Source organism: Cupriavidus sp. USMAA2-4 (assembly GCF_001854305.1).
GTDB classification, from domain to species: domain Bacteria; phylum Pseudomonadota; class Gammaproteobacteria; order Burkholderiales; family Burkholderiaceae; genus Cupriavidus; species Cupriavidus malaysiensis.
Genome location: NZ_CP017748.1, coordinates 616,887 through 844,906, shown reverse-complemented (window position 1 = coordinate 844,906; position 228,020 = coordinate 616,887). Strand labels below are relative to the sequence as shown.

Sequence of the window (228,020 nt, the reverse complement as noted above, 5' to 3'; positions counted from 1 at the left end):
CCGGCCTTCGCGCCGGGCCATCAAGAGAGACAGGAGACCCGTATGTCCGACTCCGCGCAAGCGTCCGCCCGCGCAGCCTACTACGAGCACATCGCGCGCCATAGCATGTCGCCGCTGTGGGAATCGCTGCACAGCCTGGTGCCGAAGGCGCCGCAGCCGCAGGCGGTGCCCGCCATCTGGAAGTACGCGCAGTTGCGCGAACTGGTGATGGAGGCGGGGCGCGTGATCAGCGCGGAGGAGGCGATCCGCCGTGTCCTCGTGCTGGAGAATCCCGGCCTGCCCGGCAAGTCGAGCCTGACCCCCAACCTGTATGGCGGCCTGCAGCTGATCCTGCCGGGCGAGGTCGCGCCCAGCCACCGGCACACCCAGTCGGCGCTGCGTTTCATCGTCGAGGGCAAGGGGGCCTGGACCGCCGTCGACGGCGAGCGCACCACCATGCATCCCGGCGACTTCATCATCACGCCGTCGTGGACCTGGCATGACCACGGCAATCCTTCGGTGGACGAGGGCGGCGAGCCGGTGGTGTGGCTGGACGGCCTCGATATCCCCCTGCTGCGCCAGCTCGACGCCGGCTTCGCCGAGAACTATCCGGAGGCCATGCAGCCGGTCACGCGGCCGGAGGGCGACAGCTTCGCGCGCTTCGGCCACAACATGATGCCGGTGCGCCATGCCAGCACCGACCCGACCTCGCCGGTCGTCAGCTATCCGTATGCCCGCAGCCGCGAAGCGCTCGATACGCTCTACCGCCACGGCGACCTCGACCAGTGGGACGGGGTCAAGCTGCGCTACGTGAATCCGACCACCGGTGGCTGGCCGATGCCCACCATGGCCACCTTCATGCAGTTCCTGCCCAAGGGCTTCCATGGCAGGAGCTACCGCAGCACGGATTCCACCGTCTACTGCGTGGTGGAAGGGCAGGGCCGGGCCAGCATCGGCGCGCACACCTTCGCCTTCGATCCGCACGACGTCTTCGTCGCGCCGTCGTGGCAGCCGGTGCGGCTCGAGGCCGACAGCGACGCGGTGCTGTTCAGCTATTCCGACCGGCCCGTGCTGGCGGCGCTGAACCTGCTGCGCGAAGCGCGCGACTGACGCCCCGGCGGCCCCGCGCCCACGCGGGCCTGCCGCGGCAGTACGTTTTCTCCGATCCGACACACAGCGAGCTCCTGCGCCACGGCCAGGGCCGTGGCCGGCGCTCGCCTCCAGCAACCCGACTGAAAGAGTCCATATCATGGCATTCGTTTTCCCGCCCGAAGCACCGGTCGCCATCCCCGTCGCCGGCAGCGATGACCAGTTCGCGGTCCGCCGCGTCTACTGCGTCGGCCGCAACTACGCCGCCCACGCCCGCGAGATGGGCTTCGACCCCGACCGCGAGCCGCCGTTCTTCTTCTGCAAGCCCGACAACGCCATCGTGCCGGTCGCCTACGGCGAGACGCTCGCGCTGCCGTACCCGGCGCAGACGCAGAACTACCACTATGAAGCCGAACTGGTGGCGGTGATCGGCAAGAGCGGCGCGGATATCCCGGAGGCACAGGCGCTCGACTACGTGTGGGGCTATGCGGTCGGCCTCGACATGACGCGCCGCGACCTGCAGATGAAGATGCGCGAGATGGGCCGTCCGTGGGAGATCGGCAAGGCCTTCGACCTGTCCGCCCCGCTCGGCCCCATCCACCCGGCCAGCGTGGTCGGCCATTTCGAGCAGGCCGGCGTGTGGCTGGATGTGAACGGCGAGACCCGGCAGAAGAGCGACGTGTCGCACCTGATCTGGTCGGTGGCCGAAACCGTGGCCTACCTGTCGAAGTTCTTCCGCCTCGAGCCGGGCGACGTGATCTTCACCGGCACGCCGGAAGGGGTCGGCGCGGTCAAGGCAGGCGACACCATCCGGGTCGGTGTCGAGCGCCTGGGCGAACTGAACGTGAAGATCGTCTGAGACGCGGACCGGGCGCCGCAGCACGGCCGACCGCTGAGGCGGCGATGCTGCGGTGCCTTCCTCGCCTCCCATGCATTCGACGTACCCGCAAGGAAATCCACCGTGCAGCTTTACAGCTTCTTCAACAGTTCGACCTCGTACCGCGTGCGCATCGCGCTGCGGCTCAAGGGCGTCGAACACGAGTATCTGGGCGTCAACATCCGCACGGGCGGACATCGTGACAAGCAGTATGTGAACCAGGTCAACCCCTCCGCCTCGGTGCCTGCCATCGTGGACGGCGATTTCCACCTGGGGCAGTCGCTGGCGATCATCGACTGGCTGGACGCGCGCTATCCCGAGCCGCGCCTGCTCCCGGCCGACGCCGGCCTGCGGGCGCGCGTGCTGGAGCTGTCCACCCTGATCGGCTGCGATATCCATCCGGTCAACAACCTGCGTATCCTGAAGTACCTGCAGGACGTGCTGAAGGTCACGCCGGAGCAGAAGGACGCCTGGTACCGGCACTGGATCGCCGAGGGCATGGCCGGCGTCGAGCGCCTGCTGGCGCAGGCTGCCGAAGCCTACGGCGGGCCGTGGTGCTTCGGCGCGCAGCCCACGCTGGCGGACTGCTGCCTGGTGCCGCAGATCGCCAATGCCCTGCGCATGGGCTGCGACCTGGACGCCTTCCCACGCAGCCTCGCGGTGTACCGCCACGCCAGCGAGCATCCCGCCTTCGTCGCGGCCGAGCCCCGGCGCCAGCCCGACTACACGGCATGAACACGGCATGAACACGGCATGAACACGGCATGAACACGGCATGAACACGGCATGAACACGGCATGAACACGGCATGAACACGGCATGACGGCAACCGCGCGCCGCACGCCGCGTGCCGCGTGCCGTGAACGAACCAGGCAGTCCAGGAGACATTGCATGAACACATCCACCTCATCGCGCCGCGTGATCGTCGTCGGCGGCGGCATCGGCGGCCTGGCCGCGGCACTCGCGCTGGCGCGCGAGGACGTCCAGGTGTTGCTGCTGGAGCAGGCCGCGCAGATCGGCGAGATCGGCGCCGGCATCCAGCTCGGCGCCAATGCCTTCAACGCGCTCGACGCGCTCGGCGCGGGCGAGGCCGCGCGCAACCGCGCGGTCTTCACCGATTCGCTGACGCTGATGGATGCCACCAACGCCAAGCAAGTCGCGCGCATCGAGACCGGCGCGCGCTATCGCGAGCGCTTCGGCAATCCGTACGCGGTGATCCATCGCGCCGACATCCACCTGTCGATCCTCGAAGCGGTGCAGGACAACCCCCTGATCCAGTTCCGCACCAATACGCAGGTGGGGGCGCTCGAACAGGACGATGGCGGCGTCACCGTGATCGACCAGCACGGCGAACGCTACCGGGCCGACGCGGTGATCGGCTGCGACGGCGTCAAGTCGGCGATCCGCGCCGCACTGATCGGCGACGAGCCGACCGTGACCGGCCACGTGGTCTACCGCGCGGTGGTCGAGGTCGAGAACATGCCGAAGGACCTGCAGATCAACGCGCCGGTGGTGTGGGCCGGACCGCATTGCCACCTGGTGCACTACCCGCTGCGCGGCGGGCGCCAGTACAACCTGGTCGTCACCTTCCACAGCCGCGAGCAGGAGACGTGGGGCGTGCGCGACGGCAGCAAGGAGGAAGTGCTGTCCTACTTCGAGGACATCCATCCGCTGCCGCACCAGATGCTGGACCGCCCGACTTCCTGGCGCCGCTGGGCCACCGCGGACCGCGATCCGGTGCCGCAATGGAGCTTCGGCCGCGCCACCCTGCTCGGCGACGCTGCGCATCCGATGACGCAGTACCTGGCCCAGGGCGCCTGCCAGGCCCTGGAAGATGCCGTCACGCTGGGCTCCGCGGTGCGGGAATGCGGCGGTGACTTCGCGGCCGCATTCCGGCTGTACGAGGCGGCGCGCATCCCGCGCACCGCGCGCGTGCTGTACTCGGCGCGCGAAATGGGCCGTATCTACCACGCCAAGGGCGTCGACCGGCTGGTGCGCAATTCGCTGTGGACCGGCCGCACGCAGGAGCAGTTCTACGACGCGTTGCAGTGGCTGCACGGCTGGCAGGCCAAGGACTGCCTGCAGGACATTCCCACCTGAACCGCCTCACCCGGAGCCCTTGCCGGGGCGCCGCGCCGTGCGGCGCCCCGGCGGCTGCCAGGACGATCCGGCACGGCCCGCCACAGCGGGCCGGCAGGACGCGCGGCGGATCATCGCCAGACCATAAGATCGAACAGGAGACACCGTGACAACCCATGCCCCTTCGCGTATCGAGGCGTTCATCGATGCACGTCCCTTCACCGCCTTCCAGCGGACCTTGCTGATCCTCTGCTTCCTGGTGGTCGCCATCGACGGCTTCGATACCGCGGCCATCGGCTTCCTGGCGCCGGCCATCCGTGCCGAGTGGCACGTGGCTGCGGCCGCGATGGCGCCCTTGTTCGGCGCCGGCCTGTTCGGCCTGATGACGGGCGCGCTGGTGTTCGGCCCGCTGGCGGACCGCTTCGGGCGCAAGACGCTGCTGGTGGCCACCACCGCCTTCTTCGGCCTGGCCAGCCTGGCCTCGATGCTGGCGCCCGACCTGCAGGCCCTGGTGGTGCTGCGCTTCCTGACCGGCCTCGGCCTCGGCGGCGCCATGCCCAACGCCATCACGCTGACCTCGGAGTACTGCCCGCGCCAGCGCCGCTCGGGCCTGGTCACGCTGATGTTCTGCGGCTTCACCATCGGCTCGGCGCTGGGCGGCCTGGCCTCGGCCCAACTGCTGCCGGTGGTCGGCTGGCGCGGCGTGCTGGCGCTCGGCGGCATCCTGCCGCTGCTGCTGGTGCCGGTGCTGGCGCTGCGCCTGCCCGAGTCGCTGCGCTTCCTGGTGGCGCGCCAGCGCCCGCAGGCGCAGGTGCTGGCCATCGCGCGCCGGCTCGACCCGGCCCTGCCGGATTCGCATCGCTTCGTGCCCGATGCCGCCAGCGCGGCCTCCCCGGTGCGCGAGCTGTTCCGCGGCGGCATGCTGGGCGGCACTCTGCTGCTGTGGGCCACCTTCTTCGCCAGCCTGCTGATCGTCTACCTGGTGTCGAGCTGGACGCCGACCTTGCTGGCCAATATCGGCGTGCCGCTGCAGCGCGCGGCCCTGGTCACGACCATGTTCCAGGTCGGCGGCACGGTCGGCGCCATCGCGCTGGGCCGGCTGATGGACCGCTTCGATCCCTACCGCGTGCTCGGCCTGTCCTACCTGTGCGCCGCCGGCTTCATCCTGCTGTGCGCCACCTCGGCCGCTTCCACCGGGATGCTGGCCGCCGCCATCTTCGGCGTCGGCTTCTGTGTCAGCGGCTCGCAGGTCGGCGTCAACGCGCTGTCCGCGGCCTATTACCCCACCAGCAGCCGCGCCACCGGCGTGAGCTGGTCCAACGCGGTCGGCCGTTGCGGCTCGGTGCTGGGCTCGATGGCGGGCGGCAGCATGCTGGCGATGAACCTGGGTTTCCAGGCCATCTTCAGCTCGCTGGCGGTGCCCGCCGTGATCGCGGCGGCGGCGCTGACGCTGATGGGCGTGCTGAGCCGCCGGCGCGCGCGTGCCGGCGGCCTGGCCCCGGCCGGTGCCGAGCGCTGAGCGGCGGGCAGGTCGGCGCCGATGGCGTGTTCTGCCAGCGTGTGCATGCAGTTGACCTCGCCTTGTCGCGGCGACGCAATGAGTCAGATTCATCATCGCCCATGACGGTGTGGTGGGGCCGCCTGGCGCCAAGCGTGCGCATCCCGGGGCGTCGAACCTCCAGCGCGGCTCGACCACCCGCTGCTAAGGTTGCGCCGCCGGGCGCGCCGGCAGGGTGAAGACGAACACCGCGCCGTGACCGGCGCGCTCGACCAGGCGGATCGTGCTGCCGTGCAGCTGCAGCATGCGGTGCACGATCATCAGGCCAAGCCCGCCGCCGCCGCGGCGGCCGTCAGCGCTCAGCGAGCGCTGGAACAGGTCCTGGCGCAGCGCCGCCGGGATGCCGGGGCCGGTGTCGGCGACCGTCACCTCGACGCCGCCGGCGGCGGCGGCGAGCGCCAGTTCGATGGCGCCGCCTGCGGGGGTGTGGCGCACGGCGTTGTCGAGCAGGTTGGTCAGGACCCGCTCGATCATGCCGACGTCGCCGCGCACGGTGGGCACCTGGGGCGGGATCTCGGCGCGCAGCGCGATCTCCCGCGCGCGCGCGGCCAGTTCGAATTTCTGGAACACGTCCTGCACGATGTCGACCAGCGCGATATCTTCCAGCGCCGGCTGCACGTGGCCGGACTCCAGGCGTGCCAGCTCGAACAGTTCCTGCGCCAGCTTGCCGACCTTGGTGCTCTGCGCCAGCGCGATGGCCAGATAGCGGCGGCGCTCTGCCACGTCCAGGGTTTCCGCCTTCAGCGACAGGGTTTCCAGGTAGCCATGCAGCGAGGTCAGCGGCGTGCGCAGGTCGTGCGAGATATTGGCGATCAGCTCGCGCCGCTGGCGGTCCTGGCGGGTGAGGGCGCGCCATTGCTCGCCGATGCGGCCGGCCATCTGGGCGAAGGTGGTCTCCAGCAGCGCGATCTCGTCGCGGCTGCGCTGCGCGGCGGGCGGTGAGGGCGGCGAGGGTGGTGAGGGCGGCACCACGGGCGGCTGCAGGTCGGGCGTGCCGTCGGCATCGAAGCGGCGCATGGCCTCGGCGAGCCGCCGCAGCGGACGGGTGATCAGGCCGAAGGCGATCAGGCCGGCCACCAGGCCCAGCAGGGCGACCAGGGCCATCGACCACAGGGTGTTGCGCAACACCGAGCTGGCGGCGACGCGCGCGGCCAGGCGGTCGTGCGCCTCGCCCTGCAGGACCACGTAGATGTAGCCGGAGGGCGCCTGTCCGCCGCGCTGCAGCGGCGCGGCGCTGAACACCTTGCGCGCGCCGGTGCTGCGCGGATCGTCGCCGAGGATGGGCAGCGGCTCGCCGGCGATGAAGCGGCGCACCGGCTCCAGGTCGACGCGCGTGCGCTTGACCCGTCCCGGCGGCGCGTCATCGCCGCGGATATTGCCTTCATTGTCGAGCAGGTAGATCTCGGTGCTGGGGTTGACGCCCATCAGCTGGCCGAACAGGCGCCGCACGGCGTCCGGGCGCAGGCCGTGCTCGTCCATCAGCGAGGCGCTCTGCGCGATATGGCGGGCGATGTCGCGCGACAGGTCCTGCACGACCTCTTTCTCATGCATCTCGCTGGAGCGGATCTGCAGCCAGGCCGAGGCGCCGCAGCAGGCCAGCAGCAGCACCGAGAAGACCAGCGACAGCCGCTGCGAGAGGGTCAGGTTCATCGCGTCTCCCCGCTGTCGTCCGTGCCCGGCGCGACGAACTTGTAGCCGCGTCCCCATACGGTGAGGATGCGCGCCGGCTGGGCCGGATTGGCTTCGATCTTGGCGCGCAGCCGGTTGATGTGGGTGTTGACCGTGTGCTCGTAGCCTTCGTGCTGGTAGCCCCACACCGCATTGAGCAGGTCCATGCGCGAGAAGGCCTTGCCGGGGTGGCGCGCGAAGTGGTGCAGCAGGTCGAACTCGCGCGGCGTCAGCTCGATGCGGGTGCCGTCGACCGAGACCTCGCGCGTGAGCGGATCGATGCGTACGCCGCCGATCTCCACGGTGCCGGCCTCGATGCGCGAGTCCCTGGCCAGGGCATCCACGCGCCGCAGCAGCGCCTTGACGCGCGCTACCAGTTCCAGCACTGAGAACGGCTTGGCGAGATAGTCGTCGGCGCCCAGTTCCAGCCCGAGGATGCGGTGCACCTCGCCGGAACGCGCGCTGGTGATGATGATGGGCGTGTAGCGCGCCATCGCGCGTGCGCGGCGGCAGATCTCCAGCCCGTCGACGCCGGGCAGCATCAGGTCCAGGATCAGCGCGTCCCAGCCGCCTTGCTCGAGCAGGCGCAGTCCTTCGTTGCCGTCGGCGCTGTGCACCACCGTGTAGCGCTCGTCGCGCAGGTGCAGGCTGAGCACGTTGGCGATGTCGATGTCGTCTTCGACGATCAGGATCCGTCTGGGCTGTTCCATGGCAGGGCGGGAGAGGCGGGAGGCTGGCAGGTTGCGGCCCCATTCTGCAGGATTTCCGGCGCCGAGTTATCACAATAAATTTAACTTTCCGTGAGGACTTCGGGACGGGGCGGCCGCTACGCTGCGTGCATTCCCATCCGCCAGGCGTGGCCCGCCGGGTTCCGGGGCGAGCGGTGGCGCGGGGTGGAGCATTCTTTCCAGGAGTCGATCATGGCAACACGCAGACACTTTCTGGCCGGTGGCGCGGCCGCCCTTGCCGCGCTGGCGGCGGCCGTGCGGCTGCCGGCTCGCGCGGCCGCCGCTGCCTCCGGCAGTTCGCCTGCCCCGGCCGCGGCCGGTTTCGCCGTCACGCACAGCGATGCCGAGTGGCGGCGCCTGCTGACGACCGAGCAGTATGCGGTGCTGCGCGAGGAGGGCACCGAACGCCCCTACTCGAGCCCGCTCAACGGCGAGCACCGCGCCGGGCTGTTCTCCTGCGCCGGCTGCGGGCTGGACCTGTTCTCCTCGCGCACCAAGTTCGACAGCCATACCGGCTGGCCGAGTTTCTGGGCACCGCTGGAGCATGCGGTAGGCACGCGTACCGACAGCACCTTCGGCATGATCCGCACCGAAGTGCATTGCCAGCGCTGCGGCGGACACCTCGGCCATGTGTTCGACGACGGCCCGCGCCCGACCGGGCTGCGCTACTGCATGAACGGCGTGGCCATGCGCTTCCGCACGGCGGCGGTGTGAGCGCCGCCATCGCTGCACCGCCAAGACCCTCATCACCCTCATCACCCTCATGACCCTCGTGACCTTGATGACCCTCACGACGCCGACGATCCGACCGGGAGTCCCATCATGCTGCTAGCCTTGCTCGCCTACCTGGGCGGCGCGCTCACCATCCTCAGCCCCTGCATCCTGCCGGTGCTGCCCTTCGTCTTCGCGCGCGCCGACCAGCCTTTCGTGCGCAGCGGCTTGCCGCTGCTGGCCGGCATGGCGCTGACCTTCGCCGGCGTGGCCACGCTGGCGGCGGTCGGTGGCGGCTGGGCGGCGCAGGCCAACCAGGCCGGCCGCTGGGTGGCGCTGGCGCTGCTGGCCGCGTGCGGGGCGGCGTTGCTGCTGCCGCGCCTGGCCGAGCACCTGACACAGCCGCTGGTGCGGGCGGGCAACCGCCTGTCGGCGCGCGCGCAGCGGGACGACCGTCCGCCCGGCATCGGCGGCTCGCTGCTGCTGGGCGTGGCCACCGGCCTGCTGTGGGCGCCGTGCGCCGGGCCCATCCTCGGGCTGGTGCTGACAGGCGCGGCGCTGCACGGCGCCAGCGTCGGCACGACGCTGCTGCTGGCGTCGTATGCGGCGGGCGCGGCCACCTCGCTGGCGGTGGCCTTGCTGCTGGGCGGCAAGGTGTTCGCGGCGATGAAGCGCTCGCTGGGGGCTGGCGAGTGGATCCGGCGTGGCATCGGCGCCGCCATGCTGGCGGGGGTGGCGGCAATCGCTTCCGGACTCGATACCGGGGTGCTGACACGCCTGTCGACGGTCGCCACCAGTGGCCTGGAGGCGCGCCTGCTGGCAGTGCTGGGGGCGCGCGATCGCGCCGCCAGTGCCGATCATGCCGCGGCCGCCGGCGGCGGTGCCGACGTCGACGGAGCCAGGATGATGCGCGCATCGGCACAGGCCGGCGCCGCCGGCGACGCGATGCGTGCCGCCGGCGGCGCGGCGATGCTGCGCATGGCCGCCCAGCCCGCGGCGGCGCTGCCGGTCGAAGGCATGCTGCCGGCGCTGGACGGCGCGGTGCAGTGGCTGAACTCGCCCCCGCTGAGCGCGCAGGCGCTGCGCGGCAAGGTGGTACTGGTCGATTTCTGGACCTACTCTTGCATCAACTGCCTGCGCACCCTGCCTTACGTCAAGGCCTGGGCGCACAAGTACCGCGACCTCGGGCTGGTGGTGATCGGGGTGCACGCACCCGAATTTGCCTTCGAGCGCGATCTCGGCAACGTGAAGAAGGCGGTACGCGAGCTGGGCGTCGACTATCCGGTTGCCGTCGACAACGACTACGCCATCTGGCGCGCCTTCGGCAACGAGTACTGGCCGGCGCACTATTTCGTCGACGCGCAAGGGCGTATCCGCCACCATCACTTCGGCGAAGGCGAGTACGCGCAATCGGAGCGCGTGATCCAGCAACTGCTGGCCGAGGCCGGTCATCCGCAGGCCACCGCGGTGCCGCCGGGCCTGGAGGGGGCGCCCGCCCAAGGCGTGCAGGCGGCCGCCGACGGTGGCGACATGCGCTCGCCCGAGACCTATGTCGGCTATGCCCGTGCCGACCACTTCGCCTCGCCCGGCGGCGCCGCGCGCGACCGCGCCCAGCGCTACCTGGCGCCGGCCCGGCCTGCGCTCAACCAGTGGGGGCTGGAAGGCGACTGGAGCGTGGGCGCCGAACAGGCACGGCTGGTGCAGCCCGATGGACGCATCGTCTACCGCTTCCATGCGCGCGACCTGCACCTTGTGCTGGGGCCCGGGCCGCAAGGGCGGCCGGTGCGCTTCCGCGTGCGCATCGACGGCATGGCGCCGGGCGCGGCGCACGGTGCCGACGTGGCGGCGGACGGACAGGGCGTGGTGGCGGCGCAGCGCCTTTACCAGCTGGTGCGGCAGCAGGGCCCGGTGGCGGACCACACCTTCTCGATCGAGTTCCTGGATGCCGGCGTGGAGGCCTATGCCTTTACTTTCGGCTGAGCCGCGATACGCGATCCCCGTGCGATTGCCTGATAACAGCAGAGATCACCAGAGATCACCAGAGATCACCTGAAGGAGCGTTTCCCATGAACCAGATCCTGAATCCCTCCAGGCCGCGCCGCCGCTTCATGCTGGCGGCCAGGCTGGCCGGCGCCGCCGTGCTGGCGGGCGGCGCCCTGGCCCTGGCACAGGTCGCACTGCCCGCCGAGAGCGCGGGCCGCCTTCCTGCACCGGCGGCCGACGAGGCCGCCGGGGCCACCCACGACGCCACGGCGGTGCTCGCCGGCGGTTGCTTCTGGGGCGTGCAGGGCGTGTTCGAGCACGTACAGGGCGTCAAGCGGGTGCTGGCCGGCTATGCCGGCGGCGCCGCGGCCACCGCCCGGTATGAGCGGGTCGGCGGCGGGGACACCGGCCATGCCGAGTCGGTGCGCATCGACTATGACCCGGCGCAGGTCAGCTACGGGCAACTGCTGCAGATCTTTTTCGCGGTGGCGCACGACCCCACCGAGCTCGATTACCAGGGGCCGGACCACGGCACCCAGTACCGTTCGGCGATCTTCCCCGCTACGCCCGAGCAGCACCGCATCGCGCAGGCCTATATCGCCCAGCTCGAACGCGCCAAGGTGTTCCACGCGCCGATCGTCACGCGTATCGAGGACGGCAAGGCCTTCTATCCGGCCGAGGCCTACCACCAGGATTTCCTGGTGCGCCATCCGGCCTATCCGTACATCGTCATCAACGACCTGCCCAAGGTGGCGGCCCTGCGCCAGTTCTTCCCGCAGCGCTACCGCGCCGAGCCGGTCCTGTCAGGGGTGCCGGGAGCCTGAAAGGGGGGAGGCGCGCGCCGCGGCAAGGCACGCCATCGACGCGCGGCCGCGGGACGCACGGCCGCGGGACACATGGCCGCGGTATCGGGGAGGCGATTCGCCTGCTATGCTCAGGCGAGCCGCGCGCGCTTTCCTCGGCGAGCCTCTCCCTGATCCATGCATATCGACACAAGCCCAAGCCCTGCCAATAGCAATGGCGCGACATCCTGTCCACTCGACGCCTTCGGTTGCGCCGGTGACAAGCTCGCCGACGACCAGGAACTGGTGGGCAGCGACGTCCGCTTCCACCGCAAGCGCACGGCCGGCGAGGGGGCTAGCCAGGTGGTGATGCCGGCAGCGCCGCGCGGTTTTCTCGTCGGCGTGTCCTTGCGCGAGGGACACCGCCGCCGCATCTTCGACGGCCGCCGCGGACGGACGCACGAATTCGCCGCCGGCTCGGTCTATGTGCGCAGCCTGGGCGAGGACTACAAGGCAGACTTCGACAACGGCTTCGACTTCATCCTGATCGAACTGCCGCGCCCCTTCATCGAGCGCACCGGCACCGAGCTGGGGCAGGCCTCGCTGCACGGGCTGCGCGCCGTGGCGGGCGAGCCCGACCCGGTGCTGGCTCATCTGGCGCGGGCGCTGGTGCCCGCGCTGCAGCAGCCGTCGCACGCGCAGCGGCTGTTCATCGACCAGCTCGGTCTGGCCGTCGGCACCCATCTGCTCGGGCGCTACGGCGAGGCGGGCGCTGCCGCGGCGGCTGCGGCCAGGCGCCTGGCGCCGCGCTGCCTGGCCAAGGCCAAGGAAATGCTGGCGGCCAACATCGCCGGTGACCTGTCGGTCGCCGATGTGGCGGATGCCTGCGGCTTGTCGCGCAGCCATTTCACGCGCGCCTTCCATGCCTCGACCGGCCAGACGCCTCACCAATGGCTGATGGCGCAGCGGCTCGAACATGCCTGTGCGCTGCTGCGCGATTCCCGGCTGCCGCTGGCCCAGGTGGCTGTCGCCTGCGGCTTTGCCGACCAGAGCCATTTCACGCGCGTGTTCTCGCGTACGGTCGGCGCGGCGCCGGGCAACTGGCGCCGTCAGGTGTGCGCCTGAGCGGGGCGGGGGGCGCACTTCAGCCGGCGCGCCCGGCGCCGCGCTGACGGGCGAGTGCCTGCTCGACGCAGCGGATCATGTCGATATCGAGGAAGGGTTTGCTGAGGAAGCCGCAACCGTCGAGCTCTTTCGCACGCTCGCGGTAACGCGCTTCCGGGAAGGCCGTCATGAAGACCGCCGGGATGTCGAGCCCGCGCGCGCGCAGTTCGGCGTGCAGCGCGAAGCCGCTCATCGCGGGCATCTGCACATCCGTGACCAGGCAGCGGATGGCATCCAATCCGGGCGAGCGCAGCAGGTCGGGGCCGCTCGCGTACAGCTCGACGGCCAGGTTGAAGGAGCGCAGCAGGCTCCCCAGTGCTTGTCTTACGGAGACGTCGTCGTCCACGATGGCGATCACCGGGGTTGCGGTCACGTGGCCTTCCTTGTTAGTCGCGAGGGCGGCCGGAGTCCGCCGCACGGACGCCGGCGCTCGCATTGCGCGCATTGGACTCAGCCTAGCGCCGGCGCCGGGCAGGTGGAATCATACGTAGGTATTGTGCGGCGTGGGCGGATGCCGGCCGCGCCCGCGGCTATACTGGGCCGCGCCGGACGTGGCGTACCCGGCGCCGATATCACGTATTTCCCAATCCCCGATGAATCCCTTGCATCACTACCGGCTCAGCTACTTGCTGGATGGCGAAATCGCTTTCCTGCGCGGGACCGCGCCGGGATGCGAGCCCGTGCTGCTGGCCGTGGCCGGTGCGGCCGCGGACGCCGGCGCGGTACAGCGCCGCTTCGAGCACGAGTACTCACTGCAAGCCGTGCTGCGCCCGCAGTGGGCGGTGGTGCCGGCTGCGCTGACGCGCTTCGATGGCCGGCCCGCGCTGGTTGCCGCCGATGCCGGCGGCATGCCGCTGGCCCTGTCGATGGGCGGGCCGCTGCCTGTGCAAGATTGCCTCGACATCGCCATCGCCGTGACCGAAGCCCTGGCGGCCATGCACGACGCCGGCCTGGTGCACCTGGATATCAAGCCGGCCCACCTGCTGGTGGCGCCGGACCGGCAGCGGGCGTGGCTCACGGGTTTCGGCATCGCGGGCGCCGCCGCGACGATCCGCACGCGGCCGGCGGCGCCGATGCTGGCCGGCACGCTGGCCTACATGGCGCCGGAGCGGGCGGGCCGGGGCGGCATGCCGGTCGACGCGCGCGCCGACCTGTACGCGCTCGGCGTGGTCTTCTACCAGATGCTGACCGGTGTGCTGCCGCTGGAGGCCGACGAGCCGGTCGGCTGGGTCCACAGTCATCTTGCCCGGCAGCCGCTGGCGCCCGCCGAGCGCCAGGCCGGCGTCCCTTGGGAACTGTCGGCCATCGTGATGCGCTTGCTGGCGAAGGCACCGGCCGAGCGCCATGCCGGCGCGCATGCCCTGCTCGCCGATCTCAGGGCCTGCCGCAATGCCTGGCGCAGCGGCAGCGGGCTGCCGGCTTGTGCCGAGGCCGATGGCGATACCGCCGCGCCGGCCGGGCTGTACGGGCTGTACGGACGCGGGCGCGAACTCGAAGCCCTGCGCAGGCTGCAGCACGCGGCGATGGCGCCGGGCGTGCCGGCACCGGCGCTGTCCACGGTGCTGGTGACGGGGCGGGCGGGCATCGGCAAGTCCGCGCTGATCGGCGCCTTCTGCCGTGCACAGGAAGCCGCCGGCGGCGTGGTGGCACGGGCGAAAGCGCATCCGCAACGTGGCGGCACTCCGCTGGCGGCGGTGGCGGAAATCTGTGCCGACCTCGCGCGCCAGTCCTGCGATTCGGCGCAGGCGCGGCGCCAGGGCTGGGCGGCGGCCATGGCGGCTGCACTGGGCGACGACCTGGGCGCGTTCAGCGAGGTGGTGCCGGCGTTCGCCGCCTGGCTGCCTCCGCAGGCGGGCCGCGAGCCGCGCGCCGGCCTTACCGCGGCGCGCTTCGCGCAAAGGCTGCGCCGCCTGCTGGCGGTGTTCGGCACCGTGGCGCCGCCCCTGACCGTGGTGCTGGACGACCTGCAATGGATGGATGCGGGCTCCCTCGAGGTCTTCGCCGCGCTGGCCCGCCGCGGACCCGCCCAGCCCTTGCTGGTGATCTGCTCCTGCCGCAGTGAGGCGCTTGGCGATCCGGTACCCGGCCACTGGCTGGCGGAACTGCGTGCCCAAGGGGGCCTGCGCGGCGAACTGGCACTCGATGCGCTGGATGGTGCGGCGTTGTCCGCGCTGGTCGCCGGCACGCTGGGCTGCGGCAGCGACCGGGCGCAGGCGATCGCGCGGCTGGTGGCACGCCGGACCGGGGGCAACCCGCTGTTCTTCCTGCGCTACCTCTATGCCCTGCAGCGGGCCGAGCTGCTGCCGGCGGAGGGCGGTGGCGTTCCCGAGGGCGAGGTGCCGGGTGGCTTCGACGCCGACGCCGCGCAGGCCGACCTGCCGGCCTTGCTGGGCCGGGAACTGCGCCAGCTGCCGCAGCCGGCGCGCACATGGCTCGGTGCCCTGTCTTGCCTGGGCGGCAGCGTCTCGCCAATGGCGGCACGGCTGGCCTGGCAGGCCGCGCAAGCGGCGGGCGAGGCGGCGCAGGACGGTGCCGCCCTGGAGGCGGTGGCGGCGCCCGCCCTGGCGGCGGGCCTGCTGGTGCCGGCCGGGGACGGCTTCCTGTTCTCGCACGACCGCGTGCAGGAGGCTGCCTACGCAGCGCTGGAAGCGTCCGGCCGCTCGCTGATGCATCTGCGGCTGGCACGCCTGCTGGCGCGCGAGCCTGCCGACAAGCTGTTCGCCGCCGCCGACCAGTTCCGGCGGGGCGGGGCGGCCATCACCGACGAGGCGGAGCGCATCGCGGCGGCCCGCCTGATCCTGGAGGCCGGCGCGCGCGCGCTGCGCACCACCGACTATCGATCGGCCAGCGCCTATTTCGCTGCCGGCGAGCGCTTCCTGCCCGCGCAGCCGTGGGAGCGTGAGCCCGCGCTGGCGTTGGCGCTGGCTCAGGGCCGCGCCGAGAGCGAGTTCGCCAGCGGGCAGCCGGCTGTCGCGGCCGCCATCCTGGAGCCGCTGGCCGGGAGGGCGCCCGACGTTTCGTCGCTGGCCGAGATCACGCGCCTGCGTGTGGCCGTGCATACGGCGCTGGACCAGGCGGACCGGGCAGCCGAGATCGGGCTGGAGTTCGTGGCCGGCGCGGGACTGGTGTTCCTGCCGGGCGCCGACTGGCAGGTGGAGCAGGCCTATCGCCGCTTCCTGCAATTGCTCGGCGGGCGGCCGCTCGAAGCGCTCGCCCGTCTGCCGCGCATGCAGGATGCGACCTGGCGCGCCACCATGAGCGTGCTGACGGAAATGATGTCGCCGGCGTCCTGCCTCGATGCCAACCTGCGTGACCTGATTCCCGCCTGGATGGCATCGATCAGCCTGTCGCACGGCAATGATGAGGCGTCCTGCATGGCCTACGTCCACCTCGGCATGGCCTTCGGGCCGCGCCTGGGCGACTACCCGTCGGGCTACCGCCTGGGCCGGCTCGGCGTGGAACTGGCGGAGCGGGAGGGCACGGGACGCATGCGCGCCAAGGCCAGGATGCACTTCGGTGCCTTCCTGCTGCCCTGGACCCAGCCGCTGCAGGGCGGGCGCGAACTGATCGAACACAGTTTCGACGAGGCCAGGCGGAGCGGCGACGTCAACCTGGCGGGGGACAGCCGCCACCGGCTCGTGACCCAGTTGCTGAGCGGTGCCGAGCCGCTGGCGGACGTGGAGGCCAAGGTCAACGCCGGCCTGGCCTTCGGGCACGCGCAGCGGCTGGGCCGCGTGAACGATATCCTCGGCGCGCAATCGCGCTATATCGCGGTGCTGCGCGGGCGCGCACCGTGCTGGACGGCGCCTCTGCCCGGCGAGCCTGCGCCGCAGGCAATCGAGGCCCGCCTGGGCGCGGACAGGCGCCTGGCGGTGGCTGCCTGCTGCTACTGGGTCCGCAAGCTGCAGGCGTGTTTCGCGCTGGATGACTGGCGCGGCGCGCTGGAAGCGGTGGAACGGGCCGAGCCGTGGCTGTGGACGGTGAGCGGCTTCCTCGAGGCCGCGGACTATCACTTCTTCAGTGCACTGGCGCTGGCCTGGGCGCCGCCGGAGGGCGGGCGCGCGGCAAGCGACGCCGATAGCGGACGGATGGCAGCCATGGCCCGGCACCGGGAACCCATCGAGGCCTGGGCGCGGCAGAGCCCGGTCAACTTCGGCGCGCGTGCCGCCTTGCTCACGGCCGAGGCGACGCGCCTGGGCGGGGATGTGCTGCAGGCGATGCGGGGCTACGAACAGGCCGCACGGCTGGCGCGCGAGCAGGACCTGCTGCACGAGGAAGCGTTGGCCTATGAGTTGTGCGCGCGTTGCTGTTTCGGTCAGGCCTTGTCCACGGTCGGACTGGCCTATCTGCGCCGCGCGGTCGATGCCTACGGACGCTGGGGCGCGCAAGGCCAGGTGGCGAAGCTCGAGGCGCTGCTGCGCGCCTTGGACAACACCGCCTCCGGCCTGGCCAGCGCGGCCCACGACAGCGTGCCAGGCGCGGCCGAGCTGCCGGCCACTTATATCGGGCCGGCCGCGCAGCTGGACCTGGACACCGCCATCCGCGCCACCCAGGTGCTGGCCGGCGAGATGCGCCGCGAGCGCTTGATCGAGGCGCTGCTGACCACTACGCTCGAGCATGCCGCCGCACAGCGCGGACTGCTGTTCCTGTGGCAGGGCGGCAGCTTGCGGCTGGCCGCGCTGGCGACCACGCAGCCGGCCGGCATTTCGGTTGAACTCGATCCGGGGGAAGCGTCGGGAGAGGTGCCGTACCCGCGCACGATCGTCGCGGCGGCGCTCGCCGTGCGGGCGGACCTGATCCTCGACAATGCCAAGGCGCATGCGCGCTACGGGCAGGATCCCGATGTGCGGGCGCGCAGCGTGCGCTCGGTGGCCTGCCTGGCGCTGGTCAAGCAAGGCGAACTGGTGGGGCTGCTCTACCTGGAGAACAACCTGGCCGACGGCCTGTTCGGCGGGCGCCGCATCAGCCTGCTGCCCATGCTGGCCTCGCAGGCCGCCATCTCGCTGGAGAACGCGCGGCTCTATGACGAGCTGTTGCGGGAGAACCAGGAGCGCGAACGGGTGCAGGCGGAACTCGCGCACGCGTCGCGGGTGGCCACGCTGGGCGAGCTGGCTGCCTCGATCGCGCACGAGGTCAACCAGCCGCTGACCGGCATCGTCACCTACGGCGGCGCCTGCCTGCGCTGGCTCGACCGGCCCCAGCCCGAGCTGGGCGAGGCGCGCCAGGCGGTCGAGAGCATGATTGCCGAAGGCCTGCGCGCGAGCGAGGTGATCCGCCGCATCCGCGCGCTGGCGCGCAAGGACGAAGTGCGCCGGCAACCCTTCGCACTGGGCGAGCTGGTCGGCGAGACCCTGGCGATGGTGCGGCACCAGGCCGAGTCGCACGGCATCGCCATCGTGCGGCACGAAGCGCCGGGCCTGCCCGACGTGGCGGGGGACCGCATCCAGGTGCAGCAGGTGATCATCAACCTGTTGGTCAATGCCATCCAGTCGATGGCTTCGTGCCCCGGGCGGGCGCACGAATTGCTGGTCTGCCTCGCGCGGCACGAGGACGATGGCAAGGTGCGGCTGCGCGTCGAAGACAGCGGGCCGGGGATCGAGGCGGACCAGATCGGCAAGTTGTTCGGCGCCTTCTATACCACGCGCAAGGAGGGCCTGGGCATGGGGCTGTCGATCTGCCGCTCGATCCTGGCGGCGCATGGCGGCAGCATCTGGGCCGAGTCCCCGGCCCGGCCCGACGGCATGCCAGGGCCGGGGGGCGGCGCGGCCTTCAGCTTCACGCTGCCGGCATGGCAGCCCGACGCCTGAGGCGCGCGCCGCCGCCGCACGGCGAGGCCGGCGTCAGCGCGCGGCCGGCGGCGGCTGGTCCGGCGATGCTTCGGCTTCGGTGCGCGCGGCGACCAGCGTGGGCGCAGGCGTGCCGGTGATCTTGGGCACGCATTCGCTGCGGAACCACGCCACGCTGACGGGCTCGCCGGCCAGCATGCGCTTGACGGGCGGTACCACCTGTTCGCCGATCAGCATGCCGAGCAGGCCGATCAGGGCGACCGCGGGCGGGGCGGGCGAGCGCACCTGCAGCAGTGCATAGATGATGCCGACCAGGATGCCGGCGGCGAGCGAGACGATGTAGACCTTCATGATGTTCTCGATGTCACGGTGTCATGGGTTGAGGTGGAGGGCAGCGGGGGAGAGCGGCCGGCGCGGGTGCCACGGCTTCAGCCGCCGGGCGGGGACCGGTGCCGCCAGTCCTCCCACGCCACCAGCAGGAAGCCGCCCACCAGCCCGAGATGCTCGAAGAAGGCATTGGCCAGGCCGAAGCGCTCGGCCGGCGGCGCCGCCCAGAAGCGGTTGGCCAGGAAGGTGGCCAGCAGCGTGAAGGCGGCCAGCCCGAGCGCACCCAGCCAGCGCCAGCGCCCGCTGAGGATCAGCAGCGAGGCGCCCAGCTCCAGCGCGATCACGGCCGCCGCCAGCGGCGCCGCCGGCGCCAGGCCGAAGTGCTGCATCTCCTGCACGGCGCCGCCGAAGTCGCTCAGCTTGACCAGTCCGCCCTGCAGGTAGGCCGCGCACAGCAGCAGCAGGGCGAGCCAGCGCAGCCAGCGGGGCAGCACGCGCGGGGCGGCGCGGTCCAGGGTCATGTCGGGCATGGCGCGCTCCCTCAGAAGGCCCAGCAGGAGCAGCCCAGCGCGCCCCAGAAGCCGCGCGCGTCGGAGGCCGGCACGTTGGCGGCGAGGGCCGAGGTGTGCGCGTGGCCGTGCACGCCGCAGGCGCTGGCGCAGGCGCAGGCGGCTGCCGCGCTGCGCGCCAGCCCGGCCTTGTCGCGCAGGGCACCGGGGCGGCCCTGGTAGCCGCCGCCGTGGCGTACCGGCGACCAGTCCGGCATGGCCGGCGGCACCACCGGCGCGAGCGGGCCGAAGTCGCCGTCGCCGTACACCACCTTGCCGCCCAGCAGCGTCATCACCGAGGTGATGTCCTGGATCTCGTCGCCGGGCACGGCGAAGTAGTCGGCGGACAGCACTGCGAGGTCGGCCAGCTGGCCCACGGCGATGCGCCCCTTCTTGCCTTCCTCGGAGGAGAACCAGGTGTTGGCCTCGGTCCACAGGCGCAGCGCGGTTTCGCGGTCGAGCAGGTTGGCCTGCGGATACATCGACATGCCGCCCACGGTCTTGCCCGTGGTCAGCCAGTACAGCGAGACCCAGGGGTTGTACGAGGCCACGCGGGTGGCGTCGGTGCCGGCGCCCACCTTGACGCCGCGCTCCAGCATGCGCTTGATCGGCGGCGTCGCCTCGGCCGCGCGCGCGCCGTAGCGCTCGACGAAGTACTCGCCCTGGTAGGCCATGCGGTGCTGTACCGCGATGCCGCCGCCCAGCGCGGCGATGCGGTCGATGTTGCGGTCGCTGATGGTCTCGGCGTGGTCGAAGAACCAGTGCAGGCCGTCGAAGGGGATGTCGCGCGCCACCTTCTCGTACACGTCGAGCGCGCGCGAGATGGTCTCGTCGTAGGTGGCGTGCAGGCGCCACGGCCAGCGCTGCTCGGCCAGCAGGCGGATCACCGGTTCAAGGTCGCTCTCCATCGACGGCGGCATCTCGGGGCGCTCGACGCGGAAATCCTCGAAGTCGGCCGCCGAGTAGACCAGCATCTCGCCCGCGCCGTTGTGGCGGTACAGGTCGTCGCCCTGGCCGGGCTTGACCTGGCCGGACCAGGTGCGGAAGTCGCTCAGCTCTTCCTTGGGCTTCTGCGTGAACAGGTTGTAGGCCAGGCGCACCGTCAACTGGCCGTCCTTGTGCAGTTCCTCGATGATCTGGTAGTCCTCGGGGTAGTTCTGGTAGCCGCCGCCGGCGTCGATCACGCCGGTCACCCCGAGCCGGTTCACCTCGCGCATGAAATGGCGCGTGGAGTTCTTCTGGTACTCGGGCGGCAGCTTGGGGCCCTTGGCCAGCGTGGCATAGAGAATGGTGGCGTTGGGCTTGGCCAGCAGCAGGCCGGTCGGATTGCCGTTGCCGTCGCGCACGATCTCGCCGCCCGGCGGGTTGGGCGTGTCCTTGGCGTAGCCGACCGCGCGCAGTGCCGCGCCGTTGAGGATGGCGCGGTCGTACAGATGCAGGATGAAGACCGGGGTATCGGGCGCGACGGCGTTCAGTTCGTCGATGGTCGGCAGCCGTTTCTCGGCGAACTGGTGCTCGGTGAAGCCGCCCACCACGCGTACCCATTGCGGCGCGGGGGTACGCGCCACCTGCTCCTTGAGCATGCGCATGGCATCGGCGAGCGAGCGCACGCCGTCCCAGCGCAGTTCCATGTTGTAGTTCAGGCCACCGCGGATGATGTGCATGTGGCTGTCGATCAAGCCGGGGATGGCGCGCCGGCCGCCGAGGTCCACGACCTGGGTCGAGCTGGCGGCTAGGCGCATGATGTCATCGCGGCGGCCGACCGCGGCGAAGCGGCCATCGCGGATGGCAACGGCGTCGGCCTGCGGGTTGGCCGGGTCGAGGGTGGCGAACTTGCCGTTGACGAGGATCAGGTCCGGAGGCGTCGAAGCGTTCATGGCGAATGTCCTGGTGGCGGCTGCCGCGCCGAGGGCGGCGGCGCCGGCGATGAATTGCCGGCGTGTCAGCGGCAGCTGCGGTTGGCCCGGTCGGGGCGAAAACAGGCCGTCCCGGCCTGCCTGGGAGTCACGGGACGGCATGGGCGTCAAGCGTTCAGGAAGGCCAGCAGGTCGGCATTGACCTTGTCCGCGTCGACCACGCACATGCCGTGCGAGCCGCCGGGATAGATCTTCAGCGTGGCGTTCTTGACGATCTTGGCGCTGAGCTTGCCGGCGTCGTCGATCGGCACGATCTGGTCGTCGTCGCCGTGCAGGATCAGCGTCGGCACGTCGATCTTCTTCAGGTCCTCCGTGTAGTCCACCTCGGAGAACTCGCGGATGCACAGGTACTGGCCGAGGATGCCACCGGTCATGCCCTGCGCCCAGAAAGCGTCGATGGTGCCTTGCGACACCTTGGCGCCGGGACGGTTGAAGCCGAAGAAGGGGACCGCCAGGTCCTTGAAGAACTGGGAGCGGTTTTCCGCCGTGTTCTTGCGGATGCCGTCGAACACGTCCATCGGCAGCCCGCCCGGGTTGGCCGCGGTCTTCAGCATGATCGGCGGCACCGCGCCGATCAGCACCGCCTGGGCCACGCGCCGGGTGCCGTGCCGCCCGATATAGTGCGCCACCTCGCCGCCGCCGGTCGAATGGCCGACCAGCGTCGCGCCCTTCAGGTCGAGTGCCTCGATCACCGCCGCCAGGTCATCGGCATAGGTGTCCATGTCGTTGCCCTGGGCGGGCTGGCCGGAGCGGCCGTGGCCGCGGCGGTCGTGGGCGATCACGCGGAAGCCGTGCTGCACCAGGAACAGCATCTGGGCGTCCCAGGCGTCGGCGTTGAGCGGCCAGCCGTGCGAGAACACTACGGGGCGGCCGGCGCCCCAGTCCTTGTAGAAGATGCGGGTGCCATCCTTGGCGGTGACGTAGCTCATGCTGTGTGCTCCTGAGGCGTGGTGGGTGCGGGCCTGCGGCTTGCCGGTGGCGCCGCCTGCGCGGCGGCGCCAGCCGTAGCGGCCTGCATGTCCCGCCGCGCGGCTTGCCCGCGCATCGAGGTGCTTCGGGGTGGGCTGCCGGCGGCGCGGCGATCAGCGTGCCGGCACCGGCGCGATGGACTCGTGGGTGGTGGCGGTGCGCTGGGGTGCCTTGTGCACCATGGTGTAGGCATAGTCCACGCCCATGCCGTAGGCGCCGGAGTGCTCCTTGACCAGCTGCATCACGGCGTCGTAGGTGTCGCGGTGCGCCCAGTCGCGCTGCCATTCGAGCAGTACCTGCTGCCAGGTCACGGGCACCACGCCGGCCTGGATCATGCGCTGCATGGCGTAGTCGTGGGCTTCCTTGCTGGTGCCGCCGGAGGCGTCGGCCACCATGTAGATCTCGTAGTCGGTGTCATGCATGGCCGACAGGGCGAAGGTGAGGTTGCAGACCTCGGTCCACAGGCCGGAGACGACGATCTTCTTGCGGCCGTTGGCGGCCAGGGCATCGCGCACCTTCTGGTCGTCCCAGGAGTTCATCGAGCTGCGTTCCAGGGTCTTCTGGCCGGGGAAGACATCGAGCAGTTCCGGGTAGGTGAAGCCGGAGAAGGACTCGCTCTCGACCGTGGTGATGGTGGTCGGGATATTGAAGATCTTGCCTGCCTTGGCCAGGCCCACCACATTGTTCTTCAAGGTCTGGCGGTCGATCGACTGGACGCCGAACGCCATCTGGGGCTGCTGGTCGATGAAGATCAGCTGGCTGTTCTGCGGGGTCAGGACTTCGAGTTTGGCGTTCGACATGATGTCTTCCTGAAGTAAGAGGGGGCGGAAACTGCGCCGCTCTGGCAGGATAGGGCGCCAGGGCGGACAGCGCGGGTTGCTTGCGGAAAGTGCGCTCACCGCCGCGCTGCGGCGCGTGATACGCGCTGGTGCCGGGTCGAAGCTCGCCTGGCAACCGCACGGAAGGCTAAACCCGGCGGTGGCCGGAGGCCATTGTCTGTTCGTATTACCTGTGTGCCGTCGAGGCGGACACATCAGGCGGACACATCGCCGTGGTCCGGGCCGGCGCCGCGCGCCCCGTCGGTGAATGTGTCGAGCTTGCCGCTGCGCGCGCCGTCGCTGTAGACGTCATGGCTGCGGAAGGTGTAGCCGTAGGTATCGGCGGCGTTCGGTTCACGCGCGCCGGCACCCGGCGCGGCGGTGAGGGCGGCCAGGGACAGCAGCAGGGTGGAAACGATCCTGCGGGAAACGATGTGGCTCATGATGTTCTCCAATGCCATTGGTTATTGAGTTTTATAGAATGTCTGCGTTTCGCTGCATCCTGTTCATGGGCTCAACTATAGGGCTGGTTCAGGTATCTTTTCAGGCATATTTGAGGTTAAGTTATTCAAAATATCTGAATATAGATTCCGGCACCTATAATCGGAGGGCTGTTGAAACGGGAGGGGATCCGGCGTCCTTGGGAGCCTCGGCGACAGGAAGCCATATGGGGCGGTCAGAGTGCTGTGCACGCGATTGCATCGCCTGCGATTAAAAAGCGCAAACAGGATCAAGGCGCAGCACAAATTGACAAGGCAGCGGCGGTCGCATGGCGTAGATTCCGCTGCAGAGCGCTGAGCCGGCCGCGCGGGGCGGCCGGATCGGCGACGAGGGGAAGAAGGAGGGGCTGTGACACGACAGAACTTGGAACCGGCCGAAGCGGGCGCCCGGGATGACGCCCTGGTGCTGGTGGTCGATGACGATGCGGCACTGCGTGGGGCGCTGGGCTGCCTGTTCCGTTCGATCGGGCTGGAGGTCGCACTGTTCGGGTCGGCCACGGAGATGCTCGAATTCGCCATGCCGGACGTGCCGTGCTGCCTGGTGCTCGATGTGCGCCTGCGTGGCCCGAGCGGGCTGGACCTGCAGGCGCGCCTGGCGCAGCGGGGCGTGCACGTGCCGATCATCTTCATGACGGGCCATGGCGATATCGCCATGACGGTGGCCGCCATGAAGGCCGGCGCGGAGGACTTCATGACCAAGCCCTTTCGCGACCAGGACCTGCTCGATGCGGTGTCGGCGGCGCTCGACAAGGACCGCCGCCGGCGCGAGGCGGGGCGGCGCACGCAGGCGCTGCGCGCCAGTTTCGAGACGCTGACGCCGCGCGAGTCGGAGGTCATGGGGCTGGCGGTGTCCGGCCTGATGAACAAGCAGGTCGCGGGCCGGATGGGGATCAGCGAGGTCACCGTGAAGATCCATCGCGGACAGGCCATGCGCAAGATGAAGGCGCGCACCTTCGCCGAGCTCGTGCTGATGGCGCAGCAACTCGGCATCTGCCACGCCTGAGGGCGCTGAGCGGTACGGACTCCGGCCGCCTCCCGTGGCGGGGCGGAGCACGGCAGGCAAGAGCGGCCGGCAGGTGCCGTCCGTGCCGCGATGGCGCGCTGGCTACAGTGCGCGCAGGGCGTGGCTCAGCACGTGGGCCGCACGTACGGCGGCGTCGAAGGAGCGATCGCAGGCCAGTTCGCGGCCGGCGATGCGGATCGACCAGTATCCCTGCACACGCTCGCAGGACAGCCGCCGCTCTTCCATCTGGTCCGAGAACCAGCGCCAGAGGGCGGCGTCCTGTCCGTTGGCATGGACGGCCGCGCGCAGTCGGATCAACTGAAGGCTGGTGGTCTCGGTCATCGCTATCCTCTGTGCGGTACGGATGCAGCGGCCGAGGGTCAGGGAGCCGGCGCGGTCTGCCAGTCACAGCTTAGAGCGAAGCGGGCATCGACGCCGCTGTGCTTGCGGGCAGACTTCCTAGGGCATGGGTTTGGCGGGCTCAGACCATGGTATGAGGGTTCAGCCCTCCGGCTTTGCCGCGGCGCGGTGGATCGCCGCGCGGATGCGCGGATATGTGCCGCAGCGGCAGATATTGCCCGACATGGCGGCATCGATGTCCGCGTCGGTGGGCCGCGGCGTCTGCTTCAGCAAGGCGCAGGCCGACATCAGTTGGCCGCTCTGGCAATAACCGCACTGCACCACGTCGAGTTCCGTCCAGGCGGCTCTGAGCGCCTGCGCCTGCGGACCCTGCAGCCCTTCGATGGTGGTGATCTCCTGGTTGCCGACCGCGCTCAGCGGGGTCACGCAGGCGCGTACCGGCGCGCCGTCCAGGTGGACCGTGCAGGCGCCGCACAGCGCCATGCCGCAACCGAACTTGGTGCCGGTCATCTTGAGTTCGCCGCGCAGCACCCACAGCAGGGGGGTATCGGCTTCGGCCTGCACGTCAACGGCCTTGCCGTTGATCTTCAGGGTGGGCATGTCGGTCTCCGGTCGGAATGGGCCGTGATGGCGGGAGTCTGCGCGGTATCTGCGCTGGTCAGGCCGGCCGCAGCGGCAGGGCGCGCTGGCGTTGGCCGGTCAAGGCGAACAGCGCGTTGGCGACGGCCGGCGCGATGGGTGGCGTGCCCGGTTCGCCCACGCCTTCGGGAGCGTCCTGGCTGGACATGATCTCGGTCTCGATGCGCGGGCATTCGTGCATACGCAGCACGGGGTAGTCGTGGAAGTTGCTCTGCTGCACCTGGCCGTCGACCACCTTGATTTCGCCATGGAGGGCGGCCGACAGACCGAACAGGATGGCGCTCTCCATCTGCTGGCGGATCAGGTTCGGGTTGACCGGCGTGCCGCAATCCACCACGCACACCACACGATGCACGCGGATGCGCTTGCCTTGGCCCTGGTCCTGGCCGAGCGAAACCTCGGCCACCTGCGCCACGATGGAGCCGAAGGACTGGTGCAGGGCGACGCCGCGCGCGCGCGGGCTGCCGTCATCGGCCGGCGCCAGCGGCTTGCCCCAGTCGGCCAGCGCGGCGGCCCGCCGCAGCACGGCCAGGTGGCGCGGATGCTGCGCCAGCAGCGCGGCGCGGAAGGCGACCGGATCCTGGCCCGCCGCCGCCGCCACTTCGTCGAGGAAGCTCTCCTTGAAGAAGGCCTGGTGCGAATGGCCGACCGAGCGCCAGAAGCCGACCGGTACCGGCAGGTCGACGATTTCGTGGGCGATGCGCGCGTTGGGCCACTCGTAGGGCTGGTCGAAGGCGCCCTCGGACGTGGTCTTGTCCGGACCCGCGCCGGGCAGGCCGAAGCTGCGCTTGAGCACATTGGGCATGATGGCCTGGCCCGCCGAGGTGTTGCGCCAGGCCACCAGCTTGCCGTCGGCATCGAGCCCGGCCTGGAAGCGCGAGACGCAGGCAGGGCGGTAGAAGTCATGGCGGGTGTCTTCCTCGCGCGACCAGATGGTCTGCACGGGCCGCCCGGGCATGGCGCGCGCGATGGCGGCGGCCTGCGCCACGTAGTCGGCCTCCAGGCGCCGGCCGAAGCCGCCGCCGAGCAATTGCACGCGCAGGTCGACCTTGTCGGCGGCGATGCCCAGCACCTTGGCCACGTGGTCGCGTGCGATGCCCGGCACCTGGGTCGAGGCCCACACCGTGGCGGCGCCGTCTTGCGCCTGCACGGTGCAGTTGACCGGCTCCATCGCCGCGTGTGCCAGGTAGGGCGCGCGGTACTCGGCGCTGACCTTGCGCGCGGCGCCGGCCAGCGCGCCGTCGACGTCGCCGCGGCTGAAGTAGGCGTGGCCGTCGGCCTTGTCGAGCGTGGCCGCCAGCTGGGTGAAGATGGCGTCGCTGGACGTGCTGGCGGCCGCGCCGTGGTCCCATTCGACCGTGACCTGCTTGAGCGCGCGCATGGCGTGCCAGGGCGTGTCGGCGATGGCCGCCACGCCGCCGCTGCCGCCGTGGTAAGGCTCGACCGCCAGCACCTTGTGCACCCCCGGCAGGCGCGCCGCGGCGGCGCCGTCGAAGCGTGCCACCTTGCCGCCCAGCGTGGGGCACATGGCGACGCTGGCGTAGAGCAGGCCGTCGGGTGCGGCGTCGATGCCGAAGCGGGCCGAGCCGTCGAGCTTGGCGGCGGCCTCGATGCGATGCAGCGGCTGGCCGACCAGCTTGAAGCGCGCGGGCTCCTTCAGTGCCACCTTGTCCGGACGCGGCTGCTGCGCGGCCAGCGCCGCCAGTTCACCGAAGGTGGCGCTGCGGCCGGAGCCGTGCAGCACCTTGCCCGATTCGGCGCGGCACTCCTGCGCGGGCACCTGCCACTGCGCGGCAGCGGCGCCTACCAGCATGGCGCGCGCCGAGGCGCCGGCTTCGCGCATGGGCAGCCAAAGGTCCTTGATGCTGGAGGAGCCGCCGGTCATCATGACGCCGATCTCGCGCATCAGCTTGCCGGTCATCCATCCGGCCGCGCGCTTGAGCGCACCCTGGTCGTCAGGGTGGAAGGGCAGGCCGTCGACAGTGGCCGCGACGTTGTTGTAGATCTTGTCGATGGGGGACTGCTCGATGCGCACTTGCGACCAGTCGGCATCGAGTTCCTCGGCCAGCAGCATGGCCAGCCCGGTGTACACTCCCTGGCCCATCTCGGACTTGCTCATCATCACCGTGACGGTGTTGTCCGGCGAGACCTTGAGCCAGCCGTTGAGCGCCGCCTGGGCGGGGCCGAGCGGCAGCGGCTCGGCGGTCAGCAGACGCTGGCGCGCCGGCATCACCGACCAGCCGACCACCAGCGCGCCCGCGGCACCGACGGCGCCCGCGCTGGCGCGCAGGAAGGTTCTTCGACTGACCATGCGTTGTCTCCTGGTTCCGGGGCGGTATCCGCAGGGCTTGGGGAGCGATCCGTGGACGATGTGCCACGGCGGCAGCGCCGCGCGTCCGGCCGCGGTGGCCGCCGTGCTTTTCATGTTGACGGCGACAACATAAACTAGCGATGTAAGCACTGTCAACATCGGTTCGGCAAAGTGCGCGCGTTTGAATCGGCCTGTCCGCTGCAGGCATTGCGTGCCACACATCCCGGCCCGGAGGCCTCCATGAATCCACCCGCGTCGCGCGCCAAGGCCGCGCCCTACCATCACGGCGACCTGCAGCCGGCCCTGCGGGCCGAGGCAGAGCGCATCCTGCAGACACGCGGCGTCGCCGAGGTCAGCCTGCGCGAAGTGGCGCGCGGCGTGGGCGTGTCGCATGCCGCACCCTATCGCCATTACGCGAACCGGGACGCGCTGCTGGCAGACGTGGCCGCGCGCGGCTTCGAGCGCCTGCACGCGCGCTTCGAGGCCCTGCCGCGGCGCCGCAAGGCGGCGCTGCGCTTCGCCGACCTGCTGCGTGCCTATCTCGAGTTCGCTGCGGCCGAGCCGGCCATCTACCGCCTGATGTTCGGCCCGGAGTTGCGCAAGGCGGACCATCCCCAGCTCGCCGCGGCGGGCTTCCGCGCCTTGGACGCAGTGCGCACGGCGATCGAGGCGCTCGACATCGCGCGGCCGGCGACCGCCGAGGCGATGGCGGCGTGGAGCCTGGCGCACGGGCTGGCCTTGCTGATCCTCGATGGCCGCATCGAGTTCGAACCCGGCGTGGACGAGCCCATCGACCACCGGGCCCTGGCGCAGCGGGCCGGGGAGATCTTCCTGGCGGGCCTGCAGGCGCGGGTGCCGCCACGGCAGCGGCAGCCGCGCCCGCGCGCGTAGGCGACGGAGGCGCTCAGCCCGACGCTTCGCCGCGGGCCTTGTGGCGCGATGCCATCTGGTCCTGCTGCGCGGGCGGCACCGGATCGTAGTGGCTGAACTGGATGGTGTAGCTGCCGTGCCCGCCGGTCAGGCTGTTCAGGCGCGTCTGGTAGTCGTTCAGTTCGGCCAGCGGGATCTTGCCCATCACGACGACGCTGTGGCTGGTCGCGCCGCGCGTGCCGCGCACCTGGCCGCGCTTGGCCGACAGGTCGCCGATGATGTCGCCCATCGCCGCCTCGGGCGTGAGCACCTCGATGTCGACGATCGGCTCCAGCACGCTCGGCCGCGCCTTCAGCACGGCGTCGATGAAGGCCTTGCGTCCTGCCGTGGCGAAGGCGACCTCCTTCGAGTCCACGGGGTGGCTCTTGCCGTCGTACACGGTGACGCGCACGTCCTGCATGGGGAAGCCTGCCAGCGGGCCGCTGTCCAGCACCTGGCGGATGCCTTTTTCGACAGCCGGCAGGAACTGGCCCGGAATCGCGCCGCCCTTGACCGCGTCGATGAACTCGAAGCCGCTGCCGCGCGGCAGCGGTTCGACGCGCAGCATGACCTCGCCGAACTGTCCGGCACCGCCGGTCTGCTTCTTGTGCCGGTGCTGGCCCTCGGCCTTGCCGCCGATGGTTTCGCGGTAGGCGATCTTGGGCGGCCGCGTGACCACCTCCAGCTTGTACTGTTCGGTCAGGCGCTCCAGCAGGCAGCGCAGGTGGAACTCGCCCAGGCCCAGCACCACCGTCTCGTTGGTGTCGGCCGGATGCTCGATGCGCAGGCAGGGATCCTCGGCGCCGAGCTTCTGCATCACCTCGGCCAGGCGCTGTTCCTGGCCGCGCCGCGCGGGCTCGATCGCCAGGCCGTAGATCGGCGTGGGGAAGTCCAGCGGCACCAGGTGGATGTCGCCGTCCTCGCTGGCGTCGTGCAGCACCGCATCGAAGCCGATCTCGTCGATCTTCGCCACCGCGCAGATATCGCCCGGACCGGCGCGCGGCACCTCAGTGTGCTCCTTGCCCTGCAGCAGCAGCAGGTGGGACACCTTGAACGGCTGGCGCCCGGCGCCGATGTAGAGCTGGCTGTCGCGCGCGACCGTGCCCTGGTGGATGCGGAACAGCGCCAGCTTGCCGATATAAGGGTCCGCCACGATCTTGAAGACGTGCGCCAGCACGTGCTTGCCGGGATCGGGTTCGGCCCGCACCGCTTCGCGCTTGCCGTTCGCCTCGCGGTAGAACAGCGGGGGGTTGCCTTCGGCGGGATTGGGCAGCAGCCGCACGAACACGTCGAGCAGTTCGGCGATGCCCGCGCCGCTGGCGGCCGAGGTGAAGCAGATGGGCACCAGGTGGCCTTCGCGCAGCGCGCGCTCGAACGGCGCGTGCAACTGCTCGGGCGTGATGGCCTGGTCCTGCTCCAGGTAACGCTCCATCAGCTCCGGGTCGATCTCGATGACCTGGTCGACCAGCGCGTCGTGCGCCGACCCCACAGAAAGAAAATCCGCCTCGCCGGACGGATCGAAGAAGCAGTCGACGACCTGGCCGGCGTGGGCCGCCGGCAGGTTGATGGGCAGGCACTCCTTGCCGAAGGCCTCCTGGATGTCGGCTACCAGGGCGGGCAGGTCGATCTTGTCGCAATCGATGCCGTTGACCACGATGAGCCGGCACAGCTTGCGCGCGGCCGCCCAGGCCATCATGTGGCGCGTGGTCATCTCCACGCCGGTCTGCGCATGGATCACGATGACGGCGGTCTCCACCGCCGGCAGCGCGCTCAGCGCGAGGCCGGCGAAGTCGGGATAGCCCGGGGTGTCGATCAGGTAGAGGCGGGTGTCGGCGTGGTCGAGGTGGGTGACGGCGGAGGTGAGGGAGTGGTGATACTTGCGTTCGAGCGGGTCGGAGTCGCACACCGTGGTCCCGCGCTCGACGCTGCCCGCCGCGTGCAGCGCGCCGCCCCGGTGCAGCAGTGCCTCGATCAGCGAGGTCTTGCCGCCCCCCGCATGGCCCAGCAGGGCAATGGTACGAATTGCATCGGGACCGCGAAGCATGGTCGCCCCCTCGTGCAGCGATGGCAGATGCCAGTCAGTGAGCCCATTATTGGCGAAATCGGCCGCGGCGCCAAATGCTGTGCAGGGCGCGTGTTGGACGCCGTACGCTCACGACTGTCCTGCTTGCGGAACAGTGTATTGCGACTTTCAGGGTTTTCCCTGATACAAGCCCTGCGCTACAGTGCACCATGCCGTTGCTGCAGCGCGGGATGTCCGGTGCGGTGCAGCGAGCGGCGCGACTGGCCGTGCCCCCCGAGGCGAAGCGGAGCCCGCCTCGATCCGGCGGCCAGCCGTCTCCAGCGCCCTGGCCGGCCGCGCGCCTGCCAGCTGCGCACCCAAAGCCAATAAAGCCCATCGAAGGCAACAGGAAGCGAAGCCATGGTAACCACCATCGAAGCCCTTTTCCCCGGCCACCAGCATGATGCCGACACGGTCGTCAGCGCCCTGAACCACCAGCAGATCGTTGTCGCGCTGTCGGCGCTGGTAGCGCCGCAGCGCGTCGCGATCCTGCACATGCTGTACCCGCGCAGCGACGCGCGCACGCACCGCAGCCTCGATGCGCTGGTGAACGTGCTGCACGGGCACGGCCTGCACCAGGTCGCCACGCTGATCGAACAGGAAGCCCATTACCTGGTGTTCCGCGACCCGGTCAAGGCATGGAAGGCCTTCCAGGAAATCCGCCACGACTCGCTGGCGATCGGCGTGCACCTCTACTACAAGGGCCATTCGGGCGAGGCCGCCGAGCGCGAACTCGACGCCGACGCGCACCACAAGGCCTGAGGTCCCGGGGGCGCGCCGGCGCCGCGGCGTGCCGGCTCAGGCCGCGGTGGCTGCCTGGTGCAAGCCGGGCCGGGCCGGCGGCGTCCAGGCCGGCAGCGCGCTGCCGTCGAGCAAAGCGTCGACGTGGCGGCGCGCCAGCGCCGGGCCGACGCTCATGCCGATGCCGCTGTGCATCAGCGCGGCGGTGGTGCGAGCGTCGACGCGTGTCACCGAGAAGGCGCCGCCCTCGGGCACGCGGCGCTTGGCGCCGTACACGCCCTGCCAGCGCTCGATCACGCGCAGTCCGGAGCCCAGCGCCTCGCGCGCCAGGTCGAGCATCAGGGTATCGACGCTCTCGGCGTTGAATGGGCGCGCGTCCTGCCCGTAGTCGTGCGAATCGCCGACGATCCAGTCGCCGTAGGGCGTGGGGCTGACCAGCAGGTGGATGCCGTGGCGCTCCAGCTCGGGCCGCTGCTGCGCGATGCGCGTGGCCAGCGCGCGTGCCGAGGTGAGGTCCGAGAAGGCGCCGTAGTGCGTGCATGACAGCCCGGTCAGTACCACGTGCTCGAGCGCGAAGCCGTCCAGCGGCGCCACGCGCAGCATCTGCAGCCGGCATACCTGCGGCTGCAGCGCGCGCAACTGGTCGGCGCACAGGGTCTGGTAGTCGTGGCCGCTGCAGACGATGACGTGCTGCGCGCGGCAGGGGCCGGCCGTGGTGTCGAGACGGCCACCCTCCACGTGGCGCACCAGCGTGCCGAAGTGAAAGCGCACGCCCTGGCCGGCCAGCCATCGGGCCAGCGCCGGCACGGCCTCGCGCGAATAGAGCTGCAAATCTTCCGTGCCTTGCAGGGCTGCATGATGGCGCGCGAACCGGCCATCGTAGAGCCCGGACAGCGCGGCGCCGCGCAGCAGGCGCACGCGATAGCCGAAGGCGGCGGCCCGGGTGTCCATGAACTCCTCCAGCACCGCCTCTTCCTGCGCATCGCGGGCGAACAGCAGGCAGCCGTTGGCGCGCACCGACAGGCCGGCGCGCTCGGCCCAGCCGAGATAGAGCGCGCGGCTCTCGCGCGCCAGGTCCAGCATGATGCCGGGCGGCTGCCCGGTCACCAGCATCTGGCCGAAATTGCGGATGGAGGCGCCCACCGCGATGTCGCTGCGTTCGAACACGGTCACGCGCAGGCCGCGGCGGAGCGCCGCGGCTGCGTGTGCCAGTCCGAGGATGCCGGCACCGACGATGGCGACATCGGTCTCGCCATCGAGGCGCGGCGAGGTATCGGACGGCACCATCATTTACTTCTTCTCCGACTTGCCATCGTAGCGCTTGGACCATTCGGCCAGCACGCGGTCGCGGTTGGCGCTGGCCCAGGCGAAATCGTTCTTGATCAGGCGCTTCTCATAGTCGGCCGGCAGCAGCGCGTCCGGCTTGGCGACGCCGGGCATGGCGGTCACGGCGAAGTTCTTCTCGTACAGGGCCATGGCGGCGGGGCTGGCGGAGAAGTCGGCGAGCTTCCTGGCGGCGTCGAGGTTCTTGGTGCCCTTGACGATGGCGGTGGCTTCGATGTCCCAGCCCAGGCCTTCGGACGGCAGCACGATGTCGATCGGCGCGCCTTCCTTCTTGGTCTTCACCGCGCGGTACTCGAAGGAGATGCCGATGGGGAACTCGCCGGTGGCGGCCATCTTGCAGGGCTTGGAGCCGGAGTGGGTGTACTGGCCGATGTTCTGGTGCAGGGCGTCCATGTAGGCCCAGCCCTTCTGCTCGCCCATCATCTGCAGCCAGGCGCTCACGTCGAGGTAGCCGGTGCCCGACGAAGCCGGATTCGGCATGACGATCTTGCCGGCATAGACGGGCTTGGCCAGGTCGGCCCAGGAGGTCGGCCTGGGCAGCTTCTGCTTCTGCGCTTCCACGGTGTTGAAGCAGATCGCCGCGCCCCAGACGTCCATGCCGACCCAGGCCGGCGGGTTGGCGCCGCTGCGGTAGCGGGCGTCGATCTGCGCCAGCGAGGCCGGCGCGTACGGCGTCAGCATGCCTTCCTTGTCGAGGATGGCCAGGCTCGAGGCGGCCAGGCCCCAGATGGCGTCGGCGTGCGGATTGTTCTTCTCGGCCAGCAGCTTGGCGGTGACGATGCCGGTGGAGTCGCGCACCCACTTGATCTCGATATCGGGGTTGGCCTTCTCGAAGGCGGCCTTGTAGGCGGCCACCTGGTCGGCTTCCAGCGCGGTGTAGACGGTCAGCGTGGTGGCGGCCTGGGCGGGGCCGGCCAGCAGCGTGGCGGCGGCCGCGGCGATGGCGGCCGGCAGGGCGAAGCGAGCGGTCATGGAGTTTCTCCTGGTTCGGATACGGCTAAGGATGAGACGGATGGAATGGGCAAGACGGTCGGCAGGTGCGGCGCAGGCGCGCGGCGGGCGCCTCACTGGCACTGCGGCCGTTCGCCGCGTGCCAGGCGCGCATTGATATCGGCCACCACGGCGGGCAGGTCGGCGATGGTGTCGATCTCGTAGTGCGGGCGGCAGGCGGCGAAGCCGGCCGAGATGGCCACGCGGTGGCGGGCGCGCTCGGTCACGGGCAGCGCGGCGTACTGTTCGTAGGTCAGCCCCAGCGCATTGCCCGACATCAGCAGCGCCACCGTCCACATGCCGGCACGGCGGCCTTCTTCGATGCCCGGCACGGTGTCGTCGACCTTGACGCAGGCGGCGACGTCGCCGATGCCGAGCTCGACCACGTTGCGCAAGGCCTGCGCGGGCCAGGGACGGCCGCGCGGCACCTCGTCGGAGGCGACCACGCAGTCGGGGCGGTAGCCGGCCTCGGCGGCATACTCGACGACGCGCGCCATCACGGCGGCGGGGTAGCCGGAGCAGGTGCCGATCTTCAGGCCCTGCGCGCGCAGCGCGGCGATGGTTTCCAGCGCGCCGGGAATCAGTGCCGAATGCGCGCCGACCTTCTCGATCTGCAGCGGCATGAAGCGTTCGTAGATGGCGGTGACGTCGTCATTGGTCGGGGCATGCCCCTGTGCCAGGGCGAAGCGCGCGGCGATGGCGGCATCGTTGCACAGGGCGCGGATGTGGTCCCACTTGCCCATGCCCATCGGGCCGCGTGCCTCTTCGAGAGTGATGGCCACGCCGAACTCGGCAAAGGCTTCGACGAAGATCTGCGTCGGCGCGAAGGAGCCGAAATCGATCACGGTGCCGGCCCAGTCGAGGATGGCGGCTTCCAGGCGCAGGGCCGTGGCGGGTGCGGCTTCGCGGCGCGCGATCGGGGTGCTTGCTTGTTCCATGGTCGGTGCGTTGTCTCAGGCAGTGTCCTGGCGGACGGCCAGTCGTGGTGGTGTGGCTATCGTCTTGTGGCGGAGGCCGGGTTGCGGCGCGCTCCTGTCTTGCCCGGCGGCCGCCGCACGGGCATGGAGGTGCCCCGGCAGCCCGCGGTGGGTTCACTGCCTCAGTCGCGCGGCGCGCTGCGCCAGGCCTGCGTGCGCCGCACCAGGCGGTGCGTCAGCAGCGACAGCAGCAGCGTGGCGGCGATCGAGGTCAGCAGGATCAGCGTGGACATGGCGGCGGCCGGGCCGATATCGCCGGCGTCGTCCATATTGAGCACGGCCACCGAGGCCAGCACGGTGTCCGGGCTGTACAGGAAGATCACCGCCGACACTGTCGTCATGGCCGAGACGAACAGGTAGCGGGCATTGGCCAGCACCGTCGGCAGGCAGATCGGCAGGGTGACGCGCCAGAAAGTGCGCAGCGCGCCGACCTTGAGCGAGGCCGATACGGCTTCGAAGACCGGGTCGAGCTGGCCCAGCGCCGAGACCGAGGTCAGGTGCGCGGTGGTGGCGCAGTGCATGATGGTGCAGAGCACCAGCAGCGCCATGCCACCGTACAGACCATGCAGCGGGTTGGCCGGGTGGTTGAAGAAGAACACGTAGCCGAGGCCGAGCACCAGCCCGGGCACCGCCATCGGCAGCAGGATGCACAGGCGGATCAAGGGGTGCGTCCAGGCCGCCAGGCGGCCGGCGCGGGTCTTTTCCAGCAGCCAGGCGCCGGTGAAGATCAGCGCGGTGCCGAACACAGCGGTCAGCGTGGCCAGCTTCAGGCTGTTGCGGTAGGCCAGCCAGCCGCCTCCGTCCATATTGTCGAAATCATAGTTGCGCAGCGTCAGCTCCAGGTTGTAGGGCCACAGCTTGACCAGCGAGGCGCCCACGGCGGTGGCCAGGATCAGCAGGATCCAGCCGGCCACCAGCAGCGCCAGCAGCAGGAAGGCGGCGTCGCGCAGGCGGTTGGCGCGTGGCGCATAGGGCTGGGCGCGGCTGGCCATCTGCGCATGCTGGCGCCGCTGTACCAGCCGCTCCAGTCCGAAGGCGAGCACGGCGGGCAGCAGCAGCAGCAGGCCGATCACCGCGCCGCGCGCGAACTGCTGCTGGCCGACCACGGCCTTGTAGGCTTCCACCGCCAGCACCTGGTAGCTGCCGCCCACCACGGTGGGCACGCCGAAGTCGGTGGCGACCAGCGTGAAGACCAGGGCGAAGGCGCCGAACAGGCCATAGCGTGCGCCGGGCAGCGTGACCGTGCGGAAAGTGCGCCACGGCCCGGCGCCCATGGCGCGGGCGGCGTCGTAGAGACGGCCGTCGGCCAGCGCCAGGGTGGCCAGCAGCGGCATCAGGGCATAGGGGAAGGTGTAGAACGCCTCGCCGGCGACGATGCCCCAGAAGCCGTAGATGCTGCCGCCCACCCAGTCCTTGAACAGGCCCTGGTTGCCGAACAGGTAGACCAGCGCGATGCCCGGCAGCAGCGAGGGTGCGAACAGCGGCAGCATGGCCAGCGCGCGCAGCACGCCGCGCAGCGGCAGGCGCGTGCGCTGCATCGCATAGGCGAAGGCGAAGGCCAGCGGTACCACGATGGCCGCCACGGTGGCGGCCACGGCCAGGCTGCGCCCCACCATCGGCAGGAAATTGGCGTCGCCGAGCACGTGCGCCACCAGCGCCAGCCCGTGTTCGCCGCCACGCGCGGTGGTCACCAGGCCGGTGGCCTGCAGCAGCATCGCGGCCAGCGGCAGCAGCAGGCCGAGCAGCAGCAGCGCCAGCCAGGCCAGCTTCATGCTGCCCAGCACGGCGCCTTCGCCGGGCGCGCGGCCGCGGCGGGTGGCGGGAGCGGCGGCAGCCGGCGTGGCGGCCCTCAGTTCACGCGGGATCGTCGACATGGCCGCCTCACGCATAGACGCGCAGGCCGTCGCGCTGCAGCGCGATCCAGAGCTTGCCGCCGCCGGCCGGCAGCGCTGCCGAAGGGACTTCGGCAACCACCGGGGTGTCTTCGAGGCCATCCAGCGCCAGCGTGACGCGGCTGCGGCTGCCCAGGTAGAGCTGGTCGGTGATGCGCGCCAGGTGCCGGTTGGGCATGCCTTCGGGGGCATGCAGGGTGACGGCTTCGGGGCGGCAGAACAGGCGCGCGCGGCCGCGCGGCGCGGCCTGGGCGGGGCACAGTTGCAGCGGCTGGCCGGCCAGGCGCAGCGAACCGTCGCCGGCATGCTCCAGCGGCAGCCAGTTGGCCTGGCCGACGAAGCCCGCCACGAAGGCGGTGGCCGGGGCGGCGTAGATGTCCTGCGGCGCGCCGGTCTGCTCGATGCGGCCATTCGACATCACCGCGATGCGATCGGCCATGGCCATGGCCTCGTCCTGGTCATGCGTGACCATCACCGTGGTGACGTTCAGCTTGCGCTGCAGCCGCCGCAGTTCCACGCGCAGGTGCTCGCGTACCTGCGCGTCGAGCGCCGACATCGGCTCATCGAGCAGCAGCAGGGACGGCGCCGGGGCCAGCGCGCGGGCCAGCGCCACGCGCTGCTGCTGGCCGCCGGACAGTTGCGCGGGGTACTTCTCTTCGCTGCCCGCCAGGCCGACCAGGGCCAGCATCTCGGCGACGCGCGCGCGCAGCCGGGCACGGTCGGTGTTGCGCGAATCCAGTCCATAGGCGACGTTCTGCGCCACCGTCAGGTTGGGGAAGAGGGCGTAGGACTGGAACACGATGCCGTAGTCGCGCTCGCGCGGCGGCGCTTGCGTGATGTCGCGGCCGCCGGCCAGGATCTGCCCGCCGTCGCAGTCCTCCAGGCCGGCCACGATGCGCAGCAGGGTCGTCTTGCCGCAGCCCGAAGGGCCGAGCAGGCAGACGAATTCACCTTGCGCCACGTCCAGCGAAACCCCGTCGAGCGCGGTGAAGGCGCCGAAGCGGCGCGAGATGCCGCGCACGGACAGGAAGGCGGGGCTGGCGGTGCCGGCTTGGGGGGCGTTGGGGGGCTGGGACATCGGCGCAAGCGTGGTGGTTGACGCCTTGCACTGTAGCCAGCCGACATGTAGGCACCGTGGCAGTTATCGCAAAAACGCCGATGCGGTCATTGCTGGTTTTGCGATGGGCCACCGCGGCGGGTGGCGGGCACGGGTGGCGCAAGCCCCGCCGGCGGGTGGCGGACGGCCGAGCCGATGGTCTATCGGGCGAACGTCCGCACCAGGGCCAGGAAGGCGGCGATCAGGCGCGCCTCGCGCCGGTCCTGCAGGCAATAGAGGTATTCGCTGAGTTCGGGTGTGGCGCCGGCGAAGGGGATCACGCGCAGCTCGGGATGGTCCGGTACCTCGTGGCGGGCGATCACGCTGACGCCGAGGTCGCGCAGGATGGCTTCGCGGATGGCCTCGCGGCTGCCGATCTCGAGCGTGGCGCGGGCGCTGACGCCGGCCTGCGCGAGCATGGTCTCGGTCATCGCGCGGGTGATCGAGCCCGCTTCGCGGACCAGCAGGCGGCAGTCCGCCAGCGCCTGCAGCGGCAGGCTGGCGCGGCCGGCCAGGGGGTGGCGGCGGTGTACCACCAGCACCAGCGGGTCGCGCGCCAGTTCGAGGCGCAGGAAGCGCGCGTCGTCGGCACGGTGCGACGACAGGGCCACGTCGACGCGGTACTCCTGCAGCGCCTCGAGCATCTGCACCGAATTGCCGGTCTCGATGCTGACCTCGATGCCCGGGTGGCTGCGGCAGAAGCGGTCGACGATGTCGAGCACGTAGTAGGGCGCGGTGGCGCCGATGCGCAGGTGGCCCGAGCCGAGGTCGCCGGAATTGCGCAGCATGAAGTCGATCTCGGTCTCCTGGCGCACCAGTTCGTCGACCAGGGGCATCAGGCGCACGCCGGCATCCGACAGGGCCAGGCGGCGCCCGCCGCGATGGAACAGCTCGACGCCGTAGGCCTCTTCCAGCGCGCGGACCTGCGAGGTGACGGTCGGCTGGCTCAGGCCGAGCTGCTTGGCCGCCAGCGTGATGCTGCCGAGGCGGGCGACCATGAAGAACGATTTGAGTTGGGCGACGAGCATCGGGGGTGGGCGGTGGGCGCGCCGGGCAGGGCCGGCGGTGCAGCGGCGCTCATTCTAGCCGAGCGGCCGAGCGCCGCGGCACGCGGCCGCCGGCCAGGCTCACAGCTGGGTGGTGTCGACGGCGATGCCCAGCTCGCCAGCCATGCGCTCGATCAGTGCCTGCAGGCGTTCCACCTTGTCGCTCAGCGCCTCGTGTTCGGCGCGCAGCGCGGCGAACTCGGCCATGGGGACGCCGCCGGCGGTGCCGGCGAGGGCATCGTCGTTCGCGCCGCGGCCGACGGCGTCCGCCGCCGCCATGGCGTCGATGGCGACCTCGCCGCACAGCAGGTGCGTCCAGCGGTGTTCGCGTTCCCCCGGCATGCGCGGCAGCTTGACCACGCGCGCCGGTTCGCCGTCGGCCAGTTCGTCGAGAAAGGCTTCGACCGAGGACGTGTCGGCAAAGCCATGCAGGCGGGCGGTATTCAAGCGCAGTTCGGCGGCCGTCTGCGGGCCGCGCAGCATCAGTACCGCGAGGATGGCGGCCGACTGGCTGGGAATACCGAGCACGCGGCCCATATTGTGTTCGAAGCGGGTCACGCGGCTGCTGCTGCCTTCCATGGCCAGGCTCAATTGCTTGAGGCCCTCGATGGCTTGCAGCACCTCGGTCTCGCTGACATTCATGACCGGCGCGCGCGCGGTCTTCTGGTTGCAGCCGGCGGTGAGCGCGTTCAGGGACAGCGGATAGGTGTCTGGCACGGTGTGCTGCTTCTCCAGCAGCACGGCCAGCACGCGTGCCTCCAGGGGCGTCAGCGGCCGCATGGCCGGGCGGGCGGTGGATGGGGCTTCGGTTTGCATGGTCGGTTCCGCGGGTTGCTCGCCTCGCCCGCAGCGCGCGCATGCCGCGCCGCGCTCCGGGAGAGGCATGTTGGAGCCGGCGGGCGCAGCGCCACGACTGCGCGGGGCCGGCCGGCGAGCGACATGATAGCCGCGATTGCCGGGCGCGGGCCTAAAGCGGCTCCCGGCGGCGCGAGAAGTAGCGCGCGGGAGAGTCGCCGAAGGCCTTGCGGAACATGGCGATGAAGTTGCTCGGAGTGGCGTAGCCGAGCGCTTCGGCCACGTCGTTGACGGCATCGCCGCCCGCCAGGCGTTCGAGCGCCAAGGTCAGGCGTGCCTGCTGGCGCCATTGCTGCAGGCTCATGCCGGTCTCGGCCAGGAACAGGCGCCGCAGCGTGCGCTCGGACAGCCCCGCCTCGCCGGCCAGCGACGCCAGCGTGCGCGCGTCGGCCGGCTGCGCCAGCAGCGCCGTGGCAACGCGCAGCAGCCTGCGGTCGGACGGCATCGGCAGGTGCAGCGGTTCGTGCGGCGCCAGGCGCATCTCGTCGAGCAGCACCGCCACCACCCGCTCCTGTTCCGGCAGCAGGTGCTCCGCCTGCGACCACGAGGTGGCCCGGCGCACCAGCGCGCGCAACAGCTCGCTGACGCCGAGCACGCGGGGCTCCGGCGGCAGTCCGCCGCTGGCGGCCGGCGTCAGCATCACGCCCCAGCCGCTCAGCGCGCCGCTGATGCTGACCTTGTGCTCGATGCCGGGCGGCAGCCAGCCGGCACGGTGCGGCGGCAGGATCCAGGAGCCGTGCCGGGTGCGCACGTGCACCAGCCCGTTCTCGATGCAGAAGAACTGGCCGCGCAGGTGCCGGTGCCAGCCGTATTCGCGCGTGCCGAGGCGGAACTCGCTCTGCGCGGCTTCCGAGCCCCAGAAGGCGACCAGCGCGGGGCCGTCGGCGCGGTCGCTCAGGTCGCGCAGGGCGAGGACGGTCTCGCTCTCCGGCGGCGTGGCCAGGAGCGTGGCCCGGAGCGGCTGGCGAGGCTTCCCGTGGTCACCGCCGCGCCGCTTGTCCGGAGCGCCGTGCGCCTTGGCATTGGTGTCGTCGGATGCCTGGACGGATGCCTGGTCCTGTCCTTTGCGGCCTGTCGTGCGTGGCATTTCCCGTGGCATCTCCTGCAGGGTGGGGATAGGCCGCCGCGCGAGGCTTTCCCCGGGTTGGCCGAATTGCATTAATTATCGTCCGAATATCGTTATCGCGGAAAGGCGCGGCCGGGCTACCTTTGTCGGCACGGCGCTGCGGCATGGGCCGCCGCCGGTCACAGGAAGAATCCACGATGAAGGGTCTACACGTTTCCATCATCGGCGCGGGCCTCGGCGGCCTGTGCCTGGCCCAGGGCCTGCAGCGCGCGGGCATCGCCTTCGACGTCTTCGAGCGCGATGCGCGGCCGGACAGCCGCGCCCAGGGCTACCGTATCCGCATCGATGCCGACGGGCAGCGCGCGCTGTCGGCGTGCCTGCCGCCCGGCCTGGACGTGCTGTTCCGGCACAGCTGTGCCGTCGCCGCCAGCGCGGGGAGTTTCTTCGACACCGGCTTGAGGCCGACGCGTGGCAGGCCGGCGCCCGGCTGGCGGCGCACGGTGGACGAGGCCGGCGCGCCTGCCGGTGGCGACCTCAGCGCGCACCGGCAGACGCTGCGCGAGATCCTGCTGTGCGGCATCGAGAGCCGGGTGCATTTCGGCAAGTCCTACCTGCGCCACGCGCCGATGGGGCAAGGCGGCCTGCGGGTGGCGTTCGACGATGGCACGGCGCTGGCCACCAGCGTGCTGGTCGGCGCGGATGGCGTGCATTCCCCGGTCCGCGCGCAACTGGCGCCGGCGGCCGCGCCGGAGGACACCGGCGCCGTCTGCTTCTACGGCCGCAGTGCCGCCATGCCAGCGCTGCGGCGCGATGCCGGCGCGGCCGGCGAGGCGTTGTGCCAGGGCACCTCGGTGATTTTCGCCGATGGCTTTGCCGCCATCCTCGACCCCATGCGTTTCCGCGAGCCGCTGCCGCAACTGGCCGCGCGCCTGGCACCGGGTTGCCGGCTCGGCGCGGTCGAGGACTACTTCTATTGGGCCGTGATCGGCCCGCGGGCGCGCGTCGGACCGGCCGATGCCGAAGCGACGCCTGCACGGCGCTTCGCGCAGGTGGCCGGACTGGTCGCCGACTGGCATCCGGCGCTGCGGACGGTGTTCGATCAGACCGACCCGCGCAGTATCGCCATGCTGCCCGTGCGCAGCGCGCGCCAGCCCGCCCTCTGGCCGGCCGGGGAGGCAACCCTGCTCGGTGACGCGGCGCATGCGATGTCGCCGGCTGGCGGAGTCGGAGCCAATACGGCGCTGCAGGATGCCGCGGAGCTCGCCGCATGCCTGGCTGCGGTGGCAGGTGGCTATCAAGCCCTGCCGGCGGCGCTGGGGCGGTACGAGGCGGGCATGCGCGAGCGCGCGGCGGCTGCGCTGGAGGCCTCGGCCGCGGCGGCGGCACGCCTCGCCGCTGCCATGGATGCCGCGGACGCGGCTTGAAGAAGCAGAAGGAGCAATGCCATGACCCAGGTATTCGAGCACGCCACACCGTTTACCGTTCACGATATCGCCGCGTTCCCGCTGGTCTGGACCCGGCGCGAGGCCGTCCGCCCGGGCTACGCCGCGCAGTGGGAGCGGGAGATGGACGAGCTGCTGCGGCAGCAGTTTCCCTTCGTGATCCTGATGCCGGAGCGCCAGGCCGAAGAGGAGCATGCGGACCGCAAGGTACGTGCGCTCTGGCTCAAGCGCAACAAGGAGGCGCTTGCCCGCCTCTGCAAGGCGGTGATCGCCGTCGAGCCGGATGCGCTCAAGCGCGTGGCCCTGAATGCACAGGCAGCGCTGGCGGTGAAGGCCTTCGGCGTACCGATGGCGATCGCGCCGTCGGCGCAGGCAGCGCAGGAACTGGCCAGGGAGCGGCTGGCCGGCTAGCCGCTCCGCCTGGCCGGCACACCGGCGCGGCCGCGGTCTACGCGGATGGCGAAGCCTGGCACGCCGACTGCCGGCAGCACCTATGCTGGTGGCAGTGGCTACGCCCACGTGAAGGAGAGACCGATGACGACGATCTGGACAGTGGTTGCGGACGGCAGCCGGGCACGGGTGTTCCAGAGCAACGGCCGTTCCCGCGATTTCGAGGAGATCCAGGATCTGCTGAATCCGCTCGGCAGGGCCCGCGACAGCCAGTTGCGGACCGATGCGCAGGGGCGCTTCGCTGGCAAGGGGGAGCCCTCGCATTCGATGTCGCCGCGTACCGATCCGGCGGCCAAGGAACATGAACTGTTCGCGCGCTGGCTTGGGCGCTTCCTCGACGAGGCGCGCATGGCCCGCCGCTTCGACAAGCTGCGGCTGGCGGCCGCGCCGCGTTTCCTGGGGCGCCTGCGTGTGCACCTGGGCAAGCAGGTGCGAGGCATGGTGATGGAGGAGATTCCCGGCGGACTGTGCAAGCTGGCCGCACCCGAGGTGCGCAGCCGCCTGGCCAGGCGCTGACCGGTGCCGCGCGCCCCGCCGGGGGCGCGTTCCGGTGGCCTGCCTGCACGCGCTGGGCCGTGAGCGCCGTGAGCGCCGTGAGCGCGGCGGCGCCGGTGCTAGTAGGCGCGCTCGCCGATGGGGGCGGGCGCCTGGCTGGCGCTGGCAGGCATCGGCCTGGTCGCGGCGTCGAGCTTTGCCACCGCTGCGACGACGGCCGCGCGCGCTTGCGCATCCAGCGTCAGGCCGATGTGCCCGCTGCCTGGCACCAGCGTGACGGGGATGTCGGGCCGTCCGGCTTCGGCGAAGACCTGGGCGAAGCGGGCGGCCAGGAAGACCTCGTCGTCCACGCCGGCCAGCACCGCGGCCGGTTCGCGGATGGCGCGGATGTCGTCCTGGTAGGCTTCGTCGGGCTGGAAATTCGTCACCAGGGCATAGGAATAGGTGCCGACCAGCCCGGCAGCGGATGCATTGCCGACGGCGAAGGCCACCACCGGCAGGTGGTTGTAGCGCGTGACGCCGATGCGGTTGAGCAGGGTCAGCGCGACCACGCGCGGCACGCCGACCGCCACCCAGCCGCCGGCATTGGGCCGGAAGCTGGCGGCACGGCGGCTGGTGTAGGGGGCCAGGAACAGGTAATTGTCGAACAGCGCCTGGCGCGCTCCGCCGGCCACGCGGATGGCAAAGCCGCCGCCCGAGGAGAAGCCCGCCAGCGTGCTCGGGCGCGGCGGGCGCACGCTGCCCATGAAGTCCTGCAGGTCGTCGTCGAGCTGGCCGATGTAGGCGATGTCACCGTGCGGGCCCGAGTCGCCGTGGCCGCGGATATCGAGTGCGTAGACGGCGAAGCCCGCTCCGGCGAGGCTTTGCGCCAGCGGATGCACGCTCTGGCTGTTGGCCGATGAGCCCTGCACCAGCACCACGCTGCCGCGCGCGGCAGCGCCGCCCGCCGGCGCATAGCGGCGGTAGGCCAGTTGCGTGCCGTCGCGCGCCGCATAGTGCGACAGCGGCGGCAGCGCGCTGTAATCGACATTGCGGAAAGGGTTGCTGATGCTCAGCATCGGCTGCGGCCGCGTGGGGCCGCCGAAGGCGATGGCGGCCGCCAGCGCGACGAGCATCAGCACGGCGCAGGCCGCGCAGGCCGAGAGGACGGTTCGCAGGTTCACAGGTGGCTTCTTGGTCCAGTTGCTGCGTCTGACAAGCGAAGAACGGCCGCGGAGAACGGCGGGCGGAGAACGGCGCACGAACAACGGCGCACGAACAACGTGGCCTGCAGCCAGCTGCACGCGCAGGCCAGCCTCGGACACTAGGCGCTTTCGCTCGTTCAGGCAATAGGTGCCTGCCCGGGCGGCTGGTCCATTGCGTCAGAGAAGGCGCACCGGAGCGGCGCCGCCTCCAGGTCGCAGGCCAGGAGCAACGCAAAGCCATGGCACGGCCATGGCGGGCCTTTGCAACGACGCATACGGACGGCCCGGAGGCGCGGTCCGATCGGGGGTGCCTTTCGAATGCGCCGTGGACTAGAATCCTGGGTCCGGCGCCAATCCCGGCCGCGGCGGCATCCGGCCACCGGCCACTGCGCGCCCGGCTTCAACCCAGGCATCGAACGTGACCCTCCGCAGCTTCCAAGGCAAGACCCCGCAACTCGGCGACCGTGTGTTCGTCGACGCCAGCGCCGTCGTGATCGGCGACGTCGAGATCGGCAGCGACAGTTCCGTGTGGCCGCTGGTGACGATCCGCGGCGACATGCACCGCATCCGCATCGGCGCACGTACCAGCATCCAGGATGGCAGCGTCCTGCATATCACCCACGCCGGCCCGTTCAACGCGGACGGCTTTCCGCTCACCATCGGCGACGAGGTGACCGTGGGCCACAAGGTACTGCTGCATGGCTGCACCATCGGCAGCCGCATCCTGGTGGGCATGGGTTCCATCGTGATGGACGGCGCCGTGATCGAGGACGAGGTCATCCTCGGCGCCGGCAGCGTGGTGCCGCCCGGCAAGGTGCTGGCGAGCGGACATCTCTACGTCGGCAGTCCCGCCCGCCAGGTACGCGCGCTGACCGACAAGGAGCGCAGCTTCTTCAGCTATACCGCGGGCAATTACGTGAAGCTGCAGGCGCAGCACCGGGCCGAAGCAGACCAGGCCTGAGGCCGGGCGGCGCCGTGGGCGCCGCCCGGGTATCGCCGTGCTCAGAACTTGTGGCGGATGCCGACTACCGCGCCGACCTGGTTGCGCTTGGCCGTGCCGTCGATGAAGGGGGCCGGCGCGCCATACAGGCTGTCGCCGCCGTTGACACCGAGGTTGGAGGCGACGCCCTGGCCGGCGTCGGCGCGGTTCCAGGCGAGCGCGACGTTCACGTAGGCATCGGTGCGCTTGGACAGCGCATAGTCCGCCGAGGCGACGAAGAGCCAGGGGTCGGCGCGCGTGTCGCGGAAGTCCTGGTAGTAGGCCGCGCCCTTCAGCGACAGCGCCGGCGTGGCTTGCAGGCCCAGGCCCGCCCACCACAAGTTGGCGCGCGAGTGGGGTGTCCCGGCCTGCAGCATGGCCCAGCGGTAGCCTGCGAAAGCCTTGACCGGGCCGATGGCGTAGCTGCCGGCGATTGCGGCGCGCTGTACCTTGACGTCGCGGCCGAGCGATTTATCGGTGGACGGCAAGCGCTGGTCGTAGATGGCGCCGACGCTGAACGGCCCGTCGGCGTAGCCGAGGCCGAAGGCATACTCACGGCCCAGGCGCGAGTCGCCCGGGCGCTCGCCCTCGTCGCCGTAGCCGAAGCTATACAGGGCCGATGCCGTCAGGCCACCGAAGCTGCCGGTGTACTTGATGGCGTTATTGGCGCGGCCGGCCATGCCGCGATCCTGGGACAGCATGGAATAGCGCGCCGACAGCGCCATCGGGTCGTAGGTGATGCCGAAATCGTAGACCGGCGTCTGCTGGCGTCCCAGCGTCAGGCTGCCGAACTCGCCCTGCAGGCCGACCAGGGCCTGGCGGTCGAACAGGCGCGAGCCACCGCTGGTGCTGCCGGTATCGAGGTGGAAGCCGCTCTCCAGCGTGAAGACCGCCTTCAGGCCCTGGCCCAGGTCCTCGACGCCGCGCAGGCCCCAGCGCGAGCCGGACAGGTTGCCCGACGACATGCGCACGGTGCGGCCGTCGGCGCCGGGAGCATGCCCCTGCGACGCACGGTTGAGGGCTTCGATGCCGACGTCGGCGACGCCGTAGAGCGTCACGCTCGATTGGGCATGCAGCGTGCCCGAGGCCAGCAGGGCGGCCGACGCGGCGATCAGTCTGAGCTTCATGGTTTTTTCCTCCGTTCCTGTGTTTTCACAAGCACTCCTTGTGGACCGAGGATTATCGAAGGTCAAAAATATCCGCTCAATTCCTGCGCTGCCTGGTGTTGCTGGTCTGTTTTTCGGGTGAGATTAATATTTTTCTTATAAATCAATGGCTTGATTTATTTTTAATGAAAATTATGAAAATAAACTTCCGAAAATAGAATATTCCCAACCGGCGCTGGGTCGCGCTGGGATAATCGGCATGTCCGGCATGGTCCGGCATGTCCGGCATGGTCCGGCATGGTCCGGCGTGCATGCCGGCGCCTCGAGGGCGTGTGCGGCCCCGGGTGGGACGCGCGTTCCCGCCTGGGGGGGCCAGCGAGGGAGCCGTGCCGCGCCTACAGCACCTTGCCCGGGTTCATCAGCCCGAGCGGATCCAGCGCCTGCTTGATGGCGCGCATCATGGCCAGCTCGACCTCGCTCTTGTAGCGCTGGTTTTCCTCGCGCTTGAGCTGGCCCAGCCCGTGCTCCGCCGAGATCGAGCCGCGGTGCGCATGCACGCTGTCGTGCACGATCTGGTTGACCGCTGCCTGGTTGGCGAGGAAGGCGTCGTGGTCGGTGCCTGCGGGCGGCGAGACGTTGTAGTGCAGGTTGCCGTCGCCGAGATGGCCGAACGTGACCATGCGCGCGCCCGGGAAGGCCTGCTGCAGCAGCGCGTCGGTGGCCTCGATGAAGTCGGCGATGCGCGAGATCGGCACGGCGATGTCGTGCTTGATGTTCTTGCCTTCCTCCACCTGGGCCAGCGGAATGTGCTCGCGCAGGTTCCAGAAGTCGCGCGACTGCTGCACCGATTCGGCCACGGCGGCGTCCTGGACCACGCCGGCCTCCAGCGCGGCCTGCATCATGGTCTCGAAGATCTGGCGCGCATGGTCCTCGCTTTCGCTGTCGGAGAGCTCCAGCAGCACCAGCTGGGGATAGGGCTGCACGAAGGGATAGCGCAGCTGCGGGAAGTGGCGCGTCACCAGCGTCATGCACAGCGCCGACATCAGCTCGAACCCGGTCAGCATGGCGCCGGCATGGGCCTGGGCGATGGCCAGCAGCGCCAGCGCCGCGCGCGGGCTGTCCACTGCCGCCAGCGCGGTGACGCGCGCGCGCGGCAGCGGATAGAGCTTCATCACGGCGGCGGTGATGATGCCCAGCGTGCCTTCGGCGCCGATGAAGAGGTCACGCAGGTCGTAGCCGGTATTGTCCTTGCGCAGGCCGCGCAGGCCGTCCCACAGTTCGCCGGACGGGGTCACCACTTCCAGCCCCAGGCACAGTTCGCGCGTGTTGCCGTAGCGCAGCACCGCGGTGCCGCCGGCATTGGTGCCGAGGTTGCCGCCGATGGTGCAGCTGCCTTCCGCCGCCAGGCTCAGCGGGAACAGGCGGCCGTGCTCGCGCGCCACTTCCTGCAGGTGCTGCAGCACCACGCCGGCCTCGACCGTGATGGTGTTGTTGAGCGGATCGACCTGGCGCACGCGCTTGAGCCGCTGCAGCGAGATCACCACCACCGGCCGTTCGCCGGCCGCGGCCGGGGTGGCACCGCCGCACAGGCCGGTGTTGCCGCCCTGGGGCACCATGGCCACGCGGTGCGCGTGGCAGGCATGCACCACCGTGGCCACTTCCTCGGCGCTGCCCGGGCGCAGCACGGCGAGCGCCTCGCCGGTGTAGCGCCGGCGCCAGTCGGTCAGGTAGGGCGCCAGGTCGTCGGCAGTGGTCAGCACGTGCTGCGGCCCGATGGCGGCGCGGCACAGGTCGAGGAAGGAGTCGGGGCGGAAGGCGGTGGACATGGTGTCTGCAGGGTCGGGGATGGGCCGGGAGTCAGCGGCCGCGCGCGCTGGCGCGGGCACGTTGCTTGAACGGGCGCAGGTAGAGGATGGTGCTGACGAAGCACAGCAGGACCAGGGCCACCTCGATCCAGGCGTAGGTGGCGGACGGCTGGCGGTCGCTGGTGGCGCGCACGATGCCTTCGGTGAAGTAGAGCAGGATCAGCATCGACGACCACTGCATGGTGTAGCGGTCGCGGCGCAGCACCCCGCGCAGCGGCAGCAGCAGTGGCAGGCACTTCAGGACCAGCCATGAGCCGCCCGGGCGCAGCGGCGCCAGCAGCCATTCCCAGCCGACGCACAGCAGCAGCAGGGCAACGAGGCTGCCCGCCGACAGGGCGTGCAGTGCCGGATTGTGCAGGCGGGTGTCGTCGGTGGAGGGGGCGGCCGCCATCAGCGCACTCCCGCGTCGAGCCGCAGCGCCGTCTGCGCCAGGCGGCGCCCGAGCGCGCGCGCCAGCGCGCTTTCGTCCTCGGTGACCGGGCCGCTGTTGTCGACGTGGGCGTAGTGGCTGGCGCCATAGGGCGTGCCGCCGGAGCGCGTGGTCATCAGCGCGCTCTCGGAATAGGGCAGGCCGAGCAGCAGCATGCCGTGGTGCAGCAGCGGCAGCATCATGGACAGCAGCGTGCTTTCCTGTCCGCCATGCAGGCTGCCGGTCGAGGTGAAGACGCAGGCCGGCTTGCCGGCCAGGGCGCCGGACAGCCATTGCGCCACGGTGCCATCGAGGAAGTACTTCATCGGCGCGGCCATATTGCCGAAGCGGGTGGGGCTGCCGAGCGCCAGGCCGGCGCATTCCTCCAGGTCACGCAGCTCGGCGTAGGGCGGGCCGTTGCCGGGGATGTCGGGGGCAGTGGCTTCGCTGACGGTGGAGACCGGCGGCACGGTGCGCAGCCGCGCATGGGCGCCGGGCACGCTGTCGATGCCGCTGGCGATCAGTTCGGCCAGCCGGCGCGTGCTGCCGTGGCGGCTGTAGTACAGGACAAGGATTTCGGTCATCGGGGAGCGGAGCGGGCAGATGGTGTCGGGCTCTGGTCGTGCTTGGGTCGCGCCTGGGCCGGCTCTGGCCGGGCTGGTGCCGGGCACGCAGCAGGCCGGTCCGCTGCGGGCGGGCCGGCAATAGCGGTTATTATAGATGTGGCCCCGGCGCCAGCTCCGGCTGCGCCGGGCCATCGTCATCGAAGCTGGAGCCGTGCCCCCAATGTCCTCCGTCCGCCTGAACCGCCTGCGCCGCGGCTGGAACCTGCAGAAGCTGCGCGCGCTGCTGCGCTATGTGCTGCGCCGCGCCGGCGAAGACAAGCTGCCGCAGGTTGCCTCGAGCCTCACCTTCACCACCTTCCTGTCGGTGGTGCCGGTGCTGACTGTGGCCTTCGCCCTGCTGGCCGCCTTTCCCGTGTTCCGCGACTTCCGCGCGCAGATCGAGGCCTTCCTGTTCCAGAACCTGATTCCGGGCAATGTCAGCAATTCGATCTCGAGCTACCTGGGGCAGTTCTCCCGCAGCGCGCGCGGGCTGACCGCGATGGGCCTGGGCGGCCTGATGGTGACCGCTGTGCTGACCATGCTGACGGTGGAGAACGCGCTCAACGCCATCTGGCGCGTGCGCCGGCCGCGCCCGCTGGCGCAGCGCGTGCTGGTGTACTGGGCGACGCTGACCTTCGGGCCGGTGCTGATCGGCGCCAGCCTGTCGATCAGTTCCTACCTGATCTCGGTCTCGGCCGGCTACGTCGGCACCATGCCGTTCGGCGTCGGCCTGCTGGTCAGCATGGTGCCGGTGCTGCTGTCGGCGCTGGCCTTCGCCTTCCTCTACACCACGGTGCCCAATGCCTACGTGGACTGGCGCGACGCCATCGTCGCCGGGCTGGTGGCGGCGCTGGCCTTCGAACTGGCCAAGCGCGGCTTCGGCTACTTCATCACCCATATCCCGACCTATACGGTGGTCTACGGCACCTTCGCCGCGCTGCCGATCTTCCTGCTGTGGATCTACCTGAGCTGGCTGGTGACCTTGCTGGGCGCCACCATCGCCGCCAACCTGCCGGTGATCCGCCAGGGCCACTGGCGCCGGCGCAGCTTCGCCGGCAGCGAGTTCTTCGACGCGCTCGGCGTGCTCTACCTGTTGTACAAGGCGCGCGACGAGGTGCCGCGCAGCGTGGGCGAACTCGACCTGGGCCGCAAGCTGCGGGTGGAGGCCGACTACCTGGCGGCGCTGCTGGGCAAGCTCAAGGCCATGCACCTGGTGGGCCGGCTGCAGCAGGAAAGAGGGCAGGCGCACTGGGCCTTGCTGTGCGATCCGAGCCAGGTGGCGCTGCGCACGCTGCACAGCCGACTGGTGCTCAACCTGCCGCGCCTGGCGCGCACCGCGCTGGCGCAGCAGCTGCAGGGCGGCGATGAGTTGAAGGCCATGCTCGACAATCCGCAGCTCGACCGCTCGCTGGAATCGGTCTTCCGCCAGGCGGAATATCCGGCCGGCGGCGGGGATGGCGGCAGCGAAGACCAGGGCAAGGGGCGCCGCCGCACCTTGGAGGTGGTGCCGCCGGGCTGGCACGGCCAGGTCTGAGTCCGTGCCGCGGGCGGGCGGCGGCCCGCCGCGCGCGCTCAGAAGGGGAGGCGGCCGCGCAGGATGTCGGCGTACATCACCCAATCGCCCATCAGGCTGTAGAGCGGGTGGCGGAAGGTGGCCGGGCGGTTCTTCTCGAAGGCGAAGTGCCCGACCCAGGCGAAGGCATAGCCGGACACCACGGCGCCAGCGAGCCACCAGGCATTGCCGCTGGCGACCAGCGCGGCCAGGCACAGCAGCGCCACCGTGGAGCCGGCGAAATGCAGGCGGCGGCAGGTGCGGTTGCGGTGCTCGTTCAGGTAGAAGGGGTAGAAGGCGGCGAAGCTGTCGAATTCGCGCGTGGATGCCGGGCGCATGGCGGTCTCCTGTTTTCGTTGGAATACATCCGGAAAACAGTGTAGCGCGCCGCCGCGCGCCGGGCATGCTGCGGCGCGGACCGGGCGGCCCGCGCCGGGCAGGGGGCGGGCTTCAGCCGGCCGCCATCGCGCGGCGCGCGAACGCGGCCAGCGCGTCCAGCACTTCGTCGGGCTTCTCGCCCATCAGCGCGTGGCCGCACGGCACCGTGACCACGCTGGCGGCGGTCATCCTGGCCGCCAGCGCCTGGGCTGCCCTGGGCGAGGTCATCAGGTCCTTGCTGCCGCACACGAACAGCACCGGGCAACGCACCGCCGCCGCCGCTTCGTCGCCGTGGGCATAGGCGTTGCAGGCCGAGAAGTCGGTGTGGAAGACGTGGGCGCCAGGATTGCGCTGGGCCACCCGCTCCATCAGGCGCTGGTTGCCGCCGTGCATCCACGAGCCCGGGCCGGGCGAGGAGGGCTTGTTGGCCAGGCTGGACAGCGACCAGTTGTTGACCATGGCGATGGCCTGGTCCTCACGCTCCAGCGCCGCCTGCAGCAGCGCGTCGGAGACCTTCATCGGATAGGCGGTCGCCAGCAGCGCGGCCCCGCGTACCGAGTCGGGGTGGCGCGCCGCGCATTCCAGCGCGATCAGCGAGCCCATGCTGTGCCCGAACACGAGTACAGGGCCCTGCACGCCGGCGGCGCGGGCCAGGTCCATGACCCAGTCGGCCATGGCCTCGACGGTAGCGAGCGGTTCGCCTTCGCTGCGGTTGTGGCCGGGCAGGTCGACGGCGAGCACCGAGAAGCCGTGGTGGGCGAACCAGCGCGATTGCAGGGCCCAGACGCTGTGGTCGTTCTGCGCGCCGTGCACGAAGATGGCACAGGGCAGGGTGGGGTCGAAGGGTTTGCCGCCGGTGTAGGCGTAGGCCTTGCGGCCGGAAACGGTCAGTTCCATCAGGCTGTCCTCACTTGCCGCTCATGGATTTCTCGGCGGCCTTGAGGCCGCGCTTGAGGTCGTCGATCAGGTCGTCCGGGTCTTCCAGGCCCACCGACAGGCGGATGGTGCCTTCGCCGATGCCGGCCGATTGCAGCGCCGCCGCGTCCATGCGGAAGTGGGTGGTCGAGGCCGGGTGGATCACCAGCGAGCGGGCGTCGCCCACGTTGGCCAGGTGGGAGAACAGCGTCAGGCTCTCGATGAAGCGCTGGCCCGCCACGCGGTTGCCCTTCAGGTTGAAGCTGAACACCGCGCCGCAGCCGCGCGGCAGCAGGCGTTTGGCCAGTTCGTAGTCGGGGTGGGATTCCAGCTCGGGATAGGCCACCGACTCGACCATCGGGTGCGACACCAGGAACTGCACCACGCGGCGCGCATTGTCGATATGCCGCTGCATGCGCAGCGGCAGCGTCTCGATGCCCTGCAGCAGCTGCCATGCCGCCATCGGGTTCATGCAGGCGCCGAAGTCGCGCAGGCCCTCGCGGCGCGCGCGCAGCAGGAAGGGCGCCACCGTGCTTTCCTCGGTGAACACCATGTTGTGGAAGCCCTCGTAGGGCTCCGACAGCTCGGGGAAACGCCCCGAGGCCTGGAAGTCGAAAGTGCCGCCCTCCACCAGCACGCCGCCGATGGTGGTGCCGTGGCCGCCCAGGAACTTGGTGGCCGAATGGTAGAGCAGGCCGGCGCCATGGTCGAAGGGCTTGAGCAGGTAGGGGGTGGTGAAGGTCGAGTCGACCAGCAGCGGGATCTTGTGCTCCTGGCCGAGCTGGGCCAGCGTCGGGATGTCGAGCACGTCCAGGCCGGGGTTGCCGAGCGTCTCGCCGAACAGCAGGCGGGTCTCCGGGCGGATGGCCGCGCGCCAGGCGTCGATGTCGCGCGCCTTGACGAAGGTGGTCTCGATGCCGAAGCGGCGCAGCGTGTAGTGCAGCAGGTTGTGCGAGCCGCCGTACAGCGCGCTGGAGGCGACGATATGGGAGCCCGCTCCCATCAGGGTGGCCACCGCCAGGTGCAGCGCGGCCTGGCCGGAAGCCACGCCGATCGCGCCGACGCCGTTCTCCAGTGCCGCCACGCGCTCCTCGAATACCGCCACGGTGGGGTTGGAGATGCGCGAATAGACGTGGCCGGCCCGTTCCATATTGAACAGCGAGGCCGCGTGCTCGCTGTCGCGGAATACGAAGGACGTGCTCAGGTGGATCGGGGTGGCGCGCGCCCCGGTGGCGGGATCGGGCGCGGCGCCGGCATGCAGCGCCAAGGTGTCGAAGCGGGTTCCGGACATGATGAGGCAGGCTGAAGTGGATTCCGGCGTGCATCGTAGCATCGCGCGCGCGCCGCCGGCACCCCCCGCAGGCGCCTCTCCGGGCGCCCGGAAAGGCGCCTGTGCTTTACTTCGGCGGCCCGTTTCGGCTAGGATCGGGCGCATGAGGTTGTGCAGTGCTCGCGGCGCCGGGCCGACATACCCTTCCAACAAACATTATTCCTACCCAACACCGGCTATCCCGAGCCCCAGCGCCTGCAGCGCGGGCATCCGGCCAGACCCAGCGGAGACCATCATGAAAGTCAGCGACATCCTGCAGATCAAGGGCAACACGCTCTTCACCGTGACGCCGGACACGTCCCTGATGCAGGCCATGCACACCATGTCGGAGCACGATATCGGCTCCCTGGTGGTGATGGAGTACGGCGATCTGGTCGGCATGCTCACGTTCCGCGAGATCATCCAGACCCTGGCGGCGAACAATGGCGCCGTGGGCACCGTCAGCATCCGCAAGGTGATGGACGACGCCCCGCTGACCTGCACCATGGAGACCGACGTCGACGAGGTGCGCCGCATGATGCTGGCGCGCCATGCGCGCTACCTGCCGGTGATGGACAACCGCACCCTGATGGGCGTGATTTCCTTCTACGACGTGGCCAAGGCGGTGGTCGAGGAGCAGAGCTTCGAGAACCGTATGCTCAAGGCCTACATCCGCGACTGGCCCGAGGAGCGGGCCGACTGAGTCCCCGGCGTCGCAGGCGGGCGCCATCGGCGCGCCCGCGGGTGCGCCGGTGGCGCGGCGCCCGCGGCGGCCGCTGCCGGCGACGGCCGGCGTCCTGCCCGGACGGGCCAATTCCTGCGTCCCCATGAGCGATCCCAAGAGCCACTCCAAGAGCCACTCCAAGAGCCAGTTCCAACTGCTGTCCACGCGCCGTTTTGCTCCCTTCTTCTGGACGCAGTTCCTGGGGGCGATGAACGACAATGTCTTCAAGGTGGCCTTCACGTCGCTGGTCACCTACCATGCCACGCTGTTCGAGGGCGTCGACCCGCACAGCGCCGCGTTCCTGATCTCGGCCATCTTCATCGCGCCCTTCGTGCTGTTCTCGGCCACCAGCGGCCAGATCGCCGACAAGATGGAGAAGTCGCGCCTGATCCGCCTGGTCAAGTCGCTGGAGATCGTCATCATGGCATTGGGGCTGGCCGGCTTCGTCTGGCACAGCGCACCGGTGCTGTACGCCTGCACCTTCCTGATGGGGCTGCATTCCACGCTGTTCGGGCCGGTCAAGTTCGCCTACCTGCCGCAGCACCTCGACGAGACCGAGCTGGTGGGCGGCAACGGCATGGTCGAGATGGGCACTTTCGTGGCCATCCTGATCGGCACCCTGGTGGGCGGCGAGCTGGCCGGCCTGAGCCGCGGCGGGGACGTGATCGGGCCGCTCTACGTGGGCGCACTCTGCCTCGCGCTGGCGCTGGCGGGCTGGCTGGTGTCGCGCGGCGTGCCGGTTTCGCCGGCGCCGCAGCCGGACCTGCGCATCAACTGGAACCCGCTCAGCGAGACCTGGCGCAACCTGAAGCTGGCGCACCAGAACCGCACCGTCTTCCTCAGCCTGCTGGGCATTTCCTGGCTGTGGTTCCTCGGTGCCACCATGCTGACTTCCTTCTTCGGCTTCGCCAAGGAGGTGCTCGGCGGCGACCAGAACGTGGTGACGATGCTGCTGGCGGTCTTTTCGCTCGGCATCGGCATCGGCTCGCTGCTGTGCGAGCGCCTCTCGGGGCGCCACGTGGAAATCGGGCTGGTGCCGTTCGGCTCGATCGGCATGAGCGTGTTCGCCATCGAGCTGTATTTCGCCAGCCATGGCGAGCACCATGCCGCGCTGTCGGGGGTCGGCGACTTCCTGGCCGATCCGCGCCACTGGCGCGTGCTGGCGGACCTGTTCCTGCTGGCCATGTTCGGCGGCTTCTACAGCGTGCCGCTCTATGCCCTGATCCAGAGCCGCAGCGCGCCCACGCACCGCGCCCGCATCATCGCCGCCAACAACATCCTCAACAGCCTGTTCATGATCGCCGCCTCGCTGCTGGGCGTGGCGATGACGCAGGCCGGCTACACCATTCCGCACCTGTTCCTGGTGGTGGGCCTGCTCAATGTGGTGGTGGCGCTCTACGTTTATTCGCTGGTGCCGGAGTTCCTGCTGCGCTTCATCGCCTGGATCCTGGTGCATACGGTCTACCGGCTGCGCCGCATCCATGCCGAGCGCATTCCGGAGGCGGGCGCGGCGGTGCTGGTGTGCAACCACGTGAGCTTCGCCGATGCGGTGGTGCTGATGGCGGCGAGCCCCCGCCCGGTGCGCTTCGTGATGGATCACCGCATCTTCAAGGTGCCGCTCCTGTCGTGGTTCTTCCGGCAGGCGGGGGCGATCGCCATCGCGCCCGCGCACGAGGACGGCACGCTGCTGGCGCGCGCCTACGACCGCATTGCGGCGGCCCTGGCCGAGGGCGATCTCGTCTGCATCTTCCCGGAAGGCAAGATCACGGCGGACGGCGAGCTCAATCCCTTCAAGCAGGGCGTGATGCAGATCATCGGCCGCACGCCGGTGCCGGTGGTGCCGATGGCGCTGCGCGGCCTGTGGGGCAGCTTCTTCTCGCGCAAGGGCGGGGCGGCCATGTCGCGGCCGTTCCGGCGCGGCATCCTGAGCCGGCTGGAGCTGGTGGTGGGCGAGCCGATCGCGCCGGAGGCGGTGACGCCGGAAGGCTTGCGCCAGGTGGTGCTCGACCTGCGCGGCGACTGGCGTTGAGCGTGGTGCCGGGGCTGCCGCGTGCGCTCCGGCGCAGTCTTCATCTTCCCGGGAGCAGGTAGCGATGATCGTCCTCTACACCTTCGGGCCGGCCTTCGGCCTGCCGGATGCCAGCCCGTTCGTCACCAAGGCGGACATGCTGCTCAAGCTGGCGGGCCTGCCGTACCGTTCCGAGCGCGGCAGCCTGCGGCGGGCACCCAAGGGCAAGTTGCCCTACCTGGACGACAGCGGCCGCATCGTGGCGGATTCGACGCTGATCCGCTGGCATCTCGAAAAGACCTACCACATCGATTTCGACGAGGGTCTCAGCGCCGCCGAGCGCGGCATCGCCTGGGCGGTGGAGAAGCTGCTGGAGGATAACCTGTACTGGGCCATCGCCCGCATGCGCTGGCTCGAGGGCGACAACTTCGCCAAGGGGCCGGCGCAGTTCTTCCGCGCGGTGCCGGCGCCGCTGCGCGGGCTGGTCGAGGCCCTGGTGCGGCGCAAGGTCAGGCAGGCGCTGTGGGCGCAGGGGCTGGGCCGGCATGCGCCGGAGGAGCTGCTGGCGCTGGCCGCCAAGGGCATGGCCTCCGTGGCCGATATCCTGGGCGACAAGCCTTACCTGATGGGTGATCGCCCATGTGGCGCAGACGCCACGCTGTTCGCCTTCGCCATGGGGGCGCTGGCGCCGGCGTTCGAGTCGCCGATCCGCGCGGCGGCGGCCTCGCATGCCAATGTGGTGGCCTACGTCGAACGCATGCGCCGCTGCTACTATCCGGAGCTGGTCGCGCCGGCGGCGGTGCCGCGCGCGCCATGGCCGGCAGCTGCCGCCTGAGTGCGCGGCACGGCTGGGGCAAAGCGGCACAATGGCCTTACAATGTAGGCCGTTCCCTCTTCCTGTGCGCTCCCCATCATGTCCGGCAATACCTTAGGCCTGCTCTTCACTGTCACGACTTTCGGCGAATCGCATGGCCCGGCCATCGGTGCGGTGATCGACGGCTGCCCGCCGGGCATGGCGCTGAGCGAGGCGGATATCCAGGGCGACCTGGACCGCCGCCGTCCCGGCACTTCCCGCCACGTGACGCAGCGCCAGGAAGCCGACCAGGTCGAGATCCTGTCGGGCGTGTTCGAGGGCAAGACCACCGGCACGCCGATCTGCCTGCTGATCCGCAACACCGACCAGCGCAGCAAGGACTACGGCAATATCGTCGAGACCTTCCGCCCCGGCCACGCCGACTACACCTACTGGCAGAAGTACGGCATCCGCGATCACCGCGGCGGCGGCCGCTCGTCGGCCCGCCTGACGGCGCCCGTGGTAGCGGCCGGCGCGGTGGCCAAGAAATGGCTGCGCGAGCAGTACGGCACCGAGATCCGCGGCTACCTGTCGCAGCTGGGTGAGATCGAGGTGCCCTTCGTCGACTGGTCGCAGGTCGGCGAGAACCCCTTCTTCGTGCCCAATGCCGACATCGTGCCGGAACTGGAAACCTATATGGATGCGCTGCGGCGCGACGGCGACTCGGTCGGCGCGCGCATCGAGGTGGTGGCCAGCCAGGTGCCGGTCGGCCTGGGCGAGCCCTTGTTCGACAAGCTCGATGCCGACATCGCCTATGCGCTGATGGGCATCAACGCGGTCAAGGGTGTGCAGATCGGCGCCGGCTTCGACAGCGTCGCGCAGCGCGGCAGCCAGCACGGCGACGAACTGACCGCTGCCGGATTCCGCAGCAATAACGCGGGCGGCGTGCTGGGCGGCATCTCGACCGGCCAGGACATCACGGCCTCGCTGGCGATCAAGCCGACCTCCAGCATCCGCACGCCGCGCGAATCGATCGACAAGGCCGGCCAGGCCGCCACCGTCGAGACCTTCGGCCGCCACGATCCCTGCGTGGGCATCCGCGCCACCCCGATCGCCGAAGCCATGCTGGCGCTGGTGCTGATCGACCACGCCTTGCGCCACCGCGCTCAGTGCGGCGACGTGCGCGTGGACACGCCGCGCATCCCGGCCCAGGCTCCGCAACAAGGCTGAGTTGCAGCCCGCCGGCCAGGCCGCGGGCGCGCGCGTGCCGCTGACGCGCTTCGGCCTGTTCTACCTGGGCTACTACAGCTACGTGGGGGTGGTGTCGCCCTACGTCAGCCTGTTCTTTGCCGGCCGCGGCTTCTCGGCGCTGCAGATCGGCGTGCTGATGGCCTGTTTCCAGGTCACCCGCATCGCCGGGCCCTATCTGTGGGGCTGGCTGTCCGACGTCACCCATACCCGCGTGCGCATCCTGCGCTTCACTGCCGTGTGCGCGCTGCTGGCCTTCCTGGTGGTGCCCGGCGTGCATGGCTACGGCGCCATGGTGGCCATGATGCTCGGTCTCAACCTGATCACCAGCGCCATGTCACCGCTGGGCGACGCGCTGACCATCTCCACCTTGCGCCGCCATGGCGCCTTCGACCACCGTTATGGCCGCATCCGCATGTTCGGCTCGGCCGGCTTCATTGCCGCGGTACTGCTGGGCGGGGCCTTGTTCGAGCGGGTCGGCATCGACGCCTTCCCGTGGCTGGCAAGCGCCACGCTCGCACTGTTCACGCTGGTGGTGGCAGGAATGCGGGATGCGCCGGAGGAGGGGCCGCGCACGCGGCCGCCGCCGGCCATGCCGCTGCTGCGGCGTGCCGACGTGGCCTGGTTCCTGGGCGCATCCTTCCTGATGATGTTCGCGCACGCGGCGCTCTACGTGTTCTATTCGTTGTACCTGGAACGGCTCGGCTACAGCAAGTTCGCCATCGGCGTGATGTGGACCATCGGCGTGGTGGCCGAGATCGTGTTCTTCTTCTACCAGGGCCGCCTGTTCGCACGGGTGCCGCTGCGTGCGATCCTGGCCGGGACCTTCCTGCTGGCGGCGCTGCGTTTCGGCCTGACCGGTTACTTCGGGCAACTGGCCTGGCTGATGGCGGCGGTGCAACTGCTGCACGCGGCGACCTTCGCCGCGCACCACAGCGCCAGCCTCAAGCGCCTGCAGCATTGGTTCGCCGGGCCGCTGCAGGGGCGCGGGCAGGCGCTCTACACCGGGATTTCCTACGGCCTGGGCGGCACCCTGGGCGGACTGGCGATGGGCTGGACCTGGAAAGCGCTCGGTCCCGAGCACACCTTCGGGCTGGCCGCGCTGGCGGCCCTGCTGGGCGCGCTGTGCGCCTGGCTGAGCTTCGCTGGCGAGGCGCGGCCGGCGCTGCCGGCCGCAGGCTGAGGCGCGGCGCTGTTCAGGCGAGCAGGGCGGCCACGCGCTCGCCGATGGCGAGGGAAGACGTCAGCCCCGGTGACTCGATGCCGAACAGGTTGACCAGCCCCGGCACGCCGTGCACGGCGGGGCCGTCGATGCGGAAGTCGGCCGCGGTCTCGCCCGGTCCGCTGATCTTGGGGCGGATGCCGGCATAGCCCGGCTGCAGCGTGCCGTCGGCCAGTCCGGGCCAGTAGCGGCGCACCTCGCCATAGAAACTGTCGGCGTCCGACGGGTCGACGCCATACTCGATCTCGTCGATCCAATGCACGTTCGGGCCGAAGCGTGCCTGGCCGCCCAGGTCGAGCGTCAGGTGCACACCCAGGCCGGCGGCCTCGGGCACCGGGTAGATCAGCCGCGAGAAGGGGGCGCGGCCGGCCAGCGTGAAATAGCAGCCCTTGGCGTAATACTGCGGCGGGATATGCTCAGCGGGCAGGCCGGCGATGCGGCGCGCCAGGGCGGGGGCCGTCAGGCCGGCGGCATTGACGACGCTGCGTGCCAGCAGCGTGGTGGTGCCTGCGCCGTCGGCGGCACCGACCTCGAGCCGGATGCCGGTGTCGCCGGCCGCGCCGGACAGCACCGGCGACTGCACGGCCAGCATGGCGCCGGCACGCTCGGCATCGCCCAGCAGCGCCGTCATCAGGCCATGGCTGTCGATGATGCCGGTGGACGGCGACAACAGCGCGGCCTGGCATTCGAGCTGCGGTTCCAGCGCGCGCGCCTCGTCGCGCGACAGCAGGCGCAGGTCGTCCACGCCGTTGGCGGCCGCCTTGGCGCGGATGCCGTCCAGGGTGGCCACCTGCTCCTGGCTGGTGGCCACGATCAGCTTGCCGCAGCGCTGGTGGCTGACATGGTGGTCGGCACAGTAGTCGTAGAGCATGGCCTTGCCGCGCACGCACAGCTCCGCCTTCAGCGAGCCGGCCGGGTAGTAGATGCCGGCGTGGATCACTTCGCTGTTGCGCGCGCTGGTGATGGTGCCGAAGGCATTCTCCGCTTCCAGGATGATCACCTCGCGGCCCTGCTGCGCCAGCGCCCGCGCTACCGCCAGACCGACCACGCCGGCGCCGATCACCACGCAATCCACTTGTTCCATCTTGCTTCCTTTTCGTTGTTCGTTGTTGCCAGTGACCGGCGAGCTACCGGTGAGCTAGCAGCCAGTGACCGGTCACAGGTTTCTGTTCCTTGCCGTTCGTCATCGCGCCTGCGCGGCGCGCCCGGCTGGCCTCAGCCCGGTTCCAGGCCCATGCGCCGTGCCGCCGCCAGCAGGTGCCGGCGTGCCGCCTGGCGCGCGGCAGCCGGATTGGCGGCGGCGATGGCCTCGACCAGGGCAGCGTGCTCGGCATCCGCGGCGCCGTGGCCGCCGCGGAAACGGGCGGCGTTTTCCCAGGCCGTCTGGCGGGCTTGCAGCAGGTGCTGGCCGACCAGGTCGGTCAGGCCGGTGAAACAGGGGTTGTGCGCGGCGGCGGCGATCGCGTGGTGGAAGGCCACGTCGGCAGCCGCGGCGCCGGCGAAGTCACCGGCGCGGGTGCGCATCGCCTCCAGCGCCGCACGGATGGCGGCAAGGTCGGCCTCGGTGCGCCGTGCGGCCGCCATCTCGGCGCAGGCGGTCTCCACCACCATGCGCAGCTCGAACAGCTGGACCGGTGTCGGTCCCCCGTCCGGTGCGCTGTTGACGCGCCAGACCTGCCCGCCGGGCGTGTCCGACACATAGGCGCCGGATCCCTTGCGGGTCAGCAGTACGCCGTCCGCCTTCAGCAGGGCGATGGCTTCGCGCACGATCGGGCGGCTCACGCCGAAGGCTTGCGCCAGCGCGGCTTCGGCCGGCAGGCGCGCGCCGGGCGCGAAGCGGCCGGCTGCGATGTCGGCGCGCAGGGCGTCGGCGATGCGGGTGGCGAGCGATGCAGGGCGGCTCAGGGTATCCATCGGCGTGGCTTGAATCTGTCAGGCTGTCAGACAGCATGGGGCGATGGGCGTATTCTGCTGAGCCCGGCCGGCGCCGTCAAGTGCGGCCATGCCGGAATGTGGCGCCTGGAGCTGGTGGTGCGCCGGCCGTCCGCGCATCATCGCTTTGCTTCGGGCAGGCGCATGGCGGACGCAGCGTGCCTGTCACGGAAGCTTAATTTTCGCGCCGGCGCGCCGTTAGCACGCGCATCGGGTGGCTGGCGCCGCCGGGCACGGCAAGTGTCTGTGGCTGCCAGCCGTGCTTTCGTCGAGGCTTTGTCGCGCATGGACTTGATCCCCCTTTCTCTCACCGATCTGCCGCTCGGGCAGCCGCTACCCTGGTCGCTGTTCGACGACGAGGGCAACTGCGTGCTCGGCAGCGGCAACATCATCCGCGATGCGCGCGACGCCGCCCTGGTATTCCGGCAGGGTGAACTGTGCCGCCAGGACAGCGAGCCGGTGCGGCCGAACGCAGACAGCGGCCGCGCCGGCAAAGGTCCGCTGGGGCTGCCGGTCGGCACGCTGCTGCATGCCAAGCGTCCGGAAGACAACGAACGTGCCGCGGCGAGCCGCCTGATCGGCTTCATGGAGCACGCCCTGTTCATCTCCTGGCCGCAACAGGGCGGCCGCGAGCAAGCGATCGAGGCGGGCGAGTCGCTGCTGCTGCGGGGGTTTTCCGGCCAGGTCATCTACAGCTTCCGCTCCACCATCACGGCGGTGTGCCGCAGCCCGTTCCGCTACCTGGTGCTGTCGGCCCCGACCGATGTGGAGCAGATCCCCGTGCGCAAGGCCGCGCGCGTGCCGACACGCCTTGCCGCCTTCCTGGGCAAGGAGGCGGGAGGCGAGGGCGAAGAGCGCCTCGTCATGCTGTCCGACCTGAGCCTGGGGGGCGCGCTGCTGCATGCCGCCGAGCCGGCGCCCACGCCGGGCAGCCGGGTGCGCCTGCGTTTCCAGTTGCGTACCGCGGCCGCCGACAGCGAACTCGACATCGTCGCGCGGGTGCGCAATCTGCCGGGGGAGGCCGAGGACGCCGGCTTTCCCGCCTTCGGCGTGGCTTTCGACAGCCTCGGCGAGCGCGAGCTGACCCTGCTGCACTGCTTCATCTACGAACAATTGCTCTCCGGCGCGCGTTTGCCGCTGTAGTCCTTGCCGGCACCGGGGCCGGCGTCGTCCCTGTCCCGGTGCCGGTTCGGCTCAGCGCGAAGCGGAGAACAGCGAGAACAGCCCGAGCCCGGCGCGTACCTCGTCGAGGGTCAGCTGCGTGACCGCGCGGGCGCGTTCGGTGCCCTGCCGCAGCACCTCCAACAGGTAGTCCGGGTGGCGCGCCAGCTGCGCGCGGCGCTCGCGGATGGGGGCGAGCAGGGCTTGCAGTGTCTCGTCCAGGCGGCGCTTGACCACCATGTCGCCGAGGCCGCCGGCCCGGTAGGCGGCTTTGAGCCGCTCGACTTCGGTGTGGTCTTCGTCGAAGGCGTCCAGGTAAGTGAAGACCACATTGCCCTCGACCCGGCCCGGGTCGGCCGCGCGCAGGTGGCCCGGATCGGTGTACATGCCGCGCACCGCGGCCTGGATCTGCTCGGGGCTGGCCGACAGCGGGATGGCATTGCCCTGCGATTTGCTCATCTTGGACTTGCCGTCCGCGCCGGGCAGCCGTCCCATGGTGGGGATCAGCGCCTGCGCTTCGGTCAGCACCGGGCGCCCGGCCTGCCGGTTGATGCGGCGCACGATCTCGTTGGTCTGCTCGATCAACGGCGCCTGGTCTTCGCCCACCGGCACCACGCCGGCGCGGAAGGCGGTGATATCGGCCGCCTGCGAGACCGGATAGCAGAGGAAGCCGGCCGGGATGTCGCGGCCGAAGCCGCGCGCCTGGATCTCTTCCTTGATGGTGGGGTTGCGCTCCAGCCGCGCCACCGTGACGAAGTTCATGTACAGCAGTGTCAGTTCCGCCAGGGCCGGCAGGGCCGACTGCAGCGCAATGGTGGTGCGGGTGGGGTCGATACCGACCGCCAGGTAGTCGAGCACGACTTCCAGCACGTTGCGCCGCACCTTGTCGGGGTCGTCGGCATTGTCGGTCAGGGCCTGGGTGTCGGCGACCAGCAGGGTCTGGTCATGCGTGTCCTGCAGCGCCAGCCGGCTCTTCAGCGAACCGGCGTAGTGGCCCAGGTGCAAGGCTCCGGTGGGGCGGTCGCCGGTCAGGACGATGGGGCGGACAGGGCTGGCGGCGGGCGCGGGAACGGACGCTTCGCGCGCGGCCTGGGGAAAAGCTTGACTGGAGTGTTGCGTATCGTGCATGGGGCATTCCATCGGGAACCGCCGCAGCACGGGTAAGGCAGGGAGATGACGCGATGCCGGCCGGTCTGCGGCGGCATGGTCAGGGGAAAAGACAGGAAAAACGTGACGATGCCGCTCCTTCAGGAGCGCCACCAGTTGCGGAGGGCAGGGGTCATCGTCGTGTGCATTCGCACAGCATGCCATAGCCAGGGGGGCTCTGACAACCTGGCCAGCCATTGAGGAATCCGCCTTGCGCGATCCTTCCGGTTCTTTTCAACGGGAAGGGGGAGGCGATACCATCACTGCCATGGAAATCCGATCCGCCACCCCTCACGACGCAGAACGCATCAGTTCCCTGATCCGGAGCGTCTCCCGCTTCTTCACGCTGGATCCGCACGGCCTGGGCGCGGAAGGCTTTCTGGCCCGCATCGAGCCGGAGGCCGTGCGCGGATATATCTCGGCCCCGGACTTTCGCTATGCCGCGGGCTTCATCGATGGTGAGCTGGCCGGTGTGGTGGCGATGCGCGGCACCACCCACCTCTATCACCTGTTCGTCGCGCCGGCATTCCAGGGCCGGGGCCTGAGCCGCCTGCTGTGGGAACACGCGAAGGCGGATGCCATGGTCGCCGGCAATCGCGAGGCCTTCACGGTCAACTCGACACCCTATGCGGTGCCGGTCTATGAGCGCTTCGGCTTCCGGGTCACCGGCGCCCGTGTCGAGCGCGATGGCATTGCCTTCGTGCCGATGGCGTTGCGGCCGGGCGGCGGCCAACCTGCCTGACACGGCTTCCGCTCGCCTGGGCGGTCGTGCCCGATGGCCTGTCCTGCGGCGGAGCAGTACGCAGCGGTCACGGACGCGCGGCACTGGCCGGGCGTGCCGTATGCGTGATGCCGGGATGGCGCTCCGTCGCCCGCAAACGGCCTATCCGACGATGCGCAGCGCGGCGCGCGTGCCCCACCATGCCGCCTCCTCGAACACCGACAGCCCGGACAGGTCGGCGTGGGCGAACAGGATGCGTCCATCGGCCGCGCGCAGCGCCGCCGTGCCGGCATTGCCGAGGAAGCCGGGGCGCGGCGAGGCCATCGCATGGCCGCGCGCGGTGATCTCGACGCGGTCGGCGTGGCGCCAGAAGGCGCGGCCGTACACCTGGCGCAGATCGGTCACGGCATAGTCCATCAGTTCGGCGGGGCTGGCCTGCGCCAGCCAGTGGCGCACCGCGTCCGGCGCGCCGGGTTCCGCGCCGTAGGCGGCGCCGGCCGGGCCCAGGGCCGCGGCATCGAGCGGACAGTAGGCAGTGAACACGGTCTGCGCGGGACGGGCCTGGCGTATCCATTGGTGGGTGGCGACCACGTAGCCGAGCGCGCGCGAGCCGTGCACGACGTTGTCCCAGGCCAGCGGCACGCCCTCGGCTTCGGCTGGGAAGCCCTGCAGGCGGAAGTTCGACACCAGCCAGGCGGCATGCGCCGGCAGGTGGCGGGCTGCGTCGAAGCCGAAGCGGCCCAGCGGCAGCAGGCGGCCGGCCACGTGCAGCGGCATGGCGCAGATCACGCGGCGCGCGCGCAGGCGCCAGGTACGCGGCGCGGGCAGCGGGCCTGCGGTGCCACCGTCGCCGGCGGGCCAGCTGGCGCACAGCGCGGTGACGCCGTCGCGCTGCTCCTCCACCCGCAGGGCCATGCCGGCACGCCGCCAGCCCTGGGCCTGCGTGCCGGGCCGGGTGCCGAGCAGATGGTCGACGCGTGCCGTCAGCAGCCTGACCATGCCGTGCAGGCCGTCCGGCCAGGTCAGGACCGCGCCGTCGGCCGAGTTCTGCGCGTGGCCGCCGCGGCTGGCGAAGTAGTGCAGGCCGGCCCAGGCCGAGATGGCGCCGTGGCCGGCGCCGTAGTCGTCGCGGCAGCAGTAGTCGGCATAGGTGTGCAGCAGCGGCGAGGTGAAGCCCTCGTCCAGCAGCCACTGGCGCAGCGTGGTGCGGTCGAGCGCGGTCCAGGCGGGATCGCGCGAGGAGAGGGCCAGCGGAATGGCGAAGGCCTTGCGGCCGTCGCTGCCTTGCGCCCGCTTGAGCACCTCGATGCGGGCGAAGAAGCGCGCGCATTGCGCCGCATCGTCCGCGCCGATGCCTTCGGCCGGCAGCACGCCGTCCTGCCAGCGGCCGGCGAAGAACACGCGTTCGTCGGGCGCGTGGACGAGCACGCGCTCGTCGAAGCGCGGCCGCATGCCGAACGGGTCCTGCTCGATCACGCCCAGGTCTGCCAGCATCTCGCGCACATGGGCGGACTCGGGCGAGGGCAGCGGCAGGTAGTGGGCGCCGCGCGGGAAGCCGAGCGGGCCGAAGCGGCCGGCGGCCGCGTTGCCGCCGAACTCCGGTCCGTCGACCACGACGAAATCGCGCAGGCCGGCGCGCGCCAGCTGCCACGCGGCCGACAGTCCGGCGGCGCCGCTGCCGAGGATGGCGACCTCGGTCTGCAGTTCGCCGTCGGGCGCGGGCCACCGCTGCGCGTCGCGCAGCGCGTGGCCTTGCGCCATGCCGGGCCGCAACACTGCGGGCTCCAGTTCGCTCAGGCCGAGGCCGGCCAGGAAGCGGCCGGCAGTCTCGTCCAGGCGGTCGCAGCCGGCCAGCGCGGCGCTGCCGGCTGCGGCGGCACCATGGATCAGGAAGCGGCGACGGTCCATCGGGCGGGCAGCGGGGGCGGGTGCGTCAGCGGATGACGTCGCGCCAGTCCTGTTCGAAGTCGTGCACCAGCGTCTGTTCGTTGAGACGGTTCGGCTGGCCCGCGCGCGGCGCCATGTCGGCGGGGAAGCGGAACATCAGCGCGGTGCTGGCGGCGTCGAGGAAGCGCATCGGCATGTCGTAGCGCGTGGGCGGCGTGTAGTCGCTGCGCTTGCCGGCCAGGATGAAGCCCCATTCGCCGAAGGAGGGCACGTAGGCATGGTAGGGCCAGGTGTGGAAGCCGGCTTCGCGCAGGGTGGCGTCGATGTCCCAGAACGAGCGTGGCGCGTAGTAGGGCGAGGTCGACTGGATCACCGCGTAGCCCTTTTCCGCCAGGTGGTGGGCGAGCAGGCGGTACATCGGCACCGAGTACAGCTTGCCGAGGCCGAAGTTGGAGGGGTCGGGCAGGTCGACGATGATGGCGTCGAAGACCTCGGTGTTCTGTTCCAGCCATTGCGCCGCGTCGGCGTTGACCACGTGCAGGCGCGGGTCGCGCAGCGCGTCGCGGTTGAGGGCGCGCAGCGGCGCGCTCCGGGAGAACAGCGTGGTCATGGCCGGATCCAGGTCGACCAGGGTGATGTGCTCGATCTGCCGGTGGCGCAGGATCTCGCGCGCCGCCAGGCCGTCGCCGCCGCCGATCACCAGCACGCGCCGCGCCCACGGCAGGGCCTGCAGCGCCGGGTGCACCAGGGCCTCGTGGTAGCGGTGCTCGTCGCGCGAGGAGAACTGCAGGTTGCCGTTGATGTAGAGGCGCAGGTCGTCCTTCCAGCGGGTGATGACCAGGCGCTGGTAGGGCGTGGTCTCGCTGTGGATGATCTCGTCGCCGAACAGGCCTCGCTCGGCCCAGTGGGTGAGGCGGGCCGAGCCGGCGAAGCCGGCCCCCAGCAGCGCGATGACGACCATGGCGCGCATGGTGCGTCCGGCCACGTCGGGCAGCTCGGCGCGGAACACGCGCGTGGTGAACAGGGCTACGGCGGCGTTGCACATGCCGAACAGGAAGCCCGTGCGCGACAGGCCGAGCCGCGGCGCCAGCAGCAGCGGGAAGACCAGCGAGACCGCGAGCGCGCCCAGGTAGTCGAAGGTGAGCACGCGGCTGACCAGTTCGCTGAAGGACGCGCGGCGCGCGTTGAAGATGCGCATCACCAGCGGGATCTCCATGCCCACCAGCAGGCCGATGACGAAGACCAGCGCGTACAGCGCGGCGCGGAAGGGTGCCGACAGCCAGGCGAAGACCACGAACAGCAGCGCGGCGGAAACGCCTCCGAGCAGGCCGACCAGGATCTCGATATCGACGAAGCGTGCCAGCACGTCCTCGTCCTTGACGTAGCGCGACAGCCACGAACCCACGCCCATGGCGAACAGGTAGCAGCCGATGATGGAAGAGAACTGGAGGATGGAGTCGCCCAGCAGGTAGCTGGACAGGGCGCCGGCGATCAGCTCGTAGCCCAGCCCGCAGGAGGCCACGATCAGCACGGAAAGGACGAGGGTACGGTCGCGCATCGGGCGGCGGGGAAAAACGGGAAAAGGAAGGCACGGCGCACCGGGCGGGTGCGGGTTCGGATCGCTGCGATGTGATCGGGTGAAGGGACTGCGGCCGTGACAGCGGCTATACTTGGTCGCTGATCACAGGGTCGCTTACCACGGGGTCGCCGGGGACCACTGGTCCGGCCCCGCCGGTCCGGCCGTGCAACCTGCCTCGGAACACGCACCATGCAACCCGTCTATGCCTACGCCTTGCACCTTCTCGCAAGCCTCGTGCTGCTGGCCGTGTTCGTCGGAGTCTACACCAGGATCACGCCGTTCCGCGAGTTCGCGCTGATCCGCCAGGGCAATATGGCCGCGGCGCTGTCGCTGGCGGGCTCGGTGTTCGGGCTGTGCTTCACGCTGTCGGCCAGCATCCAGCACAACGACACCTTCCCGATGTTCCTGTTGTGGTCGGTCGGCGCCATGCTGGTGCAGGTGCTGGTCTATGCCGCGCTCACCCGCATGCTGCCCGACATGGACGCGGCCATCGAATCGAACAATATCGGCATGGGCGCCCTGATGGGCACGATGTCGTCGGCGGTCGGCGCGCTCAACGCCGCCTGCCTGTCCTGAGGCCGCCGCGCCGGCCCGCTTCCCTTTCCACGCTCACCGCCTCCAGGGAGTCCGCCATGAGCCTCGGCTCGTTCATCAAGAAGCAGTTCATCGACATCCTGCAGTGGACCGAGGACGCCGACGGCGTGCTCGCCTGGCGTTATCCGATGGAGGACATGGAGATCCAGTACGGCGGCAGCCTGACGGTGCGCGAGTCGCAGATGGCGGTGTTCGTCAACGAAGGCAGGATCGCCGACGTGTTCGGCCCCGGCATGCACAAGCTGACCACGCAGACGCTGCCGGTGCTGACCTACCTGAAGAACTGGGACAAGCTGTTCGAGTCGCCCTTCAAGTCGGACGTCTATTTCTTCAGCACGCGCCTGCAGATCGGCCGCAAGTGGGGCACGGCCCAGCCCATCACCATCCGCGACGCGGACTTCGGCATGGTGCGGCTGCGCGCCTTCGGCCTGTATTCGTACAAGATTGCCGATGCGGCGAAGTTCTACACCGAGATCAGCGGCACGCGCGCCGAGTACGGCCGCGAGGAGCTGGAGGAGCAGTTGCGCAACCTGCTGGTCGCCACCATGACCAGCACGCTGGGCGCATCCTCGCTGCCCTTCCTCGACATGGCGGCCAACCAGGCGCTGATGTCGCAGGCGGTGCAGGAGAAGCTGGCGCCGGAATTCGCCCGCTATGGCGTGGCGCTGGAGAATTTCGCTGTCACCAATGTCTCGCTGCCCGAGGAACTGCAGAAGGCCATCGACACCCGCATCTCGATGGGCATGATGGGGGATATGGGCCGCTTCACCCAGTACCAGGTGGCCAGCTCGATCCCGCTGGCGGCGCAGAACGAGGGCGGCGTGGCCGGGCTGGGCGCCGGCCTGGCCGCCGGCGCGGCCATCGGCCAGGCCATGGCCGGGGGCCTGGCAGGCGCTGCGGCGCCCGCCGCCACGGCTGCCGCTTCTGCCACTGCCGCAGCGGCTCCCGCCGGCGCCCCGACGGAGGATCCCGCCGCACGCCTGCAGAAGCTCAAGGAGCTGCTCGACAAGAGCCTGATCTCGCAGGCCGAGTTCGATGCCGCCAAGGCCGAGATCCTGAAGAAACTGGTGGGTTGACCGGCGCGCATGCAGACGTTTCATTGCCCGAGCTGCGGCGCGGAGGGGGCCTTCCGTTCCTCTGCCGCCGTGATGGCGGTTTGCGAGTACTGCCACAGCACGCTGCTGAAGGAAGCCGATGCGGTCAAGGACATCGGCAAGATGTCGGCCGTGCTGGAGGACTACACGCCGCTGCGGCTGCATGCCAGCGGCCGCTGGCAGGGGCAGGGCTTCACCGTGGTGGGCCGCCTCCAGCTGCGCTACGACGCCGGCCTGTGGAACGAGTGGTACCTGCTGTTCGACGATGGCAGCGATGGCTGGCTGGCCGATGCTTCCGGGCAGTACATGCTGACGCGCCGCGTCGCGGATGCGCCGGTGCGGCAGGGCGGCGAGGGGCTGCCGCGTTTCGAGGCGCTGGCACCCGGAGCAAGCCTGTTCTTCGACAAGCGGAACTACCTTGCCGGCGACGTGCGCAGCGCGCGCTGCACCGGCGGCGAAGGCGAACTGCCCTTCGCCGTGGGAGCGGGCTGGCAAGCGCAGGTGGCGGATTTCCGCGAGGAAGGGCGCTTCCTCACGCTCGACTATGCCGATGGCTATCCGCCGGCGCTCTATGCCGGCGAACTGGTCAAGCTGGAACAACTCGCCTGCCAGTTGCTGCGGCCCGCCGACGAGATCGGGCAAACGGCGGATCGCTACCGCGGCAAGGCGATGCCGCTGGCCTGCCCGCAATGCGGCAGCCCGATCCAGTACCGTGCCGGCATGGCGAACTTCGTCATCTGCGCGCAGTGCCACAGCGAGGTCGACTGCACGACGTCGACCGCCATCGTGCTGGAGAAGCACGGTGAGATCGAGGCGCTGAAGACCAGCCTGTCGCCCGGGGACAGCGGCCGCATCGATGGCCGGGCCTACACGGTGCTTGGGTTGCTGCAGTGCACCGACCATGACGAGGAAGAGGCTTCGACCTGGGTCGAGTACCTGCTCTTCAATGAAGAGCGCGGCCTGTTGTGGCTGGTCGAACAGAGCGATGGCTGGGACCGCGTCGAAGTGCTCGATACCTGGCCGCGCCTGGTGTCCGGGACGACTGCCACCTACCAGGGGGGCAACTTCCAGCGCGGGTCCGACTACGAAAGCGAGGTGCTGTACGCGGCCGGCACCTTCAACTGGCGGGTGCAGGCGGGTGACCGCACGCGCTTGACCGAATTCGGGCCGCGCCAGCGGCGCCTGACCCGCGAGACCTCGGCGACCGAAATCGTGTGGACACTATCGGTGGCGGTGGCGCGCCGGCAGGTGGCGCAGTGGTTTCCGGACAAGCCCGGGCTGGCCAGCGCGGCGGCCACGCCGGCAGCAGCCAAGGCGGTCGGCGTGGCGGTCGGAGACATGGCGTTCTGCCGCAAGGCGGCCAAGGTCTATGCGCTGGTGCTGCTGGTGCTGAACCTGCCGATCGCGCTGTTTTCCGGCAGCGGCTGGTTCACGCTGGCCTTTGCGCTGTTGCTGCTGTGGGCGCCCATCTGGGTGGTGGGCCGCCTGGGCGGTGCCGAGGGGGATTGATCCGTGCGTATTCTCTATCTGGTCTACGGCCTGATCGTGCTGTTCGGCGCCACCTTCTACAACCTGGGGTCATCGACGACAGGCGGCTCGGGCGGCGCATCGTCCGCCCGCAGCTGGGGCGGTGGAGGCGGTGGAGGGGGCTGGGGCGCCGGCGCCGGGCACAAGTAGCGTGCACCCGGCACGCGCCATCACTCGTGCGGCGGCCCCTCGCCGGTATCGACCGCCACCAGCACGCTGCAAGACACCTTGTCCAGCAGCAGGCCGTGGCCTTGCCCGGCCCACCAGCGCGCCAGCAGGCCGCAGCGCTTGTGCCCCACCACGATCAGGTCGGCGCGGATGCGGTCGGCCATGCGCGCGATCTGGTCGATCGGGCTGCCGGTAGCGAAGTGTCCGGTGGCGTTGACGCCGCGCGTTTCCAGCTTCTCGACGCCTTCGCGCAGGATCTCGCGTGCCGATTGCTCCTCGACCAGGGTGGCTTCCATCACCGCGGCATCGTAGCCACGGATCCAGTAGGCGTTGTCGAGCACGGCCAGCAGGTGGGTTTCCGCCCCCAGCCGCTGTGCCAGGTCGGCGCCGAGGCGCAAGGCGCGCCGCCCCTCGCGCGAACCGTCATAGCAGAGCAGGATCCGAGAGAACAGTTCCATTGCGCACCCCCTGGGGATTCCGGCGCGCCGCGCCGCCTCGCAGGCGGCGGGCGGTGCACCCATGGAAAAAGTATAGCGGGCGCGACAGGAAAAAACGGCAGCCTGGAGGCTGCCGTTTTCCCTGATGCCGGGGTGCCGCGCGCAACGCGGCGCCGGCCTTACATGCCCACGTAGTTGGGGCCGCCGCCACCTTCGGGCGTGACCCAGACGATGTTCTGGGTGGGGTCCTTGATGTCGCAGGTCTTGCAGTGCACGCAGTTCTGCGCGTTGATCTGCAGGCGCTCCTTGCCGGCGTCGTCCTGCACGAACTCGTACACGCCCGCGGGGCAGTAGCGGCTTTCCGGGCCGGCGTACTTGGTCCAGTTGACCTTGACCGGCACCGAGGCATCCTTCAGGGTCAGGTGGGCCGGCTGGTTCTCTTCATGGTTGGTGTTGCTGATGAAGACCGAGGACAGGCGGTCGAAGGTCAGCTTGCCGTCCGGCTTCGGATACGCGATCTTCGCGCACTCGGCTGCCGGCATGAGCGACTGGTTGTCCGACTTGGTGCCGTGCAGCGTCCAGGGCGGGCTGGCGACGCCGATCTTGGGCAGCAGCCATTGCTCGATGCCGGTCATGATCTTGCCCAGCGTCGGGCTCTTCTTGAACCACAGCTTGAAGTTGCGCGTCTGGTCCAGTTCTTCCTTCAGCCAGCTCTGCTCGAAGGCGGCCGGGTAGGCGGACAGCTCATCGGCCGAACGGCCGGAGGTGACGGCGTCGAACACGGCTTCACCGCACATCATGCCGCTCTTGATGGCGGCATGGCTGCCCTTGATGCGCGCGGCGTTCAGGTAGCCGGCATCGCAGCCGACCAGCGCGCCGCCCGGGAACACCGTCTTGGGCAGGGCCTGCGGGGTGCCATTGTTGATGGCGCGGGCGCCGTAGCCGATGCGCTTGCCGCCTTCGATATGCGCGCGGATGGCCGGGTGCGTCTTCCAGCGCTGCATTTCCTCGAACGGGCTCAGCCAGGGGTTCTTGTAGTCGAGGCCGATGACGAAGCCGAGCGTGACCTTGTTGTCTTCCAGGTGATACAGGAAGCCGCCGCCGAAGGTGTCGTCCTCCATCGGCCAGCCGGCCGTATGCACCACCAGGCCGGGCTTGGCCTTGGCCGGGTCGATTTCCCACAATTCCTTGACGCCGATGGCGAAGGTCTGCGGGTCCTTGCCGGCGGTCAGCTTGTACTTCTCCAGCAGCTGGCGGCCCAGGTGGCCGCGCGCGCCTTCGGCGAAGATGGTGTACTTGCCCAGCAGTTCCATGCCGAGCTGGAAGTTGTCGGTCGGCTCGCCGTCCTTGCCGACGCCCATGTTGCCGGTGGCGACGCCGCGCACCGCGCCCTTGTCGTCGTACAGGACCTCGGCTGCCGCGAAGCCCGGGAAGATCTCCACGCCCAGCCCCTCGGCCTGCGTCGCCATCCACTTGACGACATTGGACAGCGAGATGACGTAGCAGCCGTGGTTATGGAAGTTGCGCGGCACCAGCCAGTCGGGCGTGCGCTTGACGCCGGTCTCGCTCAGGAACAGCACGTCGTCGCCGGTGACGGGCTGGTTGAGCGGGGCGCCGTCTTGTTTCCAGTTGGGCAACAGCTCGTCGATCGCGCGCGGATCCATCACCGCGCCGGACAGGATATGGGCGCCGGGCTCGGAACCCTTCTCCAGCACGCAGACGCTGACGTCCTTGCCCTTCTCCTGCGCCAGTTGCTTCAGGCGGATGGCGGTCGCCAGGCCGGCCGGGCCGCCACCGACGATGACGACGTCGTACTCCATCGATTCGCGGGGACCGAACTGTTCCAGGAGCTGTTGCTGATCCATTGTCTCTAACCCTCTGTCTTCTTGGCAGCACGCGCAGGCGGGCGCGCCGTGCCACCGCGCGGGCGCGGAGCCGGGACGCCATCCCTCGCGGTTTGTGGGATATACGGTATTCGTCTTCAGGCGAACCGGGCCGGGAGCGAACTTTTTCGCTTCCCCTTTGTCGGCCAAGTTCTTAGAATCTCCGGCATTGTCCGGGAGTCGCCACTCACAGGCAAGGATTTTTTTTGAACGATCGTTCTTTTTTTTGATATGCTGCCTTCCGCCCTGGCTTTGGCCGGCGCGCTCGTGAACGGGTGTGCCGTTGCCGGCGGGCGGAGTCCGCGGCTAGCAAAGAACAGGCGGGAAGGCCGGCAGCGTGTTCCCCGGGCATCCGGGCCGCGCGCTGGTAAAAGAGGTCAACATGGGTTTGTCGATTAATCTGGAAGGCAAGGTCGCGCTGGTGACCGGTGCATCGAGCGGCCTGGGCAAGCGCTTCGCGCACGTGCTGTCGGCCGCCGGGGCCAAGGTGGTGCTGGCCTCGCGCCGCACGGAACGGCTCAAGGAACTGCGCGCGGCCATCGAGGCCGAGGGCGGCAATGCCCACGTGGTGCGGCTCGACGTCACCGATCCGGACAGCATCCGCGCCGCGATCGCCCATGCCGAGACCGAGGCCGGCGCGATCGATATCCTGGTGAACAACTCGGGCGTGTCGACCACGCAGAAGCTCACCGACGTCACGCCGGACGATTTCGATTTCGTCTTCGACACCAATACGCGCGGCGCCTTCTTCGTCGCGCAGGAAGTGGCGAAGCGCATGATCGTGCGTGCCAAGGGAGCGGAGAAGGCGGGGCATCCTCTGCCGCAGTCGCGCATCGTCAACATCGCCTCGGTGGCAGGGCTGAAGGTGCTGTCGCAGATCGGCGTCTACTGCATGAGCAAGGCCGCGGTGGTGCACATGACCCGCGCCATGGCTCTGGAGTGGGCACGTCACGGCATCAACGTCAATGCGATCTGCCCCGGCTATATCGATACCGATATCAACCACCATCACTGGGGCACCGAGGCGGGCCAGAAGCTGATCCAGATGCTGCCGCGCAAGCGCCTGGGCAAGCCCGAGGATCTCGACGGCCTGGTGTTGCTGCTGTCCTCGGACCAGTCGCAGTTCATCAATGGCGCCGTGATCACCGCCGACGACGGCATGGTGTGACGGCCCGGCGCCGGACGGCACTGTCCGGCGCGCTGCCGGCAAGCCACAGCCCCGGCCGGCGCCACAAGCGCCCGGCGGGGCCAGTCGCTTTCGGCCGAGGACAACGATCCGGTCCCCTCGGCCATGCCGCGGCTTCGACCGCCTGCGACGCAGGCCGAAGCGGAATCCAGCCAGTTCCTGCCGAGCCTATCGCCACGCTCGCCACACTCTTGGCATAATCGCCCCAAGCATTGCGATTAAGTCTTTACATAAAAGTCTTTGCATAACGAATCACCGCGACGGCCGCAACGGTCCGCGCGGACCGGACCGGAGGCCGGGGAGGATGGAGCAGAAACGGGAGGCGCGGCGCGAGCCCGCGCCGCAGCATGTCGTCGATTCGGCGGTGATCCCGCAGGCGGCCGACGAGGCCGCCGAGGCGGAGTTCCGCGTCTCGCCGCGCATCGAGGACTGGATCGGCGTGATCGTGATGATCCTGCTGGTCGGCATCACCTTCGCCAATGTGGTGGTGCGCTATTTCACCGACGAGTCCTTCGCCTGGACCGAGGAATTCTCGGTGTTCCTGATGGTCGTGCTGGCCCTGGTGGCCGGCAGCGCCGCCGTGGCGCGCGACCGCAATATCCGCATCGAATACTTCTTCGAACGCGGCAGCGAGGCGCGCCAGAAGCGCCTGGCGATCGTGTCGGCGCTGGCGGTCGCGCTGATGTTCGCGGCGCTGGCGGTGCTTGGCGCCCGCATCGCCTGGGACGAATACACTTTCGGCGAAACCTCGCCCGGCATCGGTGTGCCGAGCTGGTGGTACTCGATGTGGCTGCCGGTGCTGTCGCTCGCCATCACGCTGCGCGCGCTGGCCTTGTTGCAGCGCAACGTGCGGGCGCTCAAGGCCCTGCACGCAGGGCGCAGCGAAGCCACCGGCAGCGCGGGTGCAGGAGGTGCGCGATGACCCTGATCGCCATCATCCTGTTCGCGGTCTTCATCGGGCTGATGCTGCTGGGCGTGCCCATCGGCGTCTCGCTGGGGCTGGGCGGCCTGGTCGCGATCGGCCTGTCCAACCTGGACACGCAGATGTTCGGCCTGCTGGCGGTGCCGCAGAACTTCTACGCCGGCCTGGCAAAGTACCCGCTGCTGGCCATCCCGATGTTCGTGCTGGTCGGCTCTATCTTCGACCGCTCCGGCGTGGCGCAGCGCCTGGTCACCTTCGCCATCGCCATCGTCGGGCGTGGCCCCGGCATGCTGCCGCTGGTGGCCATCCTGGTGGCGATGTTCCTCGGCGGCATCTCGGGCTCGGGCCCGGCCAACGCGGCCGCGGTGGGCGGGGTGATGATCGCCGCCATGTCGCGCGCCGGCTATCCGGGCTCCTACAGTGCCGCAGTGGTCGGCGCCGCGGCCGCCACCGACATCCTGATCCCGCCTTCGGTCGCCTTCATCATCTACAGCGTGCTGGTGCCCGGCGCCTCGGTGCCGGCGCTGTTCGCCGCCGGCATGATCCCGGGCGTGCTGGCCGGTGTGGCGCTGATCGTGCCCGCCGTGTGGCTGGCGCGCAAGCACAAGATGGGCGCTATCGAGGCCGCGCTGCCGCGCCCGCCGTTCTGGAAGAGCCTGCGCGAGGCCTCCTGGGGCCTGATCGCGCCGTTCCTGATCCTGGGCGGCATGCGCGCGGGATGGTTCACGCCGACCGAGGCGGCGGTGGTGGCGGTGGTCTACGGCCTGTTCGTCGGCATGGTGGTCTACCGCAGCATCGGTATGCGCGACCTGTTCGTGATCTTCCAGGAAGCGGCCGAGACCTCGGCGGTGATCCTGCTGGTGGTGGCGCTGGCCGGCATCTTCGCCTATGCGTTGTCGACGCTGGGCGTGATCGATCCGCTGGCCGATGCCATCGCCCATTCCGGCCTCGGCGAGTACGGCGTGCTGGCGCTGATCGTGCTGCTGCTGATGACCGTCGGCATGTTCCTCGACGGCATCTCCATCTTCCTGATCTTCGTGCCGCTGCTGCTGCCGATCGCCAACGCCTTCCACTGGAACCCGGTCTGGTTCGGCGTGGTGCTGACGCTGAAGGTGGCGCTCGGCCAGTTCACGCCGCCGCTGGCCGTGAACCTGATGGTGTCCTGCCGCATCGCCCGCGTGCGCATGGAAGAGACCGTGCCCTGGGTGATCTGGATGCTGCTGGCGATGTTCATCGCCATGCTGATGGTGCTGGCCTATCCGCCGCTGGCGACCTGGCTGCCCGACCGGCTCGGCTACTGATGCGATGACGCTGGCGCCGAGCCACACAACGATGAAGAACGATTCCCAAGAGGAGAGGAAACCGATGAAACGCCGTGCCCTGATGCTGTCCGCCGCCGCCGCGATCGCCGCCGCCGCCTTCGCGCCGGCCGGCGCCATGGCGCAGACTTACAAGTCCGAGTACAAGATGTCGCTGGTGCTCGGTCCCGCCTTCCCCTGGGGCAAGGGCGGCGAGATCTGGGCGGACCTGGTGCGCCAGCGCACCAACGGCCGCATCAATATCAAGCTGTATCCCGGCACCTCGCTGGTGGCGGGCGACCAGACGCGCGAGTTCTCCGCGATCCGCCAGGGCGTGATCGACATGGCGGTGGGCTCGACCATCAACTGGTCGCCGCAGGTCAAGGAGCTGAACCTGTTCTCGCTGCCCTTCCTGATGCCCGACTACAAGGCGCTCGACGCGCTGACGCAGGGCGAGGTCGGCAAGTCGCTCTTCGCCACGCTGGAGAAGGGCGGCGTGGTGCCGCTGGCCTGGGGCGAGAATGGCTTCCGCGAGGTGTCGAACTCCAAGCGCGAGATCCGCAAGCCCGAAGACTTGAAGGGCATGAAGCTGCGCGTGGTGGGCTCGCCGCTGTACATCGAGACCTTCAATGCGCTGGGGGCCAACCCGACCCAGATGAGCTGGGCCGATGCGCAGCCGGCGATGGCTTCGGGCGCCGTCGATGGCCAGGAGAACCCGCAGTCCGTGTTCGCCGCCGCCAAGCTCTATACCGTGGGCCAGAAGTTCGTCACCACCTGGGGCTATGTGGCCGATCCGCTGATCTTCGTCGTCAACAAGCAGATCTGGGAAAGCTGGACCCCGGCCGACCGCGACATCGTCAGGCAGGCCGCCATCGATGCCGGTAAGCAGGAGACCGCGCTGGCCCGCAAGGGCCTGGCCGAGCCCGGCGCGCCGGCATGGAAGGACATGGAAGCCCACGGCGTCAAGGTGACCCAGCTGTCGCCGGCCGAGCACGATGCCTTCCGCAAGGCGACCGCCAAGGTCTACGAGAAGTGGAAGAAACAGGTCGGGGCCGACCTGGTGACCAAGGCGGAAGCGGCCATCGCCAAGCGCTGAGTCTCGCGCGACGAGGGATGACGACGGGCGGGGCGGATGCTCCGCCCGTTTTTCTTTCAGCCATTTTCTGGGGGTGATTCAGATTCATCCGATTTCGAGGGCGTAGGGCCCTCGCTAGACTTGGCTGTCTTTTCCCGTCCGAGGCCATGCTCTTGCGTTCGCTCCGTCCCAGCCCGATCCTGCCAGCCCTGTTGTCCGCCGTTGCACTCGCCGCGAGCTTGCTGTCGGGCGGGGCTGCCGCGGCGGAGTTCGGGCTGCCGGTGGGCGATATGCCGGCCACCGGCGCCCAGGTCCTGCCGCAAGATGGGGCAGGGGTCGAGCCGGCTGCCGGCACGCGCAGCATGCTGGTGGAGTTGCAGGCGCGCATGCGCGAAGGACGGGTGCGCGAACTGCGTACCCGCTACGACGGCGACTATGGCACCAGCCTTCTGGTCGCCGACGATGCGGTGGTCTGCTATGTCGCCCTGCTGCACCAGCGCAGCCTGTGGCGGGTATTCCGCTTCGATGCCTTCGCCGATGCCGAACGGGCCTTCACGCGCCTGTCGCAGCAGAACGCCGACTGGGCCAAGGATGCCATCGTCGGCACCGTGCTGAACTCGCAGCAGCGCGAACTGTCCCGCCTGACACAAGAAAGCGAGGCGCGTCTCGGCCTCCTCGACGCCGAACTGATGCGGATGCAGGCGCAGCGGCGCCTGATGCTGGAGGCGCAGCAGAGTGCGCAGGCGCAGGCCAATGCTGCGCATGTCGAAAACCGTGCCGCGCGCCTGCAGCTCGACCAGTTGTACACGCGCATCCGCGAACTCGAGGCGAGCCTGCTCGATGGCGTGGCGGATCCGCCGGCAAAGGCGGGCCGGCGAGCGGGCGACCGGCGCTGAGCCCGATCGTCTGCGCCGGACCGCTTGCGGCGGCTCGAACGCCGGGCCGCCGGGACGGAATCGAGGCGGCCGACGCATCATCCGCCGGAGCATTGCGCGGATGCCCCCGCATCTTCCGAATTCTCCGCGCAGCAACCGGCTGCGCCGACGCCAGTATCCGGCGAGCTTCCTGCAGGTGATCCCCATGTCCGACGCATTCCCTTCTGATCCCTATCCCGGCATCGCCGTGCCGCCGCCGTTCGGTACGCCTTTCGAGGTGCGCAAAGCGCTGGAGACGATGCGTGCCGACGCCGTGGCCAAATATATCGCCGGGACTGCCGGCGGGGCCCTGCGCGCCCGGCGGCGCGCCTTCCGGCACGGCCTCGGTGGCGGCCTGCTGGCCGGCTTGCTGCTGGGGGTGGGTGGTGGCGGCGCGGCCTGGTGGCTGCAGCAGGCCGCGCCGCCGACGGAACCGCCCGTGAGCGCCTCGACTGCCCTGACTCCGGTCGCCCCGGCTCCGGCCGCGTTTTCTGCCTCCGATGCCGCTGCTGCGCTCCTGGTGGCGCGCGAGGCACCGGCACCGGATGCCTCGGCAGCGCCGCCGGGTGAGGTGGGGGCCGGTGTGCCGGGGAGCAGGTCTGCGGCGGCTCCGGCCGCTCCGGCCGCCAACATGGCGCCGGCCGCTCCGGCCGCCAACATGGCGCCGGCCGGGGTTCCGCCGGCGGAGGCCGGCAAGGCGGTGCCGGCGCGGCGCGCAGGCGTGGCAGCGGCGGGGAAGCAGGGCGCCTCGAACGGCCGGCGAACGTCCACGCGTGCCGCGTCATCGGCGGCGGTGGGACCGGCGGCGTCGATACACCGGGGCGCCGGCTGGCAATCCCATCCGGGAAGCCGGCATCTGCCTGCCGAGGACGTCGCCTACGCGGCTTCGGACACGGCATTCGAGCTGCGCGGGCACGCGCCCTTGCTCGGGCAGTGAGCGGCCCGGCGGCAGGCCGATGGCGTGAGGGGCATCCGCAATGGTAGGCTAGCTGGCATGAAACCCGTCTATACCTGCCAGATGCCCATCCGCTGGGGCGACATGGACGCCATGGGCCATGTCAACAACACCGTCTATTTCCGCTACATGGAGCAGGCGCGCATCTCCTGGTTCGAATCGCTGGGCCGCGGCGGCAAGGACGCCGACGGCTGCGGACCGGTCGTCATCAACGCGCACATGACCTTCCTGCGCCAGCTGCGCTATCCGGGCGACATCGAGTGCCGCCTCTACGCCGGGGCCCCCGGACGTACCAGCTTCGAGACGCGTATCGAGATCCGCCGCATCGACGAGCCCGAGGTGGTCTACGCCGAAGGCGGCGCCAAGGTGGTCTGGTGCGACTACGAGGCGGAGAAATCGGTCCCGCTGCCCGAGGCCATCCTGGCGTTGATCACCGGCTAGTGCCCCGAGTCCAGAATTCGCGGGAGTATCCAGCCTGCCGGGAAGGCGTGCGAGGCTTGGTACGCAGCGCAGCAAGGCTGGAGTCTTGGAGCATTCCTGATGACGCATCGCGCGGCTGATCGACGCAATCAGGGTCGACTTAGTCCACGAATTTGTGATTCAGGACACGAGTGTTCCGATCGGGGCTAGTGGTTGATCAGCCTTTGCACCAGGTCGACGGCCGTGCTCGCCCCGTACTTCTTCATCAGGCGGGCGCGGTAGATATCGACGGTGCGCGGGCTGATCGCCAGCAGCTTGCCGATCTGCTTGCTGGTCTTGCCGTCGACCAGCTGGGCCGCCACGTCGCGTTCGCGCGCGGTCAGCTCGGCGGTGACCGGGCGCTTCTGCGAGAGGTCCTCGAAGCTCCAGATGCCTGCGCCGAGCGGGTCCTTGCGATCCAGCGAACGGCCGGTGACGTGGCACCAGAACAGTTCGCCGCCGGCGCGCTTCATGATGCGTTCGTCCGAGTACAGGCCGCGCGTGTTCATGATCGGCACGATGCGTGCGCCGATGCGCTCGAACTCGTCGGCGCTGGGGTAGAGCACCTGGAACGACTGGCCGACCAGGGTCTCGCGGGTGGTGCCGAAGATGCGGCAGACCTCGTCGTTGCAATCCTCGATGACGCGCTCGCGTGACAGCACCAGGCCGACGGGGGCGAGCAGGAAGGCGGTCTGGTAGTCGATTGCGGGCATGTCCTTATGTATTTTTACGTAATGGCCTAGCAGGCGCCCCATCGCGTATGCTTTCGCTCGGTCGACATGGCGGCGCTTGCCGCCCGATTGTACCGTTACAATTTCCCCGCGTCGCCCGCCGCCGGCTGGACCGGCGGCCCCGAGCGGGCGGGAACCACCGAGGAAGGAGCAAAGCATGAACAAGGTCTACGCCAGCGCCGCCGAGGCGCTCGCCGGCGTCGTCCGTGACGGCCAGACCGTCGCGGTCGGCGGTTTCGGTCTGTGCGGGATTCCCGAGGCGCTGATCGCCGCGCTGCGCGACAGCGGTGCCAAGGAACTGACCTGCATCTCGAACAATGCCGGTGTCGACGGCTTCGGCCTCGGCCTGCTGCTGGCCACCCGCCAGATCCGCAAGATGATCTCGTCCTACGTGGGCGAGAACAAGGAGTTCGAACGCCAGTACCTGGCCGGCGAACTCGAGCTCGAATTCACGCCGCAAGGCACGCTGGCCGAGAAGCTGCGCGCCGGCGGCGCCGGCATCCCGGCCTTCTTCACCAAGACCGGCGTGGGCACGCTGGTGGCCGAGGGCAAGGAAGTGCGCGAGTTCGACGGCGCCCAGTACGTGATGGAACGCTCGCTGACCGCCGATGTGGCGCTGGTCAAGGCCTGGAAGGCGGACCGTGCCGGCAACCTGATCTATCGCCGCACCGCGCGCAACTTCAACCCGATGTGCGCGATGGCCGGCAAGGTCACCGTGGCCGAGGTGGAAGAGATCGTCGATACCGGCACGCTGGATCCGGACGAGATCCATACGCCGGGCATCTTCGTGCAGCGCATCGTGCTGAACGCCAATCCCGAGAAACGCATCGAGCAGCGCACCGTGCGTGCCGCAGCCTAAGGAGACACATCATGGCATGGACACGTGACGAAATGGCGGCGCGCGCTGCCGCGGAACTGCAGGACGGCTTCTACGTCAACCTGGGCATCGGCCTGCCGACCCTGGTGGCCAACCATGTCCCGGCAGGGATGGAGGTGTGGCTGCAGTCGGAGAACGGCCTGCTCGGCATCGGCCCGTTCCCGACCGAGGACGAGGTCGATCCCGACATGATCAACGCCGGCAAGCAGACCGTGACGACGCTGCCTGGCTCGTCGATCTTCTCGTCGGCCGATTCCTTCGCGATGATCCGCGGTGGCCATATCAACCTGGCCATCCTCGGCGCCATGCAGGTCAGCGAGAAGGGCGACCTGGCCAACTGGATGATCCCGGGCAAGATGGTCAAGGGCATGGGCGGCGCGATGGATCTCGTGGCCGGCGTCGGTCGCGTGGTCGTGCTGATGGAACATACCGCCAAGAAGAAGGACGGCGGCGAGGACCTGAAGATCCTCGGTTCCTGCTCGCTGCCGCTGACCGGCGTGGGTGTGGTCAACCGCATCATTACCGACCTGGGCGTGATCGACGTGACCGAGCAGGGCCTGAAGCTGGTGGAAACCGCTCCCGGCGTCAGCCGCGAGGAGATCCAGGCCAAGACCGGCGCGCCGCTGCTGTAAGGGTGTACCCCGCGCGCTGCGTTCCTGCAGCGCGGCGGCTGGACCCGATGAAGCCCCGCCAGGCTCAGCCGGCGGGGCTTCGTGCTTTGCGCGGGCTGCCAGCCTGCCTGGCTTGCGGGGCCGCCAGCAAGCCAGCGCCAGGCGCGACCGCGGTCGCCAGTGTGCCGGTGTCCGCCCGGTCGCATAGGGTCTCCGGCAGGCCCGGCCATTGCAGGAAGCGCAGGGCGTTGCCGAACGGATCCAGCAGCACTGCCTGCCTGCCGGCACCGCATTCCTGCGGCCAGTCCTCGAGGTCGGCGCCGGCTTCCAGCGCGCGCTCGATGGCCGGTTCCAGCTCGGGCACCAGCCAGTCGACCCGGGCCGGGATGCTGCGCCGCATGGCGCGCTGCGGCAATTCCAGCAGCACTATCTGGGCGGGCTGCCCGCCGCCGGCGTGCAGCATCACGGCGCGGGCGCCGGGCCGCCAGGCGCCCGCGTGCAGGCCCAGGCCGTCGCGGTAGAACGCGGCAGCCTGGGCCAGGTCATCGACTTCAATGCGGGTGAGCAACTGCATCGCCGCCTCCAGGGATCGAGCGCGCCCGAGGGGCGCAATGGCGGCATTGTGATCCCGGTCTCCTGACAGGAGTTGTCAGGAGGATGCGTGGCCCGGCCGGCATCGGCGCGGGGCATCGGCGCGGGAACAGCGCCGATCGGTGAAGCTCAGCGCGCCGACGGCAGCAGGCGGACCACCACGTCGGCCAGGGCGTCGCCCAGCGCGAGGTGGGCCTCGGCGTCCAGGTGCACGCCGTCCACCTCGCTGCTGCGGATCACCGTGCCGGCATCGAACAGCGGGCAGCCCAACGTGTCGCAGACCTGCCGGTAGGCGTCGACCAGGCCCGCGCACTTGTGCTCGCCGCCGGCAAACTTGGGCGCCAGCGGGCCCCGGGGGGCGCGGATCGGCGGCGGCGCCACCACCAGCACGGGCGGCACCGGCATGCCCGGTTCGATCGGCGCGCCGCGGATGGCCTGCACCAGGGCGGAGATTCCCTGGGCGGCGTGCCAGGCATTGTGCGGGTGCATCGACTGGAAGTCGTTGCTGCCGAGCATCAGGATCACCATGGCCAGCGGCGAGTGCATCTCGATGACTTGCGGCAAGCCGTCGAGACCATTCCGTCCGGGCTTGAACGGATCGTCCCAGACCGTGCGGCGCCCGTTCAGGCAATCCTCCAGCACGCGCACCGGCGCCTCGGCGCACGGGCCGCCGGCGCGGTTGAGCACGTGTTCCATGCGTCCCGGCCAGCGCACCGGGAAGGGCAGGCGCCGGCGCGTGCCGGGCACGATGCCCCAGGACAGGGAGTCGGCATAGACGAGGATCTGGCGCGGGTCCGGTGCGCCGGAGGGCAGGGCGTTAGCGGCGGGGGGCGTCTGGGCATCTGGCATGGGAAGGCTCCGGGATTGGGTGCGGTGCATCAAGCGAATTGATATCGCGGGCTACACGGTGCCGTCATAATATCGGCTATACGTTCCCCCCATTTCTGGAGAATCAAGTTGCGCTTCGAGCATCTGGTAGAGATCAACGACCCGGGCGATCCGCGGCTGACGCCGCTCACGCCGGAGCAACTCTGGCAGGGGCTGGTCCTGCGCGCCATGGAGCCAGAGCTGTTCATGCTCGGGCTCGATCGTTCCGAGATCGTTGCACGCGGTGACAACTGGATGGATAGAGAGCTGCATTTCGGCGGCGCCACCGTGCAGGACCGCGTGGTGCTGGAGCCCCGGCGCGGCGTGCGCTACGAAAGCGCGGCCACGGCAGAGCACGCCGGGGGCACCCTCAGCATGATGATCGAGGCGCCGGCCGAAGGGGCGCTGCTGCTGCGCTTCCTCTACGAGACCACCATGCCGACGGTCGACGAGACCGGCAACGACCGCTATGCGGAGATCGTCAAGTCCGCCTACCACGAGGCCGATCTCGACACCGTGCGCAAGATCCGCGAACTGGCCGCCAGCGGGCGGCTCGGGTGAGCGAGCCGGCCGCGGCCGGCCAGGCCGCTGTTCCGCGCGGCGCGCCCACGCGTGCCGCGCTGCGCGCGCGCTACGGCGAGCGGGCGCGCTGGCGTGTGCTGTTCACGCTGATGCTGGGGACGGTGTCCTCGATCGTCTCGTCGACCATCGTCAACGTCGCCATTCCCGACCTCAGCCGCCATTTCGCCCTGGGCCAGGAGCGCGCGCAATGGGTGGCGGCCAGCTTCATGATCGCCATGACGCTGTCGCTGCTGCTGACGCCCTGGCTGCTCAATCGCTTCGGCCTGCGCCGCACCTTCATCGGCTGCCTGGCGTTGCTCGGCTGCGGCGGGCTGGTCGGCGGGCTGTCGCCCACCTACGGCGTGATGATCGCCATGCGGGTGGCCGAGGGCATCGCCGCCGGCATCTTGCAGCCGCTGCCCAATATCCTCATCCTGCGCGTGTTCGAGGAGCGGGAGCAGGGCAAGGCGGTCAGCCTGTTCGGCTTCGGCGTGGTGCTGGCGCCCGCGCTTGGTCCCAGCCTCGGCGGCTTCCTGGTCGAGGCCTTCGGCTGGCGCTCCATCTTCTTTGTGGTGGTGCCGCTGACGCTGGCGGCATGGTGGATGGCGCGCCGCTACATGGCGGTCGATTCAGCCATGATGGGAGAGCGCAAGCCGCTCGACTGGCGCGGGCTGGGCTTGGCGGGCATTGCCACCGTGAGCCTGCTCAACGGCGTGGTGGCCATGCGCGGCGACCTGGCGGACGGCCTCGCGCTGGCGGGGCTCGGGCTGGCCATGCTGCTGGCCTTCGTCTGGTGGCAACTGCGCGCGCCGCATCCGCTGATGAACATGCGGCTGTACAGCTACCGGCAGTTTTCCGCCGGCGCCATGGTGGCCTTCATCTACGGCGCCGGCCTGTTCGGCTCCACCTACCTGCTGCCGGTCTATATGCAGATGGCGCTGGGCTATACGCCGTCGCGCGCGGGCCTGGTGCTGCTGCCGGCGGGGCTGGTGCTGGCGGTCACCATCGCCGTCGCCGGGCGCCTGACACGCCGCATCCCGCCGCACCGCCAGGTGTCGTTCGGGCTGGCGCTGCTGGCCGTGTCCTTCCTGCTGATGGCGACCGGTTCGCAATCGACGCCTTACCTGCTGCTGGTCCTGCTGGCGGTGGTGGGGCGCGTCGGCCTGGGCTGCATCCTGCCGTCGCTGACGCTCGGGGCGATGCGCGGGGTGGACTATTCGCTGATCCCGCAGGGCTCGAGCTGCATCAATTTCCTGCGGCAGCTGGGCGGGGCGATCGGTGTGAGCCTGGCCGGGGTCGGGCTGCAGTGGCGCCTGGCCACGCATGGGGCGGCGCTGGGCGAGGCGGGTGCCGCTGCGGCTGGTGCCGCGCGCATCCGTGCCTTCGACGAGACTTTCCTCGCCGTCGGCGTGGTGATCGCCATCGCCATCCTGGCGGCCTGGCGGATCCGGCCGCGGCCGGAGCCGCCGCCGGGCTGAGCGGCCGGGCCGGCGGGCGCCGTCTCCGGCGGCCGCGGTGCGGATCTCAGGCGGCCTTGCCGCTGCGCAGTTCCTCGACCAGCGCGATGTACTTCTCCTTGGCTTCGTCCTGGCCGGTGCCTTTCAGCGTTTCCCAGGCCTCGAACTTGTAGCGGCCGACGAAATCCGTCATGCCGGGCTTGTCGCCGTGGGCATCGCCCTCGCTGCCCTGCTTGAACAGTGCGTAAAGACGCAGCAGGGTCATATTGCTCGGGCGCTCGCTGAGTTGCTTGACATCGATCTGGGCCTGGTCGAAGCGGGCTTGCAGGTCGCTCATCGGTATCTCCTGTCTGGGCATCGTGGAAAAGGGGCGATGATAGCCGCGGCCCCGCTGCGTTTGCCTTGAAAAAAACCGAGGAAGCACTCGACTGCGGGTGCGCCGGGTGCGCGTCCGCACGCGGCAAGCGGGCCGACAGCGGCTACAATCGCGCCATGTCCTGGATTCTTGCAGTTGAAACTTCCACTGAGTGGTGTTCGGTGGCCCTTGGCCGCCTGGATGCGGATGGCACACTGGCGTGCCTGTCCCGCCACGAGCATACGGGCGCGCGCTCGTCCTCCCGCGTGCTGCCGGCTGCCGGCGAGCTGCTGGCCGAAGCCGGCATCGCCCTGGCCGATTGCGCCGCCATCGCCTTCGGCGCCGGCCCGGGGTCCTTCACCGGCCTGCGTACCGCCTGCGGTGTGGCGCAAGGCCTGGCCTTCGGCGCCAGCCTGCCGGTCGTGCCGGTCAATACCCTGATGGCCTGCGCCGAGCGCGCCCGGCGCGACGGTCCGCCGCTGCCCGACGGCACCGCGGTGCTGGTGGCGCTGGATGCGCGCATGGACGAAGCCTATACCGGCGCGTTCGCCTGGCGCGACGGCCGCTGGCATGCGCTCACCGCGATGCAGGTCGGGCCGCCCGAGACCGTGGCCTTGCCGGCGGGACCGTACTGGCTGGCCGGCAACGCGGCCGAAGTGTTCGGCGAGCGGCTGGCCGGCCTGGGCGGCGCGCAGCGCGTGGCATCCGATGCGATGCCGGACGCGCGCGCCGTGGCCGCCCTGGCCTTCGGCGCGCTGGCGCGCGGCGAGGCGGTCGAGGCCGCCGAGGCGATGCCGATCTACCTGCGCGACAAGGTGGCGCAGACCATCGCCGAGCGCGAGGCGGCGGCAGCGCTGCGCGCCGCCGGGAGCCGGCCATGAGCGATATGGCGCAGCACAGCAGCCTGTGCGAGGTGCCCGAGATGCCCGTGCTGCCCGCAGGATGGGCGCTGGGTCGCATGAGCGCACTGGACGCGGATGCGGTGGCCGAGGTCGAGTCCCGCGCCTTCAGCCATCCGTGGACACGCGGCAACTTCGAGAACTCGATCAAGGCGGGCCACCTGGGCCTGGTCCTGCGCGACGCCGCAGGCGGGCTGGCCGGCTATGCCGTGCTGATGCCGGTGGTCGACGAGATGCACCTGCTGAACATCACGGTGGAGCCGGCTCGCCAAGGGCAGGGCCTGGGCCGCTTGCTGCTGGCCGCCGCACTGGCGACGGCCGAGGCGCACCACCTGCACACCATGCTGCTCGAAGTGCGGCCGTCCAATGCGGCCGCGCTGGCCTTGTATCGCCAGGCCGGCTTTGTCGAGATCGGGCGGCGCAAGGGCTACTATCCGGCCGCCGCGCAGGGCCGTGAGGATGCCCTGGTGCTGCGTCGGGCATGGACCGGAGGACAGGCAGCATGACGGACCGGCGCGCTCGATTCCTGGAAGTGCTCGGCATTACCCATGAGTGGCTGCCGCGTGGGCTGCCGCCGCTGGCCGCCGGAGCCGCACCGCTGGCAGAGCCCATGGAGCCGATGGAAGCGGTAGAGGCAGTGGAAGCGCTGGCGGTGGCGCCGGTGGAAGCCATGGCCCCGCTGCGGGACGATCCAGCCGTGCCCGTTCCGCAAGCGGTCTTGCCGCCTGCGCGCCTGCCGCAAGCCGCTGGCACTGGCATGGAAGCCGCCACGCCGGCCGTGGCGGACATGGCGGCAGCCCGCCCGCCGGCGCCGTCCGCCATGCCGCCACACGCGCAGGTGCCGGTCCCCGCGCGGCAAGCCGTTGCCACGCAGGGCGAGGCCGACGGTGCGCTGTCGGCCCGGGCTGCCGGCATTGCCTCGCTCGACTGGCCGGCGCTGGAAGCCCAGGTGTCCGGCTGCACCGCCTGCAAGCTGTGCAGCACGCGGACGCAGACCGTGTTCGGCGTGGGCGACCCCCAGGCCGATTGGATGCTGGTCGGCGAGGCCCCGGGCGAGAACGAGGACAAGCAGGGCGAACCCTTCGTCGGCCAGGCTGGCAAGCTGCTGGACAATATGCTGGGCTCGCTCGGCCTGGCGCGTGGGAACCGCGTCTTCATCGCCAACGTGCTCAAGTGCCGGCCGCCGGGCAACCGCAACCCGGAGCCCGAGGAGGTGGTGCAATGCGAGCCCTTCCTGAAACGCCAGATCGCCCTGATCCGGCCCAGGCTGATCGTGGTGCTGGGACGCTTCGCCGCGCAGAGCCTGCTGCGCACCACCACGCCGATCAGCAAGTTGCGCGGCACCGTGCACAGCTACGAGGGTATCCCGGTGGTGGTGACCTACCATCCGGCCTACCTGCTGCGCACCCCGGCCGACAAGGCACGTGCCTGGGACGATCTCTGCCTGGCGCGCGAGGTACACGACCGTGCGGGAGCCGAGGCTTGAGGCAGCCCTAGCAGCGGGCGGCACGCCGGCGCGCGTGCCGCTCTGGCGCGCCAGCCCGTCGCGGCGGCTGCGCGAACTGGCCTGGTGCACCTTGTCGCCCCAGTTGCTGGCGAGGCTGCCGGACGGGCCCGGCGGCGCGACGCCGGCGCGCTGGCCCGTGGCGGCGCAGGCGGCCTGGGAGCGCTGGCTCCAGGCCGCCGATCCCGAACGGCTTCCCCCTACCATCGATGAACTGGCCGCCGGCGAGCGCGATGGCCGCAGCCTGCGGCTGGGCCGCCATGCCGAGCGCCTGTTGCATTTCGCGCTGGAACGCTGCGCCGGACTCGAACTGCTGGCCGCCAACCTGCCGGTGCGGCGCGCTTCCGCGCGCGGTGTGCAGACGCTGGGCGAACTGGACTTCGTCTGGCGCGACCGGGCCGATGGCGCCATCGTGCACTGGGAGATGGCCGCCAAGTTCTACCTGCTGGTCGAAGCGGAAGGCGCAGGAGATCTCTGCGACGCCGATGAGGCCGCGCACCTGCGTCATTTCGTCGGTCCGAACCTGGTCGACCGCCTGGCCGACAAGCTGGACCACACCGTGCGCCGGCAACTGCCGCTGGGCCGCTCCGCCGAAGCCCTGGCGCTGCTGGGCCAGGCACCGGACCGCAGCGAAGCCTACCTGCTCGGCTGGCTGTTCTACCGCGACGGCCGGCGCCCGGACTGGCTCGAGGACGCCGGCTTCGCGCCTGACCATCTGCATGGATGGTGGTCGACGCTGCCCTCGTGGTCCGGCTGGGCTGCCCGGCAGGCGGGCGCGCGCTGGTGCCGCCTGTCGCGCTCGCAGTGGCTGTCGGGCGCGCTGGTGTCCGCCGCGCAGACGCTGGATGCGGCCACCCTGCAGGAGGAGCTGGCCGGCCGCTTCGCCGAGCCGCGCGCGGACCGGCATTGGCGGCGCGAATCGCCGGTCATGGTGTGCGAACTGGAGCCGGCAGGGGCCGAGGCGCCGGGCATGTGGCGCGAGGTGTCGCGTGGCTTCGTGGTGCCGCTGGATTGGGAGCAGCGGGCGCGCCTGCGGGCCGGCGGAGGACCGGCGGCACAGGGGAGCGTGGCCGGCGCGTTGCGCGACTAGGGCTGCGGGCGCCGAGGCGGCGGAGAAGGCGGGCCGAAAGGCCGGCGTGCGGCGGACCGGGCTGGCGCGGGCGCTGCCAAGGTGCCGCGCCGCCGGCTTCAATGGTGCTTGTCTTCCCCGATCATCGCCAGGGAGTTGAACGTGCGGACGTTGTAGCGGTGCAGGCGCATCACCATCAGCATGGTGGTGCAGACGAAGATGCCGAAAGCGACGATGACCACGCCGATGGGCACGTTCAGCTTGACCAGCAGCGCGTACAGGCAAAGCATCAGCAGTACCGAGACGTTCTCGTTGAAGTTCTGCACGGCGATCGAATGGCCGGCGGACAGCAGCACGTGGCCGCGGTGCTGCAGCAGGGCGTTCATCGGCACGACGAAATAGCCCGACATGCCACCCACCACCATCAGGAAAAGGTAGGCGATCAGCATGTGCAGCGGCATGCGCATGCCAAGCAGGTCGAGCGTGACGGTCGGCACCATCTCCTTGGTGTAGAAGGCCATCAGCATCACCACCGCGCCCATGGCGACGCCGAAGGGCAGTACCGAGAGCGACTTGCGCAGCGGGATGCGCATGGCCGCCAGCATGGCGCCCACGGCCACGCCGACGGCGACCACGGCCTGCAGCAGGGCGCCCTGCGACAGGTTGAGGCCCAGCGATTTCTCCGCCCACTTCAGCACGATGAACTGCAGGGTGGCGCCGGCACCCCAGAACAGGGTGGTGACGGCCAGGCTGATCTGGCCGAGCTTATCGCGCCACAGAGCCATGAAGCAGTCGCCGAATTCGGCGATCAGCTTGATCGGGTTCTTTTCCTGCTGCGGATAGCGCGCCCCGGTGTCCGGGATGAACAGGTTGAAGATGGTGGCAACCAGGTAGAACAGCATGATGACCACCATCGCGGCTTCCGCCGGGGTGGTGATGCCCGTATCGACATAGGGCACGTCGATACTCAGCAGCAGCTGCGAGATGTGCACGGAGATCAGCGCGCCGCCGACCACCGTGCCGAGGATGATGGAGCCTACCGTCAGTCCTTCGATCCAGCCGTTGGCTGCCACCAGTTTTTCCGGCGGCAGCAGTTCGGTGAGGATGCCGTACTTGGCGGGAGAGTACGCCGCCGCGCCGAAGCCGACGATGCCGTAGGCCAGCAGCGGATGCAGGCCGAACATCATGATGGCGCAGCCGGCGATCTTGATGGTGTTGGTGATGAACATCACCCGGCCCTTGGGCATGGAGTCGGCGAAGGCGCCCACGAAGGCGGCCAGCACCACATAGGACAGCACGAAGAACAGCTTGAGCAGGGGGGTCATCCACTGCGGGGAATGCAGCTCGGCAAGAAGGGCGATCGCGGCGATCAGCAATGCATTGTCGGCCAGCGAAGAGAAGAACTGCGCCGCCATGATGATGTAGAAACCCTTCTTCATACTGTGGACTGTCTCTCCATGGCTGGTCTCGCTTCGGTTCGCTAACTCGCTCAGGCCGGCGGCGACTCCTGCCCCGCCTGCGCCGCGCAGGCCGGCCGGCGGCATGCGCGGGGCAATGGCCGTCGTCGGCAGGGAACCCGGCGCTGCCGGCATGTCAAAGTGATGCATGCGTGCAGCGGTGGAACGCCGTTCGGTCCGTCTGTTCGTCATCGATATTGCATCAGGAATGAAACATGGCCGGAGCGTCCGGCTTTATATCATGAAAACAAGACATTTCGGCGCATCGGCGGGAAGGCAGTTTGACAGCCTGGCAGCCATTCGATTCCCGGCCGCACGATCCGAATGTGTTCAAATATCGTTCATCAACGCTGGAGCGGCAGCGCGCGCGGACCGGGTAATCCCCGATGTGGTGCATGCGCGGTGTGCCCCGGTCGTTTTCTGTGTTCGAGGCGGTGGTTTTGTGCCGTTCTCTACGCTCGAGTAGCCGATTTCATGCCAAGACCGATTCACGCCGTCGTCCACCAGCCGGCGCTTGCCAACAATCTCGAAGTGGCGCGCCGCTGCGCGCCGGATTCCCGCATCTGGGCCGTGATCAAGGCCAATGCCTACGGCCACGGCATCCGCCGTGCCTTCGCCGGCCTGCGCGCCGCCGACGGCTTCGGCCTGCTGGACCTGGACGAGGCGGTGCTGCTGCGCGACCTGGGCTGGCAGGGGCCGGTGCTCCTGCTCGAAGGCATCTTCCAGCCGCAGGACGTGGCCCTGCTGGAGCAGTACCGCCTGACCACCGTGCTGCACAGCGAAGAGCAACTGCGCATGCTCGAGCTGGCGCGGCCCAAGGGACCGCTGGCGGTGCAGCTCAAGATGAATACCGGCATGAACCGCCTGGGTTTCCATCCCGACCAGTACCGGACCATCTGGGAGCGCGCGCGCGCCCTGTCGTGCGTGGGCTCCATCGTTCACATGACGCATTTTTCGGATGCCGACAGCCCGCGCGGCATCGAGCACCAGTTGGCCGTCTTCGATGCGGCCACGGCCAACCTGCCGGGCGAGGCCAGCCTGGCCAACTCGGCGGCCACCCTGTGGCACCCCAAGGCCCACCGTGCCTGGGTGCGGCCGGGCGTGATGCTGTACGGCGCGGCGCCCACCGGGCGCCAGGCCGACGTCGAAGGCATGGGCCTGCAGCCTGCCATGTCCTTGCAGAGCGAACTCATCTCGGTGCAGGACCTGCAGCCGGGCGACACCGTCGGCTATGGCTCGCTGTACACGGCCGAGCGGCCCATGCGCGTCGGCGTGGTCGCCTGCGGCTATGCCGATGGCTATCCGCGCCACGCCGCCGGCTGGGGCGACAAGCCGGCGCCGGTGCTGGTCGACGGGGTGCGCACGCGCCTGGTCGGACGGGTATCGATGGACATGCTGTGCGTGGACCTGACGCCCTGCCCGAAGGCACGCGTCGGCTCGCCGGTCACGCTGTGGGGACAGGGCCTGCCGATCGACGACGTGGCCGAGGCCAGCGGCACGGTCGGCTATGAGCTGATGTGCGCGCTGGCGCCGCGCGTGCCGACCACGGTGGCGATGCTGACCGCCCCGGACCAGCCTGGCAACACGGGGGACTGAGTTGGCCAAGGTCAAGACGGTCTACACGTGTACCGAATGCGGCGGCACCGTGCCGCGCTGGCAGGGGCAGTGCCCGCACTGCCAGCAGTGGAACACCCTGGTGGAGAGCGTGGCGGAAAGCGCTTCGGCCAAACGCTTCCAGCCGCTCGCGGCGTCGACCAGGGTGCGCAAGCTGGCGGAGATCGAGGCTGCCGACGTGCCGCGTTTCTCCAGCGGCATCGACGAGTTCGACCGCGTGCTGGGCGGTGGCCTGGTGGCCGGCGGCGTGGTGCTGATCGGCGGCGACCCGGGCATCGGCAAGTCGACGCTGCTGCTGCAGGCGCTGGCCAATCTCGCGGCCCAGCGCCCGGTGCTCTATGTCAGCGGCGAGGAGTCAGGCGCCCAGATCGCGCTGCGGGCGCAGCGCCTGGGCGTGGAAAGCCCAGCGCTCGGCCTGCTGGCGGAGATCCAGCTGGAGAAGATCCAGGCCACGCTGGAGGCCGAGCGGCCCGAGGTGGCAGTGATCGATTCGATCCAGACCCTGTACTCCGAGGCGCTGACTTCGGCCCCCGGGTCGGTGGCGCAGGTGCGCGAGTGCGCGGCGCAGCTCACGCGCATCGCCAAGAGCAGCGGCACCACCATTATCCTGGTGGGCCACGTGACCAAGGAGGGCAGCCTGGCCGGTCCGCGCGTGCTCGAGCATATCGTCGATACCGTGCTGTATTTCGAGGGCGACACGCATTCGTCGCATCGCCTGATCCGCGCCTTCAAGAACCGCTTCGGCGCGGTCAACGAGCTCGGCGTGTTCGCCATGACCGAGCGCGGCCTGCGCGGCATCAGCAACCCGTCGGCGCTGTTCCTGTCTCAGCACGAGCAGACCGTGCCCGGTTCCTGCGTGCTGGTGACGCAGGAGGGCACGCGCCCGCTGCTGGTCGAGATCCAGGCGCTGGTCGATACCGCCCACGTGCCCAATCCGCGCCGCCTCGCCGTGGGCCTGGAACAGAACCGGCTGGCGCTGCTGCTCGCGGTACTGCACCGTCACGCCGGCGTTGCCTGCTTCGACCAGGATGTCTTCCTCAACGCGGTCGGCGGCGTGAAGATCACCGAGCCGGCGGCCGACCTTGCGGTGCTGCTTTCCATTCATTCCTCGATGCGCAACAAGCCGCTGCCGCGCGGCCTGGTGGTGTTCGGCGAGGTCGGGCTGGCGGGCGAGATCCGGCCGAGCCCGCGCGGCCAGGAGCGCCTCAAGGAGGCCGCCAAGCTGGGCTTCACGCAGGCGGTGATTCCCAAGGCCAATGCGCCGCGCCAGCCGATCGACGGCCTTGAGGTGATCGCCGTGGAGCGCATCGAGCAGGCCATCGACCGCGTGCGCCATCTCGAATGAGCGCGCCGGCCGACGCGCTTCCGTCCGGCGTGCCGGGGCTGCCGGCGCTGCTGGAGCCGGCCACGGCGCGGCTGCGCTTGCGCCAGTGGTGCGACGCCGACCGCGCGCCGTTCGCCGCGCTCAACGCCGATCCCGAGGTCATGCGCTGTTTTCCCGCGCCGCTGGCGCGCGCGGACAGCGACGCCATGGCGGAGCGCTGCCAGGGCCTGATCGCCGCGCACGGCTGGGGCCCGTGGGCGGTGGAGCGGCGCGAGGACGGTGCCTTCGTCGGCATGGTCGGCCTGCACGTGCCGGCGGCCGCACTGCCGTGCGCGCCGTGCGTGGAGGTGGCTTGGCGCCTGGCGCGCGCCCATTGGGGCAGGGGCTATGCCAGCGAGGCCGCGGCCGCCGCGCTGCGGGCCGGCTTCGAAGTGCTGGGGCTGGCGTCGATCGTGTCTTTCACGGTGCTTGCCAACCAGCGCTCGCGCCGCGTCATGGAGCGCATCGGCATGCGCGACAGCGGCGCTGATTTCGACCATCCGGCCGTGGCCGAGGGCAGTCCCCTGCGCCGCCATTGCCTCTACCGCATCACGCGCGGCGAGTGGCTGGCGCATCAGGCCGCCGTGCCGCAGGCGTAAGGCGGGGGTGCGTCAATCTGTCGCAAGCGCTACCGCGGTGTGCCGCGCCCGCGGCCGCGCCGTATCGCGAAAATCGGTAATAATGCGCCTCACGCGCGCGTGATCCGCTTGCCGCGCCAGGCTCGGCTCCGTGCTTTGTCAGACCCCTCTATTTCTTCCATGCAAGCCAATTCTCGCGCCTATTTCCTGCTGATCGCCGTGATCTCCTTCGGACTGGTCGGCTACGCGCTCTACCTGCAGCACGTGGAGGGCTACCAGCCTTGTCCGCTGTGCGTGATGCAGCGTTTCGCCTTTGTCGCCATCGGCTGCTTCTCGCTGCTGGCAGCGGTCGCGCAGAACACGCGCTCGCTGTGGCAGGGGCTGGGCATGCTGTCCGGCGTGGCCGGCATCGCGGTGGCTGGCTACCACGTGTCGCTGCTGCTGAATCCGAAGGCTTCGTGCGGTATCGATCCGCTGGAGAACTGGGTCAATGCGCTGCCCACCGCCAAGCTGTTGCCGCAGGTGTTCTTCTCGGACGGCCTGTGCACCGCGCCGCTGCCGCCGATCTTCGGCCTGTCGATCCCGGCATGGTCGCTGATCTGGCTGGCGATCCTGACCCTGACGCTGGCGGTCGGGCTGATCCGGCGCGAGAAGAACTACCGCTGAGTTCCGCGCGGCTCCCGTCCCGGACGCCCGTGCCGGAAGCGCTCCGGCGCGGGCGTCCGCTTCCCGCGCGGCAGGCGGGACTCAGGTGATCTGCTCGATCTGCTCCTGCAGTTCCAGCCAGCGTTCTTCCAGCGTGCCGAGTTCGCCCTCGACTTCGCCCTGGCGCTTGAGCATCGCCATCAGCTTGGCCTTGTTCGCTTCCGCGTAGCTGTTCTCGTCGGCCAGGAAGCCGTCGATCTCCGCCTTGGCCTGCTGCAGTTCGGCCATGCGCTTCTCCACCTTCTCCAGTTCCTTGGTCAGCGGCTTGCGCAGCTGCGCCAGGCGCTGGCGCTCGTCCGCTTCGGCGCGGCGCTGGTCCTTGCGGTTGAGCGCCGCCGGCGCCGCCTCGCCTGCGGCCACCGCGCGCTCGGGCAGTGCGGCGTTGCGCTTGGCGGCGGCCTGCTGCAGCAGCCAGTCGCGATAGTCGTCGAGGTCGCCGTCGAAGGGCGTGAGCCGGCCTTCGGCCACCAGCATGAACTGGTCGGTGGTGGCGCGCAGCAGGTGGCGGTCGTGCGAGACCACGATCAGGGTGCCCTCGAACTGGGCCAGCGCCATGGTCAGCGCCTCGCGGGTGTCGAGGTCCAGGTGGTTGGTCGGCTCGTCGAGCAGCAGCAGGTTGGGCTTCTGCCAGACGATCAGCGACAACGCCAGGCGTGCCTTTTCGCCGCCGGAGAAGGGCGCGATCGGCGCGGTGGCCATGTCGCCGCGGAAATTGAAGCTGCCGAGGAAGTCGCGCAGCTCCTGCTCGCGCGTGTCGGGCGCCAGGCGCGCCAGGTGCTGCAGCGGCGAGTCATGGTCGCGCAGGGTCTCGAGCTGGTGCTGGGCGAAATAGCCGATCTGCAGGCCCTTGCCGAGCCGCAGCGTGCCGGCCAGCGCATCCTGGGTGCCGGCCAGCGTCTTCACCAGCGTCGACTTGCCCTGGCCGTTGGCGCCGAGCAGGCCGATGCGCTGGCCGCCCTGGATCGACAAGGTCAGCCCGCGCAGGATCACCTTGGCCGCTTCGGCGCCGTCTGCGGGCGGGTAGCCGCAGTCCACCGCGTCGAGCTGCATCATCGGGTTGGGGGCGGCATCCGGCTCGCGGAACTCGAAGGAAAAGCCCGCCGCCGCGTGCACCGGCGCGAGCCGCTCCATCTTCTCCAGCGCCTTGACCCGGCTCTGCGCCTGGCGTGCCTTGGTGGCCTTGGCCTTGAAGCGGGTGATGAAGGATTCGAGGTGGGCGATCTGCTTCTGCTGGCGTGCGTAGGCGGCCTGCTGCTGCGCCATCTGCTGCAGGCGCTGCGTCTCGAAGAAGGTGTAGTTGCCGCCGTAGCGCTTGAGCTGCTGGTTCTCGATGTGCACGGTGACCGTGCAGATGGCGTCGAGGAACTCGCGGTCGTGCGAGATCATGACCAGCGTGCCGGGATAGCGCGCGAGCCAGTCTTCCAGCCAGACGATGGCGTCGAGGTCCAGGTGGTTGGTCGGTTCGTCGAGCAGCAGCAGGTCGGACGGGCACATCAGCGCCTGCGCCAGGTTCAGGCGCATGCGCCAGCCGCCGGAGAAGTCCGCCACCGGCTGCGCCACCTGGTCCAGCGTGAAGCCCAGGCCCAGCAGCAGCGTCTCGGCGCGCGCCGCGGCGGTATAGCCGTCGGCGTCGGCATAGGCGGCATGTCCCTCGGCTTCGGCGCTGCCATCACCGCTGGCCTGGGCGGCCGCGATCTGCGCTTCGATGTCGCGCAGGCGGGTATCGCCGTCGATGGTGTAGTCCAGCGCACTGCGCGAGACCGCCGGCGTTTCCTGTGCCACGTGCGCGATGCGCCAGGTGGGCGGGATCGCCACGTCGCCGCCGTCGGCATGGAGTTCGCCGCGCAGCAGCGCGAACAGCGTGGACTTGCCGCTGCCGTTGGCGCCCACCAGGCCGACGCGCTCGCCGGGGTTGAGGGTCACGCTGCTGTGGTCGAACAGCACCTTGGTGCCGCGCTGGAGGACAAGCTGGTCGATTCGGATCACGAGGGGGACGGAGAAAGACTTCGGGAGGGGCGGGCGCCCCGGCGAACAACCCGACATTGTAGCGTCAGGCGCTTGCCGTGCAGCGCCGCGAGCGGGCAGAGGGATTCCGCGCGGCATGCCGATGCGGGACAATACGGCCTTCGGCCGGGCGGGAAACCCGGCCCTTCATCACAGCAGGACGGCAGGACAAGCAGGCAATGCACAGCAAGGAGAGGGGCTGGACGCCCGTGCGCAAGGATTTCGTCGAGGCGGAGGTCCGCTGCAGCCACGCCCTGGCCGGCGTGGCCGACCATGCCGGCATCGCCGGCAGCGACGGGCGCCCGCATGGCGTGCCCGGCGGGCGCGCCATCGTGATGCGCGATGCACAGGGGCTGGAGTACCCGTTCGCGCCGGACTGCGCCCAGGCCGTGGTGGCGGACGCGGATGCGTTGGCCTGCCTGCCCGACTACACGGCGCGCGATGCGGGTCTGGCGACGCCGCGCGCCGGCGTCCAGCCCACGCCGGGCCAGGCGCCGGCCGTGGCCGGCCGCGTGTCGGCCGTGCAGCGCGCCAAGACAAGGTACCGGCAGGAAGCGTTGCTGCGCGCCGAGGCGGAGCGCTATCTGGTGCTGCGCATCGACAAGGTGGCGGCGGTGCCGCGCATCCAGCCATCGGTGCGCTATGCGGCGCTCGAGGAGCTGCATGAGCGCTATCTGCGCCAGGGCGGGCTGGAGCTGGCCCAGGCGCGGCGCATCCTTGCCATCGAGCGCGGCCCGGCCACGCCGTACAAGCTGAAGACCACCAACCTGCTCGACGTCTACACCGCGCATACCAAGCTGTGCTGGCGCATGGCGCAATCGCGCAGCCTCTCCGAGCAGCGCTTCCTGCGCGGGCTGGAGGACTGGCTGGCACGCCACCTGATGCTGACCCCGGCGCAGATCGAAAGCGCCGGACTGGCCTTGCATCCGGCGGCCTTCCTGCCGCCGGAGCCGGCCCGCGGCCAGACTGAGCTGCCCGGCTTCTAGCCGCGGCCGATGGGTGGCCGGCGGGTGGCCGGCGGGTGGCCGGCGGGTGGCAGCGCGCCGGGATTTGGCGTCTAATGAAGAGCCAGCCGCCACTCGCCGTCGACGCCATGTCCGCCTTCTCCCGCAGCTATGCCGAAGCCAGACAGAAATTCCTCGATGCCGCGCGCGACGCGGGCGCGGCGCTGACCGAGTTCCCGCACCCGACGCAGCGCGGTGCCCGCGGCGAGGCCCTGGCCATCGACGTGGCCTGGGTCGGCGAGGCGTCCGCCCGGCACTGCCTGATGATCAGCTCGGGCATGCACGGGGTGGAGGGCTTCTGCGGTGCGGGAGCGCAGGTCACGCTGCTGCGCGATGCCGGCTTGTGCGCCGCCGCGCGCGCGGCGGATGCGGCGCTGCTGCTGGTGCACGCGCTCAATCCCTACGGCTTTTCCCATCTGCGGCGGGTCAACGAGGACAATGTCGACCTGAACCGCAACTTCCTCGACTTCAGCCGGCCGCTGCCGGAGAACGCCGCTTACGCCGAGCTGGCGCCGCTGCTCTTGCCCGAGCACTGGCCGGCATCGCAGGAAGACGAAGCCAGCCTGCACAGGATGGTGGCGGAGAAGGGATTGTCGTGGTTCCAGGCCGCGGTCAGCGCGGGCCAGTATGCGTTTCCGGACGGGCTGTTCTTCGGCGGGCACAAGCCGGCCTGGAGCAACTACACGCTGCGTCGGCTGCTGGCGCGCTTCGGTGCCGGCCGCGCGAGCCTGCGCTGGCTGGACATCCACACCGGGCTCGGTCCGTGGGGTTATGGCGAGCCCATCTACATGGGGCCGGACGACGCGCGCCAGCTGGCGAATGCGCGTGCCATCTGGGGCAGGGAAGTGACCTCCATCCACGACGGTTCGTCCACCTCGGCCAGCCTGACGGGGATGGCCTGGCGGGCCATCCCCGAGACGCTGCCCGCGCTCGACTATGCCGGCATCGCGCTCGAGTTCGGCACGCTGCCGGTCGGCGAGGTGCTGGAGGCCCTGCGCGGCGACCATTGGCTGCACCTGCATCCGGACGCCGACCAGGGCCAGCGCACGCTGATCCAGCAGAGCATGTGGCGCGCCTTCTACGGCGATAGCGACGACTGGCGCGCGGGCGTGCTCGAGCAGGTGCGCGAGGCGGCGCTGCGGGCGCTGGCCGGATGGTGAGCCGGGCGCCGGAGCGCGGCGGGTCCCTGCGCGGGGCGGAGGATCCGCGTGATACGGCCGCTCAGCCCGGCAGCGTGTCGTAGGTCAGCAGGAAGACCTGGTCGTCCCCGGCGCTGACCGGCAGCCAGATGATTTCGAGGTCGGGGAAGGCGGCTTCCACGTTGGCGCGCTCGTTGCCGATCTCGACCACCAGCACGCCGCCCGGGTTGAGGTGCGCCTTGGCACCCGCGATGATGCGGCGCACTACGTCCATGCCATCGTCGCCACCGGCCAGCGCGATGCGCGGCTCGGCCAGGTACTCGGCCGGCAGTGCCTGCATCGAGGCCTCGTTGACGTAGGGCGGATTGCTCAGGATGACGTCATAGGTGGCGCCATGCGGCAGCGGGGCGTAGAGATCGCCCTCATGCAGGTGGATGCGCTCCGCCATCTTGTAGTCGGCCACGTTGCGGCGGGCCACCGCCAGCGCGTCCGGCGAGATGTCGACCGCGTCGATGCGGGCGTTCGGCCAGGCGTGGGCCGCCAGGATCGGCAGGCAGCCCGAGCCGGTGCACAGCTCCAGCACCGGGCCGACGTCATCGGCTTCGCCCAGCCACGGTTCCAGCCCGTCCTGCAGCAGTTCGCCGATGAAGCTGCGCGGCACGATCACGCGCGAGTCGACGTAGAAGCGCAGGCCGTGCATATAGGCCTCGTGCGTGATGTAGGCGGCCGGCACGCGCTCCGTGACGCGACGCTCGATCACCGCCAGCACGGCGTCGATCTCTTCTGGCAGCAGGCGCGCGTCCAGGAAAGGGTCGAGCGTGTCGAGCGGCAGGTGCAGGGTGTGCAGGACCAGGTAGGCGGCTTCGTCGTAGGCATTGGCGCTGCCATGGCCGAACGACAGCTGGGCCGCGCTGAAGCGGGAGACCGCCAGGCGCAGCAGGTCGCGTACGGTGCGCAGCGGGGAGGGAGTTGCCATGGGTTTGTTCTCGGTCAGGGGCGGGGAGGCGGTGCGGGCTGCCGGGGCTCAGGCCACCAGGCGTTCCAGCACACCGCGGTAGATATTCTTCAGCGGCTCGATGAAGCGGACTTCCACGTGCTCGTCGATCTTGTGGATGCTGGCGTTGGGCGGGCCGAATTCCACCACCTGCGGGCAGATCCTGGCGATGAAGCGGCCGTCCGAGGTGCCGCCGGTGGTCGACAGTTCGGTGGTGACACCCGTTTCCGCGGCGATGGCCGCGGCCATCGCTTCGGAAAGCTCGCCGCGCGGCGTCAGGAAGGGCTCGCCGCCGAGGGTCCAGGCCAGTTCATAGTCCAGGCCGTGGCGGTCGAGGATGGCGTGCACGCGCGCCTTCAGTCCGTCGGGCGTGCTCGCCGTCGAGAAGCGGAAATTGAAGTCGATGGTCACCTGGCCCGGGATCACGTTGGTGGCGCCGGTGCCGCCGTGGATGTTCGACATCTGCCAGGTGGTGGGCGGGAAGTACTCGTTGCCTTCGTCCCAGCGTTCGGCCACCAGTTCGGCCAATGCCGGCGCGGCCAGGTGGATGGGGTTGCGGGCCAGGTGCGGATAGGCGATATGGCCTTGCACGCCCTTGACCACCAGCTTGCCGGAGAGCGAGCCGCGGCGGCCGTTCTTGACCATGTCGCCGAGCACGTCGACCGAGGTCGGCTCGCCGACCACGCAGTAGTCGAGGCGCTCGCCGCGCGCAGCCAGCGCCTCCACCACCTTGACGGTGCCATCGTGAGCCGGGCCTTCCTCGTCGCTGGTGATCAGGAAGCCGATCGAGCCGGTGTGCGCGGGATGGGCCTGGATGAACTCCTCGGCGGCGACGACGAAGCCCGCGATCGAGGTCTTCATGTCGGCGGCGCCGCGGCCGTAGAGCTTGCCGTCGCGATGGGTCGGCGCGAAGGGGTCGGAATGCCACTGCTCCAGCGGGCCGGTCGGCACCACGTCGGTGTGGCCGGCGAACACCAGCAGTTTGCCGTCCTTGCCTGCGCTGCCACGCCGCACCGCCCACAGGTTGGTGACGCGGAAGTCGTCCGGGCCGCTGACGATGGATTCGCAGTGGAAGCCGAGCGCCTTCAGGCGGCTTTCCAGCACGGCCTGGCAGCCTTCGTCGGCCGGCGTGACGGAGCGGCGGCGGATCAGGTCTTCGGTGAGGGCGAGGGTGGTGGTCATGGAGTGAATCGTTTGCTAGAGGCAGAGGCGCCCGACGGGCCGCGCACGGCGCGGCAGGTCGGGGCACTAGTTTACGCCTGTGCGCCGCCCAGCCGGGCGGACGCTGTCCGGGCCGGCGGCAGGGCAAGGCCGCCGGCCCGGCCGGTTTCAGAACAGGGTGGCGTACTGGTCGGCGCTGAAGCCCACGGCAACCTTGCCGCCGTGTTCCAGCACGGGGCGCTTGATCAGCGAGGGGCTCTGCTGCATCAGCGCGATGGCGCCGGCCTCGTCCTCGGCGCGCGCCTTGTCGGCGTCCGACAGCGCACGCCAGGTGGTGCCCTTGCGGTTGAGCAGGGTGCTGAGCGGAACCTGTGCGAGCCAGCCGCGCAGCAAGGCTTCGCTGACCCCTTGCTTCTTGAAGTCGTGGAAGGAATAGGCGACGCTGTTGCCGTCGAGCCAGGTGCGGGCCTTCTTGACGGTGTCGCAGTTGGGGATGCCGTAGAGCTGGACGGTCATGGAGCTTGCCTCAGCGGATATTGCGGGGAAGGAGCCGGGCGGGTGGCCCGGCTCCGGTCGTGCGGGATGGCTGGCGCCACCTTCAGCGCAGCAGCAGGTTCAGCGAGACCACCAGCGCGCCGATGCCGAGCGCCACGCCGGCCATCGCCACCGCCGTCATCAGGCGCAGCCGGCGGTCGAGCCGCGCAGCCTCCTTGCGCAGCGCGTCGATGGTGATGGCATGCTGCTCGGCCAGCAGCTTGACCGCCTCGGCCTGCTGCATGGCGGCCGACTCGAGCTCGGCGAGGCGCGCGGCCGGGTCGCGCGGCTCCGCCGCGCCTGGCGCCCCGTCTTCGCGGCGGCGCCCCTTCTTGATCTTCTCGATGGTCTTGTTGGCCTGCTCGAGAATGGTCGGCAGCAGCGACAGGACGGTGCTGACGGTGGCGGGATCCAGGGCCATGATGCGCTTGCGCAGGGAGGGCACGATCATCTCGCGCGGCGCCTGCCGCCACGCTGCGTCCGCCGGGGCGGCCGCGCGGGGGCCGGCGCATCGCGCGCCGACGTTCAGTCGCCGCGCAGCAGGTCGTTCAGGCTGGTCTTGGCGCGCGTCTGCGCGTCCACCTTCTTGACGATCACCGCGCAGTACAGGCTGTACTTGCCGTCCTTCGACGGCAGGTTGCCCGCCACCACCACCGAGCCGGCGGGCACGCGGCCATAGTGGATCTCGCCGGTCTCGCGGTCGTAGATCTTGGTCGACTGGCCCAGGTACACGCCCATCGAGATGACCGAGTTCTCCTCGACGATCACGCCTTCGACAACCTCCGAGCGCGCGCCGATGAAGCAGTTGTCCTCGATGATGACCGGGTTGGCCTGCAGCGGCTCCAGCACGCCGCCGATGCCGACGCCGCCGGACAGGTGCACGTTCTTGCCGATCTGTGCGCAGGAACCGACGGTGGCCCAGGTGTCGACCATGGTGCCTTCGTCGACGTAGGCGCCGATGTTGACGTAGGAGGGCATCAGCACCGCATTGCGGGCGATGAAGGAGCCGCGGCGGGCCACGGCCGGCGGCACCACGCGGAAGCCGCCCTTGGCGAAGTCGTCGGCGCTCCAGTCGGCGAACTTGCTCGGCACCTTGTCGTAGAACTGGGTGAAGCCGCCGGCGCCCATCGGTGCGTTGTCTTCCAGGCGGAAGGACAGCAGCACGGCCTTCTTGATCCACTGGTTGACGATCCAGTCCTTGCCCTGCTTCTCGGCCACGCGCAGCGTGCCGGCATCGAGCTGGCCGATGACGCTGGCCACCGCTTCGCGGATATCGTTGGGGGCGGACTTCGGCGACAGGCTGGCGCGGTCTTCCCAGGCCTGGTCGATCAGGGCTTGCAGTGCTTGCGTCATATGCGTTTCTTGATGGTTAAGCGTTGTCTACAACAGTCTCGGGTCCGGTTGCTGGGCTTCCGGTGCGGGGGCCGGCGCTCAGCCCGGTGCCTTGCAGAATTCCACGATGCGGCGTGCGCCCTCCAGGCATTCCTCGGGGGTGGCGACCAGCGCCATGCGCACCCGGTTGGCACCCGGATTGATGCCGCCGGCCTCGCGCGCCAGGTAGCTGCCCGGCAGCACGGTGACGTTCTGCGCAGCCAGCAGGCGCGTGGCGAACTCGGTGTCGCTCAGGCCGGTGCGGGAGACGTCGGCCCACAGGTAGAAGCCGGCGTCGGGCAGCGCCACGTCCAGCACTTCGGCCAGCAGCGGCGTCACCTCGCTGAACTTGCGCCCGTAGGCGGCGCGGTTGTCGCGCACATGGGCCTCGTCGTTCCAGGCCGCCACGCTGGCCGCCTGCACCGCGGGGTTCATGGCGCCGCCATGGTAGGTGCGGTACAGCAGGAATTTCTTCAGCAGCGCGGCGTCGCCGGCGACGAAACCCGAGCGCAGGCCGGGCACGTTCGAGCGCTTGGACAGGCTGGAGAACATCACCAGCCGCTCGAAGCCGCGGCCCAGCTTGCGGGCGGCTTCCAGCGCGCCCAGCGGGGCGCGGCCCTCGTCGAAGTAGATCTCCGAGTAGCACTCGTCCGAGGCGATCACGAAGCCGTGGCGGTCCGACAGGGCGAACAGCTGCTGCCAGTCTTCCAGCGACAGCACCGCGCCGGTGGGGTTGCCCGGCGAGCAGACGTAGGCCAGCTGCACGCGCGACCAGGTGGCGTCGTCGATGCGGTCGAAGGCGGGCGCGAAGTTGCGCGCCGGATCGCTGTTGGCGAACACCGGGGTGGCGCCGGCCAGCAGGGCTGCGCCTTCGTAGATCTGGTAGAAGGGATTCGGGCACAACACCAGCGCGCCGGGCTTGCTGCCGTCCACCACGGTCTGGGCAAAGGCGAACAGCGCTTCGCGCGAGCCGGTCACCGGCAGCACTTCGCTGGCCGGGTTCACCGCGGGCAGGCCGTAGCGGCGCTCGAGCCAGGCGGCGATGGCCTGGCGCAGCGCGTCGGAGCCTGCCGTTGTGGGATAATTCGCCAGCCCCGCCAGCGACTCGGCCAGCGCCGTCTTGATGAACTCGGGCGTGGGATGCTTGGGTTCGCCGATGCCGAAGCTGATCGCCGTCCTGGCGGCATCGGGCTTCACGTCCGCGAACAGCGCACGCAGTTTCTCGAACGGGTAGGGCTGGAGCAGGTCGAGGCGCGGATTCACGTTCTGTGGTGGTGGGCCGGTTGAAACCGGACATTATAGAGGAACAGGGCCCATCGCCGGGCGCGCCGCTCCCGCGCGGGGGCGGCGCCCGCCAGGATGGCGCGCATCACGGTACCGTGATGTCCGCTGCGTGCTGCCGGATCCCCGTTTTCCGTTGCCGTTTTCCAATTCCATCCGTCATTCCCGGGTCCGATGAGCCCTTCGTCCCTTGCCTTGCAGCCCGGCGCTGCCGACCACGATCCCGTCAAGTCCTCGCTGTCCATCCTGCTGGGCGCTTCGGTATGGGGCATCGCCTGGTTTCCCTATCGCGTGCTGGCCGGCTGGGGCCTGGGCGGCCTGCGCGCGGCGGCGCTGGTCAGCCTGATCGCGGCCGCCATCGCCATGCTGGCCTTCCGCCGCCACCTGGGCGGGCTGCGCCAGTCCTGGTTGTTCTTGGCGATCGGCGCGGCCGCCGGCATCACCAACGCCGGCTTCGTCTGGGGCAGCGTCAACGGCCACGTCATGCGCGTGCTGCTGCTGTTCTACCTGACCCCGGTCTGGACCGCGTTGTTCGCGCGCCTGTGGCTCGGCGAGCGCCTGTCGGCCACCGGCTTCGGCCTTGTGGCGCTGGCGCTGGGCGGCGCCGGCCTGATGCTGTGGTCGCCGCAGGCCGGCGTGCCCTTGCCCGCCAACCTGGCGGAATGGGCCGGGCTGGTGGCGGGCATGGGCTTTGCCGTCAACAATGTGCTGTCGCGTCACGCCGGGCAGCGCCTGCCCCAGGTCGATGGGCGCGTGCGTACCGTGGCGGTGTTCCTGGGTAGTGTGGCGGTCAGCGCACCTTGCGCGCTGTGGCTGGAGCCGGCACTGGCGGGGCCGGCGGCCGGGCGCGAAGGCGCGGTGCTGCTGCTGGCGGTGGCGCTGGCGGGCACCCTGGTGCTTGGCAACGCCATCGTGCAGTACGGGTTGCAGCGGCTGCCGGCCAACCGGGTGTCGCTGCTGATGCTGTTCGAGATCGTGGTGGCGGCCCTGTCCTCGTGGTGGCTGGCCGCGGAAACCCTGAGCTGGAAGGAGGGGGCGGGAGGCCTGTGCATCGTCGCGGCGGGGGCGCTGTCCGGGCTGGTGCACCGGCCGCGCGCGGCACGCGGCCCCGCTCAGTGAAGCATCGCGCGGGAAACCAGGGCGATCAGCGGGCGGCGGATGGCCCGTTCCACGCCACTGTGCAGGTGCAGCGGGCGCAGCAGCATCTTGACCGCCATATCGACCGGCAGGTGGCGCCGCACGATGGCGCTGACCTGTGAATTCAACTGGCGCACTTCGCGGTCGGACACCGCCTCGGTGCCGCGTTCGATGCGCAGCACGTTGCGCAGTGCGATCTCGGCATCCTCGTTCTTGATCTCCAGCAGGCGGCGCGCCAGCGCTCCCAGCACGCGCCCGCGCCCGACCTGCTCCTGGAGGCGGAAGTCGTTGAAATAGCGGAAGAAATGCTTGTAGTGGCGGACTTCGTCATTGGCGATGCGCCGGCTCAGGTCGCGCAGCACGGGCTCGTCGGTGGCTTGCTCGATGGCGCGGTAGAGCGTGGCGGTGCCGGTCTCCACCACGCAGCGTGCCACCATCTCCAGGGCATGGGTGGGCTCGAAATTGTCGATCGAGCAGGTCACGCGGTATTCCTCGAAGAAGCGTGCGTAGCCACGCTCCCAGTCGAACTCCGGCCAGACGTGCTCCACGTAGCGGCGCAGCGCCAGTCCGTGCTGCAGTTCCTCGGCTTCCCAGTGCCGCTCGAGCCATGAGGCGGCCTGCGGCACGTCGGCGTAGTAGGAGGCGAGATTGCCGGCGTAGGTGTCGGAGCCGCTCTCGATGAAGGAGGAGGCGGTCAGCAGATAGAACAGGAGCCGGTCGGGACGTATTCGCGCCGTGTCGATGGCTTCGTAGTCGATCTCTCCGACTGACCACGGCAGGCGGGTCGGTGAAGATGCGGTCATGCTTGGTCCTCCCAGGAAAGGACGCGCGGGCGCGTCGCAAGGGTTCCGGCTCGGGGTGGGCATCCGGGGTCACGCTGTCAATTCAGAGACTAGCATCAACCCTGATAAGTTTCTTGTCCTCCTGCCTGCCGGCCATGACAGCCGGCGGTCATGGCGCGGCGCGGGGTGGCGGGCAGGTGAGAAAGTGCTCGCAGGAACGCCCGTAAATGGCCGATCCAGCAGGGAAAGTGATGCCGGGAAGCCGTGAAAAGCCGGCCGGATGCGGGATGGGCGATGGTATGATTAGCGCCAGCCAACGGGCACGCCAGGGCTGAATGCGATCCGAAATTCACTTTTTCGCGATGTCGCACGAGTTGCCGGGCGCCCGGCGGCAGCCCGTTTCCTCGAACGCTTTCCTACGCCGAATCCACACGACCAACCGTGCGACTGTCCTCGATCAAACTGGCGGGCTTCAAGTCCTTCGTCGATCCCACCAATTTTCAAGTGCCGGGCCAACTGGTCGGCATCGTCGGACCCAACGGCTGCGGCAAATCGAACATCATCGACGCGGTGCGCTGGGTGCTGGGCGAGTCGCGTGCCTCGGAACTGCGTGGCGAGTCCATGCAGGACGTCATCTTCAATGGCTCGACCGCGCGCAAGCAAGCCGGCCGGGCCAGCGTCGAACTGGTCTTCGATAACAGCGAAGGCCGCGCCAACGGCCAGTGGAGCCAATACGCCGAGGTGGCGGTCAAGCGCGTGCTGACGCGCGACGGCACCTCGTCCTACTACATCAACAACCAGCCGGTGCGCCGGCGCGACATCCAGGACATCTTCCTGGGCACGGGCCTGGGCCCGCGCGCCTACGCCATCATCGGACAGGGCATGATCTCGCGCATCATCGAGGCCAAGCCCGAGGACCTGCGCATCTTCCTTGAAGAGGCCGCGGGCGTTTCCAAGTACAAGGAACGCCGGCGCGAGACCGAGAACCGGCTGTCCGACACGCGCGAGAACCTGACGCGTGTCGAGGACATCCTGCGCGAGCTGGGCAACAACCTGGAGAAGCTCGAAGGCCAGGCCGAGGTGGCGCAGCGCTTCAAGGCGCTGCAGGCCGACGGCGAGGAGAAGCAGCACCTGCTGTGGATGCTGCGCAAGCGCGAGGCGCTGGGCGAGCAGGAACGCCACCAACGCGCCGTCGGGCAGGCCCAGGTCGACCTGGAGGCCCAGACCGCCCAGCTGCGCCATGTCGAGGCTGAACTGGAGACCATGCGCGCCGCGCACTATGCGGCCTCCGACAATATGCATGCCGCCCAGGGCGCGCTGTACGAGGCCAATGCCGAGGTCAGCAAGCTGGAGGCCGAGATCCGCTACGTGGTGGAATCGCGCAACCGCGTGCAGGCCCAGATCGCGGCGCTGTCGGCGCAGGGCGAGCAGTGGCGCGACAAGGCCGAGCAGGCCTCGGAGGACCTGGCGCAGGCCGAGGAAGAGCTGGCGCTGTCCGAGGGACGCACGATCGAGGCGCAGGACACCCTGGCCCAGCGCAGTGACGAACTGCCGGCGCTCGAGGCCCAGTGGCGCGAGGCGCAGCGACTGCTCAACGAGCAGCGCGCCGGCATCATCCAGGCCGAGCAGGCGCTGAAGCTGGAGGCTGCGCAGCAGCGCAGCGCCGACCAGATGCTGCAGCAGCTCGAGCAGCGCCGCGAGCGCCTGTCCGGCGAAGAGAAGGGGCTCGACCGCCCCGACGACGTGCGCCTGGAAGAGTTGCGCGCGGACCTGGCTGAGCAGGAAGCCGTGCTGGAGGAAGCGCAGGCCGCGCTGGCCGAAGCGGAGGAAAGCCTGCCGCGCCTCGACGCCGAGCGCCGTGCCGCGCAGGAGCGTGTGCAGGGCGAGGCCGCGGCCATCGCCGCGCTGGAGGCGCGCCTGGCCGCGCTGCGGCAACTGCAGGAGAGCGTGCAGACCGAGGGCAAGGTGCAGCCGTGGCTGGCCCGCCACGGGCTGGCCGAATTGCCGCGGCTGTGGAAGAAGATCCATATCGAGCCCGGCTGGGAGAATGCACTGGAGTCGGTGCTGCGCGAGAAGCTGGCGGCGCTCGAGGTTTCCGGCCTGGACGCGGTCAAGGCCTTCCTGTCCGACGCGCCGCCCGCCAAGCTGGCCTTCTATGCGCCACCCGCCGCGGCACGGCCCCAGGAAGCAACGCCGGGCCTGCGCCCGCTGATGGCCCTGCTGCAGATCGCCGAGCCGGGCATCCGCGCGGTGATGCAGGACTGGCTCGCCAACGTCTATACCGCCGCTGACGTCGACGCGGCGCTGGCGGCGCGCGCCACGCTGCCCGAGGGCGCCACCTTCGTGGTGGCCGAAGGCCACCTGGTCGGCCGCAGCGGCGTGCAGCTCTATGCGGCCGATTCCGAGCAGGCCGGCATGCTGGCGCGTGCCCAGGAGATCGAGAACCTGGAGAAGCAGGTGCGCGCACAGGCGCTGCTGGCCGAAGAGGCCAAGACGCAGTCGGTACGCGCGGAGACCGCGCACACGCACGCCAGCCGCGTGCTGGTCGAGGCGCGCACCGCCAGCGAGCAGGCCACGCGGCGCGTGCATGCGCTGCAGATGGACGTGCTCAAGCTGTCCCAGGCGATGGAGCGCTATGCTGCGCGCAGCAGCCAGATCCGCGCGGATCTGGAGGAGATCGCCGCCCAGGTCGAGGAGCAGCGCGCCATCCGCGCCGAGTCGGAGGCGAGTTTCGAGCAGCACGATGCCGCGCTAGCCGACCAGCAGGCCGCCCACGAAGCGCACCAGGGCGCCTTCGAAGCGCTGGACGGGCGCCTCGCGGCGGCACGCCAGCAACTGCGCGAGCTGGAGCGCGCGGCGCAGGAGGCGGTCTTTTCCGAGCGCAACCTGGGCAGCCGCATCGAAGAGCTGCGCCGCAATATCCAGGTGGCATCCGACCAGAGCGAACGTATCGCCGAGTCGCTCGAGAACGCGCGCGCCGAGCTGGAGACCATCAACGAGCAGACCGCGCATACCGGGCTGCAGGAAGCGCTGGAAGTGCGTGCTGAGAAGGAAGCCAGGCTGAACACGGCGCGCGTCGAGCTCGACTCGCTGTCGGCGCAGCTGCGCCAGTTCGACGAGCAGCGCCTGGCCGCCGAGCGCAGCCTGCAACCCTTGCGCGACCGCATCACCGAATTCCAGCTGAAGGAGCAGGCCGCGCGCCTGAACCAGGAGCAGTTTGCCGAGCAGCTCACCGAGGCCGGGGTCGACGAGGCGGCGCTGGCCGGCAAGCTGAACGCCGACCTGAAGCCGGCCTGGCTGCAGGGCGAGGTCACCCGCATCAACAACGCCATCAATGCGCTGGGCCCGGTCAACATGGCTGCGCTCGACGAACTGGCCACGGCGCGCGAGCGCAAGACCTTCCTGGACGCGCAGTCAGCGGACCTGAACGACGCCATCAACACCCTGGAAGACGCCATCAACAAGATCGACCAGGAAACCCGTTCGCTGCTGCAGGGCACCTTCGACCAGGTCAATATGCACTTCGGTGAACTGTTCCCGCAGTTGTTCGGTGGCGGACAGGCCCGCCTGATCATGACAGGCGAAGAGATTCTCGATGCCGGCGTGCAGGTGATGGCGCAGCCGCCCGGCAAGAAGAACTCCACCATCCACCTGCTGTCGGGCGGTGAGAAGGCCCTGACCGCGATCGCGCTGGTGTTCGCCATGTTCCAGCTGAATCCCGCGCCGTTCTGCCTGCTCGACGAGGTGGACGCACCACTGGACGATGCCAACACGGATCGCTATGCGAAGATGGTGGCACGCATGTCGAACAAGACGCAGTTCGTCTTCATCTCCCACAACAAGATCGCGATGGAAATCGCCCAGCAACTGATCGGCGTGACGATGCAGGAGCAGGGCGTGTCGCGTATCGTCGCGGTGGACATGGACGCCGCGATGTCGATGGTGGAAGAAGCCGCCTGATCCCACCCGCCGTGGCGCGGCGCGCCCGGCGGGGACCAGAATTCTCGCAATCTCGATGCACAACAACATCCTCAAGGGAGCCGCAGCATAAATGGACCTGCAAACCGCCCTGATCGTCGCCGGTCTCGTCCTGCTGCTGCTGGTCGTCGTCTACAACCAGTGGCAGATCCGCAAGGCCCGCCGCCCTCGCGCGCTGCAGCCGGATGACGATGTGGCGCCGATGCGCGAGCCCACCTTCGACCTGCCGCCCGGCGCCGACTATCCCGCCGCATCCGCCAAGGCGCCGTCCATGCCGGACCGGCCCGCGCCCGCCGCCGCCAAGGAAAGCGAACCTGCGCCGGCGGCGCAGCGCCGCGAGCCGACGCTGTCGGCCTCGCCGCTCGATGCGGCGGCCGCGATCGGCGCCGCTGCCTCGACCGACGCCGACCAGGCGCTGGCCGATGAAGTGGCCGTGGCGGCCAATGTCGCTGCCACGAACGGCGAAGGCACCGAAGCCACTGCGACAGCGGACCGGGGCGACGAGGCCGAGCCGGCTGCGACGGTGCAGCAGCATCTGCAGGATACGGCGCCCGAGGCGCTCGAAGGCCAGCCGCTTCCCGCCGTCATCGACCCGCTGGTCGACTGCATCGTGCCGCTGCACCTGGAGCGCAAGGCCTCCGGCGACCGCATCCTGCCGCTGACCGGGCGGCTGCGCCGCGCCGGCACCAAGCAGGTTCATATCGAGGGCCTGCATGCCGAGGCCAACGCCTGGGAAGTGGTCACGGCGGGGCACCAGTACGAGGACCTGCAGGTGGCGGTGCAGTTGGCCAACCGCTCCGGTCCGCTCAACGCGCTGGAGTTCTCCGAGTTCGTCAACGCGGTGCAGGGGCTGGCCGAGGCCCTCGATGGCGCGACCGACCTGCCCGACATGAGCGAGTCGGTGGCCAACGGACGCGAGCTCGACAGCTTTGCCGCGAGCTGCGACGTCCAGCTCGGCGTCAATGTGATCTCCGACGGGGCACCCTGGTCGGCCGCCTACGTGCAGACCGTTGCCACCCAGGACGGCCTGGTGCTGTCGCGCGACGGCACGCGTTTCACGCGCTACCTGGCGGGTGCGGACGGCGTGCAGCGCGCGCTCTTCACGCTGCAGTTCGGCGATACCAACTTCCTGCGCGATGACCTGACCGTCAAGGCCGGGCGCCAGATCACGCTGCTGCTCGACGTGCCGCAGGTGGCGCGCGCCAGCAAGCCCTTCAAGACGGTCTGCGAATATGGCCACAGCCTGGCGCAGCGCATGGGTGCGCGCCTGGTCGACGACAATATGCGTCCGCTGAGCGAGGCTTCCTTCATCGCCATCTTCGGCCAGCTCGAAGTGCTGTACGACAAGCTCGAGGCGCGCGGCATGCCCGCCGGCTCGCCGGTCGCGCTGCGGCTGTTCAGCAACTAGTCCGGAGCGACACCATGACCGGAACCCGAACCGGCGCGCAGGCCCAGGCCTCCGCGCCCGCCGCCGCATCGCCGGCCGCCCGCGCTGACTGGTTGCGCGAGACGCTGGAGCGCTATAACTACGAGTACTACGTGCTCGATGCGCCCACCGTGCCGGATGCCGACTACGACGCGCTGTTCCGCGAGCTGCAGCAGATCGAGACCGAGCACCCCGAGCTGCTGCACCCCGATTCGCCGACCCAGCGCGTCGGCGGCGCACCGCTGGCGGCGTTCGCCACGGTACGCCACGCCATCCCCATGCTGTCGCTGAACAACGGCTTCGAGGACGAGGACGTGCTCGCCTTCGACCGGCGCTGCGCCCAGGGCCTCGGGCTCGAGCCGGCGGGCGCCGGCGAGCCCGACCTGTTCTCGGCCGCGGCCGCCGTCGAGTACGCCTGCGAGCTCAAGTTCGACGGACTGGCGATGTCGCTGCGCTACGAGAACGGGCAACTGGTGCAGGCTGCCACGCGTGGCGACGGCGAGTCCGGTGAGGACGTGACTGCCAATGTGCGCACCATCAAGAGCATCCCGCTGCGCCTGCGCGGCCAGGCACCGGCGGTGCTGGAGGTGCGCGGCGAGGTGCTGATGTTCCGCGCCGACTTCGACCGGCTCAACGCGCGCCAGGCCGAGGCCGGCGAGAAGACCTTCGTCAATCCGCGCAATGCCGCGGCCGGCAGCCTGCGCCAGCTCGATCCGCGCATCACCGCGCGGCGCCCGCTGTCCTTCTTCGCCTACGGCATCGGCGAGCTGCAGGGCGCGCCGCGCCCGGATACCCACAGCCAGATGCTGGACGGCTTTGCCGCGCTCGGCCTGCCGGTGTGCCAGGAGCGCGCGGTGGTGCGGGGCGCGCAGGGCTTGCTGGACTTCTACCGCGGCGTCGGCGCGCGGCGCGACCAGTTGCCGTACGACATCGACGGCGTGGTCTACAAGGTCAATGCGCTGGCCGAGCAGGAGCGCCTGGGCTTCGTCTCGCGTGCGCCGCGCTTCGCCCTGGCGCACAAGTTCCCGGCACAGGAAATGACCACCGTGGTCGAGGACATCGAGGTGCAGGTCGGCCGCACCGGGGCCATCACGCCGGTGGCGCGGCTGGCTCCCGTCTTCGTCGGTGGCGTCACCGTGACCAATGCCACGCTGCACAACGAGGACGAGGTACGGCGCAAGGACGTCCATGTCGGCGACACCGTGATCGTGCGTCGCGCCGGCGACGTGATCCCGGAGGTGGTGGGCGTGGTGCTGGAGCGCCGGCCCGCCGATGCGCGCGCCTTCGTCATGCCGACCGCCTGCCCGGTGTGCGGCTCGCATATCGAGCGCCTGGAGGGCGAGGCCATCGCTCGCTGCACCGGCGGCCTGATCTGCGCCGCCCAGCGCAAGCAGGCCCTGCTGCACTTTGCGCAGCGGCGCGCCATGGACATCGAGGGGCTGGGCGACAAGGTGGTCGAACAGCTCGTCGACCAGGGCATCGTGCGCACCCCGGCCGACCTGTTCAAGCTGGGCGTGGCCAAGCTGGCCGCGCTCGATCGCATGGCCGACAAGTCGGCCGCCAACCTGGTGGCGGCGATCGAAGGCGCGCGCGCCACTACGCTCAACCGCTTTATCTTCTCGCTGGGTATCCGCCACGTCGGCGAAGCGACCGCCAAGGACCTGGCGCGCCACTTCGGCAAGCTCGACGGGCTGATGGCAGCCGACGAGACAGCCCTGCTCGAGGTCAATGACGTGGGCCCGGTGGTGGCGCAGTCCATCGTCAACTTTTTCGCCGAGGCGCACAATGTCGAGGTGATCGAACAACTGCGCGCGGCCGGCGTGCATTGGCCCGAGAGCGAACCGCAGGCGCGCGCACCCGCGCCGCTGGCTGGCAAGACCTTCGTGCTGACCGGCACGCTGCCGACGCTGTCGCGCGAAGAGGCCAAGGAGCGCCTGGAAGCCGCCGGCGCCAAGGTGGCCGGTTCGGTGTCGAAGAAGACGGACTACGTGGTGGCGGGCGCCGAAGCCGGCAGCAAGCTCGAAAAGGCCCAGGCGCTGGGTGTGGCCGTGCTCGACGAGGACGGCATGCTGGCGCTGCTGGCCGGTGCCCATGGCGCGGATCCCGAGCCCGCCCCCGATGCTTCCGAACCTTCCGATCCCTCTGATTCCGCGCCTTCCGCGCAGCCCGACCACGGAGAACAGGCATGATCCATGACATCCTCAAGATGGGCGATCCGCGCCTGTTGCAGGTGGCGCGCCCGGTCGCGCGCTTCAACACGCCGGAGCTGCGCACGCTGGTCGAGGATATGTTCGACACCATGGACCATGCCAACGGCGCCGGCCTGGCGGCACCGCAGATCGGCGTCGGGCTGCAGGTGGTGATCTTCGGCTTCGAGCGCAATCCGCGCTATCCGGGCGCGCCGGCCGTACCCAAGACGGTGCTGATCAATCCCGAGCTGACGCCGCTCGGCGATGAGCAGGAGGACGGCTGGGAAGGCTGCCTGTCGGTGCCGGGCCTGCGTGGCGTGGTGCCGCGCTATACGCGGCTGAAGTACTGCGGCTACGATCTGCAGGGCAACCGCATCGAGCGCGAGGCGGAGGGCTTCCACGCGCGCGTCGTGCAGCACGAATGCGACCACCTGCAAGGCATCCTCTACCCGATGCGGGTGCGCGACTTCACGCGCTTCGGCTTCACCGAGGTGCTGTTCCCCGAGCTGCCGCCCAACGCCGAGGACTGACGCGGGCGGCGCTCAGGCCAGCATGGCGGCCAGTCCCCAGGCCAGCAGCGCCAGCCAGACCAGCACATAGAGCCATTGCGCGCGCATCATCCTGCGCAGCGCGCCGGGCTCAGCCATGGCCTCGAGCAGGCGTGGTGCCAGCGGCACCATGCCCGCCATCGTCAGCAGCGCCATGAACAGGCAGACCGCCAGGATCTGCACGATCGACAGGCCGGAAGCCAGCAGGGCGTACAGCACCAGCGCCGCGAGTACATAGGCCAGCGCGGCCAGGAGCGCCGGGCGGGCATAGAGCCGGCGCATGGCGTGCAGCCATCCCTGCGGCGCCAGCAGGACCGCGCACAGCTTCAGCACGGCCAGGGCGATCAGCACCGCCGCCAGCAGCCGGGTCAGCGGTTCAGGCATGGCAGCTCTCCGGAAGCGGACAGGCTTCCAGCATGCGCCTTGCCGTGGCCGCCCGCAAGCGCGGCCGCCGGCACCGGTTCAGGCCAGCGCTTCCCGCCCGATCAGCTCGCGTTTGCGCTCCACGCCCCAGCGGTAGCCGGACAGCGCACCATCGCTGCGCACCACGCGGTGGCAGGGGATCGCCACCGCCAGGTGGTTGGCGGCGCAGGCCTGGGCCACCGCCCGCACCGCCTTGGGCGCGCCGATGCGGGCGGCGATCTCAGCGTAGCTGGCCGTGGTGCCGGGCGGGATCTCGCGCAGCGCCTGCCACACACGCAGCTGGAAGGCGGTGCCGCGCAGGTCCAGCGGCAGGTCCAGGCCGATCGACGGCGCCTCGATGAAGCCGACCACGCGCGCCACCAATTGTTCGAAACCTGAATCGCCGCCGATCAGCTCGGCCTTGGGGAACTGGTCCTGCAATTCGCGCGCGAGGGCGTCCGGGTCGTCGCCGAGCAGGATGGCGCAGACGCCGCGCTGGCTCTGCGCCACCAGGATGGCCCCGAGCGAGCACTGCCCGATGGCGAAGCGGATCGCCATGTCGGCGCCGCCCGCGCGCCAGCGGCTGGCGGTCATCCCCAGCATGCCGTCCGAGGCCGCATAGAAACGGCTGTTGGACTGGAAGCCGGCGTCGTAGATGGCCTCGGTGACCGTGGCCGCCTGTCCCAGCCGCTGGCGCAGGCGCCGCGCGCGATGCGCGTCGGCAAAGGCCTTGGGCGTCAGCCCGGTGAGCGACTTGAAGATGCGATGGAAGTGATAGAGGCTGAGGCCGGCCTGCGCAGCCAGGGTCTCCAGCGTTGGCGGCGTGTCGGCCGCCTCGATGCGGCGGCAGGCGGCGGCGACGATGGCCGCATGCCGCGCACCGGTTTCGGCGGCATCGTCCTCGGCGCGCTTGCTGGCGCGGTAGCCGGCCGCCTCGGCCTCGGCGGCCGTGGCGAAGAACTCGACGTTCTCCGGCCGCGGCAGCCGCGAGGGGCTGCTCGGGCGGCAGTAGATGCCGGTGGTGCGCACCGCATAGACGAACTCGCCGTCGGCAGCCGGGTCGCGCGCCAATACCTTGGCCCAGCGAGGATCCTCGGCGACGCTGTGGCGGGCCTGGGTGCCGGCCACGCCGGCGGCGCGCTTGGCAGCCTGCTTTGTCCTCATGCCTGTGCTCACGATCGCGTTCATCCTCTTCATCCTTGGCAAGCAGTGGTCTCGGGTTCGACTGTATAGGGCGCGCGCGGCGATGCCGCACTCCGGCGCTTGCGCTCGAATTCGCGCACCGGCCAGCCAATTCCGGTCTATTCAGCATCATGGAAGATGATGCCCAGGGTAAAGCGCTGGCCTGAGCGCAGCCGGCTCACGCCGTGGCGCAGGTTGACGCGGTAGACGCCGCGGCCGCCTGTCACCGGGCGCTGGCTGACGGCGAAGACGACGGCATCGCCTTGGGTGAGCGGCACCACCTCGGCACGCGACTGCATGCGCGGGCGCTGCTCCGTCAGCACGAACTCACCACCGGTGAAGTCCGTGTCAGGTGCCGACAACAGGATGGCGACCTGCAGCGGAAAAACATGCTCGCCATAGAGGTCCTGGTGCAGGCAATTGTAGTCGCCGGGGCCATAGCGCAGCAGCAGCGGTGTCGGCCGCAGCTGGCCCGCGCCATGGCAGCGGGCGAGGAACTCCGCGTGAGCGGCGGGGTAGCGCGGTGCCAGTCCCATGGCCGCGTTCCAACGGTTGGCGGTCGGCGCCAGCCGGGCGTAGAGCGCGCTGCGCAGGGCGGCGAGCGGGGCGGGCAAGGGGTAGGCGAAGTACTGGTATTCGCCGCGTCCGAAGCCGTGGCGGGCCATCACCACGCGGCTGCGGAAGGGCCCTTCCTGCGCGTACAGCGCGGCCAGGGCGCGGCATGCCGGTGGCGCCAGCACGGCGGGCAGGACGGCATGGCCGTGCAGGTCGAGCTCGACGCCCACCTGTTGCCAGTCGAACGCCTGCAGGCGGGCGAGGGCGGCGGCCGCGGTGTCGGCGGGTGCGGCTTGAGGCACGGCGGTGGCCGGCGTGGACTGCCAGGCAGGCATCCTGGTCTCCTGTTCGATGTTCCGGCTTCCATGCTAGACGGGCATGCGCCGAGCGCGCACTCCGTCGCTTGCGGTCGAATTTGCCGGCTGCTCGCCGTGGCTGACTGCGCTGACTGTACAGCCGCTCCCGCCACGCGCCGGCGCGATGCGTACAATGCGGGGTTTCCGTTTCCCGCAGAGGTAGTCCGCATGGCAATGAAAAAGACCGATCTTGAGAAGAACAAGGCACTCAAGCTCACCAACAAGATGAAGCAGGCGACGGCCGACCGCTTCGGCAAGACCGCGGACGCCCCGGTCGATCGCCGCGAGCAGCGTAAGCTGGACCAGGCCAAGGGCCTGGTGCCGTTCGCCTGCAAGCTGGACAAGGACCTGGTGGTCCGCCTGAATGCCCTGGCGGCGGACCATGCCGAAGGGATGACCGGCCTGCTGACCGAAGTGATCCAGCGCGGGCTCGGCGACGCCGCGGCCTGATCGCGGCTACCCGGATACAGCGGCCCGGACGCGGGCCCGGGCCCCGGCGTGATGTGAGCTGGCGCGCCGAGTGCGCTGGCCGGCAATTGCCGGCCACCTATACTGCTAGCAACTCCCGCTCCGCGTGACGCCCACGACCGGAACCATGATGAAGCTGCGCGCAGGCCCGGCCGCCGAGCTGGGGGCCAATCTCTTGCTCCCCTGGCTCGCCTACCGGCTCGCCTTGCCGCATTGGGGCATGGCGGGGGCCCTGTACGCATCGGCCGTGCCGCCGGTGGCCTGGAGCGCCATGGAGTTCGCGCGCACGCGCCGCGTCGATGCCGTCAGCGCGGTGGTACTGCTCGGCATCGGCCTGTCGCTGGCAGCGATGATGCTGGGCGGCAGCCCGCGCCTGCTGCTGCTGCGCGAATCGCTGGTCTCGGGCGTGGTCGGCATCGTCTTCCTGCTGTCGCTGGGCTGCCGGCGTACGCTGGTTTTCTATCTGGCGCGGGCCACGTTCGCGCGCGAAAGCGCGGATGGCCACGTGCGTTTCGAATCGCTGTGGCAGGAGCGCGCCAGCCTGCGGGTGGCCCTGAGACAGATCACCCTGGTGTGGGGCCTCGGCCTGACCGGCGAGAACCTGCTGCGTGCCTGGCTGGCCTGGCATTGGCCCATCGAACGCTACCTGGTGCTGTCGCCGTTGATCGGCTACGCGCTGTACGGCGGGCTGATCGCCTGGACCTTGTGGTGCCGCGAACGCATGCGGCGGCGCGGCGAGATCGTCGTGGCCGCCGGCACGCCGTCGATTCGCTGACGGCGTGCCGCGTCCGGCGGCCGGCTTCAGGGCAGGCCGACGGCCGGCTCGGCTTGTGCGATGCTGCCGCGCTGGCGCCAGGGAGGCGTTGCGCCGAGCGGCACCGCTGCCGGCTGTGCGAGCCCCGCGTTCAGCTCCAGCGCCTGGCGCTCGAACAGGCGCCGATAGAGGCCGTGCTCGCGCCGGATCAGCTCGTCATGGCTGCCTTCCTCGGCGATGCGGCCCTTGTCCATCACCAGCAGACGGTCCAGCGCGCGCACCGTCGACAGCCGGTGCGCCACCACCAGCGTGGTGCGGCCCACCATCAGCCGTTCCATGGCCTGCTGGATCAGCACCTCGCTTTCGCTGTCCAGGCTGGAAGTGGCCTCGTCCAGGATCAGCACGGGCGCGTCGGCGAGAAAGGCGCGTGCCAGAGCCACGCGCTGGCGCTCGCCGCCGGACAGCTTGACGCCGCGCTCGCCCACCAGTGTGTCATACCCCTTGGGCAGGGCCTGGATGAACTCGTGCGCGTTGGCCAGGCGCGCCGCGCGCTCGATCTCGGCGCGGCTGGCACCGGGGCGGGCGTAGGCGATGTTCTCCGCCAGCGTGCGGTGGAACAGCACCGGCTCCTGCTGCACGATGGCGATCTGCGCGCGCAGCGAGGCCTGCTCGACCAGCGCGATGTCCTGGCCATCGATGGTGATGCGCCCGCCGTCGATGTCGTAGAGCCGCTGGATCAGCTTGACGAAGGTGGTCTTGCCCGAGCCGGAGTGGCCCACCAGGCCGATCCGTTCACCCGGGGCGATGCGCACCGAGAGCCCGGCGTAGAGCGGCTTCTCCAGCGCGCCGTAGCGGAAGGTCACCTGCTCGAAGCGGATCTCGCCGTCGCGGATGCGGATGGGGCCGGCGCCGCGGCGGTCTTCCACGCCGAGCGGCTGCGCTTCCAGCGCGACCAGTTCTTCCATGTCGTTGACGGAGCGCTGCAGGTTGCGGATATGCATGCCGACGTCGCGCAGGTAGCCCTGCAGCATGAAGAACATGGTCAGGGCGAAGGTGATGTCGCCCACGCTGGCCTGCCCGCGTGCCCACAGCCACAATGCGGCGCCGAGGATGGCGGCCTGCATGGCCACCAGCATGGTGCCCTGCACGCCGCCGTTGATGGTGCCGCGCACCCAGGTGCGGCGCGTGCGCTGGCGCCATTTGGCGATCACGCGCGCCAGCCTGGCTTCTTCGCGCGTTTCGGCGCCGAAGGCCTTGACCACCGCGTTGCAGCCGACCGCATCGGCCAGGGCGCCGCCCATGCGGGTGTCCCAGGCATTGCCGAGGCGCGCCGCCGGCGCGACGAAGCCGAGCGACAGCGCGACCGTGACAGCGATATAGAGCACGGAGCCCAGCCCGACCACCGCGCCCATCATCGGCCAGCGGATGCCGAGCAGCACCGTGGCGCCGACCAGCATGGTGAGCGAGGGCAGCAGGGCGATCAGCAGGGTGTCGTTGAGCAGATCGAGCGCCCACATGCCGCGCGTGATCTTGCGCACGGTGGAACCCGCGAAGCTGTTGGCATGCCAGTCGGTGGAGAAGCGCTGCACGCGCTGGAAGGCATTGGCGGCGATCTGGCTCATCATGCGCAGCGTCAGCACGATGATGTTCTGGAACACCGCCTGGCGCAGCAGCGTGCCGGCCACGCCGAGCGACACCAGCAGCGTGAAGGCGCCCAGCGCTGCCGGCCGGGCGGTGCCGGTGCCGGCGGCCAGCGCGTCGATCAGGCGCCCGGCGTAGAGCGGTGTCAGCACGTCGGCGCAGGCCGACAGCAGCGCCAGCAGCGCGATCAGCAGGATGCGCCAGGGCTGGCGGGCCCAATGGCGGAAGGTGAAGCGCAGGACGTCCTGGAAGGCCTGTCCCCGCAGGTCGAGTTTCTTGCGAGCCATTTGTGGTAGCCAGGCACGCGCGGCGCCTGGATCGTCGGACTAGGATGGAACGGAGACGGCCCGGCATGCCGCTGGGGCGGCGAGGGAAGGGCGGTCTGGAGCGGAGCGGTGCCGGCGGGCGGCGCCGCGTGGCCGGCGGCCTAGTGGCGCCGTGGGGTCACGCCTGGAAAGGCGCTGCACATGATGTCTGCCATCGGACGCCTCCCTGGGTGAGTGAAGTGTGGGTCGGAACGCAAGACGCGCGACCATGCGCGCGTCTGGTGAATCGATTCTACCGCCGTGCCCGGCGCGCTGCAAGCTGGTGCATGGACACGGCCCGGTGCATCCTCCGGCCGTTGCCGCGGGGCGCTACACTGGCCGCCCCTGTCCCTTCCTTCCAGGCCGCTATGTCCGCCATGTCCGCCATGATCGCCGGTACCGCCGGCTACCAAGACGAGTCCGAGGTGCTCGCGCAGCGTTTCGAGAGCGTCGCGTTCGAAGCGGTGCATCGCGAGGTGCTGCCGCTCTTTCCCGATCGCCCTTGCCGGGTCCTGGACATCGGTGCCGGTTCCGGACGCGACGCCGCCGCGCTGGCCGGGCGCGGGCATCGCGTGGTGGCGGTCGAGCCGACCGCCGGCCTGCGCGAGGAAGGCCGGCGCCGCCATGGCGCGCAGCCGATCGAGTGGGTCGACGACCATCTGCCGGCGCTCGCGCAGGTGCGCGCCGGCGGCACGCGTTTCGACCTGATCCTGTGCATCGCCGTGTGGATGCATCTCGACGGCGCCGAGCGCCCGCAGGCGATGGCGGCGGTGTCGGCGCTGCTGGCGCCCGGCGGGCTGCTGGTGCTGACACTGCGGCACGGACCGGTGCCGGCGGGGCGCCGCATGTTCCAGGTCGACGCCGACGAGACGGTCGCGCTGGCGGCGGCCAACGGCCTGGCGCTGCGCCATCGCGGCGCGCGCGCGAGCCTGTTCCACGACAGCGTGCGGTGGAGCGTGCTGGCGTTCTCGCCGCAGCCTGCCGGCGCCATCTAGTCCCGCGCGCGGTTAGCCGTCAGTGCGGGCGCGGGCAGTATCGGCTGGCCCCGCATCACCTTGCGGCGAGGGGCCGGCCTCGCACTGCAGGTCGACCAGCAGTTCCAGGCGGGTGAGCTGCGCCCAGGTGTCGCGCTTGAAGGCCCGATGGTAGTCGTCGATGGCGGCGGTGGACGCCTGTGCGGCCTGGCGGGCCTGCGCTTCGGAGGCGGCGCGCATGTAGTAGACGAGAAAATCGCCATCCGCGCTGGAGTCCAGGAAGACGGATTCGATCGAGACGCCCTCGGCCGCGAGCGTGCGCAGCGCTTCGGCACGGTGCTCGCGCAAATGGGCGGCCCATTCGCGTACGCGCGGCAGCGAGCCGGGTTTGAGCCGGATGCGGGCGCACATCGGCAGCATTGGCGTGGACATGGCGGGTGCGGGGCCGATCTCTGCGCAGCTCAGCCGGGCAGGCCGTGCAGCAACAGCACGATGGCATCGGCGCCGGCTTTGCGGTCCTTGGCGATCTCCTGGTACTCGGGTGACTCGGAGAAGCGGCGCGCGGCGGCCTCATCGGGAAACGACATCATGACCACCTTGTCGCGCTCCCATTCGCCTTCCAGGCGCAGCGGATGTTCGTCGGCCACCAGCAGGCGCCCGTCGAAGCGGCGGAACACTTCCATGAAGCGCGCCTGGTAGCGGTCGTAGGCAGCGCGCTGGGTGAACGTTAGCTGGGCAAGCAGATAGACGGGCATGTGGACTCCGGGTCGCGGCACGTGGGGAGGCAGGCGCATGGGGAGGCCGGCGCCGGCTCGCAGCGATGCATGCGGGGTGCCGACGATGGTACTACGGAGTGCAGCCGGCTGCCCGTGGTCCGGTATTCCGCATCGCCGAAGGCGTTCTTTCCCGATCTCGAACGGAAAACGGGCCGGAACGGATGGGCATTGCGTTGCCCGCACCGCTTTGTCAGTTTTAAAATGCAACTAATGGCGCCGCGGCAGCCAGGCGCTGCTGCAACGACGACGAGTGAGAGGGAGGCAAGAGCAACGATGGTCAAACGGACCAGCCACAAGGAAGCAGGCTGCCCGGTGGCGCGGCCGCTGGATGCGATCGGCGACTGGTGGTCGCTGCTGATCATCCGCGACGCCTTCGAGGGCCTGCGCCGTTTCGGCGAGTTCCAGCGCAGCCTGGGACTGGCCCGCAACATCCTGTCGGCGCGCCTGCGCAACCTGGTGGAGCACGGCATCCTGGCCACCGCGCCGGCATCCGATGGCAGCGCCTATCACGAGTACCAGCTGACCGAGAAGGGGCGCGGCCTGTTCCCGGTGCTGGTGGCGCTGCGCCAGTGGGGCGAGGACTATTGCTTCGGCGCGGACCGGCCCGCGGTGCGCCTGCTCGACCGCGAGCACGCGCAGCCGGTACGGCACCTGGAATTGCGCGCGCAGGACGGGCGCCTGCTCGGGCCGGACGATACCGTGGTGGTGAAAGACGTGCCGGCCTGACGCGGCCGGGCGTTCCGGGGCCATCCGGCCCGCCGCTTTCAGCTCCGGCGCGCCAGCGGGCTGCGCAGGTAGACCAGCAGGGCCAGCGCGACCAGGATGCCGGCGCACAGGAAGATCGACGAGTAGATCCTGGCCACCGGCCAGTTGTCGTGGTGGCCGAAATCGGCGATCAGGCCGAAGGTCCAGGACGCTACCGCGGAGCCGAGAAAGACGAAGGTATTGAGCAGGCCGAGCCCGCGCCCGCGCGCGGCGGGCGGGATCAGGCCCCGGCCTTGCGCCATCACCAGCGGATGCAGCATGCCGATGGTGGACAGCAGGGCCATCAGGCCGACTCCTGTCGCCACGCCGTGCGCCGGCCACAGCGTCAGCAGCGCCGCGCCCGCCAGCGACAGGCAGGACCAGCCGGCGATGGTGGTCTTGAGCGAACTGCGCCACACCAGCACCGGCAGCACGAAGGCGGTCAGGAAGCCGCCGAGGCTGACCAGCGTCAGGGCCATGCCGCGGTGGCCCGCGTTCAGCTCGAACACATCGGCGAGGTAGGGCCCGCCCCAGGCATTGCGGAAGGTCGTGCCTGCCGCCATCGCCACGCACATCGGGATCAGGGCCCACAGCGGGCGCAGGGCCAGCAGGCGCACGCTGTGCAGCAGCATCTCGCCCAGCGGCGCATGGCGCGCCTCGGCGTGCCCTTCATCGTGGACGAAGCGCCAGACGCCGATACAGGCGGTCACCATGCCCAGCGCGGCGCAGGACATGGCCGCGCGCCAGCCGAACAGCTCCGCCGCCCAGCCGAGCGGCGCGGTCGCGCATAGCGCGCCGATCATGCCGGTGGCATTGGAGCGGCTGACGACCTTGGTGTACTGCGTTTCCGGCAACTGCTCGGAAGCGAAATGCAGCAGCCCCATGAACACCGGCGCGCAGGCCAGGCCCAGGCCCGCCTGCGCGAGCATGGCGGTGCCGCCATTCGGCGCGGCCGCGAACAGCACCGCGGACACGGCGCCCACGGCCAGCAGGCCGGCGGTCGGCCGGCCGACGCCATAGCGGTCGAAGGCGATGCCGATGGGGATCTGCGCCGCGGCGAAGGCCAGGAAGAAGCAGGAGGACAGCGTGCCGAAGCCGGCCGGCGACAGGCCGAAGTCGTGCTGCAGCTCGGGCGCCATCACCGCCAGGCAGCTACGGTAGAACTGGCTGAGCGAGAAGGCGAAGGTCAGCAGGGCGATGCCGCGCGCGGCGCGCGGATCGTGCGCACGGTCAGCGGCCACGGCGGTCTCCGGTGCGGCAGGTGGTGCCGGCGGACGCAGGGTCGCGGCGCCGGCCACGGTAGGCAGGGCAAGTCATCGTCACGATGGGGGATTCCGGCCCGCAGCGCCGCGCCCGGTTCGCGGGCGCGGGGATTGGCGGGGCCACGGGGAGGGGTGGCTCGATTCGTTGTTCAGTCAAGTAATCCGCCATTCTACGCGCCCTTGGCTGCGCTGGGCGGCTCTAGTGCTTCGCCATTGCCTTAGCGCAGCTTCCAGGCCGGGGAAGGCGGCCCTGGAGGTGCAGGCCAGCGCTCAGAACAGCGTGAGCTGGCGGCTGACCACCTTGTCGAAGCTGTCTCCGGCGAACGGCAGGATGGCGTCCGCCACCGGCTGCAGCTGCCGCGTCAGGTAGTGCTCGTAATCGATGGCGGCACGGCGCAGTTCGAGCGGCTCGGGGCCGGCCAGGGTCATCACATAGCTGATCCAGCCGCCGCCCTGGTACTGCGGCGGCCGCCCCAGGCGGCGGTGGTGCTCGTCGGCGAGGCGGGCGGCGCGCACGTGCGGCGGCACGTTGCGCTGGTAGTCGTCGAGCTGGCGGCGCAGCCGCTTGCGGTAGACGAGCTGGTCGTCGAACTCGCCGGCCAGCGTGCGCCGCACGTAGTCGCGCACGTAGTCGCGGTAAGGCTCGCGGCGGAAGATGCGCCGGTAGAGCTCCTGCTGGAAGGCCTGTGCCAGTGGCGACCAGTCGGTGCGCACGGTCTCCAGGCCTTTGAACACGAGCTCCTCGCTGCCGTCGGCGCGCTGCACCAGGCCAGCGTAACGCTTCTTGCTGCCCAGCTCGGCGCCGCGCACGGTCGGCATCAGGAAGCGCCGGTAATGGATCTCGAACTGCAGCTCGAGGGCGCTCTCGAGCCCGAAGGCCTGCGCCAGGTGCTCGCGCCACCATTGATTGACGTGGGCCACCAGCGCATGGCCGATGCGCGCCGCTTCTTCTTCGCCGTGCTCGCGCTTGAGCCAGACGAAGGTGGAATCCGTATCCCCGTAGATCACGGCGTAGCCTTGTGCCTCCACCAGGGCCCGCGTCTGCCGCATGATCTCGTGGCCGCGCATGGTGATGGAGGAAGCCAGGCGCGGATCGAAGAAGCGGCAGCCGGTGGAGCCGAGCACGCCGTAGAACGAGTTCATGATGATCTTCAGCGCCTGCGACAGGGGCTGGTTGCGCTCGCGCTTGGCCGCCTCGCGCCCCTGCCAGATGTGGGCGACGATGGCGGGCAGGCAATGCCTGTCGCGCGAGAAGCGCGCGCCGAGGAAGCCGGGGACGGTCGTTGCCGGCCCGGGCCCGCCCGTACCCGATGGTCCGCCGGTACCATGCGCTGCCGCCGCAGCGCCAGGCTCGCCGCCCTCGTTGGCCTCGCCCTCGCCGTTCCCGGCCGCGCCGGCTTCGTGCATGCCCTCGACCAGGCCCACCGGATCGATCAGGAAGGTACGGATGATGGAGGGGTACAGGCTCTTGTAGTCGAGCACCAGCACCGAGTCATACAGGCCGGGGCGCGAATCCATGACGAAGCCGCCGGGGCTGGCCGCGGCGGGCAGTTCGCCGAGGTTGGGGGCGACGTAGCCGAGCCGGTGCATGCGCGGCAGGTAGAGGTGGGTGAAGGCCGCCACCGAGCCCCCGCTGCGGTCCGCCGCGAGGCCGGTCATGGTGGCGCGCTCGAGCAGGAAGGTCAGCAGCTCCGTCTTGTCGAAGATGCGCGTGACCAGCTCGCAGTCCTTCAGGTTGTAGCGGGCCAGCGCCGGCTTGTCCTCGGCGAACATGCGGTCGATGGCATCCATGCGATCGTAGGGCGTGTCGATCGCCTTGCCCTCGCCGAGCAGCGCCTGCGCGACGAACTCCAGGCTGAACGAGGCGAAGTTCCAGGTGGCCGAGCGCAGCGCCTCGATGCCGTCGATCAGCAGGCGGCCGGCCGCGCTGGCGAACAGGTGCCCGTTGCCGAGGCGGTGCTCGCGCCATTCCAGCGTGCTGCCGTCGCGGCCGAGGCGCAGTGGCACGCGGTGGCGCTCGGCCTGGGCATGCAGCACGCGCAGGTCGAACTGGATCAGGTTCCAGCCGAGGATGGCATCGGGGTCGTGGCGCGCGAACCACTGGTTGAGCCGCGTCAGCATGGCGGCGCGGTCGGGGCAGTAGGCCAGGTCGAAGCCGCACTCGCCTTGCCCGCCTCGCTCACCGCCATCGGCCGCGTCGTCCCGCCCGGCGGCGGGCGCCGTATCGGCGGCCGCGTCAGCCGCGGGCGGCTCGCCGAGCATGAAGACCTGGCGCTGGCCGCAGCCGTGCAGGGCGATCGAGTACAGCTCGCCATCCATGCTGGTCTCGATATCGAGCGATACGCAGCGCAGGCGGGGGCGGTAGTCGGGGGCCGGCTTGAGCACCGCGTCGCGCAGCAGGGCGCCGCCGTCGGCGTCGCTACGGCTGCCGCTGAACCAGACCGGCGCGGTGATGAAGCGCTCCATCAGGTAGCGCTCGGGCGGACGGATATCCGCTTCGTAGACGTCGACCCCGTGCTCCCGCAGCAGCCTCTCCAGCCGCATCAGCTGGTTGTGCTGCGGGCAATAGAGCCCGTGCACCGGACGGCGGCGGAAGTCGCGCAGCGGCAGCGGGCGCAGTTCGGCCTGCGGCTCGCCGCGCAGCAAGGCGGCGGCGTGCTCGGCCTGCTCGGCGGGAATGAAGGCGACCGAGGGCTGCGGCGGCAGCCTGACCTGGCGCGGGCCCGCGTCGGTGGCCAGCCAGAATTCGACCGCCGTGCCGGTCGGCGTGTCATGCCAGTGCCGCGTGAGAATGAAGCCCGGTTGTGGGGAAAGCAAGACGCAGAAGGGGAAAGCGGATCCAGTGCGGATTCTAGCGCCTGCCGGCCCGGTGCGCCGCCCTGCAAGGTGGCGGGACGGGCCTGGTGCTGCGGGCTCCTGACAGCACGGTGTCAGGAGCCCGTGGTGCCCCGGCGCGCGCCGCGACGGTCGCGCGGCGGAGGGCGGGCGGCAGCCTCAGAACTTCTCGAACGGACCGAGGAAGCGCCACTGGCCGACCGGCAGGTCGCCCAGCACGATGCGGCCCATGCGCACGCGCTTCAGGCCCACCACTTCGAGGCCGACCTGCTCGCACATGCGGCGGATCTGGCGCTTGCGGCCTTCGCGCAGCACGAAGCGCAGCTGCTCTTCGTTCTGCCAGCTGACCTTGGCGGGCTTGAGCTCGACGCCGTCGAGCGAGAGGCCGTGGCGCAGCTTGTCGAGGCTTTCGGCCGGAAAGACATCGGCCACGTTGCGCTCGACGCGACCCTGCGGCGCATGCCAGACCACCCGCACCAGGTACTCCTTCTCGATGGTGGAGTCCTCGCCGATCAGCTGGCGCGCGACGCGGCCGTCCTGGGTCAGGACCAGCAGGCCGGTCGAGTCGATGTCGAGGCGTCCGGCGGGCGCCAGGTTCTTGCGCTGCCACGGGGCGAAGCGCTTGCGGGTCGGATCGTCCTGCCAGTGGTTCTCTTCGGCGAACAGCACGGCCGCCGGCTCGTAGCCGTCCTCGGCCTGGCCGGACACATAACCGACCGGCTTGTGCAGCAGTACCGTCACGCGCTCGCCCTGCTCGGAGCGGGCGGCCTGCAGGATCTCGATCTCGGCGTCGGGGCGCACGCGGGAGCCCAGTTCGGTGATGGCTTCGCCGTCGACCAGCACCCAGCCGCGGGGGATCCACTCGTCGGCCTCGCGGCGCGAGCACAATCCCAGCTCCGACATGCGCTTGGACAGGCGCACCAGCCCGTCCGCGGCAGCGGGTTCGGGCGCTTCCTGCCGCTCGGCCGGCAGCGCGCGCGCGGGCTTGGTGCGGTCGGCGGTGTCGCTGAAGCGGCGGGCGCGCACGTCGCCGGCAGCATCGCGCGGACGCGCTGGCGCATCGCCGGCGCGTCGGGCACCCGGAGCCGGGCGGCGCCACTCACCCTGCGGTCGTGCGCTGCCATCGTCGTCGAAGCGGCGCGGCCGCGGTCCGCGCGCATCGCCCGCACCGCGTGCGTCGCGATTGTCATCGCCACGACGGGCACCCGGGGCCGGGCGGCGCCATTCGCCCTGCGGGCGGGCGTTGCCGTCGTCATCGCCGAAGCGGCGCGGGCGGGGGCCGCGTGCATCGCCGGCACCGCGCGTGTCGCGGTTGTCGTCGCCACGGCGAGCGCCCGGGGCCGGGCGGCGCCACTCACCCTGCGGGCGGGCGTTGCCGTCGTCGTCGCCGAAGCGGCGCGGCCGCGGGCCGCGTGCATCGCCGGCACCGCGCGGGTCGCGGTTGTCGTCGCCACGGCGGGCACCCGGGGCCGGGCGGCGCCACTCGCCCTGCGGGCGGGCGTTGCCGTCGTCGTCGCCGAAGCGGCGCGGGCGCGGGCCGCGCGCATCGCCGGCACCGCGCGCGTCGCGGCTATCGTCGCCACGGCGGGCGCCCGGGGCCGGGCGGCGCCATTCGCCCTGCGGGCGGGCACCGGCATCGTCGTCGCCGAAGCGCCGTGGCCGCGCCTGGCGCTCGCCATCGCCGAAGCGGCGTCCGTCGCCGCCGGCGCGGCCGCGCGCGGGGTCATCGCTGAAGCGGCGCGGGCGTGCATCGCCCTCGCGCCTCGGTTGCGCATCGTCGAAGCGGCGGGGCCGCTCGCCGCCGGCCTTGGCCGCGGCATCGGCGGGCTTGCGCGGCTTGGCCGCATCCTGGGCGGCGCGGGCGCGCTTGATGCCCTCGGCCACGTCGCGCACGCGCTGGCGGTTCAGGTCCGAGATACGCACGGGACGGGTGGCGCCGGCCTTGCGGGGCGCGGCCTGGGCACTGTCGGTGCGGGTGGGTTTCAGGCCCAGCGTCTTGCGCTTGGGCGATTGGTCATCGGTCATGGAGTCGGTGCTGCGGGCCGCGCTCAGATGGCGAGCGCGTCCAGCAGGTCCTGTTCAAGCTGTAACTGCAATTTGTTGTCGGCGGCGAGACGGCTGCCGTCGACGAGGAACATATCCTCGACGCGCTCGCCGAGGGTATTGATGCGGGCGGTATGGACCGAAACGCGGTGCCGCGCCAGCACGCGCGTGATGGCGTAGAGCAGGCCGGTACGGTCGTTGGCCGACAGCGCCAGCAGGTAGTACTGGCCGCGCTCGTCCGGGCGCAGGTCGACGCGCGGCTTGATCGGGAAGCTGCGCGACTGGCGCGACAGCCGGCCCTGGGTGGGTTCCGGCAGCGCAGCCTGGGTGTGCAGGCGTTCCGCCAGTTCGTGCTCGACCAGCGTGATGATGTCGCGGTAGCCCTGGCTGCCGGTGTGCTGGCCGGCCGCCGCGCCGGAGATGCGCGGATCGATCACCTGGAAGGTGTCCAGCGCATAGCCGTGGCGCGTGGTGTGGATCTTGGCGTCCTGGATGGAGAAGGCCTTGCGCTCGAAATAGCCGCAGATGCGCGCGAACAGGTCCGGCTGGTCCTTGACGTAGACCGCCACCTGCAGGCCTTCGCCGGCCGGCGAGATGCGGGCCTTGACCACCGGCGTATCGCTGTCGACGCGGTTGTACAGGTGGCGCGTCAGCCAGGCGATATCGCGCGAATCATGGCGCAGGAAGAAGGCGACGTCGAGCTGGGCCCACAGCGGCTTGCCGAGGTCGGGATCGAAGGCCATCAGGCGCAGTTGCGCGATGGTCTCTTCCTTGCGTTGCGACCACAGCGAATGCGGGTCGACGCGGGCGCCGCCCAGCACGCGCAGCGTGATGCGGTACAGGTCTTCCAGCAGCTTGCCCTTCCAGGCGTTCCAGACCTTGGGGCTGGTGCCGCGGATATCGGCCACGGTGAGCAGGTAGAGCGCGGTCAGGTAGCGCTCGCTGCCCACCGTGCGGGCGAAGGCATGCACCACGTCCGGGTCGGTCAGGTCCTGCTTCTGCGCCACATGGCTCATGGTCAGGTGGTGCTCGACCAGCCAGGCGATCAGGTCGGCATCTTCGCGCGCGATGCCGTGCTGCTTGCAGAAGCGGCGCGCGTCGACCGCGCCCAGCGAGGAATGGTCGCCGCCGCGGCCCTTGGCGATATCGTGGAACAGCGCCGCCACCCAAAGCACCCAGGGGCGGTCGAAGCTCGCCATCAGCTGGCTGCAGAAGGGGAACTCGTGCGTGTGCTCGACGATGGCGAAGCGGCGCATATTGCGCACCACCATCAGGATGTGCTGGTCCACGGTGTAGACGTGGAACAGGTCGTGCTGCATCTGGCCGACGATGCGGCGGAAATTGATCAGGTAGCGGCCCAGCACGCTGGTCTGGTTCATCAGGCGCAGCGCGTGGGTGATGCCCTGCGGCTCCTGCACGATGGCGAGGAACTGCCGGCGGTTCTCCGGATCGTTGCGCCAGCGCGCGTCCATCACGGTGCGGGCGTTGTAGAGGCCGCGCAGCGTGCGCGGCGACAGCCCTTTGATGCCGGGCGTGCGCTCGTACAGCAGGAAGGTCTCGAGGATGGCGCGCGGCTCACGCTCGTAGAGATCGTCGCTGGTGATCTCGAGCATGCCCTGGCGCTCCTCGAAGCGCTCGTTGAACACGCGCGTCACCTTCGATTCGCTGGGGAAGAGCAGGGCCTCGATATTGAGCAGCAGCACGCTGTTGAGCTGGGTGACGGCCTTGGCCGCCCAGTAGTAGCGGCGCATCAGTTGCTCGCTGGCGCGCTTGTTGGCGTTCTGGCGGTAGCCGAAGGCTTCGCCCAGGGCCGTCTGCAGGTCGAACACCAGCACGTCCTGGCGACGGCCTGCGACCAGGTGCAGGCGCGCGCGGATAGTCTTGAGCAGGCGCTCGTTGTGCGACAGCTCCTGGGCTTCGCGCTGCGTCAGCAGACCCTTCTGGAACAGTTCCTTCCAGCTGTCTCCCAGCCCCGCCGCCTTGGTCATCCACAGGATCACCTGCAGGTCGCGCAGGCCGCCCGGGCTTTCCTTGCAGTTGGGCTCGAGCGAGTACGGCGTGTCCTGGTACTTGGCGTGGCGCTGGCGCATCTCCAGCAGCTTGGCCTGGAAGAAGGCCGCCGGATCGAGCTCGGCCAGGTAGTGCTCGCGCAAGACCGTGAACAGCTGGCGGTCCCCGGTCAGCAGCCGCGCCTCCAGCAACGAGGTCTGGATGGTGATGTCCTGGCGCGCTTCGCGCAGGCAGTCCTCCACCGTGCGCACGGAGGAGCCGATCTCGAGGCCGAGGTCCCAGCACAGCCCGATGAAGCGTTCGAGCCGCTCGATGGTATCGGCATCGGGCTCGCGCGACAGCAGCAGCAGCACGTCCACGTCGGAGTGCGGGAACAGCTCGCCGCGCCCGTAGCCGCCGACCGCCACCAGCGCGGCATCCTCGGGCAGCGACAGTTCGCGCCAGGCCGTGACCAGGGCAATGTCGACCGCGCGGCGCAGCTGCGACAGCAGTGTGCCGACCTGGCCGCCCGCGGCGAAGGCATCGAACAACGCCTGCTTGTCGGCCTTCAGCTGGTCGCGGATGCGCGCGCCGAGCTGCGCTTCGGACGAGGCGGACATCGGAGTGGGGAGAGGATGGGCGGACACGGCGGCGGGCGGTGGATGTAAGAAGGGCGCCGATCCGGCGCCCGTTGCAGTGGTCAGACCGCGAGGGACTCGGTGACGAAGGCCGGCGGCGCTTGCGTGCCGGCGGAGACCGTCAGCACGTCGAAGCCGGTCTCCGTGACCAGCACCGTGTGCTCCCACTGCGCCGACAGGCTGCGGTCGCGCGTCTTGACGGTCCAGTGGTCCGGCATGGTGCGGATGTCGCGCTTGCCGGCGTTGATCATGGGCTCCACCGTGAAGATCATGCCGGCCTGGATTTCCATGCCGGTGCCGGGGCGGCCGTAGTGCAGGACCTGCGGATCCTCGTGGAAGTTCTTGCCGATGCCGTGGCCGCAGTACTCGCGCACCACGCTGTAGCCGGCGCCCTCGGCGTGGACCTGGATGGCGTGGCCGATGTCGCCCAGCCGCGCGCCCGGGCGCACCTGGGCGATGCCCTTCCACATGCACTCGAAGGTGACCTGGGCCAGTCGCTTGGCCAGGATGGAGCCCTCGCCGGCGATGAACATGCGGCTGGTGTCGCCGTAGTAGCCTTCCTTGGTGATGACGGTGATGTCGAGGTTGACCGCGTCGCCGCTCTTGAGCACGCGGTCGCCCGGGATGCCGTGGCAGATCACGTCGTTGACCGAGGTGCAGATCGCCGCGGGGAAGGGCGGGTAGCCGGGCGGCGCATAATTCAGCGGCGCCGGCACCGTGCCCTGCACGTCACGCATATAGGCATGGCAGAGCCGATCCAGTTCGCCGGTGGTGACGCCCGGCTTGACGAAGGGGGTGATGTAGTCGAGGACTTCGGATGCGAGGCGGCAGGCCACCCGCATGTGGGCGATGTCTTCGGCCGTTTTCAGATGGATGCTCATGCTGCGGCGGGAAGAAGGTGACGAAAGCGACGGCCGTGGCGTTGCCCGGGTCGTGCAGTCAGTCGATTCGTAAATGCGAATTATCGCACCTTCGGCGGTGGACCGCAGCCCGGAATGCAGGATCTGGCGCGATTCGTGGCGCGTCCCGGCCTGCCGGCCGTGCGTTGGCCATGTACCGGCTGCGCAGCTCGGTCTGTGTTGCGTGTAAATCTCTTTTCCTGCCCGCATCCGGCATTTGTGCCGGCCTTGTGCCGGCGTGCCGGACTGCCGAACCCCTCTTCTGGGCCCGTGCTTGCACTTGAGCGCGGGCGCCATTGTTGCTACAATCGTTGGCTGTCCTGATCTCGGTTCCAGCTCCTGCGCCGCTTTCCGCTGTGCGTCGTCCGCTGCCGGGGCAGGCAGTTCATTGGTAAGTAAATCGCGAGCCCGTCCTTCCGGGGTGTTCCTGTTGAGGAATGTCTGGGCGGGCTTCAGACCCAACCCTTATGGAGAATCCCATGTCCGTCACGATGCGTGAAATGCTGGAAGCCGGTTGCCACTTTGGCCACCAGACCCGCTTCTGGAACCCGAAGATGGCCCCCTTCATCTTCGGTCATCGCAACAAGATCCACATTATCAACCTCGAAAAGACCCTGCCGATGTTCCAGGACGCGCTGAAGTACGTGCGTCAACTGGCAGCGAACCGCGGCACCGTCCTTTTCGTGGGCACCAAGCGCCAGTCGCGCGAGATCCTAGCTGAGGAAGCCGGCCGCGCCGGTATGCCGTACGTCGACGCCCGCTGGCTCGGCGGCATGATGACCAACTTCAAGACGGTCAAGATCTCGATCAAGCGCCTGAAGGACATGGAAGCCGCCAAGGAAGCCGGCGCGCTGGAAACCATGAGCAAGAAGGAAGCGCTGATGTTCGAGCGCGAGATGGAAAAGCTGGAAAAGTCCATCGGCGGCATCAAGGACATGAACGGCATCCCCGACGCCATCTTCGTGGTCGACGTCGGCTACCACAAGATTGCCGTCACCGAAGCCAACAAGCTGGGCATCCCCGTGATCGGCGTGGTCGATACGAACCACTCGCCGGAAGGCATCGACTACGTGATCCCGGGCAACGACGACTCGAGCAAGGCTGTCGCGCTGTACGTGCGCGGCGTGGCTGACGCCATCCTGGAAGGCCGCGCCAACGCGGTGCAGGAAGTGGTCGAAGCCGTGCGCGAAGGCGACGAGTTCGTCGAGGTCCAGGAAGGCTGAAGCCCTTTCGCCGCGCGGCCCCTGGTGGTGCCGCGCTGCGGCGGGCAATGACGATCGTTTGCTGCCGGCCGCAAGGCTGGCGCACCAGGCAGGCCGGGCAAGGCAGGATGGGCCGGCGGCCGGAGCGCCAGGGTGCGCCCTGAGACAAGGCGACAGGAAAGGGGGCACATTGGCGCCCCCTTTTTTTGAATTGTTGTCATCCGCCTCGTGCAAGATCCGATGCGGATGAAATGCATGCATCCGGACCGGACGTGGCCAGTTCGAAGTGCCTGTCCGGCGAGAACCAATCAAGGAGTGACAAATGGCGGCAATTACCGCAAGCATGGTGGCTGAACTGCGCGCGAAGACCGACGCGCCGATGATGGAATGCAAGAAGGCCCTGACCGAGGCCGAAGGCAACATGGAAAAGGCCGAAGAGCTGCTGCGCGTGAAGCTGGGCAACAAGGCCAGCAAGGCTGCGTCGCGCGTCACGGCCGAAGGCGTGGTCGCCTCCTTCATCGACGGCACCGTCGGTGCCCTGGTCGAGCTGAACTGCGAGACCGATTTCGTATCGAAGAACGACGACTTCCTGGCATTCTCGGCCAAGGTCGCCGAGCTGGTGGCCAAGCAGAGCCCGGCCGACGTGGCTGCCCTGTCGGCCCTGGAAATCGACGGCGTGAGCGTCGAGGCAACCCGTACCGCCCTGATCGGCAAGATCGGCGAGAACCTGGCCATCCGCCGCTTCGTGCGCTACGCCGACGGTGGCAAGCTGGTGTCGTACCTGCACGGCACGCGCATCGGCGTGATGGTGGAATTCGACGGTGACGAAGCTGCCGCCAAGGATGTGGCGATGCACGTGGCCGCGATGAAGCCGGTGTCGCTGTCGTCGGCCGACGTGCCGGCCGAGCTGATCGCCAAGGAGCGCAGCATCGCCGAGCAGAAGGCAGCCGAATCGGGCAAGCCCGCCGAGATCGCCGCCAAGATGGTGGAAGGCTCGGTGCAGAAGTACCTGAAGGAAGTCTCGCTGCTGAACCAGCCGTTCGTGAAGAACGACAAGCAGACCGTCGAGCAGATGCTCAAGGCTGCCAACACCAGCGTCAAGGGCTTCACCCTTTACGTGGTGGGCGAGGGCATCGAGAAGAAGCAGGACGACTTCGCTGCGGAAGTGGCTGCCCAGGTAGCCGCGGCGCAGAAGGCCTGATGCCGGACGGGTCACCTGTCTCGGAAGCGAGGCAGGGCGGCCCCGTATAATGCCGAGAGGGGCGCCGCAAGGTGCCCTTCTGCACAAATGTGGTCTGGCAGGCGCATGCGTCTCCGGACTGCGACAGACGGCTTCCGCCGTCGCCTGCGCTCGCGGTACCACCGCGCACGGAGCAGACGACGGCGAAAACCAGTCTTTCCTGCGCGGCGGCGCGCCGATCCGCGCCGCGCGCTTTCAAACATCCGTTCGAACCAGCGTTCCGAACCAGCCCGAGGGTGAACATGCCAGCCTATAAGCGCGTCCTTTTGAAACTGTCCGGTGAGGCCCTGATGGGCGACGATGCCTTTGGCATCAACCGTGCCACCATCGAAGGCATGGTCAACGATATCGCCGAGATCGTGAAACTCGGCGTGCAGGTGGCGGTGGTCATCGGCGGCGGCAATATCTTCCGCGGCGTGGCTGGCGGTGCCGCCGGCATGGACCGCGCGACGGCCGACTACATGGGTATGCTGGCGACCATGATGAATGCCCTGGCCCTGCAGGATGCCATGCGCCACGCCAACATCGAAGGCCGCGTGCAGTCCGCGCTGCGCATGGACCAGGTGGTCGAGCCCTATATCCGCCCGCGTGCCATCCGCCAGCTCGAGGAGGGCAAGGTGGTGATCTTCGCCGCGGGCACCGGCAATCCCTTCTTCACCACCGACACCGCAGCCGCGCTGCGCGGTTCCGAGATCGGCGCGGAGATCGTGCTGAAAGCGACCAAGGTGGACGGCGTCTATACCGCCGACCCGAAGAAGGACCCGAGCGCCACGCGCTACACCACGATCACCTTCGACGAGGCCATCTCGCGCAACCTGCAGGTGATGGACGCCACCGCCTTCGCGCTGTGCCGCGACCAGAAGCTGCCGATCAAGGTGTTCTCCATCGTCAAGCCGGGTGCGCTCAAGCGCGTCATCCTGGGCGAGGACGAAGGTACGCTGGTGCATGTGTAGTAAACGGCCGGCGGGCCGCCGCAGTGGCGCCCGCGCCGGCAAAGAGTAGAATGGTTCATTTTCGGCCCCGCCGTGCGGGGCCACGATTGGCATTTGGAGGTAATGATGAGCGTCGCCGACATCAAGAAGAGCGTCGAGCAGAAGATGCAGAAATCGATCGAGGCATTCAAGGCCGACCTGGCCAAGATCCGCACCGGTCGCGCGCATACCGGTCTGCTCGACCACATCCAGGTCGATTACTACGGCTCCATGGTGCCGGTCAACCAGGTGGCCAACGTCGGCCTGGCCGACGCGCGCACGATTTCGGTGCAGCCGTGGGAAAAGAAGATGGTCGGCGCCGTCGAGAAGGCTATCCGTGACTCGGACCTGGGCCTGAACCCCTCGACCATGGGCGACGTGATCCGCGTGCCGATGCCTGCGCTGACGGAAGAACGCCGCAAGGAACTGACCAAGGTGGTCAAGTCCGAGGGCGAGAGCGCCAAGGTGGCGGTGCGCAACCTGCGCCGCGATGCCAACGAGCAGTTCAAGAAGCTGGTCAAGGACAAGACCATTTCCGAGGACGACGAGCGCCGCGGCCAGGACGAGGTGCAGAAGCTGACCGACAAATACGTGGCGGAAATCGACAAGATGGTCGCGGAAAAGGACAAGGAGATCATGACGGTCTGAGCGGGCGGCCGGCGGCCCGCCGCCGGCACCGCGGACGATCGTCCTACACCATGCAGCACATCAGTTCCACGCTAGGCGTACCCGATACCAGCTACGTGCCCCGGCATGTCGCCATCATCATGGATGGCAACGGCCGCTGGGCGACCCAGCGGCATCTGCCGCGTATCGCCGGCCACACGCGCGGCCTGGAAGCCGTCCGGGCCGTGGTGGAGGCGAGCGCCGCGCGTGGCGTCCAGTACCTGACGCTGTTCGCCTTCAGCTCCGAGAACTGGCGCCGTCCGGTCGAGGAGGTCTCGTTCCTGATGCGGCTGTTCATGTCCGCCTTGCGCCGCGAGGTGGTCAAGATGCACGCCAACAACATCCGGTTGAAGGTGGTGGGCGACCTGAGCCGCTTCAGCGCGCGTATCCAGCAGTTGATCCGCGATGCCGAGGCGCGCACGGCGGGCAACACCGGCCTGACCGTGACCATCGCCGCCAACTACGGCGGCCGCTGGGACCTGCTGCAGGCCATGCGCAAGATGCTGGCGCGATCGCCGATGCTCGACGTGGATAAGATCGAAGAGGGGGAGCTGACGCCCCACCTGGCGATGGCCTACGCGCCGGAGCCGGACTTGTTCATCCGTACCGGCGGCGAGCAGCGCATCAGTAACTTCCTGCTCTGGCAGCTCGCCTATTCCGAGCTGTATTTCACCGACGTCTTCTGGCCCGACTTCGACGCCGCGGAACTGGACAAGGCCTTTGCCTCGTACCGCCAGCGCGAGCGCCGCTTCGGACGTACCAGTGCGCAGGTGGTGGCACCTTCGGGTCTGTCCGGCACGGCCTGAGGGCCGGGGACCGCCGCCGCGCATCGCACTGCAACCGCTCTTCGGGAACCCGCGGTACATGCTCATCACCCGTGTTATCACCGCGCTGTGCCTGCTGCTGGTGCTCCTGCCCATCCTGTTCCTGGCGCCGCCGGTCGCGCTGGCCGGCCTGGTGGCCGTGATCGTGCTGCTCGGCGGCTGGGAATTCGGCCGGCTGATCGGCTTGCCCGGCGCCTGGGCCTGGGGGTACGGCGCCGCCTGCCTGCTGGCGTTGCTCGGCTGGCAGGCGCTGTCGGATCCGGCATTGCTGGTACGCCTGCTGCAGGCGGCGGTGGTGTGCTGGGGCATCGCGCTGGTGCTGCTGGCGCGCGGCGTGCGGCGTGCCACGCCGGGCTTCACCGCGCTCGGCGCGTTGCTGGGCCTGGTGATGCTGCCCGCGTTCGGTCATGCCACCATGGTGCTGCGCCAGGCGGGCATCGGCGTGCTGCTGTCCGTGGCGGTGCTGGTGTGGGCCGCCGACATCGGTGCCTATTTCGTCGGCAAGGCCGTCGGCCGCCGCAAGCTGGCGCCGACCATCAGTCCCGGCAAATCCTGGGAAGGCGCGCTGGGTGGCTGGCTGCTGGCCTCGCTGATCTCTCTGTGGCTGGCTGCCAGCCACGTGCTGGCGCCGACCTGGTTCTCGCGCGGTGCCGATGCCATGGGCCTGCTGCCGGTGGCGCTGCTGGTGACGCTGCTGGTCGCAGCCAGCGTGATCGGCGACCTGTTCGAATCGCTGCTCAAGCGCCAGGTCGGCATGAAGGACAGCAGCGCGCTGCTGCCGGGCCACGGTGGCGTGCTCGATCGCATCGACGCCCTCCTGCCCGTCTTCCCGCTGGCCGCGCTGCTGGCGACCTTTTTCTAAGTTCAAGCTGATATGCATCGCGTTACCATTCTCGGAGCCACCGGCTCGATCGGCGAGAGCACGCTGGACGTGGTCAGGCGCCACCCCGGCCGCTATTCGGTCCATGCCCTGTCTGCGCACCGCCAGGTGGACAAGCTGGCGGCCCAGTGCCTGGAATTCCGCCCCGAGCGCGCCGTGATGGGCTCGGCCGAGGCCGCGCGCGAACTGGAGGGCCGGCTGCGCGCAGCCGGCCTGAAGACCGTGGTGGAGTGGGGCGAGTCGGCGCTGGAATCGATCGCTGCCGACGGCCCGACCGATGCCGTGATGGCGGCCATCGTCGGTGCGGCCGGGCTGCGGCCGTCGCTGGCGGCGGCGCGCGCCGGCAAGCGCGTGCTGCTGGCCAACAAGGAGGCGCTGGTGATGTCCGGCGCGATCTTCATGGACGCGGTGCGCGAGCACCGCGCGACCCTGCTGCCGATCGACAGCGAGCACAACGCCATCTTCCAGTGCCTGCCCGCCGACGATCCGCGCTGCCAGGGCGGCGTGTCCAGGGTGCTGCTGACCGCCTCGGGCGGGCCCTTCCGCACGCGCGATCCGCATACCCTGCACGATGTCACGCCGGACCAGGCCTGCGCCCATCCGAACTGGTCGATGGGCCGCAAGATCTCCGTCGACTCGGCCACCATGATGAACAAGGGGCTGGAGGTGATCGAGGCGCACTGGCTGTTCGGCGCTCCCGCCGACCGGATCGAGGTGCTGATTCATCCGCAGAGCATCGTGCATTCGATGGTGGCCTATACGGACGGCTCGGTGCTGGCCCAGCTCGGCAACCCCGATATGCGTACGCCGATCGCCTATGGCCTGGCCTACCCGGAGCGGATCGATTCCGGGGTGGCACCGCTCGACCTGGTCAAGGCGGGCGGCCTGGTGTTCGAGCACCCTGATTTCGAGCGCTTTCCCTGTCTGGCGCTGGCCTTCGACGCCCTGCGCGCGGAAGGCGTGGCACCGGCGGTGCTGAACGCCGCCAACGAGGTGGCCGTCGAGGCGTTCCTGCAGGGCGCGATCCGTTTCACGGACATCGCCCATATCGTGGCGCGCGTGCTGGAGCTTCCGGCCGAGGGCGACGCCGCCTCGCTGGAGGGTGTGCTGGCGGCCGACGCCGGCGCGCGCCGCCAGGCGCACAAGCTGCTGGGCGCGCAGCCCGCCTGATGCGCGGGTGCGCAGCTGGCTTCTGCCACAATAGCGATGACGACGCCGTGCCGGCGGTGCCCGCCAAGCGCAACCCTGTGACGAGCCGCAGCCCATGCAGACCCTGATCGCTTTCCTTGTCGCCCTGTGCGTGCTGATCTTCGTGCACGAGATGGGGCATTACCTCGCCGCCCGTGCCTGCGGGGTCAAGGTGCTGCGTTTTTCGATCGGCTTCGGCCGGCCGCTGCTGCGCCGGGTTTCCAAGGGGCGCGACCGCACCGAGTGGACACTGGCGGCAATCCCGCTGGGCGGCTACGTCAAGATGCTCGACGAGCGCGAGCTGGAGCCGGGCGAGGCGGCGACCGTCGATCCCGCCGAGCTGCCGCGCGCTTTCAACCGCCAGCCGGTCGGCAAGCGCTTCGTCATCGTGGCGGCCGGGCCGATCGCCAATTTCCTGCTGGCCATCCTGCTGTATTTCCTGTTGTTCGCCGGTGGCATGCGCGAGGCGGCGCCGCTGCTGGCCGCACCGGCGCCCGGCAGCGTGGCCGCCCAGGCCGGCCTGCGCGCCGGCGACCGCGTGCTGTCGCTGAGCGCGAACGGCAGCACGGAAGCGGTGCGTTCCTGGGGCGACCTGCGCATGGCGGTGTTCGCCGAGGGCTTCGGCGGCGCGCGCGCGGTGCTGCGCGTGCGCGGCACCGACGGCACGGAGCGGGACGCGGTGCTGCCGAAGCTGCCCGATACCGGACGCGACCCTGAACAGGATCCGCTGGCCTTGCTCGGCCTCGCCCTGCAGGGCGGTCCGATCACCATCAGCGAGGTGCTGCCGGATTCCGCGGCCCGGCGCGCCGGCCTGCGCGCCGGCGACCAGGTGGTTGCCCTGCAGGGGCAGGCGCTGATCCAGGCCGGCGAGCTGATCCGCGCGGTACGCGCGCGGCCCGGCCAGGCGGTGACGCTGGGCATCGTGCGTGACGGGCAGCGGCAGGAAGTCGCGGTGACCCTCGACACGGCGCCGGCCACCGGCAGTGCGGCGGCTTCCGGCAAGCTCGGCGCTGCCCTCAGCCAGGCGGTGGAAATGGAGACGGTGCGCTACCGGCCGGACCAGGCGCTGCTGCGCGCCGCCGGCCAGGTCTGGTCGACCAGCACGCTGTCGCTGAAGCTGCTGGCCAAGATGCTGGTCGGCCAGGCCTCGCTGCAGAACCTGAGCGGGCCTCTGACCGTGGCGGACTACGCAGGGCGTGCCGCGAGCCTGGGCTGGCAGCCCTTCGTGGGCTTTCTGGCGCTGGTCAGCGTCAGCCTCGGTGTGTTGAATTTGTTACCTATTCCGGTACTGGATGGGGGTCATTTGCTGTATTATTGCGTGGAATTTTTGACCGGCAGGCCAGTACCAGACCATTGGCAGGCAATGCTACAGAGGGTCGGCATCGCCTGCATTCTGCTCCTGACATCGCTCGCCCTGTTCAATGACGTCAGCCGGCTGCTGTTCGGGCGCGGCTAGAACAAGAGGCGGGCGGCGCAGCCGTCGCCGACGATGTCAGGCATGCCGATGCCCAGGCGCAGCCCGGGGGCATCGGAGTCCAATCCTGCATGGAACCAAAGAGGGGATCAAGATTGATCAGACATAAGCGCATCTCGCTGAGCGTTCTGGCTAGCGCCATGATTGCCGCCTGGACGCCAGCGGGTTGGGCCGCGGAGCCCTTTGTCGTCAAGGACATCCGTGTCGAAGGGCTGCAGCGGGTCGAGCCGGGCACCGTGTTCGGCTACCTGCCGGTCCGGGTCGGCGAGACCTTCACCGACGAGAAGGGCGCCGACGCGATCCGCGCGCTCTACAATACCGGCTTCTTCAAGGACGTGCAGATCCGATCCGAGGAAGGCGTGCTGGTGGTCCGCGTCGAGGAGCGGCCGGCCATTTCCCAGCTCGAGTTCGTCGGCATCAAGGAATTCGACAAGGACACCCTGCGCCGCTCGCTACGCGCCGTGGGCGTGGCCGAAGCGCGCTACTACGACAAGGCGCTGATCGACAAGGCCGAGCAGGAACTGAAGCGCCAGTACGTCTCGCGCGGCTACTATGCCGCCGACGTGCAGACCACGGTGACGCCGGTCGATCGCAACCGCGTGTCGGTGGTGTTCAACGTCGACGAAGGTCCGGTGGCCAAGATCCGCCAGATCAATATCGTCGGCAACAAGGCCTTCAAGGAAAGCACGCTGCGCGACGAGATGCAGCTGTCGACGCCGAACTGGCTGTCCTGGTACACGAAGAACGACCTCTATTCGAAGCAGAAGCTGACGGCCGACCTGGAGGCGCTGCGCTCGTTCTACCTGAACCGCGGCTACCTGGAGTTCGCCATCGAGTCGACCCAGGTGTCGATCACGCCGGACAAGAAGGACATCTTCCTGACGCTGAACATCAAGGAAGGCGAGCAGTACAAGGTGTCGGACATCCGCCTGGCCGGCGAGATGCTGGGCAAGCAGGACGAGATGGAGAAGCTGCTGAAGCTTCACAAGGGTGAAGTCTTCTCGTCGGAGAAGCTGACGCAGAGCACCAAGGCCATCACCGACCTGCTGGGTACCTACGGCTACGCCTTCACCACCATCAATCCGCAGCCTCAGATCGATCGCGAGAAGCGCGAGGTGGCGCTGACCCTGATGGTCGATCCGGGCCGCCGCGTCTATGTGCGCCGCGTCAACGTGATCGGCAACAGCAAGACGCGTGACGAGGTGGTGCGCCGCGAGATGCGCCAGATGGAGAGCTCGTGGTTCGACAGCGAGAAGCTGACGCAATCGCAGGCCCGCATCAACCGCACCGGCTATTTCACCGACACCAACATCACCACCGAGGACGTGCCGGGCGCGCCCGACCAGGTCGACGTCAACGTCAACGTGACCGAGAAGCCGACCGGCCAGATCAGCCTCGGCCTGGGCTTCTCGTCGACCGACAAGCTGGTGCTGCAGGCCGGCCTGCGGCAGGACAACGTGTTCGGTTCGGGCACCAGCCTGGGCCTGGACATGAACACCGCCAAGTCCTTCCGCACGATCTCGCTGACGCAGTACGACCCGTACTTCACGGTGGATGGCATCAGCCGCACGACCGACGTCTACTACCGTACCGCACGACCGCTGTACTACACCGGTGACTCGGACTACAAGATCGTCACCATGGGTGGCAGCTTCAAGTTCGGCGTGCCGTTCTCCGAGGTCGACACGGTGTTCTTCGGGGTGGGCTTCGAGCGAACCCAGGTCTACACCGATGTCAATACGCCCAGCCAGTACGTGACCTGGCTGAACAAGATCGGCAAGGGTAGCGGCGATCCGATCAACAATATCCCGTTCACCATCGGCTGGGCGCGCGACCGCCGTGACAGCGCGCTGGTACCGACCAAGGGCCCCTACACCCAGGCCAACCTGGAAGTCGGCCTGCCGGGCGGCGATACGCAGTACTACCGCGCCAGCGTGCAGCAGCAGTACTTCTACCCGATCTCGAAGTCGTTCACGCTGGCGTTGAACGGCGAGGTCGCCTACGGCCACGGCTACGGCAACACGCCGTTCCCGGTGTTCAAGTACTTCTACGCCGGCGGTATCGGCTCGGTGCGCGGCTACCAGACCAGCACGCTGGGTCCGAAGGACCAGAACGGCAACCCGGTGGGCGGCGCCTCCAAGATGATCGGCAACGCCGAATTCATCTTCCCGCTGCCCGGTTCGGGCGTGGATCGCACGCTGCGCCTGTTCACGTTCTTCGACTTCGGCAACGTCTACCAGGAAGGCGCGCCGCTGAACTTCGGCCAGCTCAAGTACTCGACCGGCTTCGGCATGTCTTGGCTGTCGCCGATCGGCCCGCTGAAGATCAGCATGGGCTTCCCGCTGCGCCTGGCACCGGAAGACAGGACCCAACGCTTCCAATTCCAGATGGGTACGGCATTCTGAGTACGGCATTCTGAAGAAGGGATACAGTTATATGAAAACCACTTCCCCATTGATCAAATCCCTGGGCGCGCTGGCACTGGCCGCCGCTGCCGTCGCCGCAGCACCCGCCTTCGCCCAGGAGGCGCGCATCGCCGCCGTGAACTCCGAGCGCATCCTGCGTGATTCGCAGCCTGCCAAGCAGGCGCAGGTCAAGCTGGAGCAGGAGTTCTCCAAGCGTGACCGCGAGTTGCAGGACATGGCCCAGAAGATCAAGACCATGGCCGACAAGCTCGACAAGGACACGGCCGTGCTGGCCGATACCGACCGTCAGCGCCGTCAGCGCGAGGTGGCCGATCTCGACCGTGAGTTCCAGCGCAAGCAGCGCGAGTTCCGCGAGGACCTGAACCAGCGCCGCAACGAAGAGCTGGCCCAGGTGCTGGAGCGCGCCAACCGCGTGATCCGCCAGCTGGCCGAGCAGCGCAAGTACGACCTGATCGTGCAGGAAGCGGTCTACGTCAACCCGCGCATCGACATCACCGACGACGTGATGAAGGCCCTGAACGCAGGCGGTGCCGCCACGGCCCCGGCCGGCAAGTAAGGCGCTCGCGCCTGCTGTTTTTCCCTCCTGGAAGTACTGCCATGAAGACGCCCACACTGGGTCAGCTCGCCACCGAAAACGGCGCGCAGGTTGTGGGTGATCCCGACCTCGCCGTGCGCGGCCTCGCGCCGCTCGACCAGGCGGGGCCGGACCAGCTCTCCTTCCTTTCCAATCCGCTTTACCTCGCGCAGGCGGCCTCCAGCACCGCCGCGGCGGTGATCGTGTCGCCGGCGGACCTGGAGCGCCTGCGCGCCGAGGGCCACGCCGAGGGCCGCCACTGGATCGTGGCGCGCAACCCTTACGTCGTGTTCGCCCGCATCGCGCAGCGCTTCGACCGCGAGGCCAATGCCGACCTGCGTACCGGTATCGACGCGCGCGCCAGCGTGGCAGCGGATGCGGTGGTGCCGGCGTCCTGTTTCATCGGCCCGAATGTGGTGATCGAGAGCGGGGCCAGGCTGGGCGAGCGCGTGCGCATCCTGGCCAACAGCTTCGTCGGTGCCGGTGCGCAGGTGGGCGACGACACGCTGGTCTACGCCAACGTATCGATCTACCACCGCTGCGTGGTGGGTGCCCGCTGCATCCTGCACAGCGGCGTGGTGATCGGTGCGGACGGCTTCGGTTTCGCGCCGGACATCGGCCCCGCTGGCGTGGAGTACGTCAAGATCCCGCAGACGGGCAGGGCGGTGCTGGGCAATGACGTCGAGGTCGGCGCCAATACCGCCATCGATCGCGGTGCCATGGCGGACACCGTGATCGAGGACGGCTGCAAGCTGGACAACCAGGTGCAGATCGCGCACAACGTGCGTGTCGGCGCCCATACCGTGATCGCGGGCTGCGCCGCCATTGCCGGCAGCACGCACGTGGGCCGCTTCTGCGTGATCGGCGGCTCGGCCAATTTCGCCGGACACCTGAATATCGCCGATCGCACCACGGTATCGGGCGGCACCTCCATCACCAAATCCATTACGAAACCCGGCGGGCACTACACCAGCGTCTTCCCCTTCCTGCCGCACGGCGAATGGGAAAAGAACGCCGCCATCGTGCGCGGGCTCTCCAAGCTGCGTGAGCGCGTCATGCAGATCGAGAAGCGCTTGCGCGGCGAGGGCGCCGGAAACCGCAACACCCAAGAAATCGAAGGGAAATCATCATGACCGCAGCCGACATCGACATCCGCAAGATCCTCAAGCTGCTGCCGCATCGCTATCCCATCCTGCTGGTGGACCGGGTACTCGAGTTCGAGCCGGGCAAGCGCATCAAGACGCTGAAGAACGTCACCATCAACGAGCCCTACTTCATGGGGCATTTCCCCGAGCAGCCGGTGATGCCCGGCGTGCTCATCCTCGAGGCGCTGGCGCAGTCGGCCGGCCTGCTGACGTTCGGCGCGGAACTCGAACGCAAGGAAGGCGCGCTGTACTACTTCGTCGGCATCGACGGCGCTCGCTTCAAGCAGGTCGTCTATCCGGGCGACCAGCTCCACCTGAACGTGACCGTCGAGCGCTACATCCGCGGTATCTGGAAGTTCAAGGCCTTTGCCACCGTCGACGAGAAGGTCGCGTGCGAGGCCGAACTGATGTGTACCGTCAAGCAGGCCGAGGCCTGATGGGCAGGGGTGCCGCCGCGCTCTGTAGCGCCGGCGGCCCCTGCATGAATGCGCTTTATCAGACCATAGGACAGGACGCATGACGCAAATCCACCCCACCGCACTGGTCGATCCGAAGGCCGAACTGGCGGACGACGTGAGCGTCGGGCCGTTCTCCATCGTCGGCCCCAACGTACGCGTCGGGCGCGGCACCCGCATCGGAGCCCATACCACCGTCGACGGTCACACCACCGTGGGCGCCGACAACCGTATCGGGCCGTATGCTTCCGTCGGCGGCGCGCCGCAGGACATGAAGTACCGCGACGAGCCGACGCGCCTGGAGATCGGCGACCGCAACACCATCCGCGAGTTCACCACCATCCATACGGGGACCGTGCAGGACCAGGGCCTGACCAGCATCGGCAACGACAACTGGATCATGGCCTACGTGCACATCGCGCACGACTGCCGCGTCGGCAACCATACGGTGTTCTCCAGCAATGCGCAGATCGCCGGCCACGTGCAGGTTGGCGACTGGGCCATCATCGGCGGCATGAGCGGCGTGCACCAGTTCGTGCGCATCGGCGAGCATGCCATGCTGGGCGGAGCCTCGGCGCTGGTGCAGGACGTGCCGCCCTACGTGATCGCGGCCAGCGACAAGAACGGCAACAAGGCGGCGCCGCACGGCGTCAACGTTGAAGGACTGCGCCGGCGCGGCTTCGATGCCGCGCAGATCGCGGCGCTGCGCCAGGCCTACAAGCTGCTCTACAAGTCGGACCTGAGTTTCGACCAGGCTCGCGTGGAGATTGCCGATCTCGCCGCCCAGACCGATGCCGGCACGTCGCAGCCGCTGCACACCTTCCTTGCCTTCATCGCCGCCACGCAGCGCGGCATCGTGCGCTGAGGCGGCCGGGGTGACGGCCGTCGGCGCAAGGCAGGACGCCGGGCAGATGCCCGGCAAGCGGGGCACCATCGGCATGGTGGCGGGCGAGGCGTCGGGCGATCTGCTCGCCGCCCAGCTGCTGGCCGGGCTGAAGTCCCGGCTCGGGGACACGGTCGACTACGCGGGCATCGGCGGCAAGCGTATGATGGCGGAGGGTTTCCGCTCCGACTGGCCGATGGAAACCCTCTCGGTCAACGGCTACGTGGAAGTACTGGGCTCGCTGCGCGAGATCCTGGCGACGCGCCGCGCGGTGCGCGACAAGATGCTCGCGCAGCCGCCGCTGTGCTTCATCGGCGTCGATGCGCCCGATTTCAATTTCGGCCTGGAAGTGCCGCTGCGGCGCGCAGGCATCCCGGTCGTCCATTTCGTCAGCCCGTCGATCTGGGCCTGGCGCGGGGGGCGGATCCGCACCATCGCACGGGCGGTCGACCATATCCTGTGCCTCTTTCCCTTCGAGCCCGAGATCTATGCGCGCGCCGGCATTCCCGCCACCTACGTGGGGCATCCGCTCGCCGATGTGATCCCGATGGTGCCCGATGTCGCGGGCGCGCGCGCCCGGCTCGGCCTGCCTGAAGGACGCCGCGTGGTTGCCGTGCTGCCGGGCAGCCGGCGCTCCGAGGTGCGTAACCTGGGCGCCACCTTCTTCGCGGCGATGGCGCGGATGCAGGCGATGGAGCCGGACCTGGTCTTCGTGCTGCCGGCGGCGAGCGCGCCGCTGCGCGCCATCGTCGAGGAACTGCATCGGCAGTATCCGGACCTGGCCCTGACCGTCGTCGACGGGCAGTCGCACCTGGCGATGGAAGCGGCCGACGTGGTGCTGCTCGCCAGCGGTACCGCCACGCTGGAGGCAGCGCTGTACAAGAAGCCTATGGTGATTTCCTACAAGGTGCCCTGGCTGACCGCGCAGATCATGAAGCGGCAGGGCTATCTGCCCTACGTCGGCCTGCCGAATGTCCTGTCCGGTCGCTTCGTCGTGCCGGAACTGCTGCAGGACGATGCCACGCCCGAGGCGCTGGCGCGCGAGACGCTGCTGCAGCTGAACGACGAGAGCAACACCGCCTTCCTGCGTGAGCATTTCACCCAGATGCACCATTCGCTGCAGCGCAACACCGCCGGACTCGCCAGCGAGGTCGTGGTCCGGCTGATGCACGAGCGGGGGCAGCTCTGATGGCGACCCGCAAGACCAGGGCTGCGGCGCCGCCGCAACTGGAGCTGGGCTGGCAGGCCCCTGCGGGCCTGCTGTGCGGTGTCGATGAGGCCGGCCGCGGTCCACTGGCCGGTCCGGTCTACGCCGCCGCGGTGGTGCTCGACGCGGCCCGGCCGATCGAAGGGCTGGCCGACTCCAAGGTGCTGACGGCGCGTCGGCGCGAGGCCTTGTTCGATCTCATCCGCGAGCGTGCGCTGGGCTGGCATATCGCGCAGGCCAGCGTCGAGGAGATCGACCGGCTCAACATCCTGCACGCCACCATGCTGGCCATGCAGCGCGCGGTGCAGGGCCTGGCGGCCGGCGGCGTCACGCCGGACCTGGTCCAGGTCGACGGCAACCGCTGCCCGCAGGTGCCGTTCCCGGTGGAGGCCGTGGTCAAGGGCGATGCCAAGGTCCAGGCCATTTCGGCGGCCTCCATCCTGGCCAAGGTGGCGCGCGACCGCGAACTGCTGGCCCTGCACGCGGAATTCCCGCAGTATGGGTTCGACGTCCACGCCGGTTACCCGACGCCGCAGCACCTGGCGGCCCTGGCGCGCCATGGCGCGACCGCGCACCACCGCCGTTCCTTCGCACCCGTGCGCAAGGCGCTCGAAGCCGGCGCCGGCGCCGCCTGATGGATGGCCGGGCGGGCCGAGTGCCTGCCGTGCCCGGCCCGCCGAACTCCGGAGATTCCGCCGTGAAGCATCTCACCTCGCGCGACAACGCGCTCTTCAAGCACCTCAAGGCGCTGACCACCTCCACCCATCAGTTGCGCAAGGCCGGGCAGGCGCTGCTCGACGGCGTCCATCTGGCGCAGGCCTATCTGGACGCGCAGGGCGCGCCGCTCCAGTGCGTGGTGTCCGAGCGCCACTTCGACCATGCCGAGGTCGTGCCTTTGCTGCGCCGCGTGCCGGATGAACGGGTGGTGGTGCTGGCGGACGCGCTGTTCGCGCAGATCGCCACCGTGGCCAACGGGATCGACCTGATGCTGGTGATCGATACGCCGCAGGGCAAATTGCCTGCGCGCGTGGACACCGACTGCATCATCCTCGATGGTGTGCAGGATGCCGGCAATGTGGGCTCGATCCTGCGCAGCGCGGCGGCGGCGGGCATTCCCCATGCCTTTCTCGCCACCGGCTGCGCCCTGGCATGGTCGGCCAAGACCCTGCGGGCTGCCATGGGGGCCAATTTCCACCTGAACATCGTCGAACACTGCACGCCGGAACTGCTGCTGCCGCGGCTGGCCGTGCCGCTGCTGGCGACCTCCTCGCATGCCGACGCCGAGCTTTACGACGTGGATCTGCGCGGGCCGGTGGCCTGGGTGGTGGGCAACGAAGGGGCGGGGGTGGGGCCGGCATGGATGGCGGCCGTGACGCGCAAGGTGGGGATTCCGCAACCGGGCGGGCTGGAGTCGCTCAATGTCGGGGCGGCGACGGCGGTGTGCCTGTTCGAGGCAGTCAGGCAGCGGCGCGGGTGAGGCGCGCCGCCGGGCCAGTGCGGATGCCGGGTCCGGCGGCGCCACTCAATAGCAGTTCAATAGCAGTTCAACGGACTTTCAATAACCGTTGTCCCGCTCCACCTTGATTTCCTGCAGGATGGTGGTGGCGATCTCCTCGATCGATTTGTGCGTCGAGGACAGCCATTTGATGCCTTCGCGACGCATCATCGATTCGGCTTCATTGACCTCGTAGCGGCAGTTCTCCAGCGCGGCATACTTGCTGCCCGGACGCCGCTCGTTGCGGATCTCGGTCAGGCGCTGCGGATCGATGGAGAGACCGAAGATCTTGCCCTTGAACGGATAGAGCGCCGACGGCATGCGGCCGCGCTCGAAGTCGTCGGGGATCAGTGGATAGTTGGCTGCCTTCAGGCCGTACTGCATGGCGAGGTAGAGGCTGGTCGGAGTCTTGCCGCTGCGCGACACGCCGACCAGGATCACGTCGGCCTCGGCCAGGTTCTTGTGCGACTGGCCGTCATCGTGTGCCAGCGAGAAGTTGATGGCCTCGATGCGGTTCTTGTAGGCCTCGGTGTCGGCATTCTGGTGGAAGCGGCCGATCGCATGGGTCGACTTGATGCCGAGTTCCTTCTCCAGCGGCTCGATGAAGGTCTGGAACATGTCCAGGATCATGGCCTTGGCGCGGCGCAGTGCCTTGTTCGACTCGGGATTGACCAGCGTGGTGAAGACGATCGGCGGGGCGCCCTCGGCATAGAAGGCCTCGTTGATCTTGCCGACGGCGATATGCGCCTTGTCGGGCGTGTCGACAAAGGGCATGCGCACCTTGCGGAAGCGCATCTCGAACTGGGCCAGGATCGAGTGGCTGAAAGTCTCCGCGGTAATCCCGGTGCCATCGGATACGATGAAGACGGTGCGGACGGCGGGACGCCCGTTGGTAGGCTCGGCGGGCGAGGTCGCTTGCGGCACTTCAGGCTCGGTCATATCTGAACAATATTTTGAGTACGGCTTCCGCGAAAGTGCGGTGCGGCACGGTAGAATAGCGGCGATCTTTTCGCTAAGCAATTCCACAATCCCAGTCGTTGCAATGGTTACGCGGTGGATTGTGCGCAATGTGCGCTGCAGCAAGGGCTGCGGTGGGGTGGCTTAGCCAAGCGATCTGTTCGGGAGCAGAACACTAAGAATATGCCGAACGCGCAACAGGTTTCTTACTTTGTTATGAGGCTTTTATGACCAACCAGGCTAAAGACGGCGCCTACGTGCTGCCGTTCGAACAGTTGCGCATGGCTGACGTGGAAATCGTCGGCGGCAAGAATTCGTCGCTGGGCGAGATGATCTCCCAGCTGGCGGAAGCCGGCGTGCGCGTGCCCGGTGGCTTTGCCACCACGGCGCTGGCCTTCCGCGACTTCCTCGCCCACAACAACCTGACCGAGCGCATCTCCGAGCGTCTCAAGACGCTGGACGTCGACGACGTCAAGGCGCTCGCCGAGGCCGGCGCGCAGATCCGCGAATGGGTCGCCTCGGCCCCGTTCCAGCCCCGCCTCGAGCAGGAGATCCGCGAGCACTACGCCCGCGTGTCGGCACGCGAAGGTGCTGAAGCCTCCTTCGCCGTGCGTTCGTCGGCCACCGCCGAGGACCTGCCCGACGCTTCGTTCGCCGGCCAGCAGGAGTCCTACCTGAACGTCAGCGGTATCGACGACGTGCTCGACAAGATCAAGCACGTGTTCGCCTCGCTGTACAACGACCGCGCCATCTCCTACCGCGTGCACAAGGGCTTCGCCCACGACGTGGTGGCGCTGTCGGCCGGTGTGCAGCGCATGGTGCGCTCGGACCTGGCCTCCTCGGGTGTGATGTTCACCATCGACACGGAATCGGGCTTCCAGGACGTGGTCTTCATCACCTCCAGCTACGGCCTGGGCGAGACGGTGGTGCAGGGCGCCGTGAACCCGGACGAGTTCTACGTGTTCAAGCCCACGCTGCGCGAGGGCAAGTACCCGATCATCCGCCGCTCGATCGGCTCCAAGCTGATCAAGATGGAGTTCACCGCGCCCGGCGAAGCCGGCCGCGTGAAGACCGTGGACGTGCCCATCGAGCTGCGCAACCGCTACTCGATCACCGACGCCGACGTCGCCGAGCTGGCCCAGTACGCGCTGATCATCGAGAAGCACTACGGCCGCCCGATGGACATCGAGTGGGGCAAGGACGGCAAGGACGGCAAGATCTACATCCTGCAGGCCCGCCCCGAGACGGTGAAGAGCCAGGCCGCCGGCAAGGTGGAGCAGCGCTTCAAGCTCAAGGGTACCGCCCCGGTGCTGACCAGCGGCCGCGCCATCGGCCAGAAGATCGGTACCGGTCCGGTGCGTGTCATCAACGACCCGTCCGAGATGGAACGCGTGCAGCCCGGCGATGTGCTGGTGGCCGACATGACCGACCCGAACTGGGAGCCGGTGATGAAGCGTGCCGCCGCCATCGTGACCAACCGCGGCGGCCGTACCTGCCACGCGGCCATCATCGCGCGCGAGCTGGGCGTGCCGGCCGTGGTCGGTTGCGGTGACGCCACCGACTTGCTGAAGGACGGCACGCTGGTGACCGTGTCCTGCGCCGAAGGCGACGAAGGCCGCATCTACGACGGCCTGCTCGAGACCGAAGTGACCGAGGTCCAGCGCGGCGAGATGCCGGCGATCGACGTCAAGATCATGATGAACGTCGGCAACCCGCAGCTGGCCTTCGACTTCAGCCAGATCCCGAACAACGGCGTGGGCCTGGCCCGCCTCGAGTTCATCATCAACAACAACATCGGCGTGCACCCGAAGGCCATCCTCGACTACCCGCAGGTCGACGCCGACCTGAAGAAGGCCGTGGAAAGCGTGGCCCGGGGCCACGCCAGCCCGCGCGCCTTCTACGTCGACAAGCTGGCCGAAGGCATCGCCACCATCGGCGCGGCCTTCTATCCGAAGCCCGTGATCGTGCGCCTGTCGGACTTCAAGTCCAACGAGTACAAGAAGCTGATCGGTGGCTCGCGCTATGAGCCGGACGAGGAAAACCCGATGCTGGGTTTCCGTGGCGCCTCGCGCTACATCGCCGAAGATTTCGCCGAAGCGTTCGAGATGGAATGCAAGGCCATGAAGCGCGTGCGCGACGAAATGGGCCTGACCAACGTCGAGATCATGGTGCCCTTCGTGCGTACGCTGGGCCAGGCCGAGAAGGTCATCGAGCTGCTGGCCAAGCATGGCCTGAAGCGCGGCGAGAACGGCCTGCGCATCATCATGATGTGCGAAGTGCCGTCGAACGCCATCCTGGCCGAGGAATTCCTGCAGTTCTTCGACGGCTTCTCGATCGGTTCGAACGACCTGACCCAGCTCACCCTGGGCCTGGACCGCGACTCCGGCATGGAGCTGCTGGCCAAGGACTTCGACGAGCGTGATCCGGCCGTGCGCTTCATGCTGTCGCGCGCCATCTCGACCGCGCTGCGCCTGGACAAGTACGTCGGCATCTGCGGCCAGGGTCCTTCCGACCACCCCGACTTCGCTGCCTGGCTGGCCAAGGAAGGCATCAAGTCGATCTCGCTGAACCCGGACTCGGTGGTCGATACCTGGCAACAGCTGGCATCCTGAGGCATTTCGCGTCACAATAGAATCGTTGGACAGTTGCCGGCGCCTCGCGCGCCGGCACGCACCGGCCCTGCGTCAGGTGTGATATGGCCCCCGCAGGCGCCCACGGCGCGGCGGGGGTTTTTTCTTGCGCGAAGAGGGGACGCGATGACGAGCGAGTACGCGTGGTTCGTGGCCGCCGGCCTGCTGGTGATCGCCGAGCTGGCCAGCGGGACCTTCTACCTGCTGATGGTCGCGATCGGCCTGCTGGTGGGCGGGCTCGGCGGACTGGCCGGCCTCGAGCCCGGCGCACAGGCGGTGCTTAGTGCGGTGGTGGCGGTCGCCGGCATCGCCGTGCTGCGGCGCACCCGTTTCGGGCGGCCCAAGCGGCGCACCCCGGGCAGCGATCCCAATGCCAACCTCGACATCGGCCAGGAACTCGACGTGGCCGCCTGGGACCGCTATGGCCTGTCGCGCGCGCCCTACCGGGGCGCGGACTGGTCGGTCCGCCTGGCGCCCGGCCACGCGGCCGTGCCGGGACGCTTCCGCATCATCGAGGTGGACGGCACCACGCTGGTGGTGGTGCCGGCTGCTGCATCAGGCGGATCCGCAGGTGCAGCGGCCTAGCCGCAGCCACAGGGCCAGAACGGGCCGGGCGCCCCCGGCCCGAATCCGTCTCATCCGTGTTTCCCACGTTGCTGCAATGCGGTATCGCAGCCCCTCACTACGTACGGAGTGAATTCATGCTCGATTTCCAGCTCGGCCTGCTGCCCCTGATCATCCTCATCATCGCCGTCGTGCTGATCGCGCAGGCGATCAAGATCGTGCCGCAGCAGCATGCCTGGGTGCTGGAACGGCTCGGGCGCTACCACGCTACGCTGACGCCGGGCCTGTCCATCGTGGTACCGTTCATCGACCGCGTGGCCTACAAGCATGTGCTGAAGGAAATCCCGCTGGACGTGCCCAGCCAGGTCTGCATCACCAAGGACAACACCCAGCTGCAGGTCGACGGGGTGCTGTACTTCCAGGTCACCGATCCGATGAAGGCCTCCTACGGCTCCAGCAACTTCGTGGTCGCCATCACCCAGCTGTCGCAGACCACGCTGCGCTCGGTGATCGGCAAGCTGGAGCTGGACAAGACCTTCGAGGAACGTGAGTTCATCAACCACAGCGTGGTCAACGCGCTCGACGAGGCGGCCTCCAACTGGGGCGTCAAGGTGCTGCGCTACGAGATCAAGGACCTGACGCCGCCCAAGGAGATCCTGCATGCCATGCAGGCGCAGATCACCGCCGAGCGCGAGAAGCGCGCCCTGATCGCGGCCTCGGAAGGCAAGCGGCAGGAACAGATCAACCTGGCCGCCGGCGCGCGCGAGGCCGCCATCCAGAAGTCCGAAGGCGAGCGGCAGGCAGCCATCAACAAGGCGCAGGGCGAGGCCGCGGCCATCCTGGCGGTGGCCGAAGCCAACGCCCAGGCGATCGAGAAGATCGGCCGCGCGATCCGCACCGAAGGCGGCATGGAGGCGGTCAACCTGAAGGTGGCGGAGGAGTACGTAGGCGCCTTCGGCAACCTGGCCAAGCAGGGCAATACCCTGATCGTGCCGGGCAACCTGGGCGAGATGAGCGGGATGATCGCCTCGGCGCTGCAGATCGTGAAGGGGCAGCAGAAGGGTGGTGCGGTAGCGAATCCGTGAAACCTGCCTTGGCGCCAGTCCAGTAAGGGGTACACATTGCTGGTGACTCACTGACTCTGCAACTGCGGTATATCTTCCCTCGAGATATGTACACCGCGGTGGTAAGAAATGAAATGCGCCTGGCAGCGAGCGGGTCAGCGCAGGACGGGGCGCGTGCGGGAGACGAAAAACAGCGCGAATGCGGCGGCGCTCATAGTCCAGTAGTCGGTGGGGGCAAACGCAATCCAGTGGATGTGCCAGGGCACATAGGCCGGTGCGAACTTCGCAAGGCCGTAAGCGGGGTTCAGCGCGAACCAGAGAAAATCCTCCGTCAACCAGAAGAGCATGATGCAGGCGATGATGCGTGCCTCGTCGCGCCAGCACCATTGGCCATTGAAGACCGAAGGCAGGTGGAAGAACAGCGCCACGAACGGGAACACCCACGCGTGGTAGCCGGTCATCGGGCGGCCGCCCCAGAAGAGGTCCAGCAGCCAGTGCTTTTCGATGCGCCACGTGGGGAGATCGGCGGCCCAGCCAGCGCTGCCCTCGATCTGGATCTCGACATTGGCGAAGAAGAAGCCGAGCAGCAGCACCCAGGCCACTAGCACCAGGGTCCGGCGCTGCGGAATGAAGGCTGCTGCGCTCATGCGGTGCGGGCTCATGGCCCGATATCCAGCACGCGGTTCAGCACGAACTGCGCGGCGTGCGGCCGGCCAAGGGGCGCGATCCTGTGGTGCATCGCCGTAAGGCGATCCGGCTCTTTCAGCAGTGCGCGAATGCGGTACTCGAGCGCGGCGTCGTCGATGGCCTTGAGCGCGACGCCGTGTTCCAGCAGGAAATCGGCATTGCGCTCTTCCTGGCCGGGGATAGGTGAATTGATGATCATCGGCAACTGCATTGCCAGGCATTCGGAGGTGGTCAGGCCACCAGGCTTGGTGATGACCAGATCGGCGCATGCCATCAGACGTTCCACCTGATGGGTGAAACCTTGTGGGAAGAGCCTGCCCGGATAGCGCTGCGCAACGCGCTGGAGGGCTGTCAGCATCGCCTGGTTCTTGCCCGCCAGTGCGATGAGCTGAAAGTCGCCGTCCATTGCCAACAGCCGCTCGGCCAACACATCCAGATCGCCCAGCCCCGCGCCACCGGACATCATCAGGAAGGTCTTGCACCGTGGATCGATACCGAACTCTGCGGCACAGACGGCGCGGTCGAGCGGTTCGCTGAACGCCGGCATGATGGGGATTCCGCTGACGTGAACGGCGGCCTCTGCCAGGCCGCTTTCGCGCATGCGCCAGGCGACCTCTTCATTGCCGGCAAAATAGCCCCGCATGTTCGGCACGATCCACATGCTGTGCAGATCGAAATCGGTCACCTGCACCCAGACCGGCACAGCCAGGCGCCCCTTGCGCAACTCGCGGGAAAGCAGCTCCGCGGGCAGGAAGTGCGTGCAGATGATGGCATCCGGGCGCTGGCGCTTGATCTCGGCCAGCAACGGGCGACAGCTCAGCCGCTCCACGGCACGGCGGATCTTCTGGGAGAGGGCGCCGGGCGCCGCCGCATCGGTCTTCTGGTACAGGTAGCCCCATAGCGCCGGCTGGTTGCTGACGAGTTTGATGTAGAGGTCGGTGTAGAGCTTGCGAAAGCCTGCCGACACAAAGTCCATCACGTCGAGATGTGTAGCTTCGATGCCGGCAGGGTGCGTATCAGCGCATGCGCGAATGGCTTCGGCCGCGCGCATGTGGCCAGCGCCGGCGCTGACGCTTAAGAGCAGGATCTTCTTCATTGGGGAGGCGTTGTTCCATAAATACCAGAGCGGCGCCGCAGGCTGACGGTTGCGCGCACCACACTGTGCTGCAGACGTTATCCGCTCATACCGTCGCCGGCGACAACCATGTACTGACCGGTGCAACGTTCGAAAGAGACATTCGGAAAGTAGATTGCCCCATATTGATTGATATCGGAATTTTTTCGGCCAAAATCGCACGCCACAAAGCGGACGTTCTCGCTGGTTTTCCCTGCCATCAGGTACGCCTTGTTGAGAGTGTCACTGCGCAGGAATAGCTCATCCTCGAAGTCAGAGGCTTGGAAGTTGGATCCCGGGAACTGGCATCGCTCGAAGACGCAATTCCTAAGCAGCTTCAGCCGTGTCATTCCGTAGACGATGCAATTGTAGAAATGCACGTTCTCCCAGGTGGCTTCATAGAACGCTTCGAGCGTGACGAAGTCCGCCCCGCTGATCTTGAGCGCTTGGTTGCCCAGCGTCCTTCTACGAAGCTCGGGGTCGGTGAGCATGGCAAATTCATGGGGCATCCGGTCGATGTTCTTGGCGGTCATGCGTTTGCATCCAGAGAGAGTCAGTCCAGCGGCGGCGAGCGATCGAAGAAATTGGCGGCGCAAGATCATTTGCTATCCACTCCAATGATCTTCTTTCTCAACGGATATCGCTTGGTATGTTTGTGTGTGTCATGAAGCCAATCCCAATCCGGCACCTCCCCCTGTTCCCCCAGCCGCCGGGCAATCAGCCCATGCTGATAGTCAACGGGAAACACCCAGGAACTCGCCACATCGAACATGCCCTTGAGCTTCTCCGCGCCCTTGGGCCAGGTCGGCTCCTTCAGTAAAGCCTCGCGCTGTATGGCAGGTAGACCCCGCTCGCTTGCCCTCACAGCCTGACGTTGCTCCCCTCGGCCACGATTTCCTGGGTTGTATATCGAACCAGCCCGCTGATCTGCTCAATGCGTGCCTTGGTGAAATCGATCTTGCGCACGATGCCTGTCCCATTGAGTGTCAGCGAGCCGATCGTGCTTTCGGAGAAGTCCGCGGTCTGTGCGTCGACCTTCTCAATTGCCACGTTGTGGGCATTGATTGAGCGCAGTTTGATTTCTGGCACTTGGCACTCGCGGAGGACAATCTGCGAGACAATGGATGCTTCTCGGGGCAACCTTTCTCGTACCCCCGCACCGCTGAGTGCAATGGCGGTCTTATCCGACCGGCATCTCACGCGCTCCAGCACGATAGCGTTTGCACACATGCGCCCGGCATCCATGACGGTACGGGACCAGTCGTGAAGCCCATCTCCGGTAAGAACCACGTCGGACATCGTGAAGCTCTCCGCATCGATCCCATTGGCGGCGATCCCGTTGGCGGTGACGTTCTCGAATCGAACGGCACCGGTCGCTTGAAGCTGGGCTATGTCGAGCAGCGCAAAGGCGCTGTTGCGGACGGTGAGGGACGTAACGTTATCTCCCAGCCGTAGTCTTCCATCGCTCTTGACGTTGTCGAGAGTAATGGTGGCTCGGTAGGTAGTGTTGTTCTTGTAGTCAAAGTCTCCGCACCGCATATCGATGCTTTCAAATCTACAATCCACATAAGCGACGACATCTCTGCCGAATACATCTGTGAACTTACCAGTGCATTTCTCGAAAGATATCTGACCAGACCAAGTCCCTACTGCTCCCCAGTGATTGGGATCTTCCTTGGTCCCTCCGAAATTGCATTCGACAAAGCGGACCTTCGTGCTTTTACGTCCCCCCATGAGATTGGCCTCGCCGAGCGTGTCGCATCGCACGAACAGCACGTTATCCCAGCCATAGCCCTGGAAGTTCGATCCCGGGAACTGGCATCGCTCGAAGACACAATTCTTGAGCAGGCTCAGCCGGGTCATCCCGTAGAAGATGCAGTCGTAGAAATGCACGTTCTCCCAGGTGGCTTCATAGAACGCTTCGAGCGTGATGAAGTCCGCCCCGCTGATCTTGAGCGGCTGATCGCCCAGCGTCCTTCTACGAAGCTCGGGGTCGGTGAGCATGGCAAATTCATGCGGCATCCGGTCGATGTTCTTGGCGGTCATGCGTTTGCATCCAGAGAGAGTCAGTCCAGCGGCGGCGAGCGATCGAAGAAATTGGCGGCGCAAGATCATTTGCTATCCACTCCAATGATCTTCTTTCTCAACGGATATCGCTTGGAATGTTTGTGTGTGTCATGAAGCCAATCCCAATCCGGCACCTCCCCCTGTTCCCCCAGCCGCCGGGCAATCAGCCCATGCTGATAGTCAACGGGAAACACCCAGGAACTCGCCACATCGAACATGCCCTTGAGCTTCTCCGCGCCCTTGGGCCAAGTCGGCTCCTTCAGTAAAGCCTCGCGCTGTATGGCAGGTAGACCCCGCTCGCTTGCCCTCACAGCCTGACGTTGCTCCCCTCGGTCGCGATTTCCTGGGTTGTATATCTGACCAACCCGCTGATCTGCTCAATGCGTGCCTTGGTGAAATCGATCTTGCGCACGATGCCTGTCCCGTTGAGTGTCAGCGAGCCGATCGTGCTTTCGGAGAAGTCCGCGGTCTGTGCGTCGACCTTCTCAATTGCCACGTTGTGGGCATTGATTGATCGCAGTTTGATTTCTGGCACTTGGCACTCGCGGAGGACAATCTGCGAGACAATGGATGCTTCTCGGGGCAACCTTTCTCGTACCCCCGCACCGCTGAGTGCAATGGCGGTCTTATCCAACCGGCATCTCACGCGCTCCAGCACGATAGCGTTTGCACACATGCGCCCGGCATCCATGACGGTACGGGACCAGTCGTGAAGCCCATCTCCGGTAAGAACCACGTCGGACATCGTGAAGCTTCCCGCATCGATCCCATTGGCGGCGATCCCGTTGGCGGTGACGTTCTCGAATCGAACGGCACCGGTCGCTTGAAGCTGGGCCATGTCGAGCAGCGCAAAGGCGCTGTTGCGGACGGTGAGGGAGGATACGCGCCGGCCTAGCCGCAGCCTCCCATCGCTTTTGACATTGTTGAGCAGCATCCTGCCCGGGTACGTGGTGCCGGTCTTGTGGTCATAGTCTCCGCCGCTCAAATCAATGCTACCGAATCGACAGTCCTTGTATGAGACCGCATCTCTACCAAATACGCTCGTGAACTTGCCGGTGCAGCTTTCGAATGAAATATCACCCGCCCACGTTCCCACCGCACCCCAGTGATTGGGATCCTCATTGGTTCCGCCGAAATCGCATTCGACGAAGCGGACTGTCTTGCTCTCGTCTCCCCCCATAAGGTTGACCTCGCCGAGCGTATCGCACCGCACGAACAGCACGTTATCCCAGCCGTAGCCCTGGAAGTTCGATCCCGGGAACTGGCATCGCTCGAAGACACAATTCTTGAGCAGGCTCAGCCGGGTCATCCCGTAGAAGATGCAGTCGTAGAAATGCACGTTCTCCCAGGTGGCTTCATAGAACGCTTCGAGCGTGATGAAGTCCGCCCCGCTGATCTTGAGCGGCTGATCGCCCAGCGTCCTTCTACGAAGCTCGGGGTCGGTGAGCATGGCAAATTCATGCGGCATCCGGTCGATGTTCTTGGCGGTCATGCGTTTGCATCCAGTGAGAGTCAGTCCTGCGGCGGCGAGCGATCGAAGAAAATGGCGGCGCGAGATCATTCTCGATTCACCTTTGTTGTTTTCCCCTTCGCTGGGTAGCGACTTGGATTGAGAGTCAGACTCAGCCAATCCCAATCCGGCACCTCCCCCTGTTCCCCCAGCCGCCGGGCAATCAGCCCATGCTGATAGCCAACGGGAAACACCCAGGAACTCGCCACGTCGAACATCCCTTTGAGCTTCTCCGCGCCCTTGGGCCAAGTCGGCTCCTTCAGTAGGACCTCGCAGAACATGCGGCACGTCGACGAATCGAATCGCACCAGCAATGGCTGCAGCGGCGCAGCCATGACATAGCTGCCGGGCCGGGGCTGTGCCCGCCAGTCCGTTGCGGGCTTAAGCAGGGCATCTATCTGGGTCCAGCCGGCGGGGCCCTCTTCAGAATCTGCCATGAAGACCCAGAATCTCACCTTGTCGATACATTGCAGCGCATCGGTCAGCGGGCCAACCTGCATGGTCCAGGAGGTGGGCGGCAGCGGGCCGTTGGCGGGTGGCACCCACACCAGCGGCGTCTCCACCTTGTCGACGTGCAGATAATCGAGCGCCACCGCCAGGCGCGGCTTGCCGTTGCCCGCCTCGGTCCTGACCTGGCGGATGGGCGTGGCGTCGGCTTCGTTGAGCAGCGTGCCGGACGGTGCCGTCAGCAACCATTGCTTCAGTTCGCCGTTCAGGTTCTGCGTGCCAAGCGGGCCACCCGACGAACTTACGATCAGCTTGGTGGGGCCGCCGTGCTTGTTGGTACTCTGCGTGGCGGACAGTCCGGGGTCGAAGGCGCTGCGCACCTGAACCAGCTTTCCACCATGCTGCAGTCCCACCGTGTACACCCCGGCGCGATGGGAGTGCCCGCTCAGGTGATAGTCCACCTTGTCATGGTTGGGCTGGTCATGACCCGCCACGCAGGTGTGGAAATACCAGTCGACATTGCGCTCGCAGGTTCCCATATTATTCAGGTTCCAGCCCCCGGCGTTGTCCTCGAAGCGCATCGTCTTCAGAGCATTGGGGCTCTGCTGGGGTTCGATCTGGCGGCCTTGCTTTGAGAGTTCAATCGCGCCGTCATAGTTGACGATGGTGAAGTGCGAGAACACGGTCAGGCTGGCGCCGATGTCGCGCTTGCGGCGGCGCCCGCCTTGCAGCAGGAATTTCTGTTCTTCTGAGAGGGATTGCGTTGCCCGGGGGAGGATACCGAGCCCCTGTTTGTCGGCTCGACTGGGCAGATGTTCAGCTACCCAGCGGATCTTGTCGTCAACCTCGGGGAGCTTGTCGATGCCTCCCAGGGGATTGAGATAGTTTTCGCCACTGCCCCAGTCCAGGCCGAGCAGCGTCTGTCTTGGCCCGTAATCCAGGCGCCAGTCCGAGAGGGGCGTGATGAGGGTGAAGAACCAATCGAAGTTCGCGGGCGTAAAGTTCTTTGCCGTGAGGACCTGCGCATAGGTGGGGCCATACGCCAGGCAGATTTCGTAGAGGGTGAGGTTGTGGTCCGCCGCGATCCCGGCGTTCGCCTTGGCCTCGGCCCAATCGCTGGCGCGATCGAAGTCCTGGTAGATTTCGGCGGCTTTGTCCGCCGCCTTGCTGCTGCCGTGCTTGCCCAACTCACGGCCGGCGAGACCACCGAGAGGTCCGCCGAGGATCCCGCCGAGGATCCCGGCCCCGGCGCTGGCCACTTTGCCGAGATCCTCGATCTTGGCGGGGTCGATCGCTCGCGGCCCGTGCGTGCCCTTGAGCGCCCCGACTTGCTCCAGCGCGCCGGCCGTCGCGACCCACGGGTTGGTGCGTGGCGATACTCCGTACGGCACCGCGTAGGCCTCATGGTTGCCGGTCGTCAGGAACACCGGCAGCTTCAGGTCCCGATAGGCATGGCGCAGCAGCGAATAGAGCAGCATGTCATCCGCGCCGCGCTGGTAGAGTTTCCCATTGCGGATCTGGTTGAGGACGTTGAAGGCGTTCCACTGCTCGGCAATGGTACTGCCAGTTTCCGCCGGCACAATGTTGCGGTTGAAGTCGATCAGATCGCCGGTGATCACCAGTGCGTCGGCGCGGCCTGCCTTGCCGAACTGTTCGATCAGATCACGCAGCGCCAGGAAACTATTGCACAGATGGGAAGCGCGTGGAGTCGGAGGCGTCCCCGGCACTGGCGTGCCATCGGTAGTTTCGATCAGGCACGCCGGAGACTTCTGCAGGGCCAGGTGGCGAACGTTGACGTGGACATCCGACAGGTGTCCGAGCTTCAAGGTAGCGTTCGGCTTCTGGATGACCGGATGCCACGCCGTCAGGCGGTGTACGGTATCGGCCTTCAGCGGCGGTAAAGCGAATGCCGTGGCCTTGTCCACATCGTATTCATAGAAGCGCGGCACGTGGTTCTGACCATTCTGTTGCTCGGATTTCGCCTGCGCGTCGAGGAAATCCAGAATCACCTGATCCTGGTACTCCCAGGCCTGTACGCCCTTGACCTCCGGACGTTGCGCATACCTGGACGGCACCGGGACCATCCACGCGAAGGTGTGCATGAGGGTGAGGTCGGGCTTGTCGGGCAACGTCGCGAGATCGATGTCAATCTCGTAGACATGCGTCATGTCCTTGTACAGCCTGACTGTCTCCGGGCGGATGATGGCCACCGGCTCGCCACGGTGATCGACCATCAGCCCGCCATGAAACCGGCCGACCTGCCAGACGTTGACCACCTCCATGGCGCGAGAGGCGGCCTTGCCGTCCCGAAACAGCATGGTGTCCTTGGGCTCGGCCGCAGTCCCTTTGCCCTGGATCGGGTACAGGCGCAGATGGCGGTCCACGAAGACGGGGCCGTACTTGGCCTTGATGATCTTGCGGCCGTAGTACTCAACGGGCTGCACGGGCTTGCCCACGCCGAAGTACTGCTCTGCCATGGCCTCAGCCGCGATAAAGAGGCTGCACCGGGTCTGCTTGGGCGGCAGGACCAAGGGCGTACCCAGACTGGGACTGAGGATGATGGCACGGATAGGCGCCTTTTCCTCGCAGTCCACACACCCTTCGAGCTTCCGCTCATGCGTGACACTGGTGCGGGCGATGCGCACCCTCTCGGCGGCGGTGAGTTCGGGAGTGGTCATGATGCAATTCTCGATGTCAGGTCGTCGGCAAAGCGCTTGCGCATGGCTTTCAGTTGCTGCCCTCCAAGCAACGCCAAGACATGCCAATCCCCATCGGGTATCCCATCCACGGCAGCTAGGAATCGTGACTCGGCATGGAGCGGTGATGCCAGCGCTTGCGCCATGGCAGGCGCGGCCTGGTCGAAGGTAAAGCAGGCATTGAGCCCGATGGAGCAGAACAGGCGGATGCTGGACTGGGAGTCGAGACCGTAGTTGCGCGCGCGGCTGACAAGATCGGCAGCGAGCTGGTATTGCAAATGGGGCGCCAGTGAATCGAGCTGTTCCGATCGCGTCTCGTCGGCGAGGATCCAGCTGAGGGCGAGGTCCGCCTGGCCTGATTGGCCAAATGCCTGCATGAGGGCGTTTGGCAAGGTGAAGCTCGCGTGCTCCGGCTGGAACGTTGCTTGGTTCGGGCCCTCGATGGCATGCCAGTGCAGTTCGCGGTCCCAGAAGGCGATGGTTTCGATCGGGCCAATCAGCGGGGAGCGAATGGAGTCCGGGGCGGAGCGCAGAAGCACCGGCAGAATTCGCGGATCGTAGTAGCGGAGCTGAACGCTCGTACCGTCTTCGAGCACGCCATTCAGGCAACTGCGCAAATGGGTGTGCAGCTTGAAGGTTGGCAGTGGGCTGCTGAGAAAACTGACGACCCACCCGTACGCCATCAGCCCCGTGATGGTTTCGAGAGCTGCGGGATTTGCACCGTTCAGTTCGACGAGGTAGGGCCCGACGGTTTCCAGTTCCGCCTCCGGTGTTTGGCGCAGGATCGGCTCGAAGGGGAGGGCGTGCTCCTGCAGGAGCGGAACCAGTTGAACTTCCGTGAAGTGCAATTGCCCTGCGTCGACCAGCGCATACCCTGGGGTCGGCCCGGTCTGCGCCAGCCAGCGCTGCAAATCGGCGAGAAGCGCTCTTCGGAACGTCTCGCGCAGCGGGGGCTGCCGCCAATCGGTGTCCACGTGGATGCTGGAGTTCATGCGCGAGGTCCCGAGTTGCCACGCTCCGTGATTGCGGCACCTTCCCGGGCCGCCTGTACGGCACACGGCAGGCAAACATCCGACGGCGGCACGCCGACAACGGTACGCATCGACTTCGGCCCAGGCAGGTCGTGTGCCGCGGCATGCGCTCTCCACGTGCCTGTCGTGCCTTCCACGATGCCGCCGTCGGTGATCTTCAGGAAACTGCCTCCAACCGAAAAGGTCACGGCCTGGGGCGATGCAATCTCGATACGCTCTTGGGCACTGATGAGCCGCAGCACCCGCTGCGCAATCGCCTCGATGTCGTCGCTCTGGGCCTGGACCTCGATCTTTCCCTTGGCCGCGATGAAGCGCAGACCGCGCCGGCGAGCGAAGAGCACCAGGCTATCGCGCGCGCTGGCGAGGAAACTCTTGTGCGTCGCCAGTGCCAGATGCTCGCCGGTCGAGAGCGCCGTGTGCCGGGCAGCGTGCAGGTGGATGTCTTTGCCGGCGGTCGCGGCGATGCCGGCCGGACTGGCCAGAACGAGTGCCGGCTGTTCCAGTTCGTCCTGCTCTCCACTGCCGTGGATGGCTTCGTTCTGCGCATGGAGTGCATCGGCAACGGCGACCTGTTCACCTGCCAGCGCCTGCTGAGCGTCTGCGGATTCTCCCAGCGAGCGCTGGATGTCCTGACCGCTTTTGAGCCGCGCCGCGGTTTCACTCAGGTCCTTATGATGCCCGCAGGCATTCTGGCGGGCCTCTGTGGTGATCAGCATCCCGGCCCCTGCGCGAGCGCAGCCCCAGCCATCGGTACGCAGTTCGTACCCTTCGCCGCGCCTGTCCTTGCGTCCGTCATGGTCAGGTATGCGGATCATGTACCCCATGCTCAGCATCGAGGCCTGGTGGTCGCTGCTGATCTGCGTTTGGATCTGCCCCTGGGTGTCATCCTGCACCAAGGTGTTGTGCCGCTCGCCAAACAGCTCTTTGCTGCGGAATCCCGACAGGGCATGCTGAGCGGGCAGTGCCCAAGGCGGCATATTGACCCGGTTGGCGACACGCCCGGTGATGATGGGGCAATCGGCATTTCCGGTGAGAAAATCGACGATGACTTCCTGGCCGATACGCGGCAGTTGAATGGCGCCATAGTTGTCGCCTTGCCAGTTGGAGGCGGCACGTATCCAGCAGGAGCTATGCTCGTTGTGCTGGCCGATGCGGTCCCAGTGGAACTGCACCTTGACCCGGCCGAACTGGTCCACCCACAACTCTTGGTTCCCGGGCCCGACGACCGTTGCCGTTTGCGGCCCGAACGTGCGCGCTCGCGCCTGCTCGCAATCGGGTCTGAAGATCTCGCTGCTTGGCTGGGCATCGAAATCCACCTCGCATCGCCATTGCTGACCCTGGCCGGAGGCTTCGGCCACATCCTCGATCTCGAGGCGGGTTGCGAGAACGAGATACTCCCGATTCGCTTGCCGGCTTGGATGGTTGGCGAGCTTGAAAGTGTGCCCCGGAGCCATGCCGCGCAGATTCCCACGGCCCTTGGCGCGGCTGCCATGCTGCCGGATCAATTCGATGCGGATACGCGATAGCATATCGCCCTCGCGCCAGGGGTCGTTGTCCGTCGCCGGCTGTGCGTGCGTGCCGGGCCAAGCTACCATCTCGCCGTCGGCGTGAGCAGTGTCCCGCGGATCGGCGGTGCCAACGGTCAGGTCAGCTCGCGGCTTCACGAAATCGTAGTCGTTGCTCGTCCACTTCCCCGATACCAGTTTGTCCACGAGCCGGAAGTCGAACAGGTGTTCTTCATCGATCCGGTCCGCGCTGCGGTACCAGCGCAGGGTGTGATAGGCCGGGCTCGCAAAGCGTCGGAAGGCGCCATTTCCATCGCTCAGCACAAGCCGGTGCCTGCCATCGGAGTGCTCGAAGAACCAGGAGATTCCCCATTCCTCGGTCAACCGCTTGAAGAAGGCATAGTCGGTCTCCCCGTACTGCACCTGATACTCCCGCTTCGGGTAACGCGCCACATCCAGCCGTTTCTCCACTGGAAAGTTGTAGTCGGTGAGAAGGGCATCCAGGATCTCGACAACGGTCTTGTGCTGGAAGATCTTGTGGTCGGTGGTGAGGGTGGAGAGCCATAGCCAGGGCCTCAGCGTGAGCCGATATGCGAACTGACGCCCGACGAGGAAGGGGCCGCGCACTTCATCGACGAGCCCCGTGATTTCCCGGGTCCCGGCGCCGATGCCACCGGACAGTCCGATGCCAGTGCCGTCGAGCTCGATCTCGAGCGTGAGCTCCTTACCCTGCATGGCCTCCAGGTCCAGGTTGGCTCCCGGCCCGATGCGGACGTGTGAATGATCGGGCGTCTTGAGCTCGATCTCATACGCAAAGAGCGTGTTGATACCGTCCCGCCCCTTGAGGCGTGAAAGAGTGAGAGAGCCACCAGGGACAAGCGGCAGGCCGGGGCCCTTGACCGTGATGGAGCGCCGCGGGTGGAGTGGCAAGTCGCGAGAGCCCATGATTGTGGTCCTTTACGGAAGACGGCAGGATCAGCGCGCGGCCATGCAGGTGGCCATGCGTTGGCGAAGTTGCGTTTCCCAGCCGGTCAGTTCCCCCCGCGTCCAAGGCCAGCGGAGTCCGGGCATGGCCTCGATCGGCATGAAATAGACACAGCCGCTGGGCGGGCTGTGTTCCGTCTTGAGTTCGCCGGCGGCACGCAAGACTTCGAGGGCGGACAGCACTGCGGCTGGCTTGGTGTTCAGTACTCGGGCGAGGTTGTTGGCGCTATAGCGGCCCCCGCGGCGTAGCTGGAGATACTCTCGTACCGTCTGGATCAGCTTGGGATCTGGAGAAATGGCGCGGCGGCGGGTCATGGCGTCTCCTGTGTCCAGCGTGTGACGAGGTCGGGCGGGATGGCCTGGAATACCTCGGCAAAGGGCTTGCCTGCGAGGTGCTCGGCCTGACGAAGCAGCAGCGAGACGGGGCTGCTCGGCTCATGGTTCTCGAACCATTCGCGCGCAGCGCGGACCTGCACGACGGCGGCCTCGCGGCCGGTTGGCACGTCGGAGGCGTTCTGCGGGAGGTCGGTGGCAATGCCCGTGTCGAGCGAGCCAAGCGGCGGCGAGGGCAAGTGCGTGGGGGCGGAAGTGCCAAAGGAAGATTCGTCGCACAAGGTGGCAGGCTGCGCCAACTCCGGATTACCGACGAGGTGCAGCAAGCGGAGCAGCGGACTGAGGTCGGGCGCATCGCCCGGCAGGCTTGCCTCGCACCAACGCTGGACGGACTGTGCCAGCGCGCAAGCCTGGTCCAGCGCCGCAATCGTTGCCAGACCCTGCTGCCGGTAGGCTTCCAGCTGTTGCCTGACGGCATCGGGCGCCAGTGCGTCGTGCGGACGCGGGGCGCCCAGCGCGCGCTCGATGTCCCGAATTTGAAGGCGCGTGGTGGCGTTGCCGCCAAGGCTGATTTCGCGCACATCGGACAGCAAGCCTTCCAGGTCGGTGAGTGCTGCGAGTGCATTGGCGCGCAGGGCGGGATCCTGCTCGCCGTCCACCTCGAGCTGCGGATGAATCTGGGCTGGATAGGCTGTCAGCAAGGCGCACAGCAGGGCCAGGCCATCGCGCAGTCCTTCGGCTTGCTCCAGCCGCGTGCGGCAACGCAGGAAGAGCGTCAGCAGGCGGATATCCTTGCTGCGCAACAGCAGCCGCTGGCAGTCACGTTCCAGTTCCGTCCAGTTCAGTGGATCGGCTGGCGCGACGAAGTTCCCATACTGCGCTGATTCGCGTGGAGCGGCTTTAGCCATGAGTACCACGAATTCGGGATCGTATTCGAGGTCGCGGCCGCAAGGAACTGCAGCATCCACCGGCAATGCCAGGTTTGCGAACCGTATCTTGGCAGCAGGCACTGACTTGGGTGACTTGGTCCTTGCCTTCATCGTTGTTCCATGGCTGATCGGGTGACGTATTGTTCGGGCTGGAAGACCATCCCTGAGATAGGGCGGCTGGCGTCCGACTCACCGAGCCAGGTGGACCAGCCCAGTTGCTCCTGCGCGCCGAGCACGGCAGGCGGTGCGGCGTTCGGCCGAACCTGCAGTTCGACTTCCCATTCGAATTCAAAGCCGACGAAGCTGCGTACCCAATCGACCAGCACCGGCAGGTCCCGGCCCTTGGGCGTGAAGTCGAGGTACTGTTGCAGGTCCAGCGGGCCGATCACCAGCCGGAACCGGTGCTGACGGTCGGGCACCGACTCGCCCAGCAACGCGCCTTGGCCCATGATGCTCGCTGCGCCGGGGCGGCCTAGGTGGCTGTGCTCGGCCGGATCCAGGGCGATCCAGTGCAGCACGAATTCGTCCAGCCGCACCGGGACGCCGAAGAAGTGGGCGAGCGCGCCGACGATGCCGTCCGGGTTGCGCGATTCGCGCACGTGGTGGGCGCTGGCAGCCAGGCGCGCATGCGGCGGCAGCGGACTGCTGCCGATTTCACCGGCCTCGTGGCCGGCGAGCCAGCCGATATAGCGGGAGAACACTTCCTCGCCTTCCCGGTCGAGGCCGGCGGTCGCCTGCGAGCCTGCCCAGGCGCGATAGAACTGTGTCAACGCCCGGTGGTGGAAGAGATCGAGAAAGGCGGCGATCGTATCGTCGCGGTGTGCTGCGCTACGCTCGCGCACGATCTCCGTCATGTGTAGCGGGAGCGCGCCATTGGGACCGAGCATACCGAGCCCGAACAACTGAATACGCAACCCGTTCTCACCCGCCTCCAGCTTTGCGATTTCCCGCGGTGCGAAGGTGAGGGCAGCGGTCTGTCCGATGCGGAACGGTTCCGCTTGCGGACGTGATGCGCGGCCGACTGGAGGCAAGTCCGGATGGCGCGCCGAGAGGCCGCGCAGCAGGCCGAGGAAACTCAGTTTCCACGGCGCCACACCCGCATAGTGGCTGGTGGCGTTGTGCGTGGGCCTGGCCGGCGGGCCGATGTCATCGGGACCTTGGAACATGGTTAGAAGGCGCTGCGGCCCCCCATGCGCGGCGCCCAGCGGTGAATCAGGCCGCGCTCCATCGCGTACAGCTCCGTTTCCGTGAAGGCATTGACCGAGACGTGGCGTGCTAGAAAATGCTCGATCACCACGCCGAACAGGTAGGGGCTGATCCCGGAGAACCCGCTTTCATCCACGGTTAGCTGGCACTGGATGCCCCGGCCATAGAGAATCGGACCGTTTCCCGGCAGGCGCCGCGTGACGGGCAATACACGCGAGCCGATGAGGCTTTCGATCTGCCGTTGCTGGGCGGTGTCGTCGCTGGCCACGAACAGCCGCAACATACTGCGCAGACCCTGGCCGCCCTCGCGATGATCCAGATCCGTGAGCGACAGATAGTTGAAGCCCAGCTGCCGGATCAGCCGCCAGGCCATCTCGCCTTCGGCAAAGGGCGCGCGCGGCGCCGATGGCGGACGGATCAGACTGACCCCGGCGACGGGGATGGAGTCGGGCGAGCGGAGATCGTTGAGTCCGTCGCGTGGTATCAAATTCGGCAGGTCCCGGTTCGTGACCATGGCCTCTACCGACAGGTAATGCAGATCGTTGGAGTAGGGGGCCTCGTTCTGGTCCACCAGTGAGACAAAGACCTCGGTGCCGGTATAGGGCGTGCGCGTGCCGTACTTGCGCGCGTGATTGGAGAGGAGCCGCCGCTCGCGCCGCACAGAGAAATACCGGCCGTGGTTGCCCTCGTCGCTGTTGAGCGTGGCAAAGAGGGGGCGAAAATCGATCGGAGTGCTGTGCTCGTGCGCCTGCCCGGACAGACCCTGGACGGAGAAGATCTCGTAGTCGAGCGGGCGGCGACGGTCCGCCACCAGATGGAATTCCGTGCGTCCGGGATCGATTTCCATCCGATCGGTGCGCATTGGGAAGAGGTTGACGACGGGCGTGCAGAAGAGCGCGAACTGCGCAGCATCGACCTGGCTGGCAAGGGTGCCCGGCGGCTTCGAGAGCAGCACGACAAGCTCCGCCTCCCGGCTATCCACCTTGGCCAGTCCAGGCCGGAGCCCGTTGAGGCCGAAGAAGAAGAAGCGCTGCGGGCAGGCAAAGTACTCATGCACCAGGTTATGGCCGTGGAACTTGTTCCAGGCCAGCGGCAGTGCGCTCTCGTCAGGTGCCATACCGACATAGCCGACGGCGTTGGTCGTGACCGCGCTGGGTCGCTCGCTCATCGCCCCGGGCTTGCCGATGAGGATGGCGCTGCCAGCGCTGTGCAGCAGTTCAAACAGGTGCGTTGCGACCTGGTCCTGACCGCTCAGGTGGACCGGCAGGCAATCGAGGCCAGTCAGCTGCGCAAAGGTAATGTCGCGGTTGAGCCGCAGGCGGATCCGTAATGCTCCTTGCACGCTCACATGGGCTGGCACATACCGTTCCAGTCCCTGGATGTCCGGCGGAATCCCGGTGAGCCGCGCCTCGGCAATCTCGATGGGCCAGAGGGAAAGTGGTTGCGTGGTGCGGAATTGGCACTGAGTGGATTCGCCGGCAGGTGCCCGGGCAAGGAGCGAGGTGCCACGCGGCACCGCGACGCCACGTACGAGGTCGCCTTCCCTGTGGCTTGGATGAAACCGCGCGACCGCGATGGCAGGTGTGGGTGCGATGTAGTTCGGATAGACGACCTCAAGCAGCCGCTGGGTGAAGCGAGGGAACTCCGCATCCAGTTTGATCTGGGTGCGGGCCGACAGGAAGCAGAAGGCCTCGATCAGGCGTTCGACATAGGGGTCGGCGACCTCGATGCCATGCATGCCCAGGCGCCTGGCGACCTTGGGGTGCTGCCGCGCGAATTCGCCGGCAAGCTCGCCCATGTAGACGAGTTCCCGGTTGTAGTAGTCGAGCAGTTGAGGGTCCATGGCGTCAGTGAGCGCTAAGCGACTGGAGTTGTATCCGGCTGGTTTCGAGATCCAGCGAGCTTTGTGCGGTGAATGCCATGGGGTACGGGTCCATGTGGATGAGCCCGCGGATCTCGAACAGCAGCACGTTGTAGCGGTGAGGGGCGTCTTCCTTCATCAGCGGCCGGACCTTGAGGGAGCCCGGTATCAGCCGCGGCTCGAAGTCTTCGATCGCGCGTTGCACGATGCCGATGATGTCGTCCCACTTGTGCTCGGATAGATAACTGCCCGCCACCGGTGGAACGCCGTAGTTCAGCGTCGAACTGGCGGCCTCGGGATACCGCTCGCGGTCGATCTCGTCCTCGCGGTTGGTGGTGTTGAGCAGGTAGGTGAGGTCGCGCTGGATGATCTCGCGCATCTGCGCACGGGTCACGGTGAATTCGCCTGGCCCCTCCGATTGACGCAGTGGCGCATCGTCGCGAAGGCGATCGAAGAGCGTGGGAAGCAACTGCGCATTGGGCCGGCGTGGCGTGCGGGGATTACTCATGGCCGTTTTCGCTTATCGTCAACGTTGTCACTTCGAGCAGGCCGATATCGCCGGCATTGGTCATCCAAGTCTTCTGGCCGGAAGCGATGACCCCGGTTTGGCCAATCTCGGTCCACCGGGTTTCCCGTGCGAGGCGGATGGCGTCACTGCCTTGCTCGGAGCCTGGATAGCGCACGGGTATGAATCCGCGGACAACCACTCCATCGGCGAGGGTCAGCGTGGCCGGGCGCCAGATCAGATCGAGCAGGCGGGCTACCGGATCCATCTCGAGTTTGCGTAGTTGAGCAAATGGCAGCCAGGCATAGCGGCGGGCCGCGACAATCTCACAGGCAGGACCAAGGCGGGTGTCGCTGTCGGTGATCCAGTCAAAACGGGCGCCATCATGGTGGCCGGAGGAAACCGTCACCACGGACAATGCCAGATGGCGGTCGCGGTCGGCGCCGTCAATGTCACCCGCTGCGGCCGACGCCAGTGCCGCGCGCAGGTGCCCCATCCACGCTGGCGCGGGCAGCAACGCGCCAGGTTCGCGCACTCCCTTGAATACCTCCAGGCGGAAGACCTCGGCACGAATCAGATCGCGATAAACGTGTGAGGTCTGTACAAAATCGGGCGTCAATTGGGCGACAACCTGCAGTTGCTTGAGGGCGCGCGGCCAGTCTCCCACTACGCAGAGCCACTGGAACAACTGCCAGCGAGCCGGGAATGCGGCGGGCTGCCGGCGTACCAAAGCCTCTGCCGTCGCCAGGGTTTCGGTGATAGAGCCCATCTGCCGGAGAATAGCCGCGAGACCGGTGCCGCCACGTTCGCTGGACGCGGTATCAGGCGTCATGGCCGGGCGCCTGCGCTGGCGCCGGACGATAGGCGCTGTCCATCGAGACGAGGTGGTGCTCGCGGCGGCTAAGGGGCGAGGCGACATCGCGCACTCGGGTGGGGACGATGCCGCCCGCAAAGAGGCGTAGTACGTCTGGTGCCGGCGCTGCCGCAAAGAGCGCGAGACCATCGAGGTCGTCGAGGGGCTCGCTCAGGCCGCTGATGCTTGCGGGGCCTTCCAGCAGTTCGAGCAGGCTGCGCTTGTCGTGCCCTGTGGGTTCCCGGGAGGGACGCGGATCGGGACCCGACCCAGTTGGCGCGGGTTCGTGCAGCGCTGCGACGGTCGCCGTGTGCATGCTCACGTAGTTCGGGTCCTGCAGTACTGACTCGGCTTCGTACATGAGCAGCTCCAGGATGTCCACAGACTCGGCCGGCTCGGAACGCGCTGGCCCGGTGCACCTCGGGCCGGCGGCGGGATCCAGCAGTGAGAATGGACTGTTCTCATCTGCCAGGGAAGAGCCAACCAAATGCCAGAGATCGCCTTCGCCGGCGGAAGTCTGTCCGGGGCCGCCGCCTTCCATCGATGGCTTTTCCAAGTCGCACATATTCGTCTTTTTCAACATGCTCGTCCGTTCTAAGCTTTGGCTTCCCTGGATGCGGATAGTAATCGCAAATCATGGAATGGCAAAAGAAAAATAGCCATTGTGAGTCGTCAATAAGATTTTGGTCGGATAAATCTTATATTTATCTAGGTTAACTCCCGCTTTTTATGCGGAAATCTCCATCTCTGCCTTGATATCTTCTGGTTTTTCTACTGGGTTGAAAATTTGCGAGGCGGAACTGGAATTCTGCGGAGGCTTGGTTGAAACGGCGTAGCGTATTGTCTATTCAAGAGATGCATGAAATCGACGTGCTGTCGGTTGCGGGGAGACTGCAAGGAAATTCGACAGGACGCTTTTCTCAGGATGATTGCGTGTCGATTGCTTTTCCACTAGCCTAAAAAAGAAGAATTGATGTTGCGCTTCAACGGGCAATAGCAATGGCCCATTCAGAAAAGACGAAAGGCATCGGATGGATATCTCGCGTCAGGCGCTGTTTGGCCGACTCAATCCCACGCTGTTCAAGGCGATCGAAAGTGCAACGGTCTTCTGCAAGCTGCGTGGCAACCCCTATGTGGAACTGGTGCACTGGCTGCACCAGTTGCTGCAGGCACCGGATGGCGATCTGCAGCGAGTGCTTCGAGATGCGGGGGGCGACTCGCAGGCTCTCGATGCGGATCTCGCACGGGCGCTGGCGGCATTGCCTTCCGGCGCGACTTCGATCAGTGATTTCTCATTTCAACTCGAGTCCGCGATCGAGCGGGCCTGGGTCTATGCGACGCTGGCGTTCGCCGATGACCGTGTGCGCGGCGCTTACCTGCTGACCGCCCTGCTCAAGACGCCGGAACTGCGCCGCACGGTACTCGGCATCTCCCGGCAGTTCGCCAAGGTGCGCGCAGACGATCTGGTCGCCAGCATTCCTGCACTGGTCGCCCAATCTCCGGAAAGCCGGGAAGCCGCCTACGATGGCAGCGGCCTGGCGCCGGCCGTGCCAGGCGAGGCGAGCGGCTCTCTGGCGCCTGCGGGGCCTGGCAAAGGCGCGCTGAGGCAGTACTGCCGGGATCTGACCGAGGAGGCAAGGGCGGGCCGGCTGGATCCGGTGATCGGACGCGAAGACGAGATCCGTACGATGACGGATATCCTGCTGCGCCGTCGGCAGAACAATCCGCTCTTGACAGGGGAGGCGGGGGTGGGCAAGACCGCTGTGATCGAAGGGCTTGCGCAAGCCATTGCCGCCGGAGACGTGCCACCGAGCCTGAAGGAAGTCCGCCTGCTGAGTCTCGACGTCGGCGCATTGCTGGCCGGCGCCAGCATGAAGGGCGAATTCGAGGCGCGCCTGAAGGGAGTACTCGAGGAAGCCGCCAGATCCCCCACACCCGTCATCCTGTTCGTCGACGAGGTGCATACACTGGTCGGCGCCGGTGGGCAGGCGGGGACCGGCGATGCGGCCAACCTGCTCAAGCCTGTCCTGGCCCGTGGCGCGCTGCGCACCATCGGAGCGACCACTTGGAGCGAGTACAAGCGCCATATTGAGAAAGATCCGGCGCTGACCCGCCGCTTTCAAGTCCTGCAGGTGATGGAGCCACAGGAAGCCAACGCGATCGCCATGGTGCGCGGCCTCGTGAACACGTTCGAGATGCACCATCAAGTGCTGATCCGCGACGAAGCCGTGCGCGCTGCGGTCAAGTTTTCGCATCGGTATATCCCGTCGCGCCAGCTTCCGGACAAGGCTATCAGCCTGCTCGACACGGCTTGCGCGCGCGTTGCGCTGTCTCTGCACGCGCCACCGGCTATGGTGGAGCATCTACGCCAGAAGCTGGCCGCGGTCAATGTCGAAGCGGATCTTCTTGCCAAGGACGCTCGATTCGGTAAGGGAGATCAGTCCCGACTTGCGGAGGTCGACAACGCGATCCGACGGACCGAGGCCGAGCTTTCCCGAGCGGAGGGACGCTGGCAACGGGAAAGGGAATTGGCGATCGCCATCCTTGGCCACCGGAAAGTGATCGCCAGCACGCCAACGGCACAAGAGGGTGGTTCAGGCGCCGAGGTACTGAGAGACCTGGAGGCATCGCTGCGCGTTGCGCAAGACGGTGCCGTGCTGGTCCGCACCGAAGTCGATGAGGCCGTCGTGGCTGCAATCGTGGCCGACTGGACTGGCATTCCGGTCGCGCGCATGGTAGCCGATGAGGTCGCGACTGTGATGGCTCTGCCGCAGACGCTCGGCGAGCGGGTCATCGGCCAGGAGCATGCACTGGAGCAACTGGGTGAGCGGATCCAGACGGCCCGTGCGCAATTGACGGACCCCGACAAGCCTGTCGGCGTCTTCCTGCTGGTGGGGCCTTCCGGTGTCGGCAAGACCGAAACAGCACTGGCGCTGGCCGACACTCTCTATGGCGGTGAGCAGAACCTGATCACCATCAACCTCTCGGAATTCCAGCAATCCCATACGGTTTCGACGCTCAAGGGTGCCCCTCCCGGCTATGTCGGCTACGGCGAAGGGGGCGTCCTGACCGAGGCGGTCCGGCGCCGACCCTACAGTGTTGTGCTGCTCGATGAGGTCGAGAAGGCGCACCCGGATGTGCACGAGGTCTTCTACCAGGTCTTCGACAAGGGATACATGGAAGACGGGGAAGGGCGCTACATCGATTTCCGCAACACGATCCTGCTGCTGACCAGCAATGCGGGTTCGGATCTGCTGGCCAGCCTTTGCGACGATCCGGCGTTGATCCCGGAGCCGGCGGCGCTGCGCGATGCGCTGATGCCGGAGTTGCGCAAAGTGTTCCCTGCCGCGTTCCTTGGCCGCCTGGTGGTTGTGCCCTACCTGCCGTTGGCCGACGACAGGCTCGCTCGTATCGTTCGTCTGCATCTGGATCGGGTCGTATCGCGCATGCGCGAGCAACACGGCATCGCGCTGACCTACGGCGAGGCGGTCGTGTCGCACATTGTGCGGTCCTGCCCGGTTGGCGAGACCGGCGCTCGGCAACTGATCAGTTATATCGAACTGGTCATCCAACCACAACTCGCCAGACTCTGGCTCTCCGCGCTGTCAGACGGGCGCCAATTGGCCGCGATCGAGGTCAGGCACGACAGCGAAGCATCGCTCGGGCTGGCCTATCACACCGAATACCGTGCCGGCTGCGATGTCGTCGTGCCGGAGATTCCCGAAGCCAAAACGGCGTGATGCCGTGCGGCACATCCATGCAACCCGTTGGGGAGGATCATGTCTGTTGTGAACAGTTCGCAGAAATTCATCGCGCGCAACCGTGCGCCGCGCGTGCAGATTGAGTACGACGTCGAGGTGTACGGCTCGGAGAAGCGCATCGAGCTGCCATTTGTCATGGGGGTCCTGGCCGATCTGTCCGGAACGCCAGCGGAGCCGCTACCGCCGGTAGCCGATCGAAAGTTCCTGGAAGTCGACATCAATAACTTCGATGAGCGCATGAAGGCCATGAAGCCGCGCGCGGCATTCGCCGTGTCCAACACCCTGACGGGCGAGGGGCAACTGATGGTCGACATGACGTTCGAGAGCATCGAGGACTTCTCGCCGGCGGCGGTTGCCGGCAAGGTCGATGCGCTCAGGAAGCTCCTCGAAGCCCGCACGCAGCTCGCCAACCTGCAGACCTATATGGATGGCAAGTCCGGTGCCGAATCGCTGATCAACCAACTGTTGCAGGACCCGGCACTGCTGCAGGCGCTGGCCAAGGCGCCGAAGCCCAAGACCTCCGATGGCGAAAGCGACGCCGCCTATTCCTGACTGAGGCGGTGCCTCGCCCTAGTGACCCATTCCATTGATCGAGCTATCCATGGCTTCCGCACAATCCAAGCAACAAGCGACCGCCACCGGCGCTGACCAGTCCGACTTCGCGGCGTTGATCAATCGCGAGTTTTCCCCGAAGACCGATCAGGCTCGCGAGGCGGTCGATCTCGCGGTGAAGACGCTGGCCGAGCAGGCGCTGGCGTCCAGCTTCACGATGAGCGACGACGCCTACAAGAGCATCGAAGCCATCATCGGCGCAATCGACAAGAAGCTCTCGGCACAAATCAACCTGATCCTGCATCACGAAGATTTCCAGAAGCTGGAGTCGGCGTGGCGCGGTCTGCATCACCTGGTCTCGAACACCGAGACCGATGACAAGCTGCGTATCCGTGTCATGGATGTGTCCAAGGAGGAACTGCGCCGCACGCTGCGCCGCTACAAGGGCATCGGCTGGGACCAGAGCCCGTTCTTCAAGCGCATCTACGAAGAGGAGTACGGCCAGCTGGGCGGCGAGCCCTATGGCTGTCTGGTGGCGGACTACTACTTCGATCACACACCGCCCGACGTGGAACTGCTCGGCTCGCTCGCCAAGATTTCGGCCGCTGCGCACGCCCCGTTCATTGCCGGCGCCTCCCCGTCGGTGCTACAGATGGATTCGTGGCAGGAACTGGCCAATCCGCGCGACTTGTCGAAGATCTTCCAGAACCTGGAGTATGCGCCTTGGAACAGCCTGCGCAATTCTGAGGATGCGCGCTACGTAGGCCTGGCCATGCCGCGCTTCCTGTCGCGCCTGCCCTATGGCATCAAGACAAATCCGGTCGATGAATTCGATTTCGAGGAGGATACCGACGGTGCCGATCACCGCAAGTACACGTGGAGCAACGCAGCCTACGCCATGGCGGTCAACATCAACCGGTCGTTCAAGCTGTATGGCTGGTGCACGCTGATCCGTGGTGTGGAGAGTGGCGGCGTAGTGGAAGACCTGCCATGCCACACCTTCCCGACCGATGACGGTGGGGTGGACATGAAGTGCCCGACCGAGATTGCCATCTCCGACCGTCGCGAAGCGGAGCTTTCCAAGAATGGCTTCATCTCGCTGGTGCACCGCAAGAACACCGACTATGCCGCCTTCATCGGCGCACAGTCGTTGCAGCGGCCGGCGGAGTACTACGACGCGGATGCCACCGCCAATGCCAACCTGTCGGCCCGCCTGCCGTACCTGTTCGCTTGCTCGCGCTTTGCACACTATCTCAAGTGCATCGTGCGCGACAAGATCGGTGCGTTCAAGGAACGCGAGGACATGCAGCGCTGGTTGAACGAATGGATCATGAACTACGTGGACGCGGATCCTGCCAACTCGTCGCAGGAGACCAAGGCGCGTCGCCCGCTGGCCGCAGCCGAGGTGGTGGTGGAGGAGACCGAAGGGAATCCTGGTTACTACAGCGCCAAGTTCTTCCTGCGCCCCCACTTCCAGCTTGAGGGCCTGACCGTGTCGCTGCGTCTGGTGGCACGCCTGCCGTCCGTCAAGGATGCCGCCTAAACAGTGTCGGAGCCCTGAATCCAACCGGTAGTTCCACAGCGGCGCACCGCCTTCCCCGCCCCCCGCATCTTGGGGAGCGGGCGGCGCTGTGGCCCTTGTCTGCAGTATCCAAACCAGAAGGAGTTATGCAATGGCACAGGACATCTTCCTGAAGATCAATGGCATCGACGGTGAGTCACAGGACTCGTCGCACAAGAACGAGATCGAAGTGCTGGCCTGGGACTGGAGCATCGAACAGCAATCCACCATGCATGCGGGCAGCGGTGGCGGTGCCGGCAAGGCAACCGTGTCCGATATGTCGTTCGAGCACTTCATCGACCGTGCCTCGCCCAACCTGATGAAGTACTGCCTGACCGGCAAGCACATCAACGAAGCCGTGCTGGTAGTGCGCAAGGCCGGCGGCAATCCGCTCGAGTACCTGAAGCTCACCATGACCGATGTGATCGTCACCAAGGTGGCGCCGCGGGGTTCGGTGGAGGACGAAGTGCGGATGCGCGAGAAGGTGGCGCTGTCGTTCTCCAAGGTCAAGCAGGAGTATGTGGTGCAGAACGCCCAGGGCGGAAGCGGCGGAGCCGTGACCGCGGGCTATGACATCAAGGGCAACAAAGAGGCCTGATCGATGTCCCTGCCGCGGCCTTTTGCCAGTGCGCTGCGGCAGGGTGTCGAAGGCTAGGTGTTCGAAGCGTTCGCAACGTGGGAGAAACAATGGGTGCCTCGTTCCATCTGTCCGGCTCGGGCGGTCGCACGGTCACGCTCAAGGGCGATGGCTTGCCGGAGCTGCTTGGACAGCCGGCGCTGACCGTGGTGCGCGTCGAGGGTCACGAGGATCTCTGCGAACTCTTCGAATACCGCGTCACCCTCAAGACGCCGGACAGCCTGAATGAACTGTTCGGTCCGGCCGCCAATCTGGACATGCCAGGCCTGCAGGGACGGGAGTTGACCATCCGGATCGAGCTGGATGGGATGGGTACTGGCATGACTGGTCGCGTTGGCGCCGGCGTTCGTGAAATCACCGGGCTGGTCACGCAGGTGGAAGGGCCGTCCAGCGAAGGACGGTCGCTGGCGTACACGCTGACGTTGCGGCCGTGGCTCTTCCTTGCCTCGCTTACTTCCGACTACCGGGTGTTCCAGCAGAAGACGGTGGTCGAGATTCTGGATGAACTGTTGGCCGACTATACGTTCCCAGTGGAAAGGCGCCTCGACGTGGCGCGCTACCCCAAACGGGAATATCAGGTCCAGTACGGCGAGACTGACTACACCTTCTTCAAGCGGCTTACGGAAGAGTGGGGTATTGCCTTCTTCTTCGAGCATTCGCAAGGCCGTCATCGGCTGGTGCTGAGCGATGGCAACGGGGCCTTCCGCAAGCCGCGATGCCCGGCGTATCACACCGTGCGGTGGCATGATTCCGTCGGCCGCATCGACGAAGAGCACATCTTCGAGTTTGCGACTATCGACAAGCTGGTGTCCGGCGCATGGGTGTCGAACGACTATGACTTCGGCAGGCCGCGGGCGAACCTGAGCGTTGGCACGCGGGACCCGCGCGATACGGCCCATGCCGACGGGGAGATCTACCAGTGGCCAGGCGATCACGCCCAGCCGGCGACGGGAAGCGATCCATGGCGGGAGGGAGACATGCTCTCCCGCATCCGCATCGAGGCGCTGCGCCAGAGCGGCAACCGCGCCGCCGGCAAGGGAAACCTGCGAGGTCTGGCAGCCGGCAATACCTTCAGGCTGACACATCACCCGCAGAAGCTGGCCAACATCGAATACCTGGCCTATGCCACGAGCCTGACGCTGGAAGATGTCGCTGAAGAGTCTGGACAGGGCCAGCACTGGCAGTGCGAGCTGGCCTTCGAGGTTCAGACGGCCAAGGAGATTTTCCGGCCGCTGCGGGAGGTGCCGAAGCCCCGCACCCACGGGCCGCAGACCGCTACCGTGGTCGGCCCGGAGAATCAGCAGCTATGGGTCGATGAGTACGGGCGTGTCAAGGTGCAGTTCCACTGGGACCGGGTCGGCCAGCGCAACGAGAATAGTTCGTGCTGGATCCGGCAGTCGTCGGCCTGGCAGGGCGACCAGTTCGGCGCAAGCCATCTCCCCCGTATCGGGCAGGAGGTCATCGTCGATTTCCTCGGGGGCGATCCGGACTGCCCGATCATCACGGGCCGGGTGCCCAATCGCGAGACCATGGCGCCGTGGACGCTGCCGAGCCAGCATGCCTTGTCCGGGTTTCGCAGCAAGGAGCTGTTCGGAGAGCGCCACAACACCTTTCTGCAGGACGACACCCAGGGGCAGATCCAGACACAGATCGGCAGCGACCACCAGGCAACGCTGCTGAGCCTCGGCTATATCACGCGGGTGCCGAACGCCGAGGGACGCAAGGAAAAGCGCGGGGAAGGGTATGAATTGCGCACCGACGGCTGGGGTGTGCTGCGCGCGGCCAAGGGCATGCTGGTCACGACGGAAGCGCGGCCTGGGGCACAGGCCCACCACAAGGACCTGGGCGAGACCGTGCAGCGGCTCGCCGGCGGCGGCGATGCGCAGCAAGCGCTGGGGGATGCCGCGCAGCACCAGCAGGCGCAGGCGGGCGAGCAGCTCGATGTGGCGAAGGCGCTAGCAGCACAGAACGACGCGATTCGCGGCAGTGGCGAACAAGGGGAACTCAGCGCCCCGCACCTGGTGCTGGCCAGCCCGGCGGGGATTGGCGCGACGACCGCGGAGACGACACACCTGCACAGCGGCCGGCATACCGCCATCACCAGTGGAGAGCACCTATCGATCGCCACCGGGAAGAGTCTACTCGGTTGCTTTGCGGAACGCGCGGTGCTGTTCGCACGGCAACTCGGCATGCGCTTGTTCGCGGCTAAGGGCAAGATCGAATTGCAGGCGCAGTCCGATGATATCGAGATCATCGCGCAGAAGGTGCTCAAGTTGATCAGTGTCACGGACCAGATCGAGATCAGTGCCAGGAAGGAGATCCTGGTCAACGCTGGAGGCAGCTACATCCGCCTCCATGCGGGCGGTATCGAGCAGGGGACGAATGGCAGTTGGAAGGCGCATGCCAGCTCGCATGGGCTCCCCGGTCCGAAGATCTTGGCGCAATCCCTACCACCCATGCCGCAAGGGCTGCAAGGCAGTTACGACCAAGCTTTCGTTGCGACCTGGGCCGGAACAAGGTTCCCGGCGTCGCAGGTTGGCTATCGCCTGCGTGATGCCGGCGGAAAGGTCATTGCCGAGGGTCTTACTGGCGAGAACGGGGAGACCGCGTTGTTGCAAAGCCAGGTTCCGGATGGCGTGACCGTGGAACTCTTCGACAAGCGAGGGAAGACGGCATGAGCGAGGGAAAAGAGAATTCGCTTGGCAGCGGTGACGCCATCTACACCCCGGCGAGCTGGCAGGGGCGAGCCCAGGTACGGGTATCGTCCTGCGACAAGATGGTTCCCCCGGCAACGGACAAGATCATAGGCCAGTGCATCTACTACTACCGGCCGGTCCATCCCGAGATTGTCGAGAAGAGTGGCGTCACGACCTGGGAAGCCGTGAAGGCATGGCTGACCGCATGGGACCCGTGGGACGACCAGGATGTTGTCAGGAGACTGCTGCAGAACCGTGATGTCCTGATCCAGCCGTCCAGCGATTCGCCGCTGTGGTCGCGCGGAACGAACTTCATGATGCGGCACATTGGCTGCGGGCATCAGCTGCCGAAGTACTACGTGGGGTATGGGTACTACTACTGCTCGAATTATGGGGAGAAGCTGTATCCGCGGTTGACAGCCAAGGGGAAGACTTGGCTTGTGGATGCAAGGAGAAACTTGCAGAAGAACATGGAGCTTGGCTTGGCGCAGAACATGATGGGAGATGTCATCTTGATTCCGTGCCGATTCAATAAGCGTCGTGGCTTCAGAATACAAGCCAAGCGGTTGGAGCTCGAACTGAATGGCGAAGATTTCAAGGCGTTCGCATTTAAGACCCACGTTCCTGCGTACTTGGACGGAGGATTAGCGGATCTTCCTCCGGACGATCTTCTGAGAATCGGTGGCCAGCCGAATACCGAAGAGTGGCTCGACGGGGCTACATGGGAGCAGGCCATTGATAGTGGGGCAGATGTCGGGAGGCACAAGTTGAATCAACCACGACAGACCATCAAGGAATCAGGGGAGGCGCTTGTGCGGGTGATTCAAGGCCTTCTGGCTGAAATGCAATGAGTCGCCGCTGGCTGGTCGGATTCGCTATTTTCGGGGTGCTGCTCGGCATCATTGGATATGGATGTGGGGGAACTTGGATGTGGACGAATCGTGCAACGGTACTACGCCATGACAAGCCGTACGGTGGTGCGGATTTTCGGGTGAAAGGCAATCAGCTACTCTGGCTGAAGGTCTCCCCGCCTCTTGATACTCTCAAGCCCCGTAGCGAATGGAGAGATCCGATGATCGCGGAGCCCACGGAACCGTGGATGAACAACGTACACGAGACACTGAACCGCTACACAGTTCGCTTCTTCACCGGGAGCTTCGAGCAGGATCTGACCAAGCGCTTCGAGCAGTTTGGCCAGAACGCGACTTGGTGGGTCAGCCCGGATTGGAAAGTGATCTATATCGCCACCGAATGGACCGATTACAAGCAGGGCAACGGACCCGACGGCTATGGTGTGACGCTCCACAAACTCTGGAAGAGCACTGACGGTGGCATGACATGGAGGCGCCTCGCTTGGCCCGAGGTGAACAATATCGGTCAGTTGTCTTTTCTGGATGCCGATCGCGGCTACGCGATCGGCTGGGGCCCTCGCATCTGGCGTACGGCGGACGGTGGAGAACACTGGGAAGAGGTCAAGGCACCTGCGCTCGCATACGAAGTGGATTCCGAGCGGACTCGTGCGGCGCAAATGAGCGCAAGAGCAGATGTGCGGCCGATCAAGGGGACGCGCTTTGAATTGACGGCGGCATCCCTGGAGAAAAACGGAGTACTGTTTTTTGCCTTCTTCTCACCGGAGCCATATCGCGGACAGAAGGCAGTGAGCCTGGTGTACGCGCTCCGTTGGGAGGACCCAGCGGACATCTTTGCGCGTGCCGATGAGCCCCGTGGCCCGGAGATCGTCATTCCCGAGGCGACTGTGGTGGATGTGTTGTGGGTCCGGGGCGGAGAACGGGGGCCGCGAGGCAATGCGCTGTACCTGCTGACGGAGCAGGACCTGCCGCACAACCATGACATTCCCCATGACACGGATCGTGCGCGTCCGGCTGGCGTCTGGCGGTGGACGGGTGAGCGTGCGACACACCTGAAGACATTCGATGACGATATCCGGCCCGACGCGCTCTACGTGGGCAAGGACGGCTTGCTCTTGATCGACGCGAGCAGCAGCAGGAATGAACACGATATTGCGCTCGTCAGCCGGGACGGCGGCGAAAGCTGGACAAGGCAGGACGAAGGGCCGGGCGCAGCCGGTGGACATTTTGAGAACGGTGGCACCACCAAGTGGCGCTACTTCGGCTATTCGCTGTTGAGCCGTGAGATTCACTGAATGCGATGGGAATCGGGAGAAGACGGTGCCTCTAAAGGATACGGACCGCATTGTGTGGGAAGGGGATTGAGAGTATGAGTCTAGGCATCATCACAGTTGGAGACCGCACCGATCACGGCGGCAAGGTGATCAGTGGCTCGCCGACGCATACGATCGGCGGCAAGCCGATCGCGCGCCTGCACGACCTGGTGGATTGTCCGCTGAAGTATCCGAACGGCCGTCCTCACGGCGTCAACAAGATCATCGAGGCTCACCCGACCTTTACAGTCGGCGGGATAGCGGTGGCGGTTGAAGGTTGCCGTACGGAATGCGGCTGCAGACTGATGGCGTGCGGCAGCGCCTCCGTGGGAGATTGAGCATGCATGAATGGCGCCGGCCCGCCGCAGCGCTTCTGTCGCTGCCGGTTCTGCTTCTTGCCGCATGTACAGTGCCCCCGTCAACCACCCCGAAAGAGCAGATCAAGCTTGACTTGGCTGTCAGTGCTGGCGCGGCGGTCAATCCGGATGACCAGGACAGGGCATCGCCGGTTCTCGTGCGTGTCTACGAACTCAAGACCGAATCCACGTTTCAGGGCGCGGATTACTTCTCGCTCGACAAGAACGATAAGACGGTTCTCACCCAGGACATGCTGGCTCGCGACGAGTTCATCCTGCGTCCCGGTGAGTCGAGAGACATCGAGCGGAAGCTGAATCGTGACACGACCACGCTGGGCATCCTGGTCGGTTACCGGGATCTTGCCAAGGCGACCTGGCGTACCGTCTACAAGCTGCCGCCGGCACCCGAAGTGGCGTGGTACCGCGCCGTGGTGCCGGCACGCAAGGTCAAGCTCCAGGTCGTTCTCGACCAGCAATCGATAACCGTATCCCAACCCGACTGATTCATGAGCTGGTATAACAAGGTCGTCTGGAGCGAAGGGCTCTTCCTTCGCCCCCAACTGTTCCAGCAGCAAGAGCGCTATCTGGAGCATTTTGCTCACAAGCGTGCCGCAGCGTTGAGCCCGTTCTTCTGGGGTTTCCATCATTTTGCGGTGGATACGGAGGCCCTCGCTTTGGGAAAGCTGGTGGTGTCCGGGGCTGCCGGCATCTTCCAGGATGGCACGCCATTCGACGCGCCGGCCCATGCCAAGCTGCCCGCTCCGTTGGCACTGCGCCATGAGCACCTGAACCAGACCATCTTCCTGGCTGTGCCCATTCGAACCCCGAATGCGGAAGAGACCAACTTCGAGGACGCGCCTGATTCTCTGGCCCGCTTTCGCAGCTTCGAAGAAGAGCTGCTCGACGCCAATTCGATTGCCCAGGGGCCGAAGCTGGTGCAACTGGGCGACCTGCGCTTGCGGCTGCTTCCAGCGCGGGAGCTGACCCAGTCCTGGCTCGGACTGCCGCTGGCCAGGGTCAGCGAGATCCGTGCGGACGGCAGCGCCCGCCTGGACCCGGCACTGATCCCGCCCGTCAACGTCTATACCGCCAGCGCGCTGCTACATACCTGGCTTGGCGAGATCCACGGTCTGCTGCGTCTGCGCGCGACCGCGATGGCCGAGCGGCTGGCGGCTTCGAGCACCCGTGGCGGAGACTCCGCGGAAGTCTCGGAATATCTGATCCTGCAATTGCTGAACCGCTGTGAGCCGATCCTGACGCACATGCTGGAAGCCAAGGCAGCGTCGCCGGAAGCGCTTTACGTTGAGCTGACGGCGCTGGCGGGTGAGCTTTCCACGTTCGTGCGCACGGCGACGCGTCGCCCGAACACCTACGATGCTTACCGGCACGACGAGCCCCACACCTGCATCAAGCCGGTGGTGGACGACCTGCGCTTCCTGCTGAACGTCGTGCTTGAGCGCAGCGCACAACGCTTCGAGTTGCGAGACCAGTCTCATGGCATTCGCGTGGCGGTGCTGGATCCGGCGGAGTTTGACCGTTTTGGGACGTTCGTGCTCGCGGTGGGGGCGCAGATGCCGGCGGATGTGCTGCAGAAGCGCTTTCCGGCGCAAGCAAAAGCGGGGCCGTCCGAACGCTTGGGCGAGCTGATCCGTTCCCACCTGCCGGGGATTCCCCTGCACGCGATGCCGGTTCCGCCGCGACAGATTCCCTTCCATGCCGGGCAGGTTTACTTCGAATTCGCGAAGGACCATCCGCTGTGGGGCCAGGTGCAGCGCAATGGCGGTTTGGCCTTGCATGTGGCCGGGACTTTTCCCGAATTGCGACTTGAACTGTGGGGCGTGCGCGGCTGATGGAAAAGACCATGAACGACGAAAATACCGGTACCACCGTTGCCACAGAGCCGGGGGGGCTTGGCAATGCCGCGCTGAATGCTCCGTCCGGCCGCGCCCCGCGGGCGGCCGCGCCAGCCAGACGCACCGCATGGCGCTGGATGACTCCTGAAACGCAGGAGCAGCGTGCCGAGCGTATCGCAAAGGCAGACAATCCGCTGTTGGCTGCGGCGCAGCCTTTGCTGCGCGCGCTGGCTGACCTGCCAGCGGACCTCCGTCACGCCGCCACGGCGACCGATGCACTCAAGCGCCTCCTGATGGAGGAAATCCGCCAGTTCCAGGCCGTTTGCGAGCGAGCCAATATTCGTCGCGAGCATGTGCTGGCCGCCCGCTACACCCTCTGCACGGCGTTGGACGAGGCGGCGAACGCCACATATTGGGGCCGTGAATACAACTGGGCCACGCAGAGCCTGCTGATCCAATGCCACCAGGAGAATGATGGCGGAGAGAAGGTCTTTCAGGTGCTGGGCAGGTTGGTGAATTCGCCGCAGGAGCATATAGACGTCATCCAGGTGATCTTCCAGACCCTGTGCCTGGGCTTTCAGGGCCGCTATGGCAAACGGCCCGATGGGGATCGTGAACTTGCCGCTATCCGTCAACGTCTGCTAAGCCTGATTACCTCGGCGCGGGGAAGCGTGCCACAGGATCTGTCGCCGCACTGGCGTGGCGAGCCGGCTGGCAAGTTGAAGCTGATGCGCTCAGTGCCGGTGTGGGTCACCGCCTGTGTGCTGACCCTGACCTTGTTCGGGATGTTTGCGTGGTTCAAGTACCAGTTGCTGCTGCGCTCGCACGATCTCGAGCAGCAGATTCTGGCGATTGGCCGTGCCACGCCGCCCGAGCCGCCAAAGGCGCTGCGGCTTGCAGAGCTGCTCAAGGAGGAGATCGCGAGAGGCGTCGTCAGCGTCAAGGAGGACAGTGTGCACAGCGAAGTCACTTTCCGAGGCGACGACATGTTCGGCGCCGGGCAGGTGGAGGTGAGCGACAGGGTCCTGCCTGTGTTGGACAAGGTGGCGAGCGAGATCAACAAGGTGACGGGCAAGGTGACCGTGATCGGTCATACCGACAATGTGCCGATCAAGACGGCCAGGTTTCCGTCGAACCAGGCGCTTTCCGAAGAACGGGCCACCACGGTGATCGAGTATCTGGCCGGCAAGGGCGTGGCCAAGGGCCGCCTGGAGGCAATCGGCAAGGGCGACAGCGAGCCGCTCGGGCCAAACACGACTGCGGCTGAGCGCTCCAGGAACCGGCGCGTGGAAATCGTGGTAACGCAATCATAGAGAAGAACGGTATGAATTTCCTGAAACGTTGTGCTGCCGTACTGTTCTCGCGTCAGATGCTGATCTTCGTGGCGCTGCTCGTGGTGGGGCTCGCTATCTGGTTCATCGGGCCCCTGCTGGGTTTCAACGGGATGCATCCCCTCGCCGGTGCCGGCATCCGGGTCGCTGCGATCGTTCTGTTGCTGGCCCTGGCGCTGTTCATCACTCTCAAATGGTCGCTCGCAGCGATCGCGGTGGCCGTGCTATGCCTGCTGGTCTGGTATGCCGGGCCGCTGCTCGCGTTCGGGGCGTCGCATCCGCTGGCTTCGGCAACCGTCCGGGTGGTTATCATCGCAGTACTGATCTTCATGGTGATCGCCTATGAGACGTATCAGTTCCTGCGACGGGCACAGGCCGGTGGGACAGCGCTGGAGAAGATTCTCAACTTCGGTCGGAAGCGCCCGGAGGTAGTGGCCGAGGACCGTATCGCCAAGGTGGACAAGGCTGTCCAGAGTGCGTTGAATCAACTGAAGAGCATGCGGTCGGGTGGCGGCTCGATGCGCCTTCTCGACGACCGGCGCTACCTCTATGAACTGCCTTGGTACATGATCCTCGGCGTTGCCGGTGCCGGCAAGACCACAGCCCTGCTCAACGCAGGGCTGCAGTTTCCGCTGCCGGAGCAGATGAACGAGGCGGCCAAGGCGCGCAAGGCCACCGATCACGCCGACTGGTGGTTCACCAATGAGGCCGTTCTCATTGATGCCGCGGGCCGTTACACGAATCATGAGCAGGACCAGAGGATGGACGCCGCGGAATGGTCGGGGTTCCTCGGCCTGCTGCGAAAATACCGCAGCCGAGCCCCCATCAATGGTGTCGTCCTGACCATCAGCGTCGAGGATCTGTTGACCCAGACGCCGCAGGCACGTGTTGCGGAGGCTGCCAGTTTGCGTGCCCGCCTGGTGGAACTGCGTGAGGATTTGGGCATCCGTTTTCCCGTCTATGTGCTGGTCACCAAGATGGACCAGCTAGCAGGATTTGCTGAATACTTTCAGGACTTGAGCAGCGAAGGCCGTGCCCGGCCCTGGGGCTTTACGTTTCCGCTTCGCGAAAAGAAGCGTAAGCGCGGGGAAGCCACGGTGCCATTCGAGCAGCGGTGCCGCGAGGAAATGGAGCTGCTGATCAAGCGCGTACGGCACGGGCTAGATACGCGCCTGGAGGAGGAATGCGGCAAGACACCGGACAAAGCACTGTTCGGGTTGCCGGAGGACATGGAAAGCCTGACGGGGTCGCTCGTCGACCTGCTCTCGCAGATATTTCTTGGCTCGCGTTTTGATCGCACCGAACGCACATCCATGCTGCGTGGAGTCTATTTCACCAGTGCGGCCCAGTCAGGGGCGCGCGTCATCGCCAGCCATGCGACGGTTCTGGAGAGCCATGATCGCGATCAGGCAGCGTTAGACAGCGGATCCGGGGAGGGCGAGTCCGAGCCCTATCCCACGGCCGCGAGCGAGGCTGCGGGCGTTCCGAGTCTGGCGGCCGTCAGCGGCAACCGAAGTTACTTTCTTGAGGATGTGTTCAAGCAGATCATCATCCCCGAGGCGCATCTGGTGAAGCCGAACCTGCGCTGGGAATTCCGCTTCCGGCTCCTGCGCAGGCTCGGACACGCTCTGGTGGTGGTCGTCTTCCTGTGGCTGGCTGCGGCCCTCTGCACCAGCTTCGGTCACAATGGCAGCTATGTGGAGGTGGTGCGGGGAAGAGCAAAGGCCCTGGCTGCGACGGTGAGTGAGTTCTACAAGAAGCCGCAGCCGGTTGCCATGCCGGATGTGCTGGCCGCCGCTCAGGATCTGCCGGCATATACCGGGCTGGACCTGTCCGCGCCAACGATGGACTGGCGCTACGGCCTCTACAGCGTGCCGCCGGTAGCGGACGCCGCGCGGCAGACCCATACGAAGCTGGAGGACCACTTGCTGGTCCCGTACCTGGTACGCCGCGTCGAATCGGTGCTGGTGGAGGCGGTGAATTCACGGGATACGAAGCAGACCTACGATACCTTGCGCGTTTACCTGATGCTGCATGACAAGGACAAGTTCAACGCGTCCGATGTGCGTAGCTGGGTGCAGAGCGATTGGGCCATCGGAAATGGCGGCGACGCTTTCGGCGGAAGGGTGGCGGTCCTCGAGCACCTGAACAACCTGCTGGGCGGGGCCCGTCCGGTGCAGTCTCCCTATGCCAGGAATGAGGCCTTGATTCGCACTGCCCGGGACTTGCTCGACGGCAGCACTTCCATCGAGCGGCTGTATGAGCGGGCGAAGGCCGCCATGATGGAGGAGGCACCGCACGATTTCACACTCGTGCGGGCCGTTGGCCCACAGGCAGGAATGGTCTTTACCCTGGCGAGCGGCGAACCGCTGGAGCGCGGCATTCCCGGGCTGTTCACCTATGCGGGCTATCACGAATTGTTCAATGCTCGCCTGCCCGAGTTCCTGGGCAAGGCGCAGGCCATTGACGCATGGGTGATGGGGCGCGGAACCGGCCTGGGCGCTCAAAAAAAAACGCTTGATGCCGCGGCCACTGGCAAGCTGAACGGCAACGATCCTCTGACGCGCGAGATTCGGCGCCTTTATCTGCTTGAGTATGCTAAGCGATGGGAAACGTATTTGTCCGACATCCGGACCGTGACTGGGAACAATCTGGCCTTCGATCTGGAGATCCTGCGTAACTTCGCGGCACCAGACTCACCGCTGGCAAGGCTTGGTCGCGCAGCGGTACGCGAGACCTCGCTGAGCCAGCCGGCTGACCCGGTGGACAAGTCGCTGGCCGACAAGGCGCTCGCAGTCCTGGATAAGGCGACCGACAAGGTCGGCGGCTTGAGCGCCAGGAGCGAAGCACGCCAGGAGCGTGAACTGTTGGACAGCCGCTTTGCAGCACTTCGGGAAGTCGTCACCGGACAGGCGGATGCGTCTTCGCCAGCCGGACAGGGGGCGAGCGGCAAAGCGCAACTCGATGTCATTGCCGGCATGGTCAATGCGTACTACACCACCTTGGTGGTGGCCAACAACGCTCTGAATACACGCAATCTGCCGCCGCCTGCGGAGGCCGGCGCGCAACTGCGCATGGAGGCGGAAAAGCTACCGGCGCCCTTTAAGGCAGTGCTCGCCGATCTGGTGGTGCAGGGGGCCCGCGACGTGAACAAGGGCATCGGAGATATCCTGATCGCCCAGATGGATGCCGTCATTGGCGAGAGTTGCCGCAGCGCCATCGATGGTAAGTATCCATTCACGCCGACCTCGATGCAGGATGTCGATCCGGACGATTTTGCGCGGGTCTTCTCCACCGGCGGCGTGCTGGACGATTTCTTCCAGAAGGTGTTGGCTCCGCATGTGGATTCCGCGACCTCGCCCTGGCGCTACAAGCTGACTGCGCCTGACGTGCCGCCGATCGCCGGACCGAGCCTGGTGCCGTTTCAGCGCGCCAAGGAAATCCGGGAGGTATTCTTCCGCGAATCGGGCGCGAAGAAGATGGCCTGGAAGGTCGACCTGAAAGTCGTCGAGCTCGATCCCGAAATCGTCGAGCTGAACATGGATTTCGACGGGCAGAGCCAGCGCTACGTACACGGCCCTGTCATTCCGCTCAAAGTGACATGGCCTGGCCCACGCGGCGGGCAGGGGGTGGAAATAACGGCCAGTCCGCGCATTCGGCCGGATACCTCGACGCTCTCTGCCGATGGCCCGTGGGCTTTGCTGCGGGTCATTGCCAAAGGAAAGCTCGCCGGCTCAGCCACGGCTAGCCATTTCCTTGCCGAATATGATTTCGATGGGCGCAAAGCCAAGCTCGACATCAACACCGGCAGCCTTGCCAATCCATGGACCACGGGTTTGTTGCAGGGCTTCCAATGTCCAGGAAGATCAGGATGATCTCCGTGCCGTCGATCTTCGGCAAACTGCCGGATTCGGGCGCCTTCATCTGCCACAATGCGCCGCTGCATCAGGTAAAAGCGTGGCGCACCTGGTTCGAGCCTGGGGACGCCGGCGCATCGAGAGCGATGCCCGGGGCGTCCGTTGACGGCCACCGGCCCCACTGGCTACATTTGACGCCACCCAGCCTGGTGAGAGATTCCGGGCTGTGCGCGGGCGAGCCTTGCTATTTCATCCTGCGCCCACATGGGCTGCGGTTTCCGAGTGATGCGGACTACCTGATTGGTATCGTGACGGCTTCCCGCGACCGGGTCGGCCGGCGCTATTCACTGGTGGTCTGGCAGGCGGCCAGCGCCAAATGGGCTGAGCTCATGCTTGCTGCACCGGCGAACTGGCTGACGGATCTGGCGCAAGTGGTCCACGACCACGCTCGCCTGCCGGGCCCCACGGGTTTGAACGGCATGGTGGATGCGCTGTGGGCCAATTACCGGCCGGGCTGGCGGGACCGTTTGAGCGCAGTACTCAAGCGGCTGGCGGATTCCCGCGATGAGGCGGCTTCGGGCGACTTGCCGGGCGAACCGCTGGCCGGGCTGGTCGATGTGCGGCGTGACTGGCCGCCAACACTGCTGCGCGGCGGCAGCCACGGAAGCGTCTGGCAGGCAAATACGGGGCGTGCAATTGACATTGATTGCGTGTCTTCGCTTCGGCGATTGCTTGCCGATCTCTAGACTCTCCACTAGTCTTTGGGCCTGCACCCTGAACAACCACGCAACCACGCTTGTGGCAGTGTCCAGGTCTTGCCGCGATTCATGAAGAATTCACAGAGCCTTCTATAAAGCGCTGATTCGGATGGAAAATCAATCAGCTGACCCGGCCAGTTTCAGATGCATTCTTCGCCGCACGCAAGAGTCATGGTGCTCATGAATCACATCACTTTGGCGGATCGGTACGGCTGATAGATATTGCTCAGGGGTCGGCGGATGGATGCCCTGCGGCGGCCTATTCCTTGCCGCCGCCCTTGAGCAGGCGCGCCTTCTCGCGCTGCCAGTCGCGGTTCTTCTCGGTCTCGCGCTTGTCGAACAGCTTCTTGCCCTTGGCGAGGCCGATCTCGCACTTGACCCGGCCGCGTGTGTAGTGCAGGTTCAGCGGCACCAGCGTGTAGCCGCGCTGCTCGACCTTGCCGATCAGCTTCTTGATCTCGTCCGCTTTCAGCAGCAGCTTGCGCGTGCGCACCGGGTCGGGATTGACGTGGGTGGAGGCGCTCTGCAGCGGGCTGATGTGGGCGCCGATCAGGAACATCTCCGCATCGCGCACGACCACATAGCCTTCCTTGATCTGCACGCGTCCCGCGCGGATCGCCTTGACCTCCCAGCCTTCGAGCACGATGCCGGCTTCGTATCGTTCCTCGATGAAGTAGTCAAAGAAGGCTTTCTTGTTGTCTGCGATGGTCATGCGGTTCCGGTCTGAACGGCGGGTGGGCGGCACGGCCGGCGGCGGGATGGCCTGCGCCGGCCCGACGGGATGCCTGGAAGGCGCGCGTCGGCTAAAATCGCAATTCTAACAAACCGGCCCGGCACCGGTTCACGTCCGGCACTGACGCTGCCGGCGTCCGACATGCGCCGGCAGCCCCTGTCTTTCCCCATTCATGGCAGACGTCCATAAATCCGTGCTGCTCGGTTATTCGGCCGCGCAAATGTACGACCTGGTCACGCGCGTCGAAGACTATCCCAAGTTCCTGCCCTGGTGCGGCGGCGTGGAGGTGTTCGAGCAGACCGAGACCCTGCTCGACGCCAAGATTCACATCCATTTCAACGGCATCAAGCAGTATTTCCACACGCGCAATGTGCAGCAGCGCCCGACCCAGATCGACATGACCTTCGCCGACGGTCCCTTCAAGGTGTTCAAGGGTTCATGGCGCTTCACGCCGCTGCGCGAGGATGCCTGCAAGATCGATTTCCACCTGCACTACGAATTCTCCAGCTTCCTGCTGGAGAAGCTGATCGGGCCGGTCTTCAGCATGATTGCCAATACCTTCGTCGATGCCTTCGTCAAGCGTGCCGAGGTGGTCTATGAGGGACAATGACGCCGCCGCGCAGGTGCGAGCCCTGGTCTGCTACGCCCGGCCGGGCGAGGTCTTCCTGCGCGAGGTCGAATTATCGGCCGGCTCCACCATTGCCCAGGCGATCGCCGCGGCGGGCCTGTTGCAGGCCTGCCCGCAGATCGATCCTGCCAGTGCGCGGGTCGGCATCTTCGGCAAGCTGAAAACGATGGAAACCGTGGTGCGCGAAGGCGACCGCGTGGAGGTCTATCGCGGGCTGGTCGCCGATCCGAAGTCGGCGCGCCAGCGGCGGGTGCAGAAGACCCGCGCGGCGGGCTCGCGGGAAGGACACAAGTGGCGGGGCGGCGGCCAGTAGCCGGTAGCCCGCTACGCGCCCGGCTGGCGCCAGCCGGACGCGCTCAGATGCAGTTGCGCTCGATGTTGGCGTTGGTGCGTTCCAATTCGGCCTGGCGCTGGTTGCCGTCGAGGCGATTGAGCGAGCCGTCCGGCGCCACGGTGGCGATCCGGATGCCTTGTTGGAGCCCGTTGGCATAGTTGCGCAGCTGGGAGCAGCGGGTCTCGCGCTCCGCTTCCTGGGCTTCCTTCCGGGCCAGTTCGGTTTCCTGCTTCAAGTGTGCTGCGCGGCGCTTCTGGAAGGCCTCTTCCTCGCCTGCCAGTGCCGCTCCCGGCTTGGCCGGCAGTGGGGCCGGCGCGCTGACATCGAGCGCCTGCAGGCTGCCGGCGAAGCGTCCGGGCGCCTTGAGGATGCTGCCGTCCGGCACACCGGGCGGCGGCGGCACATCGCTGTAGACCATGCGGCCGTTGCCGTCGCGCCACTGCCACTGGGGGAACGCGGTGGCCGGCAGCAGCAGGCAGGTGGCGAGCAGGCATAGCGCAGGCGTTCGTTTCATGGCGGGGCAGGGCGTCGGGTTTGGCTGGCGCGGCGGGCTTGGCGGGCCGGCGCGGCGCACGCGCCACACCGGCCGTGGGCGCTAGTTTAGGCAGACTTGTCGTCCGCGTGCAACCGCACCGACCAGGCCACGCCGATGATCAGCAACAGGATGGCGGCCAGCTCCAGCGGGCGTGGCCAGCGGTGGTCGAAGACGAAGCCGTAGGCCAGCGCGAACAGGGTCTCGAAGACGATCATCTGGCCCGACAGCGTCAGCGGCAGGCGCCGGCTCGAGATGTTCCACAGGTTGTTGCCGATCAGCGAGGCGCCCAGCGCGACGGCGGCATTGACCATCCAGAACCAGTGCCAGTCACGTCCGCTGCCGGATCCGCCCGGCGCGCTGCCGGCGAACAGCCAGCCGGCCAGCGCCAGCACCACCGAGGCCGCGCCGGTCGACATGCCATACAGCGCGGACCACTCATTGCCGCTGTACTGGGGATTGCGCTGCAGGTAGCGCGCGTTGTCCACCGCATACAGGGTCCAGCAGACCAGGGCGCCGGCCGCGCACAGCACGCCGGCGACCTTCTCCCACACCGGCCGCACGGCAGCGCCGGCCGCCGCCGCGTGCGCGCTGGCGCCGCCGCCGAACAGATCGATATTGATGCAGGCGATACCGGCCGCGACCACCAGCAGCGGCCAGATCAGCCGCGCCATCGGCACTGCGCCGTGATCGCGTCGTCCCATCACCGTGACCGAGATCGGCAGGATGCCGATGATCAGCGAAGTGGGGCCGACGCCGGCCAGTTGCACGCCGAAGGCCAGCAGCACGTAGTAGAGCAGGTTGCCGGTGAAGGCCTGGCGCAGCAGTGCGACGCAGTCGGCGCGTGTCAGCTTGCGCGCGATGCGGCGCAGCAGCGGCAGGGAGGCGATGGCCGCCACCAGGCCGTAGGCCAGGTAGCGCCCGATCGCCAGTTCCCAGGGGGAAAAGGCGGGCAGCAGCTTGGGGGCGATGAACACCATGCCCCAGAACGCACCGGCCAGCAGACCGCACAGTACCCCGATTCCCATGGCAACGACGCCGCGGCGTCCGTGCTGCGGCTAAAAGGAATCGAGGATAGCAGACGGCGTGCGCCGACACATCTGCGCCGGCGAGGTTCCTGTATAATTCGGTTTTGCGCCTAGAGGAATTGCTATGCGTCTTGTCCAGAAAGCACTCACCTTCGATGATGTGCTGCTCGTCCCGGCCTATTCGGCCGTCCTTCCCCGGGATGTCTCCCTCCGCACCCGCCTGACCCGCTCGATCGACCTGAACATTCCGCTCGTGTCCGCCGCCATGGACACCGTGACGGAAGCGCGCCTGGCGATCGCGATGGCACAGGCCGGCGGCATCGGCATCGTCCACAAGAACCTGAAGCCGGCCGACCAGGCCCGCGAAGTGGCACGCGTCAAGCGCTACGAATCGGGTGTGCTGCGTGATCCGATCACCATTTCGCCGGATATGAAGATCCGCGATGTGATCGCCCTGTCGCATCAGCACGGCATTTCCGGCTTCCCGGTGCTGGAAGGCAAGACGGTGGTCGGCATCATCACCAACCGTGACCTGCGCTTCGAGGAAGAACTGGACGCGCCGGTGCGCGCCAAGATGACGCCGCGCGAGAAGCTGGTCACGGTGGCGGAAGGCGCCAGCCTGGAAGAGGCCAAGCGCCTGATGAACCGCCACCGCCTGGAGCGCGTGCTGGTGGTCAACACTGCTTTCGAGCTGCGTGGCCTGATCACGGTGAAGGATATCCAGAAGGCGGTCGAGCACCCGCTGGCCAGCAAGGACGATCACGGCCAACTGCGCGTAGGCGCTGCGGTCGGCGTGGGTCCGGACAATGACGAGCGGGTCGAGCTGCTGGTCAAGGCCGGCGTCGACGTGATCGTGGTCGACACCGCCCACGGCCACAGCCAGGGCGTGCTGGACCGCGTGCGCTGGGTCAAGCAGAACTTCCCGCAGGTGCAGGTCATCGGCGGCAACATCGCTACCGGCGAGGCGGCGCGCGCGCTGGTCGAGCACGGCGCCGACGGCGTCAAGGTCGGCATCGGCCCCGGCTCGATCTGCACCACGCGGATCGTGGCCGGCGTGGGCGTGCCGCAGATCACCGCGGTGTCCAATGTGGCCGAGGCGCTCAAGGGCACGGGCGTGCCGCTGGTCGCCGATGGTGGCGTCCGTTACTCGGGCGATATCGCCAAGGCGCTGGCCGCCGGCGCGCATGCCGTGATGATGGGCGGCATGTTCTCGGGCACCGAAGAGGCGCCGGGCGAGGTGTTCCTGTTCCAGGGCCGCTCGTTCAAGAGCTACCGTGGCATGGGTTCGGTGGGCGCGATGAAGGATGGCGCGGCCGACCGCTACTTCCAGGAAGACAACACCGCCAACGTCGACAAGCTGGTGCCGGAAGGCATCGAAGGCCGCGTGCCCTACAAGGGTTCGGTGATGGCCATCATCCACCAGCTGTGCGGCGGCGTGCGCGCCTCGATGGGCTACTGCGGCAGCCAGTCCATCGCCGACTGGCACGAGACCTCGCAGTTCGTGCAGATCACCGCGGCCGGCATGCGCGAGTCGCACGTGCACGACGTGCAGATCACCAAGGAAGCACCGAACTACCACATCGACTGAGCGCCCGGCGGCGCGCCGGCCGGCAACCGCGAGAAGCGGGCCCGGCCGGTGCGCGCAGGCGCACGGCGCGGGCATCCGCGGCCGTCCGGCATCGCCGTCCGTGGCCGCGGCGCGAATCCGCCCGCCCGGGAAAACCTAGCGGAGGACTTCGGATGAAGGTATTGCTGCGAGGCGTGCTGTTTCTCGACGCGGTGCTCAACCTGCTGCTCGGCCTGTTGCTGCTGCTGTCGCCGTCGGCGACGCTGTACAGCGCGCTGCAACTGCCGCAGCCCCAGCCCGCGTTCTACGGACAGCTGCTGGGCGTGGCCCTGGTCGGCCTGGCCTGGCTGCTGTGGCAGGCCACGCTCAACGGGCAGCTGACGGTGGCGGTGGCGCGCACGGTCGGCCAGGTCAACCTGGCGGGCGCGCTGATCGTCGCGGTCTGGACACTCTTCCTCGACGTACCCCTGCAACCCGCCGGCAAGATCTGGCTGCTCGCCCTCGCGGTGGTGCTTGCCTTCTTCGCGGTGGTGCAGATTCCCGCAGCGAAGAAAGTCAGGCTGCGCGAGCGCGAACAGCGCGATCAACGCGAGCAGGACCAGGAACGGCCGTCCGCCAAGGACGCCAGAAGGAACAACGGCGCGCCCGCCGCGCGCCAGACGCAATCAAACGAACCCCGGCGCGAGCCGGTCATCACGCCGCCGCCTGGCTACGGGCCGGGTACGGAGGTGATGACGGAGAGCGCTCCAGAAGAAACGCCACCGGCACATCATGCACGACAAAATCCTCATCCTTGATTTCGGCTCGCAGGTTACGCAGCTGATCGCCCGCCGCGTCCGCGAGGCGCACGTCTACTGCGAGATTCATCCGAACGATGTGTCGGACGAGTTCGTGCGCCAGTACAACCCCAAGGGCGTGATCCTGTCGGGCAGCCACGCCAGCACCTACGAAGACCACCAGCTGCGCGCGCCGCAGGCGGTGTGGGATCTGGGCGTGCCGGTGCTGGGCATCTGCTACGGCATGCAGACCATGGCCGTGCAGCTGGGCGGCAAGGTGGAGTGGAGCGACCAGCGCGAGTTCGGCTACGCCGAGGTGCGCGCGCACGGCCACACCGCGCTGCTCAAGGACATCCAGGACTTCGCCACGCCCGAGGGCCATGGCATGCTCAAGGTCTGGATGAGCCACGGCGACAAGGTCACCGCGCTGCCGGAAGGCTTCAAGCTGATGGCCTCCACACCGAGCTGCCCGATCGCCGGCATGGCCGACGAGGCGCGCGGCTACTACGGCGTGCAGTTCCATCCCGAGGTCACCCATACCGCGAAGGGCCGCGAGCTGATCGAGCGATTCGTGCTGGGCATTGCCGGCGCGCGCGCCGACTGGATCATGCGCGACCACATCGCCGAGGCCGTGGCCAGGATCCGCGAGCAGGTCGGCGACGAGGAAGTGATCCTCGGCCTGTCCGGCGGCGTGGACTCCTCCGTGGCCGCCGCGCTGATCCATCGCGCCATCGGCGACCAGCTCACCTGCGTGTTCGTCGACCATGGCCTGCTGCGCCTGGACGAAGGCAAGATGGTGATGGACATGTTCGCCGGCCGCCTGCACGCCAAGGTGGTCCACGTCGACGCCTCCGAACAGTTCCTCGGCCACCTGGCCGGCGTCACCGACCCCGAGCAGAAGCGCAAGATCATCGGTCGCGAATTCGTCGAAGTGTTCCAGGCCGAAGCCAAGAAGCTGAACAAGGCCAAGTGGCTGGCGCAGGGCACCATCTACCCGGACGTGGTGGAGTCGGGCGGCACCAAGACCAAGAAGGCCACCACCATCAAGAGCCACCACAACGTCGGCGGCCTGCCTGAGACGCTGGGCCTGAAGCTGCTGGAACCGCTGCGCGACCTGTTCAAGGACGAAGTGCGCGAGCTCGGCGTGGCGCTGGGACTGCCGCCCGAAATGGTCTACCGCCACCCCTTCCCGGGCCCGGGTCTGGGCGTGCGCATCCTCGGCGAAGTCAAGCGCGACTACGCCGACCTGCTGCGCCGCGCCGATGCGATCTTCATCGAGGAACTGCGCAAGACCCTGGCCACCGAGCAGGACGCCGCCGCCGGCCTGTGCGGCGCCGAGCAGGTCGGCAAGAGCTGGTACGACCTGACCAGCCAGGCCTTCGCCGTGTTCCTGCCGGTCAAGTCGGTCGGCGTGATGGGCGACGGCCGCACCTACGACTACGTGGTGGCGCTGCGCGCGGTGCAGACCACGGACTTCATGACCGCGCACTGGGCACACCTGCCGTACGCGCTGCTGGGCCGCACCTCGAACCGTATCATCAACGAGGTACGCGGGCTGAACCGCGTCGTGTACGACGTCTCGGGCAAGCCGCCGGCGACGATCGAGTGGGAATGATTTGAGGTCCTTCGGGGACTATCGCCAGTTATCGAAAAGCTGCCGTAACGTGTTGATTTGTAAAGAAATACGTCGCGGCAGTTATCGGTAGCTATCGCCGGCCAGCAAGAACGGTTGACGGTAGAGCTGACGGTAAGAATTGAGGCGAGATTAAGACACTCACGTTCACTATTGAGGCTTTTACCGTCTTTGACGGTAAAAGCCTTCTCGGGAAAGCTTGTTTCATGCGGCTTTCCGGGCATCAGCGGGTCTCCTGGTCCCTGACGGTAAAAGCCGTCAAAAAAAACAGGAGAAAACCTCGATGCTGACCGACACAGCGCTGCGCAATCTCAAGCCTAAGTCATTGACTTATAAGGTTTCTGACCGGGACGGGATGTGCGTGACGGTATCGCCCGCCAATACCGTCACCTTCCGCTACGACTAGCGTCTCAATCGCCGGAAGAGCTCGATATGGCAGGTCATTTCAGTTCCGCGACCGTAGGTCAGACTCTCGCGCAGAAAGGTCGGCAGCTTCTTCGTTTTTCGTGTAAAGCCCTCCAGGGCATCTTGGGCCGTGCAGCCGTCCATGCGTGCTGGCCGGCGGCGCCTTCAAGCCTGAAAGAGGTGTCTCTGCCCCACAGCAGAAGGCACGACTTTCTCCTCCCCGAATGCCTCGACGAGCCTGTGAGTCGCACGCCAGCCAGTGCAATGACCAGGCACAAAGCGTTTCAGATTGAACTGCCCTAGATCACTGATGGTCTGCGGAATCAACGTCTCGCTGGCTGAACCACTGAGATGGAAACCTCCCATGACTCCCCATAGCGGTATTGGCGCTAGCTCTTCCTGAGCGCGATGCAGCACGTTGACGACCCCGGCGTGGGAACAGGCGGTAAAGACTATCGCCCCAAGGCCTGCCACGTTTACTGCCATCCATCGCTCATCTTTTATTAATGGATCCGGTAGCCAAGCGCCGTCGTTCGTCTGCGCAAAATGTCCAGGCAGCCCGTTCTCGTATGATGTTCGCCGCGGAATCTCGCCACTCAGATGGAAATGCCCATCAAGCAGGGTGCGTGCGTCATCGCTTGAGACAATCTCGGCTCCGGCCGCGGAAAGCTGCTCTTTGGATGGCACCTCATCGAACGGGAGGAGCTCTCCATCGGCTCCCGGCTTATGCACGGCTCGCGGTACGAACATGCCGTCATTCACGTGTACGGGGATCTTGCGGTCACCATTTGCATCGGTGATCAACTGGATCGCTGTCAACATCCCCCCGACATGGTCCCAGTGGCCATGAGAGAAGACCGCTGCGTCAATATCTCCGAAACGCAGACCAAGCCTCTCGCCGTTTCGTTTGATCGCATAGCCTTCCGGGCCGCTATCAAACAGGACCGTATGCGTTTTGCCGTTGAGCGTAGTCTTGATCACCAGGGAAAGACCCCATTGCGCACAACACAGGCACCGTCCGGTCAATTGGGACGCACCGGCTCTCACAATGTTGGAAACCTCGCCAGTTACACGTTCTGGAAGCGAGGAAAGAAGATCACTGACATTGTCGAGAAGAACAAGAACTTCACAGCTGTCCACTTCTTTGAGTAACACGATACTATCCTTCTTAGATTCCAGCCGGTCGAATTTTTTAGCGTTAAAGACGGAATGTTGCTTAAAACAATCAGCAAAATCGCGCTGACGAATGCATCCATGGCGCATGCCTGCGATACGTTCCGCGATATGTCCGGCCGCTAGATAGGCGAGGCTCTAGTGCCAATAGGTGTCACGAAGATCGCGACTCGGCTCCAAATGCCGGAGGTCACCGGCAATCGCGAGTCGACGTCGCGAACGCCATAGCCTTCCATCAGGATCGTCTCCCGCTCCTTGGTCACGGCCAGCGCGAGGCCCGGCAATTGCCATTCAGCCATCGGCGCTTCGACAAAGTCATCGAACTCTTCCAGCATGTGAGGCGCTCATCTCTTAGTCCGGGGCAGACGCTGAATGTAGCAAATCGCGCGGGAGTTGTGTGTCGGCGTACTGAGGAAGAGCAGGGGCACGCCGGCGGACGCTCGGATCGAGACGGCAGACGAGAAGACGTGCTAGGATCTCTTCACTCGCGTGACTGGCGCATATAGATAGAACACTATCGGGGAGCGTGAGTTTGCTGCCGCCGCGCGCCTGGGCATTACCTACTATCCATGGAGATGGGTTATGCCTGATTTCACACAATTGCTCATGTTCGCTCTTGTGGCGTTGGGAATGGTTTTGACGCCGGGGCCGAACATGGTCTATCTGATTTCCCGCTCAATTTGCCAAGGTAGACGTGCAGGCCTCATTTCGTTGGGGGGTGTTGCGCTGGGCTTTGTATTCTACATGCTCTGTGCGGCATTCGGAATTACGGCCTTTGTATTTGCAGTGCCTTACGCATACGATGCGCTTCGCTTTGGTGGTGCTTTATATCTTTTGTATCTTGCCTGGCAAGCGGTCAGGCCAGGCGGACGATCCGCATTTGCCGTGCGTGACCTGCCGGTCGATACCCCAATGAAGCTCTTTGGCATGGGGTTTATCACTAACCTGGCGAATCCAAAAATCGCCATCATGTATCTGTCGCTGCTGCCCCAGTTCATTACGCCAGGACATGGCAGTGTTCTTGCGCAATCGCTGGCGCTTGGCAGCGTTCAGATTTCGATCAGCCTTGCCGTCAACGCACTGATCGTCGTGACAGCCGGATCGATATCGATCTTCCTGTCGGGACGCCCGTCGTGGCTATTGGTGCAGCGCTGGCTGATGGGAAGCGTTCTGACAGGTCTGGCGGTACGGATGGCATGCGAGTCCAGGAAATAGCGACGCCTCGCATGGGCTGTATGTCGCCCCTGCGTTAAAGAAGGTCTGCGCAACGCGGATCGATGCTGACCTTCCACGCCCCCCAACAGTTGAGGGATCGCCCTGGATAACGCGTTCCGCACACAATCTACCGATGCCCCAGGCAAGCTACAAGACGGAAACCTATTGGAAACAGTACCAATCCTTTTTTCCCGCACATGCGCGAGTCACCACGGCCAGCGGCCCGAATGAAGAGTGGCTCCCCTGGAAAGGAGCATCGATCCATGTTGATCGATTTCCCTGCGCAGCGTCGCCGCTGACCGTGATCGTCGTGCATGGAGGAGGGGGATACGGCCGGTTGTTCGCGCCGATTGGCAAGCTATTGCACAGCGCAGGCTACGAGGTCGTCGCTCCGGATCTACCGGGGTATGGGTTGAGTCAGGCGCCTCCTTCACTGGTCTCTTATGAGGCGTGGTCCGACTTGCTATGCGATCTGGCAACCATCGAGTACCGGCACACCGGGCGACGCGTGGTCTTGTGCGGCGGAAGCCTTGGTGGCTATCTGGCTTACCTGTGCGCGGCACGGATGGGAGACGGCCCCATTGCTGGCGTGATCGCCACAACCCTTGCGGATCCGCGGACGCCGCTGGTGAAACAGCAGTTTGCGCGCAACGCGCTGGTGCGCCACGTCATGATGCCCCTGTTGCCCTGCTGCGCGCCTCTGATCGGCAGACTGAGGCTGCCCGTGAAGTGGTTTACCAAGATGGACGCGATGTCGAACGATCCATCGCTGAACCGGCTCGTTGCCGAGGATCCCTACGGCGGCGGCGTACGTGTGCCGGTCAATTTCATGCAGTCGATTTTCGCCGTGCGGCCGGAAGTCGAGCCCGAGGACTTCGACCACTGTCCTCTCCTGCTGGCACATCCCGCAAACGATCGCTGGACGGGCTTCGAATCGAGCCGGCAGTTCTTCGACCGCATCAAGGGCGAGAAGAGATTGGTGATGCTGGAAAACTGCGGCCACTTTCCAGTGGAGGCGCCAGGTATCGCGCAACTGGAACAGGCTTCGATCCGATTCCTGCGGGAGATCGCCAGCAACGGACCGCGCGCGTGACCGCGTGAGTTGGTCGCAGGAGTATTGGCGATGCCCAGCCCCGCGCCCGCCAGCAGGCAGAGATGATCGCGTAGGCTGTCAGGCAGGCCAAGTTGCCTTTCTGGGGGGCGGGCTCCGTCCATGCCAAGGCGCCGGATAATTGGGAGAGCGGACCCGATATTCCCATGATCTCGGCACGCCTCACGCGCCGGTAGTCAGAATTGATATCGCAAGCCGGCGACGAACTGTCTGCCGAGACCGGGAATGATTGCAAGGTTGCCCCATGAGGCAGGATAGTAGGTCTTGTCGAACAGGTTGTGGATGTCGAGATAGACCTTGGTACGGCGGTCAATCTGCCAGTACGAGACCAGCTTTACGGTTGCGTATGCCGGCAGCGAGTAGGTGTCCGTCGCGTTGCCGGAGCGCGAACCAGCATAGACAACGCCCGCACCAACGCCATAGCGGCCACCGATCCATGGCATGGCGTCTTCGCGGATTGCCAGCAAGCTCGCGCTCACCTTGGGGATGTTGGTAAGGCGTGTCCCAGCTGCGATGGCGTTGTCTTCGGTGACCTTTGCATCAATCAGCGAGAAACTTGTGCTGATGCGCCAGTTCTGGTCCACTTGACCAAAGGCATCGATTTCAACGCCGCGGCTCGTGGCTTCGCCGGCTGCAATGTTGAAGTTCGGGTTGGTCGGGCTGCGGGTGAGCACGTTGCGCTTCTGAATGTCGTACACAGACAGCGTTGCACCGAGCCTGGCATCGCTGGACTGCCATTTCACACCAGCCTCCACTGCACGGCCGTGCTGGGGACTGAAGGCGTTGCCGGATTCGTCCACACCGGTGTTCGGCCGGAACGATTTCCCGAACGACAGGTATGTCGAAATCTCGGCGGTCGGCAGCCAGGTGAGTCCTACGCGTGGCGACACGGCCGTTTGATTCTGACTGCTTGTCTTCGCAGTGATGAGGTTGTCGACTGACTGCTGATAGCTATCAAACCGTACTCCGCCCAGCAGCTTCCACTTCTCCCCAAGCGAGATCTCGTCTTGCATGTATGCACCGAAGTTTCGCTGGTTCTCTCGCGTGGATGTACTCAGAGTTACCGGCGGCTTCGCTTGCCCGTAGACAGGGTTGTAGATATCGATTGCATACCGATTCATCGGGGGATTCGAGTACGCGATGTCCATGCCCATGTACAGCCGTGACACATCGAGACCAACCATCATGCGATGGCCGATTCCGCCGGTGTTGAAGTTCCCTTCCACTTCGGCTTGGACAGACGTATCGCGCGACGGCAACGAGCGCCAGCTATTGCGCCGCGTCAGCGTGCGGCCGTCTGCCAGCAGGCTTCCGAACTCGGCTGCGTTGCCTTCGAAACCGGATTCCTTGTAGCTCACGCCGAACCGCGTGCGCCAACCAGGGGCGAGGTCCCGCTCGAGTGTCAGTTGGTGCGTGTTGCTTGAGAGATGGAGGTTAGGGTCGTTCGGCTCTTGCAAGTATCGGTCACGTGGCAGCACGAGTTTGCCGTTCACGTTGATAACGCCGCGGTCCAACGGTGTTTGCACACGCATGAACTCTCCCTCGTACTGGAGCAGCGTGTCATTGTCTATGGCCCAGGCCAGCGCAGGGGCGATCAGGTACTTGTGGTTGTCGATGAGCGAACTGCGGCTGGCACCGTCTTCTGCCATCATGTTCAGACGGTAGGCAAACTTGTCGTTGACTGGCCCGGTCGTGTCTACGGTTGCGCGCGCGAAGCCAAGCGTGCCGCCACTGACCTCAGCCGCCGTCGACCGCGTGAACTTCGGCTTCTTGGTGACGATGTTGATCGTTCCTCCGGGCTCACTACTGCCGTACAGCGCCGCTGCCGGACCTTTCAGAAATTCGAAGCGCTCTACAGTGGCCGTATCCCGCATGGGACTATAACCGCGGGATCCTGGAAAACCATTTACCAGGTAGCCCATATCGGTGCTGCTGAAGCCCCGAATGGCATAGTTGTCCCACGTCCCGCCGAAATCGTTTTGCCTGGCGATACCGCTCACATAGTCCACAGTGTCAGACAGGCGCGTTGCGCCAAGGTCTTCGATGAGCGCTGACGTGACCACGCGAACGGATTGCGGCACCTCGCGCAAGGGTGTTTCAGTGCGCGTGGCACCTCCGGCTTCTGTCGGGACGTACTTCGATGCAGCGCTCGCGGCGACCCTTACCTCGGGCAATTCGGAGTCTGGAAGGGCGTCAGCATCGGCGTATGCGAAGTCCGATATGGGAAGAAGAAGCAAGCTGACGTGACAGAAATGGCGTGCAATCAAGCTGCGCGGGTACGGCGGAGTCAAAGACATGTTCAAACTGAGTGTGAGGCTCTACGCACTAATATACCTCAACAAATGCAAATACGTCTCATTTGAATTAATGCCGAGAGGTCTTTGCTTTCGGGCTGATGGATCATGCCCAAGGTCCATGCGCAGAAAGCGCAGCAGTTCCGGTGCGCGTTCCTTGCACGCTTTCGGCTGGGGACACGACATGAGGCTGGAGGCTGCGATCGAACGCGCCATGGAAGGGGCGGCGGCCCGCGAACTTGCGGGCCATGGCCTGCTATGCCCACGCAGAGAAAGCCTTCGCGGACGGCGGCTCCCGCAACGTGATGGCTATGCGTTGCGCTGGTTATACCTGGAGGCCAGCTGTGAGCGACGGCGCCATGCGTCGCGACAGCGCTGAGCGGCGGCCCAACAGAAACGCGCGGAGCAGCATCGGATAGTCCGCGCGTACCGCCTCGACGACCGATGGCCGCATCGCCAAGGCGCGGCGCCAGTTCCGCGCCTTCGGCAAGCCCTCCAGGAAACCGAAGTCGCCGATCGCATCGAATACGTCGAAATACCGGAACACAGGTCCGAAGACCGCATCGACGATGCTGAAGGGCTCGCCTGCGAAGTACGGCCCGTCGCTGAGCGCGGCCTCGATCTGCGCGAAGCGGGCTTGGATTTCGCCCGCGCGCGCGATCAACACGGGTTCGTCAGTGGCGTTGTAGAACGCCCCGATCGAATTCAGCAGCGCCGAGCCGAACTCCATCCACGATCGATGTTGCGCCCGCTGCAGAGCGTTCGTCGGGTGCAGGCGGGGCAGTGCCGTCTCGTCGAGGTACTCGCAGATGACGGCAGACTCGAAGATCGCCTCGTCGCCCACCAGCAGCACCGGTGTCTTGCCCAATGGCGAGATGTTCCTGAACCAGTCCGGCTTGTCCGCCAGGTTGATGTCCCGGCGCTCGAACGCCACGCCCTTTTCCGCCAGCACGATGGCCGCGCGCTGGACGTAGGGACACAAGGTGTGCGACACCAGCACCAGGTCCGGCGCCGCGTGCCGCGCATCGGCGAGGCTTGCGCGCGGTTCCGGGAGGCCGATCTGCGTGGCGGAAGGTACCGATGCGTCCATGGTGTGGTTCGAGGCGGGTGGCAGATGGGACGACTGTAGTCGTGCACTAGCGAAATCAGAATAGGCCGGATGGCAAGCTCCGATTGCAAAAGCGCAATGCGAGATGTGCCCCCGGAAACTTGGAGTGTCGCTCGCGTCAGGCCCGCTTGCCGACCATGCAGAGGTACTGTCGCCGGTTTCGGCCACCTTCGGCTTCGGCTCGTTGACCAGCACGCTATGCGTGGCGCAAGCGCTGTTCCCCTCCGTGCGCATGTGGTGCCCCGTGGAGAAGATTTCCTTCTCATGGCCGCCTTCCTTGAACAGCCACGAGATCTGCCATCCGCTGCGCGGTGGATCTTCTTCAGGAGACGATTTCCGCTTATATTCGACGCTCGTTTGTCAGCCACTGCGCCGTCCGAGAAGGGAGTCTCGCATGTCCAAGACGAAATACGCCGCCTACAAGCCCGCCGCCCCATACTTCGATCTCGTCCGAGGGGCGCTGGGGGATCTTGTCGATGGCGAGCACTTCTTCGATGTCGTCACCGACGGCACCGTCTACGAGGTGCGCTATGACTTCCCCGGTTGGCCTCGCGTCATTCGGGGGCGGACCGACCTGATGGCAGCGTTCAGGGGCTATGTCGACAACATCGCCCTGCAATCCGCGGACCGGCTGCTTGTCCACCGGACGGAAGGGGCGCGCGTCGTCGTCATCGAATACGAGGTCCACGGGACCATCCTGGCGACCGGCGTGACATACGACAACCGGTTCTGCTCCATCATCGAGATCGAGAACCGGAAGATCGCGCACTGGAGAGACTACATGGACTCCCTGGCGGCGTGGAACGCATTGACCGCGCAGGCTCGCTCCGCGGCGGCTCCGACAGCGGCGTCCTAGTCCTGGCAAGGGGCGAGAGGCGAACCAGATGCGCATCGCGCGCGAAGAGGTCTTCGGGCCCGTGCTGACCATCATTCCCTATGGGGATGAATTCGGGGCTCGGGCGCGAAATGGGAAAGTGGGGGATAGATAGATGCCTGCCTGGAACCGAAGATCTTGCTGATGGCAGCGGAACCACCCCTCCACTGACGCGCCGGCGTCATGCGGCGGACGGCTGACCCGGGGGGGCGCACGGATGGGCGCTACCCCCGGGCCAGCGCGATCTGCACGAACACCACGATCCGAGCCGGCCCGAACCTGGCGCGAACCGGGCAAGGTGCTCCTTGCGATCCATCCTGGCCAAGGGTTTTCCCTTGGGGCCGCGAGCGCTTGCCTGCCGTGTCGCCGCACCGCAGCAGAAGAAACCAACCTTTTGTCGGGGTGGTCGTGGCGGGTCCGCCTGCTCAAATTCTCCTGGCGCGCGAGCCGCGCGCGAACAGGAGACAAAGCTATGAACGAGCTGCAGGGCCGAAGAGCCCTAGTGACGGGTGCCGCGCAAGGTCTGGGTTTGGCCATTGCCCGCCTGTTCGTCGAGCGTGGCGCGCAGGTCATGCTTGCCGACATCGACGAAGCCGGAGCCGCCCGGGCCGCGGACGAACTCGGCGCCCATGCCCGCGCGGTGCGCTGCGACGTGACCTGCGCGGCTGACTTCAGCGCCGCCGTCGAGGCCACCACGCAGGCTTTCGGCGGCATGGATACGCTGGTCAACAACGCCGGCATCGAGATCGTCAAGCCGCTGCTCGACCACACCGAGGAAGAGTTCCACCGGATGATGAGTATCAACGTGCTGGGCGTGTTTCTCGGCATGAGGCACTCGCTCGGTGCGCTGGTGGCGTCGGGGCGCGGCTCGGTGGTCAATATCTCTTCACTGGCCGGCATCAATGGCGTGCCCCTGTTCGGCCTCTATGCGGCGTCGAAGGCGGCCGTGCTGCAACTCACCCGTACCGCCGCCGCCGAACTCAAGCAGGCTGGCGTGCGCGTCAATGCCGTGTGCCCGGGTTTCGTCAACACCGCCATGGTCGATCGCCTGATCCCCAAGGTCGAGGCTGCCGTGGGGGTTCCGTTCGACGCCCTGGTGGCGGCCAAGCAAGGCCGCCTGGGCACCGCACAGGAGGTTGCCGAGATGACGGCCTTCCTCGCCTCCGACGCCGCCAGCTGGACGACTGGCTCCCACTACATTCTGGACGGCGGCTTGTCCGCTGGATTGCTATGAACAGGAAGCTGCTGCAGGACAAGGTCGCCATCGTCACCGGTGCCGGGCGCGGGCTGGGCGAGGCCGTGGCACGGGCCTATGCGGCGGAGGGCGCCAGGGTGGTGGTTTCCGACATCGATGCGCAGGCGGCGCGCCAGGTGGCCGATTCGCTGGCGGGTGCCGTCGCGGTGCCCTGCGACGTGCGCGTGCCCGCACAGGTGGAGGCGCTGGTGGCGGAAGCCGTGCGGCTGCACGGCCGCCTCGACATCATGGTCCCCAATGCCGGCATTGCCCGGGTCGCGCCGCTGGTCGCCACCAGCTACGCCGACTGGCGCGAGGTCACCTCGGTCAACCTGGACGGCGTGTTCCTGTGCATCCGGTATGCGGCGCCGGCCATCATCGCCGCGGGCGGTGGAAGCATCATCAATATGGCGTCGGTGACGGCCAAGGCGGCCTGCGCGCTGATCGGCAGCTATGCGGCGGCCAAGGCGGGCGTGGTGTCTCTCACGCAGACGGCGGCGGTGGAACTGCGCGCCCACAACGTGCGCGTCAATGCGATCCTGCCCGGCTTCATCGACACCGAGCTGGTGACCTCGCATATCGCCGAATTCGAGGCGCAGCTCAAGCTGCCCGACTTCGGCGCGGTGGTGAGGCAGCGGCAGGGCCGCTACGGCAGGGTGGAGGAGGTGGCCGCTCTGGCGCTCTTCCTTGCCTCGGATCGCTCGAGCTTTTCCAATGGCAGCGGCTTCGTGCTGGACGGCGGCGTCAGCTCGTCGCTGCTCTGAACCATCGCTATCCAGGAGACATTCAATATGAGCAAGAAGCCTGTCGTCGTCTATGGCGCCTCCGGCTACACCGGGCGCCTGGTATGCGAATACCTGCGGGAGTACCAGATACCCTTCATCGCCGCGGGGCGCAGCGCCGAGAAGATCGAGGCGGCCATGAAGTCCCATGTGCCCGGCATCGAGACCGCCAGCTATGAGGTGGCGGAGGTGGCCCATACCGTGCCCGCGCTGACCGAGCTCTTCCGCGGCGCTGCGGTCGTGCTCAACACCGTGGGGCCGTTCGCCAGGTTCGGCACCGAGGTGGTCGAGGCCTGCCTCGCGGCCGGCTGCCACTACACCGACACCACCGGCGAGCAGGACTGGCTGATCACGCTCGACGAGCGCTTCGGCGCCAGGTTCGAGGCCGCCGGCCTGCTGCTCTCGCCCGGCCTGGCGCAGATGTACACCACCGGTGAGATCGCCGCGCAGTTGTGCCTGGAGACGCCGGGACTGGACACGCTCGACATCGCGGTGTTCTGGGGCGGCAGCCCGACCATCGCCTCCACCCAGACCATCCTGGTCAATGCGGCCACCTCCAAGGCCTTCTACCTGGAACAGAACCGGTACGTGGAATGGCAGCCGGATGCGGGCCTGTACCACCTGTCGATCCCCGGTCAGCACGAGGCGGCGCTTGCCCTGCCCTGGGGAGGGACCTCGCATCCGGTGTGGTTCAAGCGCGATCCGCGCGTGGCGAACGTCAAGGTGCTGGGCGGCGTCTTCAACAAGGCCCTGATGCAGGGCGTGCCGCAGATCGTGGCGGCGGCCATCCAGGCCACGGAAGGCATGGCCGACGACGAGCGCCATGCGGCGCTGGTCAAGACCGCCTCCAGCGTGATGAACACCATGCCGCCGCGCGAGAATCCCCGTATCAACAAGTCGGTCGACTCGGTGCATGCTTCCGGTCCGCTGGGGCGTGTGCACTGCGTGATCTTCGGCAACTGCAACTACAAGCAGACCGGCTTGTTGCAGGCCCATGCGGCGGCTTCGCTGCTGCAGCAGGCGCCGCGCCGCGCGGGGCTTGCCTCCGGCTGCCAGGCATTCGGGCACCGCGAGTTGCTTGGTACGCTGCGCAGCTTCGGGCTGGTGCAGGAGCCCGTCATCACGCGCATGGGCTGAGCCATGCGACTGGTCGACTATCTCGACAAGGGCGCCCAGCTGGGCGCCGACGCGCCCTGTCTCACGATGGGGGAGACCGAGCTGAGCTACGCGCAGGTACAGCGCATCAGCTGGCGCGTGGCGCGTGGCCTGCAGCGCGCCGGCATCCGGCCGGGCGACAAGGTGGCGGTGTTGTCCGGCAATGACGCTTACGCCTTCTCGGCGGTGTTCGGCATCTCGCGCGCGGGCTGTGTGTGGTGTCCTGTCAATCCACGCAATGAGGCGGGTGAAAATGCCTTCGTGCTCGATGCCTTCGATTGTGCCTGCCTGGTGTTCCACGGCAGCTATGCCCCCATGGTCGAGCAGATGCGCGCGCAGCTTTCCAAGCTGCGCGTGCTCGTCTGCCTGGACCGGCCACAGCCGTTCGCGCCATCGTTGGGGGAATGGCTGGACGGGCTGGACGAGCAGCCGTTCGACGTCGCGCCGCCGGACGATCTGGCGATGATCGCGGGCACGGGCGGCACCACCGGCCGGCCCAAGGGGGTAATGCTCTCCGGCCGCAACCTGGAGACCATGGCGGCACTCACGCTGATGGGCTATCCCTTCCCGGCGCGGCCGTGCTACCTCGCGCTGGCACCGCTCACCCACGCGGCCGGCGTGCTGTGCCTGCCGGTGATGACACTGGGCGGCCGCATCGTGATCATGCCCAAGCCGGACCTGGGCGAATTCCTGGCGCTGATCGAGCGCTACCGGGTCACGCACACCTTCCTGCCGCCCACGCTGATCTACATGCTGCTGGAGCATGAGAAACTGGCCACTACGCGGCTCGATTCGCTGCAGTGCTTCTGGTATGGCGCGGCGCCCATCGCGGCGGCCCGGCTGGAGGAGGCGCTGGAGAAGATCGGCCCGGTGATGGCCCAGCTGTTCGGCCAGACCGAGGCGCCGATGATGATCTCGATGATGCCGCCGCGCGAGCATTTCCACGCGGACGGCACGGTGGCGCGCCGGCGCCTGTCGTCGGCCGGCCGGCCCGGTCCGCTGGTCCAGGTGGCCACGATGAACGACGCCGGCGAATTGCTGCCTGCGGGCGAGCGCGGCGAGATCGTGGTGCGTTCGTCGCTGGTGATGGCCGGCTACTACAAGGATCCGGCGGCCACGGCGGAGGCGTCCCGCTTCGGCTGGCACCACACCGGCGATATCGGCTACCTGGACGAGGACGGCTACCTCTATATCGTCGATCGCGCCAAGGACATGATCATCACCGGCGGCTTCAACGTCTACTCCGTGGAGGTGGAAGCCGTGCTGATGGAGCACCCGGGGGTGCAGGACAGTGCGGTGATCGGCCTGCCCGACGACAAGTGGGGTGAGCGCGTGGTGGCGGTGCTGCAGCCGCGTCCGGGCTGCACGCTGGCTGCGGAGGAAGTCATCGCCTTCGTCAAATCGCGCATCGGCAGCGTCAAGGCGCCCAAGCAGGTGGAGTTCTGGACCGACCTGCCACGCTCCAAGGTGGGCAAGGTGATCAAGAAGGAGGTACGTGCTACGCTACTCGGCAAGGATGACTAGGTATGGGCGAACCAGCGCGGGGCACGCGGCCGGGCCCGCCGTCCGACCCGGTCCCGGTGGCGCATGCACCGTCATGCCCGCCCGGCCGGATCGCGCCGGGCGCCGAGAAGAAGGCAGCGTGGAGGGCGGAGACAGGGATGGCCAGGTCCAATCGATCGTCGGGCGCCGCCACGGCGCCGGCTGCCGTGCTGGTGGAGTCGCGCCTCGCGCCGCCGCAGCTTTCGGCCGTGCTGCTCGCGCGTCCCGGCTTGTCCGCGCTGCTGCATACCGGCCTGGGAAAACGGCTGTTGAGCGTCACGGCGCCGGCCGGCTACGGCAAGACCACCGCGCTGGCGCAGTTCGTGGCACAAGCCGGGCAGCTCGGCGTCATGGCCGCCTGGCTCAGCCTGGAAGAAGAGGACAACGATCCGCTGATCTTCTTCCGCTATCTTGCTGCCGCGCTGCACCATGCCGATGCGCGGCTGGGCCGAAGCGTGCTGGCGCAGACCGCCGGTGGCAGCCTGGCATCGACCGACGCCATCGTGGCGTCCCTGCTCAGCGACCTGGGCGGCGTGGACGGCCGCCTGCTGCTGGTGCTCGACGACTTCCATGTGCTGCGGCATGAGGGTTTGCACCGACAGGTGGAATGGCTCGTGGCCCATCTCCCGCCCAATATCGGCGTGGCGATCGCGAGCCGTACGCGCCTGCCCTTGTCGCTCAGCTCCTGGCGGGTGCGCAACCAGCTGCTCGAACTCGATGCCGCTCACTTCGGCCTGGGCTTCGACGAGGCTGCCGACTTCGTCGGCCTCGTCAGCGGCGCGCCGCTCGACCGCGCGCAGGTCGAGACGTTGCACAGCCGTACCGAGGGTTGGATCGCCGGCCTGCAGCTGGCCTCGCTGGCGCTGCGCGAAAGCGGCGACCGGGGCGCCTTCCTGCGCGATTTCTCCGGCACCGATCGCGATATCACCGACTACCTGGGCGAGCACGTGCTCGACAGCCTGCAGCCCGGGCTGCGCGACTTCCTGCTCGATACCGCGGGACTCGAACGCTTCTCCGCCGAGCTGTGCGATGAGGTGCTGTCCCGCAGCGACAGCCGGGCCATGCTGGCCGAGGTGCAGGCCCGCAATCTTTTCCTGTCGGGCCTCGATCGAAGCCGCACCTGGTTTCGCTACCATCACCTGTTCGCCGACTATCTGCGCGGGCGCAGCCGCGAGCGCCCGGCGGAGGGGAACCGCATCATCAGCCTGCGCGCCAGCGCCTGGTTCCAGCGCCATGGGCTGCTGCGCGAGGCGATCCGCTATGCCTTCGATGGCCAGGATCTCGAGCGCGCGGCCGACCTGGTGGCCGCGTTCTCAGCCGAACTGGTGCAGCACCGCGGCGAACACGCGACCCTGCTCGGCTGGCTGGCGCGACTGCCGCAGCAGCTGGTGCATGCGCGGCCGAAGATCCGCGTCGGCCACGCGTGGTCGCTGGTGTTGACGCGCCGCTATCCGGAGGCCGAGTATGAGTTGCGCGCGCTGGAGCATGCCTGCCAGGACAGCGGCGACGACGAACTGCGCAGCATGGTCGACATGATCCGCTGCGTGTACTGGGCCCACGTCGGCGAGCCCTTGCAGGCCAAGGCCAGCAGCGAACTGTGGCTCAAATCCTGGCCGCGCGCGGATGCCTTCTGCACCGGCGTGGTGGCCAATGTGCTTGCCAGCGGCTGTTGCGTCACCGACGCCTTCGATGAGGGCGAGCAGGCCTTGGCCATCGCGCGCCGTTCCTTCGGCGAGACGCAGGCCGACTACGGCCTCGCCTGGGTGGCCGCGCTAGGGGTGATGCTGGCCATGCGGCGCGGCGACTACCACGAGGCGATGGCACGGGCCCGGAGCGGCATGGCCGTGGTCGAGCGCAGCCTGGGGCTGGCTTCCTACGCAGGGTCGATGCTGGCACTGCTGGCGGCCGAGGTCTGCTACGAGCAGGACGACCTGGCTGCTGCCCAGGCCTTCCTGGACGTGGGCCTGCCCTATATCGACGACCACGGACTGATCGAGATGACGACCGCCGGATACCTCACGCGGGCGCGCCTGCTCAGGCTGCGAGGTGAGATGGCGCAGGCCGATGGCTGCCTGCTCGAGGGCGAGTCGCTCGGGCACCGGCTCAAGCTGCCGCGGCTCGCGCTGATGCTTTCCGCCGAGCGCTGCGCGCTGCGCCTGCAGGCCGGTTCGATCGAGGAAGCACAGAAGCTCGCACGTTCCTATGGCCTGCTTGGCTACGGTGCGGGCATGCAGGTCCAGGCGGCACCGAACGAGGAGGACAGCGTCCACCTGGTTCAGCTGCGCCTGCGCATGGCGGCCGCCGAGCCGGGCGGCGGCGCCGCTGTGAGCGGTGCCCTCAACGATGCGCTGCGGCGGGCCCTGCGCGACCATCATCGCGCCCAGGTGGCGCGCCTGCAGGTGCTCAAGGCGGTGAACCAGCAGCGCGCGCAGGAAGGGGCGCAGGCCCTGCGCACGCTGGACGAGGCGCTCGACCATGCCGCGTGCTGCGGCCTGCTGCGCAGCGTGGTCGACGGCGATCCGGTGGTGCTGGACATGATCGAGGCCATCCGGGCCAACCGCGGAGAGCGGCATGTCGAGGGCCGGGGACAAGCGCCCGATGCTTACCTGGAGCGCCTGCTGTCTGCTGGAGGCAGAAGGCTCCAGCCAAGCCTGTCCGGTGCGCCGGGCGCCGGTGCCGAGTCGGCCCAGGTGGAACGGTCGGGCGAGCGGCTGGGCGAGCGCTTGAGCGAGCGCCTGACCGAGCGCGAGCTCAGGATCCTGCGCTTGCTCAAGAGCGGTCTGGGCAACCGGGAACTGGCGCAGAGCCTCTTCGTCTCGGAGGCGACCGTGAAATGGCACCTGCACAATATCTTCGCCAAGCTCGGGGTGAAGAACCGCACCAGCGCGCTGGCGCGCGCCCAGCAGAAGTCCCTGCTGTGAGTCGCGCCGGCGTCCGCGCGCCGGGCGCGCCTTAGCGCAGTCACCAGAGCGCAGTCGCAGCCGCCGCGCCGCTTGCGGTCTCAGGCCGCATCGACGCGCGTCTGCCTGACCGTGGACAGCAGGCCGTGCTTGCGGATCTTCTGGTACAGGGTGCTCTTGGCGATGCCGAGCTGGCGGGCCGCCTGCGTCAGGTTGCCGCCGTGGCGCACCAGCGCCAGCCGGATTGAATCGAGCTCGACCGCCTCCAGCGAACCCTGCGCCTGCGCACATGCCGGGATGGGCCCGGCGCCGGCCACCGTACCGGCCACAGCGCTGGCGCGCCCGTCCGCCACCGCGCCGCAGGCGATCTCCGGCGGCAACTGTTCCAGCGTGATCACGCCGTCGCGCGCCATCAGCAGGGAGCTCTCGAGCACATTGCGCAGCTCGCGCACATTGCCCGGCCAGTCGTAGGCGAGCAGGCTGGCATAGGCCGCGTCGTCGAACACCGGCCTGGGCAGGCCGTCGCGCGCGCACAGGCGCGCGAGCCAGTGGTCGATCAGCACCGGCATGTCATCGCGGCGCTCGCGCAGCGGCGGGATGGCCACGGTGGTGACCGCGATGCGGTAGAACAGGTCCATGCGGAAGCGGCCCTGCGCGATCTCGTCGCGCAGGTTGCGGTGCGTGGCCGCCACCAGGCGGAAATCGACCTTGCGCGGCGTGTTCTCGCCGAGACGGTAGATTTCCCCTTCCTCCAGCACGCGCAGCAGGTGCGGCTGGATCTCCAGCGGCATCTCGCCGATCTCGTCGAGGAACAGCGTGCCGCCGTTGGCGGCCTCGATCTTGCCCGCGGCGCCCGACTTGCGCGCCCCGGTGAACGCGCCTTCCGCATAGCCGAACAGCTCGCTGGCGAGCAGGTCGCGCGACAGCCCGCCGCAGTTGAGGGCGACGAAGGGGCCGTTCGCGCGGGGGCTGGCCAGGTGGAGGCCCTGGGCGAACAGTTCCTTGCCGACCCCGGTCTCGCCCGCCAGCAGCACCGGCACGCTCGAGGCCGCGAGCTGGCCGGCCTTGGCCACCGCGGCGCGCAGCGTGGCGCCGCTGCCGACGATGCGCGCGAAGGCGGCGGCGCCACGCGGGCCGCCTGTGCCCGGCACGGTGGCGCCCGCCGCTTCGGCGCGGCCGCCCGCATCCGCCTGCGTGGCGGACATCGTCCTGCGCCCGCCGGCCGCTCCCGCGGCAGGAATCACGACCAGGTAGCCCAGCACCTCGTCGCCGTCGCGCACGGTTTCGATCCGCGTGTGCGCCAGCCAGCCGGGTGCCGCGCTGCCGCCGCGCGCCGCGGTGTCCACGCCGGGCAGCGCGAAGCTGCTCGACAGCGGCGTGCTGACGCCGTGGCGCGCCAGCGCGGCGGCAGCCTGCGGATTGGCCTTGAGCAGGCGGCAGCGCTCGTCGAGCGCCAGCACACCGTCGCTGCGCCCGGGCGCGAAATGAGCCATGCAATGATCGAGCAGCTGGAGGCGCCGCTCCATCGACAGCTTGGCCAGGCGGCTTTCGATGCGGCCGGCCAGGGCCACCGTCAGGGCCAGGCTGTGGCGGCTGTAGGTGGCGGCCAGGCCGGACACGTCGATGACGCCCAGCACCGCACTGTCGACGGGATCGCGGATGACGGTGGCGGAGCAGGTCCAGCGCTTGATGCCGGCGCAGAAGTGCTCGGCGCCATGGATCTGCACCGGCCGGCCGAGCGCCAGCGCGGTGCCGATGGCGTTGGTGCCGCAGTTCAGCTCGGTCCAGTTGTAGCCCGGCATCAGACCGGCCTCGCTGGCCGGCTCGACGATGTGCATATCGCCTTCCTGTTGCAGGATGATGCCCTCGGGATCGGTCAGCAGCAGGATGGTGCCGGTCTGTTCGAGAAAATCGCGCGTCTGCTGCATCAAGGGCAGGCTGGCGCTGACCAGGCGTGCGTTGCAGGAACGCCAGCGCGCCAGGCCGGACTTGTCCAGCGGCGGTGGCGCGCGGTGCGCGGCGGGGTCCACGCGGCCGTCCAGGCAGCGCCGCCACGACTCGTCGATGACGCCGCGCAGGTGGCCTGGCAGGGATTTGCCGCCATCCAGCAGGTGTTCCCAGGCGGACATGATGCGCGCATCCTGTTCCGGACTGGAGAACCAGTCCATCGGCGCCGTGACCTTTTGCATTGGGGTGTCTCCTGTCGTGCCGCTTGGCGCGGTCATCTTTTGCGGCAGGTCGAGCCCTGCCGATCGCCACATCCTAACGCGTCCGGCGCGCAAGGTGGCCAGCCGGCAAGAAGCAAGATGCGCGCCGGCGCGCGCAGGCGGCGCGCGGGAGACATCGGCGGCGCCTGGCGCGGCGCATGCGCCGCTCCGACCGTTCGAAAACGAGACGGCCGTCCGGAATCCGGACGGCCGGAGCAGCACCGGGGCCGCTCGTCGGCCCCCTGCCTTCAGTCCGCCCGTTGCGGCACGGGCAGGCCCAGCCAGTCGCCATAGAAGGCTTCGATGTCCGGCTCGAAGTCATGGATCACCGGGTACCACGGTGTCGGCGCCTCGACGTCGTGCATGGTGCCGCATTCGGGGCAGTAGTACTCGCGGTAAACCTGCCAGTTGGTGTCCGGCGCCATCAGGTGCGGGTAGACCTCGGCCATGGCCTCGGCGCTCTCGCGCACATAGATGTTCGCGTGCAGCTTCCAGTTCTCCCGGTAGTCGCAGAACACATGGCCGCAGTCGCACTGGGTGACCCATTTCCTGGTCTTGGCCTGCTGCACGATGAACATATGAGGGCTCAACGGCAGCACGATGCGGTCCGCCCAGTCCAGCTTGCGCTGGAGGGCCTCCACGTACATCTGGAAGCGCTCGGCGTCCTTGGGCATCGACAGCATGCGCAGCGTGGTGTCCCAGTCGAGCTTGCCGTCGACCAGGTTCTTGATCTGTTCCTTGGTGTAGGTAGACATGATGCGTGTTCCTTTTCGTCGTTTCCGTTCGTCGTATCCGTTCGTCGCCTCGGTTCGTGCCGGCGGCGGCCGCCGCCGGCCGCCTTCATTCCTCGACCAGCACCACCGTATTGACGTCGGGCATGCGGGACAGGTCCATGCGGAACTTCGCGCCGTAGGTCGGAACGTTCAGCTCCTCCTCCTTCAGCGTCCACGTTTCGGGCAGGTCCCAGAAGCGGCGGAACTCCTGTTCGAATTTCCGCGACAGGCCGAAGCTGGTGGCGAACATGTGCTGCACCTGGGTGGAGGCGTGCTTGACCAGGATGCGCTCGCGCTCACCCTTCATCCACTCCTGCGTCGGCTGCGAGCGCGCCAGGCGCTGGTTGCGGATCTCGATGCGCAGCAGCGCGGTCTGCTTGGCATCCACCCTCCATATGCCGTTGGCGTCGCGCGTGGCCACCGCGCCATACACCCTCTGCGCATACTCAGGCAGCAGCAGTGCGCTGTTGAGGTCGCGCTCGATGGCTTCGGGCTCGCGGTCGAGCGGGTCACCGAAGCCGGGGCCGCCGCGCAGGTAGTTCAGGTACAGGTCGTAGTTGTCGTAGCAGTCCTCGGTGGTCATGCACTGCTGGTCGCGCTTGACCACCGCGCCGGCGTTGAGGTGGTTCTCGTAGTCGGGCACATCCGGGTTGGTGTCGCCGCCCAGCGGCAGGCTTTCGCCCAGCGCGATGCGCTCCTTGAGGCCGGTCTTGTGCGCCTCGAAGCGGTAGCCGGTGGCCGCCGGATAGCCGCCCATCAGGCCCCAGTCGCTGTTCATGTAGCCATTGCCCATGAAGAACATGGTCCAGTCCTGGGCTTTCCACACCATGCGCAGCGTCTCGAAGCCGCAGCCGCCGCGGTACTTGCCGTAGCCGCCGGAGTTGGCCTTGACGTTGCGCCCCAGGTAGAGCAGCGGCTCGGCCATCTCCCAGATCTCGATGTCGCCCATGTCGCCTTCCGGGTTCCAGATCGCGGCGGCATGGTTCAGGCCATCCTTGATGGCGCTGGCGCCGGTGCCGCAGGAGGAGGCCTCGAAGCTGTTGACCGCATGGATCTCGCCTTCCTGGTTGATGCCGCCGCCCTGCAGCCAGTTCGAGGTGTTGGCGTTGCCGGAGTTGACTTCCTCCAGGTAGCCGCGGCTGAAGTAGGCCTGCGACAGTCCGCGCCACATCGCGCTCCATCCCGACACCAGGAAGTGCCAGGCATAGGCATGGCCGGTGCGGCGGTCGTCGGGGTTCATCCACGCCCCCTTGGGCAGGCGGAACTCGGTGCCGTAGTAGGCGCCGTCGTTGATCCGCTGCGTCGGCACCAGGGTCTGGGTCATCATCACCCAGATGCCGCTGGTGAACGCGACCTGGTGCGCGTTGTAGGAATGCCAGCCCCAGCGGCTCGCGCCCTCGAAGTCGAGCCGCCACGAGCCGTCCTTGCGGATCTCCATTTCCACCGGCGAGTGCATGATCGAGTCGAGCTTGGCGAAGGCCGACGACGTCTGCACATCCGGGTGGTTGTAGGGGACGTCGACGAAGGCCACCTTGCGGTACTTGCCCGGCAGCGTCATCGCCTTGATGCGCGTCTGCAGCCCGCGCCGGCCTTCCTCGATCACCTCGTAGGCGAACTTCTCGTAGGCCTCCAGGCCCTCTTCCTCGATCACTTCCTCGATCAGGTCGCGGATCATGTGGCAGCCGGCGATGCGGGTGCGCTCGTCGAGGATCCAGTACTTCGGCGTGCGCACCGAGCGCTGGCTCTCGTGCAGCCAGTCGCGCAGGGGCGTGTCGTTCACGCCGGTCTTGCGGCAGGTGATCATGTAGCCGTCGCCGAAGCGCTGCACCTGGCCGGTGGACATCGAGCCCGGCGTGACCGCGCCGGTGTCGATCACGTGCGTCACGCCGCCCACCCAGCCGACGAGCTTGCCGTGCGCGAAGATCGGCACGATGGTGGCGATATCGCAGGGGTGCACGTTACCGATGGCGCAGTCGTTGTTGGTGAACATGTCGCCCGGATGGATGCCGGGGTTGGCCTCCCAGTTGTTCTCCATCATGTACTTGATGGCGGCGCCCATGGTGCCGACGTGGATGATGATGCCGGTCGAGGTCAGCACGCAGTCGCCGGCGGCGTTGTAGAGCGTGAAGCACAGCTCGCCTTCCTGTTCGACGATGGGGCTGGCGGCGATCTTCTTGGCGGTCTCGCGTGCGTGCACCAGTCCGCCACGCAGCTTGGAGAACATCTTCTCGTAGCGGATCGGATCGCTCTCGCGCAGTTCCAGCCGCGTGAGGCCGTTGTAGTGGCCGGTCTGCTGCGTGCGCGCCAGCACGCCGTCGCGGAACTGCTTGAGGGTCTGGCCGGTCTTGAGCAGGTCGGCAAAGCCGAGCTCCTTGTTGGACATCATGTTCATGGCGTGTCTCCTGGTCTGTGCTTATTTCACTTCCTTGAGATGGAAGAGGCGGTGCTTGTCGAGCGTGGTGGCGAAGCCGTCCGGCACCACGAAGGTGGTGGCGTCCGATTCGATGATGGCCGGCCCGTGGATCACGTTGCCGGGCTTGAGCGCTTCCATCTTCCACAGCACCGCTTCATGCCAGGTCTTCTTGCGGTACAGCGGACGCGTGCCGAGCCGCGCTTCCTTCGGCGGCGTCGGGCCGCCCTCGGGATCTTCCGGCAGCACGGGTTTCTGCGTCACCACCATGCCGCGCATGATGGCGCCGGTCACGGAGAAGCCCAGTTCCGGCGAGCGCGCCGAGCTGGCGTAGACGCGCCCGTAGGTCTCCTCGAAGGCTTCGACGATGCGGTCCCAGTCGGCGGCGCTGCTGGCCTGGCCGATCGGCGAGCTGATCTCCAGGTCGTTGAGCTGCCCCATGTACTGCATGCGGTAGCCGGGGCGCAGGATCACGTCCTCGGCCTGGAAGCCGTTGATCTTGAACTCCTCGATGACCTTGGCGCCCAGCTCCGACCAGGCCTTCTGGATGGTCTGCGCCGCCTGCGCCTTGTCCTGCTCGGCGGCGTGCTGCGGCAGCGCCAGGTCCACGCTCTTGTCGTAGCGGTACTCGAAATCGGCGCAGGCGCAGCCGAAGGCCGAGAAGCCTGCAGCCCAGGCCGGCACCACGACGTCCTTGAAGCCGAGGCCCTCGGTATAGCCATAGGTGTGCACCGGCCCGGCACCGCCGTAGGAGAAGCAGACGAACTCGGTCGGGTTGTAGCCCTTGGCGCTGACGTTGGCGCGCAGGTACTCGCGCAGTTGCAGGTCGAGCAGTTCGATCACGCCGGCGGCCGCGTCCTCCACCGTCAGCCCGAGCGGGTCGGCGATCTGCGCCTTGATATGGGCGCGGGCGCGCTCCACGTCCAGCTTGATGGCGCCGCCGAGGAAGTTGTCGGGATTCAGGTATCCCAGCACCACGTGGCAGTCCGACACCGAGACGGTGTCGAGGCCGCTCTGCGGCCAGCAGGTACCGACGCGGTAGCCCGCGCTGTCGGGCCCCAGCTTGATCGCGCCGCTGTAGGGATCGAGGCGCACGAAGCTGCCGGCGCCCGCGCCGACCGAGTCCATGGTCACCAGCGGCAGCGACAGCACCAGGCGCGCCATGTCGGGATCGGCGGCGATGGCGAAGTTGCCGCGGGTGATCAGCGCCATGTCGAAGGAGGTGCCGCCGATGTCGGAGCAGGCGATGTTCTCGTAGCCCAGCGCCTCGCCCAGCAGCTTGGAGCCGATCACGCCGCCGATCGGCCCCGAGACGATGGTGCGCGCCAGTTCCTTGGCTTTCCAGCTGATAGTGCCGCCATGGGTGGCCATCACGCGCAGGTCGAACTTCGCGCCGTGCTTGCGGAAGCGGTCGCTGACCTTCTTCAATGTCTGGCGCGATGGCTCTGCCGCGTAGGCCTCCAGCACCGTGGTGTTCATGCGGTGGCTTTCCTTGCGCTGCGGGTAGTAGTCCACCGAGGCGAACACCGGCACCTCGGCCGCCAGCCGCTTGAGTTCATCGCGCACGATGTCGCGCGCCTGCTGTTCGCTGGTGCCGTTCTTGTGCGACTGCAGCAGGCAGATCACGATGGCCTTGGCGCCCGCCGCCACCAGTTCGCGCGTGGCCTGGCGCACCTCGGCCTCGCGCAGCGGGATGACGATCTCGCCCTGGACGTCGGTGCGCTCGGTCACGCCGCGCGTGCGCGACAGCGGTACCAGCGGCTCGTCGTAGCGGTGGGTGTTCAGGTGGATGCGCTCCTCCAGCGCATAGCCCAGGTAGCTCTGGATGGCGCGGCCCATCGAGTGCACATGCTCGAAGCCTTTGTTGACCAGCAGGCCGACGTCGAGGCCCTTGCGCTGCACCACGCGGTTGAGCATCGCGGTGCCGGAGTAGACGCAGGTCAGCAGTTCCGGATAGACCTCGTCGACGTCGCGCTGCCAGTGCGCCAGCGCATCCTGCGACGAATTGAAGATGGCCAGCGACTCATCCTCGGGGTTGCTCTGGGCCTTGCCGACGACGAAGCGGCCATCTTCGCGCACGAAGAAGGTATCGGTCATCGTGCCACCGGCATCGATGCCCATCACCTGGACTTTGGATTGGACTTGCATGTCCTTGTCTCCTTCCGATCTTGGTTGGCGACTCGCGGCGCCGTCCGGCGCAGCGGTCGGGATCGTCAGTCGCAAGCGGCATGCCAGTGCCTGGAGGAATCCCGTCGGAAGGCGCGCAAGCCGCGCGCAGCAAGGCGAAGCGGCGGAATGCAGGGTATGAGGGCAGGGCGGCGCAGCCGCCGTTGCGTCGTGGAATCGAACGGCTGGCGCGTTCGGTTCCGCGACGGGGGGGCCTGTGCCGGCGCTGCCGCATCGCGCGGCAGAGTCGCCGCCGCATTTTGCGGCGGTTGGTGGCGGTTGGTGGCGAGGAAGCGGGGGGCGAGGCCCCGGCGGTGGCGGCCCCTGCTCAGCCGAGGCTCTCGAGCGCCAGCGCGATGCCCTGGCCGCCGCCGATGCACAGCGTGACGATGCCGCGCCGGATGCCGTCGGCGCGCATGCTGTGCAGCAGGCGGGTGGCGAGGATGGCGCCGGTCGCGCCGATCGGGTGGCCGTGGGCGATCGCGCCGCCGTCGACGTTGATGAGGTCGTGCGGCAGGCCCAGTTCGGCCGCCACCGCCAGGGGCACGGCGGCGAAGGCTTCGTTGATCTCGAAGCGTTCCACCTCGCCCAGCGACCAGTCCGCGCGTGCCAGCGCCTGCCTGACCGCGGGCACGGGGCCGAGTCCGAACAGGCCCGGCGCCACCGCGCCCAGTCCGTAGGCGACCAGCCTTCCGAGCGGCTGGAGCCCGTTCGCCTCGGCGGCGGCACGGTCAGCCACGATCACGGCGGCCGCGCCGCTGTTGATGCCGGGCGCGTTGCCGGCGGTGATGGTGCCGTCGGCGCGGAAGGCGGGCTTGAGCCTGGCCAGGCCCGCCAGTGTCGTGTCCGGACGATTCGCCTCGTCCTGCGCGAAGGCGGTCGTGCCTCCCTTGCTGGCCAAGGGCACGGGAACGATCTCGGCGGCGAAGCGGCCTTGTGCCTGTGCCCGGGAAAAGGCCTGCTGCGAGCGTTCCGCCCAGCGGTCCTGCGCCTCCCGGTCGAGCCGGTAGCGTGCCGCGAGGTCCTCGGTATGCCAGCCCGAGTGCTGTCCGGAGAAGGCATCGACGAGGCCGTCCATCAGCACGCTGTCGTGCAGCACGCTATCGCCCATGCGCTGGCCCCAGCGGCCGGACGGCAGCAGGTAGGGGGCGCGGTCCATGTTCTCCATGCCGCCGGCGATGGCGATGTCGACATAGCCGAGGCGGACCTCGTCGGCGGCGGAGGCGATCGCCTGGGCGCCGGATCCGCACACGCGGTTGACCGTCAGTGCCGGGACGCTGTCGGGAATGCCGGCGTTGAGCGCGGCCTGGCGTGCCGGATTCATGCGGTTGCCGGCCTGGATGACATTGCCGAAGGTGACCGTGCCGACCCGCGCGGGATCGAGCCCGGCGCGCTCGATGGCCGCGCGGATGGCCAGGGTGCCGAGTTCAGTGGCCGGGATGCCCTTCAGGGAGCCGTTGAAGGCGCCGATCGGTGTGCGGACCGGGTGGCAGAGTACGACGTCAGGGTGGCGCATGGTGTCCTCACGGTAGTAGAGGTGCGGAGCGGGAAGCCGTGGTCAGGGCGAGTTCGCTGTCCAGGCGGAGGCCCTGGGCCGGCGCGGGAAGATGGCAGTAGCCGTTGCCGGTGCGCGCGCAGGCGGTGGCGCCGTCGCGCGGCGGCTGGGTGGCTGCGCGGGCCGGCGGCGGTGCGCCGGCCGACGCGAGCGCCATGGCGAAGGCCAGGAAAAGAGAACGATGAGAGCGACGGGAACGATGAGGGCGATGGGTTGCAGGCATGATGGCCTCCATGCACGGTCAATGGGCATCCGCCGACGGTGCCTTCGGCGGCGCGACCTTGTGCATCAGCGGGACCAGCAGGGTCGCGATGACGAAGCACAGGCAGATGGCGAGAAAGGCATCGGAGAAGGTCAAGGTGCGCGCCTCGCGCATGGTCAGGGCCCACAGCTGCCTGGCGGCGGCAGCGTTGTCGTCGAGCACCTGGTCGCCCAGCGTGGCCAGGCGGGCCGCCGATTCGTGCAGGAACCGGGCCATGGCCTCGTTGCCGAGGTTCAGGTGTTCGGCCAGGCGCAGGAAATGCAGGTTGGTGCGGTCGTTGAGGATGGTGGCGCAGGCCGCGATGCCGATCGCGCCGCCGAGGTTGCGCATCAGGTTGAACAGGCCGGAGGCCTGCTTGAGGCGCGAAGGCGGCAGCGCGCCCAGCGTGAGAGTGACCGTCGGCGCCACCGCGAACTGCTGGGCCATGCCGCGCAGGGCCTGCGGCAGCAGCAGTTGCGCGCCGCCCCAGTCGTGGGTGATGGGCGCGAAGTTCCACATCGACAGGGCAAACAGCGCGAGGCCGCCCATCAGCAGCCAGCGCAGGTCGACGCGGTTGGCGAGAAAGGCGTAGAAGGGGATCGACATCACCTGGAACAGGCCGGTGGAGAAGATGGCGAGCCCGGTCTGCAGGGCGCTGAAGCCGCGCACCTGTCCGAGGAAGAGCGGCGTCAGGTAGATGGTGGCGAAGATGCCGATGCCGGTGACGAAGGAGAAGAAGCAGCCCAGGGCGAAATTGCGCTCCTTCAGCGCGCGCAGGTCGACCACCGGATTCGCGTAGGTCAGCGAGCGCCACAGGAAGCCGATGCCGGCCAGCCCCGAGATCCACGCCGTGGCCAGGATGGCGCGGTCGCCGAACCAGTCCCAGCGCGGGCCTTCCTCCAGAGTGTATTCGAGGCAGCCGAGGAAGAGCGCCATCAGCACGATGCCGAGGTAGTCGGCACCCTTGAGCAGGGACCAGTCGGGCTGGTCGATCTTGACCAGCAGCGGTACCACGATGGTGACGAAGACGCCGGGCACCAGGTTGATGAAGAACAGCCAGTGCCAGGAGTAGTGGTCGGTGATCCAGCCGCCGACGGTGGGCCCGAGCGTCGGCGCGAGCGAGGCCAGCCCGCCGATGATGGCGGCCGCGGCGACGCGCTGGCGCCCTTCGAAGAAGGCAAAGGCGGTGGTGAAGACCATCGGGATCATCGAGCCGCCAAGGAAGCCCTGGGCGGCGCGGAAGGCGATCATGCTCTGGATGTTCCAGGCGATGCCGCACAGCAGGCTGGTCAGCGTGAAGCCCGCCGCGGACGCGGCGAACAGCCAGCGCGTGGACATGACCCGGGCCAGCCAGCCGGACAGCGGGATGACGATGATCTCGGCGATCAGGTAGGCGGTCTGCACCCACACGGTTTCGTCGGTGCCCGCCGACAGGCCGCCGCCGATGTCGCGCAGCGACGCGGACACGATCTGGATGTCGAGCAGGGCGATGAACATGCCGACGCACATGGTGGCGAAGGCCAGCACCCTGGCGCTCAGCGGCATCTGCGCAGGCGAATGGGCGGGCAAGGGGGCCGGCGGGCGGGTCGGCGCGGTGGGCGGCACGGAGGCCGCCGCGCTGGGGTCGGCCGGCCCGGCGGTGACGGCGGCGCTCATGATTGGTCCGCCTCCTTGGCGGCCTGGGTGTCGATTTCCGCCACGACCGACAGGCCGGGGCGCAGCAGGCCGAGCCTGGCATCCGCATCGTCGAGCACGATGCGCACCGGAACGCGCTGCACGATCTTGGTGAAGTTGCCGGTGGCGTTCTCGGGCGGAAGCACGCTGAACTGGGCGCCGGTGGCCGGCGCCAGGCTCTCGACGCGGCCGTGGAAGACCTTGCCGGGCATCACGTCGGCGACGATGGTGGCGCGCATGCCGGGGCGCATGCGGGCGAGTTGTCCTTCCTTGAAGTTGGCGTCGATCCACAGGCCCCTGGCCGGGACGATCGACAACAGCTGGCTGCCGCTGGCGGCATAGGCGCCGACGCGCGCGCGGCGGTTGCCGATGGTGCCGTCGATGGGGGCGCGCAGTTCCGTGTACTGGAGGTTGAGGCGCGCCAGGTCGCGTTCGGCTGCGGCCTGTGCCAGCGCGGCTTGCGCCTGCTGCTTCTGCGTGGCGATCACCTCCAGCTGCCGCTGCGCGGCTTCGACGCTGGCCTTGGCCTTCTGGCTGTTGGCCAGCGACTGCTTGTAGTCGGCGTCGGCCTTCTGCGAGCTCTGCACCGACACCGCCGATTTCGCCACCAGGCTGGCATAGCGCGCCTGGTCGTCGCGCGAGCGGGCCGTCTCGGCGTCGGCGGCGGCCACGCCGGCCCTGGCTTCGGCGATCACGGCCTCCTGCAGCCTGGCGCGCGCATCCAGGTTGGCGAGCAGCGCCTGCTCGGAGGCCACGGCACCTTCGGCCTTGGCCAGCGCGGCGCGGTAGTCGCGATCGTCGATACGGGCCAGCAGGTCGCCGGCATGGACCTGCTGGTTGTCGGTCACCAGTACCGCCGCCAGGTAGCCGGGCACCTTGGCGGCGAGCAGGGTGACGTCGCCGCCCACATAGGCGTCGTCGGTGTCTTCGACGAAGCGCGCATGCGTCCACCAGTGGTAGCCGTATGCCGCCGCGGCCAAGGCGATCAGCGCGCCGCCGGCACGGACCGCCGCAGCCTTGCGGCCGATCCGGGGCCTGGACACGGTGCCCTCCGAGGGGGCGCGGCTGGCTGTGTCGGCGACGCTGGTGGTGTTGCTCATGGCATTGCTCCGAGATTAGAGGGCGTCCGTCGCGGACGCCGCAGGGTTGACTTCATGGGCTTGTGCGTGCGCCGCCGCGCGGCCGGATGCCGGCAGCGGCGCCGTGGCCGGCGCGGCGAGACGCGCGGGCGGTGCCTCGCTGGCCGCCGGACCGGGCGCGATGCGGTGCCTGGCTTCCGTGATCCGTTCGCCGGTGTCGGCATCGATCAGCGCGACGCGCACGGGCCGCCCGCTGCTGAGCTCGACCAGCCGCATGGTTTCCCCGGCGCCGGGAAAGTGCCGGTTTCCCCAGGCCAGCAGTGTCAGCAGGACCGGGCGGAAATCGCGCCCGAGCTCGGTGAGCACATAGTCGTCGCGTGGCGGATGGGTGCTGTAGGGGCGCCGGACCATCAGCCCGTCGTCGACCAGGGCGTTCAGCCGGCGCGTCAGCATATTGGGCGCGATGCCCAGCGCCTTCTGGAAGGCATCGAAGCGGGTGGCGCCATAGAAGGCCTCGCGCAGGATCAGCACGCTCCATGCGTCGCCGACGCGCTCCATGCTGCGCGCCACGGGACACACGGCATTCCGGTGTGACTTTCTTTGCATGTTGCTCCTCGTTAAAAAGAGGTTGCTATCAACATGAAAGTTAGTCTAGGCTAGTAACTATCATCGTGCAAGTAAATGTTGGGCAAGACCTGCCAGCGCCTTGCATGAGCCATCACGAAAGGAACCGAGATGTCGAACCCTGCTTTTCCTGTACCGGTCCGCC

Annotated in this window: 197 protein-coding genes, 3 pseudogenes and 1 riboswitch (1 of these 201 only partly in view); of the genes and pseudogenes, 107 read left to right on the top strand and 93 right to left on the bottom strand. The window is 67.9% G+C overall.

Annotated elements, in window-relative coordinates; all coding sequences use genetic code 11:
- The first annotated feature begins 42 nt into the window (after positions 1-42).
- The 5 genes from gtdA to BKK79_RS03665 all read left to right on the top strand — a co-directional run bounded on the left by gtdA (position 43) and on the right by BKK79_RS03665 (position 5,543).
- Complete coding sequence (gene gtdA, locus BKK79_RS03685; protein ID WP_071037147.1) at positions 43-1,089, top strand: gentisate 1,2-dioxygenase; 1,047 nt, start codon at positions 43-45, stop codon at positions 1,087-1,089.
- A 139-nt stretch (positions 1,090-1,228) separates the two neighbouring features.
- On the top strand, positions 1,229-1,927 hold the full coding sequence (locus BKK79_RS03680; RefSeq protein WP_071012261.1) for a fumarylacetoacetate hydrolase family protein: 699 nt from the start codon (positions 1,229-1,231) through the stop codon (positions 1,925-1,927).
- A 102-nt stretch (positions 1,928-2,029) separates the two neighbouring features.
- Complete coding sequence (gene maiA, locus BKK79_RS03675; protein WP_071037146.1) at positions 2,030-2,680, top strand: maleylacetoacetate isomerase; 651 nt, start codon at positions 2,030-2,032, stop codon at positions 2,678-2,680.
- A 156-nt stretch (positions 2,681-2,836) separates the two neighbouring features.
- On the top strand, positions 2,837-4,045 hold the full coding sequence (locus tag BKK79_RS03670; RefSeq protein ID WP_071037144.1) for a 3-hydroxybenzoate 6-monooxygenase: 1,209 nt from the start codon (positions 2,837-2,839) through the stop codon (positions 4,043-4,045).
- Between the two features lie 145 nt (positions 4,046-4,190).
- Positions 4,191-5,543, top strand: coding sequence for an MFS transporter (locus BKK79_RS03665; protein ID WP_071037142.1), 1,353 nt, complete (start codon positions 4,191-4,193; stop codon positions 5,541-5,543).
- A 183-nt stretch (positions 5,544-5,726) separates the two neighbouring features.
- Here the strand turns inward: BKK79_RS03665 and BKK79_RS03660 are convergent, their stop codons facing one another.
- Positions 5,727-7,232: a sensor histidine kinase gene (locus tag BKK79_RS03660; protein WP_071037141.1), complete on the bottom strand. Its 1,506-nt coding sequence runs from the start codon at positions 7,230-7,232 to the stop codon at positions 5,727-5,729.
- Complete coding sequence (locus tag BKK79_RS03655; RefSeq protein WP_071012275.1) at positions 7,229-7,960, bottom strand: response regulator transcription factor; 732 nt, start codon at positions 7,958-7,960, stop codon at positions 7,229-7,231. The genes BKK79_RS03660 and BKK79_RS03655 overlap by 4 nt, the downstream gene beginning before the upstream one ends.
- Positions 7,961-8,170: 210 nt before the next feature.
- On the opposite strand from BKK79_RS03655, the gene msrB reads away from it, so the two are divergent.
- The 4 genes from msrB to BKK79_RS03635 all read left to right on the top strand — a co-directional run bounded on the left by msrB (position 8,171) and on the right by BKK79_RS03635 (position 12,579).
- The gene (gene msrB / locus BKK79_RS03650) at positions 8,171-8,692 is read left to right on the top strand and encodes a peptide-methionine (R)-S-oxide reductase MsrB (protein ID WP_071037139.1); all 522 of its coding nucleotides are present in this window, start codon (positions 8,171-8,173) and stop codon (positions 8,690-8,692) included.
- 108 nt (positions 8,693-8,800) lie between these two features.
- A complete protein-coding gene (locus BKK79_RS03645; protein WP_071012278.1) occupies positions 8,801-10,669 on the top strand; it encodes a cytochrome c biogenesis protein DipZ in 1,869 nt (622 codons plus the stop codon).
- 86 nt (positions 10,670-10,755) lie between these two features.
- On the top strand, positions 10,756-11,496 hold the full coding sequence (gene msrA / locus BKK79_RS03640; RefSeq protein ID WP_071037137.1) for a peptide-methionine (S)-S-oxide reductase MsrA: 741 nt from the start codon (positions 10,756-10,758) through the stop codon (positions 11,494-11,496).
- Positions 11,497-11,652: 156 nt separating this feature from the next.
- Positions 11,653-12,579: an AraC family transcriptional regulator gene (locus tag BKK79_RS03635; RefSeq protein ID WP_071012281.1), complete on the top strand. Its 927-nt coding sequence runs from the start codon at positions 11,653-11,655 to the stop codon at positions 12,577-12,579.
- A gap of 19 nt (positions 12,580-12,598) precedes the next feature.
- Here the strand turns inward: BKK79_RS03635 and BKK79_RS03630 are convergent, their stop codons facing one another.
- Positions 12,599-12,991, bottom strand: coding sequence for a response regulator transcription factor (locus tag BKK79_RS03630; RefSeq protein WP_071012283.1), 393 nt, complete (start codon positions 12,989-12,991; stop codon positions 12,599-12,601).
- Positions 12,992-13,211: 220 nt separating this feature from the next.
- Between BKK79_RS03630 and BKK79_RS03625 the strand changes: the two genes are divergently transcribed.
- The gene (locus tag BKK79_RS03625; RefSeq protein ID WP_071037135.1) at positions 13,212-18,425 is read left to right on the top strand and encodes an AAA family ATPase; all 5,214 of its coding nucleotides are present in this window, start codon (positions 13,212-13,214) and stop codon (positions 18,423-18,425) included.
- A 33-nt stretch (positions 18,426-18,458) separates the two neighbouring features.
- Here BKK79_RS03625 and BKK79_RS03620 read toward each other — a convergent pair whose 3' ends face one another.
- From BKK79_RS03620 to BKK79_RS03595, 6 genes are all read right to left on the bottom strand, one after another.
- On the bottom strand, positions 18,459-18,755 hold the full coding sequence (locus BKK79_RS03620) for a XapX domain-containing protein (RefSeq protein WP_071012286.1): 297 nt from the start codon (positions 18,753-18,755) through the stop codon (positions 18,459-18,461).
- A gap of 77 nt (positions 18,756-18,832) precedes the next feature.
- Positions 18,833-19,261 (bottom strand): DoxX family protein, encoded by a 429-nt coding sequence (locus BKK79_RS03615; protein WP_071012287.1) that lies wholly within the window; start codon positions 19,259-19,261, stop codon positions 18,833-18,835.
- 11 nt (positions 19,262-19,272) lie between these two features.
- Entirely contained in the window at positions 19,273-21,156 is a 1,884-nt protein-coding gene (locus BKK79_RS03610) for an amidohydrolase (RefSeq protein ID WP_198173311.1), read from the bottom strand.
- Positions 21,157-21,302: 146 nt separating this feature from the next.
- Positions 21,303-22,124 carry an alpha/beta fold hydrolase gene (locus tag BKK79_RS03605; protein ID WP_071037134.1) on the bottom strand — a complete coding sequence of 274 codons (822 nt, stop codon included), beginning with the start codon at positions 22,122-22,124 and terminating at the stop codon, positions 21,303-21,305.
- Positions 22,125-22,277: 153 nt separating this feature from the next.
- A complete protein-coding gene (locus BKK79_RS03600; RefSeq protein WP_071012291.1) occupies positions 22,278-22,964 on the bottom strand; it encodes a hydrolase in 687 nt (228 codons plus the stop codon).
- Between the two features lie 233 nt (positions 22,965-23,197).
- Positions 23,198-23,425 carry a hypothetical protein gene (locus tag BKK79_RS03595; protein ID WP_071012292.1) on the bottom strand — a complete coding sequence of 76 codons (228 nt, stop codon included), beginning with the start codon at positions 23,423-23,425 and terminating at the stop codon, positions 23,198-23,200.
- A 406-nt stretch (positions 23,426-23,831) separates the two neighbouring features.
- Between BKK79_RS03595 and BKK79_RS03590 the strand changes: the two genes are divergently transcribed.
- Entirely contained in the window at positions 23,832-24,485 is a 654-nt protein-coding gene (locus BKK79_RS03590) for a response regulator transcription factor (protein WP_071012294.1), read from the top strand.
- Between the two features lie 102 nt (positions 24,486-24,587).
- On the opposite strand, the gene BKK79_RS03585 is transcribed toward BKK79_RS03590, so the two are convergent.
- The 3 genes from BKK79_RS03585 to BKK79_RS03575 form a co-directional block, all read right to left on the bottom strand.
- The gene (locus BKK79_RS03585) at positions 24,588-24,827 is read right to left on the bottom strand and encodes a hypothetical protein (protein WP_071012296.1); all 240 of its coding nucleotides are present in this window, start codon (positions 24,825-24,827) and stop codon (positions 24,588-24,590) included.
- A 159-nt stretch (positions 24,828-24,986) separates the two neighbouring features.
- Positions 24,987-25,445, bottom strand: coding sequence for a (2Fe-2S)-binding protein (locus BKK79_RS03580; RefSeq protein WP_071037133.1), 459 nt, complete (start codon positions 25,443-25,445; stop codon positions 24,987-24,989).
- 58 nt (positions 25,446-25,503) lie between these two features.
- Complete coding sequence (locus BKK79_RS03575) at positions 25,504-27,795, bottom strand: xanthine dehydrogenase family protein molybdopterin-binding subunit (RefSeq protein ID WP_071037132.1); 2,292 nt, start codon at positions 27,793-27,795, stop codon at positions 25,504-25,506.
- Between the two features lie 240 nt (positions 27,796-28,035).
- On the opposite strand from BKK79_RS03575, the gene BKK79_RS03570 reads away from it, so the two are divergent.
- Positions 28,036-28,686, top strand: a complete 651-nt coding sequence (locus BKK79_RS03570; RefSeq protein WP_071012301.1) for a TetR/AcrR family transcriptional regulator — start codon at positions 28,036-28,038, stop codon at positions 28,684-28,686.
- Positions 28,687-28,699: 13 nt separating this feature from the next.
- Here the strand turns inward: BKK79_RS03570 and fusA are convergent, their stop codons facing one another.
- Complete coding sequence (fusA, locus tag BKK79_RS03565) at positions 28,700-30,748, bottom strand: elongation factor G (RefSeq protein WP_071012303.1); 2,049 nt, start codon at positions 30,746-30,748, stop codon at positions 28,700-28,702.
- Positions 30,749-31,126: 378 nt separating this feature from the next.
- Here fusA and BKK79_RS03560 point away from each other — a divergent pair, with 378 nt between their 5' ends.
- Positions 31,127-31,528 carry a hypothetical protein gene (locus tag BKK79_RS03560; protein WP_071012305.1) on the top strand — a complete coding sequence of 134 codons (402 nt, stop codon included), beginning with the start codon at positions 31,127-31,129 and terminating at the stop codon, positions 31,526-31,528.
- 36 nt (positions 31,529-31,564) lie between these two features.
- Here the strand turns inward: BKK79_RS03560 and BKK79_RS03555 are convergent, their stop codons facing one another.
- The 8 genes from BKK79_RS03555 to BKK79_RS03520 all read right to left on the bottom strand — a co-directional run bounded on the left by BKK79_RS03555 (position 31,565) and on the right by BKK79_RS03520 (position 40,794).
- The gene (locus tag BKK79_RS03555; RefSeq protein ID WP_071037131.1) at positions 31,565-32,797 is read right to left on the bottom strand and encodes a TIGR03364 family FAD-dependent oxidoreductase; all 1,233 of its coding nucleotides are present in this window, start codon (positions 32,795-32,797) and stop codon (positions 31,565-31,567) included.
- Positions 32,798-33,823: a putative 2-aminoethylphosphonate ABC transporter substrate-binding protein gene (locus BKK79_RS03550; RefSeq protein ID WP_071012309.1), complete on the bottom strand. Its 1,026-nt coding sequence runs from the start codon at positions 33,821-33,823 to the stop codon at positions 32,798-32,800.
- A 92-nt stretch (positions 33,824-33,915) separates the two neighbouring features.
- Positions 33,916-34,779, bottom strand: coding sequence for a phosphonoacetaldehyde hydrolase (gene phnX / locus BKK79_RS03545; RefSeq protein WP_071012311.1), 864 nt, complete (start codon positions 34,777-34,779; stop codon positions 33,916-33,918).
- Between the two features lie 161 nt (positions 34,780-34,940).
- Positions 34,941-36,692 carry a putative 2-aminoethylphosphonate ABC transporter permease subunit gene (locus BKK79_RS03540; RefSeq protein ID WP_071016264.1) on the bottom strand — a complete coding sequence of 584 codons (1,752 nt, stop codon included), beginning with the start codon at positions 36,690-36,692 and terminating at the stop codon, positions 34,941-34,943.
- 7 nt (positions 36,693-36,699) lie between these two features.
- Positions 36,700-37,788 (bottom strand): putative 2-aminoethylphosphonate ABC transporter ATP-binding protein, encoded by a 1,089-nt coding sequence (locus tag BKK79_RS03535; RefSeq protein WP_071037129.1) that lies wholly within the window; start codon positions 37,786-37,788, stop codon positions 36,700-36,702.
- Positions 37,789-37,967: 179 nt separating this feature from the next.
- Positions 37,968-38,834 carry a LysR family transcriptional regulator gene (locus BKK79_RS03530; protein ID WP_071012314.1) on the bottom strand — a complete coding sequence of 289 codons (867 nt, stop codon included), beginning with the start codon at positions 38,832-38,834 and terminating at the stop codon, positions 37,968-37,970.
- Between the two features lie 99 nt (positions 38,835-38,933).
- Positions 38,934-39,668, bottom strand: coding sequence for a YceH family protein (locus BKK79_RS03525; RefSeq protein WP_071037127.1), 735 nt, complete (start codon positions 39,666-39,668; stop codon positions 38,934-38,936).
- A 151-nt stretch (positions 39,669-39,819) separates the two neighbouring features.
- Complete coding sequence (locus BKK79_RS03520; protein ID WP_083384025.1) at positions 39,820-40,794, bottom strand: AraC family transcriptional regulator; 975 nt, start codon at positions 40,792-40,794, stop codon at positions 39,820-39,822.
- Positions 40,795-40,970: 176 nt separating this feature from the next.
- On the opposite strand from BKK79_RS03520, the gene BKK79_RS03515 reads away from it, so the two are divergent.
- The 3 genes from BKK79_RS03515 to BKK79_RS03505 all read left to right on the top strand — a co-directional run bounded on the left by BKK79_RS03515 (position 40,971) and on the right by BKK79_RS03505 (position 43,181).
- Complete coding sequence (locus BKK79_RS03515; protein WP_071037125.1) at positions 40,971-42,197, top strand: FAD-dependent oxidoreductase; 1,227 nt, start codon at positions 40,971-40,973, stop codon at positions 42,195-42,197.
- A 21-nt stretch (positions 42,198-42,218) separates the two neighbouring features.
- Positions 42,219-42,626, top strand: a complete 408-nt coding sequence (locus BKK79_RS03510; protein WP_071012320.1) for a hypothetical protein — start codon at positions 42,219-42,221, stop codon at positions 42,624-42,626.
- Between the two features lie 123 nt (positions 42,627-42,749).
- The gene (locus tag BKK79_RS03505; protein WP_071012322.1) at positions 42,750-43,181 is read left to right on the top strand and encodes a host attachment protein; all 432 of its coding nucleotides are present in this window, start codon (positions 42,750-42,752) and stop codon (positions 43,179-43,181) included.
- Positions 43,182-43,279: 98 nt separating this feature from the next.
- On the opposite strand, the gene BKK79_RS03500 is transcribed toward BKK79_RS03505, so the two are convergent.
- Positions 43,280-44,323, bottom strand: coding sequence for an alpha/beta hydrolase (locus BKK79_RS03500; RefSeq protein ID WP_232346266.1), 1,044 nt, complete (start codon positions 44,321-44,323; stop codon positions 43,280-43,282).
- Between the two features lie 439 nt (positions 44,324-44,762).
- Between BKK79_RS03500 and BKK79_RS03495 the strand changes: the two genes are divergently transcribed.
- Positions 44,763-45,305: a gamma carbonic anhydrase family protein gene (locus BKK79_RS03495; protein WP_071012325.1), complete on the top strand. Its 543-nt coding sequence runs from the start codon at positions 44,763-44,765 to the stop codon at positions 45,303-45,305.
- 41 nt (positions 45,306-45,346) lie between these two features.
- Here BKK79_RS03495 and BKK79_RS03490 read toward each other — a convergent pair whose 3' ends face one another.
- The 4 genes from BKK79_RS03490 to wrbA all read right to left on the bottom strand — a co-directional run bounded on the left by BKK79_RS03490 (position 45,347) and on the right by wrbA (position 49,287).
- The gene (locus BKK79_RS03490) at positions 45,347-46,450 is read right to left on the bottom strand and encodes a porin (protein WP_071012327.1); all 1,104 of its coding nucleotides are present in this window, start codon (positions 46,448-46,450) and stop codon (positions 45,347-45,349) included.
- A gap of 374 nt (positions 46,451-46,824) precedes the next feature.
- Positions 46,825-48,255 (bottom strand): FAD-binding oxidoreductase, encoded by a 1,431-nt coding sequence (locus BKK79_RS03485; RefSeq protein ID WP_071037123.1) that lies wholly within the window; start codon positions 48,253-48,255, stop codon positions 46,825-46,827.
- A gap of 31 nt (positions 48,256-48,286) precedes the next feature.
- Positions 48,287-48,685 (bottom strand): DUF2069 domain-containing protein, encoded by a 399-nt coding sequence (locus tag BKK79_RS03480; protein WP_071012330.1) that lies wholly within the window; start codon positions 48,683-48,685, stop codon positions 48,287-48,289.
- Positions 48,685-49,287, bottom strand: a complete 603-nt coding sequence (gene wrbA / locus BKK79_RS03475) for an NAD(P)H:quinone oxidoreductase (protein WP_071012331.1) — start codon at positions 49,285-49,287, stop codon at positions 48,685-48,687. The genes BKK79_RS03480 and wrbA overlap by 1 nt, the downstream gene beginning before the upstream one ends.
- 202 nt (positions 49,288-49,489) lie before the next feature.
- On the opposite strand from wrbA, the gene BKK79_RS03470 reads away from it, so the two are divergent.
- Positions 49,490-50,842, top strand: coding sequence for a YihY family inner membrane protein (locus BKK79_RS03470; RefSeq protein ID WP_071037121.1), 1,353 nt, complete (start codon positions 49,490-49,492; stop codon positions 50,840-50,842).
- A 38-nt stretch (positions 50,843-50,880) separates the two neighbouring features.
- On the opposite strand, the gene BKK79_RS03465 is transcribed toward BKK79_RS03470, so the two are convergent.
- The 3 genes from BKK79_RS03465 to BKK79_RS03455 all read right to left on the bottom strand — a co-directional run bounded on the left by BKK79_RS03465 (position 50,881) and on the right by BKK79_RS03455 (position 53,444).
- Entirely contained in the window at positions 50,881-51,198 is a 318-nt protein-coding gene (locus BKK79_RS03465) for an Mpo1-like protein (protein WP_071012335.1), read from the bottom strand.
- A gap of 112 nt (positions 51,199-51,310) precedes the next feature.
- Positions 51,311-52,135: an alpha/beta fold hydrolase gene (locus BKK79_RS03460; protein WP_071012337.1), complete on the bottom strand. Its 825-nt coding sequence runs from the start codon at positions 52,133-52,135 to the stop codon at positions 51,311-51,313.
- 10 nt (positions 52,136-52,145) lie between these two features.
- The gene (locus tag BKK79_RS03455) at positions 52,146-53,444 is read right to left on the bottom strand and encodes an O-acetylhomoserine aminocarboxypropyltransferase (RefSeq protein ID WP_071012339.1); all 1,299 of its coding nucleotides are present in this window, start codon (positions 53,442-53,444) and stop codon (positions 52,146-52,148) included.
- A 274-nt stretch (positions 53,445-53,718) separates the two neighbouring features.
- On the opposite strand from BKK79_RS03455, the gene BKK79_RS03450 reads away from it, so the two are divergent.
- From BKK79_RS03450 to BKK79_RS03430, 5 genes are all read left to right on the top strand, one after another.
- Positions 53,719-54,165 (top strand): CBS domain-containing protein, encoded by a 447-nt coding sequence (locus BKK79_RS03450; RefSeq protein ID WP_071037120.1) that lies wholly within the window; start codon positions 53,719-53,721, stop codon positions 54,163-54,165.
- Positions 54,166-54,289: 124 nt separating this feature from the next.
- Positions 54,290-56,215, top strand: a complete 1,926-nt coding sequence (locus tag BKK79_RS03445; protein ID WP_071037118.1) for an MFS transporter — start codon at positions 54,290-54,292, stop codon at positions 56,213-56,215.
- Between the two features lie 64 nt (positions 56,216-56,279).
- The gene (locus BKK79_RS03440; protein ID WP_071037116.1) at positions 56,280-57,029 is read left to right on the top strand and encodes a glutathione S-transferase C-terminal domain-containing protein; all 750 of its coding nucleotides are present in this window, start codon (positions 56,280-56,282) and stop codon (positions 57,027-57,029) included.
- A 78-nt stretch (positions 57,030-57,107) separates the two neighbouring features.
- On the top strand, positions 57,108-58,217 hold the full coding sequence (gene aroC, locus BKK79_RS03435) for a chorismate synthase (protein ID WP_071012344.1): 1,110 nt from the start codon (positions 57,108-57,110) through the stop codon (positions 58,215-58,217).
- Position 58,218: 1 nt separating this feature from the next.
- Positions 58,219-59,418: an MFS transporter gene (locus BKK79_RS03430; RefSeq protein WP_071037114.1), complete on the top strand. Its 1,200-nt coding sequence runs from the start codon at positions 58,219-58,221 to the stop codon at positions 59,416-59,418.
- A 13-nt stretch (positions 59,419-59,431) separates the two neighbouring features.
- Here the strand turns inward: BKK79_RS03430 and BKK79_RS03425 are convergent, their stop codons facing one another.
- Together BKK79_RS03425 and BKK79_RS03420 are read right to left on the bottom strand one after the other, a co-directional pair.
- Entirely contained in the window at positions 59,432-60,541 is a 1,110-nt protein-coding gene (locus tag BKK79_RS03425; RefSeq protein WP_071037112.1) for an NAD(P)/FAD-dependent oxidoreductase, read from the bottom strand.
- 131 nt (positions 60,542-60,672) lie between these two features.
- Positions 60,673-61,371, bottom strand: coding sequence for a FadR/GntR family transcriptional regulator (locus tag BKK79_RS03420; protein WP_071012350.1), 699 nt, complete (start codon positions 61,369-61,371; stop codon positions 60,673-60,675).
- 309 nt (positions 61,372-61,680) lie between these two features.
- Here BKK79_RS03420 and BKK79_RS03415 point away from each other — a divergent pair, with 309 nt between their 5' ends.
- Positions 61,681-62,532, top strand: a complete 852-nt coding sequence (locus BKK79_RS03415) for a flagellar brake protein (RefSeq protein WP_071038412.1) — start codon at positions 61,681-61,683, stop codon at positions 62,530-62,532.
- Positions 62,533-62,583: 51 nt separating this feature from the next.
- On the opposite strand, the gene trpS is transcribed toward BKK79_RS03415, so the two are convergent.
- Complete coding sequence (gene trpS, locus BKK79_RS03410) at positions 62,584-63,678, bottom strand: tryptophan--tRNA ligase (protein ID WP_157128382.1); 1,095 nt, start codon at positions 63,676-63,678, stop codon at positions 62,584-62,586.
- Between the two features lie 229 nt (positions 63,679-63,907).
- On the opposite strand from trpS, the gene BKK79_RS03405 reads away from it, so the two are divergent.
- A complete protein-coding gene (locus tag BKK79_RS03405; protein ID WP_232346265.1) occupies positions 63,908-64,438 on the top strand; it encodes a GNAT family N-acetyltransferase in 531 nt (176 codons plus the stop codon).
- A 141-nt stretch (positions 64,439-64,579) separates the two neighbouring features.
- On the opposite strand, the gene BKK79_RS03400 is transcribed toward BKK79_RS03405, so the two are convergent.
- Both BKK79_RS03400 and BKK79_RS03395 read right to left on the bottom strand, forming a co-directional pair.
- Positions 64,580-66,325: an NAD(P)/FAD-dependent oxidoreductase gene (locus BKK79_RS03400; RefSeq protein ID WP_071037108.1), complete on the bottom strand. Its 1,746-nt coding sequence runs from the start codon at positions 66,323-66,325 to the stop codon at positions 64,580-64,582.
- A gap of 25 nt (positions 66,326-66,350) precedes the next feature.
- On the bottom strand, positions 66,351-67,862 hold the full coding sequence (locus BKK79_RS03395) for a polyamine aminopropyltransferase (RefSeq protein WP_071037107.1): 1,512 nt from the start codon (positions 67,860-67,862) through the stop codon (positions 66,351-66,353).
- Between the two features lie 210 nt (positions 67,863-68,072).
- On the opposite strand from BKK79_RS03395, the gene BKK79_RS03390 reads away from it, so the two are divergent.
- The 4 genes from BKK79_RS03390 to BKK79_RS41060 are packed head-to-tail and all read left to right on the top strand — an operon-like array spanning position 68,073 to position 71,248.
- Positions 68,073-68,459 carry a DUF350 domain-containing protein gene (locus BKK79_RS03390; RefSeq protein ID WP_071012357.1) on the top strand — a complete coding sequence of 129 codons (387 nt, stop codon included), beginning with the start codon at positions 68,073-68,075 and terminating at the stop codon, positions 68,457-68,459.
- 56 nt (positions 68,460-68,515) lie between these two features.
- Entirely contained in the window at positions 68,516-69,553 is a 1,038-nt protein-coding gene (locus BKK79_RS03385) for an SPFH domain-containing protein (RefSeq protein ID WP_071037105.1), read from the top strand.
- A 9-nt stretch (positions 69,554-69,562) separates the two neighbouring features.
- Positions 69,563-71,080: a DUF4178 domain-containing protein gene (locus tag BKK79_RS03380; protein WP_071037102.1), complete on the top strand. Its 1,518-nt coding sequence runs from the start codon at positions 69,563-69,565 to the stop codon at positions 71,078-71,080.
- Between the two features lie 3 nt (positions 71,081-71,083).
- Positions 71,084-71,248, top strand: a complete 165-nt coding sequence (locus BKK79_RS41060; RefSeq protein WP_167366672.1) for a hypothetical protein — start codon at positions 71,084-71,086, stop codon at positions 71,246-71,248.
- A 20-nt stretch (positions 71,249-71,268) separates the two neighbouring features.
- Here the strand turns inward: BKK79_RS41060 and BKK79_RS03375 are convergent, their stop codons facing one another.
- Both BKK79_RS03375 and BKK79_RS03370 read right to left on the bottom strand, forming a co-directional pair.
- A complete protein-coding gene (locus tag BKK79_RS03375) occupies positions 71,269-71,724 on the bottom strand; it encodes a universal stress protein (RefSeq protein WP_071012362.1) in 456 nt (151 codons plus the stop codon).
- Between the two features lie 158 nt (positions 71,725-71,882).
- Positions 71,883-73,568 (bottom strand): electron transfer flavoprotein-ubiquinone oxidoreductase, encoded by a 1,686-nt coding sequence (locus tag BKK79_RS03370; protein ID WP_071012364.1) that lies wholly within the window; start codon positions 73,566-73,568, stop codon positions 71,883-71,885.
- Between the two features lie 400 nt (positions 73,569-73,968).
- Between BKK79_RS03370 and BKK79_RS03365 the strand changes: the two genes are divergently transcribed.
- The 7 genes from BKK79_RS03365 (at position 73,969) to BKK79_RS03335 (ending at position 80,377) form a co-directional block, all read left to right on the top strand.
- A complete protein-coding gene (locus BKK79_RS03365) occupies positions 73,969-74,754 on the top strand; it encodes an SDR family oxidoreductase (protein ID WP_071012366.1) in 786 nt (261 codons plus the stop codon).
- 322 nt (positions 74,755-75,076) lie between these two features.
- Positions 75,077-75,694 carry a TRAP transporter small permease gene (locus tag BKK79_RS03360; protein WP_071037101.1) on the top strand — a complete coding sequence of 206 codons (618 nt, stop codon included), beginning with the start codon at positions 75,077-75,079 and terminating at the stop codon, positions 75,692-75,694.
- The gene (locus BKK79_RS03355; RefSeq protein ID WP_197523901.1) at positions 75,691-76,995 is read left to right on the top strand and encodes a TRAP transporter large permease; all 1,305 of its coding nucleotides are present in this window, start codon (positions 75,691-75,693) and stop codon (positions 76,993-76,995) included. The genes BKK79_RS03360 and BKK79_RS03355 overlap by 4 nt, the downstream gene beginning before the upstream one ends.
- Before the next feature lie 64 nt (positions 76,996-77,059).
- A complete protein-coding gene (locus tag BKK79_RS03350) occupies positions 77,060-78,088 on the top strand; it encodes a DctP family TRAP transporter solute-binding subunit (protein WP_071012369.1) in 1,029 nt (342 codons plus the stop codon).
- 152 nt (positions 78,089-78,240) lie between these two features.
- Positions 78,241-78,963 carry a DUF2968 domain-containing protein gene (locus tag BKK79_RS03345; RefSeq protein ID WP_198173310.1) on the top strand — a complete coding sequence of 241 codons (723 nt, stop codon included), beginning with the start codon at positions 78,241-78,243 and terminating at the stop codon, positions 78,961-78,963.
- The gene (locus tag BKK79_RS03340) at positions 78,908-79,918 is read left to right on the top strand and encodes a hypothetical protein (protein ID WP_157128381.1); all 1,011 of its coding nucleotides are present in this window, start codon (positions 78,908-78,910) and stop codon (positions 79,916-79,918) included. Before BKK79_RS03345 ends, BKK79_RS03340 begins: the two co-directional genes overlap by 56 nt.
- 57 nt (positions 79,919-79,975) lie before the next feature.
- A complete protein-coding gene (locus BKK79_RS03335; RefSeq protein WP_071012373.1) occupies positions 79,976-80,377 on the top strand; it encodes an acyl-CoA thioesterase in 402 nt (133 codons plus the stop codon).
- A 185-nt stretch (positions 80,378-80,562) separates the two neighbouring features.
- Here the strand turns inward: BKK79_RS03335 and BKK79_RS03330 are convergent, their stop codons facing one another.
- Positions 80,563-81,108, bottom strand: a complete 546-nt coding sequence (locus tag BKK79_RS03330) for a PAS and helix-turn-helix domain-containing protein (RefSeq protein ID WP_071012375.1) — start codon at positions 81,106-81,108, stop codon at positions 80,563-80,565.
- 175 nt (positions 81,109-81,283) lie between these two features.
- On the opposite strand from BKK79_RS03330, the gene BKK79_RS03325 reads away from it, so the two are divergent.
- The gene (locus BKK79_RS03325; protein WP_071012377.1) at positions 81,284-81,985 is read left to right on the top strand and encodes a CoA transferase subunit A; all 702 of its coding nucleotides are present in this window, start codon (positions 81,284-81,286) and stop codon (positions 81,983-81,985) included.
- Positions 81,986-81,996: 11 nt separating this feature from the next.
- Positions 81,997-82,635, top strand: a complete 639-nt coding sequence (locus BKK79_RS03320) for a CoA transferase subunit B (protein ID WP_071012379.1) — start codon at positions 81,997-81,999, stop codon at positions 82,633-82,635.
- A gap of 64 nt (positions 82,636-82,699) precedes the next feature.
- Here the strand turns inward: BKK79_RS03320 and BKK79_RS03315 are convergent, their stop codons facing one another.
- Together BKK79_RS03315 and BKK79_RS03310 are read right to left on the bottom strand one after the other, a co-directional pair.
- A complete protein-coding gene (locus BKK79_RS03315) occupies positions 82,700-83,188 on the bottom strand; it encodes a VOC family protein (RefSeq protein WP_071037098.1) in 489 nt (162 codons plus the stop codon).
- Positions 83,189-83,334: 146 nt separating this feature from the next.
- On the bottom strand, positions 83,335-84,054 hold the full coding sequence (locus tag BKK79_RS03310) for an SGNH/GDSL hydrolase family protein (RefSeq protein ID WP_071037097.1): 720 nt from the start codon (positions 84,052-84,054) through the stop codon (positions 83,335-83,337).
- Between the two features lie 108 nt (positions 84,055-84,162).
- Here BKK79_RS03310 and BKK79_RS03305 point away from each other — a divergent pair, with 108 nt between their 5' ends.
- Together BKK79_RS03305 and BKK79_RS03300 are read left to right on the top strand one after the other, a co-directional pair.
- Entirely contained in the window at positions 84,163-84,633 is a 471-nt protein-coding gene (locus BKK79_RS03305; protein ID WP_071012385.1) for an SRPBCC family protein, read from the top strand.
- A complete protein-coding gene (locus BKK79_RS03300; RefSeq protein WP_071012387.1) occupies positions 84,630-86,111 on the top strand; it encodes a DHA2 family efflux MFS transporter permease subunit in 1,482 nt (493 codons plus the stop codon). Before BKK79_RS03305 ends, BKK79_RS03300 begins: the two co-directional genes overlap by 4 nt.
- A 46-nt stretch (positions 86,112-86,157) precedes the next feature.
- Here BKK79_RS03300 and BKK79_RS03295 read toward each other — a convergent pair whose 3' ends face one another.
- Positions 86,158-86,427, bottom strand: a complete 270-nt coding sequence (locus tag BKK79_RS03295) for an acyl-CoA-binding protein (protein WP_071012389.1) — start codon at positions 86,425-86,427, stop codon at positions 86,158-86,160.
- 155 nt (positions 86,428-86,582) lie between these two features.
- On the opposite strand from BKK79_RS03295, the gene tsaB reads away from it, so the two are divergent.
- Genes tsaB through BKK79_RS03275 form a run of 4 tightly spaced genes read left to right on the top strand, consistent with a single transcriptional unit; the run spans position 86,583 to position 89,938 of the window.
- On the top strand, positions 86,583-87,326 hold the full coding sequence (tsaB, locus tag BKK79_RS03290) for a tRNA (adenosine(37)-N6)-threonylcarbamoyltransferase complex dimerization subunit type 1 TsaB (protein WP_071012391.1): 744 nt from the start codon (positions 86,583-86,585) through the stop codon (positions 87,324-87,326).
- Between the two features lie 5 nt (positions 87,327-87,331).
- Positions 87,332-87,850 carry a ribosomal protein S18-alanine N-acetyltransferase gene (rimI, locus tag BKK79_RS03285; protein ID WP_071016277.1) on the top strand — a complete coding sequence of 173 codons (519 nt, stop codon included), beginning with the start codon at positions 87,332-87,334 and terminating at the stop codon, positions 87,848-87,850.
- On the top strand, positions 87,847-88,830 hold the full coding sequence (locus BKK79_RS03280) for a uracil-DNA glycosylase (RefSeq protein WP_071037096.1): 984 nt from the start codon (positions 87,847-87,849) through the stop codon (positions 88,828-88,830). Before rimI ends, BKK79_RS03280 begins: the two co-directional genes overlap by 4 nt.
- Entirely contained in the window at positions 88,811-89,938 is a 1,128-nt protein-coding gene (locus tag BKK79_RS03275) for a DUF1853 family protein (RefSeq protein WP_071012394.1), read from the top strand. Before BKK79_RS03280 ends, BKK79_RS03275 begins: the two co-directional genes overlap by 20 nt.
- 98 nt (positions 89,939-90,036) lie before the next feature.
- Here BKK79_RS03275 and lplT read toward each other — a convergent pair whose 3' ends face one another.
- On the bottom strand, positions 90,037-91,356 hold the full coding sequence (lplT, locus tag BKK79_RS03270) for a lysophospholipid transporter LplT (RefSeq protein WP_071012396.1): 1,320 nt from the start codon (positions 91,354-91,356) through the stop codon (positions 90,037-90,039).
- A gap of 492 nt (positions 91,357-91,848) precedes the next feature.
- Between lplT and alr the strand changes: the two genes are divergently transcribed.
- From alr to BKK79_RS03250, 4 genes are all read left to right on the top strand, one after another.
- Complete coding sequence (alr, locus tag BKK79_RS03265) at positions 91,849-92,970, top strand: alanine racemase (protein WP_071012398.1); 1,122 nt, start codon at positions 91,849-91,851, stop codon at positions 92,968-92,970.
- A gap of 1 nt (position 92,971) precedes the next feature.
- Positions 92,972-94,333, top strand: a complete 1,362-nt coding sequence (gene radA / locus BKK79_RS03260; RefSeq protein ID WP_071012400.1) for a DNA repair protein RadA — start codon at positions 92,972-92,974, stop codon at positions 94,331-94,333.
- Positions 94,330-94,950 carry a GNAT family N-acetyltransferase gene (locus tag BKK79_RS03255; protein ID WP_071037095.1) on the top strand — a complete coding sequence of 207 codons (621 nt, stop codon included), beginning with the start codon at positions 94,330-94,332 and terminating at the stop codon, positions 94,948-94,950. Before radA ends, BKK79_RS03255 begins: the two co-directional genes overlap by 4 nt.
- A gap of 159 nt (positions 94,951-95,109) precedes the next feature.
- On the top strand, positions 95,110-95,595 hold the full coding sequence (locus tag BKK79_RS03250) for a disulfide bond formation protein B (RefSeq protein WP_071012402.1): 486 nt from the start codon (positions 95,110-95,112) through the stop codon (positions 95,593-95,595).
- Positions 95,596-95,676: 81 nt separating this feature from the next.
- Here BKK79_RS03250 and BKK79_RS03245 read toward each other — a convergent pair whose 3' ends face one another.
- On the bottom strand, positions 95,677-97,620 hold the full coding sequence (locus tag BKK79_RS03245) for an ATP-binding cassette domain-containing protein (RefSeq protein ID WP_071037094.1): 1,944 nt from the start codon (positions 97,618-97,620) through the stop codon (positions 95,677-95,679).
- 197 nt (positions 97,621-97,817) lie between these two features.
- Here BKK79_RS03245 and BKK79_RS03240 point away from each other — a divergent pair, with 197 nt between their 5' ends.
- The gene (locus BKK79_RS03240; protein WP_071037093.1) at positions 97,818-98,624 is read left to right on the top strand and encodes a hypothetical protein; all 807 of its coding nucleotides are present in this window, start codon (positions 97,818-97,820) and stop codon (positions 98,622-98,624) included.
- Positions 98,625-98,731: 107 nt separating this feature from the next.
- On the top strand, positions 98,732-99,802 hold the full coding sequence (locus BKK79_RS03235) for a M14 family metallopeptidase (protein WP_071038410.1): 1,071 nt from the start codon (positions 98,732-98,734) through the stop codon (positions 99,800-99,802).
- A 61-nt stretch (positions 99,803-99,863) separates the two neighbouring features.
- Here BKK79_RS03235 and prmB read toward each other — a convergent pair whose 3' ends face one another.
- From prmB to dapC, 6 genes are all read right to left on the bottom strand, one after another.
- The gene (prmB, locus tag BKK79_RS03230) at positions 99,864-100,757 is read right to left on the bottom strand and encodes a 50S ribosomal protein L3 N(5)-glutamine methyltransferase (protein WP_071012407.1); all 894 of its coding nucleotides are present in this window, start codon (positions 100,755-100,757) and stop codon (positions 99,864-99,866) included.
- 48 nt (positions 100,758-100,805) lie between these two features.
- Positions 100,806-101,957, bottom strand: a complete 1,152-nt coding sequence (gene dapE / locus BKK79_RS03225; RefSeq protein WP_071012409.1) for a succinyl-diaminopimelate desuccinylase — start codon at positions 101,955-101,957, stop codon at positions 100,806-100,808.
- Positions 101,958-102,104: 147 nt separating this feature from the next.
- A complete protein-coding gene (locus BKK79_RS03220) occupies positions 102,105-102,452 on the bottom strand; it encodes an ArsC family reductase (RefSeq protein WP_071037092.1) in 348 nt (115 codons plus the stop codon).
- 82 nt (positions 102,453-102,534) lie between these two features.
- The gene (locus BKK79_RS03215; RefSeq protein WP_197523973.1) at positions 102,535-102,891 is read right to left on the bottom strand and encodes a hypothetical protein; all 357 of its coding nucleotides are present in this window, start codon (positions 102,889-102,891) and stop codon (positions 102,535-102,537) included.
- A gap of 104 nt (positions 102,892-102,995) precedes the next feature.
- Positions 102,996-103,823 carry a 2,3,4,5-tetrahydropyridine-2,6-dicarboxylate N-succinyltransferase gene (gene dapD / locus BKK79_RS03210; protein WP_071012414.1) on the bottom strand — a complete coding sequence of 276 codons (828 nt, stop codon included), beginning with the start codon at positions 103,821-103,823 and terminating at the stop codon, positions 102,996-102,998.
- A gap of 78 nt (positions 103,824-103,901) precedes the next feature.
- The gene (gene dapC, locus BKK79_RS03205) at positions 103,902-105,104 is read right to left on the bottom strand and encodes a succinyldiaminopimelate transaminase (protein WP_071037091.1); all 1,203 of its coding nucleotides are present in this window, start codon (positions 105,102-105,104) and stop codon (positions 103,902-103,904) included.
- A 192-nt stretch (positions 105,105-105,296) separates the two neighbouring features.
- Between dapC and BKK79_RS03200 the strand changes: the two genes are divergently transcribed.
- The gene (locus BKK79_RS03200) at positions 105,297-106,241 is read left to right on the top strand and encodes a DMT family transporter (protein WP_071012419.1); all 945 of its coding nucleotides are present in this window, start codon (positions 105,297-105,299) and stop codon (positions 106,239-106,241) included.
- On the opposite strand, the gene BKK79_RS03195 is transcribed toward BKK79_RS03200, so the two are convergent.
- Positions 106,235-107,062 (bottom strand): ferritin-like domain-containing protein, encoded by an 828-nt coding sequence (locus BKK79_RS03195; RefSeq protein WP_071012421.1) that lies wholly within the window; start codon positions 107,060-107,062, stop codon positions 106,235-106,237. The two genes, BKK79_RS03200 and BKK79_RS03195, sit on opposite strands and share 7 nt — an antisense overlap.
- Positions 107,063-107,482: 420 nt before the next feature.
- On the opposite strand from BKK79_RS03195, the gene smc reads away from it, so the two are divergent.
- The 4 genes from smc (at position 107,483) to def (ending at position 115,164) form a co-directional block, all read left to right on the top strand.
- Complete coding sequence (gene smc, locus BKK79_RS03190) at positions 107,483-111,001, top strand: chromosome segregation protein SMC (RefSeq protein WP_071037090.1); 3,519 nt, start codon at positions 107,483-107,485, stop codon at positions 110,999-111,001.
- 91 nt (positions 111,002-111,092) lie between these two features.
- On the top strand, positions 111,093-112,427 hold the full coding sequence (locus BKK79_RS03185; RefSeq protein ID WP_071037089.1) for a cell division protein ZipA C-terminal FtsZ-binding domain-containing protein: 1,335 nt from the start codon (positions 111,093-111,095) through the stop codon (positions 112,425-112,427).
- A 14-nt stretch (positions 112,428-112,441) separates the two neighbouring features.
- The gene (gene ligA, locus BKK79_RS03180) at positions 112,442-114,634 is read left to right on the top strand and encodes an NAD-dependent DNA ligase LigA (RefSeq protein WP_084084470.1); all 2,193 of its coding nucleotides are present in this window, start codon (positions 112,442-112,444) and stop codon (positions 114,632-114,634) included.
- Positions 114,631-115,164 (top strand): peptide deformylase, encoded by a 534-nt coding sequence (gene def, locus BKK79_RS03175; protein ID WP_071012426.1) that lies wholly within the window; start codon positions 114,631-114,633, stop codon positions 115,162-115,164. The genes ligA and def overlap by 4 nt, the downstream gene beginning before the upstream one ends.
- Before the next feature lie 12 nt (positions 115,165-115,176).
- Here def and BKK79_RS03170 read toward each other — a convergent pair whose 3' ends face one another.
- The 3 genes from BKK79_RS03170 to BKK79_RS03160 form a co-directional block, all read right to left on the bottom strand.
- Positions 115,177-115,566: a hypothetical protein gene (locus tag BKK79_RS03170; RefSeq protein WP_071037088.1), complete on the bottom strand. Its 390-nt coding sequence runs from the start codon at positions 115,564-115,566 to the stop codon at positions 115,177-115,179.
- A 78-nt stretch (positions 115,567-115,644) separates the two neighbouring features.
- Positions 115,645-116,772 (bottom strand): bifunctional DNA-binding transcriptional regulator/O6-methylguanine-DNA methyltransferase Ada, encoded by a 1,128-nt coding sequence (ada, locus tag BKK79_RS03165; protein WP_232346264.1) that lies wholly within the window; start codon positions 116,770-116,772, stop codon positions 115,645-115,647.
- A gap of 113 nt (positions 116,773-116,885) precedes the next feature.
- Complete coding sequence (locus tag BKK79_RS03160) at positions 116,886-117,656, bottom strand: 2OG-Fe(II) oxygenase (protein ID WP_084084468.1); 771 nt, start codon at positions 117,654-117,656, stop codon at positions 116,886-116,888.
- A gap of 189 nt (positions 117,657-117,845) precedes the next feature.
- On the opposite strand from BKK79_RS03160, the gene BKK79_RS03155 reads away from it, so the two are divergent.
- Complete coding sequence (locus BKK79_RS03155; protein ID WP_071037087.1) at positions 117,846-118,127, top strand: hypothetical protein; 282 nt, start codon at positions 117,846-117,848, stop codon at positions 118,125-118,127.
- 148 nt (positions 118,128-118,275) lie between these two features.
- The gene (locus BKK79_RS03150) at positions 118,276-118,920 is read left to right on the top strand and encodes a VC0807 family protein (RefSeq protein WP_071012429.1); all 645 of its coding nucleotides are present in this window, start codon (positions 118,276-118,278) and stop codon (positions 118,918-118,920) included.
- Between the two features lie 26 nt (positions 118,921-118,946).
- Here BKK79_RS03150 and BKK79_RS03145 read toward each other — a convergent pair whose 3' ends face one another.
- Positions 118,947-120,827 carry an ABC transporter ATP-binding protein gene (locus tag BKK79_RS03145; RefSeq protein ID WP_071037086.1) on the bottom strand — a complete coding sequence of 627 codons (1,881 nt, stop codon included), beginning with the start codon at positions 120,825-120,827 and terminating at the stop codon, positions 118,947-118,949.
- Positions 120,828-121,222: 395 nt separating this feature from the next.
- Between BKK79_RS03145 and BKK79_RS03140 the strand changes: the two genes are divergently transcribed.
- Positions 121,223-121,840, top strand: coding sequence for a class I SAM-dependent methyltransferase (locus BKK79_RS03140; protein ID WP_071038408.1), 618 nt, complete (start codon positions 121,223-121,225; stop codon positions 121,838-121,840).
- A 12-nt stretch (positions 121,841-121,852) separates the two neighbouring features.
- Here BKK79_RS03140 and BKK79_RS03135 read toward each other — a convergent pair whose 3' ends face one another.
- Positions 121,853-122,251, bottom strand: coding sequence for a DUF6176 family protein (locus BKK79_RS03135; RefSeq protein WP_198173309.1), 399 nt, complete (start codon positions 122,249-122,251; stop codon positions 121,853-121,855).
- A 29-nt stretch (positions 122,252-122,280) separates the two neighbouring features.
- The gene (locus BKK79_RS03130; RefSeq protein ID WP_071037084.1) at positions 122,281-122,574 is read right to left on the bottom strand and encodes a DUF1330 domain-containing protein; all 294 of its coding nucleotides are present in this window, start codon (positions 122,572-122,574) and stop codon (positions 122,281-122,283) included.
- A gap of 294 nt (positions 122,575-122,868) precedes the next feature.
- On the opposite strand from BKK79_RS03130, the gene BKK79_RS03125 reads away from it, so the two are divergent.
- Positions 122,869-123,321 (top strand): winged helix-turn-helix transcriptional regulator, encoded by a 453-nt coding sequence (locus BKK79_RS03125; protein ID WP_071037083.1) that lies wholly within the window; start codon positions 122,869-122,871, stop codon positions 123,319-123,321.
- A gap of 38 nt (positions 123,322-123,359) precedes the next feature.
- Here the strand turns inward: BKK79_RS03125 and BKK79_RS03120 are convergent, their stop codons facing one another.
- The 5 genes from BKK79_RS03120 to map all read right to left on the bottom strand — a co-directional run bounded on the left by BKK79_RS03120 (position 123,360) and on the right by map (position 132,987).
- Positions 123,360-124,580 (bottom strand): MFS transporter, encoded by a 1,221-nt coding sequence (locus BKK79_RS03120; RefSeq protein ID WP_071012437.1) that lies wholly within the window; start codon positions 124,578-124,580, stop codon positions 123,360-123,362.
- 291 nt (positions 124,581-124,871) lie between these two features.
- Positions 124,872-127,418 (bottom strand): DNA polymerase II, encoded by a 2,547-nt coding sequence (locus BKK79_RS38780; protein WP_084084466.1) that lies wholly within the window; start codon positions 127,416-127,418, stop codon positions 124,872-124,874.
- Positions 127,419-127,595: 177 nt separating this feature from the next.
- The gene (locus BKK79_RS03105) at positions 127,596-129,461 is read right to left on the bottom strand and encodes a pseudouridine synthase (RefSeq protein WP_071037082.1); all 1,866 of its coding nucleotides are present in this window, start codon (positions 129,459-129,461) and stop codon (positions 127,596-127,598) included.
- 23 nt (positions 129,462-129,484) lie between these two features.
- On the bottom strand, positions 129,485-132,088 hold the full coding sequence (locus BKK79_RS03100; RefSeq protein ID WP_071012441.1) for a [protein-PII] uridylyltransferase: 2,604 nt from the start codon (positions 132,086-132,088) through the stop codon (positions 129,485-129,487).
- A gap of 80 nt (positions 132,089-132,168) precedes the next feature.
- Positions 132,169-132,987 (bottom strand): type I methionyl aminopeptidase, encoded by an 819-nt coding sequence (map, locus tag BKK79_RS03095; protein ID WP_071012443.1) that lies wholly within the window; start codon positions 132,985-132,987, stop codon positions 132,169-132,171.
- Between the two features lie 497 nt (positions 132,988-133,484).
- On the opposite strand from map, the gene rpsB reads away from it, so the two are divergent.
- The 16 genes from rpsB (at position 133,485) to BKK79_RS03015 (ending at position 149,617) form a co-directional block, all read left to right on the top strand.
- Positions 133,485-134,228 carry a 30S ribosomal protein S2 gene (gene rpsB, locus BKK79_RS03090; protein ID WP_071016287.1) on the top strand — a complete coding sequence of 248 codons (744 nt, stop codon included), beginning with the start codon at positions 133,485-133,487 and terminating at the stop codon, positions 134,226-134,228.
- Between the two features lie 301 nt (positions 134,229-134,529).
- The gene (gene tsf / locus BKK79_RS03085) at positions 134,530-135,408 is read left to right on the top strand and encodes a translation elongation factor Ts (RefSeq protein ID WP_071037081.1); all 879 of its coding nucleotides are present in this window, start codon (positions 134,530-134,532) and stop codon (positions 135,406-135,408) included.
- 281 nt (positions 135,409-135,689) lie between these two features.
- Complete coding sequence (gene pyrH, locus BKK79_RS03080; protein WP_066735314.1) at positions 135,690-136,400, top strand: UMP kinase; 711 nt, start codon at positions 135,690-135,692, stop codon at positions 136,398-136,400.
- Positions 136,401-136,505: 105 nt separating this feature from the next.
- Positions 136,506-137,066, top strand: coding sequence for a ribosome recycling factor (frr, locus tag BKK79_RS03075; protein WP_071012446.1), 561 nt, complete (start codon positions 136,506-136,508; stop codon positions 137,064-137,066).
- Between the two features lie 50 nt (positions 137,067-137,116).
- Positions 137,117-137,890, top strand: coding sequence for an isoprenyl transferase (locus BKK79_RS03070; protein WP_071012448.1), 774 nt, complete (start codon positions 137,117-137,119; stop codon positions 137,888-137,890).
- Between the two features lie 58 nt (positions 137,891-137,948).
- A complete protein-coding gene (locus BKK79_RS03065; protein WP_071012449.1) occupies positions 137,949-138,770 on the top strand; it encodes a phosphatidate cytidylyltransferase in 822 nt (273 codons plus the stop codon).
- A 12-nt stretch (positions 138,771-138,782) separates the two neighbouring features.
- Positions 138,783-139,958 carry a 1-deoxy-D-xylulose-5-phosphate reductoisomerase gene (gene ispC, locus BKK79_RS03060; RefSeq protein WP_071037080.1) on the top strand — a complete coding sequence of 392 codons (1,176 nt, stop codon included), beginning with the start codon at positions 138,783-138,785 and terminating at the stop codon, positions 139,956-139,958.
- Positions 139,959-140,052: 94 nt separating this feature from the next.
- Positions 140,053-141,432 (top strand): RIP metalloprotease RseP, encoded by a 1,380-nt coding sequence (gene rseP, locus BKK79_RS03055; protein WP_071037079.1) that lies wholly within the window; start codon positions 140,053-140,055, stop codon positions 141,430-141,432.
- Between the two features lie 89 nt (positions 141,433-141,521).
- Entirely contained in the window at positions 141,522-143,855 is a 2,334-nt protein-coding gene (gene bamA / locus BKK79_RS03050; protein WP_231907891.1) for an outer membrane protein assembly factor BamA, read from the top strand.
- A gap of 31 nt (positions 143,856-143,886) precedes the next feature.
- The gene (locus tag BKK79_RS03045; RefSeq protein WP_071012456.1) at positions 143,887-144,432 is read left to right on the top strand and encodes an OmpH family outer membrane protein; all 546 of its coding nucleotides are present in this window, start codon (positions 143,887-143,889) and stop codon (positions 144,430-144,432) included.
- A gap of 41 nt (positions 144,433-144,473) precedes the next feature.
- Positions 144,474-145,583 (top strand): UDP-3-O-(3-hydroxymyristoyl)glucosamine N-acyltransferase, encoded by a 1,110-nt coding sequence (gene lpxD / locus BKK79_RS03040; protein ID WP_071012457.1) that lies wholly within the window; start codon positions 144,474-144,476, stop codon positions 145,581-145,583.
- Positions 145,580-146,032 (top strand): 3-hydroxyacyl-ACP dehydratase FabZ, encoded by a 453-nt coding sequence (gene fabZ, locus BKK79_RS03035; RefSeq protein WP_071012459.1) that lies wholly within the window; start codon positions 145,580-145,582, stop codon positions 146,030-146,032. The genes lpxD and fabZ overlap by 4 nt, the downstream gene beginning before the upstream one ends.
- 79 nt (positions 146,033-146,111) lie before the next feature.
- Entirely contained in the window at positions 146,112-146,915 is an 804-nt protein-coding gene (gene lpxA, locus BKK79_RS03030; RefSeq protein ID WP_071012461.1) for an acyl-ACP--UDP-N-acetylglucosamine O-acyltransferase, read from the top strand.
- Between the two features lie 46 nt (positions 146,916-146,961).
- Entirely contained in the window at positions 146,962-148,122 is a 1,161-nt protein-coding gene (gene lpxB, locus BKK79_RS03025) for a lipid-A-disaccharide synthase (RefSeq protein WP_071038407.1), read from the top strand.
- The gene (gene rnhB / locus BKK79_RS03020; protein WP_071037078.1) at positions 148,122-148,775 is read left to right on the top strand and encodes a ribonuclease HII; all 654 of its coding nucleotides are present in this window, start codon (positions 148,122-148,124) and stop codon (positions 148,773-148,775) included. Before lpxB ends, rnhB begins: the two co-directional genes overlap by 1 nt.
- 62 nt (positions 148,776-148,837) lie before the next feature.
- Entirely contained in the window at positions 148,838-149,617 is a 780-nt protein-coding gene (locus BKK79_RS03015; protein WP_071037077.1) for a TrmH family RNA methyltransferase, read from the top strand.
- A 78-nt stretch (positions 149,618-149,695) separates the two neighbouring features.
- On the opposite strand, the gene ppsR is transcribed toward BKK79_RS03015, so the two are convergent.
- Positions 149,696-150,574, bottom strand: a complete 879-nt coding sequence (gene ppsR / locus BKK79_RS03010) for a posphoenolpyruvate synthetase regulatory kinase/phosphorylase PpsR (RefSeq protein ID WP_071012468.1) — start codon at positions 150,572-150,574, stop codon at positions 149,696-149,698.
- 245 nt (positions 150,575-150,819) lie between these two features.
- Between ppsR and ppsA the strand changes: the two genes are divergently transcribed.
- The 3 genes from ppsA to BKK79_RS02995 all read left to right on the top strand — a co-directional run bounded on the left by ppsA (position 150,820) and on the right by BKK79_RS02995 (position 154,871).
- Positions 150,820-153,204: a phosphoenolpyruvate synthase gene (gene ppsA, locus BKK79_RS03005; RefSeq protein WP_071012469.1), complete on the top strand. Its 2,385-nt coding sequence runs from the start codon at positions 150,820-150,822 to the stop codon at positions 153,202-153,204.
- 144 nt (positions 153,205-153,348) lie between these two features.
- Positions 153,349-153,807 carry an NfeD family protein gene (locus tag BKK79_RS03000; protein ID WP_071012471.1) on the top strand — a complete coding sequence of 153 codons (459 nt, stop codon included), beginning with the start codon at positions 153,349-153,351 and terminating at the stop codon, positions 153,805-153,807.
- A gap of 116 nt (positions 153,808-153,923) precedes the next feature.
- On the top strand, positions 153,924-154,871 hold the full coding sequence (locus tag BKK79_RS02995) for an SPFH domain-containing protein (RefSeq protein WP_071037076.1): 948 nt from the start codon (positions 153,924-153,926) through the stop codon (positions 154,869-154,871).
- A 134-nt stretch (positions 154,872-155,005) separates the two neighbouring features.
- Here BKK79_RS02995 and BKK79_RS02990 read toward each other — a convergent pair whose 3' ends face one another.
- The 15 genes from BKK79_RS02990 to BKK79_RS02910 form a co-directional block, all read right to left on the bottom strand.
- Positions 155,006-155,512, bottom strand: a complete 507-nt coding sequence (locus BKK79_RS02990; protein WP_418235856.1) for a hypothetical protein — start codon at positions 155,510-155,512, stop codon at positions 155,006-155,008.
- Positions 155,509-156,633 (bottom strand): MGDG synthase family glycosyltransferase, encoded by a 1,125-nt coding sequence (locus BKK79_RS02985; protein ID WP_071037075.1) that lies wholly within the window; start codon positions 156,631-156,633, stop codon positions 155,509-155,511. The genes BKK79_RS02990 and BKK79_RS02985 overlap by 4 nt, the downstream gene beginning before the upstream one ends.
- Positions 156,634-156,710: 77 nt before the next feature.
- A complete protein-coding gene (locus BKK79_RS02980) occupies positions 156,711-157,184 on the bottom strand; it encodes a pentapeptide repeat-containing protein (protein ID WP_071037074.1) in 474 nt (157 codons plus the stop codon).
- A gap of 328 nt (positions 157,185-157,512) precedes the next feature.
- Complete coding sequence (locus tag BKK79_RS02970) at positions 157,513-158,697, bottom strand: hypothetical protein (protein WP_071037072.1); 1,185 nt, start codon at positions 158,695-158,697, stop codon at positions 157,513-157,515.
- 328 nt (positions 158,698-159,025) lie between these two features.
- Positions 159,026-160,210, bottom strand: a complete 1,185-nt coding sequence (locus BKK79_RS02960; protein WP_071037070.1) for a hypothetical protein — start codon at positions 160,208-160,210, stop codon at positions 159,026-159,028.
- Between the two features lie 65 nt (positions 160,211-160,275).
- Positions 160,276-163,353, bottom strand: coding sequence for a metallophosphoesterase (locus tag BKK79_RS02955; protein ID WP_084084464.1), 3,078 nt, complete (start codon positions 163,351-163,353; stop codon positions 160,276-160,278).
- Positions 163,350-164,363 carry a DUF4123 domain-containing protein gene (locus BKK79_RS02950; RefSeq protein ID WP_071037068.1) on the bottom strand — a complete coding sequence of 338 codons (1,014 nt, stop codon included), beginning with the start codon at positions 164,361-164,363 and terminating at the stop codon, positions 163,350-163,352. The genes BKK79_RS02955 and BKK79_RS02950 overlap by 4 nt, the downstream gene beginning before the upstream one ends.
- On the bottom strand, positions 164,360-166,852 hold the full coding sequence (locus tag BKK79_RS02945) for a type VI secretion system Vgr family protein (RefSeq protein WP_071037067.1): 2,493 nt from the start codon (positions 166,850-166,852) through the stop codon (positions 164,360-164,362). Before BKK79_RS02945 ends, BKK79_RS02950 begins: the two co-directional genes overlap by 4 nt.
- A gap of 30 nt (positions 166,853-166,882) precedes the next feature.
- Complete coding sequence (locus tag BKK79_RS02940) at positions 166,883-167,206, bottom strand: hypothetical protein (RefSeq protein ID WP_071037066.1); 324 nt, start codon at positions 167,204-167,206, stop codon at positions 166,883-166,885.
- The gene (locus tag BKK79_RS02935; RefSeq protein WP_071037065.1) at positions 167,203-168,264 is read right to left on the bottom strand and encodes a type VI secretion system protein TssA; all 1,062 of its coding nucleotides are present in this window, start codon (positions 168,262-168,264) and stop codon (positions 167,203-167,205) included. Before BKK79_RS02935 ends, BKK79_RS02940 begins: the two co-directional genes overlap by 4 nt.
- A complete protein-coding gene (gene tssG / locus BKK79_RS02930; RefSeq protein WP_071037064.1) occupies positions 168,261-169,319 on the bottom strand; it encodes a type VI secretion system baseplate subunit TssG in 1,059 nt (352 codons plus the stop codon). Before tssG ends, BKK79_RS02935 begins: the two co-directional genes overlap by 4 nt.
- Before the next feature lie 2 nt (positions 169,320-169,321).
- Positions 169,322-171,202, bottom strand: coding sequence for a type VI secretion system baseplate subunit TssF (gene tssF, locus BKK79_RS02925; protein WP_071037063.1), 1,881 nt, complete (start codon positions 171,200-171,202; stop codon positions 169,322-169,324).
- Positions 171,203-171,206: 4 nt separating this feature from the next.
- Entirely contained in the window at positions 171,207-171,728 is a 522-nt protein-coding gene (gene tssE, locus BKK79_RS02920) for a type VI secretion system baseplate subunit TssE (protein WP_071037062.1), read from the bottom strand.
- Positions 171,721-172,557, bottom strand: coding sequence for a type VI secretion system accessory protein TagJ (locus BKK79_RS02915; protein WP_071037061.1), 837 nt, complete (start codon positions 172,555-172,557; stop codon positions 171,721-171,723). The genes tssE and BKK79_RS02915 overlap by 8 nt, the downstream gene beginning before the upstream one ends.
- Positions 172,547-173,161, bottom strand: coding sequence for a TagK domain-containing protein (locus tag BKK79_RS02910; RefSeq protein ID WP_157128378.1), 615 nt, complete (start codon positions 173,159-173,161; stop codon positions 172,547-172,549). The genes BKK79_RS02915 and BKK79_RS02910 overlap by 11 nt, the downstream gene beginning before the upstream one ends.
- Positions 173,162-173,609: 448 nt before the next feature.
- On the opposite strand from BKK79_RS02910, the gene tssH reads away from it, so the two are divergent.
- The 13 genes from tssH (at position 173,610) to BKK79_RS02845 (ending at position 192,110) form a co-directional block, all read left to right on the top strand.
- Positions 173,610-176,318, top strand: coding sequence for a type VI secretion system ATPase TssH (gene tssH, locus BKK79_RS02905; RefSeq protein ID WP_071037059.1), 2,709 nt, complete (start codon positions 173,610-173,612; stop codon positions 176,316-176,318).
- Positions 176,319-176,357: 39 nt separating this feature from the next.
- Positions 176,358-176,891, top strand: a complete 534-nt coding sequence (gene tssB, locus BKK79_RS02900) for a type VI secretion system contractile sheath small subunit (protein ID WP_071037058.1) — start codon at positions 176,358-176,360, stop codon at positions 176,889-176,891.
- A 49-nt stretch (positions 176,892-176,940) separates the two neighbouring features.
- Positions 176,941-178,434, top strand: coding sequence for a type VI secretion system contractile sheath large subunit (gene tssC / locus BKK79_RS02895; RefSeq protein WP_071037057.1), 1,494 nt, complete (start codon positions 176,941-176,943; stop codon positions 178,432-178,434).
- Between the two features lie 130 nt (positions 178,435-178,564).
- Positions 178,565-179,050 carry an Hcp family type VI secretion system effector gene (locus tag BKK79_RS02890; RefSeq protein WP_071037056.1) on the top strand — a complete coding sequence of 162 codons (486 nt, stop codon included), beginning with the start codon at positions 178,565-178,567 and terminating at the stop codon, positions 179,048-179,050.
- Between the two features lie 89 nt (positions 179,051-179,139).
- Positions 179,140-181,767 carry a type VI secretion system Vgr family protein gene (locus BKK79_RS02885; protein ID WP_071037055.1) on the top strand — a complete coding sequence of 876 codons (2,628 nt, stop codon included), beginning with the start codon at positions 179,140-179,142 and terminating at the stop codon, positions 181,765-181,767.
- Complete coding sequence (locus tag BKK79_RS02880) at positions 181,764-182,636, top strand: hypothetical protein (protein WP_071037054.1); 873 nt, start codon at positions 181,764-181,766, stop codon at positions 182,634-182,636. The genes BKK79_RS02885 and BKK79_RS02880 overlap by 4 nt, the downstream gene beginning before the upstream one ends.
- 248 nt (positions 182,637-182,884) lie before the next feature.
- The gene (locus BKK79_RS02875) at positions 182,885-183,949 is read left to right on the top strand and encodes a WD40/YVTN/BNR-like repeat-containing protein (RefSeq protein ID WP_157128377.1); all 1,065 of its coding nucleotides are present in this window, start codon (positions 182,885-182,887) and stop codon (positions 183,947-183,949) included.
- 74 nt (positions 183,950-184,023) lie between these two features.
- Complete coding sequence (locus BKK79_RS02870) at positions 184,024-184,305, top strand: PAAR domain-containing protein (protein WP_071037052.1); 282 nt, start codon at positions 184,024-184,026, stop codon at positions 184,303-184,305.
- Positions 184,306-184,307: 2 nt separating this feature from the next.
- Positions 184,308-184,826: a type VI secretion system lipoprotein TssJ gene (gene tssJ, locus BKK79_RS02865; RefSeq protein WP_071037051.1), complete on the top strand. Its 519-nt coding sequence runs from the start codon at positions 184,308-184,310 to the stop codon at positions 184,824-184,826.
- A gap of 3 nt (positions 184,827-184,829) precedes the next feature.
- Positions 184,830-186,173, top strand: coding sequence for a type VI secretion system baseplate subunit TssK (tssK, locus tag BKK79_RS02860; RefSeq protein WP_071037050.1), 1,344 nt, complete (start codon positions 184,830-184,832; stop codon positions 186,171-186,173).
- Between the two features lie 11 nt (positions 186,174-186,184).
- Positions 186,185-187,489, top strand: a complete 1,305-nt coding sequence (gene tssL / locus BKK79_RS02855) for a type VI secretion system protein TssL, long form (RefSeq protein ID WP_071037049.1) — start codon at positions 186,185-186,187, stop codon at positions 187,487-187,489.
- Positions 187,490-187,500: 11 nt separating this feature from the next.
- Positions 187,501-191,382, top strand: a complete 3,882-nt coding sequence (tssM, locus tag BKK79_RS02850; protein ID WP_071037048.1) for a type VI secretion system membrane subunit TssM — start codon at positions 187,501-187,503, stop codon at positions 191,380-191,382.
- The gene (locus tag BKK79_RS02845) at positions 191,361-192,110 is read left to right on the top strand and encodes a TagF domain-containing protein (RefSeq protein WP_157903199.1); all 750 of its coding nucleotides are present in this window, start codon (positions 191,361-191,363) and stop codon (positions 192,108-192,110) included. Before tssM ends, BKK79_RS02845 begins: the two co-directional genes overlap by 22 nt.
- A 271-nt stretch (positions 192,111-192,381) precedes the next feature.
- On the opposite strand, the gene smpB is transcribed toward BKK79_RS02845, so the two are convergent.
- Entirely contained in the window at positions 192,382-192,867 is a 486-nt protein-coding gene (gene smpB, locus BKK79_RS02840) for an SsrA-binding protein SmpB (RefSeq protein ID WP_257786938.1), read from the bottom strand.
- 160 nt (positions 192,868-193,027) lie between these two features.
- Here smpB and BKK79_RS02835 point away from each other — a divergent pair, with 160 nt between their 5' ends.
- Together BKK79_RS02835 and BKK79_RS02830 are read left to right on the top strand one after the other, a co-directional pair.
- Positions 193,028-193,465 carry a type II toxin-antitoxin system RatA family toxin gene (locus BKK79_RS02835; RefSeq protein WP_071012477.1) on the top strand — a complete coding sequence of 146 codons (438 nt, stop codon included), beginning with the start codon at positions 193,028-193,030 and terminating at the stop codon, positions 193,463-193,465.
- Positions 193,452-193,796, top strand: coding sequence for an RnfH family protein (locus BKK79_RS02830; protein ID WP_071012479.1), 345 nt, complete (start codon positions 193,452-193,454; stop codon positions 193,794-193,796). Before BKK79_RS02835 ends, BKK79_RS02830 begins: the two co-directional genes overlap by 14 nt.
- 43 nt (positions 193,797-193,839) lie before the next feature.
- Here the strand turns inward: BKK79_RS02830 and BKK79_RS02825 are convergent, their stop codons facing one another.
- Positions 193,840-194,331, bottom strand: coding sequence for a DUF4124 domain-containing protein (locus tag BKK79_RS02825; protein ID WP_071037046.1), 492 nt, complete (start codon positions 194,329-194,331; stop codon positions 193,840-193,842).
- An 86-nt stretch (positions 194,332-194,417) separates the two neighbouring features.
- Positions 194,418-195,377 (bottom strand): DMT family transporter, encoded by a 960-nt coding sequence (locus tag BKK79_RS02820; RefSeq protein ID WP_071012483.1) that lies wholly within the window; start codon positions 195,375-195,377, stop codon positions 194,418-194,420.
- A gap of 124 nt (positions 195,378-195,501) precedes the next feature.
- Between BKK79_RS02820 and guaB the strand changes: the two genes are divergently transcribed.
- The 4 genes and pseudogenes from guaB to BKK79_RS40175 form a co-directional block, all read left to right on the top strand.
- A complete protein-coding gene (gene guaB, locus BKK79_RS02815) occupies positions 195,502-196,965 on the top strand; it encodes an IMP dehydrogenase (protein WP_071012485.1) in 1,464 nt (487 codons plus the stop codon).
- A gap of 152 nt (positions 196,966-197,117) precedes the next feature.
- The gene (locus tag BKK79_RS02810) at positions 197,118-197,741 is read left to right on the top strand and encodes a hypothetical protein (protein WP_071012486.1); all 624 of its coding nucleotides are present in this window, start codon (positions 197,118-197,120) and stop codon (positions 197,739-197,741) included.
- Complete coding sequence (gene guaA, locus BKK79_RS02805) at positions 197,716-199,335, top strand: glutamine-hydrolyzing GMP synthase (protein WP_071037045.1); 1,620 nt, start codon at positions 197,716-197,718, stop codon at positions 199,333-199,335. The genes BKK79_RS02810 and guaA overlap by 26 nt, the downstream gene beginning before the upstream one ends.
- A 301-nt stretch (positions 199,336-199,636) precedes the next feature.
- A pseudogene (locus BKK79_RS40175) lies at positions 199,637-199,756 on the top strand (Arm DNA-binding domain-containing protein); the annotation flags it as partial.
- Positions 199,757-199,764: 8 nt separating this feature from the next.
- Here BKK79_RS40175 and BKK79_RS42270 read toward each other — a convergent pair.
- The 3 genes and pseudogenes from BKK79_RS42270 to BKK79_RS02795 all read right to left on the bottom strand — a co-directional run.
- A pseudogene (locus BKK79_RS42270) lies at positions 199,765-199,905 on the bottom strand (IS30 family transposase); the annotation flags it as partial.
- 18 nt (positions 199,906-199,923) lie between these two features.
- Complete coding sequence (locus BKK79_RS38775) at positions 199,924-200,913, bottom strand: MBL fold metallo-hydrolase (protein WP_197523903.1); 990 nt, start codon at positions 200,911-200,913, stop codon at positions 199,924-199,926.
- 140 nt (positions 200,914-201,053) lie between these two features.
- On the bottom strand, positions 201,054-201,266 hold the full coding sequence (locus tag BKK79_RS02795; RefSeq protein WP_071037043.1) for a serine hydrolase: 213 nt from the start codon (positions 201,264-201,266) through the stop codon (positions 201,054-201,056).
- Between the two features lie 144 nt (positions 201,267-201,410).
- A riboswitch (ZMP/ZTP riboswitch) is annotated at positions 201,411-201,493 on the top strand.
- A 20-nt stretch (positions 201,494-201,513) separates the two neighbouring features.
- Between BKK79_RS02795 and BKK79_RS02790 the strand changes: the two genes are divergently transcribed.
- Together BKK79_RS02790 and BKK79_RS02785 are read left to right on the top strand one after the other, a co-directional pair.
- Positions 201,514-202,146: a LysE family translocator gene (locus BKK79_RS02790; protein WP_071012491.1), complete on the top strand. Its 633-nt coding sequence runs from the start codon at positions 201,514-201,516 to the stop codon at positions 202,144-202,146.
- 133 nt (positions 202,147-202,279) lie between these two features.
- Complete coding sequence (locus tag BKK79_RS02785; protein WP_071012492.1) at positions 202,280-203,239, top strand: alpha/beta hydrolase; 960 nt, start codon at positions 202,280-202,282, stop codon at positions 203,237-203,239.
- A gap of 194 nt (positions 203,240-203,433) precedes the next feature.
- Here the strand turns inward: BKK79_RS02785 and BKK79_RS02780 are convergent, their stop codons facing one another.
- Complete coding sequence (locus BKK79_RS02780) at positions 203,434-205,554, bottom strand: TonB-dependent siderophore receptor (protein WP_071037042.1); 2,121 nt, start codon at positions 205,552-205,554, stop codon at positions 203,434-203,436.
- A 322-nt stretch (positions 205,555-205,876) separates the two neighbouring features.
- Entirely contained in the window at positions 205,877-206,641 is a 765-nt protein-coding gene (locus BKK79_RS02775; RefSeq protein ID WP_084084460.1) for a glutathione S-transferase family protein, read from the bottom strand.
- A gap of 412 nt (positions 206,642-207,053) precedes the next feature.
- On the opposite strand from BKK79_RS02775, the gene BKK79_RS02770 reads away from it, so the two are divergent.
- The 7 genes and pseudogenes from BKK79_RS02770 (at position 207,054) to BKK79_RS02745 (ending at position 215,167) form a co-directional block, all read left to right on the top strand.
- Entirely contained in the window at positions 207,054-207,515 is a 462-nt protein-coding gene (locus BKK79_RS02770) for a nuclear transport factor 2 family protein (protein ID WP_071012495.1), read from the top strand.
- 19 nt (positions 207,516-207,534) lie between these two features.
- Positions 207,535-207,621 (top strand): annotated as a pseudogene (locus BKK79_RS42265) (aldehyde dehydrogenase family protein); the annotation flags it as partial.
- 384 nt (positions 207,622-208,005) lie between these two features.
- The gene (locus BKK79_RS02765) at positions 208,006-208,767 is read left to right on the top strand and encodes an SDR family NAD(P)-dependent oxidoreductase (protein WP_071037041.1); all 762 of its coding nucleotides are present in this window, start codon (positions 208,006-208,008) and stop codon (positions 208,765-208,767) included.
- Entirely contained in the window at positions 208,764-209,531 is a 768-nt protein-coding gene (locus BKK79_RS02760; RefSeq protein WP_071037040.1) for an SDR family NAD(P)-dependent oxidoreductase, read from the top strand. The genes BKK79_RS02765 and BKK79_RS02760 overlap by 4 nt, the downstream gene beginning before the upstream one ends.
- Positions 209,532-209,558: 27 nt before the next feature.
- Positions 209,559-210,686, top strand: a complete 1,128-nt coding sequence (locus BKK79_RS02755) for a DUF5938 domain-containing protein (protein WP_071012501.1) — start codon at positions 209,559-209,561, stop codon at positions 210,684-210,686.
- Between the two features lie 3 nt (positions 210,687-210,689).
- Positions 210,690-212,228 (top strand): acyl-CoA synthetase, encoded by a 1,539-nt coding sequence (locus tag BKK79_RS02750; protein ID WP_071037039.1) that lies wholly within the window; start codon positions 210,690-210,692, stop codon positions 212,226-212,228.
- Between the two features lie 137 nt (positions 212,229-212,365).
- The gene (locus BKK79_RS02745; protein WP_071037038.1) at positions 212,366-215,167 is read left to right on the top strand and encodes a LuxR C-terminal-related transcriptional regulator; all 2,802 of its coding nucleotides are present in this window, start codon (positions 212,366-212,368) and stop codon (positions 215,165-215,167) included.
- Positions 215,168-215,247: 80 nt separating this feature from the next.
- On the opposite strand, the gene BKK79_RS02740 is transcribed toward BKK79_RS02745, so the two are convergent.
- From BKK79_RS02740 to BKK79_RS02700, 9 genes are all read right to left on the bottom strand, one after another.
- The gene (locus BKK79_RS02740; protein ID WP_232346263.1) at positions 215,248-217,335 is read right to left on the bottom strand and encodes a sigma-54-dependent Fis family transcriptional regulator; all 2,088 of its coding nucleotides are present in this window, start codon (positions 217,333-217,335) and stop codon (positions 215,248-215,250) included.
- 266 nt (positions 217,336-217,601) lie between these two features.
- Positions 217,602-218,108, bottom strand: a complete 507-nt coding sequence (locus tag BKK79_RS02735) for an acetone carboxylase subunit gamma (protein WP_071037037.1) — start codon at positions 218,106-218,108, stop codon at positions 217,602-217,604.
- Positions 218,109-218,193: 85 nt separating this feature from the next.
- The gene (locus BKK79_RS02730) at positions 218,194-220,518 is read right to left on the bottom strand and encodes a hydantoinase B/oxoprolinase family protein (RefSeq protein ID WP_071012507.1); all 2,325 of its coding nucleotides are present in this window, start codon (positions 220,516-220,518) and stop codon (positions 218,194-218,196) included.
- Positions 220,519-220,539: 21 nt separating this feature from the next.
- Positions 220,540-222,684, bottom strand: coding sequence for a hydantoinase/oxoprolinase family protein (locus BKK79_RS02725; RefSeq protein WP_071012508.1), 2,145 nt, complete (start codon positions 222,682-222,684; stop codon positions 220,540-220,542).
- 346 nt (positions 222,685-223,030) lie between these two features.
- Positions 223,031-224,218, bottom strand: coding sequence for a thiolase family protein (locus tag BKK79_RS02720; protein WP_071037036.1), 1,188 nt, complete (start codon positions 224,216-224,218; stop codon positions 223,031-223,033).
- Between the two features lie 7 nt (positions 224,219-224,225).
- On the bottom strand, positions 224,226-224,414 hold the full coding sequence (locus BKK79_RS02715; protein WP_071037035.1) for a hypothetical protein: 189 nt from the start codon (positions 224,412-224,414) through the stop codon (positions 224,226-224,228).
- 84 nt (positions 224,415-224,498) lie between these two features.
- Positions 224,499-226,154 carry a DHA2 family efflux MFS transporter permease subunit gene (locus BKK79_RS02710; protein WP_083384035.1) on the bottom strand — a complete coding sequence of 552 codons (1,656 nt, stop codon included), beginning with the start codon at positions 226,152-226,154 and terminating at the stop codon, positions 224,499-224,501.
- Entirely contained in the window at positions 226,151-227,272 is a 1,122-nt protein-coding gene (locus tag BKK79_RS02705; protein ID WP_071037034.1) for an HlyD family secretion protein, read from the bottom strand. The genes BKK79_RS02710 and BKK79_RS02705 overlap by 4 nt, the downstream gene beginning before the upstream one ends.
- Before the next feature lie 15 nt (positions 227,273-227,287).
- Entirely contained in the window at positions 227,288-227,857 is a 570-nt protein-coding gene (locus tag BKK79_RS02700) for a winged helix-turn-helix transcriptional regulator (RefSeq protein ID WP_071012518.1), read from the bottom strand.
- Positions 227,858-227,986: 129 nt separating this feature from the next.
- Here BKK79_RS02700 and BKK79_RS02695 point away from each other — a divergent pair, with 129 nt between their 5' ends.
- A protein-coding gene (locus BKK79_RS02695) for an efflux transporter outer membrane subunit (RefSeq protein ID WP_071012520.1) crosses the window boundary here: on the top strand, positions 227,987-228,020 show its 5' portion. It continues 1,427 nt past the right edge of the window; 34 of the gene's 1,461 nt are visible here — the first part of the coding sequence; the start codon lies at positions 227,987-227,989; the stop codon falls past the right edge of the window.

Bases quoted from the DNA above. Each gene is read 5' to 3' on its own strand.
- wrbA (WP_071012331.1), bottom strand. From the start codon at position 49,287: ATGACCGAAATCCTTGTCCTGTACTACAGCCGCCACGGCAGCACGCGC.
- BKK79_RS03315 (WP_071037098.1), bottom strand. From the start codon at position 83,188: ATGCAGTTGCTCACCCGCATTGAAGTCGATGACCTGGCCCAGGCTGCC.
- BKK79_RS03215 (WP_197523973.1), bottom strand. From the start codon at position 102,891: ATGGCCCTGGATCCCGCCACCGTCAGCACCGTCCTGTCGCTGCTGCCG.
- tssM (WP_071037048.1), top strand. From the start codon at position 187,501: ATGAATTTCCTGAAACGTTGTGCTGCCGTACTGTTCTCGCGTCAGATG.
- BKK79_RS02735 (WP_071037037.1), bottom strand. From the start codon at position 218,108: ATGTCTACCTACACCAAGGAACAGATCAAGAACCTGGTCGACGGCAAG.
- BKK79_RS02715 (WP_071037035.1), bottom strand. From the start codon at position 224,414: ATGGCGCTCGCGTCGGCCGGCGCACCGCCGCCGGCCCGCGCAGCCACC.
- BKK79_RS03575 (WP_071037132.1), bottom strand. From the start codon at position 27,795: ATGGTCAGTCGAAGAACCTTCCTGCGCGCCAGCGCGGGCGCCGTCGGT.
- ada (WP_232346264.1), bottom strand. From the start codon at position 116,772: ATGAACGCGATCGTGAGCACAGGCATGAGGACAAAGCAGGCTGCCAAG.
- BKK79_RS03255 (WP_071037095.1), top strand. From the start codon at position 94,330: ATGAGCGCGCCGGCCGACGCGCTTCCGTCCGGCGTGCCGGGGCTGCCG.
- BKK79_RS02910 (WP_157128378.1), bottom strand. From the start codon at position 173,161: ATGTTGAAAAAGACGAATATGTGCGACTTGGAAAAGCCATCGATGGAA.
- BKK79_RS03385 (WP_071037105.1), top strand. From the start codon at position 68,516: ATGAGCCTCGGCTCGTTCATCAAGAAGCAGTTCATCGACATCCTGCAG.
- BKK79_RS02730 (WP_071012507.1), bottom strand. From the start codon at position 220,518: ATGAACATGATGTCCAACAAGGAGCTCGGCTTTGCCGACCTGCTCAAG.
- ispC (WP_071037080.1), top strand. From the start codon at position 138,783: ATGCATCGCGTTACCATTCTCGGAGCCACCGGCTCGATCGGCGAGAGC.
- BKK79_RS03520 (WP_083384025.1), bottom strand. From the start codon at position 40,794: ATGCCACGCACGACAGGCCGCAAAGGACAGGACCAGGCATCCGTCCAG.
- lpxB (WP_071038407.1), top strand. From the start codon at position 146,962: ATGCCCGGCAAGCGGGGCACCATCGGCATGGTGGCGGGCGAGGCGTCG.
- BKK79_RS03620 (WP_071012286.1), bottom strand. From the start codon at position 18,755: ATGAAGGTCTACATCGTCTCGCTCGCCGCCGGCATCCTGGTCGGCATC.
- BKK79_RS03395 (WP_071037107.1), bottom strand. From the start codon at position 67,862: ATGCGCGACCGTACCCTCGTCCTTTCCGTGCTGATCGTGGCCTCCTGC.
- tsf (WP_071037081.1), top strand. From the start codon at position 134,530: ATGGCGGCAATTACCGCAAGCATGGTGGCTGAACTGCGCGCGAAGACC.
- BKK79_RS02810 (WP_071012486.1), top strand. From the start codon at position 197,118: ATGAAGGTATTGCTGCGAGGCGTGCTGTTTCTCGACGCGGTGCTCAAC.
- BKK79_RS03220 (WP_071037092.1), bottom strand. From the start codon at position 102,452: ATGACCGTCCAGCTCTACGGCATCCCCAACTGCGACACCGTCAAGAAG.
- BKK79_RS02740 (WP_232346263.1), bottom strand. From the start codon at position 217,335: ATGCAAAAGGTCACGGCGCCGATGGACTGGTTCTCCAGTCCGGAACAG.
- BKK79_RS03070 (WP_071012448.1), top strand. From the start codon at position 137,117: ATGCAGCACATCAGTTCCACGCTAGGCGTACCCGATACCAGCTACGTG.
- BKK79_RS03185 (WP_071037089.1), top strand. From the start codon at position 111,093: ATGGACCTGCAAACCGCCCTGATCGTCGCCGGTCTCGTCCTGCTGCTG.
- BKK79_RS02890 (WP_071037056.1), top strand. From the start codon at position 178,565: ATGGCACAGGACATCTTCCTGAAGATCAATGGCATCGACGGTGAGTCA.
- BKK79_RS02955 (WP_084084464.1), bottom strand. From the start codon at position 163,353: ATGACCACTCCCGAACTCACCGCCGCCGAGAGGGTGCGCATCGCCCGC.
- BKK79_RS03585 (WP_071012296.1), bottom strand. From the start codon at position 24,827: ATGACCGAGACCACCAGCCTTCAGTTGATCCGACTGCGCGCGGCCGTC.
- BKK79_RS03465 (WP_071012335.1), bottom strand. From the start codon at position 51,198: ATGCGCCCGGCATCCACGCGCGAATTCGACAGCTTCGCCGCCTTCTAC.
- BKK79_RS03455 (WP_071012339.1), bottom strand. From the start codon at position 53,444: ATGTCCGGAACCCGCTTCGACACCTTGGCGCTGCATGCCGGCGCCGCG.
- gtdA (WP_071037147.1), top strand. From the start codon at position 43: ATGTCCGACTCCGCGCAAGCGTCCGCCCGCGCAGCCTACTACGAGCAC.
- BKK79_RS03450 (WP_071037120.1), top strand. From the start codon at position 53,719: ATGAAAGTCAGCGACATCCTGCAGATCAAGGGCAACACGCTCTTCACC.
- BKK79_RS02970 (WP_071037072.1), bottom strand. From the start codon at position 158,697: ATGACCGCCAAGAACATCGACCGGATGCCGCATGAATTTGCCATGCTC.
- BKK79_RS03610 (WP_198173311.1), bottom strand. From the start codon at position 21,156: ATGAACGCTTCGACGCCTCCGGACCTGATCCTCGTCAACGGCAAGTTC.
- BKK79_RS03440 (WP_071037116.1), top strand. From the start codon at position 56,280: ATGATCGTCCTCTACACCTTCGGGCCGGCCTTCGGCCTGCCGGATGCC.
- BKK79_RS03100 (WP_071012441.1), bottom strand. From the start codon at position 132,088: ATGTCCGCCTCGTCCGAAGCGCAGCTCGGCGCGCGCATCCGCGACCAG.
- BKK79_RS03425 (WP_071037112.1), bottom strand. From the start codon at position 60,541: ATGGAACAAGTGGATTGCGTGGTGATCGGCGCCGGCGTGGTCGGTCTG.
- BKK79_RS02720 (WP_071037036.1), bottom strand. From the start codon at position 224,218: ATGCGCCACCCTGACGTCGTACTCTGCCACCCGGTCCGCACACCGATC.
- ligA (WP_084084470.1), top strand. From the start codon at position 112,442: ATGACCGGAACCCGAACCGGCGCGCAGGCCCAGGCCTCCGCGCCCGCC.
- BKK79_RS03535 (WP_071037129.1), bottom strand. From the start codon at position 37,788: ATGTCCCAGCCCCCCAACGCCCCCCAAGCCGGCACCGCCAGCCCCGCC.
- BKK79_RS02995 (WP_071037076.1), top strand. From the start codon at position 153,924: ATGCTCGATTTCCAGCTCGGCCTGCTGCCCCTGATCATCCTCATCATC.
- phnX (WP_071012311.1), bottom strand. From the start codon at position 34,779: ATGGAACAAGCAAGCACCCCGATCGCGCGCCGCGAAGCCGCACCCGCC.
- BKK79_RS03540 (WP_071016264.1), bottom strand. From the start codon at position 36,692: ATGTCGACGATCCCGCGTGAACTGAGGGCCGCCACGCCGGCTGCCGCC.
- BKK79_RS03510 (WP_071012320.1), top strand. From the start codon at position 42,219: ATGACCCAGGTATTCGAGCACGCCACACCGTTTACCGTTCACGATATC.
- BKK79_RS03105 (WP_071037082.1), bottom strand. From the start codon at position 129,461: ATGACCGATGACCAATCGCCCAAGCGCAAGACGCTGGGCCTGAAACCC.
- BKK79_RS02875 (WP_157128377.1), top strand. From the start codon at position 182,885: ATGAACAACGTACACGAGACACTGAACCGCTACACAGTTCGCTTCTTC.
- BKK79_RS03240 (WP_071037093.1), top strand. From the start codon at position 97,818: ATGCACAGCAAGGAGAGGGGCTGGACGCCCGTGCGCAAGGATTTCGTC.
- BKK79_RS02830 (WP_071012479.1), top strand. From the start codon at position 193,452: ATGAGGGACAATGACGCCGCCGCGCAGGTGCGAGCCCTGGTCTGCTAC.
- BKK79_RS03660 (WP_071037141.1), bottom strand. From the start codon at position 7,232: ATGAACCTGACCCTCTCGCAGCGGCTGTCGCTGGTCTTCTCGGTGCTG.
- tssG (WP_071037064.1), bottom strand. From the start codon at position 169,319: ATGTTCCAAGGTCCCGATGACATCGGCCCGCCGGCCAGGCCCACGCAC.
- BKK79_RS02790 (WP_071012491.1), top strand. From the start codon at position 201,514: ATGCCTGATTTCACACAATTGCTCATGTTCGCTCTTGTGGCGTTGGGA.
- rimI (WP_071016277.1), top strand. From the start codon at position 87,332: ATGGCGCAGCACAGCAGCCTGTGCGAGGTGCCCGAGATGCCCGTGCTG.
- tssL (WP_071037049.1), top strand. From the start codon at position 186,185: ATGAACGACGAAAATACCGGTACCACCGTTGCCACAGAGCCGGGGGGG.
- BKK79_RS03150 (WP_071012429.1), top strand. From the start codon at position 118,276: ATGAAGCTGCGCGCAGGCCCGGCCGCCGAGCTGGGGGCCAATCTCTTG.
- BKK79_RS03515 (WP_071037125.1), top strand. From the start codon at position 40,971: ATGAAGGGTCTACACGTTTCCATCATCGGCGCGGGCCTCGGCGGCCTG.
- BKK79_RS03420 (WP_071012350.1), bottom strand. From the start codon at position 61,371: ATGGATACCCTGAGCCGCCCTGCATCGCTCGCCACCCGCATCGCCGAC.
- BKK79_RS03350 (WP_071012369.1), top strand. From the start codon at position 77,060: ATGAAACGCCGTGCCCTGATGCTGTCCGCCGCCGCCGCGATCGCCGCC.
- BKK79_RS03250 (WP_071012402.1), top strand. From the start codon at position 95,110: ATGCAAGCCAATTCTCGCGCCTATTTCCTGCTGATCGCCGTGATCTCC.
- BKK79_RS03065 (WP_071012449.1), top strand. From the start codon at position 137,949: ATGCTCATCACCCGTGTTATCACCGCGCTGTGCCTGCTGCTGGTGCTC.
- BKK79_RS03490 (WP_071012327.1), bottom strand. From the start codon at position 46,450: ATGAAGCTCAGACTGATCGCCGCGTCGGCCGCCCTGCTGGCCTCGGGC.
- trpS (WP_157128382.1), bottom strand. From the start codon at position 63,678: ATGCACGATACGCAACACTCCAGTCAAGCTTTTCCCCAGGCCGCGCGC.
- BKK79_RS02745 (WP_071037038.1), top strand. From the start codon at position 212,366: ATGGCCAGGTCCAATCGATCGTCGGGCGCCGCCACGGCGCCGGCTGCC.
- BKK79_RS02700 (WP_071012518.1), bottom strand. From the start codon at position 227,857: ATGCAAAGAAAGTCACACCGGAATGCCGTGTGTCCCGTGGCGCGCAGC.
- prmB (WP_071012407.1), bottom strand. From the start codon at position 100,757: ATGGCAACTCCCTCCCCGCTGCGCACCGTACGCGACCTGCTGCGCCTG.
- tsaB (WP_071012391.1), top strand. From the start codon at position 86,583: ATGTCCTGGATTCTTGCAGTTGAAACTTCCACTGAGTGGTGTTCGGTG.
- bamA (WP_231907891.1), top strand. From the start codon at position 141,522: ATGGAACCAAAGAGGGGATCAAGATTGATCAGACATAAGCGCATCTCG.
- guaA (WP_071037045.1), top strand. From the start codon at position 197,716: ATGCACGACAAAATCCTCATCCTTGATTTCGGCTCGCAGGTTACGCAG.
- BKK79_RS03235 (WP_071038410.1), top strand. From the start codon at position 98,732: ATGTCCGCCTTCTCCCGCAGCTATGCCGAAGCCAGACAGAAATTCCTC.
- BKK79_RS03400 (WP_071037108.1), bottom strand. From the start codon at position 66,325: ATGGACCGTCGCCGCTTCCTGATCCATGGTGCCGCCGCAGCCGGCAGC.
- BKK79_RS03000 (WP_071012471.1), top strand. From the start codon at position 153,349: ATGACGAGCGAGTACGCGTGGTTCGTGGCCGCCGGCCTGCTGGTGATC.
- BKK79_RS03045 (WP_071012456.1), top strand. From the start codon at position 143,887: ATGAAAACCACTTCCCCATTGATCAAATCCCTGGGCGCGCTGGCACTG.
- BKK79_RS03560 (WP_071012305.1), top strand. From the start codon at position 31,127: ATGGTAACCACCATCGAAGCCCTTTTCCCCGGCCACCAGCATGATGCC.
- BKK79_RS03580 (WP_071037133.1), bottom strand. From the start codon at position 25,445: ATGCCCACCCTGAAGATCAACGGCAAGGCCGTTGACGTGCAGGCCGAA.
- BKK79_RS02750 (WP_071037039.1), top strand. From the start codon at position 210,690: ATGCGACTGGTCGACTATCTCGACAAGGGCGCCCAGCTGGGCGCCGAC.
- BKK79_RS03155 (WP_071037087.1), top strand. From the start codon at position 117,846: ATGGCAATGAAAAAGACCGATCTTGAGAAGAACAAGGCACTCAAGCTC.
- BKK79_RS02935 (WP_071037065.1), bottom strand. From the start codon at position 168,264: ATGAAGGCAAGGACCAAGTCACCCAAGTCAGTGCCTGCTGCCAAGATA.
- BKK79_RS02755 (WP_071012501.1), top strand. From the start codon at position 209,559: ATGAGCAAGAAGCCTGTCGTCGTCTATGGCGCCTCCGGCTACACCGGG.
- BKK79_RS03140 (WP_071038408.1), top strand. From the start codon at position 121,223: ATGTCCGCCATGATCGCCGGTACCGCCGGCTACCAAGACGAGTCCGAG.
- BKK79_RS03470 (WP_071037121.1), top strand. From the start codon at position 49,490: ATGTCCTCCGTCCGCCTGAACCGCCTGCGCCGCGGCTGGAACCTGCAG.
- msrA (WP_071037137.1), top strand. From the start codon at position 10,756: ATGAACCAGATCCTGAATCCCTCCAGGCCGCGCCGCCGCTTCATGCTG.
- BKK79_RS02795 (WP_071037043.1), bottom strand. From the start codon at position 201,266: ATGCTGGAAGAGTTCGATGACTTTGTCGAAGCGCCGATGGCTGAATGG.
- BKK79_RS03625 (WP_071037135.1), top strand. From the start codon at position 13,212: ATGAATCCCTTGCATCACTACCGGCTCAGCTACTTGCTGGATGGCGAA.
- BKK79_RS03445 (WP_071037118.1), top strand. From the start codon at position 54,290: ATGAGCGATCCCAAGAGCCACTCCAAGAGCCACTCCAAGAGCCAGTTC.
- fusA (WP_071012303.1), bottom strand. From the start codon at position 30,748: ATGCTTCGCGGTCCCGATGCAATTCGTACCATTGCCCTGCTGGGCCAT.
- rseP (WP_071037079.1), top strand. From the start codon at position 140,053: ATGCAGACCCTGATCGCTTTCCTTGTCGCCCTGTGCGTGCTGATCTTC.
- BKK79_RS03555 (WP_071037131.1), bottom strand. From the start codon at position 32,797: ATGATGGTGCCGTCCGATACCTCGCCGCGCCTCGATGGCGAGACCGAT.
- tssK (WP_071037050.1), top strand. From the start codon at position 184,830: ATGAGCTGGTATAACAAGGTCGTCTGGAGCGAAGGGCTCTTCCTTCGC.
- BKK79_RS03310 (WP_071037097.1), bottom strand. From the start codon at position 84,054: ATGCCAGATGCCCAGACGCCCCCCGCCGCTAACGCCCTGCCCTCCGGC.
- BKK79_RS02710 (WP_083384035.1), bottom strand. From the start codon at position 226,154: ATGAGCGCCGCCGTCACCGCCGGGCCGGCCGACCCCAGCGCGGCGGCC.
- BKK79_RS03125 (WP_071037083.1), top strand. From the start codon at position 122,869: ATGGTCAAACGGACCAGCCACAAGGAAGCAGGCTGCCCGGTGGCGCGG.
- BKK79_RS03595 (WP_071012292.1), bottom strand. From the start codon at position 23,425: ATGAGCCACATCGTTTCCCGCAGGATCGTTTCCACCCTGCTGCTGTCC.
- BKK79_RS02880 (WP_071037054.1), top strand. From the start codon at position 181,764: ATGAGCGAGGGAAAAGAGAATTCGCTTGGCAGCGGTGACGCCATCTAC.
- BKK79_RS02945 (WP_071037067.1), bottom strand. From the start codon at position 166,852: ATGGGCTCTCGCGACTTGCCACTCCACCCGCGGCGCTCCATCACGGTC.
- BKK79_RS03335 (WP_071012373.1), top strand. From the start codon at position 79,976: ATGAAACCCGTCTATACCTGCCAGATGCCCATCCGCTGGGGCGACATG.
- BKK79_RS03195 (WP_071012421.1), bottom strand. From the start codon at position 107,062: ATGACCGCATCTTCACCGACCCGCCTGCCGTGGTCAGTCGGAGAGATC.
- BKK79_RS03325 (WP_071012377.1), top strand. From the start codon at position 81,284: ATGAACAAGGTCTACGCCAGCGCCGCCGAGGCGCTCGCCGGCGTCGTC.
- BKK79_RS03645 (WP_071012278.1), top strand. From the start codon at position 8,801: ATGCTGCTAGCCTTGCTCGCCTACCTGGGCGGCGCGCTCACCATCCTC.
- BKK79_RS03480 (WP_071012330.1), bottom strand. From the start codon at position 48,685: ATGGCGGCCGCCCCCTCCACCGACGACACCCGCCTGCACAATCCGGCA.
- BKK79_RS02960 (WP_071037070.1), bottom strand. From the start codon at position 160,210: ATGACCGCCAAGAACATCGACCGGATGCCGCATGAATTTGCCATGCTC.
- BKK79_RS03355 (WP_197523901.1), top strand. From the start codon at position 75,691: ATGACCCTGATCGCCATCATCCTGTTCGCGGTCTTCATCGGGCTGATG.
- BKK79_RS03615 (WP_071012287.1), bottom strand. From the start codon at position 19,261: ATGCCCGACATGACCCTGGACCGCGCCGCCCCGCGCGTGCTGCCCCGC.
- BKK79_RS03365 (WP_071012366.1), top strand. From the start codon at position 73,969: ATGGGTTTGTCGATTAATCTGGAAGGCAAGGTCGCGCTGGTGACCGGT.
- lpxA (WP_071012461.1), top strand. From the start codon at position 146,112: ATGACGCAAATCCACCCCACCGCACTGGTCGATCCGAAGGCCGAACTG.
- dapE (WP_071012409.1), bottom strand. From the start codon at position 101,957: ATGACCACCACCCTCGCCCTCACCGAAGACCTGATCCGCCGCCGCTCC.
- msrB (WP_071037139.1), top strand. From the start codon at position 8,171: ATGGCAACACGCAGACACTTTCTGGCCGGTGGCGCGGCCGCCCTTGCC.
- BKK79_RS03635 (WP_071012281.1), top strand. From the start codon at position 11,653: ATGCATATCGACACAAGCCCAAGCCCTGCCAATAGCAATGGCGCGACA.
- BKK79_RS03360 (WP_071037101.1), top strand. From the start codon at position 75,077: ATGGAGCAGAAACGGGAGGCGCGGCGCGAGCCCGCGCCGCAGCATGTC.
- BKK79_RS03295 (WP_071012389.1), bottom strand. From the start codon at position 86,427: ATGAGCGACCTGCAAGCCCGCTTCGACCAGGCCCAGATCGATGTCAAG.
- pyrH (WP_066735314.1), top strand. From the start codon at position 135,690: ATGCCAGCCTATAAGCGCGTCCTTTTGAAACTGTCCGGTGAGGCCCTG.
- BKK79_RS02770 (WP_071012495.1), top strand. From the start codon at position 207,054: ATGTCCAAGACGAAATACGCCGCCTACAAGCCCGCCGCCCCATACTTC.
- BKK79_RS03505 (WP_071012322.1), top strand. From the start codon at position 42,750: ATGACGACGATCTGGACAGTGGTTGCGGACGGCAGCCGGGCACGGGTG.
- BKK79_RS03340 (WP_157128381.1), top strand. From the start codon at position 78,908: ATGGCGTGGCGGATCCGCCGGCAAAGGCGGGCCGGCGAGCGGGCGACC.
- BKK79_RS03655 (WP_071012275.1), bottom strand. From the start codon at position 7,960: ATGGAACAGCCCAGACGGATCCTGATCGTCGAAGACGACATCGACATC.
- BKK79_RS02760 (WP_071037040.1), top strand. From the start codon at position 208,764: ATGAACAGGAAGCTGCTGCAGGACAAGGTCGCCATCGTCACCGGTGCC.
- BKK79_RS02835 (WP_071012477.1), top strand. From the start codon at position 193,028: ATGGCAGACGTCCATAAATCCGTGCTGCTCGGTTATTCGGCCGCGCAA.
- BKK79_RS03530 (WP_071012314.1), bottom strand. From the start codon at position 38,834: ATGCTCGTCGCCCAACTCAAATCGTTCTTCATGGTCGCCCGCCTCGGC.
- tssE (WP_071037062.1), bottom strand. From the start codon at position 171,728: ATGAGTAATCCCCGCACGCCACGCCGGCCCAATGCGCAGTTGCTTCCC.
- BKK79_RS03370 (WP_071012364.1), bottom strand. From the start codon at position 73,568: ATGGATCAGCAACAGCTCCTGGAACAGTTCGGTCCCCGCGAATCGATG.
- BKK79_RS03670 (WP_071037144.1), top strand. From the start codon at position 2,837: ATGAACACATCCACCTCATCGCGCCGCGTGATCGTCGTCGGCGGCGGC.
- BKK79_RS03380 (WP_071037102.1), top strand. From the start codon at position 69,563: ATGCAGACGTTTCATTGCCCGAGCTGCGGCGCGGAGGGGGCCTTCCGT.
- BKK79_RS03605 (WP_071037134.1), bottom strand. From the start codon at position 22,124: ATGAGCTACGTCACCGCCAAGGATGGCACCCGCATCTTCTACAAGGAC.
- alr (WP_071012398.1), top strand. From the start codon at position 91,849: ATGCCAAGACCGATTCACGCCGTCGTCCACCAGCCGGCGCTTGCCAAC.
- tssH (WP_071037059.1), top strand. From the start codon at position 173,610: ATGGATATCTCGCGTCAGGCGCTGTTTGGCCGACTCAATCCCACGCTG.
- BKK79_RS03600 (WP_071012291.1), bottom strand. From the start codon at position 22,964: ATGTCGAACGCCAAACTCGAAGTCCTGACCCCGCAGAACAGCCAGCTG.
- lplT (WP_071012396.1), bottom strand. From the start codon at position 91,356: ATGAAGAAGGGTTTCTACATCATCATGGCGGCGCAGTTCTTCTCTTCG.
- BKK79_RS02725 (WP_071012508.1), bottom strand. From the start codon at position 222,684: ATGCAAGTCCAATCCAAAGTCCAGGTGATGGGCATCGATGCCGGTGGC.
- fabZ (WP_071012459.1), top strand. From the start codon at position 145,580: ATGACCGCAGCCGACATCGACATCCGCAAGATCCTCAAGCTGCTGCCG.
- tssJ (WP_071037051.1), top strand. From the start codon at position 184,308: ATGCATGAATGGCGCCGGCCCGCCGCAGCGCTTCTGTCGCTGCCGGTT.
- BKK79_RS03330 (WP_071012375.1), bottom strand. From the start codon at position 81,108: ATGCCCGCAATCGACTACCAGACCGCCTTCCTGCTCGCCCCCGTCGGC.
- BKK79_RS03390 (WP_071012357.1), top strand. From the start codon at position 68,073: ATGCAACCCGTCTATGCCTACGCCTTGCACCTTCTCGCAAGCCTCGTG.
- BKK79_RS02775 (WP_084084460.1), bottom strand. From the start codon at position 206,641: ATGGACGCATCGGTACCTTCCGCCACGCAGATCGGCCTCCCGGAACCG.
- BKK79_RS03135 (WP_198173309.1), bottom strand. From the start codon at position 122,251: ATGTCCACGCCAATGCTGCCGATGTGCGCCCGCATCCGGCTCAAACCC.
- BKK79_RS03200 (WP_071012419.1), top strand. From the start codon at position 105,297: ATGAGCCCTTCGTCCCTTGCCTTGCAGCCCGGCGCTGCCGACCACGAT.
- BKK79_RS02940 (WP_071037066.1), bottom strand. From the start codon at position 167,206: ATGACCCGCCGCCGCGCCATTTCTCCAGATCCCAAGCTGATCCAGACG.
- BKK79_RS02845 (WP_157903199.1), top strand. From the start codon at position 191,361: ATGTCCAGGAAGATCAGGATGATCTCCGTGCCGTCGATCTTCGGCAAA.
- def (WP_071012426.1), top strand. From the start codon at position 114,631: ATGATCCATGACATCCTCAAGATGGGCGATCCGCGCCTGTTGCAGGTG.
- BKK79_RS03320 (WP_071012379.1), top strand. From the start codon at position 81,997: ATGGCATGGACACGTGACGAAATGGCGGCGCGCGCTGCCGCGGAACTG.
- BKK79_RS02915 (WP_071037061.1), bottom strand. From the start codon at position 172,557: ATGACGCCTGATACCGCGTCCAGCGAACGTGGCGGCACCGGTCTCGCG.
- BKK79_RS03145 (WP_071037086.1), bottom strand. From the start codon at position 120,827: ATGGCTCGCAAGAAACTCGACCTGCGGGGACAGGCCTTCCAGGACGTC.
- BKK79_RS03550 (WP_071012309.1), bottom strand. From the start codon at position 33,823: ATGACCGCTCGCTTCGCCCTGCCGGCCGCCATCGCCGCGGCCGCCGCC.
- dapD (WP_071012414.1), bottom strand. From the start codon at position 103,823: ATGACGCAAGCACTGCAAGCCCTGATCGACCAGGCCTGGGAAGACCGC.
- BKK79_RS02785 (WP_071012492.1), top strand. From the start codon at position 202,280: ATGCCCCAGGCAAGCTACAAGACGGAAACCTATTGGAAACAGTACCAA.
- frr (WP_071012446.1), top strand. From the start codon at position 136,506: ATGAGCGTCGCCGACATCAAGAAGAGCGTCGAGCAGAAGATGCAGAAA.
- ppsR (WP_071012468.1), bottom strand. From the start codon at position 150,574: ATGACCGAGCCTGAAGTGCCGCAAGCGACCTCGCCCGCCGAGCCTACC.
- BKK79_RS03570 (WP_071012301.1), top strand. From the start codon at position 28,036: ATGAATCCACCCGCGTCGCGCGCCAAGGCCGCGCCCTACCATCACGGC.
- BKK79_RS03525 (WP_071037127.1), bottom strand. From the start codon at position 39,668: ATGCAAACCGAAGCCCCATCCACCGCCCGCCCGGCCATGCGGCCGCTG.
- BKK79_RS03130 (WP_071037084.1), bottom strand. From the start codon at position 122,574: ATGCCCGTCTATCTGCTTGCCCAGCTAACGTTCACCCAGCGCGCTGCC.
- rnhB (WP_071037078.1), top strand. From the start codon at position 148,122: ATGGCGACCCGCAAGACCAGGGCTGCGGCGCCGCCGCAACTGGAGCTG.
- BKK79_RS02780 (WP_071037042.1), bottom strand. From the start codon at position 205,554: ATGTCTTTGACTCCGCCGTACCCGCGCAGCTTGATTGCACGCCATTTC.
- lpxD (WP_071012457.1), top strand. From the start codon at position 144,474: ATGAAGACGCCCACACTGGGTCAGCTCGCCACCGAAAACGGCGCGCAG.
- rpsB (WP_071016287.1), top strand. From the start codon at position 133,485: ATGTCCGTCACGATGCGTGAAATGCTGGAAGCCGGTTGCCACTTTGGC.
- aroC (WP_071012344.1), top strand. From the start codon at position 57,108: ATGTCCGGCAATACCTTAGGCCTGCTCTTCACTGTCACGACTTTCGGC.
- BKK79_RS03160 (WP_084084468.1), bottom strand. From the start codon at position 117,656: ATGCCTGCCTGGCAGTCCACGCCGGCCACCGCCGTGCCTCAAGCCGCA.
- BKK79_RS02825 (WP_071037046.1), bottom strand. From the start codon at position 194,331: ATGAAACGAACGCCTGCGCTATGCCTGCTCGCCACCTGCCTGCTGCTG.
- BKK79_RS03460 (WP_071012337.1), bottom strand. From the start codon at position 52,135: ATGGAACTGACCGTTTCCGGCCGCAAGGCCTACGCCTACACCGGCGGC.
- BKK79_RS02705 (WP_071037034.1), bottom strand. From the start codon at position 227,272: ATGAGCAACACCACCAGCGTCGCCGACACAGCCAGCCGCGCCCCCTCG.
- guaB (WP_071012485.1), top strand. From the start codon at position 195,502: ATGCGTCTTGTCCAGAAAGCACTCACCTTCGATGATGTGCTGCTCGTC.
- BKK79_RS03680 (WP_071012261.1), top strand. From the start codon at position 1,229: ATGGCATTCGTTTTCCCGCCCGAAGCACCGGTCGCCATCCCCGTCGCC.
- BKK79_RS03280 (WP_071037096.1), top strand. From the start codon at position 87,847: ATGACGGACCGGCGCGCTCGATTCCTGGAAGTGCTCGGCATTACCCAT.
- BKK79_RS02820 (WP_071012483.1), bottom strand. From the start codon at position 195,377: ATGGGAATCGGGGTACTGTGCGGTCTGCTGGCCGGTGCGTTCTGGGGC.
- BKK79_RS02765 (WP_071037041.1), top strand. From the start codon at position 208,006: ATGAACGAGCTGCAGGGCCGAAGAGCCCTAGTGACGGGTGCCGCGCAA.
- BKK79_RS02885 (WP_071037055.1), top strand. From the start codon at position 179,140: ATGGGTGCCTCGTTCCATCTGTCCGGCTCGGGCGGTCGCACGGTCACG.
- tssF (WP_071037063.1), bottom strand. From the start codon at position 171,202: ATGGACCCTCAACTGCTCGACTACTACAACCGGGAACTCGTCTACATG.
- tssB (WP_071037058.1), top strand. From the start codon at position 176,358: ATGTCTGTTGTGAACAGTTCGCAGAAATTCATCGCGCGCAACCGTGCG.
- ppsA (WP_071012469.1), top strand. From the start codon at position 150,820: ATGACCAACCAGGCTAAAGACGGCGCCTACGTGCTGCCGTTCGAACAG.
- BKK79_RS02985 (WP_071037075.1), bottom strand. From the start codon at position 156,633: ATGAAGAAGATCCTGCTCTTAAGCGTCAGCGCCGGCGCTGGCCACATG.
- BKK79_RS02990 (WP_418235856.1), bottom strand. From the start codon at position 155,512: ATGAGCCCGCACCGCATGAGCGCAGCAGCCTTCATTCCGCAGCGCCGG.
- BKK79_RS02950 (WP_071037068.1), bottom strand. From the start codon at position 164,363: ATGAACTCCAGCATCCACGTGGACACCGATTGGCGGCAGCCCCCGCTG.
- BKK79_RS02870 (WP_071037052.1), top strand. From the start codon at position 184,024: ATGAGTCTAGGCATCATCACAGTTGGAGACCGCACCGATCACGGCGGC.
- map (WP_071012443.1), bottom strand. From the start codon at position 132,987: ATGAGCATCCATCTGAAAACGGCCGAAGACATCGCCCACATGCGGGTG.
- BKK79_RS03375 (WP_071012362.1), bottom strand. From the start codon at position 71,724: ATGGAACTGTTCTCTCGGATCCTGCTCTGCTATGACGGTTCGCGCGAG.
- BKK79_RS02980 (WP_071037074.1), bottom strand. From the start codon at position 157,184: ATGACCGCCAAGAACATCGACCGGATGCCCCATGAATTTGCCATGCTC.
- tssC (WP_071037057.1), top strand. From the start codon at position 176,941: ATGGCTTCCGCACAATCCAAGCAACAAGCGACCGCCACCGGCGCTGAC.
- BKK79_RS03170 (WP_071037088.1), bottom strand. From the start codon at position 115,566: ATGCCTGAACCGCTGACCCGGCTGCTGGCGGCGGTGCTGATCGCCCTG.
- BKK79_RS03485 (WP_071037123.1), bottom strand. From the start codon at position 48,255: ATGTCCACCGCCTTCCGCCCCGACTCCTTCCTCGACCTGTGCCGCGCC.